At 43.5% G+C, this 230,686-nt stretch carries 220 protein-coding genes, 1 tRNA gene and 3 pseudogenes (2 of these 224 cut by a window edge); 54 read left to right on the top strand and 170 right to left on the bottom strand.

Annotation, left to right across the window (positions count from 1 at the left end):
• A protein-coding gene (locus NSS67_RS21180) for a phosphatase PAP2 family protein (protein ID WP_339315573.1) crosses the window boundary here: on the bottom strand, positions 1-141 show its 5' end (the start). It extends 501 nt beyond the left edge of the window; only the first 141 of its 642 coding nucleotides appear in the window; its start codon is at positions 139-141; the stop codon falls past the left edge of the window.
• A gap of 110 nt (positions 142-251) precedes the next feature.
• On the opposite strand from NSS67_RS21180, the gene hfq reads away from it, so the two are divergent.
• On the top strand, positions 252-473 hold the full coding sequence (hfq, locus tag NSS67_RS21185) for an RNA chaperone Hfq (protein ID WP_339315574.1): 222 nt from the start codon (positions 252-254) through the stop codon (positions 471-473).
• Positions 474-598: 125 nt separating this feature from the next.
• Here the strand turns inward: hfq and NSS67_RS21190 are convergent, their stop codons facing one another.
• Complete coding sequence (locus NSS67_RS21190) at positions 599-1,705, bottom strand: lactonase family protein (protein ID WP_339315575.1); 1,107 nt, start codon at positions 1,703-1,705, stop codon at positions 599-601.
• Positions 1,706-1,887: 182 nt separating this feature from the next.
• Here NSS67_RS21190 and NSS67_RS21195 point away from each other — a divergent pair, with 182 nt between their 5' ends.
• On the top strand, positions 1,888-2,223 hold the full coding sequence (locus NSS67_RS21195) for a hypothetical protein (protein ID WP_339315576.1): 336 nt from the start codon (positions 1,888-1,890) through the stop codon (positions 2,221-2,223).
• 185 nt (positions 2,224-2,408) lie between these two features.
• Positions 2,409-3,578, top strand: coding sequence for a peptidylprolyl isomerase (locus NSS67_RS21200; protein ID WP_339315577.1), 1,170 nt, complete (start codon positions 2,409-2,411; stop codon positions 3,576-3,578).
• Positions 3,579-3,653: 75 nt separating this feature from the next.
• Here the strand turns inward: NSS67_RS21200 and NSS67_RS21205 are convergent, their stop codons facing one another.
• Entirely contained in the window at positions 3,654-3,848 is a 195-nt protein-coding gene (locus NSS67_RS21205) for a DUF2188 domain-containing protein (RefSeq protein WP_339315578.1), read from the bottom strand.
• Positions 3,849-3,920: 72 nt separating this feature from the next.
• Positions 3,921-4,520 carry a nitroreductase family protein gene (locus tag NSS67_RS21210; RefSeq protein ID WP_339315579.1) on the bottom strand — a complete coding sequence of 200 codons (600 nt, stop codon included), beginning with the start codon at positions 4,518-4,520 and terminating at the stop codon, positions 3,921-3,923.
• 209 nt (positions 4,521-4,729) lie between these two features.
• Between NSS67_RS21210 and NSS67_RS21215 the strand changes: the two genes are divergently transcribed.
• Positions 4,730-6,145 carry a metallophosphoesterase gene (locus tag NSS67_RS21215; RefSeq protein WP_339315580.1) on the top strand — a complete coding sequence of 472 codons (1,416 nt, stop codon included), beginning with the start codon at positions 4,730-4,732 and terminating at the stop codon, positions 6,143-6,145.
• 104 nt (positions 6,146-6,249) lie between these two features.
• Here NSS67_RS21215 and NSS67_RS21220 read toward each other — a convergent pair whose 3' ends face one another.
• Both NSS67_RS21220 and NSS67_RS21225 read right to left on the bottom strand, forming a co-directional pair.
• Complete coding sequence (locus tag NSS67_RS21220; RefSeq protein WP_339315581.1) at positions 6,250-7,770, bottom strand: stalk domain-containing protein; 1,521 nt, start codon at positions 7,768-7,770, stop codon at positions 6,250-6,252.
• Positions 7,771-7,864: 94 nt separating this feature from the next.
• Positions 7,865-8,533 carry a TraX family protein gene (locus tag NSS67_RS21225; protein WP_339315582.1) on the bottom strand — a complete coding sequence of 223 codons (669 nt, stop codon included), beginning with the start codon at positions 8,531-8,533 and terminating at the stop codon, positions 7,865-7,867.
• Between the two features lie 476 nt (positions 8,534-9,009).
• Here NSS67_RS21225 and thrS point away from each other — a divergent pair, with 476 nt between their 5' ends.
• On the top strand, positions 9,010-10,923 hold the full coding sequence (gene thrS, locus NSS67_RS21230; protein ID WP_339315583.1) for a threonine--tRNA ligase: 1,914 nt from the start codon (positions 9,010-9,012) through the stop codon (positions 10,921-10,923).
• 89 nt (positions 10,924-11,012) lie between these two features.
• On the opposite strand, the gene NSS67_RS21235 is transcribed toward thrS, so the two are convergent.
• The 11 genes from NSS67_RS21235 to NSS67_RS21285 all read right to left on the bottom strand — a co-directional run bounded on the left by NSS67_RS21235 (position 11,013) and on the right by NSS67_RS21285 (position 23,710).
• Positions 11,013-12,002, bottom strand: coding sequence for an aldose 1-epimerase (locus NSS67_RS21235; RefSeq protein ID WP_339315585.1), 990 nt, complete (start codon positions 12,000-12,002; stop codon positions 11,013-11,015).
• Between the two features lie 85 nt (positions 12,003-12,087).
• Positions 12,088-12,810: an MgtC/SapB family protein gene (locus NSS67_RS21240; protein ID WP_339315586.1), complete on the bottom strand. Its 723-nt coding sequence runs from the start codon at positions 12,808-12,810 to the stop codon at positions 12,088-12,090.
• Positions 12,811-13,020: 210 nt separating this feature from the next.
• Positions 13,021-13,812: an SDR family NAD(P)-dependent oxidoreductase gene (locus NSS67_RS21245; RefSeq protein ID WP_339315587.1), complete on the bottom strand. Its 792-nt coding sequence runs from the start codon at positions 13,810-13,812 to the stop codon at positions 13,021-13,023.
• Positions 13,813-13,990: 178 nt separating this feature from the next.
• Positions 13,991-14,830: a carbohydrate ABC transporter permease gene (locus NSS67_RS21250; RefSeq protein WP_339315588.1), complete on the bottom strand. Its 840-nt coding sequence runs from the start codon at positions 14,828-14,830 to the stop codon at positions 13,991-13,993.
• A gap of 3 nt (positions 14,831-14,833) precedes the next feature.
• Positions 14,834-15,754, bottom strand: coding sequence for a sugar ABC transporter permease (locus NSS67_RS21255; protein ID WP_339320656.1), 921 nt, complete (start codon positions 15,752-15,754; stop codon positions 14,834-14,836).
• 143 nt (positions 15,755-15,897) lie between these two features.
• Positions 15,898-17,229, bottom strand: a complete 1,332-nt coding sequence (locus tag NSS67_RS21260) for an extracellular solute-binding protein (protein WP_339315589.1) — start codon at positions 17,227-17,229, stop codon at positions 15,898-15,900.
• A 120-nt stretch (positions 17,230-17,349) separates the two neighbouring features.
• Positions 17,350-18,918 (bottom strand): response regulator, encoded by a 1,569-nt coding sequence (locus NSS67_RS21265; protein ID WP_339315590.1) that lies wholly within the window; start codon positions 18,916-18,918, stop codon positions 17,350-17,352.
• Positions 18,911-20,686 (bottom strand): sensor histidine kinase, encoded by a 1,776-nt coding sequence (locus NSS67_RS21270; protein WP_339315591.1) that lies wholly within the window; start codon positions 20,684-20,686, stop codon positions 18,911-18,913. Before NSS67_RS21270 ends, NSS67_RS21265 begins: the two co-directional genes overlap by 8 nt.
• A 181-nt stretch (positions 20,687-20,867) precedes the next feature.
• Complete coding sequence (locus NSS67_RS21275; RefSeq protein ID WP_339315592.1) at positions 20,868-21,662, bottom strand: ABC transporter ATP-binding protein; 795 nt, start codon at positions 21,660-21,662, stop codon at positions 20,868-20,870.
• Positions 21,655-22,578, bottom strand: a complete 924-nt coding sequence (locus tag NSS67_RS21280) for an ABC transporter permease (protein WP_339315593.1) — start codon at positions 22,576-22,578, stop codon at positions 21,655-21,657. The genes NSS67_RS21275 and NSS67_RS21280 overlap by 8 nt, the downstream gene beginning before the upstream one ends.
• A 61-nt stretch (positions 22,579-22,639) precedes the next feature.
• Complete coding sequence (locus tag NSS67_RS21285) at positions 22,640-23,710, bottom strand: ABC transporter substrate-binding protein (protein ID WP_339315594.1); 1,071 nt, start codon at positions 23,708-23,710, stop codon at positions 22,640-22,642.
• Positions 23,711-24,034: 324 nt separating this feature from the next.
• On the opposite strand from NSS67_RS21285, the gene NSS67_RS21290 reads away from it, so the two are divergent.
• Entirely contained in the window at positions 24,035-24,970 is a 936-nt protein-coding gene (locus NSS67_RS21290; protein WP_339315595.1) for an NlpC/P60 family protein, read from the top strand.
• A 95-nt stretch (positions 24,971-25,065) separates the two neighbouring features.
• On the opposite strand, the gene NSS67_RS21295 is transcribed toward NSS67_RS21290, so the two are convergent.
• Together NSS67_RS21295 and NSS67_RS21300 are read right to left on the bottom strand one after the other, a co-directional pair.
• Positions 25,066-27,792, bottom strand: a complete 2,727-nt coding sequence (locus NSS67_RS21295) for a calcium-translocating P-type ATPase, SERCA-type (RefSeq protein ID WP_339315596.1) — start codon at positions 27,790-27,792, stop codon at positions 25,066-25,068.
• A 109-nt stretch (positions 27,793-27,901) separates the two neighbouring features.
• Positions 27,902-28,303: a DUF2500 domain-containing protein gene (locus NSS67_RS21300; protein WP_339315597.1), complete on the bottom strand. Its 402-nt coding sequence runs from the start codon at positions 28,301-28,303 to the stop codon at positions 27,902-27,904.
• 640 nt (positions 28,304-28,943) lie between these two features.
• On the opposite strand from NSS67_RS21300, the pseudogene NSS67_RS21305 reads away from it, so the two are divergent.
• Positions 28,944-29,297: pseudogene (locus tag NSS67_RS21305) on the top strand (cation:proton antiporter); the annotation flags it as partial.
• Positions 29,298-29,424: 127 nt separating this feature from the next.
• Positions 29,425-30,297 carry a YitT family protein gene (locus tag NSS67_RS21310; RefSeq protein ID WP_339315598.1) on the top strand — a complete coding sequence of 291 codons (873 nt, stop codon included), beginning with the start codon at positions 29,425-29,427 and terminating at the stop codon, positions 30,295-30,297.
• 964 nt (positions 30,298-31,261) lie between these two features.
• On the opposite strand, the gene NSS67_RS21315 is transcribed toward NSS67_RS21310, so the two are convergent.
• The 4 genes from NSS67_RS21315 to NSS67_RS21330 form a co-directional block, all read right to left on the bottom strand.
• On the bottom strand, positions 31,262-31,549 hold the full coding sequence (locus NSS67_RS21315; RefSeq protein ID WP_339315599.1) for a stage VI sporulation protein F: 288 nt from the start codon (positions 31,547-31,549) through the stop codon (positions 31,262-31,264).
• A 66-nt stretch (positions 31,550-31,615) separates the two neighbouring features.
• Positions 31,616-33,667 carry an ATP-dependent DNA helicase RecG gene (gene recG, locus NSS67_RS21320; RefSeq protein WP_339315600.1) on the bottom strand — a complete coding sequence of 684 codons (2,052 nt, stop codon included), beginning with the start codon at positions 33,665-33,667 and terminating at the stop codon, positions 31,616-31,618.
• Positions 33,668-33,676: 9 nt separating this feature from the next.
• On the bottom strand, positions 33,677-34,540 hold the full coding sequence (locus tag NSS67_RS21325; protein WP_339315601.1) for a DegV family protein: 864 nt from the start codon (positions 34,538-34,540) through the stop codon (positions 33,677-33,679).
• Positions 34,541-34,624: 84 nt separating this feature from the next.
• Positions 34,625-36,406, bottom strand: coding sequence for a DAK2 domain-containing protein (locus NSS67_RS21330; RefSeq protein ID WP_339315602.1), 1,782 nt, complete (start codon positions 36,404-36,406; stop codon positions 34,625-34,627).
• Positions 36,407-36,596: 190 nt separating this feature from the next.
• On the opposite strand from NSS67_RS21330, the gene rpmB reads away from it, so the two are divergent.
• Complete coding sequence (gene rpmB, locus NSS67_RS21335; RefSeq protein WP_036686205.1) at positions 36,597-36,785, top strand: 50S ribosomal protein L28; 189 nt, start codon at positions 36,597-36,599, stop codon at positions 36,783-36,785.
• Between the two features lie 102 nt (positions 36,786-36,887).
• On the opposite strand, the gene spoVM is transcribed toward rpmB, so the two are convergent.
• From spoVM to NSS67_RS21415, 16 genes are all read right to left on the bottom strand, one after another.
• A complete protein-coding gene (gene spoVM / locus NSS67_RS21340; RefSeq protein WP_020431362.1) occupies positions 36,888-36,968 on the bottom strand; it encodes a stage V sporulation protein SpoVM in 81 nt (26 codons plus the stop codon).
• Between the two features lie 177 nt (positions 36,969-37,145).
• On the bottom strand, positions 37,146-37,811 hold the full coding sequence (gene rpe, locus NSS67_RS21345) for a ribulose-phosphate 3-epimerase (protein ID WP_339315603.1): 666 nt from the start codon (positions 37,809-37,811) through the stop codon (positions 37,146-37,148).
• Positions 37,812-37,814: 3 nt separating this feature from the next.
• A complete protein-coding gene (rsgA, locus tag NSS67_RS21350; RefSeq protein WP_339315604.1) occupies positions 37,815-38,720 on the bottom strand; it encodes a ribosome small subunit-dependent GTPase A in 906 nt (301 codons plus the stop codon).
• A gap of 99 nt (positions 38,721-38,819) precedes the next feature.
• Positions 38,820-41,075, bottom strand: coding sequence for a Stk1 family PASTA domain-containing Ser/Thr kinase (pknB, locus tag NSS67_RS21355; RefSeq protein WP_339315605.1), 2,256 nt, complete (start codon positions 41,073-41,075; stop codon positions 38,820-38,822).
• Positions 41,075-41,848 carry a Stp1/IreP family PP2C-type Ser/Thr phosphatase gene (locus NSS67_RS21360; protein WP_339315606.1) on the bottom strand — a complete coding sequence of 258 codons (774 nt, stop codon included), beginning with the start codon at positions 41,846-41,848 and terminating at the stop codon, positions 41,075-41,077. The genes pknB and NSS67_RS21360 overlap by 1 nt, the downstream gene beginning before the upstream one ends.
• Before the next feature lie 6 nt (positions 41,849-41,854).
• Positions 41,855-42,895, bottom strand: coding sequence for a 23S rRNA (adenine(2503)-C(2))-methyltransferase RlmN (gene rlmN / locus NSS67_RS21365; RefSeq protein ID WP_339315607.1), 1,041 nt, complete (start codon positions 42,893-42,895; stop codon positions 41,855-41,857).
• Between the two features lie 151 nt (positions 42,896-43,046).
• Positions 43,047-44,378: a 16S rRNA (cytosine(967)-C(5))-methyltransferase RsmB gene (gene rsmB / locus NSS67_RS21370; RefSeq protein WP_339320657.1), complete on the bottom strand. Its 1,332-nt coding sequence runs from the start codon at positions 44,376-44,378 to the stop codon at positions 43,047-43,049.
• 137 nt (positions 44,379-44,515) lie between these two features.
• Positions 44,516-45,451 carry a methionyl-tRNA formyltransferase gene (gene fmt, locus NSS67_RS21375; protein ID WP_339315608.1) on the bottom strand — a complete coding sequence of 312 codons (936 nt, stop codon included), beginning with the start codon at positions 45,449-45,451 and terminating at the stop codon, positions 44,516-44,518.
• Positions 45,452-45,456: 5 nt separating this feature from the next.
• Positions 45,457-45,942, bottom strand: coding sequence for a peptide deformylase (gene def / locus NSS67_RS21380; RefSeq protein ID WP_339315609.1), 486 nt, complete (start codon positions 45,940-45,942; stop codon positions 45,457-45,459).
• An 84-nt stretch (positions 45,943-46,026) separates the two neighbouring features.
• Positions 46,027-48,558, bottom strand: a complete 2,532-nt coding sequence (gene priA / locus NSS67_RS21385) for a primosomal protein N' (protein ID WP_339315610.1) — start codon at positions 48,556-48,558, stop codon at positions 46,027-46,029.
• Positions 48,558-49,793: a bifunctional phosphopantothenoylcysteine decarboxylase/phosphopantothenate--cysteine ligase CoaBC gene (gene coaBC, locus NSS67_RS21390; protein WP_339315611.1), complete on the bottom strand. Its 1,236-nt coding sequence runs from the start codon at positions 49,791-49,793 to the stop codon at positions 48,558-48,560. Before coaBC ends, priA begins: the two co-directional genes overlap by 1 nt.
• Positions 49,794-50,020: 227 nt before the next feature.
• Positions 50,021-50,221, bottom strand: a complete 201-nt coding sequence (rpoZ, locus tag NSS67_RS21395) for a DNA-directed RNA polymerase subunit omega (protein WP_339315612.1) — start codon at positions 50,219-50,221, stop codon at positions 50,021-50,023.
• Between the two features lie 52 nt (positions 50,222-50,273).
• The gene (gene gmk / locus NSS67_RS21400; RefSeq protein ID WP_339315613.1) at positions 50,274-50,843 is read right to left on the bottom strand and encodes a guanylate kinase; all 570 of its coding nucleotides are present in this window, start codon (positions 50,841-50,843) and stop codon (positions 50,274-50,276) included.
• Between the two features lie 19 nt (positions 50,844-50,862).
• The gene (locus NSS67_RS21405; RefSeq protein WP_006209218.1) at positions 50,863-51,123 is read right to left on the bottom strand and encodes a DUF370 domain-containing protein; all 261 of its coding nucleotides are present in this window, start codon (positions 51,121-51,123) and stop codon (positions 50,863-50,865) included.
• 48 nt (positions 51,124-51,171) lie between these two features.
• Positions 51,172-52,065: a YicC/YloC family endoribonuclease gene (locus tag NSS67_RS21410; RefSeq protein WP_339320658.1), complete on the bottom strand. Its 894-nt coding sequence runs from the start codon at positions 52,063-52,065 to the stop codon at positions 51,172-51,174.
• 38 nt (positions 52,066-52,103) lie between these two features.
• Positions 52,104-53,975, bottom strand: a complete 1,872-nt coding sequence (locus NSS67_RS21415; protein WP_339315614.1) for a bifunctional homocysteine S-methyltransferase/methylenetetrahydrofolate reductase — start codon at positions 53,973-53,975, stop codon at positions 52,104-52,106.
• Positions 53,976-54,140: 165 nt separating this feature from the next.
• On the opposite strand from NSS67_RS21415, the gene NSS67_RS21420 reads away from it, so the two are divergent.
• The gene (locus tag NSS67_RS21420; protein ID WP_339315615.1) at positions 54,141-54,398 is read left to right on the top strand and encodes a hypothetical protein; all 258 of its coding nucleotides are present in this window, start codon (positions 54,141-54,143) and stop codon (positions 54,396-54,398) included.
• Here the strand turns inward: NSS67_RS21420 and NSS67_RS21425 are convergent.
• From NSS67_RS21425 to NSS67_RS21445, 5 genes are all read right to left on the bottom strand, one after another.
• Positions 54,371-55,471 carry a GerAB/ArcD/ProY family transporter gene (locus tag NSS67_RS21425; protein WP_339315616.1) on the bottom strand — a complete coding sequence of 367 codons (1,101 nt, stop codon included), beginning with the start codon at positions 55,469-55,471 and terminating at the stop codon, positions 54,371-54,373. The two genes, NSS67_RS21420 and NSS67_RS21425, sit on opposite strands and share 28 nt — an antisense overlap.
• A gap of 15 nt (positions 55,472-55,486) precedes the next feature.
• Positions 55,487-56,656 carry a Ger(x)C family spore germination protein gene (locus NSS67_RS21430; RefSeq protein ID WP_339315617.1) on the bottom strand — a complete coding sequence of 390 codons (1,170 nt, stop codon included), beginning with the start codon at positions 56,654-56,656 and terminating at the stop codon, positions 55,487-55,489.
• A gap of 37 nt (positions 56,657-56,693) precedes the next feature.
• Complete coding sequence (locus NSS67_RS21435; RefSeq protein ID WP_339315619.1) at positions 56,694-58,349, bottom strand: spore germination protein; 1,656 nt, start codon at positions 58,347-58,349, stop codon at positions 56,694-56,696.
• Between the two features lie 630 nt (positions 58,350-58,979).
• Positions 58,980-59,816: a diaminopimelate epimerase gene (gene dapF / locus NSS67_RS21440; RefSeq protein ID WP_339315620.1), complete on the bottom strand. Its 837-nt coding sequence runs from the start codon at positions 59,814-59,816 to the stop codon at positions 58,980-58,982.
• A 138-nt stretch (positions 59,817-59,954) separates the two neighbouring features.
• On the bottom strand, positions 59,955-62,774 hold the full coding sequence (locus tag NSS67_RS21445) for a calcium-translocating P-type ATPase, SERCA-type (RefSeq protein ID WP_339315622.1): 2,820 nt from the start codon (positions 62,772-62,774) through the stop codon (positions 59,955-59,957).
• A 215-nt stretch (positions 62,775-62,989) separates the two neighbouring features.
• On the opposite strand from NSS67_RS21445, the gene NSS67_RS21450 reads away from it, so the two are divergent.
• Entirely contained in the window at positions 62,990-64,876 is a 1,887-nt protein-coding gene (locus NSS67_RS21450) for an NFACT RNA binding domain-containing protein (protein WP_339315623.1), read from the top strand.
• Positions 64,877-64,972: 96 nt separating this feature from the next.
• On the opposite strand, the gene NSS67_RS21455 is transcribed toward NSS67_RS21450, so the two are convergent.
• The 9 genes from NSS67_RS21455 to NSS67_RS21495 form a co-directional block, all read right to left on the bottom strand.
• Complete coding sequence (locus tag NSS67_RS21455; RefSeq protein ID WP_339315625.1) at positions 64,973-65,860, bottom strand: PHP domain-containing protein; 888 nt, start codon at positions 65,858-65,860, stop codon at positions 64,973-64,975.
• Between the two features lie 53 nt (positions 65,861-65,913).
• Positions 65,914-66,813, bottom strand: a complete 900-nt coding sequence (locus NSS67_RS21460; protein WP_339315627.1) for a selenium metabolism-associated LysR family transcriptional regulator — start codon at positions 66,811-66,813, stop codon at positions 65,914-65,916.
• Between the two features lie 129 nt (positions 66,814-66,942).
• Entirely contained in the window at positions 66,943-67,380 is a 438-nt protein-coding gene (locus NSS67_RS21465) for a hypothetical protein (RefSeq protein ID WP_339320659.1), read from the bottom strand.
• A gap of 164 nt (positions 67,381-67,544) precedes the next feature.
• Entirely contained in the window at positions 67,545-67,808 is a 264-nt protein-coding gene (locus NSS67_RS21470) for a YlbG family protein (protein ID WP_042126853.1), read from the bottom strand.
• Between the two features lie 41 nt (positions 67,809-67,849).
• Positions 67,850-68,287, bottom strand: coding sequence for a YlbF family regulator (locus NSS67_RS21475; RefSeq protein ID WP_339315628.1), 438 nt, complete (start codon positions 68,285-68,287; stop codon positions 67,850-67,852).
• A gap of 20 nt (positions 68,288-68,307) precedes the next feature.
• The gene (locus tag NSS67_RS21480) at positions 68,308-70,233 is read right to left on the bottom strand and encodes a helicase-associated domain-containing protein (RefSeq protein WP_339315629.1); all 1,926 of its coding nucleotides are present in this window, start codon (positions 70,231-70,233) and stop codon (positions 68,308-68,310) included.
• Entirely contained in the window at positions 70,230-71,942 is a 1,713-nt protein-coding gene (locus NSS67_RS21485; protein ID WP_339315630.1) for a DNA repair helicase XPB, read from the bottom strand. The genes NSS67_RS21480 and NSS67_RS21485 overlap by 4 nt, the downstream gene beginning before the upstream one ends.
• Before the next feature lie 116 nt (positions 71,943-72,058).
• Entirely contained in the window at positions 72,059-72,490 is a 432-nt protein-coding gene (locus NSS67_RS21490) for a CBS domain-containing protein (protein ID WP_339315631.1), read from the bottom strand.
• A gap of 62 nt (positions 72,491-72,552) precedes the next feature.
• Positions 72,553-73,731 (bottom strand): M20 family metallopeptidase, encoded by a 1,179-nt coding sequence (locus NSS67_RS21495; RefSeq protein WP_339320660.1) that lies wholly within the window; start codon positions 73,729-73,731, stop codon positions 72,553-72,555.
• A 243-nt stretch (positions 73,732-73,974) separates the two neighbouring features.
• On the opposite strand from NSS67_RS21495, the gene NSS67_RS21500 reads away from it, so the two are divergent.
• Positions 73,975-74,322, top strand: a complete 348-nt coding sequence (locus tag NSS67_RS21500; protein WP_339315632.1) for a YugN family protein — start codon at positions 73,975-73,977, stop codon at positions 74,320-74,322.
• On the top strand, positions 74,319-75,563 hold the full coding sequence (ftsW, locus tag NSS67_RS21505; RefSeq protein ID WP_339315633.1) for a putative lipid II flippase FtsW: 1,245 nt from the start codon (positions 74,319-74,321) through the stop codon (positions 75,561-75,563). The genes NSS67_RS21500 and ftsW overlap by 4 nt, the downstream gene beginning before the upstream one ends.
• An 88-nt stretch (positions 75,564-75,651) precedes the next feature.
• On the opposite strand, the gene NSS67_RS21510 is transcribed toward ftsW, so the two are convergent.
• Complete coding sequence (locus NSS67_RS21510) at positions 75,652-76,017, bottom strand: Asp23/Gls24 family envelope stress response protein (protein ID WP_042126837.1); 366 nt, start codon at positions 76,015-76,017, stop codon at positions 75,652-75,654.
• Positions 76,018-76,170: 153 nt separating this feature from the next.
• Here NSS67_RS21510 and cax point away from each other — a divergent pair, with 153 nt between their 5' ends.
• On the top strand, positions 76,171-77,241 hold the full coding sequence (gene cax, locus NSS67_RS21515) for a calcium/proton exchanger (protein WP_339315634.1): 1,071 nt from the start codon (positions 76,171-76,173) through the stop codon (positions 77,239-77,241).
• Between the two features lie 103 nt (positions 77,242-77,344).
• Here the strand turns inward: cax and NSS67_RS21520 are convergent, their stop codons facing one another.
• From NSS67_RS21520 to NSS67_RS21540, 5 genes are all read right to left on the bottom strand, one after another.
• Positions 77,345-77,638 (bottom strand): YlaN family protein, encoded by a 294-nt coding sequence (locus NSS67_RS21520; RefSeq protein ID WP_313641594.1) that lies wholly within the window; start codon positions 77,636-77,638, stop codon positions 77,345-77,347.
• Positions 77,639-77,851: 213 nt separating this feature from the next.
• On the bottom strand, positions 77,852-78,097 hold the full coding sequence (locus tag NSS67_RS21525) for an HPr family phosphocarrier protein (RefSeq protein WP_042126831.1): 246 nt from the start codon (positions 78,095-78,097) through the stop codon (positions 77,852-77,854).
• A 106-nt stretch (positions 78,098-78,203) separates the two neighbouring features.
• Entirely contained in the window at positions 78,204-79,319 is a 1,116-nt protein-coding gene (locus NSS67_RS21530; protein WP_339315635.1) for an aminopeptidase, read from the bottom strand.
• 95 nt (positions 79,320-79,414) lie between these two features.
• Positions 79,415-80,281, bottom strand: coding sequence for a hypothetical protein (locus NSS67_RS21535; RefSeq protein ID WP_339315636.1), 867 nt, complete (start codon positions 80,279-80,281; stop codon positions 79,415-79,417).
• Positions 80,282-80,411: 130 nt separating this feature from the next.
• On the bottom strand, positions 80,412-82,406 hold the full coding sequence (locus NSS67_RS21540) for a diguanylate cyclase (protein ID WP_339315637.1): 1,995 nt from the start codon (positions 82,404-82,406) through the stop codon (positions 80,412-80,414).
• Between the two features lie 405 nt (positions 82,407-82,811).
• Here NSS67_RS21540 and rpsD point away from each other — a divergent pair, with 405 nt between their 5' ends.
• Positions 82,812-83,411 carry a 30S ribosomal protein S4 gene (rpsD, locus tag NSS67_RS21545; protein ID WP_339315638.1) on the top strand — a complete coding sequence of 200 codons (600 nt, stop codon included), beginning with the start codon at positions 82,812-82,814 and terminating at the stop codon, positions 83,409-83,411.
• A gap of 145 nt (positions 83,412-83,556) precedes the next feature.
• Positions 83,557-86,469, top strand: a complete 2,913-nt coding sequence (locus tag NSS67_RS21550) for a transglycosylase domain-containing protein (protein ID WP_339315639.1) — start codon at positions 83,557-83,559, stop codon at positions 86,467-86,469.
• An 82-nt stretch (positions 86,470-86,551) separates the two neighbouring features.
• On the opposite strand, the gene acsA is transcribed toward NSS67_RS21550, so the two are convergent.
• A complete protein-coding gene (gene acsA, locus NSS67_RS21555) occupies positions 86,552-88,276 on the bottom strand; it encodes an acetate--CoA ligase (RefSeq protein ID WP_339315640.1) in 1,725 nt (574 codons plus the stop codon).
• A 160-nt stretch (positions 88,277-88,436) separates the two neighbouring features.
• Between acsA and NSS67_RS21560 the strand changes: the two genes are divergently transcribed.
• Positions 88,437-89,069 (top strand): GNAT family N-acetyltransferase, encoded by a 633-nt coding sequence (locus NSS67_RS21560; RefSeq protein ID WP_339315641.1) that lies wholly within the window; start codon positions 88,437-88,439, stop codon positions 89,067-89,069.
• Positions 89,070-89,076: 7 nt separating this feature from the next.
• Here the strand turns inward: NSS67_RS21560 and NSS67_RS21565 are convergent, their stop codons facing one another.
• From NSS67_RS21565 to NSS67_RS21575, 3 genes are all read right to left on the bottom strand, one after another.
• A complete protein-coding gene (locus tag NSS67_RS21565) occupies positions 89,077-89,772 on the bottom strand; it encodes a 5'-methylthioadenosine/adenosylhomocysteine nucleosidase (protein ID WP_339315642.1) in 696 nt (231 codons plus the stop codon).
• A 91-nt stretch (positions 89,773-89,863) separates the two neighbouring features.
• Entirely contained in the window at positions 89,864-90,874 is a 1,011-nt protein-coding gene (ccpA, locus tag NSS67_RS21570; RefSeq protein WP_036686140.1) for a catabolite control protein A, read from the bottom strand.
• A gap of 263 nt (positions 90,875-91,137) precedes the next feature.
• Positions 91,138-91,590 carry a hypothetical protein gene (locus NSS67_RS21575; RefSeq protein ID WP_339315643.1) on the bottom strand — a complete coding sequence of 151 codons (453 nt, stop codon included), beginning with the start codon at positions 91,588-91,590 and terminating at the stop codon, positions 91,138-91,140.
• A 206-nt stretch (positions 91,591-91,796) separates the two neighbouring features.
• Here NSS67_RS21575 and NSS67_RS21580 point away from each other — a divergent pair, with 206 nt between their 5' ends.
• Positions 91,797-92,321 (top strand): type 1 glutamine amidotransferase domain-containing protein, encoded by a 525-nt coding sequence (locus NSS67_RS21580; RefSeq protein WP_042126813.1) that lies wholly within the window; start codon positions 91,797-91,799, stop codon positions 92,319-92,321.
• 369 nt (positions 92,322-92,690) lie between these two features.
• Here NSS67_RS21580 and NSS67_RS21585 read toward each other — a convergent pair whose 3' ends face one another.
• The 7 genes from NSS67_RS21585 to aroA all read right to left on the bottom strand — a co-directional run bounded on the left by NSS67_RS21585 (position 92,691) and on the right by aroA (position 101,853).
• Positions 92,691-94,091: a DUF4179 domain-containing protein gene (locus NSS67_RS21585; RefSeq protein WP_339315645.1), complete on the bottom strand. Its 1,401-nt coding sequence runs from the start codon at positions 94,089-94,091 to the stop codon at positions 92,691-92,693.
• Entirely contained in the window at positions 94,084-94,614 is a 531-nt protein-coding gene (locus NSS67_RS21590) for a sigma-70 family RNA polymerase sigma factor (protein ID WP_339315646.1), read from the bottom strand. Before NSS67_RS21590 ends, NSS67_RS21585 begins: the two co-directional genes overlap by 8 nt.
• A 182-nt stretch (positions 94,615-94,796) precedes the next feature.
• Complete coding sequence (gene ptsP, locus NSS67_RS21595; protein WP_339315647.1) at positions 94,797-96,566, bottom strand: phosphoenolpyruvate--protein phosphotransferase; 1,770 nt, start codon at positions 96,564-96,566, stop codon at positions 94,797-94,799.
• A complete protein-coding gene (locus tag NSS67_RS21600) occupies positions 96,563-98,449 on the bottom strand; it encodes a glucose PTS transporter subunit IIA (RefSeq protein ID WP_339315648.1) in 1,887 nt (628 codons plus the stop codon). The genes ptsP and NSS67_RS21600 overlap by 4 nt, the downstream gene beginning before the upstream one ends.
• Before the next feature lie 472 nt (positions 98,450-98,921).
• Complete coding sequence (locus tag NSS67_RS21605; protein WP_339315649.1) at positions 98,922-99,590, bottom strand: hypothetical protein; 669 nt, start codon at positions 99,588-99,590, stop codon at positions 98,922-98,924.
• Between the two features lie 460 nt (positions 99,591-100,050).
• Complete coding sequence (locus NSS67_RS21610; RefSeq protein WP_339315650.1) at positions 100,051-100,485, bottom strand: CoA-binding protein; 435 nt, start codon at positions 100,483-100,485, stop codon at positions 100,051-100,053.
• A 75-nt stretch (positions 100,486-100,560) separates the two neighbouring features.
• Positions 100,561-101,853: a 3-phosphoshikimate 1-carboxyvinyltransferase gene (gene aroA, locus NSS67_RS21615; RefSeq protein WP_339315651.1), complete on the bottom strand. Its 1,293-nt coding sequence runs from the start codon at positions 101,851-101,853 to the stop codon at positions 100,561-100,563.
• A 109-nt stretch (positions 101,854-101,962) separates the two neighbouring features.
• Between aroA and NSS67_RS21620 the strand changes: the two genes are divergently transcribed.
• Positions 101,963-102,268, top strand: a complete 306-nt coding sequence (locus NSS67_RS21620) for a rhodanese-like domain-containing protein (protein ID WP_339315653.1) — start codon at positions 101,963-101,965, stop codon at positions 102,266-102,268.
• Between the two features lie 4 nt (positions 102,269-102,272).
• Here the strand turns inward: NSS67_RS21620 and NSS67_RS21625 are convergent, their stop codons facing one another.
• From NSS67_RS21625 to NSS67_RS21635, 3 genes are all read right to left on the bottom strand, one after another.
• Positions 102,273-102,821, bottom strand: coding sequence for a shikimate kinase (locus NSS67_RS21625; RefSeq protein WP_339315654.1), 549 nt, complete (start codon positions 102,819-102,821; stop codon positions 102,273-102,275).
• A gap of 169 nt (positions 102,822-102,990) precedes the next feature.
• A complete protein-coding gene (gndA, locus tag NSS67_RS21630) occupies positions 102,991-104,406 on the bottom strand; it encodes an NADP-dependent phosphogluconate dehydrogenase (RefSeq protein ID WP_339315655.1) in 1,416 nt (471 codons plus the stop codon).
• 266 nt (positions 104,407-104,672) lie between these two features.
• Positions 104,673-105,269 carry a hypothetical protein gene (locus NSS67_RS21635; protein ID WP_339315657.1) on the bottom strand — a complete coding sequence of 199 codons (597 nt, stop codon included), beginning with the start codon at positions 105,267-105,269 and terminating at the stop codon, positions 104,673-104,675.
• Between the two features lie 300 nt (positions 105,270-105,569).
• Between NSS67_RS21635 and NSS67_RS21640 the strand changes: the two are divergent.
• Positions 105,570-105,716 (top strand): annotated as a pseudogene (locus NSS67_RS21640) (DUF1054 family protein); the annotation flags it as partial.
• Between the two features lie 63 nt (positions 105,717-105,779).
• Here NSS67_RS21640 and NSS67_RS21645 read toward each other — a convergent pair.
• Positions 105,780-107,069, bottom strand: a complete 1,290-nt coding sequence (locus tag NSS67_RS21645; protein ID WP_339315658.1) for an MFS transporter — start codon at positions 107,067-107,069, stop codon at positions 105,780-105,782.
• A gap of 96 nt (positions 107,070-107,165) precedes the next feature.
• Here NSS67_RS21645 and NSS67_RS21650 point away from each other — a divergent pair, with 96 nt between their 5' ends.
• Positions 107,166-108,641: an aminotransferase class I/II-fold pyridoxal phosphate-dependent enzyme gene (locus tag NSS67_RS21650; protein WP_339315659.1), complete on the top strand. Its 1,476-nt coding sequence runs from the start codon at positions 107,166-107,168 to the stop codon at positions 108,639-108,641.
• A 126-nt stretch (positions 108,642-108,767) separates the two neighbouring features.
• On the opposite strand, the gene NSS67_RS21655 is transcribed toward NSS67_RS21650, so the two are convergent.
• Together NSS67_RS21655 and NSS67_RS21660 are read right to left on the bottom strand one after the other, a co-directional pair.
• On the bottom strand, positions 108,768-109,079 hold the full coding sequence (locus tag NSS67_RS21655; protein ID WP_042187300.1) for a DUF1292 domain-containing protein: 312 nt from the start codon (positions 109,077-109,079) through the stop codon (positions 108,768-108,770).
• A gap of 80 nt (positions 109,080-109,159) precedes the next feature.
• On the bottom strand, positions 109,160-109,714 hold the full coding sequence (locus NSS67_RS21660) for a copper amine oxidase (protein ID WP_339315660.1): 555 nt from the start codon (positions 109,712-109,714) through the stop codon (positions 109,160-109,162).
• Between the two features lie 164 nt (positions 109,715-109,878).
• Between NSS67_RS21660 and NSS67_RS21665 the strand changes: the two genes are divergently transcribed.
• Positions 109,879-110,616, top strand: a complete 738-nt coding sequence (locus NSS67_RS21665) for an MBL fold metallo-hydrolase (RefSeq protein WP_339315661.1) — start codon at positions 109,879-109,881, stop codon at positions 110,614-110,616.
• A gap of 59 nt (positions 110,617-110,675) precedes the next feature.
• On the opposite strand, the gene NSS67_RS21670 is transcribed toward NSS67_RS21665, so the two are convergent.
• The 4 genes from NSS67_RS21670 to NSS67_RS21685 form a co-directional block, all read right to left on the bottom strand.
• Positions 110,676-110,915, bottom strand: a complete 240-nt coding sequence (locus tag NSS67_RS21670) for a DUF3892 domain-containing protein (RefSeq protein WP_339315662.1) — start codon at positions 110,913-110,915, stop codon at positions 110,676-110,678.
• Between the two features lie 85 nt (positions 110,916-111,000).
• Positions 111,001-111,444: a GNAT family N-acetyltransferase gene (locus tag NSS67_RS21675; protein ID WP_339315663.1), complete on the bottom strand. Its 444-nt coding sequence runs from the start codon at positions 111,442-111,444 to the stop codon at positions 111,001-111,003.
• A gap of 108 nt (positions 111,445-111,552) precedes the next feature.
• A complete protein-coding gene (locus NSS67_RS21680) occupies positions 111,553-111,765 on the bottom strand; it encodes a hypothetical protein (RefSeq protein ID WP_339315664.1) in 213 nt (70 codons plus the stop codon).
• A gap of 103 nt (positions 111,766-111,868) precedes the next feature.
• Positions 111,869-112,945: a site-2 protease family protein gene (locus NSS67_RS21685; protein WP_339315665.1), complete on the bottom strand. Its 1,077-nt coding sequence runs from the start codon at positions 112,943-112,945 to the stop codon at positions 111,869-111,871.
• A gap of 263 nt (positions 112,946-113,208) precedes the next feature.
• Between NSS67_RS21685 and NSS67_RS21690 the strand changes: the two genes are divergently transcribed.
• A complete protein-coding gene (locus NSS67_RS21690) occupies positions 113,209-113,505 on the top strand; it encodes a phosphatidylinositol kinase (protein ID WP_339315666.1) in 297 nt (98 codons plus the stop codon).
• Positions 113,506-113,634: 129 nt separating this feature from the next.
• A tRNA-Val gene (locus NSS67_RS21695) sits at positions 113,635-113,706 on the top strand.
• Between the two features lie 284 nt (positions 113,707-113,990).
• On the opposite strand, the gene NSS67_RS21700 is transcribed toward NSS67_RS21695, so the two are convergent.
• The 3 genes from NSS67_RS21700 to tnpA all read right to left on the bottom strand — a co-directional run bounded on the left by NSS67_RS21700 (position 113,991) and on the right by tnpA (position 116,936).
• Positions 113,991-114,848 carry a DUF6544 family protein gene (locus NSS67_RS21700; RefSeq protein ID WP_339315667.1) on the bottom strand — a complete coding sequence of 286 codons (858 nt, stop codon included), beginning with the start codon at positions 114,846-114,848 and terminating at the stop codon, positions 113,991-113,993.
• Positions 114,849-115,426: 578 nt separating this feature from the next.
• Positions 115,427-116,530, bottom strand: coding sequence for an IS200/IS605 family element RNA-guided endonuclease TnpB (gene tnpB / locus NSS67_RS21705; protein ID WP_339315668.1), 1,104 nt, complete (start codon positions 116,528-116,530; stop codon positions 115,427-115,429).
• A gap of 4 nt (positions 116,531-116,534) precedes the next feature.
• Entirely contained in the window at positions 116,535-116,936 is a 402-nt protein-coding gene (gene tnpA, locus NSS67_RS21710) for an IS200/IS605 family transposase (protein WP_339315669.1), read from the bottom strand.
• A gap of 360 nt (positions 116,937-117,296) precedes the next feature.
• Between tnpA and NSS67_RS21715 the strand changes: the two genes are divergently transcribed.
• Complete coding sequence (locus NSS67_RS21715) at positions 117,297-117,740, top strand: carboxymuconolactone decarboxylase family protein (RefSeq protein ID WP_339315670.1); 444 nt, start codon at positions 117,297-117,299, stop codon at positions 117,738-117,740.
• 161 nt (positions 117,741-117,901) lie between these two features.
• Complete coding sequence (locus NSS67_RS21720; RefSeq protein ID WP_339315671.1) at positions 117,902-118,150, top strand: hypothetical protein; 249 nt, start codon at positions 117,902-117,904, stop codon at positions 118,148-118,150.
• Between the two features lie 107 nt (positions 118,151-118,257).
• Here the strand turns inward: NSS67_RS21720 and NSS67_RS21725 are convergent, their stop codons facing one another.
• The 3 genes from NSS67_RS21725 to NSS67_RS21735 all read right to left on the bottom strand — a co-directional run bounded on the left by NSS67_RS21725 (position 118,258) and on the right by NSS67_RS21735 (position 119,328).
• On the bottom strand, positions 118,258-118,605 hold the full coding sequence (locus NSS67_RS21725) for a DUF898 family protein (RefSeq protein ID WP_339315672.1): 348 nt from the start codon (positions 118,603-118,605) through the stop codon (positions 118,258-118,260).
• 90 nt (positions 118,606-118,695) lie between these two features.
• On the bottom strand, positions 118,696-119,019 hold the full coding sequence (locus tag NSS67_RS21730) for a hypothetical protein (RefSeq protein WP_339315673.1): 324 nt from the start codon (positions 119,017-119,019) through the stop codon (positions 118,696-118,698).
• Positions 119,020-119,115: 96 nt separating this feature from the next.
• Positions 119,116-119,328, bottom strand: a complete 213-nt coding sequence (locus NSS67_RS21735; protein WP_339315674.1) for a hypothetical protein — start codon at positions 119,326-119,328, stop codon at positions 119,116-119,118.
• Positions 119,329-119,471: 143 nt separating this feature from the next.
• On the opposite strand from NSS67_RS21735, the gene NSS67_RS21740 reads away from it, so the two are divergent.
• Positions 119,472-119,663, top strand: coding sequence for a DUF6199 family natural product biosynthesis protein (locus tag NSS67_RS21740; protein WP_339315675.1), 192 nt, complete (start codon positions 119,472-119,474; stop codon positions 119,661-119,663).
• Position 119,664: 1 nt separating this feature from the next.
• Here the strand turns inward: NSS67_RS21740 and NSS67_RS21745 are convergent, their stop codons facing one another.
• Positions 119,665-121,260 carry a helix-turn-helix domain-containing protein gene (locus tag NSS67_RS21745; protein WP_339315676.1) on the bottom strand — a complete coding sequence of 532 codons (1,596 nt, stop codon included), beginning with the start codon at positions 121,258-121,260 and terminating at the stop codon, positions 119,665-119,667.
• Between the two features lie 114 nt (positions 121,261-121,374).
• A complete protein-coding gene (locus NSS67_RS21750; RefSeq protein WP_339315677.1) occupies positions 121,375-122,397 on the bottom strand; it encodes an ABC transporter substrate-binding protein in 1,023 nt (340 codons plus the stop codon).
• Between the two features lie 229 nt (positions 122,398-122,626).
• Between NSS67_RS21750 and NSS67_RS21755 the strand changes: the two genes are divergently transcribed.
• The gene (locus NSS67_RS21755; RefSeq protein ID WP_339315678.1) at positions 122,627-123,682 is read left to right on the top strand and encodes a LacI family DNA-binding transcriptional regulator; all 1,056 of its coding nucleotides are present in this window, start codon (positions 122,627-122,629) and stop codon (positions 123,680-123,682) included.
• A 181-nt stretch (positions 123,683-123,863) separates the two neighbouring features.
• On the top strand, positions 123,864-126,299 hold the full coding sequence (locus tag NSS67_RS21760) for a glycosyl transferase (RefSeq protein WP_339315679.1): 2,436 nt from the start codon (positions 123,864-123,866) through the stop codon (positions 126,297-126,299).
• Between the two features lie 94 nt (positions 126,300-126,393).
• Here NSS67_RS21760 and NSS67_RS21765 read toward each other — a convergent pair whose 3' ends face one another.
• Both NSS67_RS21765 and NSS67_RS21770 read right to left on the bottom strand, forming a co-directional pair.
• Positions 126,394-126,702 carry a hypothetical protein gene (locus NSS67_RS21765; RefSeq protein ID WP_339315680.1) on the bottom strand — a complete coding sequence of 103 codons (309 nt, stop codon included), beginning with the start codon at positions 126,700-126,702 and terminating at the stop codon, positions 126,394-126,396.
• 653 nt (positions 126,703-127,355) lie between these two features.
• Positions 127,356-129,323 carry a beta-L-arabinofuranosidase domain-containing protein gene (locus NSS67_RS21770; RefSeq protein WP_339320661.1) on the bottom strand — a complete coding sequence of 656 codons (1,968 nt, stop codon included), beginning with the start codon at positions 129,321-129,323 and terminating at the stop codon, positions 127,356-127,358.
• Between the two features lie 165 nt (positions 129,324-129,488).
• Here NSS67_RS21770 and NSS67_RS21775 point away from each other — a divergent pair, with 165 nt between their 5' ends.
• The 5 genes from NSS67_RS21775 to NSS67_RS21795 all read left to right on the top strand — a co-directional run bounded on the left by NSS67_RS21775 (position 129,489) and on the right by NSS67_RS21795 (position 134,945).
• Positions 129,489-130,355 (top strand): AraC family transcriptional regulator, encoded by an 867-nt coding sequence (locus NSS67_RS21775; RefSeq protein ID WP_339315681.1) that lies wholly within the window; start codon positions 129,489-129,491, stop codon positions 130,353-130,355.
• A gap of 1,263 nt (positions 130,356-131,618) precedes the next feature.
• The gene (locus NSS67_RS21780; RefSeq protein WP_339320662.1) at positions 131,619-132,221 is read left to right on the top strand and encodes a YitT family protein; all 603 of its coding nucleotides are present in this window, start codon (positions 131,619-131,621) and stop codon (positions 132,219-132,221) included.
• A gap of 86 nt (positions 132,222-132,307) precedes the next feature.
• A complete protein-coding gene (locus NSS67_RS21785) occupies positions 132,308-133,570 on the top strand; it encodes a DNA polymerase IV (protein ID WP_339315682.1) in 1,263 nt (420 codons plus the stop codon).
• Between the two features lie 157 nt (positions 133,571-133,727).
• Entirely contained in the window at positions 133,728-134,492 is a 765-nt protein-coding gene (locus NSS67_RS21790) for a threonine/serine exporter family protein (RefSeq protein ID WP_339315683.1), read from the top strand.
• Positions 134,493-134,519: 27 nt separating this feature from the next.
• A complete protein-coding gene (locus NSS67_RS21795; RefSeq protein WP_060622204.1) occupies positions 134,520-134,945 on the top strand; it encodes a threonine/serine exporter family protein in 426 nt (141 codons plus the stop codon).
• Between the two features lie 90 nt (positions 134,946-135,035).
• On the opposite strand, the gene NSS67_RS21800 is transcribed toward NSS67_RS21795, so the two are convergent.
• Together NSS67_RS21800 and NSS67_RS21805 are read right to left on the bottom strand one after the other, a co-directional pair.
• A complete protein-coding gene (locus tag NSS67_RS21800) occupies positions 135,036-135,938 on the bottom strand; it encodes a DegV family protein (protein WP_339315684.1) in 903 nt (300 codons plus the stop codon).
• A gap of 588 nt (positions 135,939-136,526) precedes the next feature.
• Complete coding sequence (locus NSS67_RS21805) at positions 136,527-138,545, bottom strand: Na+/H+ antiporter (protein ID WP_339315685.1); 2,019 nt, start codon at positions 138,543-138,545, stop codon at positions 136,527-136,529.
• Positions 138,546-138,797: 252 nt separating this feature from the next.
• Between NSS67_RS21805 and NSS67_RS21810 the strand changes: the two genes are divergently transcribed.
• Complete coding sequence (locus NSS67_RS21810; protein WP_339315686.1) at positions 138,798-139,553, top strand: MBL fold metallo-hydrolase; 756 nt, start codon at positions 138,798-138,800, stop codon at positions 139,551-139,553.
• A gap of 79 nt (positions 139,554-139,632) precedes the next feature.
• Here the strand turns inward: NSS67_RS21810 and NSS67_RS21815 are convergent, their stop codons facing one another.
• The 22 genes and pseudogenes from NSS67_RS21815 to NSS67_RS21920 form a co-directional block, all read right to left on the bottom strand.
• Positions 139,633-140,268 carry an NAD(P)-dependent oxidoreductase gene (locus NSS67_RS21815; protein WP_339315687.1) on the bottom strand — a complete coding sequence of 212 codons (636 nt, stop codon included), beginning with the start codon at positions 140,266-140,268 and terminating at the stop codon, positions 139,633-139,635.
• A 23-nt stretch (positions 140,269-140,291) separates the two neighbouring features.
• A complete protein-coding gene (locus tag NSS67_RS21820; protein WP_339315688.1) occupies positions 140,292-141,170 on the bottom strand; it encodes a beta-1,6-N-acetylglucosaminyltransferase in 879 nt (292 codons plus the stop codon).
• Between the two features lie 121 nt (positions 141,171-141,291).
• The gene (locus NSS67_RS21825; RefSeq protein WP_339315689.1) at positions 141,292-142,167 is read right to left on the bottom strand and encodes a VOC family protein; all 876 of its coding nucleotides are present in this window, start codon (positions 142,165-142,167) and stop codon (positions 141,292-141,294) included.
• A gap of 142 nt (positions 142,168-142,309) precedes the next feature.
• The gene (locus NSS67_RS21830; protein ID WP_339315690.1) at positions 142,310-142,822 is read right to left on the bottom strand and encodes an N-acetyltransferase; all 513 of its coding nucleotides are present in this window, start codon (positions 142,820-142,822) and stop codon (positions 142,310-142,312) included.
• A 117-nt stretch (positions 142,823-142,939) separates the two neighbouring features.
• Positions 142,940-143,257, bottom strand: a complete 318-nt coding sequence (locus tag NSS67_RS21835; RefSeq protein WP_339315691.1) for a hypothetical protein — start codon at positions 143,255-143,257, stop codon at positions 142,940-142,942.
• Entirely contained in the window at positions 143,254-144,000 is a 747-nt protein-coding gene (locus tag NSS67_RS21840) for a peptidase E (RefSeq protein WP_339315692.1), read from the bottom strand. The genes NSS67_RS21835 and NSS67_RS21840 overlap by 4 nt, the downstream gene beginning before the upstream one ends.
• Before the next feature lie 17 nt (positions 144,001-144,017).
• The gene (locus tag NSS67_RS21845; protein ID WP_339320663.1) at positions 144,018-144,602 is read right to left on the bottom strand and encodes a GNAT family protein; all 585 of its coding nucleotides are present in this window, start codon (positions 144,600-144,602) and stop codon (positions 144,018-144,020) included.
• A gap of 13 nt (positions 144,603-144,615) precedes the next feature.
• Positions 144,616-145,221 (bottom strand): methyltransferase domain-containing protein, encoded by a 606-nt coding sequence (locus tag NSS67_RS21850; protein ID WP_339315693.1) that lies wholly within the window; start codon positions 145,219-145,221, stop codon positions 144,616-144,618.
• Positions 145,222-145,273: 52 nt separating this feature from the next.
• Positions 145,274-146,008: a metallophosphoesterase family protein gene (locus NSS67_RS21855; RefSeq protein WP_339315695.1), complete on the bottom strand. Its 735-nt coding sequence runs from the start codon at positions 146,006-146,008 to the stop codon at positions 145,274-145,276.
• Between the two features lie 279 nt (positions 146,009-146,287).
• Positions 146,288-146,710, bottom strand: a complete 423-nt coding sequence (locus NSS67_RS21860) for an Rrf2 family transcriptional regulator (RefSeq protein WP_339315696.1) — start codon at positions 146,708-146,710, stop codon at positions 146,288-146,290.
• Positions 146,711-146,833: 123 nt separating this feature from the next.
• Positions 146,834-147,709: a YitT family protein gene (locus NSS67_RS21865; RefSeq protein ID WP_339315697.1), complete on the bottom strand. Its 876-nt coding sequence runs from the start codon at positions 147,707-147,709 to the stop codon at positions 146,834-146,836.
• Positions 147,710-147,928: 219 nt separating this feature from the next.
• On the bottom strand, positions 147,929-149,014 hold the full coding sequence (locus tag NSS67_RS21870; protein ID WP_339315698.1) for a nucleotidyltransferase domain-containing protein: 1,086 nt from the start codon (positions 149,012-149,014) through the stop codon (positions 147,929-147,931).
• Between the two features lie 84 nt (positions 149,015-149,098).
• Entirely contained in the window at positions 149,099-150,409 is a 1,311-nt protein-coding gene (locus NSS67_RS21875) for an ectonucleotide pyrophosphatase/phosphodiesterase (protein ID WP_339315699.1), read from the bottom strand.
• A pseudogene (locus NSS67_RS21880) lies at positions 150,406-151,664 on the bottom strand (MFS transporter). The gene NSS67_RS21875 and the pseudogene NSS67_RS21880 overlap by 4 nt, the downstream one beginning before the upstream one ends.
• Positions 151,665-151,808: 144 nt before the next feature.
• A complete protein-coding gene (locus NSS67_RS21885) occupies positions 151,809-152,981 on the bottom strand; it encodes a DUF1963 domain-containing protein (protein WP_339315700.1) in 1,173 nt (390 codons plus the stop codon).
• A 170-nt stretch (positions 152,982-153,151) separates the two neighbouring features.
• Positions 153,152-154,186, bottom strand: coding sequence for a phosphotransferase (locus NSS67_RS21890; protein ID WP_339315701.1), 1,035 nt, complete (start codon positions 154,184-154,186; stop codon positions 153,152-153,154).
• A gap of 24 nt (positions 154,187-154,210) precedes the next feature.
• Entirely contained in the window at positions 154,211-154,792 is a 582-nt protein-coding gene (locus NSS67_RS21895; protein WP_339315702.1) for a DJ-1/PfpI family protein, read from the bottom strand.
• A 16-nt stretch (positions 154,793-154,808) separates the two neighbouring features.
• Positions 154,809-155,555, bottom strand: coding sequence for a type I methionyl aminopeptidase (map, locus tag NSS67_RS21900; protein WP_339315703.1), 747 nt, complete (start codon positions 155,553-155,555; stop codon positions 154,809-154,811).
• Positions 155,556-155,756: 201 nt separating this feature from the next.
• The gene (locus tag NSS67_RS21905; protein ID WP_339315704.1) at positions 155,757-156,389 is read right to left on the bottom strand and encodes an SGNH/GDSL hydrolase family protein; all 633 of its coding nucleotides are present in this window, start codon (positions 156,387-156,389) and stop codon (positions 155,757-155,759) included.
• A gap of 152 nt (positions 156,390-156,541) precedes the next feature.
• Entirely contained in the window at positions 156,542-157,720 is a 1,179-nt protein-coding gene (locus NSS67_RS21910; protein WP_339315705.1) for an NAD(P)/FAD-dependent oxidoreductase, read from the bottom strand.
• Between the two features lie 39 nt (positions 157,721-157,759).
• Positions 157,760-158,203, bottom strand: coding sequence for a DUF1641 domain-containing protein (locus NSS67_RS21915; RefSeq protein WP_339315706.1), 444 nt, complete (start codon positions 158,201-158,203; stop codon positions 157,760-157,762).
• Between the two features lie 202 nt (positions 158,204-158,405).
• Positions 158,406-159,251, bottom strand: coding sequence for a DUF2785 domain-containing protein (locus NSS67_RS21920; RefSeq protein ID WP_339315707.1), 846 nt, complete (start codon positions 159,249-159,251; stop codon positions 158,406-158,408).
• A gap of 244 nt (positions 159,252-159,495) precedes the next feature.
• Between NSS67_RS21920 and NSS67_RS21925 the strand changes: the two genes are divergently transcribed.
• On the top strand, positions 159,496-160,113 hold the full coding sequence (locus NSS67_RS21925) for a nitroreductase family protein (protein ID WP_339315708.1): 618 nt from the start codon (positions 159,496-159,498) through the stop codon (positions 160,111-160,113).
• 81 nt (positions 160,114-160,194) lie between these two features.
• Here the strand turns inward: NSS67_RS21925 and NSS67_RS21930 are convergent, their stop codons facing one another.
• From NSS67_RS21930 to NSS67_RS21950, 5 genes are all read right to left on the bottom strand, one after another.
• A complete protein-coding gene (locus tag NSS67_RS21930; protein WP_339315709.1) occupies positions 160,195-160,818 on the bottom strand; it encodes a hypothetical protein in 624 nt (207 codons plus the stop codon).
• A 384-nt stretch (positions 160,819-161,202) separates the two neighbouring features.
• Positions 161,203-162,345 (bottom strand): DNA polymerase III subunit beta, encoded by a 1,143-nt coding sequence (dnaN, locus tag NSS67_RS21935; protein WP_339315710.1) that lies wholly within the window; start codon positions 162,343-162,345, stop codon positions 161,203-161,205.
• A complete protein-coding gene (locus NSS67_RS21940) occupies positions 162,346-162,657 on the bottom strand; it encodes a hypothetical protein (protein WP_339315711.1) in 312 nt (103 codons plus the stop codon).
• A 473-nt stretch (positions 162,658-163,130) separates the two neighbouring features.
• Positions 163,131-163,616, bottom strand: coding sequence for a DUF3888 domain-containing protein (locus NSS67_RS21945; protein WP_339315712.1), 486 nt, complete (start codon positions 163,614-163,616; stop codon positions 163,131-163,133).
• A 63-nt stretch (positions 163,617-163,679) separates the two neighbouring features.
• On the bottom strand, positions 163,680-164,654 hold the full coding sequence (locus tag NSS67_RS21950; RefSeq protein WP_339315713.1) for a phosphotransferase: 975 nt from the start codon (positions 164,652-164,654) through the stop codon (positions 163,680-163,682).
• Between the two features lie 164 nt (positions 164,655-164,818).
• Between NSS67_RS21950 and NSS67_RS21955 the strand changes: the two genes are divergently transcribed.
• Positions 164,819-166,033 (top strand): MFS transporter, encoded by a 1,215-nt coding sequence (locus NSS67_RS21955; RefSeq protein WP_339315714.1) that lies wholly within the window; start codon positions 164,819-164,821, stop codon positions 166,031-166,033.
• 98 nt (positions 166,034-166,131) lie between these two features.
• On the opposite strand, the gene NSS67_RS21960 is transcribed toward NSS67_RS21955, so the two are convergent.
• Both NSS67_RS21960 and NSS67_RS21965 read right to left on the bottom strand, forming a co-directional pair.
• Positions 166,132-166,836, bottom strand: coding sequence for an SAM-dependent methyltransferase (locus tag NSS67_RS21960; protein WP_339315715.1), 705 nt, complete (start codon positions 166,834-166,836; stop codon positions 166,132-166,134).
• A 41-nt stretch (positions 166,837-166,877) separates the two neighbouring features.
• Positions 166,878-167,177 carry a hypothetical protein gene (locus tag NSS67_RS21965; RefSeq protein WP_339315716.1) on the bottom strand — a complete coding sequence of 100 codons (300 nt, stop codon included), beginning with the start codon at positions 167,175-167,177 and terminating at the stop codon, positions 166,878-166,880.
• 211 nt (positions 167,178-167,388) lie between these two features.
• Between NSS67_RS21965 and NSS67_RS21970 the strand changes: the two genes are divergently transcribed.
• On the top strand, positions 167,389-167,868 hold the full coding sequence (locus tag NSS67_RS21970; protein ID WP_339315717.1) for a MarR family transcriptional regulator: 480 nt from the start codon (positions 167,389-167,391) through the stop codon (positions 167,866-167,868).
• A 149-nt stretch (positions 167,869-168,017) separates the two neighbouring features.
• On the top strand, positions 168,018-169,253 hold the full coding sequence (locus tag NSS67_RS21975; RefSeq protein WP_339315718.1) for an MFS transporter: 1,236 nt from the start codon (positions 168,018-168,020) through the stop codon (positions 169,251-169,253).
• 46 nt (positions 169,254-169,299) lie between these two features.
• Here the strand turns inward: NSS67_RS21975 and NSS67_RS21980 are convergent, their stop codons facing one another.
• Positions 169,300-170,541: a metallophosphoesterase gene (locus tag NSS67_RS21980; RefSeq protein ID WP_339315719.1), complete on the bottom strand. Its 1,242-nt coding sequence runs from the start codon at positions 170,539-170,541 to the stop codon at positions 169,300-169,302.
• A gap of 225 nt (positions 170,542-170,766) precedes the next feature.
• Here NSS67_RS21980 and NSS67_RS21985 point away from each other — a divergent pair, with 225 nt between their 5' ends.
• Genes NSS67_RS21985 through NSS67_RS21995 form a run of 3 tightly spaced genes read left to right on the top strand, consistent with a single transcriptional unit; the run spans position 170,767 to position 174,229 of the window.
• Positions 170,767-171,480: a polyphosphate polymerase domain-containing protein gene (locus NSS67_RS21985; protein ID WP_339315720.1), complete on the top strand. Its 714-nt coding sequence runs from the start codon at positions 170,767-170,769 to the stop codon at positions 171,478-171,480.
• 2 nt (positions 171,481-171,482) lie between these two features.
• Entirely contained in the window at positions 171,483-172,211 is a 729-nt protein-coding gene (locus tag NSS67_RS21990; RefSeq protein WP_339315721.1) for a DUF4956 domain-containing protein, read from the top strand.
• Positions 172,212-172,240: 29 nt separating this feature from the next.
• A complete protein-coding gene (locus NSS67_RS21995; protein WP_339315722.1) occupies positions 172,241-174,229 on the top strand; it encodes a CotH kinase family protein in 1,989 nt (662 codons plus the stop codon).
• A gap of 530 nt (positions 174,230-174,759) precedes the next feature.
• Here NSS67_RS21995 and NSS67_RS22000 read toward each other — a convergent pair.
• The 8 genes from NSS67_RS22000 to NSS67_RS22035 form a co-directional block, all read right to left on the bottom strand.
• The gene (locus NSS67_RS22000; RefSeq protein ID WP_339315723.1) at positions 174,760-175,407 is read right to left on the bottom strand and encodes a DUF1775 domain-containing protein; all 648 of its coding nucleotides are present in this window, start codon (positions 175,405-175,407) and stop codon (positions 174,760-174,762) included.
• Positions 175,408-175,458: 51 nt separating this feature from the next.
• Positions 175,459-176,124, bottom strand: coding sequence for a response regulator transcription factor (locus tag NSS67_RS22005; protein WP_339315724.1), 666 nt, complete (start codon positions 176,122-176,124; stop codon positions 175,459-175,461).
• Positions 176,121-176,939 (bottom strand): histidine kinase, encoded by an 819-nt coding sequence (locus tag NSS67_RS22010; protein ID WP_339315725.1) that lies wholly within the window; start codon positions 176,937-176,939, stop codon positions 176,121-176,123. Before NSS67_RS22010 ends, NSS67_RS22005 begins: the two co-directional genes overlap by 4 nt.
• 246 nt (positions 176,940-177,185) lie before the next feature.
• Positions 177,186-178,145, bottom strand: coding sequence for a hypothetical protein (locus NSS67_RS22015; protein WP_339315726.1), 960 nt, complete (start codon positions 178,143-178,145; stop codon positions 177,186-177,188).
• 20 nt (positions 178,146-178,165) lie between these two features.
• The gene (gene cysK / locus NSS67_RS22020) at positions 178,166-179,086 is read right to left on the bottom strand and encodes a cysteine synthase A (protein WP_339315727.1); all 921 of its coding nucleotides are present in this window, start codon (positions 179,084-179,086) and stop codon (positions 178,166-178,168) included.
• 156 nt (positions 179,087-179,242) lie between these two features.
• The gene (locus NSS67_RS22025) at positions 179,243-183,115 is read right to left on the bottom strand and encodes a discoidin domain-containing protein (RefSeq protein ID WP_339315728.1); all 3,873 of its coding nucleotides are present in this window, start codon (positions 183,113-183,115) and stop codon (positions 179,243-179,245) included.
• 361 nt (positions 183,116-183,476) lie between these two features.
• Positions 183,477-184,175: a cyclic nucleotide-binding domain-containing protein gene (locus NSS67_RS22030; protein WP_339315730.1), complete on the bottom strand. Its 699-nt coding sequence runs from the start codon at positions 184,173-184,175 to the stop codon at positions 183,477-183,479.
• A gap of 100 nt (positions 184,176-184,275) precedes the next feature.
• Positions 184,276-184,800 carry a hypothetical protein gene (locus NSS67_RS22035; RefSeq protein WP_339315731.1) on the bottom strand — a complete coding sequence of 175 codons (525 nt, stop codon included), beginning with the start codon at positions 184,798-184,800 and terminating at the stop codon, positions 184,276-184,278.
• Between the two features lie 183 nt (positions 184,801-184,983).
• Here NSS67_RS22035 and NSS67_RS22040 point away from each other — a divergent pair, with 183 nt between their 5' ends.
• Positions 184,984-186,666, top strand: coding sequence for an ABC transporter substrate-binding protein (locus NSS67_RS22040; RefSeq protein ID WP_339315732.1), 1,683 nt, complete (start codon positions 184,984-184,986; stop codon positions 186,664-186,666).
• A gap of 15 nt (positions 186,667-186,681) precedes the next feature.
• On the opposite strand, the gene NSS67_RS22045 is transcribed toward NSS67_RS22040, so the two are convergent.
• From NSS67_RS22045 to NSS67_RS22070, 6 genes are all read right to left on the bottom strand, one after another.
• Positions 186,682-187,176 (bottom strand): DinB family protein, encoded by a 495-nt coding sequence (locus NSS67_RS22045; protein WP_339315733.1) that lies wholly within the window; start codon positions 187,174-187,176, stop codon positions 186,682-186,684.
• Positions 187,177-187,191: 15 nt separating this feature from the next.
• Complete coding sequence (locus NSS67_RS22050; protein WP_339315734.1) at positions 187,192-187,635, bottom strand: GNAT family N-acetyltransferase; 444 nt, start codon at positions 187,633-187,635, stop codon at positions 187,192-187,194.
• Between the two features lie 139 nt (positions 187,636-187,774).
• Complete coding sequence (locus tag NSS67_RS22055) at positions 187,775-188,221, bottom strand: hypothetical protein (RefSeq protein ID WP_339315735.1); 447 nt, start codon at positions 188,219-188,221, stop codon at positions 187,775-187,777.
• Between the two features lie 16 nt (positions 188,222-188,237).
• Positions 188,238-188,768 (bottom strand): AAA family ATPase, encoded by a 531-nt coding sequence (locus NSS67_RS22060; RefSeq protein ID WP_339315736.1) that lies wholly within the window; start codon positions 188,766-188,768, stop codon positions 188,238-188,240.
• 35 nt (positions 188,769-188,803) lie between these two features.
• A complete protein-coding gene (locus tag NSS67_RS22065; RefSeq protein WP_339315737.1) occupies positions 188,804-189,973 on the bottom strand; it encodes a HAMP domain-containing sensor histidine kinase in 1,170 nt (389 codons plus the stop codon).
• A 300-nt stretch (positions 189,974-190,273) separates the two neighbouring features.
• A complete protein-coding gene (locus NSS67_RS22070; RefSeq protein WP_339315738.1) occupies positions 190,274-191,692 on the bottom strand; it encodes an NAD-dependent malic enzyme in 1,419 nt (472 codons plus the stop codon).
• Between the two features lie 258 nt (positions 191,693-191,950).
• Between NSS67_RS22070 and NSS67_RS22075 the strand changes: the two genes are divergently transcribed.
• A complete protein-coding gene (locus NSS67_RS22075; RefSeq protein ID WP_339315739.1) occupies positions 191,951-192,946 on the top strand; it encodes an acryloyl-CoA reductase in 996 nt (331 codons plus the stop codon).
• Between the two features lie 51 nt (positions 192,947-192,997).
• Here the strand turns inward: NSS67_RS22075 and NSS67_RS22080 are convergent, their stop codons facing one another.
• The gene (locus tag NSS67_RS22080) at positions 192,998-193,825 is read right to left on the bottom strand and encodes a cupin domain-containing protein (protein WP_339320664.1); all 828 of its coding nucleotides are present in this window, start codon (positions 193,823-193,825) and stop codon (positions 192,998-193,000) included.
• Positions 193,826-193,995: 170 nt separating this feature from the next.
• Here NSS67_RS22080 and NSS67_RS22085 point away from each other — a divergent pair, with 170 nt between their 5' ends.
• Positions 193,996-194,853 carry an alpha/beta hydrolase gene (locus tag NSS67_RS22085; RefSeq protein ID WP_339315740.1) on the top strand — a complete coding sequence of 286 codons (858 nt, stop codon included), beginning with the start codon at positions 193,996-193,998 and terminating at the stop codon, positions 194,851-194,853.
• 435 nt (positions 194,854-195,288) lie between these two features.
• Here NSS67_RS22085 and NSS67_RS22090 read toward each other — a convergent pair whose 3' ends face one another.
• Positions 195,289-195,792, bottom strand: coding sequence for a hypothetical protein (locus NSS67_RS22090; protein WP_339315741.1), 504 nt, complete (start codon positions 195,790-195,792; stop codon positions 195,289-195,291).
• 224 nt (positions 195,793-196,016) lie between these two features.
• Between NSS67_RS22090 and NSS67_RS22095 the strand changes: the two genes are divergently transcribed.
• On the top strand, positions 196,017-196,286 hold the full coding sequence (locus tag NSS67_RS22095; protein WP_339315742.1) for an excalibur calcium-binding domain-containing protein: 270 nt from the start codon (positions 196,017-196,019) through the stop codon (positions 196,284-196,286).
• A 10-nt stretch (positions 196,287-196,296) separates the two neighbouring features.
• Here NSS67_RS22095 and fetB read toward each other — a convergent pair whose 3' ends face one another.
• The 6 genes from fetB to NSS67_RS22125 all read right to left on the bottom strand — a co-directional run bounded on the left by fetB (position 196,297) and on the right by NSS67_RS22125 (position 201,616).
• On the bottom strand, positions 196,297-197,052 hold the full coding sequence (fetB, locus tag NSS67_RS22100) for an iron export ABC transporter permease subunit FetB (RefSeq protein ID WP_339315744.1): 756 nt from the start codon (positions 197,050-197,052) through the stop codon (positions 196,297-196,299).
• Positions 197,049-197,798, bottom strand: a complete 750-nt coding sequence (locus NSS67_RS22105) for an ATP-binding cassette domain-containing protein (protein ID WP_339315745.1) — start codon at positions 197,796-197,798, stop codon at positions 197,049-197,051. The genes fetB and NSS67_RS22105 overlap by 4 nt, the downstream gene beginning before the upstream one ends.
• Positions 197,799-197,932: 134 nt before the next feature.
• Positions 197,933-199,558, bottom strand: a complete 1,626-nt coding sequence (locus NSS67_RS22110) for a glycoside hydrolase family 9 protein (protein ID WP_339315746.1) — start codon at positions 199,556-199,558, stop codon at positions 197,933-197,935.
• A 159-nt stretch (positions 199,559-199,717) separates the two neighbouring features.
• Complete coding sequence (locus NSS67_RS22115; protein WP_339315747.1) at positions 199,718-200,464, bottom strand: GTP pyrophosphokinase family protein; 747 nt, start codon at positions 200,462-200,464, stop codon at positions 199,718-199,720.
• A gap of 86 nt (positions 200,465-200,550) precedes the next feature.
• Positions 200,551-200,934: a hypothetical protein gene (locus tag NSS67_RS22120; RefSeq protein ID WP_339315748.1), complete on the bottom strand. Its 384-nt coding sequence runs from the start codon at positions 200,932-200,934 to the stop codon at positions 200,551-200,553.
• A 103-nt stretch (positions 200,935-201,037) separates the two neighbouring features.
• Complete coding sequence (locus tag NSS67_RS22125) at positions 201,038-201,616, bottom strand: TIGR00730 family Rossman fold protein (protein WP_339315749.1); 579 nt, start codon at positions 201,614-201,616, stop codon at positions 201,038-201,040.
• Positions 201,617-201,713: 97 nt separating this feature from the next.
• Here NSS67_RS22125 and NSS67_RS22130 point away from each other — a divergent pair, with 97 nt between their 5' ends.
• A complete protein-coding gene (locus tag NSS67_RS22130; protein WP_339315750.1) occupies positions 201,714-202,031 on the top strand; it encodes a MazG-like family protein in 318 nt (105 codons plus the stop codon).
• A 74-nt stretch (positions 202,032-202,105) separates the two neighbouring features.
• Here the strand turns inward: NSS67_RS22130 and NSS67_RS22135 are convergent, their stop codons facing one another.
• From NSS67_RS22135 to lepB, 3 genes are all read right to left on the bottom strand, one after another.
• Positions 202,106-202,966: an alpha/beta hydrolase gene (locus NSS67_RS22135; RefSeq protein ID WP_339315751.1), complete on the bottom strand. Its 861-nt coding sequence runs from the start codon at positions 202,964-202,966 to the stop codon at positions 202,106-202,108.
• Positions 202,967-203,227: 261 nt separating this feature from the next.
• Entirely contained in the window at positions 203,228-204,265 is a 1,038-nt protein-coding gene (locus tag NSS67_RS22140) for an HD domain-containing phosphohydrolase (protein ID WP_339315752.1), read from the bottom strand.
• 126 nt (positions 204,266-204,391) lie between these two features.
• Complete coding sequence (lepB, locus tag NSS67_RS22145) at positions 204,392-204,889, bottom strand: signal peptidase I (RefSeq protein WP_339315753.1); 498 nt, start codon at positions 204,887-204,889, stop codon at positions 204,392-204,394.
• Positions 204,890-205,098: 209 nt separating this feature from the next.
• Here lepB and NSS67_RS22150 point away from each other — a divergent pair, with 209 nt between their 5' ends.
• Positions 205,099-206,037: an alpha/beta hydrolase gene (locus NSS67_RS22150; protein ID WP_339320665.1), complete on the top strand. Its 939-nt coding sequence runs from the start codon at positions 205,099-205,101 to the stop codon at positions 206,035-206,037.
• Positions 206,038-206,177: 140 nt separating this feature from the next.
• Here NSS67_RS22150 and NSS67_RS22155 read toward each other — a convergent pair whose 3' ends face one another.
• Both NSS67_RS22155 and NSS67_RS22160 read right to left on the bottom strand, forming a co-directional pair.
• The gene (locus NSS67_RS22155; RefSeq protein ID WP_076298441.1) at positions 206,178-206,573 is read right to left on the bottom strand and encodes a DUF4265 domain-containing protein; all 396 of its coding nucleotides are present in this window, start codon (positions 206,571-206,573) and stop codon (positions 206,178-206,180) included.
• A 369-nt stretch (positions 206,574-206,942) separates the two neighbouring features.
• Entirely contained in the window at positions 206,943-207,800 is an 858-nt protein-coding gene (locus tag NSS67_RS22160; protein ID WP_339315754.1) for an SDR family oxidoreductase, read from the bottom strand.
• 197 nt (positions 207,801-207,997) lie between these two features.
• Between NSS67_RS22160 and NSS67_RS22165 the strand changes: the two genes are divergently transcribed.
• Positions 207,998-208,774 (top strand): hypothetical protein, encoded by a 777-nt coding sequence (locus NSS67_RS22165; RefSeq protein WP_339315755.1) that lies wholly within the window; start codon positions 207,998-208,000, stop codon positions 208,772-208,774.
• 21 nt (positions 208,775-208,795) lie between these two features.
• On the opposite strand, the gene NSS67_RS22170 is transcribed toward NSS67_RS22165, so the two are convergent.
• Genes NSS67_RS22170 through NSS67_RS22185 form a run of 4 tightly spaced genes read right to left on the bottom strand, consistent with a single transcriptional unit; the run spans position 208,796 to position 211,115 of the window.
• Positions 208,796-209,587, bottom strand: a complete 792-nt coding sequence (locus NSS67_RS22170; protein WP_339320666.1) for a lipid II flippase Amj family protein — start codon at positions 209,585-209,587, stop codon at positions 208,796-208,798.
• 25 nt (positions 209,588-209,612) lie between these two features.
• On the bottom strand, positions 209,613-210,023 hold the full coding sequence (locus NSS67_RS22175) for a DUF2809 domain-containing protein (RefSeq protein ID WP_339315756.1): 411 nt from the start codon (positions 210,021-210,023) through the stop codon (positions 209,613-209,615).
• A 21-nt stretch (positions 210,024-210,044) separates the two neighbouring features.
• Positions 210,045-210,623, bottom strand: a complete 579-nt coding sequence (locus NSS67_RS22180) for a histidine phosphatase family protein (protein ID WP_339315757.1) — start codon at positions 210,621-210,623, stop codon at positions 210,045-210,047.
• Positions 210,624-210,641: 18 nt separating this feature from the next.
• Entirely contained in the window at positions 210,642-211,115 is a 474-nt protein-coding gene (locus tag NSS67_RS22185; protein ID WP_339320667.1) for an NUDIX domain-containing protein, read from the bottom strand.
• A 206-nt stretch (positions 211,116-211,321) separates the two neighbouring features.
• Here NSS67_RS22185 and NSS67_RS22190 point away from each other — a divergent pair, with 206 nt between their 5' ends.
• Positions 211,322-211,510 carry a hypothetical protein gene (locus NSS67_RS22190; RefSeq protein WP_339315758.1) on the top strand — a complete coding sequence of 63 codons (189 nt, stop codon included), beginning with the start codon at positions 211,322-211,324 and terminating at the stop codon, positions 211,508-211,510.
• 26 nt (positions 211,511-211,536) lie between these two features.
• On the opposite strand, the gene NSS67_RS22195 is transcribed toward NSS67_RS22190, so the two are convergent.
• From NSS67_RS22195 to NSS67_RS22225, 7 genes are all read right to left on the bottom strand, one after another.
• The gene (locus NSS67_RS22195; protein ID WP_339315759.1) at positions 211,537-212,001 is read right to left on the bottom strand and encodes a DUF523 domain-containing protein; all 465 of its coding nucleotides are present in this window, start codon (positions 211,999-212,001) and stop codon (positions 211,537-211,539) included.
• A gap of 146 nt (positions 212,002-212,147) precedes the next feature.
• Entirely contained in the window at positions 212,148-212,699 is a 552-nt protein-coding gene (locus NSS67_RS22200) for a putative ABC transporter permease (RefSeq protein ID WP_339315760.1), read from the bottom strand.
• Positions 212,700-212,881: 182 nt separating this feature from the next.
• The gene (locus NSS67_RS22205; protein WP_339315762.1) at positions 212,882-213,067 is read right to left on the bottom strand and encodes a hypothetical protein; all 186 of its coding nucleotides are present in this window, start codon (positions 213,065-213,067) and stop codon (positions 212,882-212,884) included.
• A gap of 174 nt (positions 213,068-213,241) precedes the next feature.
• Positions 213,242-213,421, bottom strand: coding sequence for a hypothetical protein (locus tag NSS67_RS22210; RefSeq protein ID WP_339315763.1), 180 nt, complete (start codon positions 213,419-213,421; stop codon positions 213,242-213,244).
• A gap of 91 nt (positions 213,422-213,512) precedes the next feature.
• On the bottom strand, positions 213,513-214,199 hold the full coding sequence (locus tag NSS67_RS22215; protein WP_339315764.1) for an LrgB family protein: 687 nt from the start codon (positions 214,197-214,199) through the stop codon (positions 213,513-213,515).
• The gene (locus NSS67_RS22220) at positions 214,199-214,609 is read right to left on the bottom strand and encodes a CidA/LrgA family holin-like protein (protein WP_339315765.1); all 411 of its coding nucleotides are present in this window, start codon (positions 214,607-214,609) and stop codon (positions 214,199-214,201) included. Before NSS67_RS22220 ends, NSS67_RS22215 begins: the two co-directional genes overlap by 1 nt.
• Before the next feature lie 208 nt (positions 214,610-214,817).
• A complete protein-coding gene (locus tag NSS67_RS22225; RefSeq protein ID WP_339315766.1) occupies positions 214,818-215,492 on the bottom strand; it encodes an NAD(P)H-dependent oxidoreductase in 675 nt (224 codons plus the stop codon).
• 150 nt (positions 215,493-215,642) lie between these two features.
• On the opposite strand from NSS67_RS22225, the gene NSS67_RS22230 reads away from it, so the two are divergent.
• A complete protein-coding gene (locus NSS67_RS22230; protein WP_339315767.1) occupies positions 215,643-216,035 on the top strand; it encodes a winged helix-turn-helix transcriptional regulator in 393 nt (130 codons plus the stop codon).
• Positions 216,036-216,051: 16 nt separating this feature from the next.
• On the opposite strand, the gene NSS67_RS22235 is transcribed toward NSS67_RS22230, so the two are convergent.
• The 9 genes from NSS67_RS22235 to NSS67_RS22275 form a co-directional block, all read right to left on the bottom strand.
• Entirely contained in the window at positions 216,052-216,429 is a 378-nt protein-coding gene (locus NSS67_RS22235; RefSeq protein WP_339315768.1) for a YkvA family protein, read from the bottom strand.
• A gap of 21 nt (positions 216,430-216,450) precedes the next feature.
• Entirely contained in the window at positions 216,451-217,089 is a 639-nt protein-coding gene (locus NSS67_RS22240; protein WP_339315769.1) for a Vat family streptogramin A O-acetyltransferase, read from the bottom strand.
• 141 nt (positions 217,090-217,230) lie between these two features.
• On the bottom strand, positions 217,231-218,505 hold the full coding sequence (gene rhaA, locus NSS67_RS22245; RefSeq protein WP_339315770.1) for an L-rhamnose isomerase: 1,275 nt from the start codon (positions 218,503-218,505) through the stop codon (positions 217,231-217,233).
• Positions 218,506-218,982: 477 nt separating this feature from the next.
• Positions 218,983-220,470, bottom strand: a complete 1,488-nt coding sequence (gene rhaB, locus NSS67_RS22250) for a rhamnulokinase (RefSeq protein ID WP_339315771.1) — start codon at positions 220,468-220,470, stop codon at positions 218,983-218,985.
• A gap of 27 nt (positions 220,471-220,497) precedes the next feature.
• On the bottom strand, positions 220,498-221,226 hold the full coding sequence (locus tag NSS67_RS22255) for a lactate utilization protein (RefSeq protein ID WP_339315772.1): 729 nt from the start codon (positions 221,224-221,226) through the stop codon (positions 220,498-220,500).
• On the bottom strand, positions 221,219-222,772 hold the full coding sequence (locus tag NSS67_RS22260) for a LutB/LldF family L-lactate oxidation iron-sulfur protein (protein WP_339315773.1): 1,554 nt from the start codon (positions 222,770-222,772) through the stop codon (positions 221,219-221,221). Before NSS67_RS22260 ends, NSS67_RS22255 begins: the two co-directional genes overlap by 8 nt.
• On the bottom strand, positions 222,769-223,497 hold the full coding sequence (locus NSS67_RS22265) for a (Fe-S)-binding protein (protein WP_339315774.1): 729 nt from the start codon (positions 223,495-223,497) through the stop codon (positions 222,769-222,771). The genes NSS67_RS22260 and NSS67_RS22265 overlap by 4 nt, the downstream gene beginning before the upstream one ends.
• Positions 223,498-223,523: 26 nt before the next feature.
• Positions 223,524-224,282, bottom strand: a complete 759-nt coding sequence (locus tag NSS67_RS22270) for a DeoR/GlpR family DNA-binding transcription regulator (protein WP_339315775.1) — start codon at positions 224,280-224,282, stop codon at positions 223,524-223,526.
• A gap of 39 nt (positions 224,283-224,321) precedes the next feature.
• Complete coding sequence (locus NSS67_RS22275) at positions 224,322-226,391, bottom strand: bifunctional aldolase/short-chain dehydrogenase (RefSeq protein ID WP_339315776.1); 2,070 nt, start codon at positions 226,389-226,391, stop codon at positions 224,322-224,324.
• Between the two features lie 541 nt (positions 226,392-226,932).
• Here NSS67_RS22275 and NSS67_RS22280 point away from each other — a divergent pair.
• The 3 genes from NSS67_RS22280 to NSS67_RS22290 all read left to right on the top strand — a co-directional run bounded on the left by NSS67_RS22280 (position 226,933) and on the right by NSS67_RS22290 (position 229,929).
• Positions 226,933-227,841, top strand: coding sequence for an alpha/beta hydrolase (locus NSS67_RS22280; protein WP_339315777.1), 909 nt, complete (start codon positions 226,933-226,935; stop codon positions 227,839-227,841).
• Between the two features lie 142 nt (positions 227,842-227,983).
• Positions 227,984-228,733 (top strand): sugar phosphate isomerase/epimerase family protein, encoded by a 750-nt coding sequence (locus NSS67_RS22285; protein WP_339320668.1) that lies wholly within the window; start codon positions 227,984-227,986, stop codon positions 228,731-228,733.
• 167 nt (positions 228,734-228,900) lie between these two features.
• Positions 228,901-229,929, top strand: a complete 1,029-nt coding sequence (locus tag NSS67_RS22290) for a glycosyltransferase family 4 protein (protein WP_339315778.1) — start codon at positions 228,901-228,903, stop codon at positions 229,927-229,929.
• A gap of 89 nt (positions 229,930-230,018) precedes the next feature.
• Here NSS67_RS22290 and NSS67_RS22295 read toward each other — a convergent pair whose 3' ends face one another.
• Positions 230,019-230,686: the 3' portion of a helix-turn-helix domain-containing protein gene (locus tag NSS67_RS22295; RefSeq protein ID WP_339315779.1), read on the bottom strand. Its footprint extends 127 nt past the window's final position; 668 of the gene's 795 nt are visible here — the last part of the coding sequence; its start codon lies off the right edge, out of view; it ends in the stop codon at positions 230,019-230,021.

The raw sequence follows: 230,686 nt of genomic DNA on the forward strand, positions 1-230,686 counted from the left end.
AGCGGATTGAACGAATTGGATAATATAGTTATCAAATGATGATACCTTATTCATATGAACTAGTACCGCGATAGCGACGAAACAAGCAAAAAAACCTATAAAATACCGAAAACCTCTAGACCAGTTCTGATAATAAAGCATAAATACCTCCATGTCTAATTTTGTGCCTGTCGATCTCATTTCCTGAGAAGGTCTAACCCGTGTTATAATTATAGAGAAATAAATATACAAAAAGATGGAGTGCTGCCAAAGTGGAGAGTCTAAAATTGCAGGAACGTTTGTTGAACCAGTTTATTTCCACAAAGGTGCCCGTAACGATTTTTACAACGAATGGTGTGAAAATGCAAGGCTTCGTAACCTCGTATGATGCTTTCACAATCACTTTACAGGGTCAAGGAGATGGCAGACAAAATGTGCTTTTCAAATCTGCAGTATCCACTATTGTACCTCTTAAGCCCGTCTCACTCAAATAATTCACACACACTCATTACAATTCTTAATCCTCTTTTCACAATAAAGGGAACACCGGACTATATATCCAGTGTTCCCTTTATTCTTTTCTTAAATTGTCTTAATCACTCTTGTAACCGAGTTTCTTTTATACAGGGAAAGTCACAGGCTTCACACATACCGGCTTAGATACCTCTGCCGTATTTCCAGTAAATACGAGACGACCACTGTCCAGTTCAATAGAGAACACAACCAGGTTATTAGCATCACGATTCGCGACAATAAGATAAGCCCCATCCGGAGTTAAAGCGAAGTGTCGTGGATGCCCTCCGCGAGTAGATACATATTCAATTAATGTAAGCTTAGCTGTAGCGTTATCTATCGCAAACACTGCGATAGTATCAGCACCCCGGTTAGAAGCGTAAAGATATTTTCCATCTATTGAAGTAGCAATTTCGGCACAAGTATTCTCTTCCTTAAAATCTTCAGGCAAAGTCGAAACTGTATCTACAGTGTGAAGAGTACCTGTAGCACTGTCATATGTAAACGATGTTATCGTGGAATCCACCTCGTTAATTACATAAGCAGACTTTCCGTCTGGATGAAAAGTGAAATGACGAGGTCCCGCTCCTGGATGAAGCGCAGTCTCACCGTGAGCCTCCAGTTTGCTCAAGTCTCTGTTAATTCTGTATGACCGAATGATATCAAGCCCAAGATCAGAAACAAACACATACTGCCCGTCCGGACTGAAAATAGCCGAGTGAGGATGCGGGCGATCCTGACGCTCAGGATGTTGACCGTGGCCGGAATGAATCGCTACATCCGTTAGCTGATCAGCGACTTTTTCTTCATTTAATGATATCAAGCCTACACTGCCACCATGATAACTACATACAACAACGTATTCATCGTTCAGGTCTCTAGAAATATGGCATGTGGTCGTTTGACGACTACCTGAAGCAGGCATTGAGGCTATTCGGTTCAATTCACTCAATTTACCACTCTTGGAATCGATAGCAAAGGTAACTACTTCACCTTCTTTTCCACCCTCACCATTTGGCTTTTCTCCTATGGCATATAAACGCAGAGCTGTAGCATCCACATTTACAAAGGTAGGGTTGGTTAAGCCCTGCACAGAGTCGATTAACTTTAACGTACCTCCTGCTTCGCCATCGAATTCAAATACCTGCACTCCACTTTCTGCGGCACTTGCATAGGAACCCGTAAACAGCAATAACTTAGTCTGCTTTTTCATCTCTATATTCCTCCTCCAAAGTATTGCTATTATATAATTTACAATTTTTAAACGTTAATGACAAACAATAACGTAAAAAGTGTGACAAATAGTTCAAAATTAAGGCTTTCCAACGATTTGCATTTATGTTATAATGAAAGCGCTAACATCAGTCTTTTATTAAGTACAAAGGGGGAACATGAATGAGTAGCATCCTGCTGGAAGCCAGAAATGTATACGAGGACTTCGAGGTGGAAACAGACATTCTGTTCTTTAAGGTCGGTGACCATGATTTGGTCATTTTTCACGGCAGAAACTATAACATAAAAAAGAGAATGACTGCCGAGCAATTGAAACGATTATTATCCAATTCAACTTACTATCATGTGTACGGGGGCTGTTATGTCAATCTGAATAAGATCAGTTCTATCGAAGACGACTGCATCTATTTCGGAGAAAAAGGCCTATTTGCAAAAAACGTACGTGTTCCAAGACGGAAACAAGAAAGTATTCGTCATCTATTGAAAGGACTGGAGTAAACATCTTATTCCCATAAGCCGGAAGGGCATGTTACCGATGCCATTTCCGGCTTTTTGCTTTTTATTAATAGAAACTTAAAAAGATCCTATCTTTTTTTATACTTTCTTAAGGTTTAGGATCTGGATTTCTGTTAAAGTTGTTAATAGACAAGCATCACCTATATTGAAGGGAGTCATTACTAATAATGGACAAAAAAGATCTGAATGGAAATGAGAACTTAGAAAACAACGGTACTACGGAAGAAGAGTTGAACACTTCCGAGAATATCAATGAAGTAAATGAAGTGGAGGTCTTAGCTGCTGAAGAACCTGTGAATACAACAAAAGAAGAAAGTATTCCAGTAATGAACAAAGTCGGCAGTAACAACAATACGACCCCACCTGCTCCACCAGTTTCTCCTAAAGGTAACAAAGGCTGGATGATTGCTTCTGTAGTTCTAGCAGCGGCACTCATCATTGTACTGATTAAGCCTCCATTCCAAAAGGACGACAGCAGCACAGCAGTTGCTACTGTTAACGGAACTAACATTACTAAACAACAACTTTACGATAAATTGATCGAAGCAGGCGGAGAAAGCACGCTGCAAGCTATGATTACTACAGAACTCGTTGACCAAGAAGCTAAAAAAGCCAATGTAACTGTTACTGACGAAGACATCAATGCTGAATTAGAAGAACTTAAAGCACAATTCGGCGGAGAAGCTGCATTTAATGCTGCATTGCAACAAAGCTCAATGACTGTTGATGACTTGAAGAAGCAAATGCCACTGCAAGTAAAACTGCGTAAGATTCTTGAGCCGCAAGTAACTGTAACTGACCAAGAAATCAAAGACTACTATGAAGCAAATAAAGCTACTTTCAATGTAGAAGAACAAGTTCGCGCTTCCCACATTCTCGTTGAGACTAAAGAAGAAGCAGATGCAATTCTGAAGCAATTGAAGGACGGAGCAGATTTCGCTGAACTAGCTAAAGAAAAATCTTCGGATACTGGCTCCAAGGCTAATGGCGGAGATCTAGACTTCTTCAAACGTGGAGATATGGTAGCTGAATTCTCCGATGTTGCCTTTAAGCTTAAGGTTGGAGAAACAAGTGATGCTGTGAAATCCGATTACGGGTACCACATCATTAAAGTAACCGACCATAAAGACGCTAAGAACTACACCATGGAAGAAAAGAAAGATGAGATCAAAAAGACCCTTGTGTCTCAAAAGGTTTCCACTCTTTCCACCACTTGGTTGTCAGATACAACTGCAAAAGCAAAAATCACAAATTCACTTACGGATGCCAAAAAAGATGCGACAGCTTCTCCTGAGCCATCTGCAAGCGCTGAAGCAGGAACTGAATCCTCTAAATAATACGAATGTAAGCAGCAGGACAAGCGTTAATAAACGCTGTCCTGCTTTTTTTTGTTTCTATGCTTAGGCCTCTGATCATTGGCCTTTTTTTCTAATTTGTTTATCGTGATTCTCCCCCCACTCTTTCGCCTGCGCCGTTGCAATTGAAATCGCCCGCCCCTCCTCATAACCATCTTTGAGGAGCGCATTCGCTATATCGATCGCCTTATAGCGAACAGGTGCTGTGAAGTTCTTCAATGATTCTGGATAATTCTCTTTGTCCCATGGCATACAAAAAACCTCCTTAACCAGTCTATATACATACTTAGCCTGGTTAAGGAGGTTTCAAACGCTTTTTTCCACTTATTTAAAGACCTTAACGCGATCTTCAACCGGTTGGAATTGTTTCTCACCTGCTGGAGTTACAGTCTTACCAAATGGCAATTGTGCAATCAGTTTCCATTCTTGCGGAATGCCCCAAGCTTCTTTCACTTCGTCATCAATCAACGGGTTATAATGCTGCAGGGATGCGCCTAAACCTACTTCAGAAAGTGCAGTCCATACTACGAATTGCAGAATTCCTGAAGATTGGTTAGCCCAAACTGGGAAGTTCTCTGCATACAATGCGAAGTTCTCTTGAAGGTTCTTCACTACAGCTTGGTCTTCAAAGAATAATACGGAACCGTAACCTGCTTTAAAAGATGCTAATTTTTGCGCTGTTCCTTCAAATTGTTCAGCTGGAACGACTTTGCGCAAAGTTTCTGTAGTAATATCCCATAATTTATCATGCTGTTCACCTAAAAGTACAACGGCTCTGGAGCTTTGGGAGTTGAATGAAGTTGGGCTATGTAACACCGCTTGTTCAACGATTTCAATAATTTGAGCATCCGTAACAGTGGATTCTTTACTGATGGCATATATGGAACGTCTTCCTTTTACTGCTTCAAAAAAATTGTTAGACATAAAATAACTACCTCCATTTATTTAAGTAACTTACTTTTGTACATCTTATCACCTTTTTTCTTAAAAGACAACATCAATTCGCAACTAATTTTGTCGGATTTATAAGTCCCCCCCGGTTAGTAACATCTCCCCTTCACATTTCTGATATACATTACATCTAAAAATAAGCTACAATAGTGCAGCAAACGTATAGAAGGAAGGTTATTTAAATGAATTTTTCAACGGATAAAGCTACCACCTTATATAAAAAAACTGTCATTTTCTCTTCTGTGCTGCTTCTCTCCCTTAGCTTGGCTCTTACCGGCTGCAAAGACACAAATTCGTCTAATTTAAGCGCACCGGTACTTGATCAAGATGATCTTCAACCTGTATCTTTTTGGGTGGCTACAGATACTCACTTTTTGGACAAAAATCTTCAGGATGGTGGCCAAGCTTTTCAGACCTATGTCACTGGTGGCGATGGAAAAATGCTGCCCTACAGTGATGAAATGGCTGAAACATTAGTCTATGAAGCTGAACAGAAAAAGCCTGAATTTATTATCCTCAGTGGCGATTTAACGAATAATGGAGAACGCAGTAGCCATCAACAATTAACCGAAAAGCTAAAACGAATCGAACAGCAAGGAACCTCAGTTTATGTCATTCCAGGCAATCACGACTTGTTTAATCCATGGGCTAGATCTTTCAGCGGTGATAAGCAGCTCCTTACGGATTCGATTACAGACAAGGACTTCGTCAAAATGTATGCGGATTTCGGCTACGAAGAGGCTGTATCACGTGATAAAGAATCACTAAGCTATATCGTCAAGGCAGCACCTAATTTATGGATTCTCATGTTAGACAGTAGTCAATACCTTAATAATCAAAAATATGGATTTCCACAAACCGATGGCCGTATAGCTGCCTCCACTCTTTCTTGGATAGATGAATCTGTAAAGCTGGCAGCCAAAGAGCACGCTTCTGTAATTACGGTGATGCATCATAACTTGCTAGACCATACCACTATGTCCGTTTCGGGCTTTAAACTTAATAACAGTCAGGAAACTATAAATGCATTGCGGAAAAACGGGCTGAATCTAGTCCTCTCAGGACATATTCATTTGCAGGACATCCAAGTAGACCAGGCTGCAGGCAATCAGGACTCAGCCTCATCAGAGCAAACGCCTATCTATGATATCGCTACAAGTGCAATGGCTGTCAATCCGCATCAATATGGAGCAATGACCTTCGATCCTCTCTCCCGAACCGTTAATTATAAAACGGAGCCGTTGAATGTAGAAGTCTGGGCTAAAGCTACCGGGATTACAGATCACAATCTATTAAACTTCAAAGCTTATGCTGAAAACATCTTTGCTACAAACTCTTATGACAAGGCTATCGATAGTCTCAAGGATAGTTCTTATACGGAGTCTGAAAAAGAATCCATGGCAAAAGTAATGTCCAAGCTGAATGTACGATACTTCGCAGGAACTACGGATACCATCTCCAAGGATATTAAAGAGCTGCCAGGCTACAAGCTTTGGGAAGAACCGCAGGATGGCTTCTTGGCAGGGTATGTCCAAAGTATGGCTGAAGACAAAGCATTAAGTAACGTAGCTTTAGAGGTTGTTTTAACGAAGCAATAAGCAAATGGCATATTTCATAAGAAAAACCCAGCTCCCACACGCATTTTCTGCGCAGTTGGAAGCTGGGTTTGTTTGTGTTATTTAACCGATGAGGATCGAACTAACTATTTCCGTGTAATAGTAATCCAACCCTCTTCATCTACATAAACAGTAGCATGAAGTGCTTCAGCAAGCAGACGTAGCGATACATAGGCATCGCCATACTCGTCAACAAATACAGGCTCTGCAAGCTCCACTTTTTCACCATTAATCAATGCTTCTGAAGAACCGATTTTGAATACCAGCTTATCACCATACACACCATCAGTTACGACAATGGCACGATTGGCTGTATCCCATTCCACAGTAGCATCTAAATCTTCTGCCACATACCGCAGAGGAATGTAAGTCGTATTATTGTCTACGATCGGATAATAATATTCGTCGTCAGGTTCGATGACAATCGTTCTCTTGGTGATTTCGAGATCATCTTTCAATATACGATACACATTAGAATTCGGATCAAAATTGTTCAATGTCTCCGCAGGAGTAAGATCACCAGAAGAAACATCAAGAGCGCCTTCTGTGCTGATTGGATCAGCCGTCACAGCTCCCCCAATGTTCCAGATCTGACTGGAAGCCTTAAGTGAGAAACTCTTCAATGGCACCATATCGGTACCTGGAAGCGCCACTTTCAGATCAACATTCTGTTTACGTACATGTAGTCCACTATCTACAAAGATATCAACTGCAAGTTTCGTATCCTTACTTAGTACGGTTTTCAGCTCAGGTGTCGATTTGTAAAGACTGTCTAATTGATTGTCATACACTAGTAGTAGTGCATCAACAGCCAATTTAGCAGCATCATGCAGTACGGTTACGACACCTTCTTTATCATCCAGTGGGATTTCGCCGATACCTGGAATTGTGAAATCACCGGAACCTTCTTCGGTCATTTCTTTGATCACTGGGTACAGATAGTCATAAAGAGCACTAACGAACTCAGTAAAGCCTTCAGTATCTTTAGAGATTGACTTCAGGAATCCTTTTAACAATGCTGGAAGCTCATCACCCGTTACTTCGGTATGTAACTTCGTCATATTCACCTGCTGACCATACACAGCCTCACTAACTGGTGTTACGCTAATTGCGCTTGGGTTAGGAAGATTCTTTACCACAAACTTCGTAAGCAGCTTACTAAGCTCCTCACCTTTAGCCAAATCTAATCCTACCTCGCCAAAGATCTCCTCATAGCCTTGCATCTGGAAGTAAAACGGTTGTTTTGCTCCTTCAACAGTAAAGACTAAAGTTTGTTTGTCCATATACAAAGCAAAAGGAATATTCAGTTGCTTGTAGCCAATCGTCCCCTTTGCTGATACATTTCCATTATCCTGTAGCTTAGCATTGCTGATACTTAGGGAAAATGAATTAATAAGATCTACCATTTTCTTCTCTTCTTCACCGAGACCTTCAATAGGCTCAGCGTTCATGGAAAACGTCATGCTGGATTCTGATGATTTAACATCGACATCCCCTATCAATGCCTTGTTAACATCGAAACCTCCTACCGACTGACAACCGGCTAGAACAAGCAGCAACGCGACAAAAGGAAGAAACCATTTTATTCTAGCTTTAATTCTCCTCATAGCAAGTCTCCTTTTTTAAGAAATTTTTGAAATCAATCCATTATCTCAGCAAAGGTAACATTTGTAAATCAAAGTCCGTATTATTTTAAAAATACTATATATTCAACAAAGTTCGCCATTCGATAGATCCCCATTCATTATAAAATAGACCCTTAATTATCGCCAAAATAAGTAAATGCGCAGGATAAAAAGACCACCACACCCAGCGTGGAACCCGGTGACGCTCTAAATATCCCCAAAGTGCAGGAGTCAAAGCAATCAACAACGTTGGTAAAATACTGAGCATTTGCACAGTCCAAAAATTATAGAACATATAGAACAAATTCAGTACCAAATGTGCTCCAACAAGCCAGTATGACTTCGTATAACGGAATATCAATACTAACAGCAGGCCGTACGCATTATAATCTATGGGGAAGTAATCCATTAATGCGATAGCTACAATGACGACAGGTATACCAAGCCATAGAGACGGAAGTTTATCCAAAATAACCATTACGATTGCTGATAACAGAAGAGTAAATACAACGTTCCAACCACCAGGATTAATTGCTAAATTGTATGGAATCTGAGCAATAATTGCGATTAAGAGTAATCGAAACAGATATTTCGGTCTGGATGATGTATGTAAATGCCCCTGAACGAGCCCATAACAGTAAATTGGAAAGGCTATTCTCCCTACATATCTCCAAGCAATATCCTCTGGAAAAAAAATATAGCCAATATGGTCGATTAGCATTGTCAGCATGGCGAGAATCTGCATATCAAACCTCCTTAAACATGTTGATATCATACATTCGCCAACGAGTACATCATCTCCTTTGCCATTAGCAAATGATAACTTTAAAAAAAGAAGATCAACTATTTATTTATGGTTACTTCCCTCTTGACTTTATGGGGTGCAATTGAGTACTATGAACGAGCAACATCATATGGCAATGATCAAAGACATAATTTCCTATACGAACTGTCCAGAGAGAGAAGTCTAGGCTGAAAGCTTCTCCAGTAAACGATTGTGAGGTTACCCCTTTGTAGCCGTGGCGCTGAATCCGTTGATCTATATTTCACGGTAGTATGCGGCACCGACTTATCCCCGATAACGGATACCAATGAGGTCCTATCCTTGTGATAGGTCGAATTAGGGTGGAACCACGAGCTGAACGCACTCGTCCCTGTCTGGGAGAGATGCGTTTTTTTGCGTTCACAACTAACATTTTCGAGAAATGGAGGCTAACAATCATGGAGATCAAAATCACACTGCAAGATGGAACAATTAGAGAGGTACTGCAAGGAACGACGATTAAAGAAGCAGCAGGTGCCATTAGTACCAGTCTGAAAAAAAGTGCTGTAGCTGGAAAATTGAACGGCAAATCCGTTGACCTAAACCAACCGATCGAACATGATAGCCAGCTCGAAATTGTAACGTTGGATAGCAAAGACGGTTTAGAAATTTATAGACACAGTACAGCACATATCATGGCGCAGGCCATAAAACGTATATATGGAGATAAGGGTGTCCAGCTCGGAATAGGGCCAGTAATCGAAGATGGCTTCTATTATGACATCGATATTGAGACACCATTATCCACGGATGACCTTGTTGCCATTGAACAAGAGATGGCGAGAATCATCCAAGAGAATCACCCGATTATCCGCCGTGTGGTTAGCCGCGCAGAGGCAATTAAGCTTTTTGAAGGGCTGAATGAGCCCTTAAAGCTGGAACTTATTCGTGATCTGCCGACAGATACAGTGTTAACTATTTATGATCAAGGGGAATTCCTGGATCTCTGCCGAGGGCCACATCTTCCCTCTACTGGCTTAGTCAAAGCCTTTAAGCTGTTGAATGTAGCAGGTGCCTACTGGCGTGGAGACTCCAATAATAAAATGCTGCAACGTATTTACGGAACTGCTTTTCCGAAGAAAGCTCAGCTTGAAGAGCACTTACTGTTTCTTGAAGAAGCTAAAAAACGTGACCACCGTAAGCTTGGTAAGGAACTTGAATTGTTTATGTTCTCTGAAGAAGCTCCAGGCATGCCCTTCTATCTTCCCAAGGGAATGACGATCCGTACAGAGCTTGAGAATTTCGCCCGTGAATTACAAAGACAAAGAGATTACGATGAAGTTCGCACACCGTTGATGATGAACAATCGGCTTTGGGAGCAGTCCGGGCACTGGGATCACTACAAAGATAATATGTATTTCACGAATATAGACGAAACAAAATTTGCACTCAAGCCGATGAACTGCCCGGGTCATATGCTAATTTTCAAAAATAAACTGCATTCCTACCGGGAACTGCCTATCCGTATTTCGGAATTTGGTCAAGTACATCGCCATGAATATTCTGGAGCACTTAACGGGATGATGAGAGTTCGCACGTTCTGTCAGGATGATGCCCATCTATTCGTTTTACCAGAGCAGATTGAGGATGAAATTGGTCGGGTAATATCACTGATTCACCATATTTATCAAGTGTTTGGCTTTGAGTATAAGATAGAATTATCTACTCGTCCGGCAGATAATATGGGATCTGAACAATTATGGGATCAGGCTGAACAATCTCTGCAAAATGTATTAGATCATCGTGGGATTGAGTATCGTGTGAATGAGGGTGATGGTGCGTTCTACGGACCTAAGATTGATTTTCACATCTTAGATGCGCTTAAACGGAGCTGGCAGTGTGGGACCATCCAACTGGATTTCCAAATGCCTGAGAAATTCGACCTTACTTACATCGGGGAAGATAATCTTAAGCACCGACCAGTCGTAATCCATCGCGCTGTTTATGGGTCGATCGATCGTTTTATGGGGATTATTACTGAGCATTTCGCCGGAGCCTTCCCGCTATGGCTGGCACCCGTTCAAGCGAAGCTATTGCCCGTCTCCGAGAACTACGTTGATTATGCATTTCAGGTGAAACAATCCTTAGAAGAAGCTGGCATCCGTGTAGAAGTTGATATCCGCAATGAGAAGCTAGGATACAAAATTCGTGAAGCCCAACTGGAAAAAGCACCTTATATGCTGGTTCTTGGTGAGAACGAAAAGAATTCCGACAGTGTATCCGTTAGGAAACGCGGCGAAGGAGATATTGGCTCGAAGAGTATCCAAGAGATTATCGAGCTGATTCATGAAGAAATGATTAGCAAAAGATAATTCTGGTCCTTACTTTAAAGGGCAGCCTATTCGTAGAAAACTACGAATAGGCTGCCCTTTCTTTATCACATATGATGATTCACATTCATCTACTTGACGTACAGACGACTGCTTTCTTCCCAATATTCGCCTGGTTTGAGGCTGAATAAACCGATCTCATCGGCTGGCAGATCAACCATTGGCGCATTAACCAAGTTAATTTGCGGCTCAGGGCAGAAGAACTGTTCTGAAGCACCATTATTCCAGATCATCCATTGCTTGTACGAAGTCCCTACATCATAAACTAAAGTTACTCCAGCTTTGCTGTCAGTAAGCTCCATCCGGTTACGTCCGTTCTGAGCTACAGCCGTGTAGTGGTTGTCCATCGGCGCAAAATAAGGATTCACACCTTCACCACGAAGCTGAACTTCTCCCGGTTCCAGCTCTTGGAATTTACCAGTCGGCAGCATACGGTCATTCAGTTCCCAGCGATCACCGATTGTAGCTTTAACAAGATAATCTTGTGGTGTGCTTCCCGGTGCGAATGGTGCATTAATCGCGGTATGGAACGCCAGCAAGCAAGGCATCACATCATCTCCATCATTGTGCACTTGCACCTGTTGAGATAATCCACCTTCACCAAGGGTATAACGTAGTTTCATTGTATATTTATGCGGCAAGTATTGATAAGAAGGATGATTCTCATCCACTTTGATAAATACAGTTACGAAGCTTTCTGTCTTCCCACTACCGAACTCTTCCACTTCCCAAGCTGCCGTATGTAAAAATCCGTGTAAATGGTTGCCCGTAGCGACTTCATTTACTGGTAATTGATAAGTTTGACCATTCCATGGAAATTTACCATCCTCATAACGATTCGGAGGAAATAATACAGGTATGCCGTGGATGCCTGGACTTGCCTTGAAGGCTTCCATTTCCTCAGCTCCCGGTTCATGCAAGAAACGGTAACCGTTTTCGGTATCACGGAAACAAATCAAGTTGCCACCGATACCTGGTAGAATAGCTGCCTCATAACGGCCAGCTTTCAACCAGATGGCTGTTTCTCCTTCATATTGTCCTTCATATGCTGTGATAGACATAATAATATGTGCTCCCTTCCAGTGTCTGATAATTGTCTCTACCTGATACATTACCACATCTGATCATGACGTGACATGCTCTTTTTTACAGCTGTTCCACTTCTACGCTCATTACATGATCAATTTTCTTCACATCATAATAAATTTCTGTTGCGTAATCTTTATCCGGTGCTGAGATCACCATATCGATCATTTGTCTTCCATCTTCCAAATCCTTGATTTTCATTCTGCGGATCGCCCGAGACGGACTTCTAGTACTTCGCTGGGTACTAACCTGAGGTCTCTCAATTTTTTGGATCACTTCAGTAAGCACAAAATTAGCTTCCATGATGATTTTTACCGAAACCTCATGCTTGTTAAGCACTTCAGGACCAATCGAACGAATTAAATGAGGAACCAAATTCACTGCAAACATTAGAAGAATAACTGCATATGCTGCTTCAATATAGAATCCTGCTCCGACAGCTATACCAATTCCCGATGCTGTCCAGATGAGTGCTGCCGAGGTGAGACCTGATATCGCATCACCGCCTCTACGCAGAATAACACCAGCACCCAAAAATCCTATCCCACTGACAATCTGTGCAGCAAGACGCATAGGATCCATATTCGGATGCTCAGGACCCGCAAACTTATCAAAAGCATGAATAGACACTACTGTTACAAGACAAGAGGCAATACTAATGACCATACTGGTCCGAATCCCCAGCGGTTTCTGCTTGATCTGTCGGTCAATCCCGATGAACAGCCCGAACAGCATGGCCACTAGCAGCTTAATTAATGATTCAAAATGAAAATCCACATTCATTCTCCTTTCTCCAGAGATACTCCATTATAACGGATAACTAAGATAATGATTAGCTTTATTTTGCCAATAAAATATCCCCACATATATACTTTATGATCCATCAAAAAAACGGCATTCCTATCCTCAATGTATATGCGCGCTCAGTCAATTTGATCCCGCATAACGAAGAGGATAGAATCCGTTTTGATGGAAGAGATTATTTACGAATATTTAACCATGGAGCAACGATTCTGCACCGTCACAATAAATCTCTGTTCCAGTAATATGATCCGAATCCTCGGAGGCCAGAAAAAGTGCAAGCTTTGCAACTTGATCAGGACGCCCAGGACCTTCCTCCAGCGGTTGATCCCCTTCCGGAAATTCAACAGGGATCTTTACCTCCTTCAGATCATCGGATGGGTACGTGTTGTCATCTATATTTGTCTTAATAGCTCCCGGGCAGATGGCGTTGACGCGAATTTGAAATTGTGCAAGCTCGAGCGCTGCCATTTTCATAAAAGCAACCTGCCCTGCCTTTGTTGTACTGTAAGCTGAGAAACCAATGTTAGAAAACACTCGATTTCCGTTAATAGAGCTGTTAATCAGTATGCTGCCCCCGCTCTCTTTTAGATGCGGAATCGCATATTTAACAGTCGCAAAGGTACCGCGAAGGTTGATGTGAATGGTCTGGTCCCAAGACTCAATATCCATCGTTTCAATGGGGGTCATTGCCCCATTAATCCCTGCGTTAGCAAAAACAACATCAAGACGCCCCCATTTTGCGGCCGCCTTGTTGATTGCTGCTTCCACTTGTGTTGGCTCAGCAACGTCGCATTCAATTACTAAGGCTTCTCCGCCTTCTTTCTCCACTTGTTTTCTAACCTTTTCTGCATTCTCAACGGTTCTATCTAGTAATACAACTTTTGCCCCGTTTCGAGCGAATTCAAGCACGGTTGCTCGCCCAATTCCGGAACCACCTCCTGTTACAATCGCTACCTTGCCTTCCAGCTTCTTATCTGCCATGTTTAAGCATCCTCCTTCTTGTCATGCAAGCCTTCCAGTTAAGTTCTTTCCTTAACCTTAACCTCGCATACAGAAGTTGAATCGACAGACTGTTTATTCACCCTTCCGAAGATGAATAATGAGATCATTTAATTCCAAAATCAAAATGGTAGCTATCGCTCCTTTCTTCATTAGAGACTTATCCTTTCAAACCACTGGTGCTAATTCCTTCCACGATCTGCTTTTGGAAGATGAAGAAGATAATCATGACTGGTGCCAAGCTAAGAACGGACATGGCGAACATGGGTCCCCAATTGGACACCGACTCACTGTCGAGGAACATCTTCAGCCCCATGGAAACCGTGTATTTAGATGGAGAATTTAGATACAATACAGGTCCCAGCAAATCCTCCCAACGCCAATAGAAGGAAAAAATTGCCGCAGTAGCCATCGAAGGCCTGATAAGTGGAAGTATGATTCTGAAGTAGAGGCCAAATTTCCCGCACCCATCAATCGTAGCCGCTTCGTCAAGTTCGACGGGAATCGTCCGAATAAACTGCAGCATTAAAAAAATGAAGAATGGTACGCCAAAGAACTGTGGCACCACAATCGGTTTGATACTGTCGAGCCATTCCAATTTTGCATAGATAATATATTGCGGGACGAGAACTACATCTGAAGGAAGCATAAGCGTCATCATCATGATACCGAACCATAAGCCATGACCTACAAACTTATTGCGTGCAAATCCGAAGGCCACCAGCGAAGAAGAGATAACTGCTCCAAGAGTTGCTACAACAACAATAACTAGTGAATTCTTTATAAAGACACCAAAGGAGTAGCCGGCAACCCCTTCCCACCCTTTAGCATAATTCCCCCATACCCAAGGATCGGGAAGAAGTTGCTGTGCTGTAACAAACACAAGCCGGCTTTCTTTAAAAGAGCTCATGATCATCCACAAAATCGGATACAGCATAATGATAGCTAGGCCACCAATAAGAATGTGATAAAGCGGCCATTTCAGTTTCATTTTCGCCATGGATTATTTTCCTCCTTCCGATTCGTAGAAGACCCACGATTTGGATGTCTTGAACAAAATTCCGGTCATGATGCCGACAAGCAACAGCATTACCCACGCCATGGCTGAAGCATAACCCATGTTATTAAACATAAAGGCCTGACGGAATAAATAGAGAGAGTATAGCATTGTGCCGTCCATTGGGCCACCTTCACCTTTAGAGATAATATAAGCTGGAACAAAGGTCATAAATGCGCTGATCGTCTGCATGACTAGATTAAACAGAATAACTGAACTTAAGAGCGGCATTGTAATCTTGAAGAACTTTCTGAAAAAACCTGCCCCATCTACACTAGCTGCCTCATACATTTCACCAGGAATGTTCTTTAGTCCAGCCAGAAATATCAACATGGAAGAACCAAACTGCCATACGGATAGGGTTATCAACATAAAAAGCGCAGCGCTTGGATTGCCAAACCAACTTACCGGACCAACACCGAAAAAGCCGAGCATACCGTTAATAATTCCAGTATCACTAAAAATATTGCGCCACATGATGGATACCGCCACGCTGCCACCGATTATAGAAGGTAGATAATAGGTTGTACGATACGCACCTATCAAACGTGATTTCGTATTTAGTATCATCGCTACAAATAATGCGAAGGTGAGGCGTAAAGGCACACCGATAAATACGTAAAGCAGCGTTACCCTTAGTGAATGCAAATATTTTGGATCATTCGAGAACATTTTGCTGTAATTATCAAATCCGATCCACTTTGGTGGAGCGAATAAATTGTATTTGGTAAAAGAAAGATAAAGTGAAATGAGCATCGGGATCAGTGTGAAGCAAAGAAAGCCGATGACGAACGGACTGATGAAAGCATATCCGGTAAGGTTGCTTCGTAATTTACGACCTGTTAGCTTCTTTTTCTTAAAAGTCAGCGGATTCGAAGGAAGGGGATTCGTGAATGCCAAGGGTCTCCAGCTCCTTTTTATGTGAATAAAAAAGGAAACGGAATGCCGCCTAAGCAAATGGCATGCCGTTTCCCATGTGAGATGCAGTATAGTTATCAGTTTTCCTACTATTACCGGCTAGAGAGAATGGAGTTTGCTTCTTTTCGGAACTGCGTTGCTGCAGCTGCTGGTTCAATTTTTCCGAAGTTCATTTGTTCAGCAAGGTCTGTAAGCAGTGCAACAACCTCTGGAGATCCAACTGGAGGACTCATTGGTGACGTAGTAGGCTCCATGTCGGCTACGAACTTAAATACTTGCTTACCGGAATCTGATAATTGTGAAGATACAGATTCTTTAATTTTGCTAGAAATCGGCACACCACGTTCACCTTTGATTAGGTTGTTGGCTTCGGGATCATTAATCCAGAAATCAACGAACTTCGCGGCCTCTTCCTTCACTTTAGAGTTAGAAGTAATTGACCAGTACATACTTGGTTGCATGTAGAGTCCCTTACTCATATCAGGGCCAGGCATTTGTGCCAGTGCCATAGAACGGTTGACAGCAATCTGCAGTGCGACATATTGGTTCGACCATTGCCAAATACCGATCCCTGTTCCTTTCACAATATCCGACTCTTCGATAACGCCTTTATTTTGACTCAGTTTGTCTTGAGATGGAACCGCTCCATCTTTTATCAAACCGGACAGCATGCCGAAAAAGTCAGTGAACAAAGCATCATCCTCATAACCAAGTGCAGAACCATCATTGTTATATAGTGCTAGTCCTTTTGTACGCAAATAATAGTTGAAGAATACGTCAGCGGCCATGGAGCTATCCATATACAGTCCAGCCGATTTGCCCTTCATAGCAATTTCCTTGTATTGATCCCAAGTCCAATTGTCTGGAATGGAATCAACGCCGGCTTTCTTCAACAGTTCTGGATCGTATTGAAAACCAAGTACGTTAACTCCTAACGGAATTCCAAATTGCTTCTCGTTGATTACTCCAGTGCTTAGCACGTTCTCATTCACATCGCCGATTTGGATCTGAGAGTTCAAATAAGGCTTCATATCTTCAAGCTGTCCGTTAGATCCATATTGATTAATATAAGAAATATCCATTTGAACGATATCAGGGAGTCGATTTGCCGCTGCTTGAGGGGCTAGCTTCTTCCAATAATCATCGAATGAAGCATATTCAGGTTCAATGGTTACATTCGGGTATTTGGCTTCATACATATCAATAACTTGTTGTGTATAAGAATGTCGAGTATCTCCACCCCACCATGCAATACGCAAGGTTACAGGTTCTGCTGAGGTCGTAGCAGCGGGTTTCGATTCCGAAGGACTGTTGGTAGGAGCATTCGTTGCGGCAGCATCATTGTTGTTACCTCCACCACAACCTGACAATACCGACAACAACAATGGTATAGCTAGCAATGCGATTCTTTTTTTCAATCTCATGTCCCCTTTTCCTATAATAGTATAAAGGCTCTGCTCCCTTTAGTTAGCGCTTTCATGATTGAATTTTCTCAAATATTCAGTGATTGTTGAATACAAAAAACCGTCTTGTTTGTTCAATAATCAGTTCGATTGAGGAGATTTCATAAAATCCGTGGGTGTCTGCCCGGTTACTTTTTTGAACACCTGACTGAAATATTGTGCATTCCCGCCGAAGCCGAACATTTCAGCCAGCTCAAACACTCTCACATCTCCACTCTGTAAAATATGTTCAGATGCTTTAGCAATCCGGTAATTAGTTACATAGTTAGAGAATTTCTCTCCTGTGATTTTCTTGAATATTTTCCCAAGATAATCTGGATTCATATATAACATTTCTGCAGCTACTGAGCTAAGTGACAGTTCCGAATTTTTGTAATCATCAGCAATAATCTTGTTCATCTTATCTACGATTAAAGATTGACGACATCTAAAATGACGATCATACATCGCTGTCAGACGAGCAGCTGAATCTTTGACATATGCCTTAAGCCCACCTAATGTCCTGATCTCAGCAAGCTCCGCCATACCTGAAGTAAAGTTGTTTCTTTCATCAGGGACGGCTAAACGTATCATGGCGGAATACAATTGCAAAACATAAGATCGGGCTACATTGATATCCACTCGCTGATCAGCAAGCAGGTTAAATAAGCGATCCAATTCTAACTCTACTGCACCTTTGTCACCCGCTTTAATAAGCAAACAGATTTGCTCTTCATCAAGCTCAACATCATTTCTTCCGCTTAGTTCATCACTAGGAATATCACTTCCTGTGATCAGTCCTCCCTCTTCCAGATAAAAGCAGTGGTTCAGGCACTGCAGGGTCTGACGATACAAGCTCCGTGAATGAATCATTAAGTCTGCGTCGCTAACCGCAATCGTTACTTCCATTTTATAAAACTTACGGAACACCTTTCTCACTTCCGCAATACGCTTCAGCTGCGGACTATTCTGAACTGTATCTTTCTCGACTTCCAATAGTATCAATAAATAACTGCCAATCGTTGTACTAAGCAGCGTTTCTTGAAGCACATCCTGTGCAATATTTTTCAAAGCGAATAGTTGCTCATATTCATACGAGCCTTCCAATCTGAATAAGATCAATCGCACCACTTTATCATTTAGTTCCATCCCGAACATTTCCTGATAATACTCAAGATCTTGTCTTCCATAAGTTTTGTTAGATATCCATTCCTTCAAAAATTGTTCCTTCACATGTGGTAGAACCTTAGTAAGTCGCTGCTTCATACTGTTTACAAATTCCGATCGGCTCTTAAATTCATCGAGCTCCTCTACCAGTTCCACCAATGCATCGTGAATTTGATTCTCGTTGCAAGGCTTAAGCAAGTAATGCTTCACTCCATGCTGCATTGCGATACAGGCGTAGTCAAAATCCTTATAGCCGGTCAGCATAACGAACTTCACCTCGGGAAATCGTTCACTGCATTTCTGCACTAACCCTAGTCCATCTAAACCGGGCATGGAAATATCAGTGATGACGATTTCAGGACGAAGCATCTCTATTTTTTCCAAGGCTTCAATTCCGTTCCGCGCCGTACCCATAAGTTCTGTTCCAGCCCGTTCCCAATTTACTACCTGCGATATGCCTTCCAATATTAACCGTTCATCATCCACCAACAGTAACTTATACATTCTCTGCCACTCCTTTTAAGTAAGGTATACGCACATGTATTGTCGTTCCTTGTCCTGGCTCACTTTCAATCACTGTACCCCATTCTGGGCCGAACACTAATTGAATACGCTCTGCGATGTTTGCTAAGCCGATGCCTTCGCCACGAGTCTTGACTCGACCCTGTTGTAAATCCTTGATGAACTCTGCACTCATGCCCGGCCCATTATCACTGACGCGAATATCAAGCCCCTGCCCCTCCTCACTAACCGTTACAGAAATTGTGCAAGGCTCAATATTAGGTTCTAATGCATATCTGATCGCATTCTCTATTAACGGCTGCAATGTCAGCTTCGGGATTAATGCGTCATGCAAATGCTCTGGAAAATCCATACGGAAATCAAGTCTCTCATCAAAGCGTGTCTTTTGGATTACGACATAATTACGCACGATAGTGAGCTCTTTTTCAATCGTAATTAGGGGGTCCTTAAGACCAATAGAGCTACGAAACAAGTAGCCAAGGGCCTCTACCATTTCTGAGATTTTAGATTGCTTGTTCAATTTGGCTAACCAATTAATGGATTCAAGTGTATTGTACAGAAAATGTGGATTAATCTGTGCTTGCAAAGCTTTGAGCTCGGTCTCTCTAATCATGAGCTGCTTCGCATAATTCTCATCTATTAGTTCTCTGATCCTGCGGATCATCATTTTAAACGTACGGTTAAGCTGGCTCACCTCGTCCTGCGCAGTTTGCGAGACAACACCTAGTGACTGTTCCTCCAGATTATCCAGATCACCCTTTTCGATTTGTTTCATTTTTTTGGTCAGCTTTGAAATCGGACGTACAATACTTCGGGCTAGTCGATAGCCTAAGAGCAGTCCAATTAGTAATATCAGAGCGAATATAATAACGACCAGTTTTTTTACAAAAGTAATATGTTTAAACATCTCATTGAATGGGGTCGCATTAATATAAATCCATTCCATATAAGATGATTTAGACTTCGTTATAAAATAAGTTCCTGCCTCATACTTGGCAGTCCGATACAGCTCTAAACGTTCCGTTTCCTCTTTAAGCTCCTCTGGCAGTAAAATTGGAGCTTTCGGGTAGACCGCCAGCCCCGACGTCGCATCAACGACAATCAACTGATCGTCATCCGAAGTGTTACTCGTACTATCTGCTATAATACGGTCAATACGAATACGGATGACTAACGTCCCTAGATCGTCCAGAGTAAATGTTGATCCGGTGTAAGATTTAATCTGTCGAACAGCCAGAAGTGAATTTTTATTTCCTTGGGGATACCACACAATGCTCCCCCCAGCTTCCATAGCCAGTGGCTTCAATTGATCCTGAAGATCCTGTGATACACCTTCTCGATTGCCCGCGGTCATGGCACCACCATTCGTATCCAACAGCATCATTGAGTATACGTATTTCTCTGCGCCTGCAAAGGCAACTAACCTATTAATGATCTTGTTATGTAGAACCTGTCTCTCATACGGTTGAGGGTCATCCTGCAACTGGCGCAGGCATTCCTGTATTTGCTCATCAGAGACTACTGTGAAAGACAGTTGATCCAGCTCTCTTAAAGTACTCTCTATACTTATAGAAGACATCCCCAATACCTCGGAGGACTTCTCATAGATTTGCTTGTCATAAATACGATACACATACTGCAGGACGGTCAAAGAGAATAGAAAGGAAAGCAGCAGCAAAAATGAAATGATTAATATCATTTTATTGAAAATACCAGAACTCCTGAAAGCGCTAACATCATTCCGAATCATCAACTTCCTCCATTTCACTAAAAGCCCCTATTATAGGAATTAATGTTTATTATCAATCTATCCCATCATAAACTATGTTGAAGCATTTGGGGAAAATTACAACAAAAAGGACTTGAGATGAAATCCACAATTAGATTTCACTTCAAGCCCTGATGGTAAGGACACGTCACTGCTACAAAGATTAACCAAGCATCATACGATCATCTGCTAGCTTATGACCACTGATTGTTTCAAATTCTCCTAGTAAGCGTTCTACTGTAAGATCCTTTTTACGTGTTTCGTCAATATCAAGGATAATACGACCTTTATCCATCATTATTAGACGATTTCCAAGACGGATAGCCTGCTCCATGTTATGGGTAACCATTAGCGTAGTTAGCTTCATCTCACGGACAATAGACTCTGTCAGTTTAGTGATCAACTCCGCACGTGAAGGGTCAAGTGCCGCTGTATGTTCATCTAATAGCAAAATCTGCGGCTGGGTAAAGGTTGCCATTAGTAAGCTCAGCGCTTGTCTCTCCCCACCAGATAATAAACCTACTTTTGCTCGCAGGCGGTTCTCCAATCCGATCCCGAGACGACTTAATTCCTCGCGAAACATGGCTCGTCTCGCTGCATTTACACCAAAGGATAGTCCTCTGCTCTTCCCTCTTTTATAAGCCATGGCTAAATTCTCTTCAATCGTCATTCGAGGAGCCGTACCTGCCATCGGATCCTGAAAGACCCGTCCGATCCAGCGACTGCGCTGGTATTCTGCTAAATGGCTGATAGAATTCCCTTCAATACTTGCTGAACCCAGATCCGGCTTCATAACACCAGAAATAATGTTCATCAGCGTCGATTTACCAGCGCCGTTACTCCCAATAATGGTGACAAAATCACCAGGAAGAAGCTCCAAATCAATGCCGAGCAGCGCGATCTTCTCATCCGGTGTCCCAGGATTGAACAGCTTAGATACGTTATCAAGCTTAAGCATCGATGGTTCCTCCTCTCTTGCTGCTTAGCGCTTGTTCAGCTAATTCAACTGAACGCCTACGTGCTAAATTCTTCTGCTTCAAGAAACGCTGAATCGATGGGAATACAAGTGCGAAAATAACGATAATCGCCGTAATCAGCTTTAGATCTGAAGATTTTAACCATGGAACACGCAAAGCAAGAGCAACAACGATCCGGTAAACAATAGACCCTAGAATAACAGCCAATGTGGCACGAAATACATTTTTAGCACCGAAAATAGCTTCACCAATGATTACCGAAGCTAAGCCGATCACAATCATCCCTATACCCATTGAAGAATCCGCAAAAGTAGAATACTGAGTAATAAGCGCACCTGAGAGTGCCACCATTCCGTTGGATAAACTGACGCCGAGAATGGTTGTATTATCTGTGTTTACACCCAGACTGCGGATCATTCTTGCATTATCTCCGGTAGCCCGTAAAGCAAGCCCCAGATCAGTACGCAAGAATAAATCCATTAGAATTTTCACAAATAAAACAACAAAAGGAAGAACAAGAAGTGGATTAATGGAGGTGAACAACGTGGTATCACCCATTAGTGACCAGTTAGGCTTACCGCCAAATATTCGTAGATTAATGGAGTAAAGTGCAATCATCATTAGAATCCCAGATAACAATCCATTAATTTTGCCCTTTGTATGTAGTAGACCCGTACACATCCCTGCCAGCATCCCACCTGCAATAGCAGCTAGTGTGGCCAACCATGGTGCGTAGCCATTGGTAATCATTACAGCGGCAATGGCACCGCCAGTGGTAAAGCTTCCATCCACAGTCAAATCCGGAAAATCCAAAATACGGAAAGTAATATACACCCCTAAAGCCATAAATGCGTATAACAGACCCATTTCCACGGCCCCGAGCATTGATTCATACATAGAAGTTTTCCTCCTTCAAGCGGCAAGGGGCGTCCTCACGGAATCGCCCCAATATAATGTCTTATTGAATAATATTGTTAGCTTGATCGGCAACGTCTGCTTTCATCGCATCCGTTACTTCTATGCCTTGTGCAGCAGCAGCTTTGAGGTTAAGGATAAGATCAAGCTTTTCTTGCATCGTTACTTTCATATCTGCTGGCTTCTTACCATTCTTCAAAATGTCCACTGCCATTTGTCCAACTTGGTAACCATGATCGAAATATTTAAAGCCAACGGTTGCAAAAGCACCTTTCTCAACAGTATCGCGGTCACTAGAGAAGAACGGAATTTTCTTATCATTAGCCGTTTGAATGATCGTATCAACAGCACTCACTACTGTGTTATCCAAAGTAATATAGAATGCATCTACACGACCCGCAAGTGATTCAGCAGCCTGCTTCACTTCAGAAGTATTCGTGATCGCTGCCTTCACAAGTTCGATACCATGTTTATCTAATTCTTTCTTAGCAATATCCGCCATAATTACAGCATTTGGCTCACCTTCGTTGATAACAATGCCGAGCTTCTTCACATTAGGAAATTGAGTAGCTATGAATTGCATTAATCTATTAATAGCTTCAGGATTCGTGTCTGAAACCCCAGAAACATTTCCACCTGGGTGCTCTAGATCAGTAACGATCTTTGCATCGAGTGGATCCGTCACTGCTGCGAACAGTATCGGAGTATCTTTACTTGACTTGCTAAGCGCTTGAACAACCGATTGAGCGGAAGGTGTCGCAATAGCCAATACCAAATCATTAGTGTCAGCAGCAATCTTCTGAGCAATGGTCAAGTTATTCGCTGGGTCAGCTTGAGCATTCTCAAGGTCAACCTTCAGGTTCTCCCCTTCAACAAGCCCGGCATCCTTCAAAGCAGCAAGAATACCTTCGCGTGTAGCATCAAGTGATGGATGTTCTACATACTGCGAAATTGCGATTTTGTAAGTTTTGGAATCTGCGGCTCCAGCATTCGTTGATGTATTACCAGAGTTTGTTGCATCACCTGAGTTTACAGCGGCATTATTGTTGCCACAACCAGCAGCCACTAACATGAAGCATAAGCTTAATCCCGCCAAAATGTTTCTCTTTTTCATTAAAGTACCCCATTTCGTTAGATTATTAACGCGTGCATCAAAGTGAGCGACTCAGCATTATCACTTTTATCGATAAAAGCATTAAAGCATAAGCTTACACGTACCTCACAATAATGGTAGAAATCTATTAAACCTATATTATATGGAGGTTGTTTATCCGTCAATCACTTATCCTACTTCCATAGATTACAAATTTCATAGCGCATTACTCACCATTATAGGAAGTACTTGGTTATGTCTTACAGTGATTGCCTTGGTCCGCATTACATAAAAAAAATCCCCCTGCACAAACTTAAGCTACAGTTTGAACATGGAGTGTGTCATATGCCTAATAAACACAAAAAATTACTATCCACTGCTACTTTATTGCTCGTTGTCGTTGTATCAAGTACCGCATGTGGTTACTCTTCACAATCGCAAAAACCAAAGGTAAATGCAGTAACTCCCGATGGCATGCAAGCCTCTAGCTATTATGAAAAGTCCGCCATAACCGACGCTCAAGGAAAGTACTGGATCCCGCTCAAACCTGCGATTGCTTCACTCGGATATCGGATGAAAGATGATGCTACTAACGGAGGTTACACCAAAATAGGCTATAGTGATGTTATGTATATGCTGCGCCCTGGATCACCACAGGTCTTCTCTCTTGGCGAAAAAATCACACTGCCACAGGCACCAAGACGACAAGAAGGTCAAATCTATATCACCCCTTTAGCCTTATCCAAATTTCTTCAAACGGAAGTAGGCTGGAATCCACAGTCCGGTGAAATCAACATTGCCACACCGACCGACCATGAAACTATTATTAAATCTCCATCTGCTAAATCATTGAATGGAGCTAAATCATTTCGCATTCAAAGTATTTCTGAAGCAGACAAGAATGAATTAATTGATTATGCCAAAAAATTTTTAGGTGTACCTTATGAATTCGGTACTGGACCTTATGAAGAAACAAAGAAATTTGATTGCTCTTCTTATACAAGGCATGTATTCAAACAATTCGGAGTAAACCTACCACGTTTAGCCAAGGACCAAGATAATTTAGGCTCTCGCATACAACGTAATGAACTAGATGTGGGCGATCTTATTTTCTTCACCGTCCCGGGCCGCTTTGAGAGTGACGCTGTGCCTGGACATGTAGGTATTTACATTGGAGATGGCAAATTCATTCACACCTGGGGTGATCCCGGAGTTCAGATCAGTGAGGTTGACACAGGCTATTGGAGTAACGTAATCCTGCATATGCAGCGCATTCTGTAATCCATTCTAACTGCTTAAATCATATCAAGAGAAAAGCCTGAAACCTCCACTATTGAAGGGTTCAGGCTTTCACTGCTACATCATATGCGGACCTCTTAATCCCAGTTCTTTCCTCTACCGCTTAAACGGACAAACAGTTTTACAAGCTCTACAATCACTATAATCGACAGAGCCGCAGCTACTACGATCCCCCACTGTAATCCGCTCAAATGGGAGACACCAAACCAGTCATTAAGTCCTGGGATAATGATCACGAGCACCAACATTAATGTTGAGATCAGTGATGCCCACAGCATATACCGATTGCTGAACCAGCCAATTTGGAACAAAGACTTCGTATTGGATCTGACGTTAAACGCATGAGAAATTTGCAGTAATCCTAATGTTCCGAATGCCATCGTAACCGCAATACCCTCATTGTAATGTGTATGTGCCCACAGGTACACAAACAGCGTAAGCACCGCCTCTGTAATCCCCTGATATACGATTCCGATTCCCACGCCACCTGCAAAGATGCTGCTACTGGATTTACGCGGTTTCTTCGACATCACATCTTCTCCTGCTTTCTCCAGCCCAAGCGCAAGAGCAGGTAGGGTATCAGTAACAAGATTAATCCACAGGATATGAATTGGCTCGAGAATACGCCAGCCGATCATTGTCGCAATAAATAACGTAAGTACCTCACCCAGATTAGCTGAAAGTAGGAACTGGATTGCTTTGCGGATATTGCTATAAACCTTCCGTCCTTCTTCAACAGCTACCACTATAGTCGTGAAGTTATCATCTGCGAGCACCATGTCTGAGACGCCTTTGGCCACATCTGTTCCTGTGATTCCCATTCCCACGCCGATATCTGATGATTTAAGCGCAGGAGCATCGTTCACACCATCGCCAGTCATGGCTACAATCTTCCCTTTTTTCTTCCAAGCCTTAACGATACGAACTTTATGTTCAGGGGATACACGTGCATAAACCGAATAATTAGTGACTTTCTCTGCAAATTCCTCTTCACTGAATTTATCCAGCTCACTACCGGTTAATACACCTGTTTCATCCTCGATAATCCCTAATCTTTTGGCAATGGCCGCTGCTGTATCGCGATGATCTCCTGTAATCATTACAGGTCTTATTCCCGCTTTACGACAGATCGCTACCGCATCCCGCACTTCCTCACGAGGAGGATCAATCATACCGACTAAACCGATAAATACTAAGTCTTTCTCCGTTGCGTCCGGTGAGAGATTGGTCGGTAGCTGCTGCTCATCTCTGAAAGCAAATGCCAGCACTCGTAGTGCATCATTCGCCAGCATTGTATTACTTTCCATAATATGTCGCGAATGTTCATCTTTAAAAGGTACGATCTCTCCATCCACATATATATGGCTGCATTTGGACAAAAGTACATCTGGTGCACCCTTAGTTAACACTCGATAACGTCCATTTTCAACTTCATTAATCGTCGTCATCAGCTTGCGATCGGAGTCAAATGGCAACTCATTTTTCCGTGGGAATTTCTTTTCTAAATCCCTTTTGTCAGTCCCTATACTAAGCGCGTAATCCACTAACGCAGTTTCCGTAGGATCACCAATAATCGCTTTACCACTCTTGGTTTGTGGGTCTTTACCCGCTTCTTTTCCACCATTATCCTCAGGGTTCTTTCCTTCGTCAATACTGGAATCATTACAAAGCGTCATGGCCTGAAGCAAGAGTTCTCCGCCCGGTATCCCTTCAAGACCTTCAGCAGCCTCTCTCGTAGTTCCATTGACATGCACTTTTTCAACAGTCATCTTGTTTAAAGTTAGTGTGCCTGTCTTGTCAGAGCAAATAATTTCCGTGCTTCCGAGCGTCTCTACAGCGGGGAGCTTACGAATGATCGCTTTTCGTCCTGCCATCCGCTGCACGCCGAGCGCCAAGATAATCGTAACGATTGCTGGCAGCCCTTCAGGGATTGCCGCTACCGCTAGTGAGATCGAGGTAAGCGTCATATCCAACAGCTCTCTACCTTCGAAAATACCAACGGCAAAGATAACCACACAGACACCAAGAATAATAAAAGTGAAATATTTTCCTAGCTCATCCAGCTTCTTTTGCAGCGGTGTTACATCCGTCTCTTCCTCCGAGATATATCCGGCGATTCTTCCGACTTCTGTCTGCATTCCTGTAGCTGTTACTACACCAACCGCCCTACCATAAGTCACATTACTGCTCATGTAAGCCATATTGGTTCGATCACCGATAACAATATCGTTTCCCTCAAGCACACCAGCTTTCTTTTCTGAGGGCAATGATTCTCCTGTTAGTGCGGCCTCTTCCGTTTTCAAAGAAGCGGCTTCCAAAAGCCTAATATCTGCCGGAACTACATTTCCAGCTTCCAGCAATACGATATCCCCTGGTACGAGGTCTTCACTTTTGATCTCAGAGACCTGACCTCCACGTCGCACCCTAGCATGAGGAGAGGACATACTTTTCAGGGCATCTAGCGCCTGCTCTGCCTTATTTTCCTGAATAACACCAAGTACCGCATTCAGGATGACTACCAGCAAAATAATGACTGTATCTGTCCATTCTCCCAAAATTCCAGACAATACTGCTGCCACGAGCAAAATAAAGATCATTACATTCTTGAATTGTTCAATAAATTTTCCTAGCAGAGATTTGGTCTTTGCTTCTTGAAGTACGTTCTTCCCATACTGCTCCAGAAGTTTAGTAACTTCACCGGAAGACAGGCCATCTTTCCGAGTTTGAAGCCTTTTGAGCACTTCTTCCTCGCTTAGTGTATGAAAAGGTACCTGCTCCCGCGATTGTGGTTCATTTGAATTCAAGACAATAGCCTCCTTCCGGGATTGAGATTCTGGTAAAACCTCTCATATGAGTCTTACCCAAAAAAGGCATGGTGATTCTATAACGTTATGTACAATTTTAGAAACTTAGCTATTCAGTCTCCAAGATCCGATCAAAACCTTTAAACCTGGCCCCTTGATAAGAAAGTTCTCCTCTATCGCCTTCTACGATTAAGCTATATTCCTGGTCCATTACATGCAGCTCCAAAGAATTACCTTCATCAAATTCGAACGTAACAAAATAACGGGTCCTTGTACTCGCATCGCCTGATTCACCGCTGACTTCAATCCGTTTAGTAACTGCTGTACAGGTTGCTTTTTTTAAGGGTCTAGCCTTATTTCTCATCGAATTTCTTACCGATCTAATAATCATTAAGGAAGTGAATGTAACAATAATAAAGGTGAATATTTTTAAAAATAAGGGCATTTCGTGAATGAAGTTATCATAATGACTTTGCTGAACAAAACCGTTAATACCCCGCCATTCGCTCAAATTAATCCCTCCTGACTTAAACTTGATAATAAAAGATATATTTACTACGAAATACGTCAATTATCCCTGTCGGTTTCATGTTTTCATCATCTTTGGAGGAACTTTTTTCATAAAAAAATTTGGAATCATTCTAATAGGTATGTTATGCTTTTTATACTACATGCAGTTAGGAGGTGTTGTTTCGGTGCAATATATAGCGCGTATGTCATTGCTTTGGCTTCTTCGTATCCTCATAGTTCTGGGGTTGATATTCTCTTTTCCAAACACCTGGTCTGGAAGTTTATACACTGCGGAGTTAGAACAAATGACGCCCGAAATCGAACGCTATGAGAGCAAATTTATACCTCCAGTCCGGACAGCCTCCAAAATAACTTCACAAATAGGAGCTATACGAATTCCTGAACATTGGGGTCCTAAATCTATTGCGATAGCCGCAATACTCCCTTTACTTTCAATAATATTCCGTCCTGTGATTTATAAATTTATGCTTCGACTGCGGCTGTACCTGCTAAAATTCACTTCTCATTTCGTGGCTTTAGCACATTCCCTAAATTTTTTTGATAGTAAATCAATTTTAGCGAAATAATGATAAGACACTAACTGGGGGCTAAACTTTCATGAATTATAGAGAATCAGATTTGAGAAGCTTGTTATCCCATTCCGTGATTTCTTCGGGGCCATATTCTTCTTTAGCTTCGGACTAACGATAGATCCACTCACTTTGGGTGGTGAAGCCCTCTGGTATTCACTAACAGCAGTTATCGTTACGCTAATTGGTAACTTCGTTGCAGGCATGTTGGCCGGCCGCAGTGCTGGTCTCAGCCCTCGTGCTTCATCCAATATTGGATTAACCATAGTTTCGTGTGGCGAGTTCTCGATTATTATGGCCAATTTGGGTAAAGCAGGCGGACTGCTGGCTATCCTACAGCCTTTTGCAGCTATGTATGTACTCATGCTGGCTATCCTTGGACCTCTTCTAACGAAGGAATCTAAATGAATCTATAAAATATTGGATAAAGTATTCAAATTCGAGAAACGGTATGCTGCAAAAATATCTAAAAAAGCTGCCTTAGCAATCGAACATGAATAAAGTTGTTTCCCCTGCTAAAGGAGGAAAAACTATGCAGACTACAACAAAACAACATAAACAGTTACGAAAACACTCGGTAATCCGACTCCTCACCGTTATTGTAGGAGCACTACTTGCCGCTGTAGGGTTAGAATTGTTTCTAATGCCACATGGGCTTGTTGTAGGTGGAATTACAGGTTTATCAGCATTATTCGCACATTCTACTGAAATGCAACTTGGACTGTTTCTATTTTTATTCAATCTGCCCTTTATATTTATGTCTCGAAAGCAAGTGAATCTTCGCTTTGCGCTGTATACTGTTCTAGGATTAACTTGCTTGACCATTGCTTCTCTTGCTCTCCACCGTTTTCCTGCGGTGATTAGTGATCCGCTACCTGCTGCAATGGCAGGTGGCATATGTTTAGGGCTCGGTATCGGAATATCTGTCCGATTCGGTGGTGTAAACAAACATGCCAGTGACCAAGGATATTCACTTCTGAGTGGTGGACCGCCAAAGTCAACTGAAGTCGTCATTATGATTCTAAACTGTGCTATCTTGCTTATTGCAGGCACACTGTTTGGCTGGGAGCAAGCAATGTACTCCATTATTGCTTACTTATTGGCCTTTGAAGGCGTCCGATTCTCTCTCCGAGGGTTATCCGATACTCGCGCAGCATGGATTACTAGCAGACGTTGTATGGACATCCAGGAAGCGCTCGAAATCTCACTAGGTCGAGAAGTTGGGCTTGCTGAAGGCTCAGGGCAAGATGGAGAGCTTAGCACATTGTTCTGTCTCACTAACAAAATGGAAGAACATCAATTGCGAACAATCGTCCTTAATTGTGATCCAGACAGCCAAATTGTGTTCAAATCAGCGACTAGAGATCAAAGACAGACTAAACTTACCTCCACGAATAAGAAGTAGAGCTGTTCAATAAGTTATTTCCTTTTTTCGAAAACAGCCTTTAGCATCTAAGAGTCACGTAAGCAAAGTAGCGATTCTCCCGTTATTGGAGAATCGCTACTTTTGCGTTTTTGTTCCATTACGGCATGCTTCAGCACGTTATTAGATGAGATAGCCACCCGACCTAGCGATTGAAAAACGGTCTGTTCGTAGTGCATATTCGCCAAGGTTAACGTTGATCCTACATTGTCGGATGTGAGTCGAGGGCTCATGAAAGTTTTTTGAGAGTAATCAGGGAAAAACTCCCTGAAAATAGCCGACAATTGCTTGAAATGAATAGAAATAGGGAATTTCTCCCTAAAAATCGGGGTATTATCTATATTCTCCATCGAATCAGGTAAATTATAGGGATAAATTCCCTAATTAATGGTCTGGTGAGCAAAAATCTCTGAATTATAGGGGGGAAGTTCCCTAATTATCGAGCCAAGCTTCCGTTTCCCTTCTTCAGCTCTTAAAATGTTATTTCCTCTTATTCAACCAACCATTCGCCGGACTATAAAAAGCCTACAAAAATACAGATTTTTGTGCAGATATCCTCTTCATTAAGTCCAAAACCTGCAAGGGTACAGGTATATCTTCACTTTTGTCTCGAAGGCTACTTCTGGAGCAAAAATAACTGCACCTTCGCAGGAATCAATACTTTTGCTCTCCTCGCATCATTTAAAGATGTATTTTTGCAGGTTTTTTCGCAGGCTAATGTTATCGGTTAGTCAGCGTTAGTCAATGATTGTCACCCAGCAGCATCTTTAAGCTACCCCCTGCAACTTTGAGGCACACAGAGCTATTTTCCCTAGATCGATCCTTACATTAACGCAAAAAAAGAAACTGCCCATAAGTAGCATTCACTACCTTTGAGACAGCTTCTACTTCTTCAGCTAGCTGAGAATCGCGCTCAGATCTACAGTTTACTAACTAGCTGGCCTTCTTAACGGAACATACCCCACAAACGGATCAAATGGAAGGTGTTATTCGGATCAATTTTCTGAGCGATTATAAATTTCACAATTTGGTCTTCCTGCGTCGAGGTCAATTTCTCGTTCAGTACACCTGACGCATTCTTTACCAACCTGCGAACAACCGCAGTATCCTGTAACTCCTGTTTCGAGATGCCGTTAATCATATTTTTGATACGATCTTTGACAGCCGAGTTTTTCATCTTCAACTTGATCCGTTCTACGAGCTGAGGGCTGATTCCGAATTGTTGATAACCCAAGTGTAGCACCTCCCGTCATATCCAATCTTTCAAAGTATATGAGGCTGAGGTGCTAGATGTGCCTACTTAGTCAATTAATTCCCCTTGGAAAATTTGCTCTCCTTGCAAATAAAGCCGCAGGGGTACATATTCCGGAGATGTCCAGAACTTCTCATCCTTAAGCAGCTCTGCCACATCATCACGCGCCTGCTCCAGCACTTCAAAGTCAGCCGTCATGTCCGCCAGGCGGAACTCCGGTAATCCACTCTGCTTAGTTCCAAAAAAATCACCCGGACCACGCAGCTCCAAATCTCTCCGAGAAATCTCAAATCCATCATCTGTATCGGTCATGGCAGTCATTCGTTCACGCCCGATTTCAGATTTCGGATCAGCCACCAGTACACAATAAGAAGCATGCTGGCCTCTACCAACCCGTCCACGCAGCTGATGTAGCTGAGATAACCCGAATCGGTCTGCATCCATAATAATCATCAGCGTGGCATTAGGAACGTCTACACCAACCTCTACAACCGTTGTGGATACTAGGAGCTGCAGTTCATTGCTATAAAATGCCCGCATCACTTCATCTTTTTCAGCAGGAGTCATTTTCCCATGCAAAAGCCCAACTTTATAGTTAGGAAAAGCTTGGCTCATCTGAATATGCAAATCAATAGCATTCTGCACATCCAGTTTCTCCGATTCTTCAATTAATGGACAAATCAAATATGCTTGGCGGCCCAGCTCGATTTCACGCTTAATTAGATTCAGCACACGATCCATGAGATCATGCTTGACCCAATAGCTGGTTATAGGCACTCGGCCTTTCGGTCTTTCCGATAGCGTGGATACATCCATATCTCCAAAAACAGAAATCGCAAGAGTACGTGGAATAGGTGTTGCAGTCATCGTAAGTACATCCGGATTGTATCCCTTACGCCGCAATACACCTCGCTGGTTTACACCAAACCGATGCTGCTCGTCCGTAACTACAAGACCCAGATCACGGAAAAATACATCCTCCTGAATCAAGGCATGTGTTCCGACAACAATATCGAGCATCCCCATTTGCAGCGAAGCTAACAATTCTTTACGTTTCCGTCCAGTTACACTACCCGTCAAGAGACCAACTGTAATCCCAAACGGTTCAAACATCCTCGTAAGTGAGCGCATATGCTGCTCAGCTAATATCTCAGTGGGCACCATAAGCGCGCCCTGAAAACCAGATCTTACGGTAGCAAAAAGCGCCACGGCCGCCAGCACCGTTTTGCCGGAGCCAACATCACCTTGAAGCAGACGATTCATGCAATATGGCGATCGAAGGTCATGTAATATCTCCAGCTCTACACGCTTCTGAGCATCTGTAAGCTCAAAAGGCAGGCTGCGAACGAACTGGCGAACGGTTGCGTTATCTACAGTGTGGACTACACCATCCATCCTACCGCGATTCAGCACTCGGAAAGCCTGCATCTTTAACTGGAACAGGAACAACTCCTCATAAACCATTCTACGGCGCCCCTGCTGCCCTTCACGTGTATCCTCAGGATTATGAATGGTAGCAATCGCCCGCTTACGGGGCATAAAATCATATTGTCGCATAATAGAATGTGGAAGAATCTCGGGGATTAGATCTCCATACTGCTGAAGCGCCTGATTAATACTTTTCCGGATCCAAGACTGCGTGATCTTACCACCTACGGAATAGACCGGCTGCAGCGTTCCTGTCTTCCCTTCCCCACGATCAGGAAACTCATAATCCGTTACTGTAATTTGATTGCGCTTCTGATCCCATTTACCAGTGAGTACAATTTCTCGTCCCACAGTAAGCTGCTCTCGCACGTAATGGCGATTAAACCATGTTGCAGTGAACATCCAAGGCTCCGCAACCATTTTACAACTGAGTCGTGACTTGCCTCCAAATCGCTGCAGCACAGGAATGCCGATCACTTTAGCCTCAGTAGTCACTTTATCCCCATGTTTGGTTTCACTCAGCGAGCGTGGTCGATAATCCTCATAACGGAACGGATAATATTCTAATAAATCCTTTACTGTAAAAACGCCAAAGGCGTGAAGCTCGCTTTGCTTTTGAGCACTCACGCCAGTTATATTTTTCACTTCAATTTGATTTAATGACAGTGTCATATTCATCCCTCATTTTGCAGGCCAAATGAATACAGCTAAAGTACCGTTTCCGACATGGCTACCCACGACAGGGCCGACGTTCGTCAGCACTTTCTCTTCTAGTGTAAAATGTCCTGACAGCTCTTTCAGGAACTCTTCACCAGAAGCCGGTTCAGCCGTATGACCCACGGCCACATTGATTTTGTCTACTCCTTGAATATCCTTCTTGAACAATTCAATCATACGGGCAACAGCCTTCTTACGACCTCTAACCTTCTCCACTGCATAAATAATTCCTTCTGCATCAATGGACAGTATCGGCTTAATATTAAGAAGCGTTCCCAGAATGGCAGAGGCTTTTCCGATTCTCCCGCCCTTTTGTAAATATTCAAGTGTATCTACCAAGAAGTAAAGCTTACGCGATTGGCGCAGACGCTCAACAGCTTCAAGAATTTCTTCGGGACTCTTGTCCTCCGCAGCCAATCTGGCTGCTTCCACCACCATAAATCCGAAACCGTAAGAAGCGGAGAGAGAATCAACTACAGTGATCCCTTCCCCCTCTTCCTCCAACATCGATTTAGCCAAAAGTGCAGATTGGTACGTTCCGCTAAGTCCTGATGAAATATGAAACGAAAGTATACGACTTCCCGGATAACTTTCTAGAATTCTGCGGTATACATTCATGTATTCAACCGGTGAGGGCTGAGAAGTAGTCGGCAACTGTGACGAGCGGGGAAGGCGCTCATAAAACTGCTCCGGAGTCATATCCAGATTGTCCCGGAAAGCCTCTTCGCCGAACATTAAGGTCAAAGGGACGACCTCAATGCCATACGTTTCCACCATTGCTGGCGGGATATCAGATGTGCTGTCGGTGACGATAATGGTACGATTCATGGATTATCTCCCCCATACTATAATTTTGCCAACTACGTAATTATCAGGTTGCTCTTGAACAGTTATAGAACCTCTAGCATTTGCCTATGGCTCTACAGAGAAAAGATAATAATAAAGGGGTTGGCCACCCTCATGAATCTCTACTTCCACATTAGGATAAGCTTCGTCCAGCCACTCACTTAGAGAATCCGTAGTCTCTGGATCGGTTTCAGCTCCAATAAGGATCGTAACGATTTCATCGCCATTCTCAAGCATGTTGGTTAACAATGCCTGGCTTGCAGCCAATAGATCGTCTGCAGCAGCGACAATTTTGGAATTGGAAATCCCGATAAATTGCCCGGATTTAATCTCCAGATCATCAAAGCTTGTGTCACGGACGGCATTCGTTACTTGTCCAGACTTAACCTGAGAGATTGCTTCTAACATATTCCCAGAGTTAGTCTCCACGGAATCCTCTTCTTGGAACGCGAAGGCTGCAGCAATTCCTTGAGGGATGCTTTTACTTGGAATAACAGTGATCTCACGTTCACCCTCCAAAAGATCTTTAGCTTGTTGTGCAGCAAGAACAATATTGGAGTTATTAGGTAGAATATATACATGTTTCGCCGATATGGAAGATATCGCATTCACGAAATCTTCTGTACTAGGATTCATGGTTTGACCACCAGCAAGCACGACGTCCACACCTAGGCTTTTAAAAATATCTGCAATCCCAGCACCTGATGATACCGCGATGAAGCCGTAAGGCGCCAAATCATCTGCCGGTGGTTCAGCTGGAGATGATTGTACATGGCTCTTCTCATTCGGCATATCAGCGAAAACATCCGGCATAGGCGCAATATCCATACCTGCGGTTAGCAAGTCCCGATGTTGCTCACGCATGTTAAGAATGTGAATCTGCGTAATCTCACCATAGAGGAGAGCAAGATTCAAGACTTCACCTGGAGACTTGGAATGCACATGCACTTTAATCGTTTCATCATCCGAGATTACAATGATTGAATCTCCATTTACTGACAACGCTTTCCTAAAAGATTCTTCATTAAAATCCGTTCTTACGGTGCCTAATTGGCGATTAATGAAAAACTCCATATCATATAGAAATTCTATGTCCTCTGTAGAAAGCTGAGATTGTGCTGAAGATTGCACAGATGACAGGTCACTTTCAGGTTTCTTTAACACTGGCACTTGAGCTGGTACGGCTGACGCCTGAGGTTGTCCTTTTAAAGATTCCGTCACACCGGAGCTTCCACTCGTCAGATGCTGGTGAAATCCTTCATAAATGTAGACCAAACCTTGACCACCAGAATCTACAACACCTACTTGCTTCAGAACAGGTAATTGTTCAGGCGTATAAGCTAAAGCTTCTTTTGCTTTGGCCAATACCTCTGTCATCAGCTCTGTAACATCTGTAGTTCGGCGAGCATAGTAGACAGCATGTCTTGCAGCCTCTTTAGCCACTGTAAGAATAGTTCCCTCTACAGGCTTTACAACTGCTTTATAGGCTGCTTCCACTCCGTTTTGCAGTGCAGCAGCGAATTGCTGTGTGTTCAGCTCTTCATGTTGAGCTGCAGATCTGCTGAACCCTCTGAACAACTGGGACAAAATAACACCAGAGTTCCCCCGAGCGCCCATTAATAAACCCTTTGAGAGTACACCTGCACATTGACCTACAGATGTAGTATTATTTTTCTTCAATTCATTCGCACCTGCGGTCATCGTCAAATTCATGTTAGTTCCGGTATCTCCGTCTGGAACCGGAAAAACATTTAGGGAATTGACGTGTTCTGCATGCTGTTGCAGCATATCTGCACCAGCCAATACCATGGCGGTAAAATCTGTTCCGTTTATAGAACGCTTACTCAATTGAGAATTCCCCTTCCTAACTTCATGCCTAATCATTCTATGATTAACAGGACATAATGCACTAATTTATATTGTACTATAAGTATTAAAAGAAATAAATGTTTTTGAATCGGTTGACGTAGCAAAATTTGCTGTGATATTATAGATAAGTATTGTTTATGCAGGTGTTAGGAATAAGGAGGTGTAATCTATGTCCCGCAAATGTGCAGTAACAGGCAAGAAACCGAGCAGCGGCAACCACGTGTCTCACGCCAATAACCGCAACCGTCGTTCTTGGGGAGTTAACGTTCAGAAGGTCCGTATCCTCGTGAACGGTAAACCAAAACGCGTGTACGTCAGCACCCGTGCTTTGAAAGCCGGTAAAGTTGAACGCGTTTAGTCTTTTGCAATTTTAAAGACCGAGCGATAACTCATATGAAGCAAAAAGCACCCTTTACATTTGTAAGGTGCTTTTTTTCATGTTTTCTTTTCTGTTCCAAGCTCAGCTCTTCTGAAATGTGTTTAAAATCGCTTTAACAAAACCTCCCAAAAACCTTGGCAGCTTAAACGTGTAAAATTTCATGGTTTACCCTCCCATCAATTCATGCCGTACGCAGGAGACTTTCTTCTTGCTCTAACGGTAACGTACTGCAGTCCTCCCTGCCAAAACAAAAAAAGGCTACATGAGATTTCTGCTCATGTAACCATATTTATGCGTCAAGGACTTGGCCTATACCTTTAGTAGCAATTGCCTATTTTTTTAACGAAGTGCCGCTTCCGCTGCTTTTCTAATCTCAAGAATCGCTGCAGCACGATCACTTCGGCCAAAGACAGCATTTCCTGCAACCAAAACATCCGCCCCAGCACCGACAACTAATGGCGCTGTAGCTTCTGAAACACCGCCATCAACTTCAATAAGCAAATCTGGATTTACTTCATTCGCCCATTGACGAATTTGAGTGATTTTGCGAAGTGTGTTAGGAATGAACGCTTGCCCGCCGAAGCCTGGGTTAACGGTCATCACGAGAACCATATCCACATCCTCCAGCACCTCACGCACCGCCGAAGCTTGAGTGCCCGGATTTATAGCTACTCCTGCCTTAAGACCCAGTTCCTTGATTTGATGCACCACACGGTGTAAATGAACGCATGCCTCGGCGTGTACAGTTATTACACTAGCGCCTGCGGCAGCAAAATCAGGAATATAACGTTCTGGAGACTCAATCATTAAATGAACGTCAAGTGGAAGCTTCGTATGTAACGAGACCGCTTTAACTATTGGAGGACCTAGCGTTATATTCGGTACAAAATGACCGTCCATTACATCCACATGGATCCAATCTCCACCACTGACCTCAGCTTCTGCAACTTCTGAACCTAAACGTGCGAAATCGGCCGACAATATTGATGGCGCTATTCGTATCATGACTTAGTACCTCCGCTTTTTATCTTTCATTTCATTAAAAAATAATTTGTAATGTTCGTACCGACTATCAGCGATAGTTCCAGCTTTCCATGCCTCGATAACTCGACAGCCCGGTTCATGCTGATGACTACAACCACGGAATTTACAATCCCCTGCATAGTTAGCAAACTCACGGAAACAAGGAGAGAGCTCTTCAACGCCAAGCTCAAGAAAATCAAGCTGACTAAATCCAGGGGTATCCGCTACAAAGCCACCCCCACCAATATCCATCAGTTCTACATGGCGAGTAGTATGACGACCACGGCCCAGACGTAAGCTGATCTCGCCTGTCTCCAGTTTAAGTCCTGGCACAATACGATTCAATAAGGTCGACTTCCCAACCCCAGATTGTCCGGCAAACACACTGATACCACCAGCAAGTCGCTCCTTCAGCTCATCACTGCCAGCTCCTGTAAGTGAACTGGTAACCATCACTTCATAACCTATGTCCCCGTAGAGCTCTTTAACATATCGGGTGGCTTCGCCATCGTCATTAGCCAAATCTTGTTTAGTTAGAACAATTAAGGGCTCCAGTCCTGAATGCTCAATATGAACTAGAAACTTGTCCAAGAGATTCAGGTTCATATCAGGCTCCCGTACAGAAAATAGCAGTACGGCAAGGCTTACATTCGCTACAGGTGGACGGATTAACTCAGATTCTCTTGGAAGAAGCTCATCCACCATCCCTTCACCATGCTCAGTCAGCATATAGATTACCCGATCACCTACAAGAGGAGCAATCCCCTTTTTCTTAAGTATGCCTCGGCCTCTACATTGAACAGAATCTTCCTCTGCCGCTATTAATCCTTCACGAAACGGCTTTACGTAATAATACCCACTTAACGCTTTTACTATTATTCCTTCAGGCATACATAGTGAGCCTTCCTCTCCTGATTTTGCGAAAATGACCCAAGTTTGAAATCCTCGGGTCACTTCGCTGCTACAACTGTTCAAGCACTTCTACCCTGATTAGTTATCGCTTTTATCTTTAGATTTGTCGTTGCTTTTATTATGCTTGTCATCACTTTTATTATTATTCTTGCCATTCTTGGTCGATTCATTATTCAGTGAACCGTCGTTAAGGAATCCCGTCTGATTGACTGCTCCAGTATTAGTTCCGTCGGTGTCTGAACTCGGTGGCAGAATTTCTGGTTCAATGGTCGGTTCAGTAGTAGGTGTCGGCTCTATCGGTGCCTGAGTCGGCTGCGGCGTTGGAACCGTCGGTGGCTCAGGCTCCTGAACCGTACCATTCTTCGCATCAATATAAGGGATAACATAAGTGTCTAAAAGCACACCATCTCGGGTAACAATAACAGAACCATCTTTATTCGGAGCAAGTACCAGATTAACAGACAACACTTGACTCTTCCCAATGGTACGCGTTCCCCAATCCTGTTTCTCACCATTATTGCGCGCATCAACGAACTCAATTCGAATCTTGCTCTTCTTTCCATCCTGCGCTGGAGCTACTGGAACATTAAAGGTATAATTCAGGGCTTCAGGTGGATAACCTGTACTTAAGTAAATCGTAATCGCTGTTCCAGGAGGAACAGAGGTTCCTTTCTCATAAGCCCAAGTCTTCGTTACCTTACCTTCTTCAACGGTGAAGCTGGATTCTTCCTTCACATCACCGAGGACGAGCTTAGCTTCTTCCAAAAGGGCCTTAGCTTCACTCTCAGACTTACCGATGAGGTCTGGCATGGTGACACTTTCTTCCCCTTTGCTGACGTAGAGGATAATTGATACCGTCTCAGGATCGAATTCACTGTCAATGGCTGGATCTGACTTTATAACCTTACCCACTGCCGTATTTTCATCGAACAGAGGTTCATTCTTAATTTTATCCTGGGGTACACCCTTTGCCATCAGTGCTTTAACGGCTTCGTCGAAGCTATAATTTGTTACATCTGGCATCTTAGTTAATGGCTTCGCCGTATTCACAGTTAGGATAAGGGAGGCTCCCTTTTTCACTTTGGCGTCCTTATCCCTACTTTGCTTCATGACCACATTTTCTTCAAAATTCGGACTGTAGTCATAAACTATAGGATCAGCAACCTCAAGCCCCAAATCCTCGAGTTCAGTCTTCGCTTGTTCCAGCTGTTTACCGACCACATAAGGAACCGATACCTCTGGAACAACTAATTGTGATTTAACGTACCACACGACACTAGCCATAGCCAGCAGCAACACTAAAGTTAGACCAATCCATATAGCAGGCTTAGCCCATTGTTTTTCACCCTTTTTAACAGGTACCAGATCATCATCGTCATCTTCATCATAAGACATCCGGTCATCGCGATGATTGCGATTCCCATTACTTCTTTGGATCGGTTTAATCGCCGGTATTACCCGCGTTCGATCCTCGTCTTCTTCATCGTTAAAAAATATTTTAGCTTCACTACGCCGCTCAGGCAATAAACAGGTTTCTAAGTCCTGTAGCATTTGCTTTGCAGACTGATAGCGCTCTTCCGGATTTTTACGCATCGATCTTAAAATGATATTCTCGACACTTTGCGGAATGAGTGGATTCAGGAGCCTTGGCTCTTCAAACTCTTCTTGAAGATGCTTTAGCGCTACACTAATCGGGCTCTCCCCTAAGAATGGAAGGCTTCCAGTAAGCATTTGATAGAGAACAATCCCTAATGAGTACAGGTCGGACTTTTCTCCTGTAGAGACACCTTTAGCATGCTCTGGTGAGAAATAATGCACGGAACCGATTACAGACCCCGTCTGTGTAATTGTGGTAGAAGTAACCGCACGAGCAATACCGAAATCCGTTACCTTCACCCGGCCATTGCGTCCAATCAATATATTATGCGGTTTAATATCTCGATGAATGATTTGATTCTGATGAGCGTGATCAAGAGCATCACAGATTTGTGAAGCGATCCGCACGGACTCGTCAACCTGTAATGGCGCTCGTTCTTTTATAATTTCATTAAGATTCTTGCCCTCAATATACTCCATGACAATATAATGAATTTCGTCTTCTTGTCCTACATCGTAAATACTGACAACATTTGGATGAGACAAAGATGCGGCTGATTGTGCCTCACGCCTAAAGCGGCGGATAAATTCCTCGTCATGCACAAATTGATTACGCAATACTTTAATGGCGACGTTTCGGTTTAAAAGAATGTCATGTGCTCTATAGACGAGCGCCATTCCACCTCCGCCGATCCGTTCGATGACTTGGTAACGGCCGCCCAATTCGTGACCGATCATCAATCCCACTCCTTTGTTTCGGGCACAGCGGCCTCTCCATGATGTTCTAACAAAGCGACGCTAATATTATCGCCGCCGCCAGCAAGCAGTGCCAACTGAAGTAAGCGGTCCGCTCTTTCCTCTAACGGTATTTCATGTATACCCGCTACCTTGCCCAAATGCTCATTGGTAACATAATTACTTAAACCATCACTGCACAGAAGCAAAAGTTCCCCAGGTAGCAGGGTAATAGGGGCTAAATCAGCCACAACCTCCGCATCTGTTCCAAGTGCTCTCGTCAGCACATTACGTCGCGGATGATTATCTAATTCCTCCACACTGATCTGACCGTTCTTGAACAGCTCATTGACTAGCGTGTGATCCTCGGTTAATTGAACTGCCGCACTGTCCTTTATTAGATAGGCTCTGCTGTCTCCGATATGGCCAATATATCCGCTTGAGCCATTCATCAGGGCAGCAACGACAGTAGTACCCATGTTGTGATACTTATCGTTACTGGAAGCCTCCTCGAAGACAGTGTTGTTAGCTTCCAAAATAGCAGCTGATAACGCATCACGCAGCGCTTCTCCCTGAAGCTCAGGCTGCAACCCGTCTAGGGTATTCCTCATCGTCTCCAAAGCAAGCTCGCTCGCGGTTTCACCAGCCTGATGTCCACCCATCCCATCGGCAATTATGCCGAGTGTATAACCGTGGCGCGTCGCGCCGATCCAGACCGAATCCTCATTGACAGAGCGCACTCGGCCAATATCGCTGGCATGAACTGTTCTGATCAAATATCCTCACCCCAACTCCATATGTTTGGCACGCAGCTGTCCGCATGCGGCCGCGATATCATGGCCTTGCTCACGGCGAATGGTAACATTCACGCCGTTGTCAGCCAAAATACGTTGAAACTCAAAGATATCATTCCTTGAAGTACGTACATATTTCCGCTCTGGCACGTGGTTTACAGGAATCAAATTGACATGGCACAGCATGTTCTTAAGTACACCCGCTAATTCCTCAGCATGCTCTGGCTGATCATTCACCCCGCCGATCAATGCATACTCAAAGCTGACACGTCGCCCAGTCTTGGCCTGATAATAACGTAAAGATTCAATCACATCATCAAACGGAAAGCGGCGGTTAACCGGCATTAACTTTGAACGAAGTTTATCGTTAGGTGCATGAATCGAAATCGCCAAATTTATCTGTGTATCTTCTTCTGCAAATTTATAAATGCTCGGCACAATACCGCTAGTGGAAACAGTAATATGCCGTTGTCCAATATTCAGGCCCTTCTCATGAATCATAAGGCGTAAGAATCTCATTGTTGCATCATAGTTCTCAAACGGCTCGCCAGTACCCATGATAACAATACTGCTGACACGTTCGCCACGCGCGTCCAAGATTTGTTGGGAACGTACAACCTGAGCTACAATTTCACCCGCAGTCAAATCCCGTTTCAATCCGCCAAGCGTAGAGGCGCAGAAGGTACAGCCGATTCGGCATCCTACTTGCGTAGTTACACAGACGCTGTTGCCATAATTATGTTTCATGATAACTGTCTCAATCGCATGATCATCATGCAATCCAAACAGGAATTTTACAGTTCCATCTTTCGATTCCATTTTAGTAATCTCAGTGAGTGCTGCAATGGAGAATTGCTCGTCAAGCTTCTGTCGAAGCCCTTTAGACAAATTACTCATGGATTCGAAGTCACTTACACGTTTTACATACAACCAATCAAAAATCTGTCCACCACGAAAAGCAGGCTCACCGTTATCTTTCGCCCACTGTTGTAACTCTTCTAAAGAAAAATCATATATTAAAGGTTTCATTATTATTAGCACCTGTTCTTTCATAAGGATATGCGTATTATTTCTCATTCTTCCTATTTTAACACAAATTTCAGAGACGGTAAAAGAAATAGCCCGCCGTACGGTAGCCCGGCGGGCAAAAGATACAACAATTGTCAGTAAATTTGCTATATTACAAGACTCTTTGAAGCTTAGAAATATAGAACCCGTCACTGCCATAATGATGTGGCAATAACTGAATTCCCTCACCCTCAGCTAGCGCAGTACCTTCCAATCTGTTCCACAACGGAGAAGCAAACGTTATAGAAGTGAAATCAGGATTTTGCTTCAAAAAGGCAGCTACAACTTCACTATTTTCCGTTTGCTCAGTCGTACAGGTACTATAAACCAGAATACCACCCGGTTTCAACAGTTTGGAGACCGACTGCAGCAGTTGACTCTGTAGTGAAGCTACGCTTGCAACATCCTCAGGCTGCTTACGCCATTTAAGATCTGGCTTACGGCGGATTACGCCAAGCCCAGAGCAAGGGGCGTCCAGAAGAATTCTATCAAAGGATTGATGCTCTAGTGTATGCTCCAACTCGAGCGCGTCTGCACTGCCTGTTACAACACTATCGAGACCTAACCGCGCAGCTTGATCCGAGATCAACTTTGCTTTATGTGGATGCAGATCATTAGCGTAAATCGATCCTTTATCTTTCATGAGCTCACCCATATGTGCAGTTTTGCCGCCAGGAGCGGCACAGCAGTCAAGCACTCTCATCCCAGACTCCGGGGCAACGGCTTCAGCTACAAGCATAGAACTCTCATCTTGAATGGAAATATATCCATCACGATACCAGGAAGAGAGTGCCAGATTGCCGCCGCCTTTTACAACAATTCCAAATGGACTAACTTCAGATGCATAAGCTTGCAGACCTTGTTCTATCATCTGACTCAGCAGAGCTTCACGGCTAATCATCGTTGTATTCACGCGCACACTAACAGCAGGCGGCTCATTGTTGGCAGCACAAATGGCTTCCGCAGTGTCAACTCCATACTCAGTAATCCAGCGCTTCACTAACCATAGTGGATGGGAATACTGAATGGATATCCGCTTCGCCGGACTTAATCCATCAGGTATAACTGGGAGCTCTCCAGCGCGCAACACACTACGAAGCACTCCATTTACCATACCGGAAATCCCCTGATGTCCACGTTTCTTCGCTATATTTACAGCCTCATTTACAGCTGCATGAGACGGTATACGATCAAGGTACATAATTTGATATAAGCTTAACCGCAGTAAATTACGTACCCAAGGCTGTAGTTTAGCTATTCCTTTGCTAACAAATTCCTCGAGCACAAAATCCAGAGTATTCATCCGAGAGATGGTGCCATAGACAAGTTCTGTGACTAGTCCAGCATCTTCTCTACTAAGTGAAGACTTCTGCAGACTGCTGTTCAGCAACAAGTTGCTATAAGCGCCTTGCTGCTCGACCTTAACCAGTATATCGAGTGCGATATCCCTAGATGAGGCAGGGGCAGACTTACCCTTATTTACAGCTCCACCCTTTTTACCAACTGTTTTAGGGCTATTAACATTTCTGTTGCCAGAGTTACGGCCTACTGCTGTTCGGTTTGCACCGTTACTGCCCGCGCTCAACCTAGCACCGTCCCAGGCTTCATAACACCGCCACGGCTAAAATCCGCAGCGCTCATCGCTTTCTTCCCAGCAGGCTGAACAGTAGTCAACAGCAGACTTCCGTCACCAGTCTTCACTTCGACACCTTGCTCAGTGACCGAAAGTACCGTTCCAGGCGCACTGTCGCTTGATTTCTGCTCAACAGGAATTTTAGAAGACCACACTTTAAAGGTCTCGCCATTCCAGAGTGTAAACGCACCGGAAAAAGGTACTAATCCACGAATTCGATTATAGTTATCACGTGAGCCAGCGTTCCAATCCAACCGCTCATCCTCACGACTTAAGTTAGGTGCAAAGGTTGCCTGACTATCGTCTTGCGGGGTTGCTTGAATTCGTCCGTTCACTAATCGCGGCATTTCAGATTTCAAGAGATCTCGTCCAGCAAGGCTGAGCTTCTCGAACATCGTGCCTGAAGTATCCTCGTCCTCAATAGCCACTTCGACACGTGAAATCATATCGCCAGTATCCAGTCCTTCGGCCATATACATCAGGGTAACACCGGTAACTTTCTCACCGTTAATGATACTGCGTTGAATCGGTGCGCCGCCCCGGTATTTAGGAAGCAGTGAACCATGAACATTTACGCAACCATTACGCGGTAAATCTAATACCGCTTTAGGCAAAATCTGACCATATGCAGCTGTAACAATCAGATCAGGCTCATATGCAGCTAACTCTGCGACAGCCTCAGGTTTACGCATCCGTTCAGGCTGAAGCACAGGTAGACCGAGGGATAATGCGGCTTCCTTAACTGGTGAAGGAGCCAAAATCTTTTTTCTGCCCTGCGGACGATCTGGCTGGGTGACTACAGCTACAACTTCATAGCCTTCATCAATCAGCATTTGCAAGCTTGGAACCGCAAAGGCTGGTGTTCCCATGAATACAATCTTCATATCCTTCACTCCTCAATCTCGTTGCGTTCTGCAGTCATCTCATATACCTTTTCAGCGATATCTGTAAAGAGCACTCCATTCAAATGGTCAATCTCATGCTGAAAAGCCCGTGCAAGTAAACCACTGCCGGTAATCGTAATTTCTTTACCTTCACGGTTAAGACCACGTACGGTTACTGTCTCCGCGCGGCGTACATCACCATTCAAGCCGGGAATACTAAGACATCCTTCAGGTCCAAGCTGCTCGCCTTCTGTACTGATGATTTCCGGATTAATCATTTTGATCAGCCCGTGCTCTTCATCCGCATCCACCACAATTAGGCGCTTTAATATGCCAACTTGCGGAGCTGCTAGGCCCACACCTTCAGCGTCATACATTGTATCAGCCATATCATCAAGCAATTTTTTTACATTAGGTGTAACTACAGTTACTTCTTTAGCTATTTTGTGCAACACTTCATCCGGTTCCTTAACAATCATACGTATCGCCATTTCAAACACCTTCCCGTTCTGAACATCTCTATATTTAGAGTTTATTGATAAAGCTCATTTTTTACATTGTAACATGATACCGATTTACATCAACATTTGGGGATCAACATCTATGCTGATCTGAAGTCCTGCATCTCGTACAGAATCCTCTAACTCCTCAGCCACTTGTCGAACAAGTCCAATCACATCGATGGCGCCGCGCCATTTTATCATACATTGGAATCTATATCTACCCTTTAAGCGAGGGATCGGTGACGCCACAGGACCCAACAGATCAAGTACATCGGTAGTTAGCTTATCCAGACTTCCATACCATCTTAGATTTCTGGCCTTCCCCTGCAAATTCATTGCGTAATTCTCTGCCATACGTAGTAGAAGCGGTAACTGCTCATGGGATAACGTGACGAGTATTAGCCTGCAATAAGGCGGATAATGTAACCCTCTGCGATGCTTCAACTCTTCCCTTACAAAAGAAAGATAGTCATGCCCGCTAGCATGAATAATAGAATAGTGCTCAGGTGTATAGGACTGAACAACCACCTCACCCGGAAGCTGATGCCGACCTGCTCTCCCTGCAACTTGTGTAAGCAATTGGAATGTTTTCTCCGCTGCACGAAAATCGGGCAGGTTCAACGCTGAATCTGCTGTGATCACGCCAACAAGTGTTACATCAGGAAAATCCAGTCCCTTTGCTACCATCTGAGTGCCCAGCAGTACGTCCGCTTTTTTATCTCTAAATTGGTTTAGCAGCTTCTCATGTGAACCCTTTTCAGTAGTCGTATCCACATCCATACGAATCACGCGTATGCCCGGAAACAGCTTACCAAGCTCTTCTTCCACACGCTGTGTCCCCGTTCCAAAGAACCGGATATGCTCACTCCCACACTCTGGACAAAGCTTAGGTGCTGGCTCTGCATGACCACAATAATGACAACGCAGATTATCACTACGACTATGATACGTTAATGAAATATCACATTCCGGACAGCCGGCTACGTAGCCACAGCTCCGGCACATGACAAAGGTAGAGAACCCTCTTCGGTTAAGCAAAAGCACCGTCTGCTCTCCACGTTCCAGTCTTTCAGCCAATGCAGAATGAAGCTTCCGACTGAACATAGAGCGATTACCTTCTTTAAGCTCTTCCCGCATATCCACTACATTTACCTTCGGCAGCTCATTGCCAAGCGCTCGAGTAGGCATCTCTAAAAGTACAGGAGAAAAATGAATATCACTCTGCGCTCTGGAAGCATGATAACTCTCTAGCGATGGCGTGGCAGAACCTAAAATCACGGCTGCCCCACACTGCTCTGCTCTACGAATAGCAGCATCACGCGCATGATATTTCGGATTTTCTTCTTGTTTATAAGAAGTCTCATGCTCTTCGTCCATAATAATTAAGCCTAGATTAGAGAACGGTGCAAACACCGCAGATCGGGCGCCTACAGCAACCGTAGCCTTTCCTTCACGGATTTTGCGCCACTCATCGTAACGCTCACCAACAGACAATCGGCTATGCATGACCGCGACACCACTTCCGAAACGCCCTTTAAACCGCTCCACCATCTGCGGTGTTAAGGCGATTTCTGGGACGAGCACTACGGCTTGTCTCCCCTGATCCAAACAACGCTTGATACATTGCAAATAAATTTCCGTCTTACCGCTTCCCGTAACGCCATGTAACAAAAATACTTCATGGAGCTGCTCTTCTAGAGTTCGAGAAATACGTGTGTATACTATCTCTTGCTCTGCTGTAAGTAGCAGAGGCGTAGTAGGCTTAAAATCACGTCCTTGATAGGGGTCCCGATAGACTTCAATTTCACTGATTTCGATAAAACCTTTTTCCTCTAAACCCTTCACGGTACTTGCCGTTACTTGCAGTGCTGACAAGACTTCCTTAAGCGCCATTGGGAGTGTAGCTTCTCTTTCGATTAGAAAGCTTAGAACTTCCTTCTGACGCGCGGATTTTTTCGGGAATTTGCTCAAAGCCTCGCGCGCAGCCGTAATGCCTATCGCCAAATCTACTGCTTTCAGCTTCTTCTTGCCCATTTTATCTTTGATCGATTGGCTCTCAACAAGCACTCCACGCCGTAGCATGAATTTCACTGTCTCGGCAGCGTCCGGAAATGCACGGGTAAGCTGCTTCATAGAAACTTCGCCGCTCTGTCCAATAAATTCTGTAATGAGTCGTTCCTCATCCTCTGTATCGGCGAACATAGGGAACAATTCATCATCTGGAAATGCTGTCTCTTCTTCCACTTCTCCTAGCGAAATCAATCGCTCTGCCTTCCCCTTTAGTGCGGTGGGCAGCATCGCTTGCAGTGCTGAAATTCTTCTGCATGCATATCTTTTACTCATCCAGTCCGCTAGCTCAACTAATTCAGGAGATAAAGGCGGAAGCAAATCGAGCACTTCTTGAATAGGCTTAAGACCAGGATTCACTATTGTCTCTCCTGACTCTAATGAAACGACAAATCCTTGCACCGTACGATGTCCAAACGGAACCGCCACTCGGCTACCTACTTCAATCCATAGCTTAAGTGATTCAGGAATACTATAATCAAATGGTCGGTCAGTGCTGCGTACAGGCACATCCACAATGACCTTGGCAATATCCATTATAATGAAGCTCCAGAAATCCGGTCTGCTACAACTGTCAGCAAACGACGAGCGACCTCATCCTTCGATAATTGCGGCAATTCAAGCACCACTCCGTTAACATCGTATATCGAAACAATATTCGTATCCGATCCGAATCCGGCTCCTGCAGCCGCTACATTGTTAGCAACGATAAGATCGCAGTTTTTTCGGACCAGCTTGTCCATTGCATAAAATTCCGTATCGCCCGTCTCCGCTGCAAAGCCGATCAAGAACTGCTTATCCTTGTTCTTACCAAGCGTTTCCAAGATATCTGTTGTTTTTATAAGCTCCAGTGTCAGCGTATCTCCACTTTTTTTAATCTTAGAAGGTTCACTATGTTTAGGTCGGTAATCCGATACAGCAGCAGCCTTGATCATGATGTCACAGCTGTCCCACAGCGCAGTAACCGCTTCATACATCTCTTGTGCAGATTGGACACGAACAACAGACATATCCGGGTCTTGCGGAGGCGCTTCATCTGTTCGCGCAGCAATCAAAGTAACCTCAGCGCCCATAGCACGTGCAGCACGTGCCAAAGCAAACCCCATTTTACCGGAGGAATCATTGGAGATATAGCGTACCGGATCAATTCGTTCTACTGTGCCTCCTGCGGTAATGACAATCTTATTACCTTTGAGAGGGCCAGACTTCACGCTTTCCTGCAACGCAAAGAAATCCTCAATATAACTTACAATCGTCTCCGGCTCCTCCAACCGACCTTTACCCACATAACCACAGGCCAGCAGACCTTCCCCAGGCTCAATAAACTGAACCCCTCTACTAGCGAGGATATTCAAATTATTAAGTACTGCGGGATGCTGATACATATGGACATTCATAGCCGGTGCGACCATTATAGGTGCTGTAGTCGCGAGTAACGTAGTGGACAACATATCATCCGCAATCCCGTGCGCCATTTTGGCAATAATATTCGCAGTTGCTGGTGCTACTAACACAAGATCAGCCGAATCTGCCAGATCAATATGTGAAATAGAGGACGGATCTCTCTCTTGGAATGTATCACTATATACTCGTTGCTTCGACAGTGACTGTAGAGTTAATTCTGTAATGAACTGCTTCGCCGAAGCGGTCATAATGACATGAACCTCGGCTCCTTTTTGGACAAGCTTACTGGTCAGGGTCGCTGCTTTGTAAGCGGCAATTCCTCCTGTAATCCCTAGTAAAATAGTCTTCCCCTTCAAGCTCTTCAACATGATCTCCCCCCTGTTCCCTACTCTTACAACGAATGATCTATTTCAATACTTCTTATATTTCGAAAAAAAATAACAACCTTCCGGTTGTCAGAAACAGCCCGGCTTTGGGCTATCATCATAAATTAAAGACCCATAATTACTCCATAACCCAAGAAGAAACGGCATCGCCTCATAACAAATAGGCGGTTTCCGTTTCTGCAAAAGGTCATATTTAAATATGCTTGAGACTACTCTTCACCAGGGGTAAGAGTAATACGATCTTCGTAAATTTCTTCAAGAGCAACACCGACAAATTTGTGGGATCTAGGATTCTTAACATCAGTCTTGCCACCCTCACGCAATTGTCTAGCACGACGTGCTGCGGCTACAACGAGCGAATACTTACTGTCAACCTTGGTCATCATTTCATCAATGGATGGATATAGCACAGGAACACCTCTTCATAGTTTACTGTTATTACAATCAGGCATGCAGCATAGATTATCTAACTTTACAATGTTCGGCGATAATAATGCTTTGTATTCTCTTACAGGCCAAATCAATCTCATCATTCACTACAGCATAATCATAATGCTGCATAAGGTTGATCTCATCTTCCGCTACAGTCATGCGGTGATCGATCACATCTGGATGTTCAGTACCCCGTCCGCGTATGCGATCCTTCAACTCATCCATGGAAGGTGGAAGAAGGAACACAAAAATACCTTCAGGAAATTTCTCTTTGACTTTGAGAGCGCCTTGAACCTCAATTTCGAGAATAATGTCTTTGCCGCTATCGAGAGTTCTCTCTACAAAATCCCGTGGAGTACCGTAAAAATTACCTACGTATTCCGCGTATTCAAGCAATTGATCGGCTTCGATCATTGCCGCAAATTCCTCTTTGCTTTTGAAAAAATAGTTCACGCCATCTTCCTCACCCGCACGTGGACTGCGAGTAGTAGCAGAAACTGAGTAGACAAGTTCGGGCATCTTCGGTCGTAGCGCAGTACAAACAGTACCTTTACCTACGCCGGAAGGTCCGGATAATATGATGAGCAATCCTTTTGACATAATACACTCCATTTAGTTGTTATTCGTCGTTGTCGTCATCTTTACTGGATAAGCGATGCGCCACGGTCTCCGGCTGTACAGCCGATAGGATGACATGATCACTATCTGTAATGATTACGGCACGAGTACGTCGGCCATAGGTGGCGTCGATCAACATATGCCGATCTCGAGCCTCCTGGATAATACGTTTGATTGGTGCTGATTCCGGACTGACGATAGAAATAATGCGATTGGCGGACACAATATTTCCAAAGCCAATGTTGATAAGTTTGATTGCCATGTTCCGGTAGTTCCCCCCATAAAGTTCTATGCTATTACCTGTTCCCCGTCACTCTATGTTTGCTGCTTGTTCACGAATCTTCTCTAGCTCTGCTTTCATGTCTAGCACAAGACCCACGAGTGTTAAATGATTGCATTTTGATCCGATTGTATTCGTCTCTCGGTTCATCTCCTGAATGAGAAAATCCAGCTTGCGTCCTACCGGCCCTTTCCCCTTCAGGAGGGTTCTACATTGTTCGAAATGACTGTACAACCGGGTCAACTCTTCATCAATATTACAGCGATCAGCAAAAATAGCGATTTCCATCCCGAATTTATGCTCATCAAAAGCGAACGTCCCGTCATTTAACTCATTTAATCGATGACGTAGTTTGTCACGATATTCAATGACTACAACAGGTGCAAGTTCAACCATTTCTGCATGCATAGTCTCCAGATGTTTCAGGCGCTGTTCAAGATCAGCGGCTAGAAAACTTCCTTCACGGGCGCGCATCTCCAGCAGAGACTGCAAACTCTGCTCAAGTCCCGTCTCCAACATTTCAGAGTAGTCCTCTAAGGCCGCAGACACGGCACCCGCAGCTTCATCTTTGCTTTCCATAATACCGGGTATAGAAAGTATATCACGTAGAGTCAACTCACCGGACAAACCATACTCGTTCTTAAGCTGATCTGCTGCCTTAAGATAAGTCATAACAGCAGAGCGACTTAGAACTGGCCCGGAAGACGTCTCATCGTGCTCCCTATTGATGGTAACATCTATCCTTCCCCGTTTGATGTGCTGCTGAACCTTTCTTCTCAGCACATCCTCATAACCCGTCCAATCCCGGGGCATCCGCAGTACAACTTCGCAGTATCGGTGATTCACCGATTTTACTTCGAACATAATCTTGTAGCCGCCGAATTGCAGGGACGATTGACCGTATCCGGTCATGCTAAATGACAACGGAATCACATCCATTACACTATTGTAATTGATTATTACTAGCGAAACAAGGGGGACAATTTACGACCTGATTTCTCCCATACATACTCCATCAGCTGTGCACTCATGTCATAGAACATGAACGGTGTCATCAGATAGATCCCATTGAAATGGGCTGTAGCAACATCTAGCAGTTCCTTCGCAATGGCGACACCTTCAGCTCTACCTGCTTCACCTTCAAGTCCCTTCATACGGTTCCGGACTTCATCGGTAAGCTGGATGCCTGGAACCTCATTATGCAGGAACTCTGCATTACGTCCGCTAGCTAATGGCATTACACCAATAAACACGGGAATTTCCAAATGTGCTGTAGCCTCAGCGATCTTCACGATAAGTTCCTGATCATAGACAGGCTGGGTCATAATATAATCAGCACCAGAGGCAATTTTCTTCTCCAGTCTCTGAACTGCCTTATCTAGATGTTTAACATTCGGGTTAAAAGCAGCACCGATTACAAAATTCGCTTTCTGTTTCAAAGGTTTACCTGAGAAGGAAATGCCATCATTCAACTGCTTAATCATTCGAATAATCTCAAAAGAGGTTAAATCGTAAACCGAACTAGAGCCAGGAAGATCCCCGAATTTCGCTGGATCTCCAGTCACCGCGAGCACATGATCAATTCCAAGCGCATCAAAACCCATCAAATGCGATTGGGTACCGATCAAATTACGGTCTCGACAAGCAATATGCACCAGCGGACGAAGTCCAGTTTTAGCGTGTACCAAATGACCTAAAGCCATATTGCTCATCCGTGTAACGGCTAGTGAGTTATCAGCGAGTGTCAGTGCATCCGCGCCTGCTCTTCTCAGCGCTTCTGCACCCTGCATAAACTTGGCGATATCCAGATCACGAGGAGGATCAAGCTCAACGATAACCGTATGACGTTCCTTTACAAGATCGACCAAGTTCGGCTCACGGCCATCGCTTCCTTCATCTTCGCCAAAATGCTCTTGCAGCGATACACGCTCCACTGTCAGAAGCGACGGCTCTGGAATTGGCTGTGGCACGTAATCTTTCAATGCGGCAGAAATTTCTGCAATATGCTGCGGAGTGGTACCACAGCAGCCCCCGATAATTCTGCAACCCATTTCTGCAAAAGTCACTGCCATCTGTCCGAAATATTCCGGTGAAGCCCCATACCGATATTCCCCGTCTACATAATCCGCTACACCTGCATTCGGATAGACCGAGGTTGGTAGTATTAGATTACCCTGTACAGCTTTTAGTGCTCTCTTAATTCCATTTGGACCAGTATTACAGTTAAAGCCGATGATATCTGCTCCGTCACCTTCTAAAATGCGAAAAGCCTCTGGTAGTGTCAATCCATCTAATGTACGTGCAGATTCATCCATAGCAAATTGGCAAATGACTGGGAGAGTACTATGTTTACGTACTGTTCTTAGCGCAAGATGCAATTCCTCAACATCGTAGAATGTTTCTAGCATAATGCCATCCACTTCTTCTTCTAACAATGCTGTAATCTGCTGTGTAAAATACTTCTTCAACTCTGCTCCAGAGAGATTTGCACGCTTACCGGCACGTATAGAACCCACAGCACCTAATACATATCCATTATCTCCAGCAGCTTTACGAGCGATTCTTACTCCGGCGCGGTTAATTTCTTCAACCTTCGACTCCAAACCATATTTGGACAGCCTGTCAAAATTCGCTGAGAAGGTGTTGCTTTCTAGCAGCACTGCCCCTGCATCGATATAGCTGCGATGAACATCTTCGATAACCCCAGGAGAAGTCAAATTCAATTCTTCGTAGGAAATGCCGACAGGGAAACCCTTCTGATATAAATAGGTACCCATCGCTCCGTCTCCGACCAATACTTTGTTTCCCCATGCGGAACGTAAATCCGGCTTCACCGCAAGATCCTCCCCTGACACATTAGTTTCATACTAATGTATCATAAATCGGTATGGATGATAAGCTTTCATAAGAAATGCAATCAGACACCCCATCCGGGTATGCATGATCAGGTATTAAAAGCTTCATACTAACGATAATATCAGTTAAAGGGAGCACCTCCAGTGAAGAAAAAAACAAGAAAATTTCTGATCCGAAAATACGCAGTGATTCTACTCTTATGTATTCTCTGCCTATTATATCTGTATCTGGGGGATTGGCTGTTTGGCTATGGCCTAGGCAATATTGGCTATATTCTAAATTACTTACTGTATACAGCCTCCGAGAAAGTCGCCGCCTGTATTTTGTTGCTATGCCTGATTATTCCCGATATCATAGCCTGGAAAACAGGGCATCAACCAGAACGAGGAGGGGAACTGTGACTTTTTATCGCTGTAATAATAATTAGGAGCAACGGAATCAACACCATAAAGAAGGGAAATTCCGTATATAGCAGTTTCCCTCCCTCTTCAATATGTTCTGTGAAGCTCCGTGCGTTCAGCATCGAACTGAACAGGATAATAAGAGCTACCGGATAAACCATTCTTCTGTAAGGTATCTTGAACAATTCTGATATCCCAATAAGTGCTGCCGCAAAAAAAACAGACAATTTGAAAAAAACACCGATTATTAGCACCATGACAATTAGAATATCCACACGTTGAATAAAGTCGGAGATAGATATCTTACTGATCGTAGGCATTAAGGGGAGCGGGGAACGCTTAACAATATCTGTACCAAGCACCGAGATATTCAGAATCATTGTCAGACTTAACAATATACCTGATACAAGCATGCCCGCAGCGATAACCCAAGGGCCCTTTTTAACGTTATTTAAATATGGCATTAGCATAGTAAAACAGATCATTTCACCAAAAGGAAACATGTAGTTTTGATGCAGAACAGAGGAAACAACGGGCTTAATTCCATTTTCCAAAACAGGGAGCAAACGGTTCAGATTAATGGAGCCCGAGAACATTAGCATGCTCGAACAAAATAATCCAATGAGTATCACAAGCACTGCAAACACCAACGAAGTTCGGGTCAACACCTCTAATCCTTTATGCAGTACATATGCACTTGATAATATCATTAGCATCGAGATAATGAATAACGGCGTTCGGTGCATGGTTGCCATAACCAGCATAGAGCTACCATCTCGCAGATCACGACCAGCCAAATTAAGAAATAACACGATATACGCTATGGATATCAACGAACCCACATATTTACCAAATAGTTGCCGGATATATGCCGTAAGGGGCAGATTCGGAAACTTTTTATAAAGATAGGCATATCCCGCAAAAACAATTAAACCTATTAAATTCCCCAGCAATATGGAAATCCAGGCATCCTTATCAGACTCCATTCCAAGATTCACTACCAGCGCGGTCCCTAGCTCAAACAACACTGTCAGGGTGAAAAATTGCAGTAGTCCTATCTTTATATTACCCATAGCTGCCCTCCTAAATTATCTTTTCTTTTTGGACTGAAAGGAATCACTCCGCATGTCGGTATGCCGAATAACTACATCCACGTCAAACTTGATCTCACAGGTTGTAAATATGCTATCCCAATGATCTTTCACTTGCTTCCAACCACGGGGATTTTCTCGTTCTACAGCTTCACCAAAGCCAAGATAATCGCTTTTTAACGAACGAGCTGCTGAGATAGCAGCATGTAACTTATCTTTGATATTCTGTTCAAGAAGTTCCGAAAGATTATTTAAGACCTTGGGATCTGTCAAATCCAAAGGACTAGGCGATTCTTTTAAACCAGCCTGCTCAGTGATATTTATTGTGATTACCGGATGCTCTGGATCCTTCGCATCAGCATGAATATGTACCTGAGATAAATACACAATGAATGATACATATTTATCCTCTCCAATCGAAACCACTTCAGGGATTTGAGTAATTTCATTCTTTATCAGGCTGGTGCCCACAGCTTCATCACCTTGCAGCCAGCCTTTCAGTTTATCCTCTTTAAATACAGCTAAATCTGTAACTCTAAGGAAGGCTTTCGGGTTTATATCATTCAAACTGTCGTTACTTCCTTTTTGGTCCAATTCACCAGTTACCATTACTCCATTTACGATAGGCCCTCCCCCTGGAATTTGAATACCGCGAATTATATCATCCACTTCCATCCGGTAATTGTATCCGTACTGTTTAGAGGTCGTCTGCAGCTTCTCCACTAGATCATTGGCAGGAATCTTGCCAAACGCAGTCATGGTCGTCATACTATCTATCGCTGGCTGTCCTTTGGATATAAAAATATAACTGCTTAGTCTAGTTTCACTTTCTCGTTCAAGCACATCCATCATATCTTTGATGCCTTCGCGAGCAAACTTCTCCGAAATTATGATCACTCGGATATGACCTAGTGACAAAAAACGTGCAGTCTGACGCGAGGCATTAGCCAACGCTTCAAACATAGTGCGGCCGCTGCCTTTATATACTACAACCGGTGAAACACCTCTAGCATTCTCACCCGAGATTTCATCAGCAATGATAACTTGGAAAGATAATACGTACTTTTCCGCTTCTGTTGGACCTCTATCAATAGCTACTCCAGAAACGACTGCCCTTCTATTTAACTCCACACTGTCCCAGCAGCCTGTAAGAATAAAAATTATCATGAAGCAAGGCAATAAGGATCCAATGAAAAAAAGGCGTTTACTCTGCATCCTGCATTCCTTCCTTTGCCTGATCTGGTCCTTCAGTTTTTTTGAATATTTTAGGAGAAAGATTCTGTTCATGTCCTGTTGAGATCTTCTTTCCTTCTGAAATGCCTCCGTGCTTAGTAGAAGCTTGCTCCGTATTCAAAGCCCACAAAGGGAGCCTTAAGAATGCATCCTTTTGACCGTGTGAGGATAGGGGCACAATTGGGGACAGATAGGGAACTCCAAACGAACGAAGACTATTCATATGCGCAACCAGTACGATTAAACCTAACGTGATCCCGTAAAAGCCAAACATACCTGCCAGCACCAAAAAAAGAAACCGAATAATTCTACCTGATATCGCCATGTTATAAGCAGGTACAGCAAAGCTCGCAATCCCTGTCAGCGCTACTACAATAACCATAACCGGCGTGATGATCCCTGCTTCTACTACTGCCTGCCCCAAAATAAGAGCACCTACAACGGATACAGTCTGTCCTACTGCACGCGGCATTCTTACTCCAGCTTCTCTAATAATCTCAAACGCTCCCTCCATCAGGAGTGCCTCCACAAAAGCAGGAAAAGGTACATTTTCACGTTGTGCTAATAGATTGATCAACAGGGTTGTAGGAATCATCTCATAATGGTAGGTGGTTAATGCTATATAAACAGAGGGTCCCAGAATTAGTACAATAAAACTAATATATCGAACAAGACGCATGAGAATTGCAATGTCGAACCTTTGAGCATAATCCGAGGGAGATTGAAAAAACAGCGTAAATACCGCAGGCAAAATCAATACAAAAGGGGTGCCATCTATGATGATCACAACCCTACCCTCTAATAAGTTCGTCGCTGCAACGTCAGGCCGTTCACTATTATTAATGGTTGGAAAAGGTGTAAAGGTTTTATCCTGAATTAGCTCTTCAATATAACCGGATTCCATAATGGCATCGACATTAATTTGACTTAGCCGCTTTCTCACCTCTTCAACCAGCTTCTCATCTGCATTGTCTTTAATGTACATAAAGGCCACATGTGTGTGAGTTACCTTTCCGATCTTCAAATGCTCCAATCTTAGCTTAGAGGACTTAATTCTTCTCCGAATCAAGGAGATGTTCGTAGCCACAGATTCAACAAAACTATCCTTTGGACCTCGCACAACTAGCTGGGTGGTTGGCTCGGTGACAGAGCGAACTTCTCCTCCCTCCGTCTCACACAAAATCGCAGTGTCATATCCTTCAATCACAATTACCGTGTTGCCAGACAGGATTGCCAGCATAACCTCTTTCCAATCCTGTTGCAGCTGTGCTTCACCTAATTCCAAAGCGCGATTAAATATATAATCCTTGAGATCTTCAGTTGCGGAGATATTTTCTTGGAGCATATCATCTGTAATTCCGAGCAACGAGCCGATAACGAATTCATTGACCGTTTCCGTGTTGACAAGACCATTGAGATGAATTGCAGCTGCTTGAACAGGCTGCTTGCTTCCAATCTTCACCTGACGAATTTTGAGATCCGGACTATGCCCCAGCTCAATATCTATTTGTTCAAGTGTTTGGTCTAAATCAGCAGTAAGTCTTGGGAGTCGAGCACCTTCATGATCTGAGGCTGCTTGTTGCCCTTTCGTGGATTTGTTTCTTCTATATATCCCGTTTTTGTTCAACAAGGTCCCCCCCTTTCAAGCTTGAGGGTATTATTCTCGGTTAGCCCTTCCATTATTCGCCTACTTAAAGTCGTAAGGATGTTGGATCACAAAAAAGGGGCTGTCCCATAAGCCATGAAATGGCTGGGACGCCCCTTGTTTTTGGCGTTAGATAGACGGTTGCTCTCTGTGAGGACGCTCCGCGAACGGACCGTTGTTTAAGCGGGAAATGTACTAAAATATTTATACAAACGCAAAAAAAGAAACCCCTCTTTTGGTAAAATGGAGTTACCACACAGGAAGCTACCACAAAGAAAAGAGCAGAATGCGGAAAGAGAGTGAAAAAGGTTACGCCTTGGCTGTACGCCGGATGACGGAACCGGAAAGTGTGTTTGGCCACTGAAGAACTACCGGGGCTTCCCGGGATTTCTGCTTCGAGGAATGGAAAAAGTGACCCTCGAAGTCAGGTGGCTTTCCTTTGCCCATAATCTGCTAAAGCAAGCAGCCAACGACCAAAAACGCAGAGCAGCGATTCTCCAGTATCGGGAGAATCGCTGCTCTGCTCACTTTTTGTGATTTCAAGAATGTAGAAAACTGTCTCCGGTCATAGAAAATCTACTTATGGGACAGCCCCCTTTTTTTGTATTAATCCTAAATGGCTACACTTCCTGTGAATACAACCTCAGCAGGACCCGTCATATACACATGGTTATCAGCTTCATTCCATTCAATGTAGAGATCGCCGCCCTTTAGGCTAATCCAGGCCGCTCTGTCTGTCAGACCGTTTAGCACAGAAGACACTAGGGTTGCGCAAGCTCCAGTCCCACAAGCAAGTGTTGGTCCAGCCCCACGTTCCCATACCCGCATATCTACTCTGCCTCGATTCAGAACCGTCGCGAACTCGACGTTTACCTTTCTCGGAAACAATGGATGTACCTCTAGCTTAGGTCCCCATGTCGCAAGATCAAAGGATACCGCATCCTCTACATATATAACGCAATGAGGATTCCCCATAGATACTGCAGTAAACTTAAATTCGGTACCGTCCGATTCAATCGGCTCTGAGAGCACTGGTTCTGCATCAATAACTACCGGAATTTGAAGGCCAGATAATACAGGCTCGCCCATATCAACCGTTACAGTTTCCACTGCACCGTCTTTCACATTCAAGGTAACCTTTTGTTCACCGGCACCGATCGTTTCAATAACAATTTGCTCTGAGTTCACGAGGCCATGATCGTATACATATTTGGATACACAGCGAATGGCATTTCCGCACTGCTCCGCTTCCGAACCATCAGAGTTCATAATGCGCATCATAAAATCGCCCCGCTCAGATGGAAGGATGTATACAAGTCCGTCAGCACCAATTCCAAAGAACCGATTGCATAGGGTTACAGCAAGTTCTGCTGCATTGCTTGGTAGCTCTTGCTCGCCGAAAACTACGATGAAGTCATTGCCGAGTCCGTGCATTTTTGTGAATTCCATTTAAAGTCCACTCCTAAAGGTAAAGGTTATGTTAGCATTCGCTTAAGCTTAATATTCTGTGTAATGTAGCCCTTTTCAAGCGTACGAGCTGTTAACTGCAACAAGTATACCTTTAGGAATGTAGCATTACTATTAACTTTATGCCGAAATTTTTGTACTTTTTATCATCGAATTACTGCCTCGACGATTACGATTACGTTTACCACCCCAAACACTTCCAGCACCCATCAAGAAGGTCGGTATCCCCGCAGTTACAAATACTAGACACCACTCGCGGAAATTAAGCGGCACCGTTTTGAAGACGGGCTGGAAGAATGGGATATACATAACAGCCAGCATCAGAAGCACGGATGACAAAACGGCAAGAACTAAGTATTTATTCTGGAACGGATTACGATGGAACACCGAACGAGAGCTGCGGCAATCGAAGACGTGTATCAACTGAGCCATTACGAGTGTCGCAAAAGCGACGGACTGTGCCCGAATCAGCTGCGCTGGATTCTCTGGTGCCACACGTAAAGTTAGCCAAAATGCACCTAACGTACATATACCGATTAAAAATCCACGGCTAATGATTTTCCAGCCTAATCGGCGGGCAAAAATATTTTCCTTGGCACCACGTGGTTTATGCTCCATCAAATCCTTCTCGGGCTGGTCAACGCCAAGCGCCATCGCAGGTAATCCGTCTGTCACCAGATTGACCCATAAGATTTGGATAGGCACTAACGGCAGAGGCAGACCGAGCATCATAGCGAAGAACATGGTCAAGATCTCCCCTACATTCGATGCGAGCAGGTAACGAATAAATTTACGAATATTCTCATAAATGTTTCTGCCCTCTTCAATGGCAGCAACAATGGTTGAGAAGTTGTCGTCTCCCAGCACCAGTGAAGATGCTTCCTTAGTTACATCTGTACCGGTGATCCCCATAGCTATCCCTATATCCGCTGCTTTAATGGCTGGAGCGTCATTGACTCCATCTCCGGTCATAGCCACCACATGACCATGGCGCTGCAAAGACTTCACGATACGAAGCTTATGCTCTGGAGATACGCGGGCAAATACAAATACATTATCAGATACTTTATCCAGCTCATCATCATCCATCCGAGTCAGTTGAGCCCCTGTTAGTACTGTGCCACCACGTTGCAGAATTCCTAATTGGTGAGCAATGGCCTCTGCAGTCGTTCCGTGGTCACCGGTAATCATTACAGTCTTAATCCCTGCACGGCGTGTGATGCTAATGGCATCACGGACTTCACGCCGCGGTGGATCAATCATTCCAGCCAATCCGACAAAGACGAGTTGGCACTCCGCATCCTTTTCACTACCCACATTTTCACTTGGACGCAAATCACGATAAGCCATCCCTAGTACACGAAGTGCGCCCGAAGCCATTTGCTCATTGGCATCGAGTACTTTCTGCCGCAAGGTTGGCGTAAACGGCACAACACCGCCCTCCCAGAGCATATATGAACAGCGATTAAGCAGCACATCAGGCGCTCCTTTAGTACATACCATCCGTCCGCCGGGATGACCAACGATAACTGACATTAACTTCCGTTCAGAATCGAATGGGAATTCCTTCTCTCGGGAGTAGGTTACAGCAAGAGTCTGAGCGGTCAAACCCATCTTCCCTGAAAGTGCCACTAGCGCTCCTTCAGTTGGATCTCCCTTGAGTTCCCAGACAGATGAGCTGTCAGATGATTTATCAACTACAATATCCTTATCTTTTCCTTTTCGCTTTCCTCGTACTTCGGATGGAAAGGTCTCGATAATCTCCGCATTACTGCATAAAGCACCAACCTGCAGCATCCGCCGTAAACTTTGATCATTCTTCAGATCTACAGATTTACCTTTCTCCAGAACCTGTCCGTTCGGAGCGTAGCCATCACCAGTTACTTCAAGCCCACGTCCACCCGTCCATAATCGGGTCACCGTCATTTTGTTCTGAGTCAATGTTCCCGTCTTGTCAGAACAAATTACTGATGCGCAGCCCAAGGTTTCCACCGAAGGCAATTTACGAACGATAGCCTTACGCTTAATCATTCTCTGTACGCCCAGCGCAAGTGCGATGGTTACAATCGCTGGCAGTCCTTCGGGAATTGCAGCGACCGCCAAGCTTACCCCAGCTAAGAACATAGCTGTGGCAGGCTGTCCATGTAAAATACCGGCCAATACAACCACAATAGTTAAACCTAGTGATACATAGATTAAAATTTTCCCTAACTGTTCGAGCCGATGCTGAAGCGGGGTTTCCTGAGATTCCGTATTCTGAATCAGATCCGCAATCTTACCCATCTCAGTGTTCATACCCGTACGAATGACGACAGCTCTACCAGTCCCCCTGGTTACCATTGTACCCATGAACCCGAGGTTCTTTTGATCGCCAAGCGGAATCTCCTCCGCATGGATCACATCCGAATGCTTCGAGACAGGCAGCGATTCCCCTGTAAGCGCGGATTCCTCCACATATAGAGAACTGCAATCCAGCCATCTTACATCCGCGGGAATTCGGTCACCACTCTCCAGCAAGACAATATCACCAGGTACTAACATCTTTGCTGGAATTACCTCACTATCCCCCCCACGCATAACTTTGGCAGAAGGTGCGGACAGCTGTTTTAAAGCTCTTAGCGAACGTTCGGCGCGAAATTCCTGAACAAACCCAAGAACTCCATTTAGGACGATAATCGCGATGATCGTGATCGCATCCAAATATTCGCCAAGCAAACCGGATACGAGCGTCGCACCCATGAGCACAAGCACCATGAAATCCTTAAACTGGTTCAACAGCAAGGTGAACGGGGATACGGTCTTTCCTTCGGACAGCTCGTTATACCCATTTTGCTTCCGTCGCTCCGCGGCATCCTCTCCACTGAGGCCCGTCCTCGGATGGACATTGAACATTTTCTGCAGCTCTTCTGCACCGAGACGGTGCCAACTGTTTTGTTCCATGATTTTTCTTTCCCTCCCGGTCGTTTCTTGACTTCCGGCGGCGCACAGCTTTTCCACCTGTTCATGACCAAGTGTATTCAAGGTCGTCCAATAATATCACCGCCAAACCAATTCCCCTTTTGCGCGAATGTCCTAAAGTATGGCATCATAGAGAGGTAAGCATTTAAGCGAGAAATATTAAGAAATTCATTTCACGGCGACAGGAGAGCTTTATCATGGCATTAGACGGCATTGTTACCCGAGCTATCGTGCACGAATTGCAATCATTCATAGGTGCGCGCATTGGCAAAATATATCAACCGAACAACCACGATCTTATCTTCAATCTGCGGGGCGCCGGTGGTGGCGGCAAGCTATTGCTCTCTGCTAATCCGACATATCCGCGTCTTCATCTTACAGAAAGAAGCAGCATAAACCCTTCAGAAGCCCCTATGTTCTGCATGCTTATGCGCAAGCACTGTGAAGGTGGAACGATCGAGAGTATCACCCAGGTAGGCATGGAACGAATTATTCACATAACTGTTAAGACTAGAGATGAGCTTGGAGACGTCTCGGCCAAAAGGATCATCATAGAGCTCATGGGTCGTCATAGTAACATCATCCTTACAGAGCTGAGCACTGGAACAATCATAGACGGCATTCATCATGTTACTCCATCGATCAGTAGCTACCGGATCGTAATGCCCGGCGTCGCCTACACAGAACCCCCTCAGCAGCATAAGCTGAACCCTCTGGATATCGGCAAAGAACAATTTCTCAATTTGATCTCGGCCGCAGAAGAAGCTGCACTGATAGAGGTTGTTGAGGAAGAAGCTGAACCAGAAGAAATCATTGAAGGTGAGCTTGCTAACCTGATCACAAAAGAAGAAGTAGAGCCGAAGCCTGACGGTTCAGGCGGTCCTTCCCCTTCAGCTGATCCCGTAGGCTGGATGGTACATGCTTTCAGCGGAATGAGCCCACTTGTTGCTGGTGAGATTGCTCTTCGTCTCAGAAATGCTCTAGCAGACGATACACTGGGATCTACTGCAGAGTTTTCAACAAAGTTATGGGATGCTTTCCAATCTGTAATGGGACCTGTACGCAATTGCGAATTCTCTTCTGTTGCAGGTGCGAATGCGAAAGGGAAGATGATTTTTTCTGCGATTCCATTAACTCTATTGGGTGAAAATGCGAAGCAATATAACTCAATCAGTGAATGTATGGAGGACTATTACGGAGATAAGGCCGAACGAGATACGGTAAAGCAACGGGTAAGTGATTTGATCCGTTTCCTTAGCAACGAACGTAGCAAAAACGTTAAGAAGCTTGCCAATCTACAGAAGGATCTAGACGAAGCGCAAGACGCAGATCGCTACCGCATTTGGGGTGAGTTGCTATTCGCGTCGTTACATGCCGTTTCCAAAGGAGATAAAGAAGCCTCGTTAGTTAATTATTATGATGAAAATCAGGCTGAAATGGTCATTCCTCTCGACCCATTATTAAGCCCTTCGGATAACGCACAACGTTATTTTAAAAAGTACAACAAATATAAGAACAGCCTGCTTGTCATTAATGAGCAGTTGATTAAGACCCATGAGGAAATCTCCTACATGGAAAGTTTGCTTCAGCAGCTTGCTCATGCCTCACTGAATGACATTGAGGAAATCCGCGATGAACTTGTAAGTCAAGGTTATCTACGCGACCGAAGCAAAAAAGGCAAGAAGAAGAAAAAAGCAATCAGACCCACATTGCAGGTCTTCACCTCGTCTGAAGGCATCGACATTTATGTCGGCAAAAACAATTTACAGAACGAATATGTCACCAATCGACTGGCCTCCCCCAATGATACATGGCTGCATACCAAGGATATCCCTGGTTCTCACGTGGTCATCCGAAGTGAGGAGTTTGGAGATGCAACGCTTGAAGAAGCCGCTCAACTCGCCGCTTATTTCAGCCAAGCCAAACAGTCCAGCAGTGTCCCTGTGGATTGTACATTGATCCGCTATGTACGTAAACCTAGCGGCTCCAAGCCGGGTTTTGTGATCTATGATCATCAGAAGACTTTGTTTGTAACACCGGATGAGGATCGCATTAAGAGTCTCCCAAATACGTTGAAAAGCTAAATAACACAAAGAACCGGTTGTCGTCCTGATATGGATGACAACCGGTTTTCTCATCTCGGCAAGAATTTGATTTGATTTGAACAGCATGTCAACAAGCTACTTCAACTGATCCAGTACATTAGCAGAAACCGTAACACTTCCGATATCTCCATGGAATATAACGCCTTGGCGGGCACCATGAAAATCTGAGCCCCCAGTTATAATCAAGCTATATTCTTCAGCCATGGTTAGGTAACGCTCTGAATCAGCGGGTTCATGATCCGAGTGATAGACCTCAATCCCTTTAAAAGCACCCCGCTCTAATATTCCTCGTACCAACTGATCATCACCGTACAGACCTGGATGGGCTAACACAGGAGAACCACCTGCCTCGGAGATCCAATCACAGGCTTCCTCGGGCGTAATTCGTGGAGGTGACACATAAGCTGCCGCACCTTCGGCTAAATACTTGTTGAAGGCATCTCTCATATCAGTAGCCGCTCCAAGACGAACCAGCTCATCAGCAATATGCGGTCTGCCAATGCTTTCGTCAGGCTTCAGCTCCCGTCCTATCCCTGCAATAACCTTGTCCAAGGTAATGGATATCCCAAGGCTTCGCAGCTTAGAGATTATCGCTTCATTCCTAAGTGCCCGGGTATCTCTTAGCCCTTCCAAGCGGGAGAGAAATCGTTCATTCTCAGGATCAACATAGTAGCCAAGCACGTGAATGTCTTTACCACCGGCACGAGTGCTGATTTCTACACCTGGTACAACAGCGATTCCGTACTTCTCTCCTGCTTCGCAGGCTTCCTTCACGCCGGCCACAGTATCATGGTCCGTAATGGCAACAGCGATTAGTCCCTTCTCCTTTGCCAGCCGTACATTTTCCTCCGGTGGTTGCATACCGTCAGATGCTTGTGTATGGGTATGGAGGTCGCATCGTCCGTCACCAACACGCTCCGTTCCGTCTTCCTTCATTTCATCTAGTCTTGTTTCAGTCTCCATTTCTATCACCTCTATTGCTAGTTTCTAAGTTTTCGTCCTTTAGTCATCAATCTTCAGTTATCATTTGAATGCTCGCGCAAAAAAGTCAGGAATGTCACTGCAGAAATCGGCAGCAATGTCGATTTTAAATGAATAGCGTAGAACTGCCTTTTAAATGAGGCATCCGAAATATTCACAATTTTCAGAAGTCCAAGCGCCACCTCATGTTTAACAGAAGAGGTCGAAATGATCGTAATTCCAAGACCCGCCTCCACTGCCGACTTCACAGCACCCGTACTACCCAGCTCCATCACTATTTTCATAATTCCAGGATCAAGCCCCTTCGAAAACAGCTGCTCTTCCATGACACGCCGCGTTCCTGAGCCCTGCTCACGCAGTACGAAAGGATGCTGAAGCACATCCTCCAAAGTTACCACTTGCTGCTCTGCAAGCGGATGATCATGAGGTACGATCAACTTCAGCTCATCGCCCATCACCGGCTCGATCACCATATCAGGATGTGTCACTGGCGCTTCAATTAAACCAAAGTTAAGCTGATGCTTAAGGATTTCCTCCATAATTTGTGAGGTATTCATGACTTTCATCATGATTGAAATGTTCGGATATTGCTTCCCAAAAGGGCCTAACAGCCGTGGCAGCACGTACTCCCCAATGGTAAGACTAGCCCCAAGCTGCAGACGACCCTCCAGCATATGCGTAAACGCCGACATCGCTTGATCCGTCTCACGCATCAATTGAATACTGCGCAGCGCGTATGGCATTAAGGTATGACCTGCTTCGGAGAGCATTATTTTTTTGGTAGAACGATTGAAGAGCTTGGTTCCAAAATAATCCTCTAACGCCTGTACTTGCATGGTCACTGCCGGTTGAGTCATATGTAGTGTCTGCGCCGCCGCCGAAAAGCTTCCCCGCTCTAAGACAGTATAAAATATATGTAACTGATGAAAGTTCATGCTCTGCAACTCCTTGTGCTATCTGTAGAAGAAATTTAAGGATTATGTATGGTATTCAACTTTTACTTCCTATATTTTCAAAAAGGACATGCAGCCACCGCCGCATGCCTTCTGTCCGTTCGTTATAAACTATTTGCGTTTGCGCTTCTTCTTCGTTAGCTTAGTGCGGCGGGAAATACGCAGCATCGAAAAGTAAGTCTTCAAATCTCTTAACTGTGGTGTCTCAGAGATCCTTCCAAGAAACGAAACGATGATCATAGCATATAATGGCTGACCTGAAATATCTTTCTCACCTGTCAATTCCGTGAACTCAGCGATTACTACAGCGTCATCGTCAATTAAATATGCGTTAAAATCACTGTCTGAAAAGGGCTTGAGCCGATTCTGCATTAGGCACTGCCACATCCATGCGGCGACCTCTTCGTCATTGTTTACACCTTTATTGATCCGGTCCAAATAACGACTCTTCGCATGATTTGTTATAACGATATCGGCGACCCTGTAGTCGTTCAGCATGATGTGGAAGGGCTCGTAAGTGCTGGGCCAATCCGTCCCTTTGTTGCGCATCATCATCACACTCCACCATAAGGGTCTTTGTATGCACTTAATGTTGTCATCTTACCTCATTGCAGAAAGTTGTACAAGTTCCAGGGAGCGAGAGAAACGGCGTTTACTCGAGATCTGCGCATAAAAAAACAGGCGCTGCTTAAGCACCTGTTCATCTCCTAGAATTACATACCGTAATTACGGGACTTGTCCGGTCCATTACTGGTATACTCTGTCTTAATTTCGTTACGATAGGATCTTTCTATCTTACGAACGTAGGAGAGTCTGCGGACATTCTTCATAACTTCCTCGGCACGTTCCGCATTTACATACATCACTGCATAATGCATTTTCCGAGAAACATAGTGTAGTGTTCCGTATTTCTCAAGGTTACGTGCCGCCTTAACGTCACTTACCCAAATGATGTATCCTGTTCGTTCCGCAAACATAAGCTAAACCGCCTTTCTCTCTCTAAGTCCCTATGGGAAGCTTATCCGCAGGAGCATTTTCCCCCGCTGCCGCATCCACCTTTAGGGGAAGGATCATTACTTGGTACTTTAATGCTATCCGATACTGAAAAAGCAATCGCTTCCGACATGGAATGCAGAATGTCATCGAGAGTCTTCTCTGCCTGCTTGAACTGCACGACCTCTTCAAACTTCTCCAATTCCGCTTCCACAGCCGCAACCTCATCCTTCGCTGAATGATAGTTCGGATGAAAATGTCCGAATCGCTGTGTTTCTTCAAACAACTCCTTCTTAGTCTGAAGTCGTTTGACCATGGCCTGAATTTCTGGGTTCGAATCAACCCGTCCTTTCCAGTATAAGTAATCCGACACCTCGGCGGATTGATTAATCATATCGCCTAATTCATAGGCGTATGTCAGCACTTCAGCCATATCGACCGTATTTAATTCCGCTACGCTCATGAACTCAGCTCTTTTCTTCGTTAAAGTTCTACCGATTCAGTAGACTTTTCTATCATAACATAATCACTCGCTTCAGCAGAAGAGGAATTTCTTCGCCATTTGGGAATAACTAACTGCATTTCCTTCCAGTCTTCAGGAGTCAGCTCTATTTCTTCAACCATTCCACCATCGTCACACAGCAGATGCCCTGCTACTTTCCAGGGATTCCCTTTAATTCGGTAGGGGATGAAATCTAACATTTGATCCTTTAAGGAAAAGCGCACCTTGATTCCCCATTTCAGTCCTTGCTCCATTACTTTCTGCGCTGTTGAGCTATGATAATGACGCCACTCCTTGCTCCAGATCTGTGGCACATTTTCAACACCTAACAAGATATCCTCCTCCTCCTCAGGAGAAATGACAGGTAGTTTTAGGAAGGGATTCCCGCTGCGAAGCAGTCTTAACTTTGAATTCAGTACTGGGATTGAATACATATCTTGCTGGGTCTCTGCAACTTGTTGAAATGAAGTCCAATTAGCGTCCGCGTCCTCCTCACATCCTCCAATCATCCTAGAAGGGGCTAACCCCGCTAATAACAATTCCTTACGTATCTGCTCCATAGACTCCGGAGATACAAGGAAATGCAGCGGTCCGATACGCTTAAGGCTGTCCTGCAGACGCGGATGGGCTGCGATAGCCGCTCCATCCTCTTCCGTCTGGCAAGTCAACAGAATCACTTCTGAGAGTGATGTACGACCAATGCTTTTTCCCCATTGCTCTAAAGACAGCTCCACCACAGATGGCAGACCGCCCAGTGCATGATCACCAATCCAGGCAATCGCTTTCTCTGGAGGCATCCCTCGCTCTGATGCATGCACTAGCATCTCTCGGGTTAACCGGAAGCTCCACATCGTATCCGTTTGTAGTAATTCAGCACAACCGGCTAAAGTCCAGCGCACAGTGTAGGGAACATCCGGTGGAATCAAGACCTCAAAATCGGGCTGCACAATAAAAAGCGCATTCGAATTCACAGCCACTGATTCAGGAAGTGACTCGCCACCCGATAACAAACTCGGTTTTGCAGCAGTCCAGCGAAAACACTGGATACCCTCAGGCGTTTTCCCCAATTCGCACCACCCAAAGCCTGTTAGCATACGAAGCCAGTGCATGCTTGATTGTTCCAGCTCATTTCTGGCAACCATTCCGGTTAGATTCATGTCTGCCATCCAGTCCAGAAGCTCAGGCAACGCCGTCCATTTCTCCGGTACAAAATCAGCGCTGGATATCAAATAGCGAAAATGCTGATCGGCAGGTTCAATGGTCCCAAAACGATTCATGACAATTCCATACAGAATGTCAGTCATCCTTGTCTCGGGAAGCTGCAACCAACGTTCCAGCATATCCTTATCGAGCTTATAACCTGTATTCAGTTTGTTGATCAGCCCAAGATACAGCATGATATCTACTGCAAGAACCACTGACAGAGTATTCATTTCATCCGAAGGAGATTCCATAGCGAGTCCTAGCAAATGCTCCTCCCGATAAGAAAGCTGTGCAGCTAAGCGATTCAAATTCTTTTTATGGATGATTCCTTTGGCAGTCAAAGGAAGTCCTTCGCGAGCGGTAAACAGCAAGGCCCGAAACAGATCTACTGCCAGTCCAGCACCCGCCTCCATAGTTAGATTCACTGAATAGCCCTCACTGAACTTCGGTTGGTATGGGAAAAATTCTTGTTCTAGAGCTGGCAGTTGTTCAACTGGAATCTGGTACAGCTTCTCCCCCAATATTTTATGCCTCGCAGTTAGCAGCCCTGCGCGCCGCAGTTCATTCATTGCAAGCTTTTGCTCTGCCCGACAGAGCGTCGTAGGGCGCAAACGCTCTTCCTTCCCTTCTTCAAAGGGCAGGGCCGCGTAAGCAGCACATAATCGCTTTAACACCTCTAACGCTTCCAACGATAGCTGGTTCAATGGATTGTTCGCTCCTCTCCACACGGCATCTTTTTAACGACATATTCATAACCCTGCTCTGTCAAAAACATCCGGCGGCGCATAGCGAAGTCCTGCTCCCGGCTATCTTCGGATACCAAAGTATAGAAGTGGGCTTTGTTCTCACCCGCTTTTGGACGCAGAATTCGGCCTAAACGCTGAGCTTCCTCCTGACGTGATCCAAAAGCTCCAGAAACCTCAATAGCAATCGAGGCATCTGGCAGATTCACAGCAAAGTTCGCCACCTTAGACACAACCAGCACCTGTATTATTCCCTCGTTAAAAGCTGCGTACAGCTCATCTCTTTCACGTTGCTTCGTTTTCCCGGTAATAAGAGGGGCTCCGATTACTTCCGCCAATTGAATTAATTGGTCGAGATACTGTCCAATAACCAGAACTGATGATCCTTGATGGGCTTTTAGAAGCTCGTTTACAACCTCAGCTTTGGCAGGATTGCATGAGGCCATACGAAATTTCTCTTTTGCTTCCGCATACAAGTACTTATGTCTTAGTTCAGAACTCATCGATACGATCATCTCGACACATTCCACCGCTGCGATCCAACCCTGCTGCTCCAGCTCCTTCCAAGGCATATCGTAACGCTTAGGCCCGATCAAAGAGAACACGTCCCCTTCCTTCCCGTCTTCCCTAACGAGAGTTGCAGTGAGACCTAATCTTCTAGTAGCCTGAATATCTGCTGTAGCCCGAAATACTGGAGCTGGAAGCAAATGGACCTCATCATAAATAATCAAACCCCAGTTACGTTCATTGAACAGCTTCATATGGAGAAAAGGACCGCCTTTGGATTGACGATGCGTTAATATTTGATAGGTAGCTATAGTAACAGGCCGCACTTCTCTTTTTTCACCGGAATATTCACCAATACACCCATCATCCAAATCAGTTCGCTCAAGCAGCTCATCCACCCATTGCCTTACTGAGGTTGTGTTTGAAGTTAAGATCAATGTTTCACATTGTAGACTTTCAAGCACAGCTAAGCCCACTACCGTCTTACCCGCTCCACAAGGCAACACAACTACCCCGCTGCCTCCGTGCCCATCTGTCCCTTGAAATAATTGAACAGCCTCCTGCTGGTATTCACGCAATCCAAATGCTCCAGCCTCCGCTCCATCCTTTGAGTTATTACAAGTTTCCTTCCAAGCCAAGCTTAGAGCTTGTCCCACATGATATCCAGCATAATCCAGTACAGGATAGCCTAATCTCATCATCTCTTGTTTTAAAAGCCCTCTGTACTCCGCACGGCACGAACTTTCTAGTGAATTTATTCTCTGTAAACCTAATTCCTTTAGACCTGACTCATTACTTAATTCATCCAGAAGCTCCGACGTGTCAGCCCTAAGTGTAACGACCTCATTCAGAGTCTCCTGACCGTGAAGTGTCAGTTTTCCATATCTGGACAAAAGAGTTTCGATCTCTTCTTCTAGTCCAGCGGGAACCCCCCAGCGCGCGAGTTGATGCAGACTTGAGATAATCTCCTCAGCTGAATGATTAAGCGACGCAGCATTCCAAAGTGATAAAGGTGTGATCCGATAAGTGTGGTAGGCTGGAGGGCTCTTTACGAGCTCTGCAAAGACCCCTAGCTCTTTCCTAGCCGTCTCAAAGCCGGGATGAGCGCATTCCAGAAGAATTGTCCGGTCCCTGCGCACGATGCAAGCTCCTGCTTCATTCATAGCATTCCCTCCCTAATCGTTAATTTCGTTCAAGCTTGCACTATGTAATTCTGCTATATTTGAACAGGAAAAAGCCCATCCCCGCATAACGGTCATGAGCTTCCCTATCTAACTATTTAATGTAAATGCTGCTGCGAGATATCATGAAGCGCTTCGCCAGCCTCATCCGCAAAAATGTTGCGCACCGCTAAATCACCGATGGACACTACACCAATCAGCTTCTGACCACTAGTCACTGCCAACCTGCGAATTTGCCAGCTCGACATCAGCTCTGCAGCCTCATCTACAGATGTATTCTCTGAGACGGTCTGAATATCTCTACTCATTACCTTTTCCACAGCAGTTGATCCAGGGTGCTTAGCCGCATACCCTCTAATCACTAGATCACGATCAGTAATTACGCCGAGCAATGTCTTATCGTCTTCATTATCAATGACAGGTATAAATCCAGTGTCGTGATCTCTCATTTTAACAGCAACTTCATACACATTATCCTGTAGTGTGACTGTTACAGGCTCCTTCGTCATAACCTCGTTCACTGTCTTCAAGAATGAACCCTCCTAATCATGATCTCCATGTTATGGAATAGGTTCTCCTCTATGAAACGAAATTATACGATTGTCTTATCTTGCAAACTGGAATTCGCCATAGCAATCAATAATTTCATTCCATGCAGCATAGCATCCTCGTCGAAATCAAATTTGCTATGATGATGCGGGTAAACTGCATCTTTTTCTGGATTCCCAGCTCCTACGAACATAAAGCAGCCAGGAATCTCTTTTACATAATAGGAGAAATCTTCAGCTGGCATCAGCTTTTCCATCCGAATCACTTGAACAGCTCCTCCTAGGGCCACTGGCGCCACCTCGGAAAAACGCTGATATTCACCCTCGTGATTCACAAGTGGCGGATATCCCATTACATAGTCTATTTTAGCCTCTGCGCCGTATGCGCCAGCTATTGAAATTGTCATTTCTTCGATCCTGCTGCGGATCAAATAACGGGTCTCCTCATCGAACGCTCGCACAGTTCCTGTAATTCGGCAATGCTCAGCAATGACGTTCTGGGCGAATCCCCCCTGAATGGTCCCTACACTGAGAACAGCGGGCTCCAGCGGGTTCACAGAGCGGCTTACGATGCTCTGGAGCTGAGTCACAAGCGCCGCCCCGGCCACAATGCTATCAATCGTACGGTTCGGCATGCCGCCGTGTCCGCCCTTACCGATGATATCAATGAAAAATTCGTCCGCAGATGCCATTAGTGGTCCTGGCGCACTGCCCACGGTTCCCATTGGAAGCGGCGTCCACAAATGCAGACCATACACCGCATCCGCTCCTTCCAGCATGCCTTCGGCAATCATTCCCTGTGCACCACCAGGGCATACTTCCTCTGCAGGCTGAAAAAGAAAACGCAGCTCCCCTTCTATCTCATCAAGGCGGCTGCTATAGTAAGACGCTACCCCCAGCAGTATTGAAGTGTGTCCATCATGCCCACAGGCATGCATAACCCCTTCATTTTGCGAAACGTAGTCATTCTTATTCTCCTCTTTAATAGGTAGTGCATCCATATCCGCGCGAAGTATTACCGTTTTCCCCGGCCGTTGTCCTCGCAATATACCCATTACACCATATCCAGACGTGCTTCTTCTAACTTCAATACCGAATTCTACTAATTTTTCTGCTATAAATGCTGATGTTTCCTTTTCATGAAAAGACAACTCCGGATGACGGTGTAAATGGCGTCTCCATTCCACGATCTCCGGCATGAGCGAATCAACCGCTAAGCTCATCATACGTTCTCCATCCCCTTCTTCATAAACCCGCAACAATATCATGCGACAGCAGTCCTGTTCACTTTGCTCCAAGCCGCAAACGGCTATAATTCTTTTATTGTAGCAGAAACGCAAAAAACTGGGTATCGTTAGGCACTGCCTACTCTTGCGCAACCTTTAGAAAAATACTATCATGAGGTAGAACATTAGCAATCGGATCATAAATTCATCATTATACTTCATAAGGGGGATATGCGTGCTATGATTTTTGAGAACACGGGCCTCGTAGGATTGAAGAGTGATCTTCTCTATCTGGACGAGAGTGCGACAAAAGCTGGCTTCATCCGCTGGCAATGGGAATACTATCGCGCCACTTACGACTGCAAAATTGAAGACCCACAGGATGGTGGCGAATACTTTCTACGCATCAACACTCGCGCTGTCGAGGGGAAGCTGGAAAAGTCTGATGCCGTACTTGCAATTGAAGCCGTATACTTAGGTAAAGCAACCTTCCCTCATGGTCTGGATTATGAATCTCCGGTGCCAAAACCAGTATTGGACACTGCTGCTAAGCGAATTCTCGAATTAAAGCAGCTGCTTGAGGCTTGAGTAAAAGAAAGGGAACGACGAAACAAAAAGTCAGCCTGCCCAAAAGAGGAACACCCGATTTCCAACTACTTATCTTAACACTACTCCTTGTGGGTTTCGGTCTTGTCATGGTCTTCAGTGCTAGCTCTAGTTTGACTTTAGCAAGCTCGAAGTTCGGTAATGACCCTCTATATTTCATGAAACGCCAAATGATCTGGATCGTACTTGGTATCGTTGTTATGTTTGTAGCCATGAATATTCACTACAGTAAATTCAAGAAGTGGTATGTGCCTATCTTCATCATCACCGTTATCCTCCTGCTGATTGTAGCCTTCTCCGAAAGAATTAATGGCGCCAAGAGCTGGTTAAGTATCGGGAAGCTAGGGATCCAGCCTACCGAACTGGCCAAAATATCGATCATCCTGTATCTCTCCGCACTAATCACCAAAAAAGGTGAGCGGTTTAGAGATTTTCGTACAGGATATATCCCTGTAATGGTCATCGTGGGTATAGTTGCCGGACTTATTATGATGCAGCCAGACTTGGGCTCATGCCTTATTCTCGTAGCTACCAGTGGACTTGTCATTTATGCGGGCGGTGCCAGTATGAAGCATATCCTAGGTTCTATCGCACTCCTGGTGCTAGGTGTTGGACTAGTTATGGGGGCTAAAGCGGCGATTGATTCCCTATCCCCTGCATCCGACAAAGTAGCCGCCACACAGGACTATAGAAAAGGTCGTATCCAAGCCTTCTTAGATCCCTATCAGGATGCGGAAGGTGAAGGGTATAATATTATTCAGTCTTTGACCGCTCTCGGACAAGGTGGAGTCAACGGCTCTGGATTTGGCAAAAGCATTCAAAAGCTGGATTATCTTAAATATCCATATACCGACTTTATTTTTCCTGTGATTGGTGAAGAATTTGGCTTTGTAGGAACGGCATTATTTCTAATGCTATACTTGTATTTTATATGGCGAGGTATTCTAATCGCGTTACGGTGTAAGGACCCCTTTGGAACACTCGTCGGAATTGGGATTATGGGGCTCATTGCCATTCAGGCCTTTGTCAATATTGGCGGTGTAACGAAGACGATTCCACTTACCGGTGTAACCTTGCCATTTATCAGCTATGGTGGCTCCTCACTTCTCGTGAGCATGCTATCCATGGGAATTATGCTGAGCATTTCAAGAGAAACCAATCTTCCAGCTAAAGAGGAAGTAACGAAATCTGTAACTACGGTTAGACAAGTTCGTTCCCGGTAAGATTCATTAAACCGGATATGATGGAATATAAAAAAGCAGTCCAAGTTAAAGTTCTTGGACTGCTTTTTTGTGTACACATTCTTTGGTATTAGGCAATTTCATCATTTTTAAAGGCTACGCCTTCAACTTTGACATTAACTTCAACAATATGAAGTCCAGTCATGCTCTCCACAGCTTCGCGTACGTTCTGTTGAAGCATCCGGCACACTTCATGTATCGGAGTTTCATAGAGAACAATAATACGCAGATCCACTGCAGCTTCTAGCTGTCCCACTTCAACGGTAACGCCCTTTTGGACGTTCTTACCGCTTAGACGCTTCGCCCAGCCTTCTGACAGGCCCCCGGACATGGCTGCAATTCCTGGAGTCTCCAAAGCAGCCAAACCGGCAATTTTCGAGACGACGTCATTTGAAATTCGTATATTTCCCATTTCCAATTGAAGTTGTTCTGCCATGCCATATTCCCCCTTAACTCATTATCAATTATTGTAATTCCTAAACAGGCTAAAAAGCAAATCACTTTCTCGTTTTCTCGTTTACACTCAGGAATAATTTGGGTATATTATTTATTATTCATCCTGAATACATAGATTGGAGTGTAATTTACATTGAAAAAATGGATTTCACCAGCATTGCTGGTCATCACCTTTATCCTTAGTGCCATCGGCCATTATGCAGATTGGGACCACACGCTTCAGTTCGTTCTCTCTGCAATCGCCGTTGTGTTTGTGGCAGGATTTCTAGGCCGCGCCACAGAAAGTGTGGCTCATTATGCTGGACAGCGGTTAGGCGGCTTCCTAAATGCAACCTTCGGTAATGCCGCAGAGCTAATCATTGCCTTCTTCCTAGTTAAGGAAGGACTGTTCGACATGGTGAAAGCCAGTCTTACCGGCTCCATTATTGGCAATCTACTTCTTGTCCTAGGTTTAAGTATTTTCGCCGGTGGGATGAAGTTCAAAGTGCAGAACTTTAACGTAACCCTTGCCGGAATGAATGGTTCCCTAATGATCGTAGCGGTCATAGCCCTATTTGTTCCAGCTATGTTCTTCAACACCCATTCTATCACAGAGAAAGATACAGACGTGCTCAGTTTAATCGTTGCAGGGCTGCTCATAGCCTCGTACATGGCTTGGTTAATCTTCTCCATGATTACGCATAAGAAACATCTGGAGGACGTTACAGAAGCGGATAAGGGTGAGTCAGCAACTGAACATGCGCCTGCATGGTCTAGAAACAGATCCATCCTTTATCTAGTGCTTGCTACCGTAATGGTAGCCTTTGTGAGTGAGTGGCTGGTAGGGACGCTAGAAACACTAACTGAACGCTTTGGATTTAGTGAACTGTTTGTAGGTGCTTTTCTCGTGGCCATCATCGGTAATGCCGCAGAACATAGTGCAGCCATTATGCTTGCCATGAAGAACAAAATTGGTGCGGCAGTAGAAATCGCTGTTGGAAGCAGTCTACAAATTGCACTATTCGTAGCACCTGTACTTATCTTCGCCAGTTATTTCATGGGTGATACTATGGACATTGTGTTTACAACAATCGAAATTGTCGCCATTGGTGTCGCCGTCTTTATTGCCAAATCGATTACTCAGGATGGTTCGACCAACTGGTATGAAGGTCTATTACTGTTAACGGTCTACCTAATTCTCGGAGTCTCCTTTTATCTCGTATAAACGCTTCCCTATTCATTCTAATATTTCAACAAAAAAAAACGCACATGAGGACGATCTGTCCACATGTGCGTTTCTATAAATACATAAAGAAATTAGTTAAAATCTATTCTTTTGCTTTGTTATTCAAAGCCTCATAGAGTACTGCTAAATTCCGCTCCAGCTTACTCAGAACCATTTTACCGGTAATTTCTGGCACCAAACCTGCTCTAACCGCAAAATCGACCTCTCTTGAGAAACCGTACATTTGGGTATCCAGCACTTCCTCATAGAGAGGGCAGTAGCGTGTTGCCAGATTTTCCATCTGCACTTCAATAAGTTGCTGAATTTTATCGGCATCTTCTTGTAGAAGATTGATCGCTTTAAGATTAAATTGTTCCTGTAATTCCGACGAAGTCATGCCTCTTTCCCCCCCATGTCCAAAAGTTAAGCTGCTTTTACTATTTTACTTAATATTAGTCGAAATCGGATATCAATACAACAATTCTGTTTATACTAACCATTTATTTGAAAGAAGCAGCTATGTTGTACATACGGGACGGAGTTAGTTCCTCATCTATTTCTAGAAAAAACGCCCCACCGTAAATCGGTAGGACGTCTTTACTTACAACTATTACTCAGCTACAACTGTAAAGTTCAAACCGTGTTTAGCAAAAACTTCACTCATTGCCTTCTTAGCTTCTTCTGCATCTGTTCCGTGAACATGAAGCTCGTAGCTTTGGCTAGATACCAAAGTCGTGAACAAACCAAGGATACTCTTAACATCAATGTACTTGTTGTCAGCTTGAAGAACGATTGAAGAATTGAACTGGCCTGCCGTTTGAGCAATATCAACGATTGCTGCATTGTTACTGGACATAGAAATCCCTCCGCAACTTGATTATGAAACTTAAGTCATTTGTAATCATTTCTAATGATACCTTGAACGCGCTTACTTGTGCAAGGTGTTTTCTCACTTTTACATTTTATTTCAAGTTTTCAGGATTCAGACCTTCCAGTTCTGGGATCACGAAGATTCCATCCTTACGGATTAATACATCGTCAAAATAAATTTCCCCGCCGCCATAGTCCGGACGTTGAATCAATACAAGATCCCAGTGAATGGAGGATCTGTTTCCGTTATCTGTAACATCATATGCTTGTCCTGGTGTAAAGTGCAGGCTGCCTGCGATTTTCTCATCGAACAGAATGTCATTCATTGGGTGCAAAATGTAAGGATTAAAGCCGATGGCAAATTCGCCGATGTGACGTGCACCGTCATCTGAATTCAGGATTTCATTTAAACGAGCTGAGTCGTTACTTGTTGCTTCAACGATCTTGCCGTTCTCGAATTTAAATTTGATATTTTCGAAGGTCACTCCGTTATATACAGATGGTGCGTTATAGCTGATCGTTCCATTTACAGAATCACGAACTGGGGCGCTATAAACCTCGCCATCCGGAATATTTTTTTGCCCAGAGCATTTCTCTGCACCGATTCCTTTGATGGAGAACTTAAGATCTGTACCTGGACCCGAAATATGTACCTTATCTGTTCTGCGCATGAGATCAGCCAATGCATCCTGAGCCTTGTCCATTTTGGCATAATCCAAATTGCACACTTCGAAATAAAAGTCTTCAAAGGCTTCTGTACTAATATTTGCAAGCTGAGCCATACTCGCATTAGGATAACGTAATACTACCCACTTCGTATGCTTCACGCGCTGTTCACTATGCACGGGATGAGAATAAAGGGAGTTATACAATTTCATATTTTCTTCTGGAACATCGGACAGGTCATTTACATTCTCGCCTGCACGGATGCCGATATAACAATCCATTTGCTTCATCCGGTTTAAGTCAATTTCAGCCCATGTCTGAAGACTCTCGCGTGTCGCATATTTAAGCATGCTGCGCAGAACTGTACGATCTGTCAACTGCACAAAAGCATTGCCGCCGGCCTTGCCGATTTCCTCAACAACAGCTTTAATTAAATCTCTTTCGTTGCCAATCATTTCTACAAGCACGTTCTCACCTGGCTGGACATCTACGGAATAACCAACAAGGTTAGCCGCCAGCTTTTGAATTCTGGGATCCTTCATTGTGTACTCTTCCTTCCTCTGTCTGAAAAATAAGCATGCCGTTCTATTGTAGCACGCCCTTTATGGAGCGCAAGACCTGCAAAACAATGTAAAGATCAACGATAACCTGTGAAATCTACTTTAGACACATAAGTTTCATTTTCAGTATTATTCTTCATTTCACCGGAATAGCTTACTTTTCGATTCAAGGTAAGCCTTCTAGGCAGATTATGTTTTTTATCAACCGTTAGGTGGTAAACCGTTTCTACATTAGCTTGTTTCAGCTTTTGCTGTAATTCATTATTTTTCTTCTGCCATAGTTTCTCCAAAGCTCTTGTCACTGCCTGATCAGCCTCTGTGTTGTTCTCAGCGGATTCGGGAACTTTAGGTCGAAGGTTCTGCATTTCTTTCTCCAATTCAGCAGACAGCTGCTTTCTAGCCTCTGATGAGCTCAATTCCATTCGCAGCACACTTGTCCCTCTGCCAGCCCCAGCTTCCTCGGTTACACTCATCTCCATGGACTCAAGCTCCTCCAGTTGTTTCAGCGGATTAAGCGCAGGTAATGGATTTACTTCCCCCGAAGAATTTCCGGTGGTCTGAAGTTCCCATCTCCCCTCTTTTTTCTCTAACTGACTGTAGTAAGGTTTCAGAGGATAAGTTCTACTCTTTAAATCTTTAACACCACTAGTGGCTGTTTTTTGGGTCATGGACTTATCGGGAAGGAGTGTGTACAGTTTTACCTTTTTATGATCCTCCACTGTACCTCCATAGAACAATAAGGATTCGGGAACTGTCGTCCCCCCACGTGTCAGCATATTCGCCCCTTCAAAAACAACCTCGTCACTTCCTGCCATACCTGCCAACGCCAAACTTAAATCTTCCTTCGCAGGTTTGTCTCTTAAGACGCTACAGCCGCTGCATAACACGCAGTACAGTGTAAGAACTAAAGAGGCTCCCCCCTTCAGTAGTAATAGCTTTCTCACGGTCCTCAGACCTTTCTCGGAGTATTTGACTTATACAACCCACTTATAGGGTTCTCCCTTACTGCAAGCCTTATACCGCAATTAGAGCCAGAATAACTGTGCCTATAAAAAAGAACCCTTGAGGCTTGCCTCAAGGGTTCTTCGCAGTGTTATTGTTTTCTTTAGTATCAACGACAACTTGGTTACGACCATTATGCTTAGCTTTATACAGCGCCATATCCGCTCGATAGAACAAAGACTCGACACTTACTCGATCATCCATCCAGCTCCACTCCGCTATACCGCAGGATACAGTTACACTAGGTTCGGTTTCTTCCATGACCCGCCTGCGTATACGTTCGGCTACAAAGCCTGCCTGCTCCACGCCCATCAATGGTAAATAAACAGATAGTTCCTCTCCACCCCACCTCGCGGCAATATCGCCTTGACGGATGGAGGACTTCACAATTTCACTAACCTCTTTTAGGATCTTATCGCCTTTTTGATGACCGTAGGTATCATTTACAATCTTGAACTGGTCAATATCCACAACAATTAAACAACCGCAAAAGTCCTTTGACTGTCTTTCTTTTATCTCTTCGTCCAGATAATGACGAGCATAAAGTCCAGTTAGGCTGTCTCTGTTCGCAAGACGTCTGACTTCAGCGTGTAGTCTGGCGTTCCCTACCGCTAGTCCAATATGCCCCGCCATCGCCTGCAGCAACCTATAATTATCATATGAAAAATAATGCGAATCTCGATGTGCCAACATAATCGCACCTCGTACTTCACCACCCACGCTAAGAGGTGTGGCAATCAGCGACTGTGAACCGGTAGCATTCATTAGCCGGGAAGTTGTCTTTGGATTATCGATGTAGTCAGACATGATCAGTGATTCTCCTGTGGAATATACTTTTCCACCTAGACCTACTCCTACTTCTAAAATTTCGTTCTGCAAAGAGGGATGGTTGCAGGCAATAGCTTCCAGCCCACCCTTTTCCTCATTCATATGTAAGATACAGCAGTAATCTGCACCAAACATTTCAAGTAACTCTTCAAACGCAAATTGAAAAATATCGCCTAAACGCAAGCTTTGATTCAGACGTTGGGTAAGCTCATTACTCATGCGGAGCTCGCGAATAAGCTGATTGGAACGCTCATATAGCTTGGCATTCTCAAAAGCAGTCCCTGCCGTATCCGCTACCATGGTTAGAAACCGTAAATCAACGTCTGGAAAGATTGGATTATCCATCACCATATGGAATACCCCATAAACCCCCTGCTTTCCACCTAACGGAAGACCAATCTCTACATTACGATGATCTTCATCACTAGTGTGCAGTGCAACACGTCCATCCTTAAACGCCCTAGCACAGACGTCATCACTGGACATGTGGAATGGTAAGGGTTTGACCTGCGGATGAGTGCTGCGGTGATCTTGAGACATAAACAGCTCGAGTCTGGCTCCTGGATACATCGCAGAGATGCTATCTATGACCTCCGAAAGTACAGCATCCACATCAATGTTATCATGCATTCGCTGGACAATCTGAAATAACAAAGAACGGCGATTGCTTTCACGTTCAGCATGGATATGGTTACTTGCAAGATCAGCTACAAATATATGTTCAAACTTATGATAGAGACAGGTGCGGTAATGCAGCGACATAGCTTGTGCGATATCTCGCCCACCCATATTATATTGTTGTATAGGCATACAACAGCCCAGAAAAGCAAAAATTTCATTGTCGACGCGAGTAATCAGCGGAATGGTTAAAAAACTCAGGTCCTTGCCCTCCACAGTTAACTGAACTGTAGAGATTGTTCCTGAGATCAAGCTAGAAGCCGCCGCCTGTTCCCACTGCTGTCTCCATAGTTCATGATGATCCCATATGTTGCTTAAGTACTTACCTTCAAAATTCAACACAGACCATTCCCATGATTTGGAGAACGGAAGAACATCGAGCCCACCAAACCATTCTTTAAAACTGTCTGCAATTAGATTTTCTAGATAAGGGAAGTCATGGGTTACAATTTCCGTTTCCCTAAGCCAGGCGGAGGGATCTTCGGAATCTCTACTAGCGCGTATGTTGTCCTGTAACGGCATACGACTGTCTTTATGGGCGTATGCTTTCTGCTCTGACATAACGAAGATCCCCTTTGCATCTCGATTAAGAAAACTATCTTCCCTAGTAACAACAACAACTAATTAACTATATTTTACTCTCTTTCTTTGTGTATTGCATTATATTTTCATCATTTCCGGGACTTTTTTTTAGGACCAAAGAACTATCGACAAAGATTGACAAAAACTCTTTTAATATACGCTTGACTTTATATACTGTATTCATATAATATTTATTGTTGAACAAGACTGTAACAAGTCTTAATTGGGCGTAACGTTGTGTCACCCTCACGCATTTCGTTACTACCAGGGCAGCGGCTGAACTTCCCTGGCAGTGTGGAAGCCATTAATGCTAATCACGGATACGAAATGCGGCGCAAATAGGCCCTACCCTGAAATTTCAATTATAAAGGAGTCTACTATAACATGGCACGTTACACCGGACCTAAATTCAAACTCAGCCGCCGTCTGGGCATTTCCCTTAGCGGTACAGGCAAAGACCTGAAACGCCCTTTCCCACCAGGACAACACGGCGCTAACCAACGCAGAAAAGTAAGTAACTACGGAATGCAGCTTTTAGAAAAACAAAAACTGCGTCACATGTACGGCTTGGGAGAGAAGCAATTCCGCACACTCTTCACTAAAGCACAAAAACTTCCAGGTCTTGCGGGCGAAAACTTCATGTTCTTGCTTGAAAGCCGCTTGGACAACCTAGTTTACCGTCTTGGATTTGCTAACTCCCGTGCTGGTGCACGTCAGTTGGTATCCCACGGACACGTAACTGTAAACGGCAAAAAAGTCGACATCGCTTCTTACCGTGTAAGCTTGGGCGACGTTATTGGTCTTCGCGAGAAGAGCCAAAGCATGGCTTCCATCAAAGAAGCTCTTGCTAACCGTTCCCACCTTCCAGCTTACCTGGAATCTGCTGAAGGATCTTTCGAAGGTAAATTCATTCGTTTGCCAGAACGTTCCGAGCTTTCCCAGGATATCGATGAGAAACAAATCGTCGAGTTCTACAACCGTTAATATCTCGCTTATAGCGAGTATGACCAAAGCCTCCGGATTTATCCGGAGGCTTTTTGTTATTCTAATAGGGTATCGACACTCCGAATGCATTCAAAATCGCCAAATTGTGCTATAATAATTCCGTTAAAAGGAGGAATTATCATCGATGGTTCAAGAGAACAAGAAAAAAAACGTAAAGAAGCCTTCACCCCGCAGATCTGGGCTTAGCAAGTTCGGTTCTGTAGTTAAGTGGATGTTTATTCTTGGCATAATAGGCATTCTATTCGTCGGTGGTGCAGCAGCAGGATATGTCACTTCCATGGTGAAGGATGAGCCTGTTCGCTCCGAGGAAATGATTCAACAGCAAGTCAGCCAAAATTCTATCACCGGATTCGCATACTTCCGTGATGGTGCACCGATCGGCCAGCTTCGTACAGAAGAAGACCGAAGGCTCATTGAATACAACGATATCCCCCAGATTATTATTGATGCAGTTCTCGCTATTGAGGACAATAATTTCAATGAGCATAATGGCGTGGATTTCAAAGGCACCTTACGTGCCGTCAAACAAAAGTTATTAAATGAATCCGTTCAGACCGGAGGCAGTACACTTACTCAACAGCTCGCTAGACGTGTATTCCTCAATCTAGATCGCACAGAAGATCGCAAAGCAAAAGAAATTCTACTCTCGCTTAGACTAGAGCGTTTTTTGACCAAGCAAGAGATTTTAACGGCTTATCTGAACAAGGTTCCGTTTGGTAATGGTTCGAATGGCTACAACGTATTTGGGATTAAAGCTGCATCCAAAGGTATATTCGGTCTGGATGATCTAGACAAGTTGAATATTGCCCAAGCGGCGTATTTGGCCGGTCTTCCACAGCTCCCATCCAAATATTCGGCCTTCAATGGCGTTGGAGAATTTAACGAAAAGGCGTTCAATAGAGCTATAGACCGTCAACAGCTTGTACTGCGTCGTATGCTAGAGGAGAACAAAATCACTACCTCTCAGTATGATGAAGCTCTTAAATTTGATATTAAGAGTTCTCTTGCTCCTCACACCAAGAAAGCCTACGCTACATATCCATACTTAATGCTGGAAACCGAGCGTAAAGCGGCTGAGATTATTCTGTCACTAAATGAAGAGAAAAACGGTACAACTGATACTGCTAGCTCTAGTGATGATACCGTACTTCTTGAGGAAGCAAGACAACAGTTAATGACCGGTGGTTACCGAGTCTACACCACGATTGATAAGAAAGTATACAGTGCAATGCACAGTATTTCCGAAGATAGTAATAATTTCACCAAGGACAGCAAAACAAAAGGTATCGAACAGACGGCTGGCATGTTGATCGACAACAAGACCGGAGCCATTCTCGGTATGATTGAGGGTCGCGATTTTAATGTCGAGCAAATGAACTACGCAACCCAAATGATCCGGCAGCCTGGTTCTACGATGAAGCCGATTTCAGCATACTTACCTGCCTTGGATGCAGGACTGATTCAACCTGCTGGGATCTTGGACGATGCTCCAATCATTTTGAAGGATGGTGGAAAAGGCTTCCATATCCCTAAAAATGCTAACAATCGTTATCAAGGCTTAGTTACTGCTCGCTATGCGCTTAATAAATCCCTCAATATACCGGCGCTTAAACTGTTTAACGAGAAGGTCGGAATAGAGGATGCTTGGGCCTTTACTAAAAAGCTAGGGATTACTACCCTCACCGAAGATGATTACAGCGCGCAAACTGGGGTTATAGGTGGTCTTCGATACGGTACCTCTGTTGAAGAATTAACCAATGCCTATTCCGCCATTGGCAATAAGGGAGCATTTAATGATGCTTACATGATCGAGAAGATTGTGGATTCGGAAGGCAAGATTGTTTACCAGCACAAGGTTAACCCTGAACAAGTATTCTCTGAGCAAACTGCTTATCTAATGACCGATATGCTGCGTACAGTAATCACAGAAGGTACTGCAAGTACAGTAAGAAGAGATTATAAACACTTTAAAGATGTTCCGATTGTAGGTAAAACTGGCTCCACTCAGAACTACGGAGATGTTTGGTTCATGGGCTACACACCTGATGTCACACTTGGCATGTGGGTTGGTTATAAAGAACAAATCAATACCCTTACAGGAGATACACAAAAACGACAAGCACAGACCTTATGGGCTAAAGTCATGAATGCTGTTATTGATAAGCAGCCCGACTTGTTTGTTACAGACAAATTCACACAACCTGAAGGAATTACCAAAAAGACAGTTTCCGCATACAGCGGTAAACTGCCAACGGATCTGACAGACAAATTCACAACGGATATATTCAATGTGAAATATGTACCTACTGAGCGCGACGATGGGATTTCCAAAGCCAAGTATATTACTTACAATGGCGTCAATTATATCCCGCTCGAAGGTACACCAGAGGATTTCCTGAAGGAAAAAATCGTAGTCAAACGTGATAAACCAATCCAGGAATTAGTTAAGGAGCTCTTGGCAGCCTTCCCTAAGATGAAGGATCATAAATCGCTGGAGTATTATATGCCAGCTGATGCTAAGACAGATTTCCCTACTGAAGTCGATCCACGCGTGGACGATGGCACTGCCCCTACTGCTCCTGGGAATGTTAATGTCTCATATAGTACTGGGAAAGCTGTGATCACCTTCTCCCCAAGTGGCTCTGCAGATGTAGTAGGATACCGCTTATATCGCTCTTTAAACGGTGGGTCTTTCCAGAAGCAAGCTGTAATCATGGCTGACGAGAATAAGTCGTTCTCTCCAGGAACGCCTGCGAGTGCCAATGCAATATTCTATGTTACTGCCGTTGATGTCGCAGGTAATGAGACGTCTTCTGGTAGCGTTTCTGGAGGTGTTACACCAACACCGGAAGCAACACCAACTCCGGATCAGCAACCGGAGACAACGCCTCCTACAGACTCTGAGAGCACTCCAGGAGAGGATATTGATGTTCCAGGAACCATTCTACCCACTCCTACATCAACGCCAACTGGCGAAGGTAACAGTAACGGAAACAGTAATAGTGGAACAGCCGGTAATACGACTGGAAACCATTAATAAGTAGTCATTAGAATAAATCCACACAGTAAAACACCGTTCCCTTGAATTCATAAGGGAACGGTGTTTTTTATAATCCAATCTAATCCTCTATCGTTGATAAATCGCCAGTCGGGAGGTGAAGCTCCCAAGCCTTTAATACACGCCGCATAATTTTACCAGATCGTGTCTTAGGAAGCTTATCCTTAAATTCAATCTCTCTAGGTGCAGCATGTGCAGACAGTCCGGCTTTAACAAATGCCGCGATCTCCTCTTTGAGAGCAGCAGTAGGAGTATAGCCTTCCCTGAGCGAGATAAACGCCTTAATAATTTCTCCCCGCACAAGGTCTGGTTTACCAATTACGCCCGCTTCTGCCACAGCTGGATGCTCTACCAATTTACTCTCCACTTCAAAGGGTCCAATACGCTCACCAGAAGAGTTGATAACGTCATCAATCCGTCCTTGGAACCAGAAATATCCATCATCATCCATATATGCGGAATCACCAGAAATGTACCAGCCAGGAATACGGAAATACTCCTCATACTTCGTCTGATTGTTCCAGATCGAATTCATCATGGATGGCCAAGGAGTCCGTATCGCAAGATTACCCATAGAGAATGGCGGAAGAACATTGCCTTTATCATCTAGAATCGCCGCTTCAATACCCGGTAACGGACGACCCATAGAGCCTGGTTTGATATCCATTCCAGGATAGTTGCAGATCAGCTGCGCCCCCGTCTCTGTCATCCACCAAGTATCATGAATGCGCTGATTGTAAAATTTATCTCCCCACCGTACTACTTCAGGATTTAACGGCTCTCCAACAGACAGGACATGGCGCAGGCTGCTCAAATCAATCCCCTGAATAGAACTCTCTCCTGCACCCATCAACATACGAAACGCTGTAGGTGCACTGTACCAAACACTAACTTTATTTCGTTCAATCGTCTTGTACCAATCCTGAGGGCTAAACCGCCCCCCTCTCACAACATTCGTTGCCCCATTTAACCATGGAGAAAATATTCCGTAAGATGTTCCTGTCACCCAGCCCGGATCTGCTGTACACCAGTAAATATCATCCGGTCGTAGATCCAGCACCACTCTACCTGTATAATAATGTTGAATCATTGCTCTTTGTACATGATAAACGCCTTTAGGTTTTCCCGTAGAACCAGATGTATAATGCATGATAAGGCCATCGTCCAGGTCGAGCCATTCCAAATCGAGATCAGAAGATGCGCTAGCCATCTCCTCAGTGAAGCCTAAGTTACCTTGCTCGATATCAGTGGTACCGCCTACTAGAAAAATATGACGCAAATTCGGAAGCTCATCTCGTTTTACACGATGAAGTAGTTCAGGCGTAGTAACTAAAGCAACGGCACCGCTATCTTCCAGCCGGTCCTTAACTGCTGTCTCCATGAAGGCTTCGAACAGAGGGCCTGCTATTGCCCCAATCTTCAAAATGCCTAGTAAACTAAAATATAGTTCCGGTTGACGAGGCATAAAAATAAATACCCGATCTCCCTTACCGATACCATATTTACGCAATACATTTCCGAACCGATTCGACCGTTCCTGCAGATCGGCAAATGTATAGGATTCATCCCGCACCGCATCACTGTAGAGCAGGGCCGTTGTCGCTCCCCGTCCTTCTTGAACGTGGCGATCCACTGCTTCATGTGCCATATTTACTTTGCCAGTGTCATACCATGAGAAGTTACGTTCAACATCCTCCCACTTAAAATTGGCTACTGCCTGGGTGTAATCAGACATATTGGAGCTCTGCACACGGCCAGGCAAAATTTCGCTATGGACTTGACCCATCACTCTTGCCTCCCTCACTCGTTTGATTTAAGCTTTAAGGGTAAGACTCTTCTCTTAGATAATGATGTCAATGCAATGAATGTGAATTTTTTATGTCTGAATTAGTATATCATAGCAAACGTTTACATTCCATATTTTATCATCTGAAAGGAGCGCGGCTATGGAACATCGAAAAATCCCTGTTTCCCATACACTTTCATATAAAGGTAGAACAATTACAGTAAGCGGCCCCCGATCTCCAGAGGACCTAGAAGCCCTCCACATGCATCTTGATCTCGATGCCTTCCGTAAGCCGATAGAACAGAAAGAAGCTCTTGTAGAGATTGCTAGCTTGGCAGAAGGACGTATAATTACAGCTGTAGAGAATGACACTATTGTAGGCTATGTAACCTTTCATTATCCGGATGAAATGGAGCTGTGGTCACAGGGTGGAATGATGGATCTAGTTGAGCTTGGGGCTATTGAGGTGAGTAATGATTATAGGGGAGCCGGACTTGGCCGGCTGCTGATTTCCACTGCTTTTGAGCAGGAGCAATTGGAGAATTGTATTGTCTTCACAACAGAGTATTATTGGCACTGGGATTTAAAAGGAAGCGGGCTTGATGTATGGGCTTATCGTCAAATGATGGAGCGACTAATGAAAACAGTAAATATGGTTTGGTATGCTACGGATGATCCCGAAATCTGTTCACATCCAGCGAACTGTCTAATGGTTCGTATAGGACAAGAGGTACCCATGTCCTCACAGGAGACCTTTGACAGGGTACGCTTTAGACAGCGCTTTATGTACTAAATAACTATTAGAGGTGCTGCAGCATAAATTCTAGTATAGAATGTGAGCGATGTGAGGCTTCCACCGTGAATTGCTTAAAATTCACCTCTGCTGACCCATCAGACTTATCTGACATCGAACGAATAATAACAAAGGGAGTGGCGTTCATCTCGCATACTTGAGCAACCGACGCCCCTTCCATTTCCACACATGCTCCATCCAATTCCTCTCTTAATTTAGCTACAATCTCCGCATTAGAAATGAATTGATCCCCTGAAAGCACCTTGCCGACCAAGTACTTTTGGCCTAGCTCGTTGCACGCCCTCTCAGCAAGTTGTACCAATGCAGGGTCTGCCTGAAAAATGGAATTTTCCTGATAAGGTATTTCGCCTCTTGAAAACCCAAGCGCCGTAGCATCCATATCATGCTGTACACAAGTAGACGATATTACAATATCTCCAATATTCAATTCAGGGTGCACAGCTCCAGCAACCCCAGTAAACAACACACGTGATACACCAAAGGAATGGATTAGAATTTGTGTCGTAACCGCAGCATTCACTTTGCCTACCCCAGATTTACAGAGCACTACCGACTTTCCTAATATATTTCCTATGTAATAATGAATTCCTGCTTTGACTTTCGCCTCCTTATTCTCCATCCCTTCCAGCAAAAGCTTAATTTCTTCATCCATTGCACCAATTAATCCGATAATTTCACGCAAAGTCAACGCCTCCTTCGAAGATTTTTCTCTGTAAAAAAGCATAAAAAGCTCCAAAAGGAGCTTTCTACGGAATTATTGTTTAGTTCTTAAATTACTTATTCAGATGATTAACAGACAAACGAAGAATCGTTTCATGAGGCAAGATAACCCGTGGATTCTCAACAGTCTCTTTCTTCATGAGTTTCGTCAAGAGTCTCATCGCTACCGCGCCTAAGTCATACATAGGCTGAGCTACTGTTGTCAACAATGGACGAACCATCGAAGCCATACGGATGTTATCCACACTAATAATGGAGAAGTCATCCGGTACCTTCAAACCTTCATCCTGAATACTGTGAATTGCACCAATAGCCATCTCGTCTGTTGCGGCAAAAATAGCAGTTGGTTTCTTCTTAAGTCCAAGGAAATACTTCATGGCTTCGACACCAGATTCATAGCGGTAGTTACCAATACGCACCAAGTCCTCTTGGTACTCGATTCCAGCCTGTTCAAGTGCCTTCTTATAACCATGGAAACGCGCATATCCATTCGCAGGATCCTGCAACGTACCAGAGATCATTGCGATCTCACGGTGACCGTGACGAATCAGCGTATTCACAGCATCAAAAGCAGCGGTTTCATGATCAATGTCAACTGAAGGATAGGTTCCCTTCTCATCACGTGTTGCACAAAGAACAATTGGAACTGCAGATGTCTGGAATGCTTGAATATGTTCATCAGTTACCGTACCACCCATGAAGAGCAGACCATCGACCTGTTTCTCCAAAAGGGTATTGATGACACGGATTTCCTTTTCTTTACGCTTATCCGCGTTACACAATATGATATTGTAATGATACATGTTCGCGATATCTTCAATCCCGCGTGCAATTTCTGCAAAAATCGAGTTTGAAATATCCGGGATGACAACCCCAACGGTTGTCGTTTTCTTACTGGCAAGTCCTCGCGCCACAGCATTGGGACGATACCCCAAACGCTCAATCGCTTCAAAAACTTTCTTCCGAGTCTGCGGTTTCACGTTAGGGTTATTATTCACAACCCGTGATACCGTAGCCATAGATACGCCTGCTTCTCGAGCTACATCGTAAATGGTTACCGTCAAATTACTCTCTCCATTGCGATAAATTTTATCGTTCGACTAATTAAAAATATGATACGACACTTTGTACATTTGTGCAATGATAACGCTTCATTTTCCTTTCAAAAATTCTTTCAAGGCTGAATACGTAACCATAAATTACAACTTGTGACTAGTGCTGGTTTCCCAATTCACGAGCACATAATGTAACTTCTTTATATCGTAACAAAAAGTGAGTGAAAAATCCAACATTCCGTGAAAGTTTTTCATTATTTTCACAAATTATTTTAATAATTTGCGTTTTTGGTCGTTTGGAACGTTAATTGAGACAATCTTCGACTAGTTTCTTCCATCCATTTCTGGTCGGTAAGCACCTCTGCTAATCGGTATATGTCAAGCAACATATCCACTCTAGTCTGAATTGCCTCTCGGATAGCTAACTCTAATTCTTGAAATCCCCCGACAACACCTTCAGACAAAGAATCCTTTAGGACACTAGCCAATTCATTCCTTTCTGTAAACGAAAAGTCTTGTCTTGGCACATCAGCATTCAGTTCTTTCACTAACTTCCCTAGATCTGTTTTAATAAACGACATTGGCTCATAACTAGTACATTTCGGACAAGTATAGACAGGAACATGTGTAATCTTCATCTTCGTATTAAAAATCAATGAATGCATATGTAAGGACATGAGGCCACCACAGCTGCACAACTTCTCCATTAAGTTATCTGTATACATCTTCTACACCTCTTGCAAGATATTAATTAAGTACAAAGTATGTCTTTTCAATTTCTATATTCGACTTCACTCGATTAAAACCCTCCTTAATTGCATATAATGATTAAATTGGCAATTCGTCTATAATTTACAACCCTTCAGATGACTTCGTATTTTAAATTTGATAGAATATGAAAGATCACGTGATACGAAAGGAGCATAACAAAATGAGACTAGCTGGAAAAAAGGTCATAGCACTCGTAGACGATGAATTTGAAGATTTGGAGCTCTGGTATCCCGTGTACCGAGTAAGAGAAGAAGGTGCCGAGGTTCACTTGGCAGGTTTGGAAAAAGATAAGACGTATATCGGCAAATACGGTGTACCTGCAAAAGCAGAGTATTCCTGGGACGATTTAAACGCTGCTGATTATGATGGAATACTAGTTCCTGGCGGCTGGGCTCCGGATAAAATCCGCAGATATAGCGCCGTTCTAAAGCTCGTGCAGGATTTCAATGCAGCTAAGAAACCTATAGGGCAGATTTGCCACGCAGGTTGGGTGTTAATCTCCGCTAAAATTCTAGAAGGTGTAACTGTCACCTCCACTCCAGGAATTCGTGATGATATGGAGAATGCCGGAGCCATTTGGAAAGATGAGGCTGTGGTTACAGATGGACATATCATCTCCGCTCGTCGGCCGCCAGATCTGCCGCCTTACGGCAAAGCCTTTTGCGATGCACTTGCTGGGGAGTAATTACTACAATTGCGGAATTTCTCCCTGATTATTCGCTATATACACCTTCCACGCCAACAATTATGGAATTTCTCCCTGATTATCAGCTGGAATGGTAATAAAGCGGGGAAATCGTACATTAATTAGGGAAGTATTCCGTAATCGAGCCGATTTTTTGCAATTACACGAATGTTTTAGGGAGATTTTCCCTGATTAATCTTATTCTGCTCCAACGAGCCTTCGATAGAGTGTGTAGCGGTAGGATACTTGTAATAAAACATAACTGTGGCTGCTTAAATGACTGTAGTGGACGACAAAAACGAAGGGGCTATGCATTTACAAACTGCTTAGCTCCTTTGCATACTTGTATAATTAGTATTGAGCACCTAATTATCTGATCCGAATGGACGAATTCTCCTTGATTACGTTTGGATAAGAATTAAACCAGAAAGTCAACGGTTGGGGTAGCTTTTCCTTGCCTACATTGAAGAGATAAGTTATTGTAGTTCCCTTACTACTTTCATTAAACTCTTTATATCCCGAGTAACCATCTTTGATAGTTTCCATCATATGCCCACTTCCAGAGCTATCTTCAAAATAATCGCTCAATCCAAACCCCCTATCATTAAGCGAATCCTTATATTCTTTAGGAATAAAGTAATCCAACACCAGAATTCCCTGCTCTTCGTTCTCCATTCGTTTGGAAATTGTCAGATTGCTGTCCGGTACCTTCAGAATCTGCTGGGTTTCGGTGTTAATCACAAGCTCCATCTTTGTATTATCCAGTGCATTGATTCCTTCAACTTCAAATTTAATCGGATCATCAGGTCTCATATTGTTATTATGATAGATATTCGAACCATATAGCCACATTAATTCCTCTTGTTGCTCTCCATTTCCGATGACAAGTTTAGGTGAAAGCAAACTAAATATCCTCATTGTATTCTCTTGGCCATATCTTTCCCGCATATAAATACCCGTAGGTCCAATATAGATATTCTCCATATTAATTTGCTGACCGGCGATAGACAGACTATCCTTCAGATCAACTCTTTTTCCTTGAATATAATCCTTGTTGGTATCCATTGGAATCTGAATGTTTAAAGGTTTAAGCTCACCGCTTGATAGAGCTGGATCATCAGGTGTTGGAAGCAACCTTAGAGAAATATTTAACGCTTCTTCCAGCTCATCCTGATATTTATCCCATACGATTTGCTCGTACATACGAGTCGTCCCAGGAGATCCAACCTCTTGTGCATTAGTAGTGCTAAACCCGCTGTATCCTGTGCGATAAATATTACTTTCAGGAGTCTTTTTCAAGGATAGTCCAAACAGCTGCATCTTCCGATCTGTATTGTTTTCAATTGTATACAGAACCGCAATCCCTCTTCGATCGGCCATAATTCCATTAACCGTCCACTTTATCCCGTCCACCTCAGGTGAAGAAATATTCACTTCCCTCATCATCCCTGCATCAAGTGCTGATTTAATCGTCAGATTATTTGCAATAATGGGTCTAAACACCTCAAGCTGTCCCCAGCTTTTTGGAGGTAACTGCGCACGTACAGGAACGGCCAGCTGATTTGCCCAAGGCACAATAATGAGTAAGGCGATGGCCAAGACCGCCAACACAACAACAGCGTACCTTTTTCTAAAAGACAACCTTTTACCGTTACCAAGCTGCATCCCTTTGCGAATCGCCGCGTCCAGTTTAACATCTGGGATTTCCTCAGCATCGACATTGATTCTCTGAAAAAAGTCATTAAGAAGCTTTTCCTCTGACTCAGCCATAAAATAGATCCCCCTTCCGTTTCATTCTGTCGCGCAGTTGTTTCAGACCTTTGTTGAGCCACGTCTTCACTGTGCCCTCCGGTTTATCAAGAATCTCTGCAATTTCTGTAAGCGTCATATCCTTGTAATACTTAAGCACAAGCACCTGACGATACTTCGGCTTTACCCCATCCAGCGCTTGCTCCATGTCTAGTCTGCGGTCGCTTTTCATCTCCATGATCCCCTCATCGCTTCGAGCAGCTGCTGCGACTGTGTTCCTCTTTCTGCGCTTTAACTCATCGTTACAGCAATTGATCAGAATACGTGTTAACCAAGGAGCAAACCTCTCGGAGTCCTTTAAGCTCTTACGCTTAATCCATGCGCGGCAGGTTGCCTCCTGCAGAACTTCCAGAGAATCCGCTTCGTTTCGTAAATAGCTGTAGGCAATGCTGTAAAGCTTTCTTTTCTGCACAGCCACCAGCTCGTAAAATGTTTCTTCATCCGTAGCGACAATTTTCATTTCGTCATTTATAATGTGTTCCATTCTTGTTCTGTCCTCCCCCCTGCCTTTACGCATAAATCATTCCTGTGCAACTCTCTTTATGTATTGACTGCGCCGAAGCGCAAACGGTTTTGCTTTTTTTATAACGATCTAGTACAAAAGAAAAAGGCTCGGCAAGAATGCCGAACCTTGATGTGGACTTGAAGAGCTGTAGTGCTCGATAACTAGGATGAAGCTTTCTCTTTAGTTTCCCCGCTTGCACCAAGCGTTACACCGCTTTTCTGAGTAAAAGCACTTAGGATCTCTTCCGTCTCCGAGCTTGTACGATGATGGAAGCAAGCTTTGGCAACCCTTCTGGCATCCATAGCCAGTGTATTCAGGGTACGGTGTTTAACTTTCAGCAGTGCTTGCGGCGACATGCTCAGATCACTAATTCCTAGCTCCAACCAAAGTGGTAAAGAACGCTCATCTGCCGCCATTTCACCACATACACTAATATCTATTTTTGCATTACGCGCTGCTTCTACAGTCATACGAATCATTCGCAGAACCGCGGGATGATAAGGATGATACATATGCGCAATTTGTTCATTCATACGGTCCACTGCTAGTACATATTGCACCAAATCGTTAGTACCGATACTGAAAAAGTCAACTTCTTCAGCCAGTAAATCCGCAATCATAACCGCAGCTGGGACTTCAATCATAATACCGACTGGGATATTCCGATTGAACGGTATGTCTCGCTGCTCTAGTTCCGTCTTCACTTCTTCCAATACAGCTTTTGCAGCTTGCAATTCATCTAAGGAAGATATCATTGGGAACATTAGCTTTACATTCCCATATGCGCTCGCCCGCAAAATAGCAGTTAGCTGGGTTTTGAACATATCCAGTCGATTCAAGCTGATACGAATGGCACGATAACCAAGGAACGGATTCTGTTCTTCTGGTAGCTGGAAGTAATCCAGATGTTTGTCCCCGCCAATATCCAGTGAACGGATCACAACCATATGGTTGCCCACCTTCTCGACAACTTGTTTATACACTTCGAATTGTTCATTCTCTGTTGGGAAAGAACTGCGATCCATATAAAGGAACTCTGTACGGAATAAACCTACACCTTCAGCTCCATACTTGAGCGCTAAATTTAGTTCTTTAACTGAACTGATATTACCGGCCAAACGTAGATTAACTCCATCCTTTGTGACGGCCTCCACTGTAGCGAGCAATTCCAGTTGTTCTTTCTTTTTGTGCTGCTTATTCCGAATAGAAACAAATTCATTTATCGTTATCTCATCAGGATGGATTTGTACAGATCCGGTATCTCCGTCAATCACGAGCATGTCCCCGGTCTGAATAGGATTAGACAGTTTATTCTCCAAACCAGCTACGAGCGGAATGCCCAGCGCACGAGCCATAATGGAAGAATGTGAAGTTTTACCGCCCATCATGGTAACAATACCTAGAACATAAGTTGGGTTCAAGTGAGCTAACTGGGAAGGAGATAACTCCTTCGCAACGAGAATATACGGCTGTGTATCCGATGGTAACGTGACTTCCGGAGCACCTAGAAGATGCTTTAGCAGACGGTTGCCGACATCCTTGATATCAACCGCCCGCTCCTTCATGTATTCATCATCTAGCAGATCAAACATCGCTACAAAATGATCAATCGCTTCTTTTACAGCCACTTCCGCCGCCTTGTACTGGCGCTCAATAATCCCCCGGATTTCACTCATGAACACCGGATCATCCAATATCGCTAGATGAGCATCAAAAATGCTGGATTCCTCCGGACCGACCACTTCTCTGAACTCTTTTTTGATGAATTCAATTTCGTCCTTAGAGGTACGGATACCTTCGTATAAACGCTCAAACTCCTTAGCTAGATCCACTGGGTTCACTTGTGTGTCTGGTAAACTCCACTCCCAGTTCGGTAAGACAAAGGCCTTCCCGATAGCTACACCTGCTGCTGCGCCTATGCCTTGTATCATCCTTCTATCCCTCCAACGTTACTTTCATGTAAGACTACGGACATTACTGAAGATTGCCCCTTTTTAACATTTTTAAATGGAGCATAGCTCCATGATTTTACTCGATCAGGATTCGTAATCACCATTGGTGTAGCCAATGAGGCCGCATGTTCACGCAAGTAAGCGAGGTCGAATTTAACTAGTAATTGACCTGGCTCTACGCTGTCGCCTTCTTTTACAACTGCCTCAAATGGCCCTTTAAGCTGCGAAGTATCGATCCCTATATGCATGAGTACTTCCAGCCCTTCCGGCGTAGCAATACCAACGGCATGCATTGTAGGGTAGACGTGCATAACTTTCCCGAATACAGGTGAAGTAAGCTCCCCTTTTTCCGGCAAAAATGCAACACCATCACCCACTAGCTTAGCAGCAAAGATGTGATCAGGTACTTCCTCAATAGGCATCATTCTACCCTGCATAGGAGAACTGAACAGCACCTGCGGCAAATCACGAAGCATCAGCTTATTAATTTCCTCGCGTATCAGCTCAGAATACGTACCAAATACTACCTGAACATTCCCACCACCGAGCTTGATAATCCCAGCAGAACCAAGACCTTTAAGCGCCCCAGTATCAATAAATCGATCATTGTGGACGGTAAGCCTCAAACGGGTGATACAAGATTGTACTTGTACAATGTTTTCCTTACCACCAAGCGCCTCCAAGATCAGAGGTGCCTGATACGGAATGTTGCCTGCCCAATCACCGAGTTCCGAACCTTCTTCACGCCCTGGTGTCGGGATCTGAAAACGGCGAATCGCCCAGCGGAACAAATTATAATATACAATCCCATAGCCAATACCGATCGGAATCAAGAGCCAAGCCCTCTGTGACAGATGCAAGTTCAAAAAGAAGTCAATTGCGCCTGCGGAATAAGAGAACCCATGATGAATCCCAAGCATATAGGTCAGCACCATAGCTAGACCGGACATTACAGTATGTACTGCGAATAAATACGGAGACGCAAACAAAAACGCGAATTCGATCTGCTCCGAAACCCCAGTTAGAAAACAGACCATAGCCGCCCGCATGAAAGTCTTTTTAATCTTAGGCTTCAAATCCTCGCGTGCTTCCTGAATAATTGCAAAAGCAATGGCTGGCAGTGCAAACATCATAATTGGAAACAAACCCGCCATAAAAATGCCCGCCGTAGGATCCCCCGCAAAAAAACGTGGCAAATCCCCCTGAATAACAGTGCTACCATCAGGAGTTGTATAGTTTCCTAACTGAAACCAAAACACATTGTTAAGAATATGGTGAAGACCGAAGGCTGTTAGCACTCTATACAGCACTGCATAAATAAAAACGCCAAATCCGCCCGTCTGCAATATTCCTTGAAAAAGATCATCCAGTCCTCTTTGCAGAAGTGGAGATATCCCTAACATCACCCATGCAAAGACAGCCGAAAACAAACCCATGAACAGCAAAACAAAACGCGACCCTCCAAAAAACTGGATCGCCTCTGGAAGCTTGATATTTTTAAACCGGTTTTGAGCGATACCGGCGACTATACCCAGCAAAATTCCGATAAGTGTTGCAGGTTGTACAAGCCCGTCTCCCATATGGGTAACAATCCGGTCGTAAGTGAACATTCCAGCCAGTGCTGCAAGACCCGCCGTTCCAGCTTGATTGGATAATCCCCATGCTACACCCACAGCGAACAAATAAGGCATAAAATAAAAGATTCCCTGCCCAGCGTATGTAGCCACTTCGGATACCGAAGAAAGTCCCCATGCAGACCAAGGTAAGCTGCCCAAACTAAGCAAAATGGCTGCCGCCGGCAGTACCATGGTAGGAAGCATTATGGCTCTGCCCAATTGCTGCAATGATCCGAGCCAATTCAAGGCTACCCTCTCCTTTCTTTCTATATTGAATGGTAAGCGTTGCGGGGGTTTTTGTCAAAATAAACTCTAGGGAAAGCTCCGGTTATTTTAAAACACATGTTCTAACAGTCCGCTTAACATTTATTCATTTAAATTCATAGAACAGCAGGTATTCACAAAGAGATATGAAGTGAACGATACTGGGATTCTGGCAATCTTGGAGTGGGAATTCTAAAGATGGATTCCACATAGGAGATTCCACATAAGCTACAATCGAGAATAAATGTATTTTGTGCAACTATTCTTATCGATGTACCTCTGCGCACTAATTTAACTGCACTTCATACAACTATTTCGGACAATTTCACGCTTAACCTTATCTTTAACAACTTTTAAGTGTACAAAATACATCTATTTCGCATTAGCATACCGATTTTTACGATTTAGTTGCACGAAGTGCAACTATTTTCTTCAACAGCCCCTAAAGATACACCTACCACATTTGATCCGGCCGCATAGCTCTCACTTCGTATTGTCGCACTCGTTCCCCCGTAATAACAGGCTTTAGCAGCCCTTTCTCACTCAACGAGTGTAACAATCTGCGCGCGGTCCGAAAGTTGATACTGAAATGCGTGGTCACATCCTTTGGTCGTATCGCCCTACCCAGACGCCAAGCCAAACGCAACACCTCCTTCTCCTCGGATAAAATATCTACGCCTGCAGATTTACGCGCAAAATGAGGTGCCAGCACCAATTGTAAAAGCATCCGGCACACCTCGGGGCGATGCTGAAGATCGTCAACAGAAAAATGAATCATCTTCCACTCCATTCCAGTCAGAAAAGTGTCCCGATTAACTGCATAGTTGAATCTCTCGCGGTCCATGTCCTTCACATGACTTTGAAATCCGTCACACTCAATCCCGAAGCAACCGCCGCTCCGTGGAAGAAAAGCGAAGTCTAGAAACTGATATTTGCGGTTCCAGTCGTACACTTCGTATTCTGGATGCAAATCATCGAGGCTCTCAAACAACGGCCACCATACATTCTGTAAGAACAGCTTCTCAGCATAATTATGCCCTCTAACAAGCCTTCCCCTTCTTTCTCCTGATCTCTCCATCAAGTGTTTGTCAATAAACAAACCATGCGCTTCTTCAAATTCCATATTTCTATCCTCCTCTGCAAAAATAAAAAAACGCCCTTCACCGCAACCATGCGGTTAAAGGACGTTCTTCGTCTGACTTCAGTATAACAAGCTCAATTGGTGATTTACATTAAAAATAATACAACCCGTAGTAATCAAACAATACTTCTTATATTGGCTGATCTTCATTATTTATGCCCCAATATTTAAGCCGCAATTACGTCAGCGCCAAAAGTTCGTTGATTGGTTAGTTGGTTGGTTCGCTGGGTCGTCGGTACATTGTTCATCGTTCACTTAATGTTGGGTCGTCGGTTCATTAGTCATCGTTCGCTCGATGTCGGTACATTGTTCTTCGTTCACTTAATGTCGGTTCATCGGTTCATTGTTCACTCGATGTCGATTCTTCGGCGCGAAAGTCACCGACCAACTACCTCCGACCACACATTTTATCGGTAGTCGGATAAGTGTTTAACCGTCTCTCCTACGTCCGAGTACGCCCATGCATCGTGATCGCTTCCTCGACCTTGATGCATCGGTCCATAATCGCCGTCATACCGTGCTCAGCGGCGATTTTAGCGGCTTCCTTGCTGATTACCCCCTGCTGGAGCCAGAGCACACGTGCGCCGATGTCAGCGGCCTCCTGCGCGACCTTTGCACAGTGTTCACTTCGACGGAACACATTGACAATATCCACCGGCTCTGGAATTTCCGCTAACGTGTGATAGCACTTCTCTCCTAGTATTTCACCGTCAACCAATGGGTTTACAGGGATGATCCGATATCCCCGACTTTGCATAGCACCCGCGACCATATAGGAGGTACGGTCTGTTTTGTCGGATAAGCCAACAACAGCAATGTTACCTGCGGAAGCAAGGATATCTCCGATCTGCTCCCGACTTGGATTCTCAAAGCTCATAGATAGTGCCCCTTTCCATAGTTACACTTAATGATCCTTGTTTAACTGAAGCTAGATGCGCTAGCTCCCTTACTTCTATTGTACCCACTCCACATTCGCACCAAGCGCACGTAAGTGATCAAAATATTGCGGATAAGATTTAGCCACATGGTGAGCATCTTTGATCAGGAGCGGCTTACGAGCACGTAAACCAACAACTGACAGCGCCATAATTACACGGTGGTCGTAATGCGCATTGATGGTTACACCACCTTCGACCCCTTCCGGCATGCCGTGAACAATAATCTCATCGCGGCGTTCCTCAACATTAGCTCCTGCACGGGTTAACTCTGCCAAGTAATCGGTAATACGATCACATTCCTTATACCGCAGATTCTCAACGTTGTAGAATCGCGATGTACCTTCTGCAAATACAGCAGCAGCCACCATTGCCAGCACTGCATCGGTTGCAGCATCTCCGTCAAATTCAACGGCTTTTAGAACACCGTTTCCTTGTACGTGTACAGTGCCCTCTTCATGTGTAAGAGGTACTTCCATCATACGCAGCACATCGACAATCGCTCTCTCTCCCTGTTTACTCTGTTCCACAAGTCGATGAACCTTAACATCCGACTTTGTAACAGCAGCAGCCGCAAGAATAGCCGCAGAGCCAGGATAGTCACCTTGAACAGTATATGTCTTAGCCGCGTAAGCTTGACGACCCGGCACTTTAAAGGACATATAATCGTCCGCCGCATGAACCACAATTCCCGCCTGCTCTAATACTTCTAGTGTCTGGCCTACGACAACCTTCGATTTCAAATCATCAAGGACAATAATTTCACTATCTTCTTCAAGCAATGGTGTCAGGAACAGCAGCGCACTTAGGAACTGGGAGCTGACTGCACCGGAAACTGTGATTTTACCCCCAACAGGTTTACCTCCACGTATTGTGATCGGCAGCTTTCCTTCATTATGCTCTACCTTCACACCAAGCTGTTCTAGAGACACGATCAGGTCGTCATGCGGTCGTTTGCCTAATGAGTCAGGATACGTGTTTACGAATGTAACCTCAGGGCTTAGCGCAGCCACAGCCATTAGAAAACGTAGTACTGCTCCAGCATTTCCCACATTAAGTTCCTTAACATCCTTCGGTTTGCGTCCAAAGCCTTGAATCACAATCTTCTCATCATCCTCTGTCAGCACAGCTCCCAGATCAGCAATACAACGACGGATGGCGTCGCTATCTTCACTATGTGCCGGATGATAAATCGTACTTACACCTTCTGACAATGCGGCAACCAGCAAATAACGAGTGGTATAGTTTTTGGAAGAGAGGGCCCCAAATTCTCCTTGTAGAGATGGCGTTGGCCTAACAATAACGTCCATAATATAAACTCTCCTTAGTAGATATATTTGTATGTAGTGCTCGTTTGACAGGGTGTTCCATGCTTGTGTTATCATTAAACCATTCTTCTGATGAAAAGAGGTCACAACCATGTATAATGTTCCACAAATCACACCGCAAGAATTGCGGCAGTGTCTAGAGACAGGTGAAGACCTTGTACTCATCGACGTTCGCGAAGACGAAGAGGTTGCCTTCGGGATGATTCCCGGTGCACAGCATATCCCAATGGGAGAAATCCCACATCGTACAGAGGATATTCCAAGCGATGCCAAAGTAATCTTTATCTGCCGATCTGGTGCTCGAAGCCAGCGTGTCTGCGAATATCTACAACAGTTTGGCTATAACGCTACAAATTTAAACGGCGGTATGATCGAATGGAATGAGACACTCTCTTAAAAGCTCAGCCGCGGTAATGCATTAAAATATGTTGCGACACTTCTGCCGCAGTCAGGCCCGTTGTATCGACCGTGTAATGCGCGAACAGGTAAGCATCTTGGCGGTCTTCCATAATATGTCTAACCTGTTCTCTAGCATTGCCGGCGAGCAGCGGACGATTCTGATCTCCGCTAACGCGGGCAATAATCTCTTCTTCGGTTGCCGTCAGCGCAACCACATGCCCTTTACTCAGCATTAACACTGTATTTCCCGGCGCCAATACCGCACCACCACCAGTGGAAATTAATTTATTCTCGGACTCTAGCATACGCTTTAGCACCGCTGTTTCCACGCTTCGAAAGTATTGCTCTCCATCTTCTGCGAAAATTTCTGCAATGCTCCGACCTTCTGTCTCGATTATGACTTGATCCAAATCAACCAGCTCATAGCCCAGTTCCTCGGCCAAAATAGCACCAACGGTTGACTTTCCTGTCGCCATCATCCCTACTAAAATAATGTTTTTACGCTTATCTTCCTGACTCATCGTTTTTAGTTCTTCTGTATCCCCAGCCATGACTATCCTCCAACCGCGATATTTGTCATATCATAACACAGGGTCAAAACATTAGACAATCTGCTTCACATTGTAAACACACATCGAATATGCAACAAAAAAGGCCCGAAAGCCTCCCCATTTCTGGTGAAGCCATTCGGGCCACTGTTTGTAACCATACCTAACTAGATTATTCTGCTGACATCCAGTTGTGGTGGAAGACGCCTTCTTTGTCTACACGTTTGAATGTGTGAGCACCGAAGTAATCGCGTTGAGCCTGAAGCAGGTTCGCAGGCAGTCTTTCTGTACGATAGCTATCATAGTAAGCCAATGCGCTGGAGAATCCAGGTACTGGAACACCCATCGTTACAGCTGAAGCGATAACTTTACGCCATGCGGATTGGTAATTGTCCATAACATCCTTGAAGAAAGGATCAAGCAATAGGTTCTTAAGATCTGCATTGTTCTCGTAAGCATCCGTGATGTTTTGTAGGAAACGGGAACGGATAATGCAGCCGCCGCGCCAAATTTTAGCCAGCTCACCATATTTCAGATCCCAACCATATTCGTCGGAAGCTACGCGCAGTTGAGCGAATCCTTGAGCGTAGGATACGATTTTACTCGCAAACAATGCTTTACGCACGTTCTCGATAAATTCTGCCTTGTCACCATCAAATGGTGTAGTTTCTGGTCCGTTAAGCACTTTGCTTGCTTCAACACGCTCATCCTTCATTGCTGACAAGAAGCGGGAGAAGACGGATTCAGTGATCATAGACAATGGTACACCAAGATCAAGTGAGCTTTGGCTTGTCCATTTACCAGTTCCCTTTTGGCCTGCGGAATCAAGGATTACGTCAACCATTGGTTTGCCGGTTTCCTCATCATATTGAGAGAAAATATCTGTAGTAATCTCAATCAAATAGCTGTCGAGTTCACCACTGTTCCATTCCTTGAAGATACCGTGAAGTTCTTTTGCATCCAGTCCAAGAACGTCTTTGAGCAGTTGGTACGCTTCACAGATCAATTGCATATCGCCATATTCAATACCGTTGTGCACCATTTTTACATAGTGTCCCGCACCGTCTGGTCCGATATATGTACAGCAAGGCTCTCCGCCGACTTTAGCTGAGATTGCAGTTAGGATTGGTTCTACTAGCTTATATGCGCTTTCTTGACCACCAGGCATAATGGAAGGACCTTTAAGAGCGCCTTCTTCACCGCCAGATACGCCAGTTCCGACAAAACGGAAACCTTTTTCTTCCAGATATTTGCTGCGACGAACCGTATCAGGGAAGTATGCATTTCCTCCGTCGATAATAATATCGCCTTGATCAAGATGCGGCAGCAGTTGCTCGATGGTAGCATCAGTAGCTTTACCCGCTTGAACCATGATCAGAATTTTGCGCGGTGTTTCCAGCGAAGCTACAAATTCCTCAACGGAAAATGTACCTACGAGGTTTTTACCTTCCGCCTCAGCAAGAAGATCATGTGTCTTCTCCGGAGAGCGGTTAAACACGGATACGGAAAAACCTTTGCTTTCGATATTTAGAGCCAAATTCTTGCCCATTACCGCCAAGCCAATAACGCCGATTTGTTGTTTTGCCATCTGGTCCTCCACCCTTTGCACCCTATATTTTTGGGAAATCCATTTCTCGCAGTATAAGAATACCACCCTTTATCAGAGACAGCAAAGCCTGCCCTGCGAATAGAGATCAAATTCATTGACAAAACCATTGCCAACATGAAAATGATCACAATGACTATTTTAACGTTTTTAGCGCCAGAAGTGAACCCCTGTCTGTAAGTTCTCATACAAATCTAAGACACCCCGATATTCGGGGTGCCTCTAAACAACATTTATTGGAAAATTGTTTACCATTCTAACATATACAATTCCTTCGTCAATAAGGCTAGTTGGGCTCGACATTTGTCCGCGCGGACCGTATCCTCAGCCTTAAGTGCATCATTTAATCGATCCAACTGCTCATCTACTTCAATCCTACGCTGGCGGATCCGTTCTTCCCCATCAACAGAATAATAAAGCTTGGTCAGCTCCTCATCTGTGAGCATTGGGCCCTTCTGGTATAATACTCGCTGCTGATAACCAGAGATCTCAACGAGGCGGATCACTTCGCCGAACAAAATATTTTCAATAATAATCTGACGGTCCCGGAAACGCTTTACAATTGCATGACCTCGCATGTCCCCAATTAATTTCTCCATCCATTCTGACAAGCGAGCATCGCGAATCATGTAGTCACCCACAAGTTTGTAGCCGTCTTTGATCCTTTGAAAACGTAATTTCACCAATTTACGACCGGTCCGGACCGAAATCACAAAGACCTGTTCGTTCTCGCTCCAATATAGGGAATAACCTTTTTGAATCAAATCCTTGATCAGGTCCTGGATATGCTGTCTATCGAAACGCAGCTCCAGGTTACAATACTCTACCTCGTCATTTTTGTTCACGGCACTCCCCCCTAACTGCTTCACATCTGTAATATCAACACCATTTGTTCAATTTCAGAGTATTTATGGCTGCCGGACCTCTTCTTGTAATAAAGTACTTTTTGCGTTCGTCTTAGTCTTATTTTATACTTCAGTTTATGTAGCGGTAACTTGGTTTATTGACTATTTTTACCCGCAACAGTCATTCTCCAAACGCAAAACGAATTATTTTTCCTTTTAGCCCTTTTGGAGCACAATCATCATTTTCATATTAGCAACTAACGAGGTGACCACATGACATTTAATGCCGAGCTTTCTCGCAAGCTGAGAGAAGTCAAAAAAGGTGAAGTGACCTGTGGTCTGCGTATTGATAAGGATGATCCAGTCCTGCATGACGGCGAGATGCTACTCAGCGTCATTCAAGAAACCTTCGAAACTTTACTGCCGTTATACCGAATGTCCTTTTAATTCAAAAAAAGCCGCTGACAACCTTAAATCTCAGGTTGTCGGCGGCTTTTCATATTTCATTTCTCAATTAGTTTTGAACTTCAGCTTCGTTCTATGCACAATTAGCAGATGCAGCCCAAAGAGCATCAGCATTACAATTGCACTCATCAGGAACGGAACACCGTGACCTACATGGTCCCATAGCCTTCCTGATATTACTGGACCTGCCACCATTCCTGAGCCTTGTAGCGTCAGGAATAAGCCCCAGACTGTCCCTCGTTCCCCCTTAGGGACTTGCTTCGCAAGAAAGGCATTCCATGCTGGCAGAATAAGCGCGTAGCTTATACCGACTAGTGCAACCGCGACAAAAGCAAGCGGTAGCCAGCGTACCTGTGAGAACAAGGCTAGGGAAAAGGCGGCGAGCAAAAAGCCAATATTCAAAAACACAGTTGTTCCTATTCGGTCCACCAGCTTGCCTGCTGGAATAAGGGCAAGAACCGTAATCCCCCCACCTGCAATCAGAAGTAGACTAAACTGATTTGGACTAACATGCAGCTCCGTACGTGCGAACAAGGTAACTACAGGGGTCATCAAGCCAATCGCAAAAGCCTGAAGGAACAAGGCTGGATAAAGCCAGCGGCTGACTTTAAGCGTCGTTCTGACCTGATGCAGTGTTCTTTTTATACTTTCTAATGGACTAATTTTTTTACGTTCAACGGCTCCGCCGAGTCCTTGCATATCCCTTACGACCGCATGAGTTCCACTTGATGAGATTCTCTTAGGTAGAAATAGGGCAACCACAACTACAACGGCAGCACAGCCTAGCAGGACCAAAAAGGCCACACGATAGCTTTGTCCCCCATGATCCATTAAAAAATTCACTACAATCGGACCGATACCTGTTCCAGCGAGCGAGGCCATCTCGACTGCACCCATAGCTGCACCACTGCTGCCGCTTTTAGTAGATCCTGCCAATTCGGTTATTCCGGTCATCACACAAGGCCAAAGCGGAGAGGTCCCGATTCCAAGAATAAGACAAGCAATGGATAGCATAACTGCTGTTTTGGCATATATTATCATTCCAACAGCTACTAGGATCAACAACAAGGCACTTGTCATTGTCCAGCGAAATCCTATGCGTTCCATGACCCAGCCAGAAGGACTACGGAAGAGGTTATCCCCCAAATACTGGAGTGCAAAGGCAAAGCCCACTACCGTCACTGATAGGCCCAAAATATTCTCCATATATACTGGTAACAAAGCAACAAGCAGCGACCCTTTAACAAATTCAACTAAAAAAATAATTACCCACATCTCCAAAATAAATGGCGACGTCAAACTGATATGCGTGCGTTGTACTGCTTTCGTGGACATTCTATCACATCCAAATCCTAGTATTATGTAGATTGTTTTGTTATACTGATGCTTGCCTTAAATTTTAATATTCGCGAAAGGTTGTGACAGCATTAAATGAATCAACACCGTACTCCCCTCTTCACAGCTTTAAAAAAGCATGCCGCCGGTAATCCCGTTCAATTTCATATTCCGGGGCATAAGAAGGGGCTAGGAACCGATGCCGAATTCCGTGAGTTTATCGGCGATAACGCTCTATCCATCGATCTAATCAACATCGCACCGCTTGATGATCTACATCAGCCAACTGGCGTAATCCAGGAGGCTCAGAAGCTGGCTGCGAAGGCTTTCGGCGCCGACTATACGTATTTTAGCGTACAGGGCACGAGCAATGCCATCATGACGATGATCCTCTCTGTCTGCTCACCGGGTGATAAAATAATTGTGCCGCGGAACATTCATAAATCTGTGATGTCGGCCATTATTTTCTCCGGAGCCAAGCCTGTGTTTGTCTCTCCTGTTCAGGATGAGAATCTCGGGATAGATCACGGCATTACGACCAGTTCGCTGGAACGAGCGTTAAAGCGTCATCCGGACGCTAAAGGAGTTCTAGTAATCAATCCCACGTACTTCGGTATATGCGCCGACCTGCGTTCGATTGTCGACCTGGCTCACCAATACGGTGTACCTGTACTGGTGGACGAGGCACATGGAGTACTGATTCATTTTCATGAGGATCTGCCGGTATCGGCCATGCAGGCCGGTGCGGACATAGCTGCCACTAGTGTGCATAAGCTTGGCGGTTCCATGACGCAAAGCTCGGTACTGAATCTAAATGCTAAGACGGGTCTGATCAATCCACAACGGGTACAGACCATTATGAGCATGCTGACTACAACATCCACCTCATATATTTTATTAGCGTCTCTAGATACATCAAGACGTAATCTCGCGCTCAACGGTCATGAGATGGCAGAAAGAACCATCAGACTGTCCAACTACGCACGAGAAACGATTAATACGATTGAGGGCCTGTACAGCTTTGGAAAAGAAATACTTGGGACAGAAGCAACGTTTGATCATGACCCAACCAAGCTCAACATTCATGTGCGCCATTTAGGGATCACTGGTTACGAAACCGAAAACTGGCTGCGTGAGAAATACAACATCGAAGTAGAACTAAGCGACATGTATAATATTCTTTGCCTTATTACCCCAGGTGATACCCAAGAATCAGTAGATAAATTATTAGCTGCACTTCGGGTATTGTCCGCCATTCATTATAGCAAGGGTGAAATCTACGAGCTTAAGGTTCAGGTTCCAGAAATTCCACAGCTTGCTCTAATTCCAAGGGACGCTTTTTATGCTGATACGCAGTTAGTTCCGTTCCGTGAATCTGCTGGCTACATTATTGCAGAGTTTATATATGTATACCCGCCTGGAATTCCTATTCTTCTCCCTGGCGAAGTGATCACTCAGGATAACATCGATTATATTATTGACCATGTGGAGATCGGCCTCCCAGTTAAAGGTCCTGAGGACCGCAGTATCACTAACATAAAAGTAATTGTGGAAGCCGACCCTATTTCCTAGAACCCATCATTTCTCTATAAAATCTTCAATCATACAAAAACCCGATACTATTATAGTATCGGGTTTCTGTATATAAACATCAACTGTCATATACACAATAGAACAGCTTAAGATAGTCGCTAAAATCTATTCTTGCTGAGCAAGCAGATTGTTGTAAGCTTCTTCAACAGCTTTCCATTCTTCTTCATCTTCGATATTGTACAATACCATTTCTTCGTCTTCTTCTTCCATACGCAGAATAATGCCATCTGCTTCTGGATTTTCCTTTTCTAACAGCAGCGCGTATAGTTTCTCACCGATGTCGAAAGTTTCAACCAATACCATTTCTACATCTTCGCCCTGCTCGTTCGTCAAGGTCAGCACAAACTCCTCGTGCTCATGGTCGTGATCATGCCCGCAACCGCATGCTTCACCATGCTCATGTTTGTGATCGCTCATTGTAATACCTCACTTTGAATTGTATTATCCTACATCTGGTATCGTACCACGTTAGATTAGTTCAGGTCAATTTAGAACCCTTAATTCAGGGCTGTAATTACCTTCTCTGACACAAGGATGTAATCCGCATTTTTGGAGGGCTTAATATAGAAGCCTACCCGATATTTTCCCGCTTCTTTAAAATCATAAGTAAACTCCGAGGTTGGAAACCAGAAATTATCCTTCTGCGAGCCATCAAGCTCCTGCGACTGAATGTCCTTAACGTTTCCAGATGGATCGGTCATTGCTACTTTCACAGCTGAAATCTCTTCAGTCAGGCTATCGACCTGGCTTAATATTTTAATTTTTAACTTGCCCACATTGACATTTCCAAAAACTGTATCCCCTTTGAAAAGCACAATATGAACATTGGGCTTAAGAATCGTTACTTTCCCAGTTCCATCCCAATTCACAACTCCGCCTGCTTCTCTAGCAGGAATATACGTTTTCCCATCAATTAAATAACCGCCGTCCGTAATCTCTGTCCCGTTGCTCCATACCTTAACTTTCTTACTCACAGAATCGGCGAACAATAAGGAGCCACCCATTAAGGAAAAAGCAAACACACATAAAGTGATTTTTTTCCATCTATTCATTTGAAACCCTCCAAATAATTCATACTGTTAATGTATACTTACTTTGCTTCAGCAAGTTGCGCTAATTGAAGGTAAATATTTCATTCATCTTGCGAAAAATGATATTATGGACTTGTTCAAAGTAGATATATTAGCTATCAGCGATTTCAGGAGGGTACTTTCTTATGAGTCTGAGCCTACAAATGCTAGGAACTGGCAATGCTTTTGCAAAAAACTATTTTAACAACAATGGCTTGCTACTAGATAATGACTATACCCTACTGATTGATTGCGGGATTACAGCTCCGCTTGCCATGCATACCATCGGAAAAACCTTCCATGACGTAAATGCTACTCTAATTACACATATTCATGCGGATCATGTTGGAGGTTTGGAAGAGCTAGCGCTCACGTTAAAGCACGTATATGGTCAATCAATGACATTGCTTTTGCCTGAGACACTTATTGAGCCCCTATGGGACAACACACTAAAAGGTGGATTATATCAAAAAGATGCTGTGGCTTCCCTTGCCGATATCTTCGAGGTTACACCTATGAAACCCGGAATTACGTACAAGCTCTCCCCTTCTCTTTCGCTGGAGATTATACCCACGCCGCATATTCCAGGCAAAAACAGCTATTCTCTTCTAATCAATAACGAGATTTTTTACAGTGCGGATATGACTTTTCAGCCAGATTTACTAATAAGCCTTGTACGTGAGCGTGGCATCCGAATGATTCTACATGACTGTCAGCTTGGTGGGGCAGGTGTTGTTCACACCACTTTGGAGGAATTACTGTCTCTCCCTGAAGATGTTCGCATGCTCATCAAGCTTATGCATTATAGCGATGAACAACCAAATTTCGTTGGGCTTACAGGAGAGATGGAGTTTTTAGAGCAACATGTAATTTATAAACTCTAGCCATTAAAAAGACCGTACATTGACGCCTGTTGACGTATGTACGGTCTTTACCTTTTGAACTATGAGAATGTCGGAAGATTATCCAGATTGTTAGTTGGATCCCCATCCGCGTCGCCGCGAATATAAGTTTCCCCGTCTCTACCTTTAAAGGCATTCACTCCGGCAATATTTCCGGCCTGTACTTCTTGAAGCGCTTGGTCATACGCCAGGACACGTCCTGTAGAGGTCTGGAAACTAGTTAAATCGCCATCTCCATTTCTCTGTACGGCTACGAAACTTTCGCGTTCGTTATTTGGCACTTTAGTTCTCCCCTTGCAGTAGAATTTGCCATCATATGGCACATCCTAGCTTGCGTCAAGGAACGGTAAATTATGTGCACAAAGCTTAAAGAGTTTTCTGCATCCGTACATGTAGAATACCTGCGTCATAAAAAGGTTCTGTAGAAATCACTTCGTATCCCAGCTTCTTGTAGAAATTCTCAGCTTGACATTGTGCATCAAGAATCGAGGCTTCCAGTCCAAGTTCCCGAGCAAGCTCTTCCATAGCTAAGAGCAGAACACGTCCGTAACCTTTGACTCGATAATCTTTCAGTACGGCGATACGCTGCATTTTGGCTGTACCTGCTTTGTAGTAAATCATTCTTCCCGTAGCCACAGGCACTCCTTCATCTATAATTAGAATATGGTGCGCATTCGGACCGATAACATCGTATTCATCAATTTCTTCCTCAACCGGTACCATCTGTTCCTCTACAAATACTTTAGTACGAATATCCAGCCCCATCTGAAGCTGTTCCTCTGTAGTTACCCGTAAGATTTCTGCCGCCATGTTAGTCGCAAACTCCTCTCTCTATGTATCCAACGATAGTTGTCTATTATATAAAAATTTGACTAGAAAGAAAAGCCTGAGCATGGGAAATTATCTTTTGGTGCTGCTCTAATCTACAGAGTATACTTCTTCAGCAATCGAACGATTGTATGTGTCCTGCATCACTGGCGACAATGGGGGGTATGGACCTTGCAACTTTCCATCTAGGTTAGTCAACTCATTGATTTCCATGACCTTTGCTGGCCTCGCCTCGGAACATCCTACCACAATCATCAGTAACAGCAGACAAACGCCGACTTCCCATTTCAAAATTTTAGGCATAGCTTAACTCCTTTCACCGTTCAACTGCAGTTATTCTCATTACAGCTTTGACGGTTCAGGAGTTTTATAAACCATTTGGAACTTCATTGTCTGGTTCTAATCCTTAAAGATTCACATTTCCAACGGCATGGACCATATACATCATTCCTGCCAGAAAGCCAGCTAATACAAAATAAGCGATGCCGTATTTCCAGCGTGAGCTGGCTGGCACATCGTAATACTTATCATTCTCGTAGACCGAATAGCTGATATCACAATGCATCTTAAGATGAAGCCCATTCTCTAGGTTCACAGACTCTAGCTGTGAGATCCGTACCTTTTCAATGATACATTGTTGCGGAAGCGTAGCTCTACCAATGTAGTTCAGTTGATCCCATCTCACCCCTACATACTGCTGTCTATCCAAATCGCTGTAAGTGGTAAAAGGCAAATCTCTTCTATGCTCTGGTCCAGGAATCATATAGCCTGCATCTCTAAGTGGCTCTACCGGAATTAAGAAGCCCTTTGTCACAGAATAAAGGCGATTATTAGTACGTCTCTTGACATATTTGTTATACAAATCGTAAGCAAATAACGCCCAAATAATAAAGAACAAGATCGAACGCAAATAGATGATGATGGCTAAACCACCCACGAGACCCACAAGCCACAACCAGCGTGTAACCGCAGTAGCAATGCGTCCACCGTCTAGCGGATGAATTGGCAGTAAATTGATTAGATTAAGCAAAAAACCTATATAGGCCAAGGAATAGAGAAGTGGACTATCCATGTAATAAGCCGCTCCAAAAACTGCAGTAGCTCCAATGGTTCCTAAGATCGGACCACCAAAAGCAATATAAGCTTCTGTCTGGGCATCCAGCGGTTGCTTCTTCATTGTAATTAAAGCTCCTAAAAAAGGTATAAACAGTGGCGCGCTGACTGGAAGCCCGATTCGTTTAGCTGCTATGACATGCCCTAATTCATGGACTAGCAAGAGTAGGACAAACCCCACAGCAAACCCCCACGGATAAATCAACGCGTACGCCCATATCGAAATCATCATTGAAATTAACGGACCGGCAATTTTACCTATTTTCAGAAGAGACAAAATCGCCTTTCCTTTAAACAGGAGCATCGCCGCCCCGCCCCCCAACCATTTCCATGGCGTGGAGGAATTCTTTTTCTGCTCATTTTGCGGCAAGATCTCAAGCTCCTTTTTCTTTCAATTTTATCTAACTGCCGTACATTCCCATCCATTTTATCATAAGAGCTTAAGGAGTATTTCCATAAAAAAGCACTTGGCTAAGTATACGACGCAACTTTTAGAATCGTTTCAGCGTCAAACAAACTCTTCATTGAATTTCCTCCCCGAATTTTATGGTTACTCTCTAGGCTAACGCCGTGAACGTTATAGGCTACGGACCATAGACTGTTATCAGGGTTATTCAATTGAGGAGGTTATTTATGGATACAAATTTACATCAACAGGTCAGTTGGAATTGTATGAACAAATACGTTGGTATTACAATGACTGACGGTCAGTCCTTTGATGGCTTTATTGCCCATGTAGATCAAAACTATGTTACCCTTGCGGTTCCTAGCAACGAAATGGTAGAACGTTTAAACGGAATGCCTACACAAGAATCAGCGTATAGACAATTTGGCTTCCGACCTGGCTTTTTCCCAAGACGTCGCTTCTTTCCACGACGCATCCCTTTTTTCGGTATAAGTGATATATTTCTGCTCCCGTTCTTTATCTGACAGGGTACAAGGGGATGGAGGGGCGTCCCCCTTTTCTTTTTTAGTGAAAAGGCTCTATTCTAATATGTTAAATTAGCAAAAAAAGAATTGCCATCCTACTCTATCGTATGGTATTATGAAATTCGTCGCAGGACGGTAGCTCAGCGGGAGAGCACTATCTTGACAGGGTAGGGGTCATGGGTTCGAACCCCATCCGTCCTATACTAGAAAAGCCTTATTATATAAGGCTTTTTCTTTTGTTTGGGGATAAGTTGGAGTGCGGTAATAGGAGTAAAATAAGTCTTTGGTCAAGATTTGGTCAAAAATAGTTTTTCATAATTTCTAACCTCATAGTCTCATCTCACGCTTGCATGAGTTGCCTGATAGGCTACTCTATATTCTTTTGGGCAAAGCTAACCCGCCGCCACAACAACATTTTATTATTTTCCGTTTGGGATGGTTATTATGGCTATTTAGCCTATTGCTGCGAAAACCAAATAATTAAGTCATAAAATCGCTTCATTTATTGAGTATTGAACCTCAATGTAGTCGCTCACAAAATATGTATCGTCACCATCCGGGAGCATCCAATTTACACTAACGCTTCCTGGCTGAAAGTAACCATTCTGCTCTTTATAATCAGAATAGGTTACATACCACGGCACCAGCGAGCTGCCTTTCCCGTTTTCGTCCATATATCGGTCATTGGTATCAAAACGTATAATGTTGCCATTATTGTCAAAAGCAAATCTCCCCTTAGCAGAAACGCCCTTCCATGCAATCTCACCTTCAACGGTGTGATCGTCAACGACTGTCCATGACACATACTCCTGTAAAAACAAGGACGGCATAAATACTGCGTCTGCCAGCACCGTTATCAACTGACCCTGATCCATTTCTGCCCCGGTAGAACGAAAAAGCTGAAACTGCTTGGCAAGTACACCTGTCATAGAGCCGAATCCGTCCAACACACTGTCTTTAGCCTGCAATGGAATCCCCGCAATTCGTCCTGTCAAGAAAGCGTGTCGGTCAGGTCTGTTTACAAAATTGACCTGCATGAATTTAATCTTTATTGGCTCTTTGCCCGCCGACATACGAAACTTTGTGTTGTGAAAATATATCAGCATGTTATCCATAAAGGGCTTTCCCATATAGCCACCATTGATGATGTGCTGACGGAGCAGCGCAGGTAGTTCAGCAACATAATCTTCTGTAAATATACTTTGTGTGCTTATTTGCCTGTTTGTTTCGGTCAAGGATCTTTTTATATCTGTCAGATATTGCTCCCAAAGTCTGCCACCGGGTATTGCCAAGTACATTACTATGATTGCCAGCGCAATCAAACCTATCACCATCCAAATCATATATTCCACCTCCTTTGTCAAATGCTGATAATTCAAATGCACCTTGAATTATGAAAACAAGCTGTTTATCCGTTCAAGGCTGTCCCGTCAGCAAAGAAATTACCAAACGAATTAGAAGGCTTATCATCTTTACGTTCATTCGCAAATATTGCATTTGTTCCACTAAACATAATAGCTTTTACCATCGGGGAACACTCAATTTTAGCGGAGATATTCGAAACAAATGGAAGCCATTATTATAAATCTATTTTAAATACATATACTTTCATTGCAAATTACTTTTCTTATAAATATTCAATTTCATTGGACAATTCCCCAAAAAATTTTACGGACTATAAAAATATAATGAATAATGTCAATGATCAAAGCAGAGGAACTTGGATATTTCCGATTAAATAAACCGGATCCTACATCAATGATTATTGAGGACATAATGCAAAAATAAAAAAATCCAGTTTTTGATACGGCTACTCTTTGAACCTCTCATCACTAAAGTGACGAGATTCCTAAGTACAGAAGTCTACAGACTTCTAATGGATTAGGCTATCTCCGCAGTTCCTGCGGTTATCCATCTGACGTTATTCAGACAGAATTCTTAGTCCTTCGTTCAGAATATTTTTGCTGGCATTGTCATCTCTATCGTGTGTAACATGGCATTCTGGACATACCCATTCGCGCAAGTTGAGGTTCTTAACATCTTTGTTCTTGTAACCGCAGCACGAACATCGTTGACTTGATGCAAACGTCTTACCTACTGCGACGACTTGCTTCTCATACCACACTGCTTTGTACTCCAGCATCGTTCTAAATTGCGACCAGGATACTTCACTGATCGCTTTCGCTAATTTGCCATATTGGAGCATCTTCTTCACTTGCAAGTCCTCAATTGCAATGATGTCGTGGTTTTTGACAATATGCGTTGAGACCTTATGTAAATAGTCAGCCCTCGCATTAGCAATATGCTCGTGTATTTTGGCAACTCTGATGCGCTGTTTATTCCAATTGGAACTTCCTTTCGTTCTTCTTGAGAGAATACGCTGCGCCTTGGCAAGCTTCTCTTCCAACGTCCGAAAAAACTTAGGATTTCGGAATACTTCGCCGTTTGAGAGGATCGCAAAGTTTTTTAGACCCATATCGATCCCGACGGATGAATCCGTCTTTGGCAAAGGCTGCACATCTACCTCCGCAAGTATAGACACGAAATACTTACCCACTGGATTCCGCCTAAGGGTAGCACTCAGAATCCGTCCTTTTATTTTTCTAGACTTTGCGAATGGAACACATCCAAGCTTAGGAAGCTTGATCTTGTGACCGACAATAGCGATGTTGTTGTTTGTGAAGTGGGTTTGATACGACTGAAGAGGATTCTTTTTGCTCTTGAATTTAGGGGCATCGTTTTGCTTCTGGTAGAATCGACTGTAAGCATCAGTAAGATGCCGCAGTGCGTTTTGAAGTGCAAATTTATCAGGCTCTTGTAGCCATTCCTTCGTTCGTTTGAGTAATGTAAGTTCAGCAGAGCATTTCCCATACGACAACCCTTTTCCTGTATCTTTATAGGCTTCATTCCATCTGTTCAGAAAGTGATTGAACACAAACCGACTACAGCCAATCGTTTTATGGATCAGCAGCTGTTGTTCTGCGTTTGGATATATGCGGAACTTGTACGCTTTATGCGTCAGCATGGCTTCACTTCACTTTCTGATTTTGGATGTACTCTCGTATTTGCGATTCCGTATTTTCGCTAACGGTAGCAATGAAGTATGAGGGGTTCCACAGATTGCCTCCCCCTAGTTTCTTTTTAAGATCAGGAAATTCTTTGAATAGCAGTCTGGCAGATACACCTTTAAGTGCTTTGATCATACTCGGTATAGAGTGTTGTGGAGAGCAGTCAATCAGCAGATGTACGTGGTCTTCATCACTTTCCATCTCGCTGATGATGAAGTTATTATCTAATGCAATTTGACTCCATATTTCTTTGAGTCTTACATCCAATTTGCCTTGAAGAACCTTGTGACGATACTTTACACACCATACAATATGATACTGGATAGAGTAAACATATCCTCGACCACGCTTTACTTCTGACACGTTTTCACCTCTAGATATATAATAACATATGTAGTTGTAATTAGGCGATAAAATCATGTCATATTGATAATTTTATCACTTAAATATTTTAACATGTGTCGTACAATTAACGTGTCTATAACACGCCTTGTCCGAAGTTTTCTAACTCACGACTAAAGTCACGGGTTTGCGAAAACTACTCTATCAACGTTCAGATGGGTTATCGTCTGTGATCCTTGGGGGTATAAGCTGCTGTAACAGTTGGCATACTTTTGATTAGTGACTACATCATAGTGCTTTCCGTCTATCGAGATAAAAGTAGCACAAATGTTCGCATTAAGGTATAATCGTAGTTACTTACAATCAAAGGAGTCTTGCCCTATGAGTCAAAGAGTTCCCTACTATGAAATTGCACCCGATGCTATGAAAATTATGATGGATATGGAGGCATACACCAAAAAGTCTACAATCAATCGCACTACAAGAGAGCTTATCAAAATTAGAGTCTCTCAAATTAACGGGTGCGCCTACTGTATAGATATGCATACTACTGATGCTCGCAAGATGGGTGAAACTGAGCAACGGATTTATTGTTTAAATGCTTGGAATGAATGTACCTTTTATACACCAGAAGAGAAGGTTGCTCTCGAATTATCTGAGCATATTACTCTAATCCCTACCAAAAGAGTTCCTGAAGACCTATATAAGCGAGTACGTGAACATTATGACGAGAAACAATATGTTGATCTTGTCCTAATCATCAATCAAATCAATAGTTGGAATAGAATTTCAATTTCAATGGGCAATACAGCAGCTGAAAAATAATGGCTCACAATGAACACCTTAGGGTGTTCTTTTTCATTTTGCGGTTTTCTCTCCTCTCTGATATATCCATATGAATCAATATATACTCCGCTTCTGTTTAGCACATTGATATCTATTGTGCATTTTATATAGAGAAGCTTAATAGAAAGGAGTAGATCAGAATGGCAACTCGTCAGCCTGATTTAGTATTGATCACTTGGAGCAGAAATCCTTTGGTTCGTGGATCTACACGTAGAATTATTTCTGTCCGCATCATAGGAAATGCTGAGCCTTGTCGACCTAGTTTAAGACCAAATGGATTACTTAATACCGCCTTAGCTTGTTTATTAGACAACGACGTTGGTTTTAAAGTAGTGTTTCGTAAAAAAACTTCAAGTATTAGCGGATATTTGTTGTTACAACGCCATTGATATTTATCAGAGGGCAGTGCAATTGCTGTCCTCTTTTTTACTGTTAGGATGCTCAGCGCACATTAAAAAGCCCCATTGGAATTATTCCAACAGGGCGATTGTACAAATCAATAATGCGTATGTTTAACTCTCCATTGCTCTAACTTTATAAACAACCAGAATGAATAAATACCGATAGTTATAATAGTTAATAGCCACCACTTAATCCAATTCCCAAAGAGCTGTATTGCAGTGCCGTCAAAAGTAAGTCTTCTTCCGTCTATATCAGTGTGAGTTACCTTCCAACGATACAACATAACATGTGCCCAGGGATAACAGATACCCAAAGTACATATTGTGACAATCGCCCCGAGTATACTCCAACCTATGTACTGAGCGAGCCCACCGTCAAAATAGGACTCTCTACTCCCTTGCTGTAATGAACCAGGTACATTTACACCTGTTACTGTGCTCATTTACACCACCCCTTTACAAAATTATACAATATGATTAATTCTTCATCACAAACCATTTTTCATCTTTCACTGCCTAGTTCTCATGCCTAATCAATTCATCACACTTTGACCGTTTCGAACAAGCAAATGATTGATCATTTCTTGTGCAACAAAAACATATGGATACAGAAACAGCCTACTGATACTGACAAATATAGAAATAGGGTTACTAACTCCAAAATCATTTTGGTACCAAAGTGCCGCTGGATTTGAGGGTTCAGGCTCAATAAGTTCATACTTTTCCATCAGCTTTTCCTTGGCTTCGCTATCCATTACAGCTCCGATACCTTTATCCGCAAGAACTGATCCTGATGGAAAATACGCCATGATTAGGACAAAAGAAATCATGAGTATTACCAGTTTCTTTTTACGCATAACACAGCTCCTAATTCTTTCTATGGTCTCCTCTAATCTTGCACCCGCTCAAATTATTTCTTGGGTAATCGCAGGAAAACTATGTATTCGACAATCTTAAATTTCGTCTGACCTACCTTCAACCGACTCATAACGAGTACGTATCTCACGATTTTTAGCGTAGATGTATAAATCTAGGGCCACTATTCCTCTACGTGCCAGTTTTACAAGCAGGATAAAAAAGTAGAGCCCCAAGCCAATAGATATTAGCCAAGCTAAAAAGAACAAGACACCTGCTCCCCCTCCGAAAAAAAGCCCTGTATGTCCCATACGATTTATCATCTCCTTTAGCAATTTTCACTTTTTATCATTCTATATTGCCTGAACTTAAATAAATATATGGAAACTCACACATGAGCTGGGGCACCCTCCTTAAAGACTCGCGTATACATTACATAAAGGAGTGATAAATCATGGGCTTTTTTATGTTCCTCTTTGTTCTGTTAGCGCTACTTAACATCTTTTTCCCTCGACTCGGATGGTACATGCGATACGGTTGGATGGTCAAAGGTGAAGCTGAGCCAAGTGATGCCTATTTATTAATGACCAGGCTCAGCAGCATATTGGTACTTGTTGTCTTTTTGTTCTTATGGTTCAACTTTTAATTTAACCCAACGCTCTTAACACATCCTCAATCTTACGCTGGTGCGACAATACGCCGTAATTCATCCAGGCCATAAAATCCACCTCATATACGCAGCCGTTACGCACAGCAGGCAAGCTGCGCCAGAGTTGTGTATCCAGCAGTTCTCGTCCTCCTCCTTCAAGCCGATCAAAGGTAATGAACAAATGATCCGCAGTCAGATTTGCAAGCTCTTCTTTTGTCAGGTTTATCCGATTCTTTCCACGGGTCAACTTCCGAACCAAGCTATGGGGCTGCAAGCCCAAATCATGATGGAGCACGCTTCCTGTATATCCCAAATCCTCACATCCATAGAGAGTGATTCCGTACGAAGATATTCTTATGCAAGCTATAGTCTGATTATGGACGGAACGGGTGAGCACTCGCTTGGCTTGCTGTGCCTGATCCTCATAATTGCCGATCACTTCCTGGACGCGTTCCGTTCTGCCAAAGACGGCTGCTGCGGAATACAACGTGGCACGCCAATCCTCTTGATGAACAGGCAGCTTGAACAACGGAGCGATCCGACTGCACTCCTCCAGATGCCAACGCTGAAAGCCATTATCCAGCAAGATCAATTCAGGCGTGTACCGGGAGAGCTCCTGCCAATTACGAGTCGAAATATCTACCGCAGGCACATTGTGGAGAGCCAGGTACTCTTGTTTTCCCCACTCGGCGTGAGAATATTGCGCCACAGGAGTAATATCCAGAGCCAATAGATAATCTTCCAAAAAAGGAGCGAACACCCTCAATCCATCCTGATGGAAGCTTCTGTATTGGCCGGGAGTAACACCAACTGATCTTTTAAAACGCCGATTAAAATAATACTCATTGCTATATCCGACGGATAACGCGATATCATGCATGCGGTCATTCGTGAGCAGCAACTGCTGCTGCGCCCTTTCAATACGAAGCCCGTTTAAATGCTCCAAGGGAATTCTCCCTGTCACTTCTTTAAAAGTTTGTGTGTAGCGTGCACGTGTTATGCCCGCAACTTCAGCCAATTGATCGACGGTTACTGTTTGGTTATAATGCTCCTCCATATAGTGAATGGAACGCTGTATTGCCTCATGATCACCCGTGATTCGAATAACAGAGGAATTTGCACGCATGATTAACAGTAGCAGCTCCTGAAAGCGCGTATGGCCTGCGAACCATTCGATCTCATCTGTGCTTCTACGGCTATGATAGATAGATTCTAACAGTAATTTACATTGTGAAAAGGGTCTACAGCCTAGCAAACCAGATCGAAGGATGTCCTCTTTAGTCCTTCTTTCTATTTCACTCTGCCTGTTTTCCCCGATTTCAATGATTTCAAAAGTGAGCCGATAATAGCTAAGTCCCCGCTCCTCGGCATTGATTTTGCTTAATAGCCCTGGTTCGAACAAGAACCCAGCACCTTTTTCCAGTGGAAACTGCCTCATCTCAGCATCAACAACCCCCTGTCCTTCCGATACAATGATGAGAGTGTGATCCTGAAACACCTCACTCTGTCCGTTGCCTGACTGGGACTTAGTTTCTATATTAATCAAGCTATAGAATAGCTTCCTTCTATTGTTGTCTTGCAAATCTTTTGCCATTTTCCCACCCCCAATTGAGAATCATTTTCATTCACTTCAGTTTAAAACAAAAAAGAAGGTCTATCAAGGGTGCTGATAGACCTTCTTTGTGCTATTCCTTAAGACGACTGCCAGTTATTTCACCATAGCTTCCAGCAGGTCATCAAGCTTCATCGAATTGGCTGTTATGGCACCAGACTGCCAGTGGGAACGTTCCATTCTATAAATATTCCCGTTCTTCACCGCAGGTAGGTTCTTCCACAAAGGGCCATCAAGGATTTGGATCGCTTCCTGATTCCCATCAGTATCCCAGCCCCCATTGTCAGGGAACACGATGATATGATCCGCTTCGAGCTGAGGAATAAGCTCTTCGGAAATAATAGATTGATATTCAGTCATTTCTGCAGCCATAGGCACAGGTGTCAGGCCGAATTGAGAATAAATCACACCGGTAAAACGGTTTTTAACACCGAATAGAGCAAAGGTTTTATCCGCTACGTTAAGCCGGATTACTGCTACTTTATCCTGACCCAGAGCCTGCTGTAGCTTGGCTTTTCCATCTGCCACCTTCTGATCATACTCGGCGAGCACAGCCTCAGCCTTCTCTGGAATACCGAGCGCATCGGCAATAGCTGTAAGCACTTGTCTTGAGTCCTGCAGCACTGCTTCAGGGAGACGATAGGTTGGTGCTACCTTGGAATATTGTTCATACCTCGCCGCATCCGCGCCTCCGTCCGCAATGATCAAGTCGGGGTCTTTTTCTAGCAATACCTCCATGCTTCCGGTGATATCAAACTCTGGCACATCCAGATTTAAATAATCCTGTTTGCCCCAGCTTGGATGATACCACTGAACCACTGGAGTAACGCCCAATGCTTTCAGATAATCTTCAACATAGATCCCGGCCACCCGTTTAGGATGAACTGGAATATCCACATCCCCAAATTCCCCAGCAATCGTCCGAGTTGCACCCTCTTCTGAGGCATTCCCACTTCCTTCGGTTGGCATGCTGCTACTCGTTGAGGCAGGTTCCTCTACGTTCTCTGTCTTAGCAACGTTATCTTTCGCAGTATTGTTATTCGTTCCGCATGCCGCAAGCGCGGTCATTGCCATAATAAGTAATGCTGCCCACAAAAACTTCCGACCCCATCTTACCATTATCCCTTCACTCCAGTGCTCTATTGTAATTGATTATCATTCTCAATAATCTTTATCACAATAGTAGCATGACTTTTATAGCTTTCAATGCACTTTCTCCACAAAAATCTTATACAAACTATGAACTAGTTTCTAATTTCCACCTCAAATTTCTTTTTTACGATTGATTTATACAATGCTTTCGCTTACAATGAACTCATAAACGCGCGTTTATGAAATGAGGGGAAACATGCGCAGCGAAGATATAGCTAAGTTGGCCGGGGTTTCCAGAAGCACGGTATCCCGCGTGATCAACAACTATTCCAACGTCCCTGAAGAGACCCGGGCCAAAGTGCTGCGGGTAATTGAGCAACATCAGTACGAACCGAACAGCTTTGCAAGGGCTTTAGCCGGTAAAAAGACCGATACGATCGGACTTTTCGCCATCAGTATGAACGAGAAGGAGAATGTCACACGAATTTATCAGAACAATTACTTTGCACCATTCGTTGATGCCGTAGTCGACACTTCGAATGCCCGCGGATGTTATGTACTGATTCATACGGTGTACTCTCCCGACGATTTTATCAAGGTAAAGCAAGCTTTTCTTCAAAAACGGATTGACGGCGGTATAATCGTCGGCACTCAGAAGGATATTAATATCGTCCGAGAAATGGTAGGGCTCGACTCACCTCTCGTACTAATTGATTATGATATCTCTGAGATTATGTCGGAGCATCTCGACCGCAATCATCTGGCCATTGTGAACTCCAAGGATTACGAGGGTACCACAGAAGCGATTGAATATTTGATCTCTCTAGGTCATCAAGAGATCGGTATCATCTGTGGGCAAATGAATACGTACTCTGGTCGAGAGCGTTATATGGCCTATGAAGATACGCTGAAAAAGCATGGTCTGTCTATGAATGAGAGATTTATCCTAAATGGTGATTTTCTGAAAGAGACTGCTTACGAAGAGGTTAAGAAGCTTCTTGCTTCTGGTGAACCTTTACCAACAGCCTTCTTCTCATCCAACGATGACATGGCTTTATCAGCGATGGAAGCGTTCTCCGAGTATGGAATTAATGTCCCTGAGGATATCTCCATTGCCGGATTTGATGACATTCAGCTAGCATCCCGTATTCAGCCTAAGCTGACCTCTGTACGCTTGCCGATTTACGAAATGTCCAAGGCTGCAGTGGAAAAAGTAATCGAGCTGTGTGATTCACAGCAACCTACTTACAGTACGATCAGCTTTCCAGCTCGTTTAGTGGAGAGAGATTCCTGTCAACCGCCGAAGAAATAGTTTAACAACATTCCTTCACTGAAGAAATCTACATATTTTTCTGTGAAGCTGCTATGATTCGGTATCGAAACTACTGCTTTAGTTGTCTTGCTTGAAAACATTGAGAAAAATCCCTTCCCTCGAGGGAATTTTTTCTGAAACTTATAAACGCGCGTTCACAATCGAAAGGAGACTTTCTCACATGAAATTCGGAACCTTTGACGACACTCGTAAAGAGTATGTAATTAACACACCTAAAACACCTTACCCTTGGATTAACTATCTTGGTAACGAGCAATTTTTCGGACTAATTTCTAATACAGCTGGTGGTTACACCTTCTATAGAGACGCTCGTCTCAGAAGATTGACCCGCTACCGTTATAACAATATCCCACTGGATACTGGCGGCCGCTACTACTATCTTTATGATGATGGTGATTTCTGGACCCCAGGCTGGATGCCAGTAAAACGTGATCTGGACTTCTACGAATGCCGTCACGGTCTTGGCTACACTTCTATTACTGGCGAACGCAATGGTATCTCTGTAAATCAACTAGCATTTGTACCTATGGGACACAATGCTGAAGTACATCGCCTTAAAGTGAAGAACACTAGCTCCGCTAAGAAATCCGTGAAACTGTTCTCTTTTGCAGAGTTCTGTCTGTGGAATGCACAAGATGATATGACTAACTTCCAACGCAATCTCAGCTGTGGTGAGGTTGAAGTCAAAGAATCCGTTATTTATCACAAAACAGAATATCGTGAGCGCAGAAATCACTACGCTTTCTACTCTGTGAATAAAGCAATTGCTGGTTTTGATACTGACCGTGAGTCTTTCGTAGGCATGTACAATGGTCTGGAAAGCCCGCAAGCTGTAGTTGCTGGTGAACCTACTAACTCCGTAGCTAGCGGCTGGTCCCCTATCGGATCGCACGCACTGAACATTACACTTGAACCAGGCGAAGAGCAAAGCTTTATCTTCGTACTTGGATACATCGAGAACCCTGAAGAAGACAAATGGGAATCTCCGAACGTAATCAACAAAAAACCAGCCGAAGCATTGATTGAGCAATTTGCTACAGACGCTCAAGTAGATGCTGCACTTGCTGCACTTGCTGCTCACTGGGATAACCTGTTGTCAAAATATCAAATCCAAAGTGGCGACGAGAAACTAGATCGCATGGTTAACATCTGGAATCCATATCAATGTATGGTTACCTTCAACATGTCCCGTTCCGCTTCTTATTTTGAATCCGGTATCGGCCGTGGTATGGGCTTCCGTGATTCCAACCAAGACTTGCTCGGATTCGTTCACCAAATCCCTGAGCGTGCTAAAGAACGTATTCTTGATATCGCTGCTACACAATTTGAAGATGGTAGTGCCTATCACCAATACCAACCACTCACCAAAAAAGGTAACAATGAAGTCGGCACCGGCTTTAACGATGATCCGCTTTGGTTGATCCTGGGTACGTCTGCTTACATCAAAGAAACTGGCGATACTTCGATTCTCGATGAGCAGGTTCCTTTTGATAGCAATCCGGATAACACCGCTACTCTGTTCGAGCACTTGAAACGCTCCTTCGAGCATGTAACTAACAATCTCGGACCTCACGGCTTGCCACTAATCGGTCGCGCAGACTGGAATGACTGCTTGAACTTGAACTGCTTCTCTACAGAGCCAGGTGAATCTTTCCAAACGACTGCCAACATTGAAGGTCGCGTAGCTGAATCCGTATTTATCGCGGGTCTGTTCGTCTTCGTTGGTCCTGACTACGCTGAAATTTGCCGTATGCGCGGACTTGACGATGTAGCTGTAGATGCTGAAGCTAAGATCGACAACATGCGTGATATCACACTTACCCACGGCTTCGACGGCGACTGGTTCTTGCGTGCTTATGATCACTATGGCGACAAAGTCGGCTCCAAAGAAAACGAAGAAGGTAAAATCTTCATCGAGCCACAAGGCATCTGCGTAATGGCTGGTATCGGTGTGGAAAATGGTCAAGCGGAAAAAGCTCTGATTTCGGTAAAAGAGCATTTGGATACGGATTACGGTATCGTGCTGCAACAGCCACCTTACTCCAAGTACTATCTGAACCTGGGTGAAATTTCCACGTACCCTCCGGGCTACAAAGAAAATGCTGGTATTTTCTGCCACAATAACCCTTGGATCATGATCGCTGAAACTGTTCTTGGACATGGCGACAGAGCGTTTGAAATCTATAAGAAGATCGCTCCTGCTTATCTTGAGGACATCAGTGAGGTTCACCGTACTGAGCCTTATGTATACTCACAAATGATCGCCGGTAAAGACGCTGTTCGTCACGGAGAAGCTAAAAACTCATGGTTGACTGGTACTGCTGCTTGGAACTATGTAGCGATTACACAATCAATCCTTGGTATTCAAGCGGACTTTGCCGGTCTGAAGATCGAACCTTGTATTCCTGCAGAGTGGAATAGCTTCGAAATTACACGTGTCTTCCGTGGAGATACTTATGTGATTCAAATTAAGAACCCGAACCATGTATCCAAAGGTGTAGCTAGTCTTACCTTGGATGGCGCAGCTGTAGAAGGTAACATCATCACTCCTGTCGGAGATGGCGCTGTGCATCAAGTGGTTGTAGTACTGGGCTAATACAAAAAAAATCAGATCAACCGTTCGTTGAACGATTAATCTGATCTAAGATTTATAGTAGATGACTCCTGAATTCTTCAGGGGTCATCTTTTTTTACCCTTCCACAACATCTGCTCTTAAATAACTCGCAACCTCAAGCATTCTCGGAATCACAGCTTCATTGCTGCCAGAAACGTAAATATCGCCTTGATAATACCTAAATGGGATCTTAGTATCGCCATAGCTCCACATAAAGAAATCTCCATCAATGGACATCGTAGTGGCGCCTACTACTGTAAATACAGATGTATAGGAGAAATCAGGTTTGGACGCGAAATATTCCTTACACTCTTCTAAAGATATGGATTGTGCTGAATCTCCATCATTCTGCATAGCTCTTGTAATTCGATAACGTTTGCTCATTGTGATGCCTCCAATATTTTCTGTAAAAAGTCAATTACCTTGTCCCGATCAAATATAGCATATAATGAAGCGTAAATCCCAGCAATCCTAAACCTTAAAGTTGTTAATGTGTTAACGGCAAAGGAGTTATCTCATAAGAGGATATTACCCACGAATAAAGTAATCTCAGTTGCTCAAATACTCGCTATATCGAAAAAACCTGCACAAGAACATTTTTCTAAGATGGAAAGGTTGCTAAAATACTGATGCCTGCAAATCTGCAGTTATTTGTGATTCAAAAGTAGCCTTCAACCCATAAGCATGGAAAAACCTGCACATTTTCAGGTTTTGGACTTTCTAAAGATGATATCGGTTTAAAAAACTGTACTTTTGCAGGTTTCCTCTGGTTTGGTGAATGGCGTATGGAATGGTGGTACGAGAATTCAAGCGTAAAAATGAGTGCGTAAGAATAGAGCTTATGAATCAGAGAGTAAAAACGTAAAAATCAGAGCGTAAGAATAGATAGAAGTATGGTTGGACTAAGTCGTAGGGGGCGACGAGCGTCATCGTACATTTTAGACGAAAAAAAAGGACAGGCTGTAAAATACAGCTGCCCCGATCGGTGGATACTGCAAAACAGTAACCAGTCCCGATATCTTTGCCTGTTCTATAACTTACATACTGCCTTCAGGAATCCATACCTTCATCTCTCCACTGCCACGATTGCCCCACAAGTAATACGGAACAGCTTTGACCTTAACAGGTTGTAGGGGTGCTTTCTTTCTGTTGTAAAGTCCACCGCTCCAGCCTTCTTGATCTACACGCAGCCCATCTGCCTCGACAACAACAGCGCCACCGAGCAAAGTCTCATCAAATACCGCAGTGAATTCACTATCTTCCCTTAAAGAAATGGAGCTTAGCGGTTCACCGTTATCAACACTTTCAAGGCAATATACAAGGGGTCCACGCTGAATCGTTACTTTTTGAGCATCTGCACGTAAATTTGGATGTGCGTAAATGCGATGTGTCTCCATAGGGTCATTCACTTCGATTACGTCTCCTGCTTTCCACATTCTACGGATAACGAGGTACCCCTGCTCCATGTTCTCAGCAGTATTCAAGGCTTGACCATTGACTCTGATTTCAATTCCCTGACTCCAAGCGGGTATGCGCAGTGCAATTCCGAACTCTGCTGCTACTGCGGGATTAATCTTCATTGAGACTGTGCCTTCCCACGGATAGTTACTTTCTTGCTGAATCACGACATCAGTACCACCAAACTTGGTGTTCAACTCGCTGCCAATATACAAATTCGTGTAGAGTGTATCGCCATGAACCGTGTAAATATATTGATTGAGCGAAGTTAATAGGCGTGCCACATTCGGAGGACAGCAGGCGCAGCCAAACCAGCCTTGACGTTCAGACTTCACATGACGTCTATCCGGGTTGCAGCTGCACGCTTGAGGCCATACTTCCAGTGGATTAACATAGAAGTAGTGCTTACCATCCTGCGCCATCGAGCCCAGCACATTGTTATAAAGTGCCCGCTCCATGACATCGGCATAACGTGCATCCGGCGATATTCTCAGCATACGATGGGCAAAAAAGATCAGCCCAATAGATGCACAAGTCTCTGCGTACACCGAATCGTTAGGCAAATCATAGTCGAAGGTGAATGCCTCCCCTCGATGCGTAGATCCGATCCCTCCTGTAATGTACATTTGCTTGTTAGTCATGTTATTCCACAGTCTCTCGCATGCTTCACGCAGTGTGTCATCACCCGTAATTGCAGCTAAATCAGCCATAGCTGTGTACATATAAACAGCGCGTACCGAATGTCCTACAGCCACATCCTGCTCTCTTACCGGAAGATGACTTTGATAATATTTCAAATCTAAATTTTCCTTCTGTCCTGTGAAAAAATTGATACTCCCCAGACCATCCCACTGTTCCTTTAAGAAATTTGGCTGTTGGCCTCTCTCGTTAATAAAAAAGCTGCTGAGCTGCAAATATCGTTCCTCACCTGTGAGGCGATACAGCTTAACGAGCGCGAGTTCAATCTCCTGATGTCCATCATATCCCCGCATTTTGCCTTCTTCCGGTCCAAACACAGAATCGATATGATCAATCATTCGGCACATGATATCGAGCAGTTTTCTTTTACCGGTAGCTTCATAGTAAGAGACGGCAGCCTCAATGAAATGCCCAGCACAGTATAGCTCGTGACAATCGTTCAGATTGGTCCAGCGTTTTCTGGGCTCTTTTATCGTAAAATAAGTATTTAAATATCCATCTTCCTGCTGCGCCTCGCCAACTAGATCAATGACTTCATCTGCTTGACGCTCTAGCTCAGGATCACGTTTGATGCTTAAGGAATAACCGACGGCCTCCAGCCACTTGGCTACATCACTATCTTGAAACACCCAGCCGTAAAATTCACCTGTCTTCCGGCCTGCAGCAATCTCAAAGTTAGCGATGGCGTGACTTGGTTCAGCTCCCGGTGCTCTATCATGCAATGCCTCATATTGATACGGGATTACAACATCCTGTACCAGCTTTATATAACCTCCCCAGAAATCATCCTTAATGCTAACAGTTTGATCTTTTGCAACTCGCCCATCCTGCATAGTTTTGTTCATCATCATCTTCCCCTCTGCCTTATTTCATACTCGCTAAATACAATTATAGAGGGTAGAATAGATAAAAAATACGATCAGAAACAACCCCTTTTTTGTACTATTTCACACTCCAACATCGAAGAATAATTCAAGTTTGAACTAACATGGAAAGGAGCGGTAAATTACACAATGGGTCCTTCATTTATACATTTCGCTGCGCCGCCATTTCCTTATTTTCTAGAATGCAATCGCACGGTTTATCAACCCGGAGAGCAACATCCGAATAGAAGGCATATCGGGATATTTGATCTAATTATCGTGGAACAAGGATGTCTATTTATCGGTGAAGAGCATAATCAATGGGAGGTTTCAGCTGGTCATACACTGCTCTTACTACCTGATCGCTATCATTATTCCGTTAAGCCATGCGAAGAGACTACTTCATTCATATGGATTCATTTTCATACCCTCGCAGATTGGTCTAGCTCTGAGGCTGAACCCGTGTATATCAACCGTGAAACACATTTTCGGCAGTTTCTTACTCATCCGTATACCATTCGAGTACCGCAGTTCGGCCCCCTCCCTGACCCTTTTGAACGGAGTGGACAAGCCGAAATGTTGTTACAGCTGTCCGCTGGGCGGCGTTCCAGCGCGGTATGGCAGCAGCAACGGATATTTGAAGAAATGCTGCGGATGATGGACCTAGCACAGCATGATACTTCAGAAAGTCACGCGGTGGAAATCGCTGAGCAGACGGAGACTTATATCCGCAATCATTATGCGGAACCTCTCTCCAACGCCTCTCTCGCAGACGCGCTGCATTTCCACTATAACTACCTTGCTCGTTGTATGAAACGGGTATATGGACTGACTCCGATGGAGTATTTGACGGATTACCGTTTGGAACAGGCCAAGCTACTGCTGCTTAAGACAGAGCTCTCTATAGCCGGGGTCGCAGAACGTACCGGTTTCGAGAGCACTGCCTACTTCTCGCGTAGATTTGCTCAGCAGATTGGAATCTCTCCGCTTCGCTTCCGCAAGCGGTATTCTCGTTAAAAACGCAAGCAGCACGCCTCCGATGATTGGAGACGTGCTGTTTGCGTTTATGAGATGCGTCGTTAATTTGTATGGTCTATGGAAATTAGACACAAGCAGCTCCCCTGGTTCGAAGAAACCTGAATTCACTGATGTGATTGGACAAGACTCCGATTGCTCATCATTACATTTCTTGTGGTTCCTCCTACGCACTCATTCACTCTCCTTCACACTCCTTGCTCCTTGCTCCTTTCTCCATACAGTAACTTTCCTTTCTGGACTTGCTCGTGCTTACCTAAAGAATCTCGGTGAGCACGCTACTTGATCCTCCCAATGCAAAAGTAGCTTGTTTAAAATGCAATCCACTACGAAGGTGCGATGAGTTGGCTAAGGGGATACGGACGGGCGCTACTTAAAGGATGGTTTAGTTGGTTTGGTGTAGTTGGTGTAGTTGGTTTGGTGTAGTTGGCGAGAGTACTTGTTGTCTAATGTACGTTCCGGACCCTATTGCTGCTATTTTCGATTTTCGGCCTATTTTGCACCAGGTTCGGACTGTATAGCTCTTATTGCACATGATTTGCTCGATAATAGGCTACATTTATGCGAATAGCTGCAACTGTGTCCGATTGCTCGATAAAACACCCCAAATCTCACAAATAAGGGCTCCTGTGTCCGCATGATCTCTGTGCAGCTACTTACTTGTTGTCTAATGAGCGTTCCGGACCCTATTGCTGCTATTTTCGATTTTCAGCCCATTTTGCGCCAGTTTCGGACTGTATAGCTCTTATTGCACATGATTTGCTCGATAATAGGCTACATTTATGCGAATAGCAGCAACTGTGTCCGATTGCTCGATAAAACACCCCAAATCTCACAAATAAGGGCTCCTGTGTCCGCATGATCTCTGTGCAGCTACTTACTTGTTATCTAATGAGCGTTTCGGACCCTATTGCTGCTATTTTCGATTTCCTGCCCATTTTGTGCCAGTTTCGGACTGTGTAGCTCTTATTGCACATGATTTGCTCGATATTAGGCTACATTTATGCGAATAGCTGCAACTGTGTCCGATATCTCGATAAAACACCCCAAATCTTCGAAATAAGAGCTCCTGTGTCCGCATGATGGTATGGTTTTGTCTGCACGCCTTTTCTATCTACACTCGCCATGCCCTCACACATCATGTAACATACGACTCTTTCTCACTGACTAGAATCAGCTTTTTTTATCACACTGCAATTTTTTGGAAGTGACAAGCATATTTATAGACATGCCTTTAATGTGGAGATGTTAAATATGCGGTCATTAAGATACCTTATCATTCTTATAGGAAGCTTACTTGTTGCTACGGGAACTAATTTTTTTCTCGTACCTTATAAAATCCTGGATGGGGGAATAATAGGGATAGCCCTCATTATCAATTATTTATTCGACGCTAAAATTGGCTTGGCCGTCCTGATCTGTAGTCTCCCCATATTCATCTTAGCCTGGTTAAAGGAACGCGATATTTTCTACAACAGTGTACTCGGTCTATTGACCTCCTCTTTTCTGATTGAGCTTCTCGGTCCGGTTCAATACTACTTCCTGTATTATTTCGAATTTGGCTCCATTTCTAGCGCCATAATTGGCGGTTTTTTGATGGGAACGGGTCTTGGGATTATGTTGCGCTTTAAAGCAAGTACAGGTGGAACCGATCTGCTTGCTCAATTTATAAAAAGGTATGTTCCGTTGAACCTTGGAGTCATCATTTTTTTGACTGACTTTATGATTATCGGTGCTGGGGGAATCCTCATTTCCAAAGAAACCTTCTTCCACTCCATCCTCACGATTATCTCCGGGGGCGTGGCTACGGGTCTGTGCACCCTCGAGACTCAAGATAAATGGAAATAAATATGAATATACACGATCGTATGTTCGTATTATAATAAGAAGAAAAAATCTAACGTATCACTACCTCACCTGGAGTGTGTGAACTTATGAACAAAGAGCGTGTCATTATGCTATCTGATTGCCAAAGCTTCTATGCCTCCGTGGAGAAAGCCTCTAATCCGCAGTATAGCAACAAGCCGCTGATCGTAGCTGGAGACCCGGCTAGACGGAGCGGTATTGTGCTGGCTGCCTGCCCTATAGCCAAATCTTTTGGCATTACTACCGCCGAGACGTTGAAGGAAGCGCTGGCAAAATGCCCCGAAGTCATCGTGGTCAGACCGCACATGCAGCAATATATCGATGTCTCCTCCCAAATCACAGATATTCTACGCAAGTTTAGCGATCAGGTAGAGCCCTATTCTATCGATGAACAGTTTATTGATGTCAGCGGTAGTCTCAGCTTATTCGGCAGTCCGAGGGAGATTGCTACCGCCATTCAGGATTTAATTCGTAGAAACACAGGTGTGCGTGCGCGCATCGGCATTGGATATTCCAAGGTTACCGCCAAAATGGCCTGTGACCTATGGGCCAAGAAGAACAAGGATGGTATATTCACCCTCACTCACGAGAAGCTTCCGAATGCACTCTGGCGCCTCCCCATTAGCGAGCTGTTCATGGTAGGTCGCCGTATGTCCGCCCACTTCCAGAGCATGGGCATCACGACGATTGGCCATTTGGCGCAAATGCCGCTAAGCGAGCTGAAATGGCGCATGCGGGAGAAATTCCACAAAAAATGTAACATTGACGCCGAGCTATATTGGCGGATAGCCAACGGTATTGATGACAGCCCCGTAAGCCCAAGCACCTACGAAGTCGCACCGAAAAGTGTCGGGCACCAAATGACGCTGCCACGGGATTACTATAAGCTGCAAGATATTAAGACCATCATTCTTGAGCTGTCTGAGCTTGTATGTAGACGTTGCCGCAAACTGAAAGTGCATGGTGCCGTCGTAACTATCGGCTGCCAAGGTGCCAGCTTTGATGACCCCACAGGCTTCTCAAGACAGACTACGATGAGTGATCCTACGAATGCGACCCTGCTGGTTTATGAGGCCGCTCTCACTCTCTTCAAGCTGCACTGGGATGGTCAGCCTGTGCGTAGAATTCACTTAAGCTTGTCCAATCTATCTGACGAAAGCCAGTACCAGCTAACGCTATTTGAGTCTCGCCCTCGCTATCGTGAACTCGAACGGGCTACCGATGCGCTCAAGAATAAATACGGGGAGACGATCATTGGGAGGGCAGCTTCTTTCACAGATGCCGGGCAGCTTAAGGACAGATCTAGAAAAATCGGCGGACACTATAAATGAGCAGTACATTCTTATGCATTTTTATTTTTTAACCTATATTAAAACACACACCATATCGTTTATAATGCTATATTGGGGTTGTTATTTTCACGAGATGAAGCGACAATCAAAAATATGAAAATTATAGATATAACATTCCAGAGGAGGAGCGGAGAAGTTGGATAGCACGAGCAACACTAACACTACCTATTATGAAATCGTTGATCTCTGTCTTCTTGCTGGTAAGATCATGCTGCAGAATGGTGCAGAAACATCCAGAGTTGAAGATACGATGACACGAATGGCTGGATCTCTCGGGTTCCCGGGAGCGCACAGTTATGTGACGCCAACCGTTATTATGTTCACCACAAATAGAATAGAACCTGTTAAGTTATACAGGATAGCGGAGCGAACAACAGATCTGCAGAAGGTATCTAAGGTCAATGATATTTCTCGGCGTTTGAGCGAACGTCAGATTACAGCTGAGGAAGCTCGTGCAAAATTAGGAGAAGTCGATGAAGCCTCACCTGTCTATCCCGTATGGCTGCAAATCTTAGCTGCCGCCCTTACTGGCGCTTGCTTCACCGTTATGTTTAAGGGCAGTTTGTGGGATGCTCTCCCCGCCTTGCCGATTTCCGGACTAGGCTTCGCTGCAGTCATCTATCTGCATCGTTTAGTGCAGACTAAATTCTTTGCAGAGTTTTCCGCTTCCTTCCTGATTGGACTTCTAGCCTTCTATTCTGTAAAGCTGGGGATAGGCCAAGAGATGGACAAAATCATTATCGGCTCCGTTATGCCTCTAGTACCCGGACTACTCATTACTAATGCCGTTCGTGATCTGATGGCTGGTCATCTAGTATCAGGTATTTCCAAAGGAGCAGATGCCTTTCTAACTGCTTTTGCGATCGGTACAGGCATCGGGCTTGTGCTATCACTATTTTAATATCCATGTGAAAGAGGTTAGCCCTTCATGATTTTGCAACTTATAACCAGTTTTATCGCCGCGGCAACCTTCTGTATTCTATTTAATGCACCTAAGCGCTCACTACTGCAGTGTGGTTTTGCCGGAATGGTGGGCTGGATGGTGTATGTGCTTCTTGATGTAGAGTTCGGACCTGTTGTAGCTACGTTTGCAGCTAGTGTAATAGTGGGTATCGTCAGCCAATTTTTTGCGCGATCCTTCAAAATGCCGGTTATTATTTTTAGTGTAGGTGGTATTATCCCGCTTGTTCCGGGTGGTCTCGCTTACGATGCGATGCGTAAATTTGTGGAAGAGGATTATACTTTGGCTGTAGAAATCGCTGTTCGGGCATTAATGCTCTCCGGCGCCATTGCAGCTGGACTCGTACTAAGTGATGTAATTGGACAAATGTTCCGGCGTCGCGCAATCAAATAACAGCTTACTTCTTCAAAAAAAAGAAATCGCCCTTTTGGGACAATGGTGGTCACCCATCCATCTCCCAAGGAGCGATTTCTTTGTTCATTTCTATACAAGTACTGCTTCAGGGAACGCTACAGGTGTAACGTCCGGATGAATACTATTGATGCTAGTGTTCTTGATCCAGGACAGCCCTACAGTACCCTCACCCGCGTGAACAGCCACTGCAGGAATATATGTCATAATTTCTGTACGTAAGTCAGGCGCCATCGCTTTGATGTCTTCTTCCAGCTTGAGTGCCATCTCTAAATTATTCGAATGCATGATACATACATCACTAACAAGTCCTACATCCTGCTTAAATATATCCAAAAGCGCCTGTTGTGTCTTCTTCATAGTGCGGATTTTCTCCACAACAACGACCTTCCCTTCGTCAAAACGAAGCAGCAGGTTTATGCGCAGCAATTGGCTAAGTACAAATTGTGATCCAGAAACACGCCCACTGCGATGTAGCTGTGTCAAGCTTGCAGGAATTAAGTAAAAGGACATATTCTCAATAATATTTTCAATCTTCGCTTTAATTTCTAATCCAGTAAAGCCCTCCTTCTGCCAGTATATACCGCGCATGATCATTTCTCGAATCGGATAAGCGCCAACCTTCGCATCAATTCCAATTACCTTGGCCCCTGCTATTTCGGCGCCTTGCATCGAAGCATTGTAAGTGCCACTGAGCTCTGAAGATAAATGTACTGCGATAATTTCATCGTATTCTTCCTTCAACCGTTCGTATAGCTCGATAAATTCGCCGATCGGAGGCTGTGAGCTGCCTACCTTTTCATGGTGACGCATTTTCTCATAGAAGTCATCGATCGTAATATCTATATTCTCTTTATAACATTCGTTGTTGATAATAATACGTAACGGAATAATATACACATGATTGTTCTTGGCGAATTCCGGATCTATGATACTTGTACTGTCAGTTACCCAGGCAATTGATTTCATGGTCATTTGTCACTTCTCTCTCTCATAAAAAGGAATAGTAGAATGAATGAGGAGACAAAGGCCACGAATTTCCGACCAGTGAATCACACGCCCATCCTGAATAATCAACTTAAGAATTGAACAGCGGTTAAGTACTCCGCGTATTCGTAAATTATACAGGATAACATGTGTTAATGTAGGCAAAACAGGCCGTTCATGCAAATTTTAATCAATTTAATTCAACATTATTCGACATTTTATCACATTATATATGACAAATATACCTATCCTAATAGAGCCACTTCATGTTATGAAAACGCTAAACCACAGCAAAAATATCCCCGTCCCCGCCCTCACTGCTCTTCCATAAATCAACGCTTGGTAGTTACATTAATAGGTACACTTTACATTTGTAACAGTACGGGGCTAAATTATACTTTAGTCAGATATGGCCCGGCATCTGTCGATTTTCCAACTTTCCCTGTTGGCGGGTTGCGTTCACCTTTATGAAGTTCAGTTACCTTCTGCTGTGGTAAATCTTACTATGGTGTAATTAAGGATACCGTCCAATTCTTCTCCTGAATCTATGAAAAGATACCGATGTGTCTAGCACAGCTAATCCTCCCAAATAGATGTTTCTAAATGGTCTACGAACTTACGTAATTTACTGGCTAGCTTGCGGTTAATCGTTCCATCCTGGTACATCTGCTGCACCTTATCCCGCTGCTCTTGAATGGCTTTCAGCTTCATTTCAAGCTTTTGATTATCAACAAGACCATCCTTTGTCCAGCCTTGTCCCTGCTCAAGGCGTGAGATCAGCTGCTCATAACTGCACGCAACCTTCTCGGCTGCTCTTCGGTTATTCTCGTTCTTACTCGCATCAATAGCAGCTATAGCTGCATGGGACATGGCAATTTTGGCTCCTCTAGCACACTCAGCCTGCTCAAGCATTTGTTGGCTAGCTTCCCCTTCACTCTGTCCTGAGAGCATCCCTGCAAATAGCCGCCTAATCTCCGTAATCGATATTCTGATCTGTGAATTCAGACTTCTGGCTAGACAGAATTCACTATGACCCAAGAATTCTTCCAGCTTCTGAGCTACGGAGGCGGGAATCTTATTATTCTCCAGCAATCGGTTCAGCTCTTTACGTTCGGCATGTAGGCCCACAATCCTTGCTTCAACACCAAGTCGGCGGAAGTTCTCCAGTGCTGGATTCTTCTCTTGGTTTTCGTAGTTTAGACTATAAACTCTTTCTCTAAATTCACTCAAAGCAGGCAGTGCGGATTCCTTGCTCTCTTCTGTCATCATACTTTGCAGCATGGTTATACCCGCAGCAATAACTTTAGACTTGGCCGCCTGCTCGGCTCCTGTATCACCTGATTCGGCGATTGGCTCTTCTTTACCTGCTAGAATTGGCAAAAAGACACTAGCGATTAGCAGCGACATAAGAATAACACCTGCGGCGATAAAGATGATTAAGTCACGCTCAGGAAATGGCGAACCATCCCCTAGAACAAAGGGAATTGAGAAAGCACCTGCTAAAGTAACCGCTCCACGCACTCCTGAAATGGTAAGGATTAATAGTGACTTAACAGGCGTTTTTTCGATTTTTCGCAGACGAGATCCCACTAAAGAGAACACATACACCCATACAAACCGTAGTACAAACAGCAGCACGGTAATGGCTAATACATAACCAACGACCATAAGATTATCCACAGCCGTATCACGGTAGATCACTTCTATAACGTCTGGAATAGATAAGCCGAGAATAAGAAAAACCAGGCCGTTCAATATATAGAGCAGAACAGACCATGTACTAGCAGATACCAGCTGCAGCTTATACTGTGGAGATACTGCACGGTCCTTCTCAACCGCATGAATAATCCCCCCTGCAACCACTGCCAAAATACCTGATACTCCTAGCTCTTCACTGATCAGATAGATAATAAAAGGGGTTAGGATTTGCAGCAGCACATGCACCGTTATATCCTCCATCCCCAGTCTGCGAATAAATACGCTGAATCGTATCAGAAGAAAGGCCAATAATGCCCCAACAAGCAACCCGCCTACAGCTATAACCACAAAGCTAAAGGAGGCTTTGGGCAAAGAGAATACGCCTGTAACTGCTGCAGCAATAGCAAAGTTAAAAGCAACGAGACCGGAGGCATCATTCATTAATGATTCACCCTCTAGAATGCGATGAATACTCTTAGGAAGATGGACCCTTCCAGCGATTGCACTAACCGCGACAGCATCTGTCGGGGATAAGATCGCCGCCAGAGCAAATGCAGCTGCTAGCGGAATCGTCGGGATCATCCAGTTAATCGAATAACCAGCAATAAGTACTGTGGCGAACACCAATCCCAGTGCTAGCATTAATATTGGACCCCGTAAGTTCCATAATTCATTTCTTGGCGTTCGTTTCCCATCATTAAACAAAAGCGGAGCAATGAATAACACAAAGAACAGCTCTGGTTCCAATGTCATATGTATTCCCAACGGTATTAGCACAACCATTACACCCAAACCAATTTGAATTAACGGTATCGGCACAAAGGGAATGAATCGGTTTATGATATTGGATATTGCGATAAGCCCTAGTAGGACGAGAACAACTAGAAAAGTCTCCAAACCACATCAGCTCCCATTTTTCATTTGATTATTATATCGCAAAGGTTTTGACAAAGGCAAAATCTAGAAATAGACGTTCTCAGCAATAATGTCCCCTAGAAATTACACAAAAAAATACACCAGATAGACATTGACAAAAGTATTTATTTATGTTATAATAATAAATTACGCTATTGAAATAAAATTCTATTTTGAGTATCATATGCATTAGCCTAACGGCATCACTCTTATTACCAATCATGGAGGGATATTATGCATATTGCAGATGGAATAGAAATGTTAGAGATTACAGCACAGGTTATGGGCGGAAGTGACACCATTTACCCCACGCTGCTCTGGGATCAGCATTCCGCTGTACTCGTCGACACTGGATTTCCGGGTATACTCCCAAAATTCAAAGAGGCTCTTAAAGAAGCGAACGTACCCTGGGAACGACTACGTAACGTAATCATCACACATCAAGATTTAGATCATATCGGTAGCTTGCCTGCCCTACTCTCAGAAGAAAATCTAGACCTAACTGTTCTGGCTCATGAAATCGAGAAGCCATACATTGAAGGAGAGTTAATGCTCCTTAAACACACTCCCGAAGCTTTAGCTGCTGCTGAAGCCATGATTCCACCTCATGTTCCAGAGGAATGGCGACGCGCTTTTCTGTCTGTGTTGTCCCATCCCCCAAAGGGAAGAGTAGATGAAATCCTTAAAGACGGAGAACAACTACCTCTTGCCGGTGGAATTACGATTATCCATACACCAGGTCATAGCCCGGGGCATCTGAGTCTATACCATCATAATAGCCGGACGTTAATTGCTGCGGATGCTCTAACGGTTAAAGACGGCGAGTTGCATGGACCCGCTCCTTCAGCAACGCCTGACATGAAGCAAGCTTTATCCTCTCTAAGCAAGTTTTCCGAGTATGAGATTGATACGGTCATTTGCTATCATGGCGGTATCTATCGCGGAGAAGCAAACAAACGAATTGCTGAAATTGCTGAAGCAAAGGTATGAACATATAAAAGAAGGCAGAGCCCTGAATTCACCGGCTCTGCCTTCTTTTTCAAATAAGATCACTACTCGTTAAATGCTCTTAAGACTCCGAAACCACCGTAAACCGCTCGCGAATATGCTGTGGCTGTTCAATCTCATCTACAATAGCAATCGCATAATCTTCATAGCTAACATAGCTCTCGCTCTTGGAATTCACCAGCAGATTATCTTTGCCTTTTACATAAGAACCTGTTCTTGTTCCAATAGCAAAATTGGCGGATGGACTAACGAAAGTCCAAGACAGTGAATCTGTACCTTGCAGAATCTCCAGATTCTTACCTTGATTCGTAGCCGTTGGCTTAATAAAATCAGGGAAATCAGGGGTATCCACCACTTTAAGCGTCTTTGCTTCATCTACATAGAGACTTCCCGCGCCTCCAACTACAATCAATCTTGTATTAGGGGCATCCTTTAATGCTGCAATAAGTACATTTCCAGCATCAACATGCAGATGCTCTTGTCCAAACGGTGCTCCGAAAGCATTCACAACAACATCAAAACCCTTCAAATCTTCAGCAGTAAGTGAAAACACATCCTTTTCGATGACCTTTGCCTTACTATTTGCAACTTTCGATGCATCCCGTACAATGGCTGTAACTTCATGGCCTCTATCTAGTGCTTCCTGAGTGATTCGACTTCCGGCTTTTCCACTTGCTCCAACAACTGCGATTTTCATAAGCTTGTCCTCCTGTATGTGTTTTACGATGTAGTCACTTTAGTATTTATATCAAGGAGATCGTGAATGATGATTCTGTCGATATCGAGATCAAACTTTCTCCCCCAAAAGCATTCTGTACCCGTACTCGTGATCCGGTCATAATCTTCTACCGTTAGTGTTCGAGGATATTCCGGTCCTGTCTCCCAGTCTGTATACCTCTTAATTTCATTCCGTACATTGTTCTTAAACGCGCTATTCAAAATAATCGTATGGAAGAAGATTTCATCTCCACATAATGTGTTCTTAAAAAATTGAACATACTCCGGAGAAGCAGCAATAAAATCCATTATGTACTCCATACATTCACCTGTAATTGACATCCAGTTCGAGCCTTTATACAGCGCTTTTGGCAGGGGATGCAGCCTTCTTTGCAAGAATGGAACGCTCATTACCAATTTAATGTACCTCATTCTAATTGCTGTCATACGCCTAGTCCTTGAGATCAGAAATCTAGGATAATAAACCGATACCCTCTCATAACATCCCCACGTTTCTGAAGCGCTCGGTAATTGCAGGTACTTCACAAATTCCTTCCCTTGATTCTCCTTAAAAAAATCATGAATAGCTTCATTTGAAGAAAGGGGCAGATCCTGCCCGCTTATGATGTGGATATAACTGAACTCCCCATGAGCTTTGATTAGCGCAAAACACTTCAAAATACATTCAATCTGACTGTAATGCCCCCACTGCACATCCATAGACTCATCCACAAAATGAATATCGTTACGGTGAGTAATATCAGCTTCAATGCCACTTTTGTGATCGACATGCAGGAAAAACTCGACGGAGTCATTAGTTAAACTATCGATTAGCATATTGATCTGTTCAGGATTTTTATGACAAAGGATTACATACGCCATTTTGAATGCTTCCAACAAAACTCACCCTTCCGCCCATCTATTTCCAAATATTATAAAATAAATGGACGAAATTGGATATAAGTAATTGTCCAAATAAAGGAAAGTTGAATTTATTCTTACATTATTTCGTATGACGCTTCAATGTAAGTCTGATTCCAATGTTCCACGGATCTTTAAATGTAGGAGCTCCATTCTCTTCTACAACGCTGTAACCAGCTTGCTGAACACGCTCCACTACAGCCGCACGCTCCTCTTCATTTGGAAGAAGTAAGGTGAAATAATCAATTCCCACTGCATCAGCAGGAGCCGTAGGTGCGCCTTGCCCCGCCCAAATATTCAATCCAATATGGTGATGGTATCCACCAGCAGAAATAAACATTGCCGCACTGCCATAATTAGCTACTAGATCAAAGCCGAGCAAATCAACGTAGAACTCCTTCGCTTTACTTAAATTACCTACATGAAAGTGCACATGTCCGATCACCGTTCCAGCTGGCAACCCATTCCACTGCAAACCTTCAGAAGCTGCCAACAATCCATCTACATCCACTGGATCTGTTGTCATTACTACATACCCTTCCGCATCATACTTCCATGTATCCTTAGGGCGATCTCGATAAATTTCAATTCCATTATTATCTGGGTCCTGAATGTACAGCGCTTCACTCACCAAATGATCTCCCTGGCCCACTTCAATCCCCGAAGCGATCAAATTGCGCACTACGAGTCCTAAGCTCGGACGATCCGGAACAAGGATAGCAAAATGATACAACCCAGCCACAGAGCTCGGACGAAGCACTCTTGCATTCTCAATCTCCCGCAGAATCAATAACACATTTTGACCATCAGCAGTCATTTCCACCTCACGGCCATTCTGCCGTAAAATACTCAGCCCCACAACATTCTGATAAAAGGTGAGCGAACGTTCTAAATTACTTACTCTAATTTGCACCAGACCGATCTCTACGTCCGGATGAAGTGTTGTTTTAGTTGTCATTATATTTCCTCCTGATCTCCCTGTAACTTAATTAGTTACAAATTAACTATCTTTAGTATAGTTACATTCTATATGTTTGTCAATTACCAACAAAAAAAATCATGCTGACTGATTCACAGCCAAGCATGATTCATTCAGATCATTAGAAAAAACTTTGCGGGTAGATCAATTCTCCTTTACCCTTCTGAAGTGCGCCTTCCTTCAACTCACAGACCATAAATACTTCATCGGGCACTTCGAACTGCTTCAAATCGAAACCATACTGCCTTGCCGGTTGAAATCCGAGCTTAGGATAATATTCCGGATGTCCGATCAGAAAGACAAGATCATAGCCAAGCGTTCTACATCTGTCTAATCCTTCAAGGATAAGAGCCTTGCCGATGCCCTGCTTCTGAACGTCAGGCATAACCGCGATCGGAGCTAGCGCCATTACATCATTTATATTTTCCCCATCACGAACTACAGCCTTGCTGAGCAGCAGATGTCCTACAATCTCATTATCTTGTTCTGCTACAATCGAGAGCTCCGGAATAAACCCTTCCGAATTCCTAATCCTTTCGACTAAGCGCGCTTCATCTTCTCGATCACCAAAAGCCTTAACATTTACTTGATGCACGCCATCATAATCTGCTGACGTTTCTGTTCTAATAATCATTTCGGAGTTCTCCATTCTTGAAAATATTCAACTACGCCGGACTCCAGAAGTCCTCTTCAATCCTTATTTCATTTGTCCGTTTAGATAAACTCTCCTATTTAAGGAGGCATCCGAAACCTACATTGATAATAATTCTTTGTTAAAGAGATATTTATGATCAATATTTATATAAGGAAAAGGAGTGTTAGGAACAGAACCCAGTATTATACTACTATGCTCCGTTGTAATAATTTTCATCACTTGATCTTCAGTCAGGTTTAAATATAAAGCCGTTTCTTTAATATCCATCAGAAGCTTATCTGCTGTCGCTATGGATGAAGTCTGGTCTTGTGTGGCTTCCGATTCTTTATCGTTAAAAGTTAGTGAACAACCAATAATAAATGAAATCCCTAGAATTAAACTCGCTAGGACTATCGAGATTTGATTAGACTTCATTGATCACCTCCACCATACAGTTCATGAAGAGGTCTGTAGCTTGGGTGTTCTTCGATTTCCGTAACGACAACACCTTGCTCAGAATCCATCACACGATAGGCTTTCGCTTCTTCTCTGGTTGACATCACTTTACATTCATTATCTTTGTAGATGATGGCACAGTTATTATCCACAGCGATTCCGGGTATCCCCCCACCTTTTACCATACGCGAAAAATCCTCTACCCGAATATCCTCATCATAATGCGGACAATGAATACCTGACAGAATCCCCATCGCTTCAAGCTTAATATACTGCCACTTCCCTTGATCATCGAACGCTTCAGAATCACTATGCCCATATTCAAACCAGCAAATCGAACCTGCACTCAGCCCTGCTAATACGGTCCCAGAGGTGTAAGCTTCTTTTAGAAGAACATCCACACCGGTATTTCTCCAAATCTCCAGCATCTTTCGGGTATTGCCTCCACCCACATAAATCAGATCAGCGGATACAATGAACTCTGTGATTTCTTCATGGGTATAGGTTTGGCTCACAAGCAATAAATGACTTGTTTCACATCCTAGAATTTCGCCGTACACTTTGTTGAACGTGTCACAATAACCTGGAGCATCACTGCTAGCTGTTGGAATAAATAACGCCTTCGGATTAGCTTTTTGGGTTAACTTCACAACTTCACGATCCATTTCAAGCGTTTCTAAATCGATTAGCTCTCCCCCACCTATGACCACGATAGTCCCCATAATCTCCCCTACTTTCACTAGGATCTGCTTTCTCCCTCTCCGTATTCCTCTGCTAATATGCTGTAAATCTCCAAATCAACGAGCCCTTTACCTGACCATACATGCGCCTGCCTTAATGTTCCCTCTTTTATAAAGCCACTTTTCAAAAGAACCCGCTTGGACCGCTCATTAAAAGGCATGACCTCAGCTTGGATTCGATTGACCTCTGCAGTCTCGAATAAATATTTCTCCACCATTTGAACGGCCTGAGTTGCAATCCCTTTACCCCAATAAGTCTCCGCCAAAAAATAACCGATCGTGACCATATCCACCTTTTGATTAAAATCCATAGCTTCGATGATACCTAGCAGTATGTACGGATTATTTTTGCGAAAAATCCCCCACTTCACTCTTACCCCTTTGCTAAAATCACGTTCGAAATGTCCAATCATATTCTTTACTGTATCTTTATTATGTTTCGGGATAATTCCGCAGTACTCAAACACTTGATCATTGCTATAAATTCCAAATACCTCTTCAAGATTACTTACTTCAATCTTTTTCAGTGTTAGTTGCTCGGTTTCCAAAGTAGGGAATTGCTCAAAAACATGACTAAGCTTCAATTCGTTCCCTCCGTTACTTTTTGATGGCATGAATTAGGGTTGCAGTGCGACTTTTCGTTTCCTTTACCCATTCGATATGAAATCCCGTTTTGTTAAAAAGCCTTATATATTCATCCACATCGGCTGGATATAATTTAATTCTTCTATCATTGAAATAAAACCACTCTTCATCCTTGCTAACAGATAACAAAAACGTTCCATTAGGTAGGAGTGATGTATAGATATTATTTAATGCTTGTTCTTTATCCTCTATATGAAGAAAAGTTAATACACTATAAGCTGCATCAAAAGTATTAGGACGTACGAACTCACAAATATCAGCTAGCACTAGCTCTTTATTGGAGAAATTTCTAAGATTCAGATCCGCTCTTGCAAGTGTTTTTGGTGAGGTATCTATTCCTGTGAGAAACCAGCATCCCAAACCTAAGACCGATTTAGCAACCCTTCCTGTTCCAATTCCAATTTCTAATATCCTTTTATCGTTACCATTCAATCCATCGAAGAAAATAGGCCCATCCCACTGACTCATATAGGCCTGTCCAATGGGAGGATCTTGTGCTGGATCATTTCCCTCATCAATCAAGGATTCATAATGCTCTAAAGCACTAACCATTTTCATAAGGGATCATCTCTTTCTGATCTAATTGTAACGCTACGAGCATATTCATCCATTATCCCCGGGCATTCCCTCTGTACTGCGCGGTTCTAAGCTCTCGGATATACGGCTCTGTAGCTGGCATAACAGCCTCTATAGCTTGTTGAATGGCTAACTCAATATCATAAGGAACTCTCACAAATTGTATGTTAAAAGGAGCTACAGTCACTCCCCCGTATTCTCCCTCCAAAATCACATAAGATGCCTGAGTGACATCTAGAGGATTCCCCACACTGCCTACATTAAATAAGGTCTTCCCTTCTAAATGTTGAATAAAAGCATTATGAATGTCCCCATAGCCTACGATATCCGCTTGTCGCTTCTCCTGACAGAGTTCGGAACAACCAAACATAGACAGTCGCTTCTCATAATCATCCCAAGGCTGAATCCGTTCATAGTAGCTTCGCGGTGAAGCATGAAATAATCGAATGAACTTACCGCTCATCATAAACTCAATCGAGAACGGTAATGTGCCTAAATAAGCAAGACGGTCTTTGCCTAACAATTTCCGACTCCACCGAGCCATTTCAAAATCAACATCCTGATTCATTAAATCATCCCAGTTTCCCATAACACTGATTTCACAATTTTTCTTAATGATATCAACGGCTATATCTGAATTCGGCCCCTTCCCAACAATATCCCCTAGACAAAATACTCTGCTAATTCCACGCTGCTTAATATCCTCTAATACGGCTGTCAAAGCCGGTATATTCCCATGAATATCTGAGATTAATGCAATTTGTTCCATGATAGTTCCTCCGTTCATTTTTCCACTTCATCATCTTAGATTTTTCCTATATGAAGTATTATCAGTTCTCTGCCTTCTAAATACAGATTCTATGATTACGCCCTACTTCCCTTCTTTGAGTCACTACTCTCCTGACTCGAACCATTGGAAGCCTTGTGATTATGAGGATTTAAAATTGAACACCCGTAGTAGCATGAAAGATATGTTTCCATTAAAAAAAAGACCACAAGCACGTTAGCACATGTTGTGGTCTTCATTCTACGTCGCGATATGGAGTGGTTATATTTCAGGCATTTCATTCACAATCTGCTCCAAAGTAACCTCCTGAAGGACATTCTCCATCGCCTTTTGCGCGAGCGAAAATACCGGCACAATGGCACTGGCTATATTTTTGCCCACTGGACATTCCGGGTTGGGATGTTCATGAACCGAGAATAACGAATCCTCTTCCACTGCATTTACCGCTCTGTAAATCTGCAGCAGTGTAATCTCAGAGGCGCTGCGTGTAAGTGAAGCTCCTGCGACGCCAGGGCGGGCTGTTACCAGTCCAGCTTTTTGCAGCATACTCGTTAGACGGCGAATAACTACAGGGTTTGTGTTCACGCTACCCGCTATCCACTCCGAGGTGCTCTTGCCCTCTTTATTACTATCGATCAACGTTAATATATGAATGGCTACCGCAAATCGGGTGCTTATGTTCACTATAAATCTCTCCTTCTGCCGTGCTGTCATGCTAGTAACAAGTGCAATAATCAGATGAAACAATAATAGTTACATTTTATGCATTTGTCAAACACTTGAGGAGATGGCACTTCAGGATCGTAATTAATGAATATTATGTTTTTTGAAATTTCCGCCCTTAACTTCTGCTACATCATATACTACAACAAAAGCATTAGGGTCAATTTCATGAATGATGTCTTTGATTTTGCTTTCTTCCAGACGGTTAATTACACAGGTGATTTCTTTGAATTGTTCATTGGAGTAGCCACCGTAAGCATCTGTATAGGTTGCCCCACGACCCAATCGATCACGAATCGTTTCTACCATGATTTCCGGGTGAACTGTAATGATTTTAAAGGTTTTAGAGCCACTCAAACCTTCTTCAACAATATGTATTACTTTAGAAGCAATAAAATAAGCAAGTGCGGATAGAATCGCCCCTTGTAGACCAAATGCTGTTGAAACAACAATAAAGACAAACATGTTTAGGAATAAGATTAGATCACTTGTCCCAAAAGGTATTTTTCGTGAAAGTAATACAGCCAACATGTCGATCCCATCTAACGCCCCACCATTACGCAGCGCTAACCCCATCCCGAAACCGATGATAATCCCACCAACAACAGTAATTAACAATGTATCTCCTTCAATAATCGTTGGCACATGGTGCATAAGGCTTGTACCAATGGCTAGTGATGCAATACCGATAATGGAATAAACAGCAAAGCTTTTACCAATTTGCTTATATCCTAACCAAACAAAAGGAATGTTAATTACAACAATTAGCAGTCCTAACGGTAATCCAAACAGCTGTGAACCAACGATACTTAGACCTGTCACACCACCATCTGAAACATTGTTAGGGATTAACACGGATTCCAGACCATATGAAGTAATAAGTGCCCCTATAATAATTAATATGACTTTTGAAAATATCTTCAGCTTATTTGATTTTTGATGCTGTCTCATTCCATGCATTCCATTTCCCCACTTCAAATTAGTTTTTTCATATCACTACAAGTGAACAACATTCACTGGATAAAAGCCGATAAAAAACAGTCTATAATAAATATCACCACTTTGGCAAATCAGACATTACTAATATGATGATCTTTTATTTTACCCATAGGACTTAAAAAAATTTTGTCGTTCCACAAAAAAACCAGACTACGAAAATTCGTAGTCTGGTTTTCTTCCCTATCGCATCCTCATATATTCGTTATATAATTGCTCAAAAGTATCGTATTGTTCAACTTTTCTACCTACTTTATTGTATTCTTCCTGATATTCATCCATGACCTGCAGAAACTGCTCTTTAAATAAATGAAGATGATCTGAATCAAAATACTGCATAATATCAAACTTTTTGGTTCCCCTTGATTCTGTCATTTCATCAAGAAAATTTTGTATGCCCATTGCTACATAATAGGCATAAGATTTATCATTTAATTCCACACTTGCTATAACCTTATTACGACTGTTACACCACAATTCTTCAAAGGTGCCACCAAGATTATCATAGGTTGGGACAGGCTGAATCACAAAATCCTTATACATTTTATTATATAAATCATTGACACTTTCTAGAAAACTATATGATGTACTTCTGATTTCAACGATAGTCTTCGCATCGATCACAGCCATGTATATCATTTCAAAATCATCAGGAATATAACGGTACGTAGCAATTTCCTCCAGATATCTCTTAAGTCCCCGTTTAAAATAGGTATTGTTCAAATGGGTTAAAGCATTTACCAAATTGTATACAACTTCGCATGAAGCGTACCTCACTGCGCCGATATCTTCAGAGAGTAATGTATTCGTATATTCCTGTTTTGCTATGTCCAAACTCTTTTTCGCTCTACTGATACATTCACTCCCTATAGGCTTTGCCAAAGCATCGAGAGCTTTCTGTTTATATAAATTCAGCTTTTCCAGATATTCGGGCTTCGCACAATATAACACCTCTAAATCTACCAGACACGAAATCATTGGGCTCTCAAGATTCGCTTGATCTTCTATCCTTGTTTCCCATGGCGTACAATATATGTCGTATCCAATATCCTCCAGAATAAAGCACGATGATATCCCCCAGCCTTGGGCCGTGTTATTAATTATGATTAGATCAAGATCGCTTTTTTCATGAAAATCTCCGGTACTGAAAGAACCTGTAAGCCCAATGATTGCAATATCATCAGGAAAATCTCTTTTGGCACGTTCAATAACCATACTAATAAGTTTGTCATTTTTATTTAAAATTTGTTGTCTATTAACAGCATCCATATCCAATTCTCCCCTCAAACCACTTTAATTCCATTGTATATGGATATTGCTCTAGTAAGTATCCCGACTTTATCTATATTTAATCTATACCAAGTAATTGAAAATTTCATCTAAAGGTCTTCCGTCACAAGAATTAAACTCAATCCCTAAAATCTTTGCCATCGTAGGAGCGATATCTACCATTTCGAGATCCCCTATAGGATAGTCACTTTTAACCTTACTCCCTGAGATCACCAAGTTGCATCTATAATCCTCTTTATCGGGAGAATACCCGTGAGTTGCGTATTTAACCCCTTGTTTGTCCAGATCGACAATCGTTGGTTCAACCATGCTCTCATCAAAACAATAGCCTCTCTTAGCTTCAAGCATATACTTAGTGGATTGACCGACATGAAGATGATCTAGCTTCTCTCTAGCATACAATTCCTCTATACCAGAAGCGTCATCTTTCATATCATCCTGAATAGCCGCTAATGCTAACCGCTCTGCTTCTTCATCCCCCGGTTTGATATGCAGGTAAGCCGCTCCACCCCCACACTGAAAGTAAGCTCTCCACTTCATTTCGCCGTTATCTTCATAGATCAGCCCTTTTTCCTGCAAAAGCTTGTTCAAATGCACTTTGTACCTGACATTAAACTGTCCATGGTCACCCAAAACCAAAAAAATCGTATCATCCTTCATACCGGCTTCATCCACTGCCTGCATAATTTCGCCTAGCCGAATATCCATACGTGTAATTACCTGCTTCACTTCGTCGCTGTCCGTCCCGTAAATGTGCTTAGCATCATCCAGATCAATCAAATGTATCATGAGAAGATTAGGCTTTTTGCGCTTAATTGTTTCTATCGCACACTTGGTCGTGAAGTCATCCAAATAAGGCTGTTCAATCCCTTTTCGAAGACGTCCGTATTTCAGCTCCATCTCGATACAATATAAGGGGCTCCCGCTTTTTAACACCTTCAGTGCCTGATTTTCGTTTTTGATCGCTCTAATTTCCGGTATATTGAATTGGATTGAGGATTTCCCTGATACCGGCCAGAGGATTCCAGCTGTACTCATGTTATGCTCGCGCGCAGCATCGTATATCGTGGGTACCTTTATCGCATTTCTAAACCAGAACCAGCTTTGCTCCTTTTCCTTCACAAACGGCTGAAACGGATTGTTGTGATGGATGCCATGCTTATCTGGATATACACCGGTCGCTATCGTAGTGTGCACCACATAAGTGAGTGTGGGATAGACACTTTTCAATTTCTTGCTATGTGCTCCATTGTTAATTAATTTCGATAAGTTCGGAAGGCGGCTAGCCATTTCCCATTGATCTTCTGAAAAGGCATCGTAAGAGATGACGATCAAATGCTTGGCCATTGCCGTTTGTTCTTTGATTGACTTCATAGAATAAGCCCCTTGGTTTCATCAAGTTCAGGCTGCTCTTTAGGTAAAGTAATAAATACGAAGAACCCAATAATAAATAGTGGGATAATCGATAAAATACTATATTTAGCATGGCCTGTTAAGGTAGTTGTTAAAGACATCACTGCAGGACCAACAATCGCCGCGAACTTGCCAAAAATATTGTAGAATCCAAAGAATTCATTGGAATTTTCTTTAGGAATAATCTTTGCATAATAAGATCTGCTGAGCGCCTGAATTCCTCCCTGAGCAGAACCGATTAGCGCACCCAGAATAAATATATGCCACACTGAGGTGATAAAGAAAGCTGCAATACAGGAAATGATATATGTAAAAATCCCCACGATGATCATCGTTCTAGCTGAATATTTTTTGGCGAGATTACCATACAGGATGGCACACGGAAAAGCAATAATCTGAATAACTAGTAATATCCCCAGTAAGGTGAAGGTGTCAAAAGTATCCGCACCCAGAACCGATGTGGCATATGGCACTACCATTTTTATTATCGTATCTACTCCATCAATATAAAGAAAGTAGGCAATTAAGAAAACAAATACCACTTTATGCTGTTTGACATTTTTGAAGGTGTCTCCCAGTCTTTTAAAGCTGTTGATAACCGGTTTTGGTTCCGGTTCAATGTAATATCTCTGCTGCACATCCTTGATCATAGGCATGGTCAATAGCCCCCACCAAAGGGCCGTAATAATAAATCCAATCTGATAACCGATCGATTTATCCATCCCCATAAACAGAATCAAGAGTAGGCTGATACCAAATGGAATGACGCTGGCGATATATCCAAAAGCAAAACCTTTCGAGGATACCTTGTCCATCCTTTCATCAGTGGTTACATCCACCAGAAAAGAGTCATAAAAAATATTGGCTCCAGCAAAACCTATGACTGACAAAATATAAAATACAATCAATAACTGCCATTGCCCATCGCAGGTGCTACGAAAGCCAGCGAAGCTGTAGCTATCACGCCGATCAATGAGAAAAATATAAAGAAGCGTTTTTTCTTATCCTTGTAATCTGCCAGCGTCCCTAAAATCGGGCTAAGAACTGCCACCAGAATACTCGCAATGGAATTGAAATACCCTAAGTCCATGCTGTTGTTAACATTCGAAAACATCCCAAAAACAATAGGCAGCAAAGCAGTTGTAACCGCCATCGAATACGCCGAATTCCCACAGTCATATAGAATCCATGATTTTTCCTCTTTGCTTAGTTTCATCCATAGCAGCCACCTTTTCACCTAATTCTTTCTGTTATATCACTTGAGCATAAGTGGCGTGTTAAATTTATGTAAAACTACATATGACTGAAGGTTGTACGAGGAACCATCCTTGGATTTAAAGTTCAATTCCGGCAAATCACTTTACGTCTGCTGGTAATTCACAGCTACCTTTAGGCAAGCCTCGCAAAGAAATGCATAATAAATCCCTTCGCTCTCCTCGGCCTGTTCCATGTCCATTTGCGCAATAAACTTCATCGTCACCGAGCAGCAAGGACACACAGGATATTCCGCATCCTGAATCCAGGTCGGATGTCCTCCAATCTTCGATGCAGGCGCCTCAAGCATCCAATACGCATTATCATAGGCTCCCATCTGCCGCTCCGATAGTTGCATGGTACGCCATGATAACTCTTCCATAGCTTCATTTTCAGGCAAAAAATCGGGAACGGCATTATATTCACTCCACGAGTATCTGCCATCCAGATCTGCATTCATAAACACAGTGCCATAACAATTACAGTGCATACAAGCTGCTATCCTTAACCACTGACCGGGTAGCTTCATAAATTGAACTAGCGGGTTCTGCAAATTGTAATCAAATAGCACTGTCAATTTACTGTCGCACCAAGGACAGGAATGCTCACCTGCTTGCAATGCCGCTACCGCCGAAGCAGCCCGATTTAACCCATCTTTTCCTTCACCGCTTACTTTAAAATGATAACTCTCAGGGTAAAAAAGCAGCCTCTTCCTGCCTTCGTTATCTAACTCCCAGCCTGCCTCATGAGCGTAGGTTTCCGGAGGCACGTTTAACTCCGCTGCCCACCCAGGCGGGTGCCGCCGCCATGTCTGGAACTGCCGAACAACTACTTCATCGCCAATCCAGGCTAGCGCAAGCAGCAAGTGATTACGGTTTGCCGAATCGTACCCCAACTGATGTATGAGCTTATCGCGGATATCCTGACCCGCTTCCTTAAAGAGAATACTTGGATAATACTTCCCATTGCGATAAAAAGCCTCGAGGCCCCGCTCTATGCGTGCACTTGAAAAACATGCAAGCGACAGTAGAATGGTCTCAGCCTGGTCAAAATCATCTTCTTCCATTAATACAACCGCGTAGGTCTCCAATCGCTCCCGTTCACTTTCAGTCAGCTGATGATACATCTCTTGCGCAGTTTTGTGGTAGGGTATTTCGTGCTCAAGTGGATTGTATTTTCGCGGCTTGTGCATGATTTTAAGAATTTCAACCGGATCATTCACACCTGCATACAAATCAACATCTTTTCGATTCTGTTCAATAAATGCCTTTTCTTCCAAAGCAATCTTCCTCTGATGACAGGGCATGCAAATCCCACCCGTTTTTAAAGAAGTTGCAGGAAGAATGCTTGCCTTGCAACCTGAGGTTTGGCAGGGCAGTCGCTCGATCATCATACCACCCCTGTTCTGAATATTTTTTTGAGCTGGCCGATTGTGGTAGATCTAACAGTCTAAAGCTTATGTAGTGTACCGTTCCTATGCTCCTTAAGCAGCTGTGCGAAAAGTTCACTAGAGTAATCAATCCTACGCTCAGGAAATTCGCCTGTTAGTACAATCTTCAGCATTTGAAGCAGACGTTTACCCGTTAATTCAGTTGGCCCAAGAGACCATTGTCTAATACTCGGACATAGATATATCAACCCTGAGTATCGAAACGCTGCCCTCAATCTTTCATAAAAATCATCATAGTGAAGAGATATACCGTTTGCTATTAATTCGTTGTAATAATGATTGGCATCCTCAAGGTTAAAAAAACTAGCGAGGTCAATATAAAAAGGCGCGTAATAGCACCATCCGAAATCAATAATAAATGGGTTTTCATTATGATAATGGATGTGGGAACCATCAATCGACTGCAAATCTCCGTGCGTGAGCGTCAGACTTTCCTTCTCATCGTATAAAGCCGCCATATCGCGCGCAAAAGCGTTAGCTTTCTCACGCAATGACGGCAGATATGCCCCAAATTCCCTGCAAAACTCAGGATTCTGCTCCATAAGGTCTTCAAAATGATCCACGGATACTTGTGTAACTAAATATTTTTCCCAATAATGACGGTCCGCATGGGGGAGCCATAACATCTCCGAACCTCTACCCATATTGCGGGCATGAATTCTCGCTAATGCCTCTGCTATCCTCGGCGACCAGTTAACACCAGATGGAGGAGATTTAACACTCCCTAAATCTTCTATCACCATCCATCTTGGCGCATCTGTTTCTATATCCAATGAAAAAGCGGCAGGCGTGTTCCGATGGCCTTGATCAGTTAACGTTTTCATTGCCATGCGTTCTTTTAGAGCCGCCTCTTTAAATATCACATTTTCCTTTTCACCATTTTCGTAGGTAACCTCTAAACGATGTACCTCCGCACCTGACCAGCCACGTTCCGCTTCTGTCATAAACCCATTCTCTAAATGACATATCTTTCCGCGTTGAAGTATCTCGGCTAAGCCTTGAGCAATTATGATCATATTTTGTTCCAAATTCATCTGTACTTCCTCCGGTATTGATCATCAGATTCGAACGATCCCCTGCATCTCGTATGGATAATCAATCTGCTTCTTAACCGAATTCATTGCTGCTTCACCAGCCAAATATGAAATCAGATATAACCCCAGATCAATGGAAGTGGAAACTCCACCGCCAGAAATCACATTGCCATCATGCACAATACGAGTCTCCACCACTTCTTCACAATAGGGTTTTAGTAATTCATAAGCAGATGGATGAGTAGTGGCTTTTTTCCCTTCTAACAACCCCGCAGCCCCAAGCAGCAGTGAGCCTGTGCAGACTGACACCTTATAAGGAACATTGTGAGCTCCTGCAATCCACGCGACAAAAGCCTCATCATAACGGAGTTTACGTGTCCCCATCCCTCCAGGCACAAATACCATATCGTACGCCGAAAGCTCTGGCAGCACTTTTCCAGCTTTAACTGTGAATCCTAACTCATCCGTCACTTCCTCTGAAGCTGCACATATATCCCAAGACAAATCTTTGCCTATTTCAAATTGTCCCAATCGATAAATAACATCATAAAACCCGGCAAAATCCAAGAACGTAATCCCGTCAAAAAGTATAAAGGCGATTTTCAAATTCGCACTCTCCTCTTTATGGCTTGGTTAGGATAATAGGCTCACCTTTAGTCACAATAATCGTATGTTCAAACTGCGCTACCCGGCCTTCGTCTACAACACTCAGCGTCCACCCATCCGATTGCTGCTCCACGTAGTCTGCTCCAGTAGAGAGGAAGGGTTCAACCGTAATCACCTGTCCCTCTTTTAACACTGTAGTCACTCTAGGATTATAGAAAGGTAAAATTTCAAAAGGCTTCTCATGCAATGATTTTCCGATCCCGTGACTGCACAGATTACGCACTACTCTATATCCGTGCTTCCGAGCTTCGAGCTCCATCATTCTACCAATCTCATTGACCTTCATCCCTGCTCTCAGATGATTGATCACACTCATCATAGTTTCTTCTGTACTCCGGCACAGACGCAGAATATCGTCATTATAGGGCGGCAATTGAAAAGAAACCCCGGCGTCCCCATAATAACCATTCAGCTCAGCAGATACATCAATATTGATCAAATCTCCGGCATTAATCACTCTAGGACCAGGAATGCCATGAGCAACCTCTTCATTCACACTGATGCAGGTGCTGCCTGGGAAATTATACGCTTTCATCGGGGCTGATGATGCTCCGAATTGCGCTAGAATTTCAGCACCTATACTATCAAGCTCCGCTGTTGTCATGCCAGGCGTTACTTTCTTTTTCATCTCGGCAATGGTGTGTCCTACCACTTTTCCTATCGCTTTTAGCCCTTCTAAATCTTGTACAGTATCACTCGTCATCTATCACACATTCCTCTCTAATCTGGTAATAAGCGTGGAATCCTTCAATAAAAAAACATAATCCAATTATAACAGTGTCTTTAAATATAGAGAAACGTCTTTCCGAACAGTTATAAAAAAGACTACAACCTGCCCCTTAATGAGTGGTTCTAGTCTTAAAGAATCAAGTAAATATGTAGAGATACTATCATACCATTAAACTTAAATCGTTGCGCCTACCGTTCTCAGCCAAGCATCTGCAATAAGTGCATGGCCCGCAGGTGAAGGGTGTACTCCATCCGGAGCCCAGTAAGCTGGTTCCGCTTTCACTGATGCCGCAGCAAACAGACCATCCAGTGGAACAAGCAGAGCACCATATTCACGTGCCAGTTCACGTACGATGTGAATTTTAGGATCCAGATCTTGGCGCCAAGCTCTACGATCTTCGGGTACAGGCAACACGAACGGCTCAATAAGGACTAATTTGGCGTTCAGTGATTTCTGAGACCGTTCGATCAGGTTACGATACGCAGCTTCAAATTGTTCAGGCGTTGTCTCCTGACCAGAATCAAAGCGGCGCCATGTGTCGTTAATACCAATATAAATAGACACCCAAGTCGGCTTCAGATCCAGACAATCCTTATCCCAGCGTCCCTGCAAATCTACTGCACGGTTGCCGCTGATTCCGCGGTTATAGAACGTAAGATTCTTCTCGGGGTATAAATGTCCCAGACGAGCGGCGATCATCAATGCATAACCTACACCAAGCGATGAAGCGTCTGCATAATCGCGACCCCAATCCGTTATGCTGTCGCCTTGAAACAAAATGACATCGTTTTGTTGGAATAACATCATGTAATCCTCCTCTAACTACCTCTGTTAATATTAGCCAATCTATTATATCAAAAAACAATGAATACAGCCTAGTATGAAAACGTTGACAATACATGGTGGCTAATACGTCAAAAAAACCTGCTCAGATTTGAGCAGGTTCTCCAATTATAAAATTAATAAGCTAAGCTAAACAATCCTTTAATGTGGGACAAGTAACGAATATTACTTGCTTCCTTCATCAGGGTTGCAGGCAAACCTTTTAACGGAGTAGAGCTAGCACCAACGATAGCTACGCCATCTTTACGACCTAAGCTCGCAAGCGTACCTGAGTTGATCGGACTAAAGGATTCAAATGATTTATCCTTCAAGAACGCGTAAAGATTGTACCCGATCAATTCGCCCATTTGCCAAGCGATTTGTGCAGTTGGTGGATATGGACGACCATCTTCGGCAAAAACAACTGCGCTGTCGCCAGCAACGAATACGTCTTTGTGTGATGTGGATTGCAAGAATTCATTCACCGTTGCACGACCACGATTCACTTCAAGACCAGATTCACCAATAAGTGGATTTCCTTGTACGCCACCAGTCCACACGAACGTGTTAGCAATAATTTTTTGACCATCTTTCAAGTCAATTACATTATCCTCTACATTCGTAACAGGTAGACCTGTCAAGAATTGAACACCACGTTTTTCTAGACTTGCCACTGCGCGTTCGATCAGTGCATCTGGCAATACTGGAAGAATCTTTGGACCTGCTTCTACCAGCATTAGTTTAATTTCTTTTGGATCCACGCCATATTTCTTAGTGAGCGTTGGCAACACATCAGCAATCTCACCAACAAGCTCAACACCTGTTAAGCCACCGCCGCCGATTAGGATGCTTGCATCCGCAGCATTTTTCGACTTCGCATATTCACGGATACGCTCATCAATATGCCGATGAATTCGGTTAGCATCCGCTGCCGATTTCAATACCATGCTGTATTGCTCAAGACCTGGAATGCCAAAATAAGCCGTAGTGCTTCCTAGACCCACAACCAGAGCATCGTAGGATAGTGTCACACCATCAGATAGTGTAATTTGTTTGTTCTCAACAGAAAAAGAATTGACTTTCGCGATTTTCAGATCGATATCTTTACCTGCAAAAAGCTTAGTTAGTGGCATAGCAACAGCACCTTCTGCAACACTACCCGCTGCAAGACGATGCAATTCTGTAATAATTTGATGTGTAGGAAATTGATTAACGACTGTAATTTTAGCTTCGTCTTTCTTCAGATACTTGCGTACAGTTAAGGCGCTTAGTAGACCACCATAACCCGCTCCTAGAATGACAATATGTTTAGACATGATGTTTCCTCCGTCCTTACGAATGAGATATGAAAATTATTATTTCTGTTGACTGCGTTCGCCAGCTACTTGAAGATAAGCATTTACGAAACGGAAAAGCTTCTGTGCTTGTGGATCTTTCATCATCTTCATAAGACCAAAGACACCGATCACATCATTGCTTTCATTCGCACGATCTTGTGCTTCGATCACTGTAGCTGCCATATTCTTCGCCGAATGCACCACAGGTTCAGCAAGTTCTTTAATTGCACTTACCGTATCACTTTTCAAGACGTCATCCGCAGCGACAGTTTGAACAAAGTCATATGACTTTGTGAGCACGCCGACAAGCTCTGTTAATTTTGGCAACTGTTCCACTAAGACAGTTAAGGATTCCTGAACTTCCGGTTTCAATAGCTGCTCCAGAACATTCATTTGTTCTTTTGTGACAGCTAAATTTGGTGATTCTTGTTCAGGTTGTGTTTGAGTGATTGTTTCTGACATATCCGAATCTCCTCTGCAAATAAGCTTTGCTGCTTAATAGTAATAAAAAAAATAACTTTTAACGCCATATTTCTATTATAGCACTTATCAAGTTATAAATGTCACAAAGTTTTTGGATTTTAGCAAAGTTTTGTGATTTTTATTACATTAAAAAAGATTGTTCAAATTAAATGCAATCCGTGAACGCTTAAGTAATTAATGTTTATGGTGTAAATCGATTCAAATTGGTCTCCACTTTCAACAAAGCTGTCACCGTATCCAGATTCTCCTTCATTGGAAGCAATCTAAAATACAAAGAACGAACGAAATTCTTTGTATTCACACGAGCAACATACTGACCGCGGCTTCTTGGCCATCCCCCACATTGCTCCAGACTGACGATCCAATCGAGAATAGACTGCTGTGGAAGTAAATTATGATCTATGATTGTTGCAACAATAGTAGCGATACGTTCATCTTCATCGTCACTAAATATGTATTGATCGTTGTAAAGCATTCTTTGGAGGACTGCCAGAACCTCTTCCCTCACAGCCGCATCACTCTCCGAGCACAGAACCAGTTCATCCAAGGCATCTGCGCCATGGGCTGCTGCGTGTGCCCAGCCTTCTTCATCCATAAATCCTCGTAGATCCTTTTCTTCCTCATAATATCGAATCAGAGATTCCTTCACATTAGTAAACACTGCGTTATCTAAAAACGCCTGTTCCCTATGTCGCTGAAGAATAAGCGCAACGACAAGCACAGAGAACGTTCTTGTGTACACAGTCTGATCTTCTTTACTGCCAATGTGATAGAACAAATGCTGCTCGTCAAGGAGAATCAAGAGAAGTTCACGAAGCTCCGCATCACTAAACCATTGTTTCTCGTTAATCCATTTGTAAAAGGTAGAATAGATCAAGTCATCTCGTAACACCGGCTGTGGATCTCCTATATACTCAAGCATCAGCTTCACATAATCTCTTAGCTGCTCCCCACTTCTAAGCTCGTAATTGTTCTCTTCGATTCTTTGCAGGTCTATTATCAATTGCTCTCTAGTATCGTTCAACATTCCCACCCTTTCATTAATAACATATCCTAATATCCTAATTTACATCCTAATATTTTACAATACATAGTTTATTCTTCACATTCTCCAAAGCACTTGAAAGCTGAATCCACATGAAGTGAACTTAGTCATTGACGAACATAATTAACTGTGCTATTTTGAGTTAGTAACTAATAGTTAGTTTATTAATAAATATCACTTATTTATAATTCACAACCAAACACATACACATATGGAGGAATAACTCATGAGCGCTTTTACAGAATTAATTGAATCCCGCAGGTCTGCTATGAATTTTGTTGAGGGGGTAAAGATCCCTCAGAATGAATTAGAGGAAATGTTCTCTTATGCCAGATTGGCGCCATCGGCTTATAATCTTCAACATGCTAACTATAAAGTTGTAGCTGATGAGAATTTAAAAGAAGAGATTCGCAAGGCGGCTTACGGTCAATATAAAATACACTCCGCTTCTGCGGTAATTGTGGTACTCGGAGATAAGAATGCTTATCTGAAAGCTCCAGAAATCTTCGGTGGACTTAAAGCTTTAGGAGCGATGAGTCAAGAGGCTTATGATGCTGAGATAGAAACGATTAACAATGCTTACATAGGAAATGATGCTTTTCAAAGAGATGAAGCAATACGTAATGCTTCCCTGTCTGCCATGCACTTCATGCTGATTGCCAAAGATAAAGGCTGGGATACGTGCCCAATGATCGGCTTCGATCCTGAAGCGATTCAATCCACCTTAAATCTACCCGATAATATGGTGCCTGTGATGCTGATTACTATCGGCAAAGACAAGAAACATAAAATCAGACCACGTGGCTATCGCAAGCCGGTCAATGAATTCGTTGAATTTATTTGAGCATAAAAAACATAAACCAGCCCATCCGAAGTCGTCATATCGGTTGGGCTGGTTTTTAATATGAGATAACGCTTATTTTCATTACTTAGCGTACTGCAAGATGGCAATGGCTGCTCGTTCCCGTCGTTCGGCGTCCTCACTGACTAGAGCTTGCTTCAAAATACCGATCGCCATAGATAGCGTCTCTTCATCCACATACACTCGATCATCCCCCGCTTGCTCTGAATCAGGCGAACCTGTAATCCACAGATCCACACGAGCACTAGGCATTGGCCCCCCATACTGCTTAGCCGCTCCACTATCACTAAGAAACTCTTTCACTCCTGCGTTAAGATCCGTCATAGGAAGACTCTTCAACCAAGTTACACCACGTCGATGGCATGTACCGTTGTCTGGCGTGTCAAATAATTCGTTGTAAAAATAATCTCCTAGGTCACCTAGATGTACCCAGTCTCCATCGGACACCAGCACGTAATCGCCATCCTGCATCGTATGCACGAATAGGTGAATGGCTTGCAAATGTTCTGTAAGTTCCGGCTCACTATATCGGTAAGTACGAATCAACCGATCACGGAGCTCCTCTGTACTGACATTCTCCAGATCCCCTATTCCGGGGTAGCCGATACTCACATAGTTATCCTGTAAAAATGTAGTGATCCGCTCGATCCCTAGCGGCTTCGATCCCATCTGAAACAGCTTCATCATTTATTCCTCCGAGTATTTAATGAAATGTTTGTAAAAAATTCTCCATTACAGGATGATTCCCGCAGTTTTCGCGTCGAGACTATGGATGTACTTCTTTCTCCTATGATCGGACTCAGATGCCCTTATTTCCATGATTTCACTCATTTTGGCACACTATCGGACTCAGTTGTAGCTATTCGTTCAAATCCACTCCTATTCTGTCCAAATCAAGGGCAATAAGAGCTATACAGTCCGAACCCTTCGAAAAATTAACCAATATGCTGAAATAGCTGCAATACGGTCCGCTCCACTTAAGTTCGAGTAAACAGTAGTAGGTTGGGCAACAGGTACCTAATTTCGTGCAATGGGTAGCTAGTTTGGGAGCTCAGTTGCGGACCGCATCCCTTAATCCTGCGTCCTCATAGGGGTAATTAGGAACAGTGTGGACGATGATGCATCCACAGGTTGTATCACCAGCGGTCTTTCCTTTCCCGCGAACCTTATTCTAAGCGTCTCACTATCGATGACCCGAAGGATATCTCTGAAATACTTGCCGTTAAAAGAAACTCGAAAGTGTTCACCTTCTAGATGCTCCAAAGGAATCTCTTCTTTTACATCCCCAATTTCTGCGGTCTTGGATATTAACCTTAACGTGTGAGAAGGAAATACGTTGAGCGTTACACTTTCACCAGCTAATATAGAAATGCGCTCAACCACATGTAACAAACGGTCTGTCTTCACGATCACTTCAGAAAGGTAGGCCTGCGGGATTAAATTATCGACAGAGGGATACGTCCCTTCTAGCAGGGCAGACTGAACCCTCAATCCATTAGAAACAAATCTGCTTTGCTTAGGACCTATTTCTAATTCGGTGCTGCTGTCTTCATCATCGTTTAATATTTTCAAAAGATCCTCAAGGGTACGTCCTGGTATTACGACATTGAAAGGAATTGCACCGTAATCTTCTACGCTTTCAACAACATGCTGGGCGAGCCGGATACCATCATTGGCGACTACACGAATACTTTGATTATCTATTTGAAGCGAAACTCCTGTAAGCACAGGTCTGGTTTCCGATGAAGAGACCGCAAAAACCACTCGTTTAAAAATTTGCTTCAAGAGAGTGTTCTTCATGATTATCCTTTGAGTGTTCGGGTGGGCTATGTATTGGATTCTGGGAAACTCTACTACATCCAGTCCACACAAACGAAATTGAGTGTTCCCTGATTGAATATTTAGGATCAATGACTCTCCGATTTCCAGCCTAATGAGTCCAGGGTCAAGCTTGCGAATGATTTCATAAAAATAACGCGCGGGAACTACAATCTCACCTATTTTGTGTACAATCATCGAGTCCATCTTCACAGGGAGCTTATATTCAATGGTCATTCTTATATTGCTGGCTGTTAATATCAGACCCTGAGTTTGCGCCTGAATAAGTATTCCTGATAGAACACGTGAGGAACTATTCGCGGATATGCCTTTTAAAGCTGCCTGTAATGCGGTACTAAGGGAATCTTTTGATACATGGATTAGCAAAATCTTCACCTAACTCTCCTTAGATTCCTTTACAAAATGCGCCTCAATGATGTTCCGAAACACTTGGGAGCGAGAGGCATTCTGATCCTCACAAGCCTGCTCTATCTCCTGCCAGATGTCCTCAGATAACGTCAAAGATACTTTTTTAGTTACCCCGGTGCTTTTTCTGCCTGCTCCTTCCCGAAGACCACCCCTTGTAAAAAGAAACCCTAACTGCCCATCTTTAGTAGATACGCCTACTTTGACTTTATCTTTGGCAACACTTTTGACTTCACTTACAATTTCACTCTTCTGTTCACCATTGTACTTATGATTATTCAATCCCTCGCGTCCTTTAATTTGAATTTAGTAACTTAAATCAATATACCCACTATTTTCATAATACCATACTCGCCTTTATTCCACCACAATTCTAGCCACAAAAAAACACCCCATAGATCGGAGTGTGTGTAGTGGGCTGGGCATGAGTTTGATATTGCACCATTGACCCATGCCTTTTTTATTTTGCTAAAGCTAGTTTGTGATCGTAAGCATTAATTGCACTTTATACATCTATACCTATACTGTGTGATGCCCGAGCGATATAAGTGTATTCTCTGCAACTAAATTCTACGATATAAACAAATTAGTGTGAGAATCCTTCTTTTAACTGCACCAAATACAACTAAAAGCGGCCAAGTGGCCTATTCCCTTCAAATAAGTGTATAAACTGCAACTATCCAGCTTTTGCTCCCCACAACCAAGTGCACAACTTTGCATATACTCTTTCACCCACAATGGTTTAGCAGCACTCACTATCTCAAAATATTCTGATAATTTGGTGTTAGGTCAGACTTCCGTGGGTCTCTCAAATGCTTAAACGATTCTAGCTTCACCTTGGGGCCTGAAGAGATTCTAAAAGTCATAGTATCCTCTCCAACGGTAAGATGTGGACCCACTGTAGGGTGTATGTTAAGTGTAATTAAGAAATCAAACCCACGAAATCCGTTCACTCGCTTCATATCTGTAACTTCCACTAAATAAGGATACACTGTCGGAGTTATTGTCAGAAGTGGCGCATAAATCTCAGCGATTTTTTTGTCAATATAAGGTGATAGAAATGTCATTAACATGTCTTGAAACATAAGTTCGCGAGAATCCTGATCTGGAAGCTTCGGTTCCGAATCAGATCTGGATGGAGCCTCGGATTGCGGTTGAACGGACCTATTAGCGGAGCAAGGTTGTTGTGTCAGAACGAGCATAACTGCGACCAGAAGTAGAGCGATCCAGCTTTTTTTCATCAAAATAGCCTCCTTAGGGAACTTTATTTAAATTCCCCAAAGAGACCCTCATTTTATACCCATCTAAATCTCGATCATATTAAAAAGAAAAGATTCTCCCTCAAGATAATTCCTTAGCATCGCCAAAGCATAGGGCTGCTCGGCCTTCAGTCCCTCGGTTTCTCTAGGATCAGATGCATGATGGCAATAATTTTCGATCATAACCATGACTGTAAAATGCTCTAAGGCCTGAAACCAATCCCCATCAAGCTTGCTAACACTCTCATAACCTTTGATGACTAGTTCTCTTTGCAGAGGATATATTCCCAAAAGGGTATGTGCCACATCATAAAGATAATAGCCCCAGCCACATCTTCCAAAATCAATCGGTCGAGGATCACCCTGATGAAATATAATATTCCCTTGGTGCAGATCACCATGAATAACCCCATAATTCTTTCTGTTCTTATGCTTATGCTGTTTCGCCAACCAAGTATTGATTTTCTCAGCCGCAGATTGATACAGCACGAACTCATCATCCGTAAGAAAACAATGATAGTGTAGCTTCAAACGAAGCATGGCTTTTCTAAAACTATGTTCATCCCAAACCGGACGATTGAATCCAGCAGGTAACTCAAGCTCCTGTGCTGCTTTATGTAGCTTGGCTAATAGTACACCTTCTTTATAAATTTGTTCTTCGGTAAGTCCTTCGTTCGCATGTTCGCCTTCAACCCAGCGCATTAATGATGCATATACACCTTCTCCATTACCTTGCTCCACTTTGAACGTAACAGAACCTGTGCGATTATGAACGCCTTTTGGCAGGGGGACATCGATTTTCCTCTTCAAAAGCTCCAGCCACGCGATTTCGGAGTTGATTTCCTCTTTTGATCTACCCGAGTGAAGGCGCAGAAGGAAAGATCCCTCTTTATCGGTCTCAATTATAAAAGTACAAGTGTCCGATCGTTGATTGAAACGAATCTGCGTCCAATCGAGATTAAAGTGCTGAAGCGCCATTAAAGCTGCTTGCTTATAATCGTGGCTTATCGTAATTTCCATCCCCTCAATATTTATTTAAAATGAAAAATATCTGAAATAAATATTTCTCTTGAAAATAATTTCAGAAAACTAAATAATATAAAGCAGAGCTTACATGTCGGATCTATCATCTCAATAAGGGTGGAGCTTCATTACAGACAGAAGAAAGGTTGAACATCTGCATCATGAACGCAATTCCAAACCTCAGCAAGACACAATCACGCAAGGAACTAGCAGGGAAAGAGCCTTTTCCCATCTCCATACTCTCTCTTACGGTAGGCGCTTTTGCGATTGGAATGACTGAATTTGTCATCATGGGTATTTTACCAAATGTCGCCAATGATTTACAGGTCAGTATTTCAACTGCAGGCCAGCTTATCACGATGTATGCCCTTGGAGTAGCTATTGGCGCACCGATCCTAACCATCCTTACGCAACGAATCCCGCAAAAGAAACTGTTATGCCTGCTCATGATTTTATTTATTCTAGGCAACGGGATATCAGTATTTGCTCCAAACTATGCCGTTCTCATGGTAGCTCGTATAATTACAGCTTTAACACACGGGACTTTCTTTGGTGTTGGCGCAGTTATTGCTTCCAATCTGGTTAATCCCAATAAACGAGCAGGAGCCGTATCCATTATGATGGCTGGCCTAACGATTGCAAATATTGTGGGTGTTCCTTTAGGGACATTTATCGGTCAAAGTATGGGCTGGAGGGCCTCATTTGCAGCAATTGCAATTATGGGGGTCGCAGCACTGGTCGGCATCCTAATCTTCATCCCGAAGATCAAACAAGAGAAACCAGCTAGTGCGATTCAGCAAATAGCCTCTCTAGCTAATCCTAAGCTGCTCCTATTCTTACTAATCGGTGCGTTAGGAAACGCCAGCTTATTCACAGTGTTCACTTATATAGCGCCACTACTTATGCAAGTTACCGGCTTTGCTGAACATAGTGTGACATGGATTTTAGTCCTCTTCGGATGTGGGGTGACCATCGGGAATATCGTCGGCGGGAAGCTTGCAGATTGGAAGCTGATGCCTTCTCTCGTCGGACTTTATTTTGCAGTTTGTGTCATTCTTACGATCTTTTCCTTCACCATGCATAGTCCAATCGCTGCTGTTATCACAATATTCTTCTGGGGCTTTGTTTCCTTTGCGGTCATGCCAGGTTTACAGATACGAATTATGAGTCTGGCTAAGGCAGCTCCTGCTCTCGCTTCAACGACCAGCCACTCCGCAGGGAATCTCGGAAACGCAGCAGGTGCCTTCATCGGTGGATGGGTCATTTCTCATCTTGCGATTACTTCGCTGCCATGGGTCGGTTCCGTTCTGGTAGGACTCGGTCTGGTACTTGGTATTGCTTGTTATGTAGCAGAGCGTAAAGAGAGTGTGGCGTAATTCTTTTAAGACTTCAAACAAAAACGAGGCCGTCCCCAAAGCGATGAAAATAGCTTAGGGGCGCCTCGTTTTCTTTTTAACAACTATGGTTATCCATCTTACGGCTTCATTCTTCTAATTATTAACATCTGATTTGCCCCTTTTTGAAACTCATAAGGAACCTCCGTCTCCTCCGTAGTGAAACCTTGGCTAACCAACTCATCTATAAGGCGATCTAAATGCTCATATCTTTTGCAAGCCAGATCAACTAATGGAAAAATACGAAGCTCATCTCTCGTCACCCGCATTAGTTCATTAACGGCCTTTAGATGAAAATCATAATCCAGCCGATCGCTGTACATAAAGAGAAAATGAGCAGATAATGTTAGATCGAAAGCCTCATTTGAGAATGGAAGATTCGGAAGAATCACTGGAACATATCGCTCCGGGGTTTGTCTCCGATCCTTGGTGTTATCGTTTAAAGCCCTACTCCTTGTTTGTGTCAGATCCTCTATAGATTCGAAGTAGTCCCACGCAAAGTTATCCCGTACCTTATCCAGTTCAGACCTAACATGCTCAATATCTTGAACACCTTTGTCCGCAAGCTCATCCGTAGAGTAATAGTAAGCGATATCGGCAGCCGTCACATCACCACCAAGCTGATTTGCTATAGCTGTAAAAGAACAAGCACCGGCAGGACAGTCCAGAATTCGTCGACCTACAAGATCTGCTTCTTGCAAATCGAACATCTGCAAATATTCCTCAAAGGTCCTTCCTATAAAAACAATTCTCTCCAAATCAAGTTTTCCCTCTGCTCCGCTCATCTCATCTCACCTTTCCTCAACTAGGCTAATATGATCGCTTTTTACTTCTGTTTAAATATATGAATAAGATAATCTATAAGAAGTCCTAGAATCAGGAACGTCCCAAAATGAATTATATACGTAGGGAATCTGACGCTGATTAATATACTGCTTGCAGTCCATTTCGTATTATTCACATCAACCATCCAATTTTCAAAAGGCTTCGTAAAGATCAGCGTATCTACAATCGGGTTAAGTCGTACAAGAATGATGTTTGCGATCTCGATCCCCAAATAGTCACCCAGACAGATGATGACACTTATAATCGAAAGCCAGAAACTGAATTTCCTCCTTAAAAACATCAAGCAACGTCCCCTCTATTTTTTCCTATTAAATACAATTCGTTTTAAATTTAAATTATCCTTTGTTCCCTAAGAGGAGTGTCAAATCGAAATTCCCAAAAAAATACCGCTCGTTCCCTTACCAGTTGGGAATAATTATCTTAATATTGTTGAAATAGAAACAAAATTTAATATAATATTGTTAATGCAAGAGCGAGTGGGGGGACAGGCCATGAACAAAGAAGAACAGGTCATCATGGGTTTCAGAGACCTATATAACAAGATGGTTTGGCTTAATAAGTCTAAGATGGAAGACAGTCTTAAGGGTTATACGTCTTCAGAAGTACATTGTATCGAATACATTGAAAAAAATGTGGATTCCAACGTGACAAAACTTGCGGAGTCCTTTTATATGACACGCGGTGCCATAAGTAAATTAACTAAGAAGCTCATAGAAAAAGGCCTTATCGAAAGCTACCAGAAGTCAGATAACAAGAAAGAAATCTATTTTAGGCTTACTGAGCAAGGGAAAGTAATTTATAAAATCCATGAGGACCTGCACAAAGAGTTTCAAGAGCGGGATAAAGACATGTTTGAACAGATAACCGAGGAAGAAATGAACAGTATTCTTAGCTTCGTGGAAAGGTATAGTAGGCATTTGGATGCAGAAATAAAGAAACTGGGTATAGATTTTAAGTCAGAATTAATTTGAATATGAAAATAAAAACCACAGGCAGCCGGGCTCTATTGAGAGCGGGCTGCTTTTTTATTGCAATAATTTCGTTGACAAGGAAACAATATTACAATACGATAAATATGTTTCCTAGGAATCAAAAACACAGCTCTTGAGGAGAGAATTTTATGTTCAAATTTAAATCACACCATGAACAGAACACAGACCAAACCGTAGATAAACACGCTTTAATATTCGGTCTTATCTCTGTGTTTCTTTGCGGAATAGGCTTCAGCATCATAATGCCTGTCGTCCCATTCTTAGTACAGCCTTATACAAGCAATCCAGGAGAACAAGCTATAGTTGTTACGCTGCTGACCTCTGTTTATGCATTCTGCGTGTTTATTGCGGCCCCCGCGCTTGGTGCTTTGAGCGACAAATATGGCCGTCGTCCATTGCTTTTAGTATGCCTTTTGGGTTCCGCAATCGGGTACATAGTCTTCGGCATAGGAGGAGCTCTATGGATACTATTTGCTGGGCGCATCATTGAGGGTATAACAGGTGGGAGCATAAGCACGATCTTCGCCTATTTTGCAGACATCATTCCGTCAGAACAGAGAACCAAATACTTCGGATGGGTAAGTGCGGTTGTAGGTGTAGGCACCATCATTGGCCCAACTCTAGGCGGATTACTTGCTAAGTTTGGTTATTCTGTTCCCTTGTATTTTGGAGCAATCATAACTTTATTGAATGTTGTTTATGGATTCTTTTTTATGCCAGAGAGCCTTGCCAAGAAGAATAGACTGAAAGAGGTAACCTTTGTAAGACTGAATCCATTTACACAGCTTGCAAGCTTACTTTCCATGAAAAGCTTAAATAGGTTACTTATCTCAGCGTTCTTACTTTGGATACCAAACGGATCTTTACAGGCTATTTTTTCACAATTTACAATGGATACTTTCAGTTGGAAGCCTGCACTAATCGGGCTTATGTTCTCAATTATGGGTCTCCAAGACATCATTTCACAAGGTTTCATAATGCCAAAGCTTTTGAAAAAACTTAATGATAAACAGATAGCCATTCTTGGGATGGTATCGGAGATTATAGGTTACAGTCTTATTGCACTATCTGCCTTGTTCTCATTCTATCCTCTTTTTATCGTTGGAATGTTTATCTTTGGTTTTGGTGATTCGATCTTTGGGCCATCATTCAATGGGATGCTCTCCAAGTCTGTCGATTCTAGTGAACAAGGAAGGATTCAAGGGGGTAGCCAATCTATTCAGGCTTTAGCAAGAATGATTGGGCCTATCATTGGAGGTCAAATCTATGTATCACTTGGGTCTTCTGCACCCGCTTTTATGGGTATGATTCTTATTGCAGCAGCAATACTAGTTTTGTATAAGCGCACGCAAGTAAATTTGTAAATGAAGCCGTCTTCACCTTTAGGGTAAAAACGACTTCTATTCCTAATCAATGTGTCAGCACAAATTCATCCAGCATCTTTCCATCTACATCATAAGCCTGATACGTTAATGTATTACCGGAAACGCTAATCCCTGCGAACATTTGCTTGTAGTTTTGAAAGTGAACTTCGTGATAGAACTGATCTTCTTTTTTCTCATTAAACTTCCCTCCAGATGCATTAGTCACAACATATACCGTACCTTTTTTAGTACCTACCGGATTCTCACCTTGAGGAACGATTTCCCCTGCCCGTATCGGGTAGGATCTGGAGTACTCATGATTATGACCCTGTAGCACCAAATCGACCTCATATGCATCAAAAATATCCGTCCAATCTTTTATCTTTTTATACGAATTGCCCCCGTATGCAGGACGGTGCATGGCGACGATTGTCCATTCTTTATCCGTATTCTTCAGGTCTTCCTTAAGCCACTCTGTTTGCTTTTTTAAATTACTCTCTGTATTCAATACAGTGACATGAACAGGACCATAATCAAAAGAATAGGAAGTTCCTGCAATAGAACCTTTTGCCCCGTTATCCGGCAGGTTGAAATGTGAAGTAAAGTACGTCGCATCACCTTCCACTTCATCATGATTTCCTGTAACGGGCATTAAGGGAATTCCAGAAATCCAGCCTTGCACGTTGCCAAAAAAATGATCCCAGCCCGCCGAATCCTCCGGATTCTCTGTTAAATCACCATTATGCACAATAAACTTTGCTTCTGGAAAGGTCTGAAAAGCCTTGCCCAGTGTCTTCCCCCACAGTTTAAAATCACCCGACGTTTCCCCTTGAGAATCCGTAATGTTGATAAACGTAACACTATCTAGCCCCTTCGCTTCCGTGGTGAATTCTGTAACTGTACTCCATTCCCCCTCAACACCACTGCCCACTCTGTAAGAATATACCGTCCCAGGCTCAAGTCCCGTAACCTCCGCTTTATGAACACCTCTGTTGCCATTGTCTGTTTTTATGACGCTACTAATTGCTTCTACCCTCAGTACATCCGAATTCGCAAAAGAAGAAACCTGTCCCTTTACTAATTCCAAAACTCCTGCAACATTGGAATTGTTAGTATACCAAGTAAACGCACGACTCGTTCCCGCATCTCCTTTTAAGGTGGTAACAAGATCATACGGAGCTGGTGATTTCGCGGAACTCCCGGATTTGGACCACTCCATCCCAACAGCCACCAAGATCAATACAATCACTACTATCCCTAGGATGATGGCGAATTTATAGTCTTTCATCACGGTTCCTCCTTAAGATTGCTCTCTAGCCCTCTAACTAAGATAGCCCTCCCGAAAGTCAGAAGTCAAATCTGCAAATCCATACTTTTGTTATCGCAGTGTAAAACATTCAGCTAACATTCAGTCCATTTTAAGTTAAGCATAAGGTCCGTCTCCTAGAATTAGTTGTGCAAGAAGGTTAGCCAACGACAGAGACAGAGATAGAGATAGAAACGAGGTGGGAAAATGAGTAAGAAGCTTCAATTTCGGCATGAGCTAAAATTCTTCATTAACTATCATCAATACCTTATATTGCGCCAGCGATTGCAGAGCTTGATTGATACAGACCAGCACGCCAATGAGAGTGGCGAATATCATATTCGCAGCTTGTATTTTGACGACATCAACAACTCGGCGCTTGCCGACAAACTCGGAGGTCTCAGAGAACGCGCCAAATATCGTATTCGCATTTACAACATTCAAGACAACATCATTCACTTTGAGAAAAAAATCAAAATGGACGACTATATCGCCAAAATCAAAGAGCCGCTGACCCGTCAAATGTACGACGAGATTATGGCAGGCAACTATGAGGTACTGAATGTCCCGGACAGTCCGCTGTTCATGGAGTTGTACAATCAGATGCGTCATAACCTGCTCCGGCCAAAGGTCATCGTGGATTATGTTCGCGAGCCCTATGTTTGCCACAACGGCAATGTGCGGATCACGTTCGATAAGGAATTACGTACCGGTCTGCATTCAACGGATATTTTCGATAAGAATTTGCATCCGATTCGGGCGATTGATGAGAACTTCATTATTTTTGAAGTAAAATTCGATGAATACATTCCGGAATACATTAAAATTGCGCTGCAGTTAGATGGGCTGAACAGACAGTCCGCTTCAAAATACGTGATCTGCCGCAAATTTCTAAAAACCAACACTTGGGAGGATTATTGATTATGAATGCATCACTAGCAACGCTAGCAGCAACCGCAACATCAGATACAACCACAAATACTTTTACAGATATCATTAAGAATTCGGTGCTTGACAACTTTGTATCCGATATAAGCATCTCGAAAATGCTCATCACCTTGGGTGTGGCTTTTCTGATTGGCTATTTCATTTATCTGCTCTACAAACGTGTATTTAGCGGAGTGTTATACTCCAAAAGCTTCAATGTCTCACTAATGGGCATGACCATGATTACAGCCACTGTCATTATTGCCATTAACTCTAACCTTGTGCTGTCCCTCGGTATGGTCGGTGCATTGTCCATCGTTCGTTTCAGAACGCCGATCAAAGATCCAACAGATCTAATCTTCCTATTCTGGGCAGCAGTCGCAGGGATTGTAACTGGCGCTGGCTTCTTCACTTTGGCTATTGTTGGTTCAATCATCATCGGTCTAATTCTGTTCCTATTCATCAAACATTCTTCTATCGAAACACCATACTTGCTGGTCATTAACTGTGATGGCGACGAGAGTGAACGTGAAGTACACAACCATATCACCAAATCCGTGAAACGTTACAATGTGAAGCAAAAAACAGTATCCGCAAACAATATTGAATTAACACTCGAGCTTCGTCTGGATGATAAAGTAGGTGGCTTTGTCAACACAGTCTCCGATCTAAAGGGAGTCAAAAATGCACTTCTAATCAGCTATAGCGGCGACTATGTATCCTAAACACAATAAGATGAAAGGCGGTGCCCCAGATGAAAGCAAGAGGTAAGTCTATCCTGCTGAGTCTTTGTTGCCTGCTGCTGGTCATCGCTATAGCTGGGTGCCAGAACGCAAGTCCATCTGCAACAAACGAAACTGCAACAGATTCTCAGGAAAAGAAAGTCTCGAGCGACGAGAAAAGTCTAGACGAACAGGTTTTTCCAAAAGACAAGGTCGTCGATGTCAAAATCACTTTGGACCCGGATGATTTTCAGGACATGCTGGATAATGCCAGTGCGGAAGAATATAAAACCGCATCGGTTGAATACAACGGCATTAAATTAGATAACGTGGCCATACGGACCAAAGGAAATCTTAGTCTCAGAAGTGTAGTACAGATGACAGACTCTGACCGCTACAGCTTCAAAATTTCTTTTGATGAATACGTGAACCAGAATTTATTCGGTATTACTAAGATCAACCTGAATAACAATTACAGCGATGCTTCTTATATGCGGGAATTTCTAACCTATGAGCTTGCTGAGAGTGTCGGACTTCCGACGCCGAAATATTCCTTTGTCAATGTGTACGTCAACGATGAACTGAAGGGCTTCTACCTCGCGGTGGAACAGATCGGCGACGCTTATCTAGAACGTAACTTCGGGAACTCTTACGGCGCACTTTATAAAGGTGAAATGACTGGTCAGGGCAGTGACTTAACTTGGCTTGGTGATGATCCTTCCCTCTATACCGGATTAGTAATGAAGTCAGAAAAATCGAATGATGATATTCTAATCGATATGCTGAATGAGCTTAATAACGGCACCGATTATGAAAAATACATCGACGTAGAGGAATCGCTGAAGTACATCGCTCTAAATGCGGTCACGGCTAACATGGACAGTTATTTAGGCGGTAATAAGCAAAATTATTATTTATATGAAGACGATGGGGTCTTCTCCATCTTGCCGTGGGATTATAATATGGCTTTTGGCGGCATGGGCAGCGCAAATGTGCTGATTGATGAGCCTACACAAGGCGCGCTGGCAGAACGTCCTCTGATTGCGAAGCTACTTGCTAACGACGAATACAAAGCGAAATATCACGAAATTGTCAGCGAGATGATTAATGGCTATCTAGCAGATGATACGTTCCAAGCACGGATGGATGAGCTGGACAAGATGATTTCCAGCTATGTCAAAGCGGATCCGTCCGCCTTCTACACCTTCGAGCAGTATGAAGAAGGAATAAAGTCTGTTAAGACCTTCATGTCGAACATGGCGAAAAATATTCAGCAGCAGCTCGACGGCACCACTCCTTCCTCCGGTGACGGATCGGGAAGCGGTATGGGTGGTGGTGGCATGGGCGGCGGTGGCTTTGGTGGCGGCGCTAGAAATGGCGCAGCTGCAGGTGCGACTGGTGCAGGTGCTGGGCAAGACGCGAACGGCGCTAGTAACGCTCAGACTGGTGCGGGGGCGGATCAAAGCACGGGAACTGACAGCGCTGGTGCTGCTAACGAGGGGACCGAGAGCACAGGTACTGGCGGCGCAGGCGGTGCTGCGCTGAATGCCGAAAGCGGGCAAGCTGCTCAAGGTGGCGCAGGTGGTGAACCTGGGGCCATGGGCGGACCGGCTATCCCTAATGCCGGGGCCGGACCTGGCAGTAACACGCAAGCAGCGGCTGGTGGGCAGGCCACTCAAGGAGGAGCTCAGGCCGATACTAACGGGCAAGCCGCTCAAGGTGGACAAACCAATACCGACGAGCAGGCTGCTCAAAGTGGACAAACCAATACTAACGGGCAAGCTGCTCAAGGTCGATTTACCGGCGGACCTGGCGGTGCACCGGGTGCCATGGGTGGACCAACTATCCCCGAAGGTGGAGATGGTCCTGGCGGTGGTGGCATGGGTGGCGACTTTGGTGGTGGCGGTGGTGCTATGCAGCAAAAAGGCAGCACGAGTGAAGCCATCACTACTGGAGTCGCGATACTTCTCCTACTGCTGACTGCAATCTTTGTGACCTTCTATAAGCGGAAACGGTTATAGATTAGTAAAGCACTAATTCATAAGAAACATAAGCGCCTTCGGCAGTTCTATATGAACGGCGAAGGCGTTTCTATTTTAATGACGGTAAAGTTACTTTCGGACACCAACGCCTTTATCTGTAACTTTTGCGCTGTTTTGGAATGTTATCGGACATTATGGACGTTATTGGACTGAAATAACACCTTAAATCTGCTTTTTGCCATGAATAGCGACTCTCGAGTCCGCAACTCGCTTCAAAAGGGCTTAAAATGCGCAAATAGCTGCATCTGAGTCCGTTCACACAGCAGCAAGAAGAAACCAGTCAGCAGATGGAACTGACAGAGGCAACAATAATTATTAGAACCCCATCCCCAGACAAGATTTTAACTGCTGGGCTGTTCCATTGAAACTGTATTCGCTCATTCTAACTGGGTAAACCAAAAAAAATAACTGTGAACAGTTCCACTCAATCGAGACTGTTCACAGTTATAAATTCAACCTTTTTTCTTATCAAAGTATCCAACCTGATCACAGAATACAATGATCCCCTCTTACTCTTTCCGCCCGCGCAATATACTTATGGCCGCTATTAAAAAGGCGAGTAAAGATATCCCGACTGCGATATAGACCATTGGGTTGACACTGTTTGATTTTTCCTCATCTTCCATAATAGCATTGTGCTCTTCCATGCTCATCGAATTGTCAGTGACATTGGCACCGTGAGAATGCTCATCCCCACCAGCGGCTTGTACAATCGAAGTCACGGAATGAGGATTTTCTGCTCCAGCCTCACCTGACCATTGCACCAAGCTACCATCGGCGTAATGCTGATAAGCATCCCAAGCGATTTCACCAGCGGAATCAGGATTCTTCGCCGTAAAGTAGAAACGTTGGAATTGACCCTTTTGAATTCCCTCTCCATTAGCTATCCAGCTAACCTTATTCCCATCAATGGTGACATCCCATCCGGGTGTAACCTCATATTGCTTGAACTCTGCACCTGCCGGAATTCGTAGATCAACCTGTACAGTTGCCACATCTTTTTCCGAAGGGACTTTCAGTGTATACGTCTCCCATGCTCCGGTACTTGATTGTGCTGGTGCGACGGTTACATGCGCGCTTGCCACGGCTGCGAACAACAGTAGTGTTGCGGCGGCTGGTGCGAATAGTGTCATTATTTTACGAGATAATCTGTTCATCGTTAGCCTCTTCTCATAAGTTATCATATAAACTCGTTATTTAAATTTCCGCTATACATCTTTCGAAAAATCTCGTTTACGCGAGGCAAGCCCCTGCTCTAAAGCATAACGTGTCAGCTGTGTTCGGTTTTGGAGCTGAAGCTTTTGGAGGATATTCTTCAGATGATTTTTTACAGTATGCTCTGAAATCCCTAGGCTCAAGGCAATCTCCTTATTCTTCGACCCCGAAGATACACAGCTCAAAATTTCTTTCTCCCTAGCCGTCAATGACTCCCCTTCGTTTGATACAGAGGGTACAGTGAACTCCTTCAAAATTTGAAAAGCCAACTCCCGACTTAGCGGCGCTTCTTCATTAACAATGGCCTGCAAATATTGAATCCAGGTGGAGGGTGCCAGATTTTTTAGCAAATACCCCTGTGCGCCTTGCTTCAGCGCTTCGAGGAGATGGGAAATCTCGTCCGATACCGTAACGATAACGATTTTGACATAGGGATATTCCTGCTTAATTCGGCGAGTAGTTTCCAAACCGTCCATTACCGGCATCTGAATGTCGATTAGAATAAGATCAGGCATCCATTGCGCTGTGAAAGCGATCGCCTCAGCACCACTCTCCACTACACCAATGACCTCAAAACTATCATCCATGGACAAAATCTCACACATCGCTTCACGTGCATGCGCATGATCATCAACAACTAAAACCCGGTATCGGCTCATGGACTGACTTCCCCTTTCGTAATTTCAACCTGGGTGCCAGTGTCACCAGACGTCAGCCTAAGCTCCCATCCCATCCTCAGGGCACGTTCCTTCATAATCTGAAGTCCGTAGCTTCCACTCACTTCAAATGGATCATGCTGAAATCCTTCTCCATTGTCTGCAACAACAACTCTCCAGCTCTTCTCATCGCCAGCACCGGTAATTGAAACCAATCCCGCTCGTGTATGCTTACGAACATTAATAATCGCTTCGCGGATACAGGATAACAATTCTGATGTTTCCGAAGTGGAGAGCGCATCATCTTGCAGGCTCCAATCGAGAGAAGCTTCGATCATAATTTCATTCGCCATCTGGGCTAGCTGATCTTTTACCGACTGTTCCAATGAAAAAGAATTCTGCTCAGAGACTGGAATCTTCAGATTGGAGATGGCCTGCCGCACATAACGGTTCACCTCATGGACCGTCTTTTTGATCTGATCCACATTTTCCTCACTGACTTCACCGTTTTTGCGGCTTGCTTCTAGTCGGTCGATTTTGACAGATAAGAGAAATAAAGATTGCGCCATCCCATCATGCAGTTCCTTGGCTAGTCCTTCCCGGGCCTTCATTGCGTCTTTAAGCGCACGTTCCTGCTCCAGCTCGCGCTGATTCCGCTCCATAAGCGAGAACAGAGGGACGAGCAATACGAGACTGACCAAAAACACAAGAACCGGAGTCAAGTAGTTCCCCAAATCCATAGAAATATAAGGCATTAAAAACTGATGGCGCGCGATCTCCCAGATCCCTACCATTAGTGTTGGCAGTAACAGGATCATGTACTTTATTCGTTTATACGTTGCCGTCCCCTCCCGCACATCTTGTGGTTAACAATATCACCGTCTTAGTAGATCTACATGACTCAATCGGGCTATATAAATCCCTAAATGTTACAAATTTAAGTATTTTGAAATGTGAATGCTGTCATTTACAATATCAAAACCAAGCTTTCTTATATTGTAGCAAAAAAAAGATACATCTCGCGATGCACCCAATCATTACTACATTTACAGCGAAGTCCCTACCTATAGTGGCGATGTATAACGTCCATATTGGATGTCCATTTCCTTAAACGAATCTCCTTCTTTGTTCAAGAAAAATGTGTTAACTCCCTCTGATCCCCACCAATTTATGCCGAGTAGCGGACCCTCTGAGGTTTCGGCAGCAAAAAGGATGGAGAACATTTCCGGCATAACCTCTCCGCCATCGTCCACCCGCCAGACTGAATATTCATCCCCTTGAATCACAGCTGGATAGTCCATGAAGGTAAATTCATCTTTTTCTTTCCAAACGAGGCTAAATAACATATCTTGATCCATTCTCACAAATTGAACTAGATACAACTGGCGATCGATAGGTAGCTCTGCTAGCTTCCACACTTTTTGGATTTCACGATTTTTCGTATCTATAATACGCTGCCGAACCCTTTCTTCCACAGTGGACAAAGCTTGTTCACCCTCAACAGGCTCAATAGGCAAAAGCGCATCTATCTTAAAATTCGCCTGATCCGTCAAGTAGTAGGTTTCATCTGGGGTCGCACTCCCCTCTTCCACCGTATAAAGATAACCCGCCAGATTCACAAAATTATGTGCCATCTCCCGGCCATTGCTACCCTCTGTTCCATCCTGCCACTTATTAAATTTCAGCTTCAGCACTTTGCCTTGATCACCAATAGCCTCATTTAATTGTGCCATCTCCTGATCCAGCCCTTTTTCATGCCCGGTGACTAGAATATTCCGCCCCTCTGCATCCGCAAAGCCGAAATTGGCCTTCAGCTTCTCAGCATCTAGATAAGCTTTTGTCTGCTGCATGCTTGCAGTTGGTGATGGCTCTGCGCTTGGAGGAATGGTTGGAGAAGCCTGTAAAGTTTCCGCACTCTGTTCTGGTGTTGACTCGGAATGATCGCCATCGCTGGTCAACGAGTTGTTGCTAGAACAACCCACCAACATAAGAACAATAAAGAAACTCACCAAGCGCTTATTCATTCTTATTCCTCCAAACGAAGTTAGAATATTCCCATGCTCAGGTAACGTTCTCCCGCATCAGGTGCAATGCACAGCACTCGCTTGCCAGGTCCGAGGCGCCGTGCTTCCTGCAAAGCTGTCCATACTGCGGCACCACCGGATGGACCAAGCAGAATCCCTTCCTGTGCGGCCAGTGCTCTCACCGTCTTCAATGCATCTTCATCCGAAACCTGAACGATTTCATCGTAGACCTTCGTATTCAGAATGGCGGGTATGAAGCCCGGACTGGTTCCAACCAGCTTATGCGGTCCGGGCTTTCCACCGGATAACACTGGCGAGCCTTGTGGCTCAACAACAAGAATTCGAATATCAGGAAGCTGCTCACGCAACACTTCTCCAGTTCCCGTTATCGTGCCTCCAGTTCCTGAAGAAGCAACGAACACATCCAGCTTCCCTTCCATTTGCTCCATAATTTCAAGAGCTGTCGTTATCCGGTGAATATCAGGGTTCGCCTTATTCTCGAATTGCTGTGGGATAAAGCTGTTCGCCACTTTTTTCCCCAGCTCAATCGCTTTTGCTATAGCTCCCGGCATCCGCTCCGCAGCAGGAGTCAGTACAACTTCAGCACCATAAGCCTTTAGAATATTGATTCGTTCCTTGGTCATATTGTCCGGCATGACAAGAATCGCTTTATACCCTTTTGCAGCGGCATTCATGGCTAAGCCAATGCCTGTATTCCCGCTTGTCGGCTCTATAATGGTCCCTCCGGGTTTCAAATGCCCATCAAGTTCAGCTTGCAAAATCAGATTATAAGCGGCTCTGTCCTTTACACTGCCACTGGGATTAAAGCGTTCCAGCTTCACATATAGTTCTGCATCTTGGGGTGTGGTCATCCGATTTAGTCGCACAACCGGTGTATTCCCAATTAGCTCAGTTATATTGTTAACAACAAGGGGTGTCATACATAGAGCCTCCTTTATTACTTTACATACCCTTCATTGTAACTGGATAGCCACCTGCTGTCGATTCTGGAACTTGCAGTCTCCTCACTATAAAAAGCCGCCTCCCATACTTACCGGAGGCGGCTTCATCATAGCTGACAACAGCTGATCTACAGTTTACGGATTCACGTTAATTGTAAAAGTAGACGTATTATTCTTAATATTCGTTACCGTGTTCGTAATCTTCAGATTGTTAAAGGTTACTGAGCCTCTGGCCGGACCTTGACCAGCCTCTGCAGCTTCATTCACCCAGATGCCAACCCCGGATTTGCTATCAAAAGCATCACCGCTCTTCTGCGCACCGGTAATTGTAACGTTATTGAAGATGGTATCTGTCACAGGAAATTGTGGAGTGGAACCCACATAATTGGTCTGGAACATGATGCCATGATAGGTTGGGTCAATGATATCCACATCATTGACTCGGATACCTTGGAAGACCTTGGAGGCCGAGAATACCCAGATTGCCGGGAAGGTCTGCGCCCCCCAGAAATGTCCACCTGCACGAACAATAGAGATATTCTCAAAATTCGTAGTCGGTGAAGCACCGAAGCCGTTCATCGGATACCCAAAGTCTAACGAGCTGATCGTAATCCCGGAGTAGCAAAGTGTATCCGCAATATAAATGTTACGGAAGGTATTCGCATATCCACCATAGACAGCCAAACCAGCAGCCCGCCAGGTCAAGATTGAGGTTAGATTCTCGTAAATATTGTCCTTCATATCTGCACCGCCGGAATCAATCGCGGAGAACAATGCAAAGCTATCATCACCTGTTGCCCGTGCTTCAATATTGGACACGAGGTTGTTCGTGCTGCCATTCGTCATATTGATTCCATCAGCGAAGGTATTACGGATACGGGAATTTTTGATCACCATGTTATCCGTATTGGCTCCCCAATACATACATACCTGATGCTCAGTCCAAATGTTGTCGATCGTAATGTTCGCCACATTGGAGAAATCAAATACTTTACCAGGTCCGTCGATACGAGAAGTATAGTTTCCGAAATAAGCGAAGTTCGCAAAGGTAGATCCATTCGCTGTATCACTAGCTCGGAATCCAACATCAGTATTCTCTTGGCTAGTTGGAGCGATAAATCTTGTATACCAAGGTCCAGCTCCGATAACCTTTACTGCTTTGCCATAGACCTGAAGCTTGCTAGCGGTCTGATAGTTACCTGCTGGCAAATACACGCCTACGAGATTTCCAGTAGTGTCCATACGCACTTTATCTAGCGCATTTTGCACATCCTGATGTGTAAATCCAGCAGGAACAGTGTATTTAGCTGGATCTGGATTAGCAATCGGTGAAACCTGCTCCAGACTGATGAAGTCAATCGCATATTGAGAAGTGTTAGCCGTATCTTTTTGTAAACGGATCGTACTTCCTGCCGGAATGGAGCTATCAAACATAATATTTGCTTCATCATAAATATGCCGCGGAGAACCTGCGCTTGGCGAATTGCCAGGACTTGCCTCTGAACCGTATAACCATGCATATTTAGAGGTTAAGCTAATCGCCTTATTAAAGACACCATTAACATAGATGTTAAGTGTAGCATTAGTGCCGTCACCACTCGCCGAATCTGGAATCGAGAACCGAGTAACCAGAGTGTTTGTGCTGGCTTTTGTCGTGAATTCAACATAGCTACCTGTGGTGTTCAGAGTAACTGCTCTTCTGCCCGAAGCCTCACCTGCAGGATCGCCGATGGTCCGGTTAGCTGAAAGTTTAACGGCTCCACCGCCAATAACGCCATCCTCAGCCTCGTACATGTCGTAAGGCATGTTCGCTCCTCGACCGATGAACAATGACTGTGTCTGAATATTATTAGCCCTTTTTACAGGGAGCTCATTAGCATCTACTGCAATTTCACTCTTCACTGTATATTTGCCATTTCCTGCTGTCCAATTGCCAAGCGCTACAGGCGCTGTGGTCACCCCACTAGCGATCACGCCGTTATAGCTACCCGTAAGCGTTGTAACTACCGCATTAGTAGTAGCATCTATAACCGTCAGGGTGATGTTATGCGCGCCACTCGCAGAAGCTGCTGTACCTTGGTTCTTAACGGCAACTGAGAAGCTCACTGCGTTGCCACCTGCTGGATTGCCGGGCGTCCAGCTGACGGAGGACGCAACCAGATCAGAACTGGATACAGGAGCAATAATAAGGGAAGTCGGACTAGTGAAGCTATTATTTCCCTCATTTGATTCAATCACTGTATTATTCTCATCGACCTTTGCACTTAATGAGTAGGTTGCTGCATCTTTTGCGCCCATATTAAGAGACACGCTCGTTGATGCCCCAGCCGCTAAAGGCCCCACTGGGCTAGTGCCTACAAGTGTAGTGCCCAAGAAGAAATTTACATTCGTTGCTGCAGAAGCAAGCGTTCCGATATTCTTAACTGTTGCGTTTAAAGTAATGGCATTGGTCTCTATTGGAGCTGCTGGTGTCCATGTTAGAGCTGTCACCGCCAAATCTGGATTCGCAGATGGTGTACCCATCACTTGAAATTCAGCGATTTGTCCAGCACTTGAACCCGAGTTGGTCGTGATCTTCAGCTGTATTTCACTAGCCGTAGCCGTTACCGGAATCGTCACCGTATTGCCAGTTGCCGGATTAAAGGTGTATACGGTCGCTGGTACAAGACTTGTAAAAGCTGTTGTATTCTGATTATGCCCAAGCACTTGAATGGTCTGAGTACGTGTAGACCAGGCCGATGCAGGATTCAACTTGAGCACAACCGCTGTAACATCGGCATTGCTGCCCAAGTTAACAGTTAAGGTGTTCGGATAACTTCCCCCTGCCCCCTCCCAATAAGTGCTTACATCGCCGTCATTCGCATTCGTCTGCACAAAGGTAAAGACGGAGGACGACGCATTTATACTTTTATTCAACGCCAGATTGGAACCCGCCCCAGGCGTTGGTGTCGGCGTTACCGTCGGTGTTGGTGTTGCTGTCGGTGTCGGTGTCGGTGTTGGTGTTGGTGTTGGTGTTGGTGTCGGTGTCGGTGTCGGTGTCGGTGTCGGTGTTGCCGTTGGCGTTGGTGTTGCTGTCACTGCTGAAGATGGAGTAAGGATCAGGTTGTCCAGATTCACATTTCCAGTATCACCAGCATCATATTTATAAGTAATCGTGTTTGCGCCTGCATTCAAGGCTAGCATTTCAATCTTTGTTGACCATGTGTTCCAGTTCGTCAGATTAATAAGCGAAATCTGCTTTATTTTCGTCCCATTTACATAAACACTAATTGTTTTAGTGCTGCCCGAAGCATTTGCGTATTTCAATGCGGCATCATAATTTCCAGCAGAGGCAACATTAACGCTAAATGCAGTCGCCGCTCCTTGAGCTAGATAGCCATCTACAAAACCGGTTCCGGTATAACCAGAATGGTCTGTATTGACTTTTGCCCCCCCGGATAACGAGGCATTTTCGCCTTCATATCCTGTCGTTGGGAGTGGTGTTGTGCTGCCATAAATCTCAAATTCCGATAACTGCGCTGCTGGCCATCCTGTATTTGCTGTGAAGCTCAATTTAACATATCTAACACTTGCAGCCGTAAAGTTAATGGTTACAGTATTAGATCCGCTTGCTGGATCAAATGTGTAATTGCTAGAGGCAGCTAAGTCCGTGTAGCTAGAATCATCTGAGCTCCCCTGTACCGACAACGTTTGGCTTCTTGTTTCCCAGTTCGTCGGCAGTTTTAGAACCACCTGATTGACGCTATTCACGTCACCTAAGTCCACTTTAATCCATTGCGGGAATGCGTTGCTTGCACTTTCCCAATACGTTCCTTGATTGCTGTCATTAGCATTAGCGGATACATATACATCACTGAAAGAGCTTGAAGTAATATTCTTCCCTTGAGCTAAATTCCCCGCAGCAAAACTCACCAAGGGATATAAGGCTAATTGACCTACAAATAAAATAACAATCAAAAAATACATTACTGCCGACTTACCCGTAAATTTTTTAGAAGCTGCTATCATTAGAGAACCACCTCCCAAAGTTTTGTGAAGCTATGCAGCTATTAAGAATGCGCTTTCAAAAAAGTATTGATATAGACATTCGCCTCCTACTACTGAGATGATTACGTTCTGACGAGACTCAAAACACTTTCCATTATTAGCTGCCAGTCCACAAACTAACTAATAATGGTAATAATATAAGTTATAGGTAGATGAACGTCGATGGCGATTTCTATGCTTTATGTGTGGAATCTTCTCATTTAAGAAGAAATAACGTTGTTGTCCTTAAACCTCTCTAAATTGGAACTGAGGGCATATATAAAAAATAAATAGACCATTACATCTGGGCCAGGGGCAGGAAATAATGGTCTTTAGAAATCTGCTATTCGTATAAATTCCCGTTCGCCAGCTCTGCCAGCTTTCCTTCATCCAATACGCTTAGGCGTCCACGATTTCTTGTAATAATTCCTTCATCAATGAACCGACGCACGATCCGGTTAAGATGCCGATAGCTAGTACCAAGCAATTCTGCTGTCTCTATAAGGCTGGAGGTTCGAATCTCCTCCACACGGCGGTCACCGTTTTTATCGGCGAATAAAGACATCAAATAACTGGCAAATCGATTCTCCACAGGATACAGCAGGTTTAGTGCGGAAGCTTGGCCAAGCGTATGTAATTTGTGACTAAGTTCCCCTACGAGAAAACGTAATAAAGCTGTGTTTTCCTCAAGCTCTCTTAGCAGTAATCTTCTCCCCGCAAAAAGAATCAAGCTCTCGCCCACAGATTCCACTTGATTTTTAACTGGAAAGCGATGAAGCAGCTCGACATCCCCAATAACAGATATCGGGTTTGTAAACCGAACCAGCATAGACTTGCCATTTGGCAGCAGCGTCTGAATTTTGAGCTTGCCCTCGACCAATATAAACATTCCTTCTAATTGATCGCCAACCAAACACAGCTTTTCTTCATCCGCATAACGTCTCAATTCCATTTTATGCGTTACCAGCGGGCTAAAAATTCCGTCCAGACCGTTCTTCACTGCCAAGGCACGGACAGCTTCACGGTCATTTATCGTTTGCATGTGGCGCCCCCTCTATTGTTGTGCTCAAATAAGTGTAATTTAGAATACCCCACAAAAAAAGGACATATGTCCTTTTTTGAAAAGTATTTCCCAATATACCTTACATCACAACAGAGTCCACACTATAACGGATCATATTCACTTTGTGATCATGTAACCAAAATTCTACATTCCAATGATTTATTTTATCCACATACCCAATAATATCAGCCCCTTGCTCTCCTCTTTTATAGTATGAAGAGCCGTAAGCTTCAATCACATCATCTGCAGAAGACCCCACATGAATACCTTTGGCAGTTCTCATCTTATGATCGGAATAGACGCTGATTAGAATGATTTTATCATCTCCACGCGCTGTCGCTACTGTCGTCTCGTTATTCAAATTATAATATTGATAACGCTCCATATCGTCACGTGGTTTAGGTGCCCGTGAGATCGATTCAAGGCTCTGAAGTAGCTTAATGTCTCCCAGACTTTCCTGTTCTAGATTGCTGCTGGATACACGAGAGTAATGATTTAGCCTTGGTGCATTGTACAAATAAATATGATAGATCCCATAACTTAAGCCTACCGTAATAAAAATGATGATAAATGACCAACCTCTTTTAAGTGGTTTCTTCCTCACCAATATCTCACCTTCTTCTAACATTTACTGTGCAAAATACTTCTCTAGCTCACGCTGCGCCCGATATTCTAGGAAATTCAAGGACTGCCACTAACTTTCTTATCCTTATTTTAAGTGATAAAATAAGAAAAAAAAGAGAAAGAATTTTTTAATAATTTCCTATTTTATGAAGGGACCTAAACCATGAAGCTGCATAGCCAATATTTAAAACTGCATTCTCAGTTTGGGGGAGCGACAGAAATCTCAGTTACTATGGATGAGCTAGCGTTGACCTTCGGATGTACACACCGCAATGCCTTGCACATAGTGAATAAAATGATGCAGCTAGAATGGATCCAATGGACGCCTAAACGCGGGCGCGGAAGCCGTTCCTTGTTACAGTTCCTTGTTCCTTCCGAAGAAATTGCGCTTCAATCCATGATGCAGGCCATAAGCCGTAAAGATGTGCACAAAGCCATTGAAGGCATCAAAACCCATGCCAGCTCCTCCTCGTTGCAGGATACATTACAAGGTTGGCTGCTGACCTATTTTGGCCATCATTCTGAAATCCTTAGTGATAAACAGATTGATACTCTGCGGCTTCCCATCACGCAGCAGCTACATACCTTCGATCCACTCCATATGAATCTACTCGCAGAGTCCTTTGTTTCCAGTCATGTCTTCGACGGACTAGTGAGGCGCAGCGGAGAACGGGATAAGATTGTGCCAAGTCTTGCTCACGCTTGGGAAGTGGATGAGAGCCGTACCATCTGGACTTTTTTTCTGCGCAAGGAAGTGTTGTTCCATCATGGAAAAGTACTTACGGCTAAAGATGTAGTCTATTCCTTGGGACGGCTGATGCGAACCTCAAAGCGAACACTCTATAGCTATATTTTCAAAGAAATTCAGCGGGTCAGCGCACTAAATCCATCCACTGTTCAAATTACGCTTAAGCAGCCCAATGAGCTATTTCTCCCTTTCTTGTGCACGAGCAGAGCCGCTATTGTTCCGCGTGATTTAGAAGAAATGGACGAACATACCTTTGGCCGCAGACCGGTGGGGACAGGACCATTCAAGGTTGTAGACATGAACGAGGACACTTGTGTGCTGGAGGTTTTTCCTTATTATTTCCAAGGACGAGCTCATTTGGATCGAGTTGAAATACTCTATGTTCCGTGGGATACCGAGACCAGTTCCTCAGATACTGGTTCAGCTTTTCATGTGATTCAGAACCCTTCATCCACCAATTCTTCATCTTGGAGCCGGATTCATTCGGAGTCCTACATTCGTAAATTCGTTACCTGCAACACGCAAAAAAAGGGACCGCTTAGCGACCCCCTTCTTCGAGCAAAGATAGTATCCTGTTTAAAAAACGATTCTGCATCTATTGTGCAAGAGGAGATAGAAGATCAAGAAATCAAACTGCAAATATCGACCATTCCGCAATATGCTAGCGATGCTGAGTTCATTGCTGCTAAACTTGGGCATCAAGCTTATTCGTGTACTGTTGTTTCCGTATCTCCAGAAGAATTCAAAGGACCCGTCCGGCTGGAATCTGACCTGATAGTCTTCTCTTTATATCGTGACGAGGATGAACAGCTTCGTTTATTTGATCTATACCTTACGCTTTCCCAGCATATAGAACCGCATACCCGGGCAGATATTGAAGGCTGGTTATACACGATTGCAAGGGAACCTAACCCTGAGGCTAGATCTGAAAGCTTTAGTGTCATTGAGAACCGCCTTATCGGGGAGCATCATCTGCATATCTTGTATGAAAAACCCACCCAAACCGCTTATCTCCCCTCAGTCCGAGGCGTAAGCTTCAATAGTCAGGGCTGGGTAGATCTTCGTCATTTGTGGTTTCCGCCGCTGCTTCCTTCCTAATCTAATTCGGAACGGTTAGTGGCTGGTGGAAGGCAGGCTGTCTATAAGCCCTTTCCCAATCACATTAGCCGAAACTGGCTGCTTCCCGATTTCTCTAGCCCAGACTGACAATTGACCTACATGATGAATCTCATGAGCTATTACATGACGCATCACTTCACCCCAAGCATCAGTCATAATCCGACCGTCCGCCAGGTGATCCTCAAAAATATTCCGCTCCAACCCCTCATGCCAAGAAAGTACAAAGGATTCCACCTCAGACCGGAATTTCGCATCCAGCTCTCTTACCTGCGGCAAAGACTTGTAATGCTCGAAGTCCTCCTGAAAATCCGGTTTACCTTGCAGCACTTGAATCCAGCTCCACTCAACATCAGCTATATGAAAGAGGGTCTTAAGAATGCTTCCTACACCGCCAGTACGTGTTGCAAGCAGCTCTTCCTCAGAAATATTCTCACACCATTCGTACCATTGTTCACGAACCATCCAGTTATATTGAAAGAATGTTTGCAAAACTAAAACCTCCTTTTAATGGGAACTTAGATGCTTCCGGTACCCCTCCACCTTCTCATCTCTATACCCTAACGATTCATAAAAAATATGCGCTTCCTTCCGCTTCTCACCGGAGACTAAAATGATATATAAACAATCCCTTTCATGGGCCATTTCTTCAATGGCGAGCATCAGTTTTTTGCCAACGCCTTGACGACGGGCCCGTGAGGAAACCACCACATTCTCAATTACCATAAACGGCTTGCAATCCCCAATTAGGTCATGACAAATAATACCCATCAAAGACCCCATCAACTCCCCATCCACAAAAGCGCCCAGCAATATGTACCGACTATCCGCCTTAATTACTTTAAATACTTGTTCCAGTTTATTAGGGTTCGAAGGTTGATTCATCAGCTCTTGATATAACTCACCAAGTTCAGTAAGAGACTCCAATTCTATTTCTTTAATAACGATCATGATTATTCATCCTGCTTTCCTTAATTTATAGACCTTGTTCATACATATACAGCTCACCATTCCGTGGATAAAATATCCGCTTTCCATTATAACCTCTGTGGGCCAGCTGTTGTGCTAATACCTTCATTTTCATATTCCACTATTTACGAACCTTCAGCTCAAATTCATCCTTCTGCCCATCCCACTCAACAACGACCTTAATGACAGAGTCCTCCTGTTCAAAAGCCCCGCTCCCGGATCTCTCGGACTTCAACTCACTCCTTACACCCTTAGCGTCTGTTAAGGTTCTACTACCTCGCCCTGCTGTTCCTTCATAACTATATTTAAAGTCCTGTATCGTATCCAGATCTGATTGTTCCCCTTTATACTTAAGCTCCAATGTAGAATGCTGTGAAGTTTCATAATCAGCTCTTTCGCCTTTTTTATCGATGAACTTCTCTGTTGCCTTTTGTACATATTCTGCCGACCACACTTCCCCTTCACCTGTAAAGGTATAGTTATGCTTATAAGTAGTGGTATTGCAAGCAGCAAGAAGAAATATCATCATCCCAGACAGCACCAGCGTACGCAGCTTCTTAATCATCATGGGTTCCTCCTGATTCCTAAGATTTTAAATAGTTCAGCACGACTTCAACTCGCTCTTGGGTCGTTAAATCTCCCTCTAATCGCAAAATAGGACATTTCAACGCGGACATCCATTCCTCATGTAGTACCTTGCTTCTGACTTCAACTCCTGCGGTATCATATAAAGCGGCCCATTCCATAAATGTCTGATTCGCTTCGTATTTACTCCCACCTGGTAAAATATTATCACCATATCTCTCGTATTCTCTAGCTTTTAAACGATTTAAACGGATCTCCTGCGGTATCCATAGAAAAATAACCAAGTCAAAACAAGACCGAAGTCCATCCCCCCAGCCGCAAACTGCACCGCTCAGAATCCATGGCTCCTTTTGAGCTAAGTCCTGCTTGAGTCTTGTTAATCTATCGTTGATCTCACGCTGCTTAGTAAATTTATACTTCCAGAAATAGTCATCACTATCCAATTGAACATGAGGCAACACTTTGGCTAATTCCTGACCTAGCGTGCTAGTTCCTACTCCAGATGCACCCATGATGTGAATTCTTCGCATGTATTCCCCCCAGATTAACTTTTCATTTTGGAATATTACTGATCATCCGTAGATAAAAAGCGAATAGTAGCTGTTGTCCCATTCCCTTTAGTGCTATTATAATAAATTTCCCCATCATATTTTTCTACGATGTTAAAGCAAATCATTAACCCTAGACCGGTTCCATTACTTTTCAACGAATAAAAAGGCGTACCAAGCGACTTAACCTCAGCTTCGGACATTCCACTTCCTTGATCGATGATGTTTATCTCGATAAAGTTTTTATTTCTATTCGCTATGACTGAGACGGATTTACCTACACTCGAAGCTTCTAGCGCATTTTTTATAATATTGATAAGTAGCTGCTTAAACTCAATTTTATTAATGGAGATAAAGCAATTTTCTTCTACATTTATAGTGATTTGATTATCAGATAACATAGCATAGGAATGAAGCAACCCCGTAACACTCTGAAGAACATCCTTCACATCCACCCTCTCAAGACTTTCGTCTCCATTTGGTTTTGATAGGGTTAGGAATTGAGAGATAATCTGTTCTACTGTGTTCAATTCATCAATCATTAAGTTGAACTTGCTTTTTTTAAGATCATCAAATGAAGTGTCTTCTTTGAACAATTGCAAAAAACCTCTAACCACTGTTACTGGATTTCTAATTTCATGCGCTACAGCAGCTGTTAACTGCCCTACCATTTTTAACCGTTCGGATTGCTGTAATTGCTCATAATACAGTTGCTGCTTTTTCATTCGTTTGAAGGACAAATGGAAAATAAAAAATAATAACACTTGAACAGCTACTATATTTATAACGTTGCCTACAATATCATGATTTAAATAGATATATAATTCACCTTTATCAATGAAAATGACATAACTAAAAGTAATCACCATTAATATCCCATTTATAATAAAGGAAAAGTAGAACAATTTTAAATCAAAAAATAGAATAGAAAGTGCAGGAATAAGACAAATCAAAATATATGTAGTCCAAGTTTGCGGATATAAAAAGAAAAGAGTGTAAAAGTAAGCAAATCCAAAAAGAATGATGATCTTTCTAAAAGTATGTGTCTCACACTTAGGATAGATCCATAAACAAACAGATAGAAACATTACACACAAAAAATGTACAATATATCCAAAATCAATCCCATTCAACTCTGTTGTAGATAATATTAATCCAGATATCATAAGAACGATGTTTATTAACATTACAATATAATAGATTTTTCGATTCACCTTACTGTAAAACTCTTTCATGAATTCACCACTTCTAAATTAATTTAACTCTTTTCGAAATAATACCTAACTAGAGGCAAAATTTAAGGACACCCACTTGGATGCCCTTTCTACATCTCATACATACATTATTGTAATTATATCAGTCACTTTACTAAAATGGGAATAAATACTTTTAGGCCTAATTAAAATACGATCCCCAGTTCTGTGTTTATGAAAAAACAAATAGACCGCTCTCTCACAAAGCAAAGCAGTCCATTTGTAATATCGCTTTTATTCTATATTCTTAACAATATCTTTAGGGATCCGGCGGGCCATGTCCGTTGCAATAGCTGCTTGGATCACCGCCAGACGCACTAACTCTACCACTTTTTCATTAAAAATACTTGGGATCACATATTGCTCATTGAGTTCATCCGGGTGGACGACGGAAGCAATCGCTTTTGCCGCAGCCAGCTTCATTTCAAGATTTACCGTTTTAGCTCTGCAATCCAGTGCACCACGGAAGATACCCGGAAAACAGAGTACATTGTTGATCTGGTTCGGATAATCACTTCTTCCTGTCGCTAACACGCGAACAAAAGGCTCGGCCAGTTCCGGTTCAATCTCTGGTGTCGGATTAGCCATTGCAAAAACAATGTTATCGCTGGCCATGCTCTTGAGATGATCGACGGATAGAATCCCACCACGTGACACCCCAATAAAGACATCTGCTCCCTGCATAACCTCCGCTAGTCCACCTTCAATTCCTTCCGGATTGGTTACATCAGCAAGCTTCCGCCATTCTTGATTATCATACTGAAGATCTTTTCTAAGAACACCTTCACGATCTACCGCATAGATCTTGCGAGCTCCCGCTGCCAGAAGCATATTACAGATGGACACCCCGGCCGCACCTATACCCACAACGACAATACGAGCATCTTCGATAGATTTATCTACTACTTGAAGTGCATTCAAAAGACCTGCTAAAACTACAACGGATGTACCGTGCTGATCATCATGAAATACCGGAATATCCAGCTCTTCGGCAAGCCGGCGTTCAATCTCGAAACAACGCGGAGAACTGATATCCTCTAAGTTTATCCCCCCGAATCCAGGAGATACTGCTTTTACGATATTAATGATTTCATCCGGATCTTTGGTATTTAAGCATAGTGGAAAAGCATCAATGTCCGCCAATTGCTTAAACAGCATAGCCTTACCTTCCATAACAGGCATAGCCGCTTCAGGTCCGATATCCCCTAATCCTAGCACAGCAGTACCGTCCGTTACGACGGCTACTGTATTTCTCTTCATCGTCAAAGAATAAGCTTTGTTCGGATCTTCGGCAATCGCCGTACACACTCGGGCAACTCCCGGCGTATAGACCAACGATAAATCCTCACGATTTTTGATAGGCATTTTGGGAGTGACTTCAATTTTCCCGCCTAGATGAGCTAGAAACGTTCGATCTGACACATTGACTACTTTGATTCCTGGCATCTTCGATAATATAGACATGATTTCTCCATTCGCGGCGTCTTGCACGTTTATTGTAATATCTCGAGTTGTCACATCCTTACCTGCACGTATCACGTCAATTGCAACGATATCTCCGCCTGCAGTGGCAATTCCTGAAGCAACATCACCAAAAGAAGTAACCGATTTCCGAATTTCGAGCCTGACAATCATCGTTGTTGCAATCGCCATGAATTAGCCTCTCTTTCTTCAACCCTAAGATTTCAAATACACTATACTATACCATTTAAACAAACTTTCATCCTATTGAATAGATCACTTAAGTATTTTTCTTAATATAGTATTCCCTTCGGCACCAGGACCAAATACATCGGGTATCGTAGCGACGGGCAAAACTTGCGTTATATCATAGACAATGACAAGTTGACTGGGCAGAATATATATTATATACATGTCTTACCTATAACGTAGTTGAAGGAGCTTACACTTATGACAGAATCATTTCAAGCATTAGTTGTCGACAAAACAGAATTATCGTTCTCCGTCGCTGTTAAGCCGGTTACCTTAGAAGAACTACCCGCAGGAGAAGTTGTAATTAAGGTTGCATACTCCAGTGTGAACTATAAAGACGGATTAGCCAGTATCCCTAATGGGAAAATTTTAAGATCGTACCCTTTTATTCCAGGCATCGACTTATCCGGTACTGTGATGTCTTCTACAGACGAGCGGTTTCATGAAGGACAGCAAGTCATTGCAACAGGCTATGGTATTGGTGTATCCCACTTTGGTGGCTTTAGCGAATACGCACGTATTCCTGCCGCATGGATCACCCCACTTCCGGAAGGACTTACACTAAGAGAATCTATGATTTACGGTACAGCTGGACTAACTGCTGCCTTGTCCATTCAAGCACTGGAAGACCACAGCTTATCACCGGACAAAGGCAAAGTGCTCGTAACGGGAGCGACAGGTGGTGTGGGCGGATCCGCTATCGCCATGCTCGGCGCTAAAGGCTATAGTGTAGTGGCCAGCACTGGTAACGCCGAAGCTAGTAATTACCTGAAGGCTCTTGGTGCGGAAGAAATTATTTCTCGCGAAGAAGTTATTGGCGGTTCAACCAAGCCTTTAGAAAAGCAACTATGGCAGGCTGCTGTAGATTCTGTTGGCGGAGACTCGCTTGCTGCTATCTTGAGTAAAATCTCCTACAGAGGTTCTGTAGCTGCTAGTGGCCTAACCGGAGGCATATCTATTCCAACTACCGTCCTTCCGTTTATTCTTCGGGGAGTGAACCTACTCGGTATTGATTCCGTAGAATGCCCTGCTGAGCTTCGCGAAAAGGTATGGGCACGGATGGCGACCGATCTGAAGCCTGCACAGCTCGAGAACCTTGTAGATCGTGAAGTAACCTTAAATGAATTGCCGCAGGCATTGAACGATATTCTGAAAGGAAACATCCAAGGCAGAGTGCTTGTCCGTTTATCTTAAGCCTACTAACGAAACCTCCCGAGAGAATTAATCTCGGGAGGTTTTTTGTTGTTACTCTTGGTTATTCGAATATTGATATTGCGGCTGTTGTTGTACATAAGGCTGTTGCCGATAGTGCTGTTCATAGCCTTGATTGTAATATCCTTGCATTGGGTAAGGCTGATACGCAAATGCCTGTGTAGCTTGGGGCATTTGTGAAGCAATAGGTATGGGTTGAGCTTGCATATGAGCGTATGGCTGCATGTTTGGATGCATATTTGGTTGCATGTTCGGTTGCATATTAGGTTTCATATAAGGAGCCATGTTAGGAGCCATATTGCTGACCCCCTGTACTTTATCTTCCTCACAGCAGTCAGCGGGTGGACCGATAAAGGTTCCAGGTTTAATTGGAGCTAAGGCATCCTTTACCTTGGCTTCATTCAAACAGTAAGTATGAGCCAATACGTTTGCAGGGGTTTTACTCAGGATATCAGAACCTAAGATAACCTCAGGAATAGGTGCATTAAAAATCGCGAGCAGATGTGTATTATCGGCGGTTGCCACCTCATAATGCCACCAGCCTTGCGGCACGTTCGCCACTTGACCTGGACAAATTGGGAAATGCAGAAGTTCATTTGTAAACGGATTGATTAAGGACACGACCGCTGAACCGCAGATACAGTAGACAAGCTCAGCCGCATTTTGATGATAATGAGGTTCCACCACATTCGATTTACTAAGATAAATATCGAGGAGTGAGGTATTTTCGAGCGTGTTCAATTGCTTAACCGACAGCAAATTAATGAAGTTGTTGGCATCCTTTTTAAAGAGAGTGTTAGTGTTCACATCGAAAGTAAATTGTGTATCAGGGGACGTGTAGTCCATGTATGAAGTCACTATTTATTCCTACCCTTCTGTTACTATAAATTTTTGAATTCCCTAAAAACAAGATATGCGTTTGCCTATGCCTAGGTGCGGAGATTCACTGCCACCATTAAAAATTCATCTTTCTCTGTTAAACGGGGCATCCTCTAAAGTGTTAAACTCTCACACTACACAGGAGGCTGAGTATGAAATCGATTCACACTAAAATAGTGTTAGCGTTATGTATCACTCTCTTTACGTTTTTGGGTTTGCAGACTATGAATCAACATTCCACGGCTGCAGCCGCTAACCACAAATCATCTACCAAACAGACTCCATTAACCTTTGTTCTGATCCATGGATCTTGGGCTACAGCAGGTTTTTGGGATGAAACAGCAGCCGAGCTTCGTAAGTTAGGACACACCGTCTACACGCCTGAATATGCCGGACATGGCGCGGATAAGAATACTAACGTAACGCATGAGCAGATCACGAAGTCCCTCGTCGACTATATCAAACAAAAAAACTTGAAGGATTTCATTCTGCTCGGACATAGCTTTGGGGGATCAGTCATTCAAACGGTTTCCCAGCAAGTACCTGATCGGATCAAACGAATCGTGTTCTTTGATGCCTTTGTGCCGCTGGATGGGCAAAGTGTGGCGGACCAGTTTCCTGCTGAGTCACTTAAATCCTTTGAACAGCTAAGAGACGCTTCCGGTAATAACACTATCACGCTCCCTTTCCCGCTCTTCCGGGATACATTCGTCAACACAGCAAGTCTTGCGGAAGCAAAAAACTTGTATAAACAAGCTCCACCTGAACCAGCTACACCACTATTCGAAAAGCTCGACCTCAAGAAGTTTTATAGCCTCCAGATCCCTAAAAGTTATCTTTATCTAACAGAAGACACAGCTATCCCACAAGGCCCATACGGATTTCATCCGACCCAGTCCAGTCATTTGGGCGTTTTTCGCTACATCGAGGGCAAGGGAGATCACATGACCACAGTCCGAACCGAGCCTAAAATGATGGCGGAATTGATGGTCAAGGCAGGTAGAGATTAGGAAAGAAAAGTGGAATGATTCAGTCAGACATTGTGCGTATTTGATGTAAACTTAGCGGATCCATATGAATCTACGTGTTGATTCGGACCGAGGAGACCTTATTTTCAAATATTCAGCAAATCAGCGAAGCTATCGGACTCAGTTGCAGTTAATCACCCAAAATTGCTCCAATATTACGTAATTGAAGGGGAATAAGAGCTATACGGTCCGTATCCCTTGCTAAATGAACTAAAAAGTGAAAATAACTGCAATACAGTCCGCAATGATGTAGTGTAGCGATATGTTATTCGTGACTGTCAGCGTGCTGATTAATTATGGTGAGACATGCGATGCAGACTGATTGTTTGTTCGTTGCTATCGGATCGTTCAAAAAAAGAGCAAGCGTACAGGGAATCTTCCCTACAACGCTTGCTCTTTTTCAATCCATAACTACACCTACTTCCTAGGCAATCCACCACGCGGCAGCTCAGGGTCCGATGTTACTCCGGTAATCACCCAGCTATCCTTCTCTTGCACAAGTGAGATCGTCAGCAGTATGGAAGGTGCTGGTCCGCTTGAAGTCGCGGTATCTAGGCGCATTTCTATGATTTCTGAATTTGGGTTAATGACTGTTTCTTTGGTAACCTCGTATTTTGTGATCCAAGGGCTGGATACGCCAGTTACCCAGTTCAGTTCAACAAACTTTGGATACATGACCTTTTTGAATTCCTTAGAGAAGATAGAATATTGTATCGACGCATTCCGGTGCTGCAAGCCGAACCCATATAACTCTGACGCTTGAATTGCAGATGGCAAAATAATTCGCCTAGACTCTGGAGCCGGCTTTGGCATAGCTGAGAGCAGCTTTCCATTAGACTGGATCACCGTTTCGTTGTTGTCAGGCGCACCTATTGCCATTCCCGGCAGGAGCAACACGCCTGCGATTAGGGTAACCGCCAACTTCTTTTTGCTAATCAGAAGAATCACCTCATAGATAGCTTTTTCACCATTTGTGAATTGAATTCTAATTATTCCCCGACCACGCTAATTTTTATGTATCTAAACAGTAGTAATTATGTCGCATCTCACTTCCCAAATCCGATTTATATAGTAATATATTCCTAGGACTTGTACAGCATCGAAATATATTAGCATAAATTTCACACGCAGAGGAGATGCCCCCCTTGAAAAAAACTCTAAATATATGTCTAGCAGCAGGATTACTACTTACTCTATCCATCGGTACTGTAAGTACAGCAAACGCTGAATCCAAAGCCAAAACTTACAAGAACTGCTCAGCGCTAAACAAAGATTACAAAGGCGGAGTTGCCATTTCCAGCTCTACTAAGAACGTAGGCGGAAAAACGAAACATAAACCCTATGTATCCAAAGAGCTCTATAATGCCAACAAAAAAAGCGACCGTGATAAAGACGGAATCGCTTGTGAGAAATAAAAAGCTATTATTATTCCACCGATTGCTTAAGACGTAGATCAGGCGTGAAAAAGAGTCGGTAGCTCAGCACACTAAGTAATATACTCGTTATGGCCGCAGAAGCGGTGAATGAGAACACAATTAGAATCTGGTAGCGAACAGCGATTACAGGATCAGCGCCCGCAATAATCATACCCGTCATCATACCCGGAAGTTGGACAAGTCCTACCGTCTTCATTCCATCTATGGTTGGGATCATGCTGAATTTCACAGATCTTTTTCTGACTTCATGGATCGCCTGAGGAACCGTTGCACCAAGTGACAGCAGGGTCTCTATTTCACCTTTACTCTGATGTATTTCATGCTTGATATGGTTAATGAACAAACCCGAGACAACCATAGCACTGCCAATGGTCATGCCACTAATCGGAATGATATATTGTGGTGTTGCCTCAATAATATGTAATCCGAGCAGAATGCCCAACATTAGTAGTTCCATGGTAGCGATCGCAAGGCCAATTCTCCAGACTAATCCACGCAGTCCTTTTCCTCTTTTTGCTGCATTCCACGCGGCTACGCTTATCATGAAGATTATAATCAAAATGATATAGATCAAATGATCGGATTTAAAAATAAATTGCAGGACATATCCGACCGCAAGCAGTTGAATTGCCGACCTTATAGTGCCTACAATAATATCTTTTTCTAATCCGAGCTTTTGCCACACGGAGACTAACATCGTCCCTAACACAAACAGAAGCGTAAAACTCAGTGCAGTATAACTCATAGTAATGACGCTCCTTCTAACGGTCGAATAAATCTTTTGGCCAAAGCTTCCGCAGATTCAGCAAAAAAAGATTCACTCAAGTGTTGTTCCAGCTTACCCTTCCCCATAAACCATGTGGTAGTGCTAATTCGGCTAGCCTGCTTAAGGTCATGGGTCACCCAAATCATTGATGTACCTTCTTCTTTATGCCACTGTTCCAGCAGAGCCTCTACCCTTTGAGTGCTGTTAATATCAAGTGAAGCAGTGATTTCATCGAGCAGTAGAACATTAGGCTGCAACAGCAATGACCGAATCAAGGAAATCCGCTGCTTCTCACCACCTGAGCAATCTGCCGCTTTCTTACTTAAATCTAATTGTTCCAGTCCAAGCTGTTCCAATAGTCGCTGTACAAGTTTAAGGTCATAAGGACTGTCATGCAGCTTACTGACGGTTCTTAGGTTATCCTCCACACTTCCAGACAACATAACCGCTTGTTGAGCCACAAACCCTATTTTCATTCTCCACAGCCTTGAATCCATGCTTTTGAATGAGCTGCCATTGACTAGCATATCCCCTTCATCCGGAGCATCCAGCAGAGCCATTATTCTTAGGAGTGTGCTTTTCCCTTGACCTGATGCACCAATAAGTGCGATTCTATCCGATTCAGATATTTTTGCGGATATGTCCGAGAATAGATATTTCGAAGCTTGATCGCTGCATTTCCAGTTCAATTTTGCAATTCTTTGAATTTCAAAAATACTGCTCAATTCCTTACCTCCTATTACCACGCGTAAAAATATCATACCCTCTCGTATTATAGCATTTTAGCTACATAAATAAGAGAAAGACATCTTCCTTTAGGAACACGCCTTTCCCTCATACTAGACTAGTTTATAATTATTTATTGATTAAACCGAGCTGTAACGAATACTGCTGGTGAATTCCAGTAAATCGTTACCTCGTTCGTGGAATAGCTAAGTTCATGATCAGCAAAGCACTGTGCTGCTGGTTTTCCCTGTAAATGTTCAACTACATATTCATCATGGAGCCCACGATCTGGACCACCAGATACCAGACCTGGCACTGGATCAATCACATGGTCACCAACAGATGGGCGATGATGCGGATGCATCACTGGTCGATCGCCAAATCCGGTAACATAACTGATATCCAATACGTTGCGGCCCATCAAATAGTGCAAATGCTCTAGCGCACAGTCCGCGTAACTCGAATCGCCACTAAAATACTCAGCAGCTAGCAGCAGCATCGCATTGTTCATTACGAGCATATTACTCCCCCAAATATAGTCCTCCTCTTTCAAGGAGATCCTATAGCCATCCTCATGACTCCGTTCCACTAAACGTTCCGCCTCAGCTAGAAGTCCTTCTTTTAACGAGGCATACAACGCATGGTTTGCTTGATCTTCACCCTTTAACAGGTACGCAAGTGTGCCATAGCCCCCCATATCCGCCCAGCCAAGACTATACTTTGGAAAAGATAACTGTGCCAGCTGTAGAATAGCTTGATGGTATTCTTCTTTCCCCGTCGTACGATACAGCTCCGCTGCAGCCCAATACCGCTCGTCCTTATCGACGCCATCCCCATATTCTCCAGTGCTAATTTCGGGTGGGTTCGTGAAGGCTGGTGCGTCTGGATGCTGAACAAGCCATTGCCAAGCTAGCTTTGCGGCATCCAGACATTTCTTCGCATAGGCTGAGTCAAATGGCTCATACACCCTCGCTGCCATAGCCATAACTCCAGCAAAATCTCCAGTGGCGGTGGCTGACACCGGTGAGAAATATAGGTCTGCTATATCGTGCTCAGGCATCACATCTAGATCGGGAAAGCTCAGCGTGGTCAGCTTATGGTATACTCCGCCTGTTCTGCCGTCCTGCATTTTGAACAACCAATCCAGCTCCACTTTACATTCCAGCAGAACATCTGGAGTAGCCCCATCACTTTCAGGTATCGGAATAGCGCTTACAAAAGCGGAAGGATATAGCTCATAAGCAAGCAAAAGATCAGCGATAGCCTTAGCTCCTGGTCCACTATATTTTCCATAATCACCTGCATCATGCCAGCCTCCAGAGCAGTCTAGTCGACGCTCCGGTTGACCATATATCATTCCTTCTGCTGTATGACATGGCTTGTGCTTCCAATCTCCCGCATACTCTTCAGTCAATTCAACCCCGCAGCGATAATAATAAAAGGCCTTCAGCATGCCCTGTTGAAGCTCATGATATGGCTTATCTGAGATCATAAATGATGCCGAAGCTATCCCCTCACCCTGTTCAATCCGGTATCGACCCACAGCTTTAATCTCAGAAAAATCACCTGTATGCACAGTTACTCCGCTTGCCTTATCGAATCTTGGAGCACCTGTCTTCCCTTCGAATACAACATTTCCATTATCAACATTAACAACCTGAAAATCATGTCCAGCACCAGTAAACACTGCGATCTTTTCTCCATCCACCAGATATCCGATTTGATTTACAGTAATGATTCGGAGTGCACGCTCGCTCATCTTCATTCTCCTTCATATCAGTTTGGTGAAGCCGATGATTACAAGTCTCTCTTTCAAGTTGAGAATACGCTATTCTAGTTGTAAGTGGCAATGATCTATACAATAAAAAAACCTAGAGTTCACCCCAAACAGGTCACTCTAGGTAGTATGAACTGCTTATTACATATCGCCAAGCAATTTAACAAAGTTAGCAGGCAGTGTGAATTGCTGATTGTTAATCACAATACGCCGAAGTTCCTCAAAGGAGCCACTATCGTCCGTGTCTTCGTCTTTAATTTCCTTAATGTCTCGATGCAGTCTTTCCATCTGTAGATCAAGCGCATGAGCGGCATCCGCTGCATTTTTCAACTCACGTGTCATACTCTCTGGTACCGACTTATTATATTTATAAAATATTTTATGCTCGAGACTTGCCCAGAAATCCATAGCAATCGTACGTATTTGCACTTCTACACATACGAGCTCCTGACGGTCGGACATAAATACAGGGACTTGAATCAGCAAGTGGAGGCTCTGATATCCGTTAGGTTTAGGATTCTTAATATAATCCTTCACCTCAAGTACCGTTAAGTCGTCCTGCTTCTGTAGCATTTCACTAACATGATAAATATCTGAGATAAATGAACATGTAATCCGTAGTCCTGCAATATCTTTGATGCAACTTCTAATAGATTGTAGAGATAGGTCTCCATTTTTACGCATCATTTTGTTCATAATACTCTCAGGGGACTTGATTCGCGATTTCGTATGCTCGATAGGGCTGTAATCGTGCAGAGACTGAAACTCTTGTTTGAGAATCTCAATCTTCGTCTCCATCTCATCTAGTGCAAATTTATAAATCAACATAAATCGGGTGATCTCGTGCTTAAGCTTCTTAAATTGTTCGATTTGATTCTCCGGGGTCATTATCCATTTCTCCTCTTGTAGCTTTTCTCTATATTTATCATAGCCAATCCACTTGTGAAATTCAAATTCAGCGGGAGGATGTAAGATTATTCAAAATTGATTTGATTCAAATCCCATATTTCAAATGGGGTATTCGACAAGGGTTTAGTATAACAAGCCATTCGTACTTTAAAAGACTTATCATTAATTTCAACCGTTACGTCGCGAAAATAATCAGGTCTTGGTGCCTCTTCAGGAGTTATAGAGAGGACTTTTATTTTCAAAGGATGTTTCATTAGACTTATTTCTTTAACTGCATCAGCATCGGAGATATAATTCACTTCTTTTATGGTTTGGAGTCTCTGTAGCTCCGTATTTAACTGACGTTCAAAATTCCATTTGGAATGTCCAATCTCTATCGTGATCCATCCAATCATGGCTACAATTACAACTATACATGAAGTAAATAGTACTTTCTTTTTTACTTTCATTCGCACACCTCCTAAAATCATACCCATATTCTACCACATCTAGTGGTTAACAAAAAAAAGAGCTCCCTTTCGGCAGCCCGTTCATCTGTTACAGTGTCTTTTCCTAGTTGAGCTGCTTCCACTTTTGTTCTAACGTTTGAGGAACATAGCCTTTCAATAGATGTAGAAGTTCCAACGGCTTATCTGATACGTTTAACAAGCTGAGATGTGAGGCATTAGAAAATCCCTCGTTAATGCTGTTTTGAATTAAATTCATCAGAGGATCAAAATAATTTCTGATGTTTAGAACACCTACCGGTTTCTTATGGATGCCAATTTGTGACCAGCATAGGACCTCAAACAGCTCTTCATACGTCCCAAAACCGCCGGGTAAAGCAATAAAGCCATCCGCCAGTTCTCCCATCTTTGCTTTACGTCCATGCATATCATCCACTTCTATCAATTGCGTTAATTCTCTATGTACCATCTCTCCGTTAAACAATCCTCTAGGCATAACCCCGATGACCTCACCTCCACCGTTCAAAACAGCATTCGCGACTTCACCCATTAATCCGATTCTTGAGCCGCCGTAAATTAAGCGATAATTATTCATAGCCATGTAGTTTCCAAGTTCAACAGCTTTAGCTTTATACTCGTCATGCGCCCCTAAATTCGATCCTGCAAAAACACATATTGATTCCAAAATCTCATCCCCAAACTATATATTGATAATATCCGTCATCTAATATACTATATGTTGGAGAAAAAAACATGTGAAAGATTAGGGAGTGCTACATAGTATGGAAATTAATGAAGTGCAGAAATGGATTAAGAGCTTTTATGGACAAAGAGGCTGGGCCGATTACGGGCCTTTTATTCGAGTTGGATTTCTTATGGAAGAAACCGGGGAGGTAGCACGGGCAGTACGGTCCTATGAAATCGGGAGAGATCGCCCAGATGAATCTACTCCTCCTCCAGAGCAACTAAAAAACGACTTGATTGAGGAAATTGGTGATGTGCTAGGAAATATAGCCTTGTTAGCCGATTTGTATGGTATCACTTTAGAAGAGGCATTTACTGCGCATAAGGAAAAATTAGTTAAACGCTTTAATTCCTAAGAATAAGTAGAAAAAAGGGCTACAATCGGCATCACCGAATTGTAACCCTTCTTTGTCTATCTATTTAAGGCTCGTTAAGCATTACCGCCTGAAGTATGACTCGAAATCGCATTAATTATTGTTTCCCAGTCATCCGGGTGAACTTCGTGGCCCGTTCCTTCTAGGGTTAGTAGCGACGTATTAGGAATATCATTAGCTAGCGCTAGTCCATGCTCTATAGGCAGTACTGTGTCTTCAGTACCGTGGACAACCAATGTAGGAACCATGATATTTTTCAACTTACCTTCGAAGGTATCATCCCCCGTAAGCAGCGCATGATTAAACATACTGAGTAGGTTGTTTGCACGTTTTATTTCCGTTCTAACTTGCTTATAAGCTCTCTTCTTATCGAGTTTATGCTTTGAACCACAGAGTATGGCAGAACCTGCAACCATGTAATCTGCTATCGCTTCTTCATCTGCCCAATCCAGAGTAGCTGCATCCGCATGAAAAGCAAGGATTCTCTCATCCATTGGAGGCAAGTTCCGATCATTGTCATCAGAGCCAAAAATACTCGATGCGATCAATGTTAAGGTTTGAACTTTTTCAGGATGGCGTAGAGCAAGAACTTGTGCAATCATACCACCTAAGGACATCCCTACGATATTTGCCTGTTCTATATTATAGGCGTCCAGTAACTCAGCAGCATCATCGGCCATGTCGATCACTGTATAATTGGAACTTCCAGGCTCATAAGCAATAGAACGTCCGACATCCCGGTTATCATACCGAATAACGTACCGTCCTGTATCTGCTAATCGTTGGCAAAACTCCTCATCCCAATAAACCATAGAACATGTGGCGCCCATTATCAATAATACTGCAGGATTGCTAGGATCTCCAAAACTTTCCGAACATATATCAATTCCGTTTACTTTAAATATCTTTTCGCTCATTGTTAAATCCTCATTTCATTCGTATTGGGTAATCAAAGAATGTACACTTAAATAAGACTCATCACATTTTGAAATAAATGGATGATTCTATCATTGAACTGTACCTCGAATTAACGCAAACGGATGAACTTAATAATCACGACAGACACTCCCCTAATCGTTATTATGGGTTTTGAACCCAATTACGATTATAACACAAATAGACTATCTTCCCGATCTTAACGACCAAGGGGATAGCCTATTTTACAACGAAAATATTTATTAAATAAATACTTCCTCAACAGTCAAATTTCGCTCCTTGGATAAATCCCTGAACGTAGTTTCATCTACTTTCACTAGCGGTTTGAAAATATCCAATGGGTTATTCATAATAATCGTGCCAAGCTCCCCGTTACTAAGCTGAACATTTTTACCTACGAAGTTCGGCAATAAATGTCCGATTAAGGCTTGCACCGCATTTCCATTCAGCTTGCCAAAGCCTAGCTCATGCACCTTGCGCAGAACGGTAATCAGCCCTTGTTTTGGTTGATTCGCTCTTGCAGAGGTCATCCCAACATATGCATTAGCAACAGCTACAATTAGAGTATACGGGTGCAGGTCCGCCTTACGAAGCATATTAGGATAACCTGTTCCATCCTCGAACTCATGATGCTGAAGCGCCACCAGAGCAGTCTTCTCATCATTCATAGATTTAATAATAATATCGTATCCATATGTAGTATGACGCTTTAGTTCTTCCGTTTCCTCAGGGGTTAAGGCCCCTGTCTTATTTAAGATAACAGGGTCAATCTGACTTTTTCCTATGTCGTGTAAATACCCTGCTCGACTGATCTCGTAACGTTCTTCTTTTGTATAGCCTAACCAAGTCGCTATGTAAAAAGATAACAGTCCGACCTGCAAAGAATGATTGTATGTACCAATATCCTCCCGTTCAAGCAACAGCAATAAGGAAACTACATCCTTATGTTCATCCATTTTTTCCAGCAAGGGCTGTAGCGTAAGATCTACATCAGACTGCGTGAAACTGCCCTTGCTGAGTGCTTCTAGAAAAATCGATTCATAGTTTTGGATTGCAAGATCAAAGTTTCCATTCAGGCTTTGCGCCAGATTCGTTCCCTCATTATCCATCGCTATGCTGCGAGGTTCAATATCGACATAATCGATTCGATGTCTCATCAGGAGGGCTATTTCTTCTTTGTAGACAATTGTCCCTTTCGGGAGCACGTGTAGGCCAACACTATTGAAAGTGTCCATGATAAGACAATCGCCATGCTTGAGATCTGTGACATGAGCTTTCAAAATTCAGCACCCTTCCTATGTATAGGTATATTTTACCTTAAGGATAGCTAAATTCTTCCAAAGTCACAATATGGTTAAAGTCTCATTAACGCTCTCAATTAGTTCCAAAGACCCCCGCAGCTTCACCTAAAAAGGAATACTAAAGTCCGCGATCACTTTTCCAATCAACTTATCCTTCGCTACAAAAGGAGTAGCCCAAAGATGAGCATCATAGCTTATATTCCGGTTATCTCCGAGAAAAAAGTAATGATCCGCCGGAACCGTAACGGGTCCAAAGGTATAGTCCATCTGCTCATTGAGGTATGGTTCATTGATCTCCGTTCCGTTTCGGTAAAGTGCTCCATCTTTAATTTCAATGGTATCACCCGGTAGCCCTATTAACCGCTTTACGTATCTTTTATTCTTATCACCTGCTACGGGTGGCGTAAACACAACGATATCTCCATGATCGAGTGTCGTCATCCATAACATTTTTTCAACGATTAGACGGTCATTAATTTCAATTGTAGGAATCATAGAGCCAGTAGGAACCCTCATGGCTTCAGCAACATAAGTTCTTACAAACAAAGATAGGACCACTGCGATAGCAACACTAGGCAAATATTGTTTGATAAATTTCAACATAATTGCTCACCTCATATTCATTTTTATAGACTCTTTGATCGGTGCAGAAGCTTTTTTTCGCTCGTTCATATTCAGTTCATATTGTCGTCATGTAGGGTTCACCTTCATCGGATATGCTTTCTTTGGTGAATCGTTAAGATAGCCAGAATAACTGATGAGGACAGGTGAAGATACGAGTGAAACCAACAGAAGAAATAATAAAAAAAAGGATGGGTAAACCGCTTCGAATTATACTTATTTCCATAGGGGCTTTAGCTACTGCAATAGTACTTTTTCTAGTGACTGTTTTTGTCGCTAATATTTTCTTCAATAAATCGGACCAAGCTAAAATAAAACCCTATGGTCAGTCTGTAAGCGTCGATGGTAAAAATATGAATGTTTTGATTCAAGGAAAAGGTGAAGAGACAGTCGTGCTCTTACCTGGTTATGGAACAGTGGCACCGGGACTTGATTTTAAGCTGCTAATAGATGAACTATCTCCATTTTACAAAGTTGTCACGATTGAGCCTTTCGGTTATGGATTAAGTGATAGAACTGAAAAAGAGCGAACCACAGAAAATATTGTGAGTGAAATTCATGAAGCTGTAAAGCAGCTTAATATTGACCGTTATATTCTAATGGCACACTCTATTTCCGGTATGTACAGTTTGAATTATGTGAACAAATATCCAAACGAAGTGAGTGCATTTGTCGGGATTGATAATAGTATTGCAACGGAAGACAGAATAGGTGTTAAAATACCAACAGGAAAATTAAAACTACTTAGAAAATCAGGCTTGGGCAGATTGTTATTTAAATCAAGTGGAAATCCCTATGCTGAATTGCCGTTTGATGATGAAACTAAAGAACAATTGAGATTGCTTACGCTTAGAAACACTTATAATTACACTAACTTAAATGAAGTGGAACATATGTCTTCTAATTATAAAGGGGCTCTAAATTCAACTTTTCCAAAGGATATTCCCCTTTTGCTCTTTGTACAAGGGGATGATACTCTCTTAAAAGATTGGATATCATTGCATGAAGAGCAAGTCAAAAATTCCGTACAAGGAAAATTGGTAAAACTTGATGCAGGACATTATCTGCACCATACCAAATCAAAAGAAATCGCCGAAAATTTTAAGACATTTATGAAAGAAATAAAATAAGTATAGATTGTATCGCTCAGATTGTCTAAACCGTTTCACCTATTCTCCATGCTGCTGCATGAAATGCAAGCTTCCTTGCATTTCATGCAGCAGCATTTTTTTTCTTATTCATACTCGTTAATATTTACGTACCCACACTTCTAAAACCGCTCAATAATGCGATTCATTTCCCCATCTACGTCCATCATAGTATTCTTAGGAATATGAATAACCAACAAACCGCCAAAGATCTGTTCACATTTCCCATCATTCTCTGTGATCCGTTGTTTAAAAGCAGAAATGGCTGCTGAATCAACAGCCTCTTTACTGAGGAGCCAAGCGTACCTTTTGAAATGAGATTTCTGTACAGTTTCCTGATAGTAATAGATCCCTAGCTCTTCTTTCACCCGTATAATATCACCCATTGTAACACTTGGATTAAAGATCGGCGTCTCTTCGATGCGGTATTTATCTTTACCGACTGGAGTAACATCAAGGATTTCAATTTCACGGCCTGCTGGATCGAAGCAAATATGTAGTCCTGACGAGTCTAGCATCGGCACACCTCAATTCTTTTTCAAAATCTGATCTTAATGAATCTAAATAACACAAAACACAATAAATACATTAAGCTTGTAATCCCAAACAACCTGAAGATTCCCGGCGTTAAAAACATATATAGACTGTAGGGAAAACTCCAAATAAAGGCGAGAAGCATGAGCACACTTCTGTTTAAAGAGACACCTATCGCTAGCAATCCGGCAGGCAGCACCAACATTACCATACTGATTATAATACTGGATTGATTCGTAACCTCAGCATAAGGATTAATGAATATAAATATAAACCATAAAAAAACGGTCATCAAACTGGACACATATCCTATGAGTTTAATGATTGTTAAGTTTATGGGTTGCTCCATTCCATCACCTCAATTCTTTCGCAATAATTCTCTCCAGCCATTTCCACGGGAGCAGCATTTTGCCTAAGATCAAGATCCGGGTACCTTTGCCGATAGGATACCGAAGCCTTGGTGACTTCATTTCAGTAATGCGACCGATAAGATCTGCCACTTGCCTTGGATCAGGTGCAGTTTCAGCGGTATGCTTAGAATATCGTAGAACAGCGTCCAGACGTTCTCTATAAGGAGAATCCTCACTTCGACGGATTTGTTCCATTCCTTTTCCCCATATCGGAGTACGGAAGGAGCCAGGTTCAATTAATACTACACGTATTCCATAAGGAGACATTTCATGACGCAGACTTTCACTGAATCCTTCTACTGCAAATTTGGAAGCTGCATATGGCGCATACCCCGGAAACCCGGACAACCCGCTTATACTTCCCACGTTAATTATCGTACCACTTCTCTGTTCTCGCATAACTGGCAGCACAGCTTTTGTCACCGCCACTAATCCGAAAAAGTTCGTCTCCATTTGCTGACGCCATTCCTCCATAGATATCTCTTCTATGAAGCCGCCTATAGCAAAGCCTGCATTGTTTACCAGAACATCAATTCTTCCAAATGTTTCGTGCACTGAGGATATAACTGCCTGTATAGAATCACTATCGGTAACATCCATAGTCATGAAATGAAGCTGCTTTAAGAGTCCTGCTTGCTCTGCCTGTTGTTCAAGCTCGCCTTTACGACTCAAATCGCGCATGGTTGCTACAACTTTGAATCCCTGCCCAGCTAGTTTAAGAGCTGTGAGCAGTCCAAATCCACTAGAGGTTCCGGTTATTAAGGCCACTCGATCATGCATTCGATCTAGATGTGAATTCATATTTGACTCTCCTTATGTTTCATTAATCCAAAAAAAGCAAACAAATGTTCTATTTCGGATTGACTATCCATTAATTTCAAGTTATAGTAAGTGTATCATTTATATTTCTGCGGGAGAAGCACCTCGCAAGATAGGCATTCATGCCTATCTTGGAGGTGTTTTTTTGCGCGCATAGACTAATTAAGGAGCTGAAACGAATGTTTATTCACAAATTTAGTTATTTAAAGAGGTTCGTCCAATTGATCCTTGTAGTAGCTCTCCTCAACAGCAACCTTACAATGGCTGCTGCCGGTACAGATTGGGATTCTGCCTTAGATGACATCAACGGCCTCCATGGTAATTATACCTCGCTTCAAACTGCCCTCAAGTCCGAAAGTTCAAGAATTCAGATGCTGCGCAAGCAGAATAATGAAACGCTGAAATCTATTCACTCTGTCATAGAGTCAACAGATAAGGCTCTGCTAGGTCGTTTATCTTCTGAAGCCACATCAGTGAAAAAGAAACACGCTCCCCTTCTGGAGCAATACAGCACACTCAGTAAGCAGTCTACCGCAGCGAAGAAAGCTAGAGACTTTAAGACAGCCACTCTCCTTGATCTGAGACGCAATAAGCTCAAGGCTGCAGTAGCCATCGCCCGAACTGAAATTAAGGCAAAGACAGATGCTTTGGCAACTGCCCGCAAGCAAACGGCTACTAAGCTCAAGCCTATTAAAGATGCGCTGGCACCGATTTCAGCTTTGAAGAAGCAAATTACTGCCGCGAACAAAAATATCACTGTAGCACAGAAAGTTCGCTCAGAAGCAGATAAACAATATAAATCAGCTGTAAAACAAGGAGATGCGATTAAGGCAGCAACAGAAATGAGAATATCCTATGAGCAAATGATGCGAATTCATTCCATGCAGCAAAATATTTACAGCTGGGAGCATAAGATTGCATTAGCTATACACTCGGCAGAGTCTAAGCTTCCATAGGTAGACTGATTATCGCCCTGTTTAAATCAGTTTCACCAATAGACTAATAAAACCGGCGGCCGGCTCGATCAGCAATTGTGCTAGCAATGTCCCTAGAAATCGTGAGCCCATCAATACGACATATATTTTCCCAAGCTGGTTACGGTATTCTATATTTTCAGTTGCCTTATGAGTAATAAGACCAAGCTGCGGGTCGATAAATATGGTAAGCAGTATTGTCGCCAACCCATTAATTAAGCCTGAAGCTTGTGAAGCAGTCGTACTAAATTGCGGCATTAAATGAGCAGCATATAAAGACGATAAGACACCTACCGTATAGAACGCAGTAACAAAAACATTCATAATAATAAACCGTTTAGGGATCCCTAGGTATCTAAAGCTATATAAATTCATTTTTGGTTTTCTTATGTATTTTCTAGTATTCTTTAGCTGTCCGATCGTTACGCTCGTAAGCAGCTTAGGGATAGAGCCCTCGATCTCAAGCTTAGCGATAATTCTCCCAAACAGACCCACAAAGGTAGGGAATATGGCAATCGCTATTAAGGTGCCTAACGAGGAGGCTAATAGTATAATTCTCAAATAATTAATGAGCGGAAAATCAAGATGTATTTTGGCATAGTCTACGAATTTAGCCGTCAGTGGAGCTTGAATCATATTTGCTGTTCTTGATACGAGAACAATAATGCCTGTCAGAGACAGGGCAATAGCAATCTTGTTCAGCTTCACACCGGCGTATCTTACCGAATAGGATAAGGTTTCCGCTGTGTGAATAATCATTGTAAGCAAGCATACTACAATCAAACTGTTTACCATTTGTAGATTCATCTCCATCAAAAGCCTATTTATCTATCCGGTGCAGTTTTGCGCGAAAGTATTGATCCAGTCCATAAGAAAGTGTTATTCCAACGGTATATCGAACAAGATCAATCCATAGGAACCCTTTTCCGAGAATCAACCCGCCGAGTATGGTAGCACGGATGCTGTTGATCCACTTTGCCTGATAAAGTTGGCTAAATTCTATACCGAAGCTAAACATTAGACTCCACACCAAAGCGATCCATAGTTTCCGATTCACTAGCAGTACACGAAATATAAAGTAAACCATGCTACCCCAAAGTGCATCTCCAAAATGTCTCGAAACAAACGAGGGTAGCTGTTCCGAGAATGCTCTTGAGCTTAACCCTAGTACAATGACAATAAAACAGATACAAATGTACAGCAGTCTTTCTTTAAAAAAACCAAGTCTCATGTTCAACCTCTATCACCTGCTTTACACTTCGGATTTCCACAATCGTTCCACACTTGTAAGCTCTAAGTCATTAAATTCCAGTTTATAAATATCTGGTTTGGACGTTTGTTCAAAGAACTCATAACCATATTCCTTATTGAAGTAATTCAAGATAATGGTCATGATATTCCCGTGCGTGCCTAGTGCAATTTTGCCACCTTTATGCTGCTGGATCAATTGCTTTATTATAGGGATCGCACGCTCTTGAGCTTCCTGAGTGCTCTCTCCATTTGGCATTTTATAATGTAAGTCTATAAACGATGTCCGAATACCCTGAAGAAATTCTTGCTCACTGATCTCAATCTCCACGCTTGCGATGGCTCTTTCTCTAAGTTCCTCGTACAGCTCAATTTCTTGATCCGATGCCTCAGCCAAATACTTTATCGTATCTATGGCTCGTCTATAAGGACTAGAGACAAAATATGTGATCTCTTCCTCCGCCAATATTTCTTTAATTTTGTTAGCACCCTCATGCCCTTTATCAGATAACCCTCGTTCCCTCTCATCTCCAAGCACAAAAGGTGAGACTGCATGCCTAATCATATAAATATAAGTCTTCATGAATTACTCCTCTCCAGCTCACTCAAATATCGTTTTTGCAACCTCGCGGTCTTTCTTGAAAATCTCCACTGGATAAGGAATGGCCATCTCGGGCAGCTCCCCCTCATTAAAAAACTTAAATTCTTCGATTTCCCCATCCATCGCTCTCAGCGTTCCACGGATGATAGAACACTCAAACACAATGACTGTATATTCCACCTGATCTCCATTGCCATATTCGTATCTATATTTCCCTCCACCAAAAACCCCAAGAATGGAAATCGGATGCACCATTAATCCAGTTTCTTCATACACTTCTCTGCGCAAAGTTCTTCCCGGACGCTCTCCTGGCTCGATGGCTCCTGCTGGCAATCCCCACAAGGATTCTTCAGGTTTTCGAATAAACAGGATTTCATCCTCTTTATTTCTTATTACTGCAGCAACGGAAGGCATCATTAATAATTCTGAACCCACTTTTCCTCGGATCTCCTGATAATACTCAGACATCGACACGTTGTTCATCCATCCTCTCACACCGTTTAGTAGAACATCTTGAAGTTGTTTCCTCTAGCTTCCCAAAAACCCACATTATGTATATATTAGACATCTCTGTGATGGAATCCTTTAGATTCGGCAATATGCTTAGTGTGGAACAAAAAAAGCTTCCGAACGGCTCAATAGTTCCTGAGGTCCGGAAGCAATTACAATGAGGTGAGTCTTTGAACTTAGTGTTTCCCTTTGTAGCCGGCAAGCTGAATGATCATGATGACAAGAACGAGCAAGGAAATGAGCTGATCAATACTCATCTGCGTCCGCCTCCAATCCCAAAAACAAGGATGGCTCTTCGGACGGCATTTCCTCTCCCAAGGACACTGCTTCGTTCCCCTTTTACACATTATGTAACGTGAGTTCCATTTATTACTTATAAAATGACTTATCCATCCGTACGAGCTAGCTCTTTCTCCACGTCATCCAGTTGGTCTTCGCCGAACACCTTAAACCCATTTTGCCGTAATAACTCCGCAGTTGTACCTTCTCCTAGCACCTTCGTGTCCATAAAAGTTCCATCATAAATATACAGACTACCACAAGAAGGACTATCCTGTTTTAAAATCGCTAACGCAATTTGATGTTCTGTAGCCAGCTTCAGCGTTGCTTGAGCACCTTTCATAAAGGGCTCTGTAACATCGGCACCTGCGCCTGTCACTACCCGCTCCCCTTGTCTTTGCGCATCTGGACGAGGTGTTGACAAACCACCGACTACCTCAGGACAAATATGGACAAACCGTCCTTCCTCATACCACTTCAGGAATCGAGCATCGAGACACGGAACATCGCCATTATCATAACGCACTTTATGTCCTAACAGACATGCACTTACTAGAATCTTCCCTGTCATCGTGATCTCCACCACTCCGTCTAGTATTTAATATATGGCTATATTATTTACGACACGAACTTGATATGCAATAACGATAGGCTTATCCCAGAAATGTTTGTGCTCCATATACAAAAGAATGCTCATGATCACCATATAAGAGCCCATCAATCTTGATATTGAGGGATCTTTTCACTCCGATACCGACTCCAGCAAGTCCATAATAAGTCTGCCATAAAGTAAAGACCCACCACAGGAAGTATGATTTCCCAAACGGGTTGGACTCGAAAATATATAAGATTCATAAGTGGCTGAATCCCATATACACAAGCTACCGAAAGCGCCCACCAATATAGAGAGAAACGAAGGCAAATATGTCCTTTCAGTTGATAAGGCATCCCTGAGTAATCCCACCATTGCTTTTGAAATACAGTCTTAAGCAGCCAACCGCTCACATATTCAACCGCTGAGGGAATAACTAACGCGAGAAGGAGGAGCAGGGGAAAAGGCAGGGTTAAGTCTCTGGCAATCAGTAGAAGCAGTGGTGCGAATCCATACATTGGTTTAAAAGGACCTTTTAGAAACCCCTCTTTGCGAAAGCTTCCATTACTGTATAAGTTGTATGTACCTTCCAATACCCAGCCTAAAAAAGAGTAGATCATAAAATAAAAAAAATATTGCTCCGTATCTCCGCTTGAAGAAAATATAGAAGTCATCATGTTTATACCCCACTCCTAGTTGTCATTATTTTCTTACATATCCATCCGGCCCTATTATGCCTTAATCCTTCAGGAGATATGCGCACCAGGTATAAATCAAGAAATAAAAAAAGACATAACCCAATGGTTATGTCTTCATTACACAATATAAGGAGTGCAGCGGATTCTCTATCATTTCACTCTTATGTTTTACGCTCTTCTTGATCCTGAACCGGTATCCGCGGCTGATCATCGCATTGTTTCTGTATCGTATCCATTGTAAGCTCACTGCGTACGCCAAAGTTTGAACCATACTTTTTCTCAAAATTCCCTACTAATGCCTCACCGCGTTTTTGCCGATATCGACTATTCTCATTCCGACTACGCATTTCATTTCCTCCCTGCAACAAGAATGGCTGAGATCCGTGAAAATTGCGAAAAGCTACGACGAGCTTGGAGAAAACACTCTGATGAGGTTGTACCTGAATTCATTATACAATAATTTCTAATATCATCTCAAAAAAAACAGACTGCCTCAAAGGTCAGCCTGTCTTCCGAATCATTTAGTCTAAATTGTTGGGAAGCGGATCTGGGTGTGAGGACTCTGCCGGCTTGGCTACCCAATCATCTGCTTCTGGCTCGATGTCCACACCATTCTCCATCTTCTTAATTTCAGCTAATGAATCGCCGTCTTTATTTTCCTTGTTGCGGATTTCCGCTTCATCTTGAGAATAATCTGACATGTGAAATCCTCCTCAGGGCTTTGCTTTATTTGGTACCTTAGTTATAGTTACCCGATGGAGTGTTTTACAAACATGGTTACGATTAATGAATTTATGGGTACATGATCCAAGCCACCAACGGAGCGATACATGAGCCAACAATAGCGCAGACGGTCATTGCAACAGAACTCATTGAAACAGATTCTGCACCATATTCCAGCGCCTTTGCAGTTCCTAGTGCATGAGAACCTGTCCCTAAACCGATTCCAATGCCAAGCTCACTTCGAATTCTAAACAGCTTTATAATCAAAGGACCGCCAATCGCACCCGTAAATCCGGCAATCATAACAAATACGGAGGTTAGAGAGGAGTCCCCACCTAAACCATTTGAGATCTGTATGGCCACAGGTGTTGTGATAGATTTTGGTAATATAGATAGAACATACAATTTAGAGAATCCTAGCCCTGACGCCAAAAGCAAACCACTAAACATCCCTAGTAACAACCCTACAATAGCCCCCCCCAGGATGGCCGGAAGATTCTCAACTAACACATTACGTTGTTTATACAATGGGTAAGCTAACGCCACTACAGCAGGACCGAGCAATTGATTAATCCATTTTCCGCCTATCATATATGTATCATACGGAATATGAAAAAATAGTAGTATGGCTACAACAAGCACTGTTGATGTAAGCACGGGAATGAGTACAGGAATATGAAAACGTCTATATATCATTGACATCATCAAATAAATAGCAACATTAAGCAGGACGATCCCTGTCGCGAGAATAAACATTATATTTCCTTCCCCTTTTCGCTAAAGCTCTTGCTGCTCCATCTCGCTTTGCTCTTGCCTTTCATATTTGAAAGCCATTGACTGGTATGGGCTGCTGCTGCAATGGTGAGCACGCTGCTAACGATAAGGATCAAGATTAACAGCAAGCCTCTCCCGCTAAAAATATCCATATGCTTCACAATCCCAACCGTCGCTGGAATAAAAAATAATGGCAGGTAGGCTAATATCGTTGTTGCACCATCCTCAATCCACTTCACTGGTACGACCTTGGTTAACAATAAAACAAAGAGCAGCAGTAATCCGACGATACTTCCAGAAACGGGAAGATGCAGCTGCTTTTGCAGGAAGTCTCCAGCCAAGTAGAACAAATAAAGCAGGAGCACTTGGATAATAATGCGAATGATTTTCATGATGCAGGATCCCTTCATTATTAAATTAATTCGATAAAGCTAAAACTAGGTCACCTCAATAAGAGTATCAGAGTTTTCATGAAAATTTCAATTACTTTTCGAATCTTGTAAGAAATAAACAAAAAATCCTGCAAAGTCTCTAGAACGCCGGAGACTTTGCAGGATTTTTTGTTTCGTTACACGGCTCAAAAATGAAGTTCCAGCTTAGTTAAACCCACTGAATGACTCGCTCAGCGATTTGTCTTGTTTTGCCACGTGGTTCATTCAAACGATATCCAAAGGCTACCATACAGGAGATTCCAAAATGCTCAGCATCCATAATCCCTTCTTCGGCAAGGATCTGATCAGTCTTTGCTTTATCGAAACCTTCGATTGGGCAGGAGTCGATTCCGATTAAAGCGGCTGATGTCATCATATTACCAAGGGTAATATAAGTCTGCCGGCAACTCCATTCAAACATTGCGCGCTCATTCTCCATCAATCCGAAATCATCCTTCAAGAACTTATCATAAACTTTACCTTTCCCTTCTGCCACTTCCGAAGGTAGCTTCTGCACATGCTCCATCATCCCTCTAATATAATCAGAGTCAGCAGCCATATCTTTAGGAAGACGTGAGAGAATAATTACAAAATGACTTGCGGTTGGCAATTGCTTTTGGGCTCCCCAGGCATGAGAACGTAATTTTTCACGTATTTCCGGGTTTTGCACTATTACAAAACGCCAAGGCTCGAATCCAAATGAACTTGGTGACAAACGACCAGTTTCCAGAATAAACTGAAAGTCCGCTTCACTAATTTTTTTATTGCTATCAAATTCTTTAGTTGCATGTCTGAACTGGTAAGCAGACAGGATCTCATTCTTGTTTAATGATAAAGTATCCATATTCAACACTCCTTTTGCTTGGTTAGAATCAACGATTCATTTGACTGTTAGCCGATTACATGCTTAATATTAGTGTATATATTCATTCTTTAAAAGTACGCACATTAATGTTATGTAGTATACAAAATGATACTGTGGGAGTTGACGGCTATGCGTGATCGAAAAGGTGGCTTCGGAGATTGCCCAGAAGGCAATAAGGAAGCATGCCCTGTGGAATTTACGCTCGATGTAATAGGCGGGAAATGGAAGGGAATTCTCATCTATCACTTGATGGATGGAACGAAACGGTTTAACGAATTCCGCCGGATATGTCCGGGAATTACTCAACGTATGCTGACCCTGCAGCTTAGAGAGCTAGAAGAAGATGGGGTTGTCCACCGTGAGGTCTACCCTCAGGTCCCCCCGAAAGTCGAATACTCGTTAACTGACTTTGGCAAGACGCTGACCCCTATTATTAAACTCATGAAAGACTGGGGAGAGATTTACAAAACAAAACAGCTTTCCGCAGAAAGCTGCCCAGAAGATATGGATATTACGGTGTAGCTCAAAGCTGCACCTTTTATTTTTCTACATCAAAAAATGCCTCAGCCTTTTCCTTATGCTCATCCGTAACCTGACCTGCTATAGCTTTTATGCCTGCTGCAATAATTGCCGCATCATCTGTAAATCCAAGTCCTAGCAGCGCATCAGGTATCGCATCAATAGGGGAGATAAAATAAGCCAACGCTCCGAAAGCAATTCCCTTCGCCCATAAAGGGGTCTTGGCGTCAATTGCACAATAATACATCGCAATAACATCTTTGGTAAATGGGATCTTGCCTGCGAACTTTTTAGTTTTTGTCCAAAAATTCCGAGTCACCATATCCTCATTCTCTTTGCTGTATGGAAACTTCTCTGCTGTAATTTCCGATGCGTTCTTATCATCATCTTTCTTCATTAAGTATTCCCTCCGCAGGATTCATTTGATTTCTTTAATTTTATTCATATCACTACTGCATAACGCTTCAAGATTGTTAAAGATTCGCTCGGCATCCCAATCCCACCACTTGAGCTCTTCAAGATATTCGATTAAATCATCATCAAAACGTTGTCTAATCACTTTACAGGGATTTCCTCCAGCCACACTATAAGCCGGGATATCTTTCACTACCGTTGAATTTGCTGCGATGACAGCTCCATTTCCAATTTGTACACCAGGCATAATCGTAACATTCTGACCAATCCACACATCGTTACCGATTACTGTATCTCCTTTTAATGGTAGATCTGATAATTCTGGAACTGCATGCTCCCAGCCATTAGCCATGATATTGAAAGGATAAGTCGTAACAGAATTCATCCGATGGTTAGCACCATTCATAATAATTTCAATGCCTTTAGCAATCGCGCAGAACTTTCCTATAATAAGCTTGTCGCCAATAAAATCATAATGATGTGTCACATGTTCCTCAAACTTTTCAGCACCGTTTATATCATCATAATACGTATAGTCACCGACAATAATATTATTTCTGGTAATCACATTTTTGATATAGCAGATACTTTTGATCTGTTCATTAGGATAGAGCGCATTCGGGTTTGGCCCATATTTCTCCATAAATAACGCCTCCCTCTCTTTTGATAAAACATAGCAGAGATCACACTCTTTTTCAAATGAAGCGGTTAATTAGACAGAGAAAAGCGGCTACCGTTTGGTAACCGCCATTCTTTATATTCACGCGTATAGTAAAAGCTAAGTCTAGCGCTTCGATAAAACTTCTATTTCGTATTGCTTCACATCGCTTAACCAGCTTTCCCGGACCGGCACACCATTCGTCGCGCAATAATAATCCCAGACAGCTCCAAACGGATAAGATTTTAATTCCTCAACAAGGGCAAGTCTTGTAGTATAATCCCCATCCAGCTCAATCTGCTTCAATTGCTCGATCGGTTCCAGCATCGCACGAAGAAGAGCCTTAATAGTATTCCGTGTTCCAATGACCCAAGCGGCAATATGATTAATACTTCCGTCAAAGAAATCGAGTCCGATATGCGTTCTGTCTAAGAATTTACCTCGCACTAATTCACGAGCAATCTCCAGGAGTTCATCATCCATAGTCACCACATGATCACTATCCCAGCGAACTGGACGGCTAACATGTAGCAGCAATTGATCACCAAACAGCAGCCAGGAAGACAGCTTATTCGAAATCATCTCGGTCGGATGGAAATGCCCGGCATCGAAGCAAACCGCTTTGCCTCGGCTAAGCGCATAACCCATATAGAATTCATGGGAGCCCACCACATAACTTTCAGAACCAATACCAAACAGTTTGCTTTCTACAGCATCAATATTATATCGCTGATCAATCTCCTCACTGAAGATCTCATCCAGTGATTCTTGAAGTCTTACCCGCGGTGACAAACGATCAATAGGTGTATCTTTATAGCCATCTGGAACCCAGAAATTGGTCACGCAAGGTTGACCTAGTGCCTGTCCAAAAGATTCAGAGATTCTTCGTGAAGCCTTGCAATGAGCAATCCAGAAGTTTCGAATTTCTGCATCTGGGTGGCTTAGTGTGAAGCCATCTTTTGCTTTGTCGTGAGAGAAACAAGTAGGATTGAAATCTAATCCAAGTCCCTGCTCCTTGGCCCAGCTCACCCATTTTTCAAAATGTTTAGGTTCTAGCGCATCAAGGTCTACTGTCTCTTCCGTATCCGCATAAATGGCATGTAGATTAACTTTATGTTGACCTGGGATAAGTGCTAAAGCCTTCTCTAAATCAAGGCGCAGCTCCTCCGGATTTCTAGCCCGACCCGGGTAACTGCCCGTGACCGCGATACCGCCGCTTAGTTCCTTTTCCTTATTCATGAAGCCCTGAACATCGTCTCCCTGCCAGCAATGCAATGAAATCTTGATCGCTGCAAGCTGCTCTAATACCTTATCTACATCGACGCCATGCTGTGCGTAGAGTTTTTTCGCTTCATTATAGCTCGTTTGAACGCTCTTAAAGCTTTCTGTGTTTTGTTCCATGTTTGAGCCTCCATATATTGTCATAGTGTTCTCTATCTGAGGCATTTGTGCCTCTCTTTTGCTCATTTTCCGCTTTTTGCGCTCTATGTGGGGTATTTATACCCTTCTTTTGCTCGTTTTCCGCTTTTTGCGCTCTATGAGGGGGATTTATACCCTTCTTTTGCTCGTTTTCCGCTATTTTCGCTCTATGAGGGGGAATTATACCCTTCTTTTGCTCGTTTTCCGCTATTTTCGCTCTATGTGGGGGATTTATACCCTTCTTTTGCTCGTTTTCCGCTATTTTCGCTCAATGTGGGGGATTTATACCCTTCTTTTGCTCGTTTTCCGCTATTTTCGCTCAATGTAGAGTATTTTTGTACCTCTTTTACTCGTTTTCCGCTTTTTGCGCTCTATGTGGGGTATTTATACCCTTCTTTTGCTCATCCATAGCTATCTAATAGCCATCCCATATATTCTCGGTTACTATATTAGTTACTCTTATACGACCTGCAGCCGAGCAAACTCAGCCAATGCCGCGGTTTTTAAAGTTGAGTCTATCGCCTGCGGAACATAGGTTATTACATCAAATGAACGATAAATAATATCTCTTGCTTCTTGAATATCTGCAACAGTGCCCACACTGATCATCTGCATAACAACATTACCTAACGCTGTTGATTCCGTTGGTCCAGCATAAATCTCCATCTCTAGCAGATCCGCGGCTATCTGACATAGCAGTCCGTTGTTCGCCCCTCCGCCTACGATATGTAGCCGATCCCACTTCTCACCCGTCAATAGCTGAAGATCCTGAACATAGAAATAATAAGAAAGAGCAAGACTGTCAAACACACATCTAGCAAGCTCCCCTGGTGTTTGAGGTATCAGCTGTCCTGTTTCCACACAATAATTGCGTATTTCGCCGACCATGTTCGGCGGATTCATGAATCGTTCATCATTGCAGTATATGATAGATCTAAAAGGGATTTCTTGAGCAGCCAGTTCCACCAATTCGCCGAAGCTATATTGCCCGCAATATTCCTCACGAACCTTTTGAATCAACCACATTCCCATAATATTCTTAAGAAACCGAACCGAGCCGAAGGCTCCCCACTCATTCGTATAGTTACGTTCCATCGCCTCAGGGCTTGTGATTGCTGAACCTCGTTCCACCCCGATGAGCGACCAAGTCCCACTACTCAGAAAGCCCCATTTATCGCTACTTGCAGGAACACCAAGTACAGCTGATGCTGTATCATGAGTGGCTACTGCTATGAACTCACAAACTGGAAGATCACCAAGCGACGCCAATTCTTCAGTCAACCCGCCAATTCGTTCCCCAGATTCCGTTAATGGTGGAAATTGCTCTTTTGAAAGACCAAGCAGTGTTAGAAGATCAGTATCATAATCCCGAGTTTGCAGATTCAGCAGACCTGTGGTTGAAGCATTCGTAACTTCGCTTATTCTACGACCCGTAAGCCTATAATAGAGATAATCTGGGACCAGCAGGATTGAATGCGCTGCTTCCAGCTCTGCCTGATCATGCACAAACAGCTGGTACAACGAATTAATAGGGAGAACTTGTATGCCTGTCTTTTCGTAAACGCTTTCAGATGATATATTGTGATGCAGTCTCTGTACAGCTCCATCCGTTCGGGAGTCACGATAAGAAAACACTTCATGAATCCGTGTGCCCTCCTGATCTAGAAGGACATAATCCACGGCCCAAGTATCAATTCCCACGGTACAATGCTCGATCCCTTTAGACTTCACCTTCTGCAAGCCTTTTACGATTTCAGTAAATAAATAATCCACGTCCCAGTAAAGATTACCATTCTTCTCAGAGAACCCATTACTAAAGCGGTGAATTTCTGTTATGGATAAGGTTCCTCCCGGCTCTTGCAAGGTTCCGCAGACGACTCTCCCACTAGAGGCTCCAATATCGATAGCAATATGATTCTGACCATGTTTATGCACCCCAGCATTCATACCTAAACAACACTCCTTATCTCCCTATCAGCCTACCAGCAAGGCAAATACGACACCTGGACCATGCACACCTATCGTCAGATCATTCTCAATATCCGCTGAACGGCTAGGTCCAGAGATAAAGTGGATGCCTGCTGGTAAACCCGATTGCCCTGCTTCATCAAAATCTATAAGTACTTCACCCAGACGAGTCTTCAGCCGCTCCAGCGGAATGATGGCAATTAATGCGGTAGGCAACAGGCTGACAGAGCGGCCTTTATCCTCAGAAGATAGCACAGTAATAGAACCAGTATAAGCAACTGCATAATCCGCGATCACAATCCCAATATCGGCTTCTGCCGCTCTGGCTTTCCATGCTTCCTGCCCATCCGTATTCCAGACGGACACCCGCGTATCTGCAAGGTCTTCTTCTAGGCGAAATGCTGCAAGCTCGGCGACATTTTGCCGGAGAATATAACGTGCGAGCATGTCATTCGATTTATTGACGATAAAAGCTTTGGCTTCATCCATATCTGCCATACGAAATACATGTCCACCAGCACTTTGAAAATTCGCCGTAAACTGTTCGACACGTTCCTCCGGACTCCATTGGAAATCTTGCCAATAATCTGGAGCACCACGAAAAGGATGTACAGGAGCCACAGTCGTTCTCGGTCTCTTCAGGCGGCGAGCGATATCATTCATGAATGCCTGCTGCTTCTCACGAGAGTCTTGCTCCATCTGCTCCAGCCACTTACTGTGTGTCCCCTCAGTCATGTCCGGCTCCTCCTCCCAGTTCTTCCTTTTTCCGCTTCGCTAGTATATTTTCCATTCGCTTCTGGATTGCTGGGTCCATCTTACGACTGTTCTTGTCTAGCTCCTTCTGCAGCCCTTTCCAGCTCTCACGGAAGGATTCATCCGCCAGCTTCGGAGCAATTCGGTAGTTATTCCAGCCCTTAAGCGGCCCAAGCTTTGATGGAATTCCTCCATCTCGCACAAGCAGCTTCTGTCCGATTCTACCTACCTTCATCACACTACTAAATCGCTGTGACTTCGACATAATTGCGCCAAAGCCTTTCATACCGAGACCCTCCGCTTTGTCTCCATAACCTCGCTCCACCTTACGACGCCGTAAATAGATAAGCATGTCATGCAGAGGGATTTTGACCGGACAAGCCTCATAACAGGCCCCGCACAGACTCGATGCAGACGCGATATCATCCCATTGATCTACGTTTTTATTCAGCGCTGGGGTAAGCACTGCTCCAATGGGTCCACTATAAGTCCCACCATAAGCATGACCGCCGATATGACGGTATACAGGGCAAGCATTTAGACAAGCTCCACAGCGGATGCAGTTCAATAGTTCCTGAAACTCTGGATCACCGAGCTGCTCAGATCGACCATTATCAAGGATAATAATATGCTGCTCTTCCGGTCCGTCACCGTCATCTTTCCTACGGGGGCCCGAAATTCCCGACATATATACGGTTAACTTCTGACCTGTTGCGGAACGAGGCAATAACGTAGCCATTACCTCAAGATCGCTCCAAGAGGGTATAATCCGCTCCATCCCCATCAAGGTAATTTGCGTTTTCGGTAGAGTGGTGACCATGCGGGCGTTGCCTTCATTCTCGAACAGCACCATAGAACCCGTCTCTGCAATAGCAAAATTACACCCAGTCATCCCAATATCCGCTTCTAGAAATTTCTCTCGCAGCTTGCGTCGCACAAATCCGGCAAGGATCGTAGTTTCAGGCAAAAGCTCCTCCCCTGCCTCCTTGGACAACAGCTCTGCAATCTGATAGCGGTTCTTATGAATGGCTGGAATAATAATATGAGATGGAGTTTCTCCGGCAAGCTGAATAATATATTCCCCTAGATCTGTCTCAATCGTCTCCACGTTAATGGATTCCAGCGCGGCATTCAAATGCAGCTCCTCTGTAACCATCGATTTGGATTTGACCACAGAAGCCGCTTGTTTCCGCTGCGCAATCTCTAAGGCAATCTTCACTGCCTCTTCACCCGTTGCTGCAAAATGAATATGCGTGCCGTTTGCTCTTGCATTGTCCGCAAACAGATTCAAATAATAATCGAGATGAGCAATCGTATGTAGGCGGATTTGCCGCCCACGTTCACGCCATTCTTCCCAATGTCCATGGTCGTCAGCCGCCTTCAGTTTCCCGTCACGCAGCCTTTCCGTGGTGAATCGAACTGCTTTACGCAAAAAGTCATTATTCAGTGCCAAGTCTGCACGCTGTTTTACCGTAGCTGGCTTCACACTAGTCGATTCCGATTTAGTTTGGGCGGTTTTCTGACTCATTCTCCACTCACCCCTTCATACAGTAGCTCTGCCAAATGCATGACTCGGACCGGTTTGTGCCGATAACGTAAATTCCCAGCTATATTCATGAGACAGCCCATATCCAGACCTGTTAAGATCTCTGCTTCCGTCTCAAGCACATGATCGGTTTTCTCAGTGACCATCGCCCCAGAAATATCAGACATCTTTATGGCAAAGGTTCCACCAAACCCACAACAGTCCTCGGCAAATGGCAGCGGCACGAGCTTCATCGCCTTCACATTTTGCATTAGCTGCATAGGTTCATCACGTATGCCGAGAATTCGGCTACCATGACAGGAAGGATGATAAGTAACTTTATGCGGAAATACTGCTCCCAGATCAGTTACTCCAAGCACTTGCACCATAAATTGGCTAAATTCATAGGATTTCTGTTGCAAATTCTGAGCCTTGGCCAGATTAACAGGATCATCTTGAAACAATTTAGGATAATGATGAAGCATTCCAGTACAAGATCCGGAAGGAGCAATTACAAAATCACTATCTTCGAATGCTTGCAAAATCGTAAGTGCCGCCTGCCGCGCCTCATTCCAATACCCACTATTGTAAGCAGGCTGTCCGCAGCAGGTCTGCACATCCGGAAATTCCAGTTGTACGCCATATCTTGCAAGCAGACGGGCCATAGCTTCTCCAACCTTCGGGTACACAGCATCACTAACGCATGTAATAAACATTGATACCTTCATGTCTTCATCTCCTGCACAACTATTTTCTACACCGTCGTAACTGCGATGTTCAGCTCCTGTAGCTGCTTCAACTGATCTACAGAAGGGCTATAATCCGTAATCACAACATCCAGTTCACTAGTCGTAGCAACATGTGTAAACGCTTGAGTTCCAAACTTACTGGAGTCGCACAGCAGGATCACTTGCTCCGCTATAGAAATCATCTTACGCTTCACCATAGCTTGCAGCTCATTCGATTCACTAGCGCCGCGTTCGAGATGAAATCCTTTGCAGGAAAAAAACATTTTGTCCACGTGATACAGCTCAAGAGAACGTTCCGCCAGATGACCAACAAAGGACATCGACCTGCGACTCAATTGACCGCCCGTTGAGATCACATCAATTCGTTCCTTCCCACTTAACTCCGCAGCCACCCTGATAGAATTAGTCAGTACAGTTAGTGGCATATCAGGCAAATGAGAGGCCATATACCAAGCCGTCGTACTAGCATCCAGTAAAATTCGATCCCCCGGTTTTATCATCATCACAGCCTCACGAGCAATTTGCTGCTTCTCCGCAGCGTTCATAATTTCACGTTCAGCATATGGGGTCTCTGGCTGACGGTCACGCAGGCTAACGGCTCCACCATGGGAGCGTAGCAGCCTACCTGCCTTTTCCAGTCGATCCAGATCCCGGCGGATAGTCTCCTCCGTCACTTGGCATAATGTACTCAGTTCCGATACACGAATGCTACCGCGTTCATTCACTAGCTCTACGATTCGTTCATATCTGTCTGCAATCAGCATGGATTCCCTCCGTTAACCTATCTATATTCAATCTTCTTCTTATCTAGTAAAAGCTGCTGGTACTCCACCATCAATTGTCAACATGCAGCCCGTAGTTTTCTCTGACTTAGAAGAAGCAAAGAAAGCAACGCCCTCAGCAATATCATGTGGATAAATATTTACAAGCAGTGTTGTGCGTTTACGGTAATGCTCCTCTAGTTGATCAGGTTCAATTCCGTAGGCTGCCGCCCGCTCATTACGCCAGTTCGAATTCCAAATCGCAGAGCCTTGAAGAATGGCATCCGGCAAAATCGTATTAGCGCGAATGCCGAACTCTCCACCTTCAGCTGCAATACAACGAGCTAGATGTGCTTCGAGTGCTTTGGCGGAGCTGTAAGCCGATACGCTTTTTCCAGCAAATATGGAATTTTTGGAGCCAATGAACACCATGCTGCCACCGATTTTTTGTTCCTTCATCACCTTGAAAGCTTCGCGAGCGACGAGAAAATATCCTGTGCCTAGCACGGAAATATTCAAGTTCCACTCTTTTAATGAAGTTTCGTCAAAAGGACTGGAGGTCGCAAGCCCTGCATTGTTCACAATAATATCCACTCCACCATAGAAAAGTGCAGTATCCGCATAAGCTGCAGTAACTTGCTCTTCCTGTGTTACATCCATCTTAACAGCGAACGCACGATTTTCACCGTATTTCTCGTTAATTTCCTCGGCAATTTTCTGCGCGCCCTCCAGGTTGAGGTCTGCCAGCACAACATGTGCTCCTTCTGATACTAGACGACGAGCGGTTTCACTACCGATTCCGCCTGCGCCACCAGTAATGAACGCAACCTTACGCGAGAATTCTGCTTCCGCAGGAGCGAGAGATAACTTATATAATTCCAAAGGCCAATACTCCACATTGTACGATTCGTTCTCACTAAGGGAGACAAAATCACCCAGTGCCGTAGCTCCCCGCATAACAGCGATAGCACGGTGATACAAGGCTCCGCTGATCTTGGAGTTGCTCCAGCTTTTGCCTGTGTTGATCATTCCCACTCCGGGAATCAGAATCACACGCGGCGCGGCTTCGAACATTACATCTCCCTCATGCTTATTGCGATCGAAGTAAGCTTTGTATTGCTCTTTATAAGCGGTTATGGCTTCGTTCAGTTTAGACTTCAATCCATCAATATCACTGGCATTTGGTTCCCATGCAACAAAGAGCGGCAGCATTTTGGTATGTACCAAATGATCCGGACAAGCTGCACCTACACCAGATAATTCCTGCGAGTTAACGCCTCCTACAAAACGCAGCACATCTTCTGCATCATCGAAGGTCAGAATCATTTTACGCTCATCACTAACTGCTCCTCTGATCAGTGGCATTACTGCCGCCGCTACAGCCCGCCGATCTTCTTCCGAAAGTGCATCCGCTTTGCGACCTCCGAATAAGTTCTCATCTTCAATTCTATCTTCGATGTAACGCTCTGCTTCATTAATGATAGAGATTGTCTTCGCATAACAAGCTTCAGGTGTATCTCCCCAAGTTACCAGACCATGCTTCTCCATCAGCACTAATTCTGCTTGTGGATTAGCAAGTACTCCTTCAGCAATCATTTTGGATAAGGTAAAGCCAGGTCGGATATAAGGAACCCACACGAAACGATCCCCGTAAATTTCTTGCGCAATATCTTTACCGTTATGCGCACAGCACAGGCTGATAATCGCATCAGGATGTGTATGATCTACATGTTTGAAGGGTAAAAAAGCATGCAGCAACGTCTCGATGGAAGCACGCGGATGTTTAGGATCTATCATACAGTTCGCGAGATAAGCCACCATTTCCTCATCGGGCATTTCTTCCCGTTCGAATAACGGAGCAATATCCTGAAGCCGCAATCCGGTAAAATTGCCTGCTTTCATCGTAGCGAGGTCCGAGCCGCTCCCCTTCACCCACATTACTTCTACTTCACGACCACGGAAATCTAGTTCTATCGTCTTACTAGAGGTATTGCCTCCTCCAAAATTACAGACTCTACGATCTTCACCCAGCAGATTGGAGCGATATACCAGTGCATCTAAACCTCCGTTGATGTCTTGTTCCCGTGATGAATCCCATAAACTTTGTACCATTTGTGAATACCTCCGTTTTTGAATGTTTATTTTTTTGTTTATTTTTGTTTGTTTTGATTTTAATCTATTTGTTTGTGTTTGAATAGAGCGTTTTCAACAAAATTTAAAATTTATTTCACATTTTAGACGAATCTCCCTTGGATGAGCTGGAATAGCCTCGCAAATAACAAAAAAAGAGCTGCCAATTAGCAACTCTGATAAAACTAAACTAGCAGCATCCTTTAACGGGCCGCATAATTTAATTGCACATTCTACAACTAAAATTCACTATAACGCTCGCGCCTAGTGTTAAGTGTACTTTGTGCAGTTAAATTCCCCCAATCTAGCTGAATCAGCTGATTTCCAGAGAAATAGTTGTACGAAGTACATCTATTTCTCATTAATAGGTGTAAAGTAGCAATTTAGTTGTATGAAATACACTTATCTGCCGCCACCCTCATTTTCACAGTATGTTTCTAATTCCCGCTCCTCCTACCGAACCCTCGTAGTATACTTATTGGAATAAGATGCAGATGTTGTATTTTTGCTAAGGAGGCTTGTGATGGTAAAAAGTTTTAAGAATGCCAAGGGGCAAGAGAGAGTGTGGCAATCGTACGAGCAGCTAGTTCATCGGTGGCCTATTCCCTTTGAAGAGATAGACCTGCCAACCACATATGGGCTGACGCATTGTATCATTTCCGGTCAAAGGAGTAATCCCCCTTTATTTCTGTTTCATGGCGTTGGTGATAACTCGGCGGTCATGTGGATCTTAAATATCGAGGAATTATCGAAGCATTTTTATTGCATCGCTATTGATACTTTGGGCGGACCCGGAAAAAGCATACCTAACGAGCATTTTAACAAACAGAAGTTTCAGCAAGTGGAATGGATTAATGAAATAGCGACGCATCTGAGTATAGAAGTCTTTAATATCGCGGGTGTGTCCAATGGCGCTTATATTGCTTTTAATTATGCAACCAAGCAACCGGACAAAGTGAATCGTGTCGTTTGTTTGGAAGGCGGGATGGTTACTGCACCAATCAAAGCCATGATCCAAACCTTACTAATGATGTTCCCAGAGATTCTGATTCCTACGGATCGCAATTTACTAAAAGTTCTGAAGAAGTTAAGCGCACCTAACTCCCCTTTATTTGACAACCATCCAGAATTAGCTGCTCATCTGATCCTTTTAATGCGCACCCATAATCAGCAAGCGATGTTTGTTCATAAGCTTCATCCATACGATAAAAACGCCGCAGTCGCAGTCAGAGACAAGCTATTTTTTTTAATAGGCGAACATGCGTTAAAACAATCGAAGGCTTTCATAAATATTTTAGAAGATGGAAAGTTTCATTACCAAGTCATTCCCCATGCGGGACATGGCATCAATCATGAGCAACCGGACAAAGTGAACACTAAAATCATTCATTTCCTTACAAACGATAACGATAAACCAATTGCGTCAATATGAAAGCCCTACTATTATGTATGTAATCATTTAATCACATAATCACAGACAAAAGGAGAGGTTCCCCATCAGATACGGAACTCTGGCACATACATTTGGCTGCCTGCCGCTCAAATCGTTAACAGCAACGCTTCAGAATTATGATATCGATTTTGTTCAGCTCGCTTTATCCAAGGCCATTCAGGACATTGACACTTCTACCGGTAAACTAAGTCCTGGACTCGCAAGCTATATTGGCGAACAATTTGACAAAGCAGGAATACGCATTGGCGTGTTGGGTTGTTACATCAATCCCGTTCATCCGGACCCTGTCATTCGGAGATCAGAGATCAATCGTTTCAAAGAACATCTTCGTTTCGCCCGCCAATTCGACGCACCTATGGTTGCAACGGAGACCGGATCCCTGACAACTTTTCAAGAACAAGATCCAATCCATTACGAAGAGATCGGCTGGGCGACGTTAAAAGCAACCGTAGAGGAGCTTGCTGAGGAAGCTGAAAAATGGGGTGTATTTCTAGGACTTGAGGGCGTCTGCACACATACGCTTTCTACACCAGACAAGATGCGCCGCATCTTAGATGAAGTCCCTTCAAGCTGTATAGGTGTTGTATTAGATCCTTGTAATTTTATTGGTTCAGCTGTACATATGCAGGATCAAATTGTAGATGACTCATTCAAGTTATTCGGCGACCGAATCATACTGGCGCATTTAAAAGACATCTATAAAAATGGCGAAAATGTTCAGCACGGCAAAGCAGGCAAGGGGCTATTCCATACCGAAGCTTTCCTTAGTAAACTTCAAGAATATAAGCCTATGATCGACGTATCTTTAGAGGATATCAAGGATTTAGAAATTAATGAGACCGTTGCATTACTGAAGACACTTGCTCCTTAAACAAAATAAAGATTTTCTTCTGGGGATACGTGTTAGCGTCTTTACGCCTATCCCCAGTTTAAACTAATAGTGACCTCTGGTACTTTTCTATGGAAATTGAATAAAATAAGAAACATAACGAATGCATAACATTGTTTAGGTCTAATTTGGAAGGGACGGGATAATTAATGAGATTTACATTCCCTATTCTGACCTTATCTCATGGCGGTGCACAACGTATGTTGATAGAACTCACCAATGGTCTTACAGCTATAGGGCATCAGGTTACCCTCCTCTTGCCAGTAGATGGCGTGATTTCCTATGATGTGCGCTCAAACGTAGTCCGATCCTCATTAATGACACTTAACGTACAAGACTTTCCTCCAGGAGACGTCATTGTGTCTAATTATTATACAACCGTCCCCATCGCACAAGAAGCTAGCAATCAAGGAAAAGGAATTCATGTAAGATTGTCATTATGCTATGAACCACCCTTTTTGCCGGATAATTCGCTGTCGTTTCCTTCTTATCACGTGACTGAGCATCTAATCGTATTATCACGTTGGCAGCAGGACCTGATTCGTTTAAATCATGGGATCACAGGAAGCATAGTGCCAATTGGCGTAAGCTCCTCCTTTAAGAATATGAAGATCCGTCACAGTCTTCAGGAGCCTTTAAATGTAACGGCTATATTAAGAAATGTAGAACGAGGTTTCTCTTGGCATCGGGAGCAAGACTATCTTATTGAACAGCTTGATCTCGTAAAAAAGCTTTGTCCCTACGTGAATATTAACTTTATTAGTCCACCCGACGAGTTCAACACCTCTGAAGCTTTACAATCCATACAAGCCACCGGAAAATATCGGTTCTTCACGCCAGCGAATGATGAGGAACTTTGTTACCATTATAACGGGGCGGATATTTTTGTAAGCTCAAGTATTTTTGATACGGGTTCTTTACCCGGACTTGAAGCCATGCGGTGTGGCGCAGCACTTGTCTGCGTTTATTCAGGTGGTAATATAGAATACGCAAGTCATGAGAAGAACTGTCTGCTCTCCTATCGGTATGAGAATCGACTTGGTGAAGATGTCATACGCTTAATTCGAGACAAAAACTTAAGAACTAAATTAGCAGCACAGGGTGAAAAGTCCTCAAACAAATGGACATGGGAAAATAGTGTCAAGTTATTTGAACAAGCGATTAGTGATCTATTATAAAACGAGGCTTTCTCAAAAGTAGTGAATGCTACTGATGGGACAGCTTATTTTATTTGCAGCCACGTTTTTTGAGCTCTTTAGATCTACACCTATTCTCTCTTTCGATACATACCTGGAGAAACACCATAACGTTCCCGGAATACCCTGTGAAAATAGGTGTAGCTCCCGAATCCCGTCTCCTCCGCTATTCGCTCTAAGGTGTAATTAGTGTTGTCCATTAATCGCAATGCCATAGCAAGCCGGATTTGCCCTGCATATTGCATAATAGAATAGCCGAATTGAATTTTGAATAAATGTACCGCCCTCGTTACACTAATTCCGGCATGAGCAGCTACTTCCTTTAGCCTGATCTCTGATGTAGCATGCTCCTCTACATAACTCTTCATCTTAAGTCCGTGTAGAAGCGAGGCCGATGATGAAGCAGGAGCCTCCTCGATAGCCCGATCTAACAGTAAACATAGCGCTCTAAATAGCGCTTCAAGTATTTCAGGACTACCTCCATCTAGTCTTCTATTCTCCAGATCAAGCTGTTGCCATATACTTTGCAGCTTGCCATCATCCGCAATTCTAACCTTCTTTGGTCTTTCACGCAGGTTCCACCAGTGATCCACCCATTCCCCTGTACACATTACAAAATAGTCCACACTATGTCCCAGCGGACTTTTCTTTTCACCGATCCTCAGATCATATATGTCTTGGGGCTTAAATAATAACAGATCACCAGGCACCACGGTTACCATGTCTCCATCGATGAGTA

Source organism: Paenibacillus sp. FSL R10-2734, assembly GCF_037963865.1.
Lineage (GTDB): Bacteria > Bacillota > Bacilli > Paenibacillales > Paenibacillaceae > Paenibacillus_AQ.

Coding starts and splice junctions, on each gene's coding strand:
- NSS67_RS21190 (WP_339315575.1), bottom strand. CDS start 1,705: ATGAAAAAGCAGACTAAGTTATTGCTGTTTACGGGTTCCTATGCAAGT.
- NSS67_RS21195 (WP_339315576.1), top strand. CDS start 1,888: ATGAGTAGCATCCTGCTGGAAGCCAGAAATGTATACGAGGACTTCGAG.
- NSS67_RS21200 (WP_339315577.1), top strand. CDS start 2,409: ATGGACAAAAAAGATCTGAATGGAAATGAGAACTTAGAAAACAACGGT.
- NSS67_RS21205 (WP_339315578.1), bottom strand. CDS start 3,848: ATGCCATGGGACAAAGAGAATTATCCAGAATCATTGAAGAACTTCACA.
- NSS67_RS21210 (WP_339315579.1), bottom strand. CDS start 4,520: ATGTCTAACAATTTTTTTGAAGCAGTAAAAGGAAGACGTTCCATATAT.
- NSS67_RS21215 (WP_339315580.1), top strand. CDS start 4,730: ATGAATTTTTCAACGGATAAAGCTACCACCTTATATAAAAAAACTGTC.
- NSS67_RS21220 (WP_339315581.1), bottom strand. CDS start 7,770: ATGAGGAGAATTAAAGCTAGAATAAAATGGTTTCTTCCTTTTGTCGCG.
- NSS67_RS21225 (WP_339315582.1), bottom strand. CDS start 8,533: ATGCAGATTCTCGCCATGCTGACAATGCTAATCGACCATATTGGCTAT.
- thrS (WP_339315583.1), top strand. CDS start 9,010: ATGGAGATCAAAATCACACTGCAAGATGGAACAATTAGAGAGGTACTG.
- NSS67_RS21235 (WP_339315585.1), bottom strand. CDS start 12,002: ATGTCTATCACAGCATATGAAGGACAATATGAAGGAGAAACAGCCATC.
- NSS67_RS21240 (WP_339315586.1), bottom strand. CDS start 12,810: ATGAATGTGGATTTTCATTTTGAATCATTAATTAAGCTGCTAGTGGCC.
- NSS67_RS21245 (WP_339315587.1), bottom strand. CDS start 13,812: ATGGCAGATAAGAAGCTGGAAGGCAAGGTAGCGATTGTAACAGGAGGT.
- NSS67_RS21250 (WP_339315588.1), bottom strand. CDS start 14,830: ATGGCGAAAATGAAACTGAAATGGCCGCTTTATCACATTCTTATTGGT.
- NSS67_RS21260 (WP_339315589.1), bottom strand. CDS start 17,229: ATGAGATTGAAAAAAAGAATCGCATTGCTAGCTATACCATTGTTGTTG.
- NSS67_RS21265 (WP_339315590.1), bottom strand. CDS start 18,918: ATGTATAAGTTACTGTTGGTGGATGATGAACGGTTAATATTGGAAGGC.
- NSS67_RS21270 (WP_339315591.1), bottom strand. CDS start 20,686: ATGATTCGGAATGATGTTAGCGCTTTCAGGAGTTCTGGTATTTTCAAT.
- NSS67_RS21275 (WP_339315592.1), bottom strand. CDS start 21,662: ATGCTTAAGCTTGATAACGTATCTAAGCTGTTCAATCCTGGGACACCG.
- NSS67_RS21280 (WP_339315593.1), bottom strand. CDS start 22,578: ATGTATGAATCAATGCTCGGGGCCGTGGAAATGGGTCTGTTATACGCA.
- NSS67_RS21285 (WP_339315594.1), bottom strand. CDS start 23,710: ATGAAAAAGAGAAACATTTTGGCGGGATTAAGCTTATGCTTCATGTTA.
- NSS67_RS21290 (WP_339315595.1), top strand. CDS start 24,035: ATGCCTAATAAACACAAAAAATTACTATCCACTGCTACTTTATTGCTC.
- NSS67_RS21310 (WP_339315598.1), top strand. CDS start 29,425: ATGCAGACTACAACAAAACAACATAAACAGTTACGAAAACACTCGGTA.
- recG (WP_339315600.1), bottom strand. CDS start 33,667: ATGACACTGTCATTAAATCAAATTGAAGTGAAAAATATAACTGGCGTG.
- NSS67_RS21325 (WP_339315601.1), bottom strand. CDS start 34,540: ATGAATCGTACCATTATCGTCACCGACAGCACATCTGATATCCCGCCA.
- rpmB (WP_036686205.1), top strand. CDS start 36,597: ATGTCCCGCAAATGTGCAGTAACAGGCAAGAAACCGAGCAGCGGCAAC.
- spoVM (WP_020431362.1), bottom strand. CDS start 36,968: ATGAAATTTTACACGTTTAAGCTGCCAAGGTTTTTGGGAGGTTTTGTT.
- rpe (WP_339315603.1), bottom strand. CDS start 37,811: ATGATACGAATAGCGCCATCAATATTGTCGGCCGATTTCGCACGTTTA.
- rsgA (WP_339315604.1), bottom strand. CDS start 38,720: ATGCCTGAAGGAATAATAGTAAAAGCGTTAAGTGGGTATTATTACGTA.
- pknB (WP_339315605.1), bottom strand. CDS start 41,075: ATGATCGGTCACGAATTGGGCGGCCGTTACCAAGTCATCGAACGGATC.
- rlmN (WP_339315607.1), bottom strand. CDS start 42,895: ATGAAACCTTTAATATATGATTTTTCTTTAGAAGAGTTACAACAGTGG.
- fmt (WP_339315608.1), bottom strand. CDS start 45,451: ATGAAGATTGTATTCATGGGAACACCAGCCTTTGCGGTTCCAAGCTTG.
- def (WP_339315609.1), bottom strand. CDS start 45,942: ATGGCGATACGTATGATTGTTAAGGAACCGGATGAAGTGTTGCACAAA.
- priA (WP_339315610.1), bottom strand. CDS start 48,558: ATGGATATTGCCAAGGTCATTGTGGATGTGCCTGTACGCAGCACTGAC.
- coaBC (WP_339315611.1), bottom strand. CDS start 49,793: ATGTTGAAGAGCTTGAAGGGGAAGACTATTTTACTAGGGATTACAGGA.
- gmk (WP_339315613.1), bottom strand. CDS start 50,843: ATGTCAAAAGGATTGCTCATCATATTATCCGGACCTTCCGGCGTAGGT.
- NSS67_RS21405 (WP_006209218.1), bottom strand. CDS start 51,123: ATGGCAATCAAACTTATCAACATTGGCTTTGGAAATATTGTGTCCGCC.
- NSS67_RS21425 (WP_339315616.1), bottom strand. CDS start 55,471: ATGGGTAATATAAAGATAGGACTACTGCAATTTTTCACCCTGACAGTG.
- NSS67_RS21430 (WP_339315617.1), bottom strand. CDS start 56,656: ATGATAATTTTTATTCTTACAGGCTGCTGGGACAGTGTGGAGTTAAAT.
- dapF (WP_339315620.1), bottom strand. CDS start 59,816: ATGGAATTCACAAAAATGCACGGACTCGGCAATGACTTCATCGTAGTT.
- NSS67_RS21445 (WP_339315622.1), bottom strand. CDS start 62,774: ATGGAACAAAACAGTTGGCACCGTCTCGGTGCAGAAGAGCTGCAGAAA.
- NSS67_RS21450 (WP_339315623.1), top strand. CDS start 62,990: ATGGCATTAGACGGCATTGTTACCCGAGCTATCGTGCACGAATTGCAA.
- NSS67_RS21455 (WP_339315625.1), bottom strand. CDS start 65,860: ATGGAGACTGAAACAAGACTAGATGAAATGAAGGAAGACGGAACGGAG.
- NSS67_RS21460 (WP_339315627.1), bottom strand. CDS start 66,813: ATGAACTTTCATCAGTTACATATATTTTATACTGTCTTAGAGCGGGGA.
- NSS67_RS21465 (WP_339320659.1), bottom strand. CDS start 67,380: ATGCGCAACAAAGGGACGGATTGGCCCAGCACTTACGAGCCCTTCCAC.
- NSS67_RS21470 (WP_042126853.1), bottom strand. CDS start 67,808: ATGTTTGCGGAACGAACAGGATACATCATTTGGGTAAGTGACGTTAAG.
- NSS67_RS21475 (WP_339315628.1), bottom strand. CDS start 68,287: ATGAGCGTAGCGGAATTAAATACGGTCGATATGGCTGAAGTGCTGACA.
- NSS67_RS21485 (WP_339315630.1), bottom strand. CDS start 71,942: ATGAATGAAGCAGGAGCTTGCATCGTGCGCAGGGACCGGACAATTCTT.
- NSS67_RS21495 (WP_339320660.1), bottom strand. CDS start 73,731: ATGAGCTTAGCGGTTGATTCGCTCATGCCGGAGATCGTGGAATGGAGA.
- NSS67_RS21500 (WP_339315632.1), top strand. CDS start 73,975: ATGATTTTTGAGAACACGGGCCTCGTAGGATTGAAGAGTGATCTTCTC.
- NSS67_RS21510 (WP_042126837.1), bottom strand. CDS start 76,017: ATGGCAGAACAACTTCAATTGGAAATGGGAAATATACGAATTTCAAAT.
- NSS67_RS21520 (WP_313641594.1), bottom strand. CDS start 77,638: ATGACTTCGTCGGAATTACAGGAACAATTTAATCTTAAAGCGATCAAT.
- NSS67_RS21525 (WP_042126831.1), bottom strand. CDS start 78,097: ATGTCCAGTAACAATGCAGCAATCGTTGATATTGCTCAAACGGCAGGC.
- NSS67_RS21530 (WP_339315635.1), bottom strand. CDS start 79,319: ATGAAGGATCCCAGAATTCAAAAGCTGGCGGCTAACCTTGTTGGTTAT.
- NSS67_RS21540 (WP_339315637.1), bottom strand. CDS start 82,406: ATGTCAGAGCAGAAAGCATACGCCCATAAAGACAGTCGTATGCCGTTA.
- rpsD (WP_339315638.1), top strand. CDS start 82,812: ATGGCACGTTACACCGGACCTAAATTCAAACTCAGCCGCCGTCTGGGC.
- NSS67_RS21550 (WP_339315639.1), top strand. CDS start 83,557: ATGGTTCAAGAGAACAAGAAAAAAAACGTAAAGAAGCCTTCACCCCGC.
- acsA (WP_339315640.1), bottom strand. CDS start 88,276: ATGGGTCAAGTCCATAGCGAAATTTTGCCTGGCCGTGTGCAGAGCTCC.
- NSS67_RS21560 (WP_339315641.1), top strand. CDS start 88,437: ATGGAACATCGAAAAATCCCTGTTTCCCATACACTTTCATATAAAGGT.
- NSS67_RS21575 (WP_339315643.1), bottom strand. CDS start 91,590: ATGTATACAGATAACTTAATGGAGAAGTTGTGCAGCTGTGGTGGCCTC.
- NSS67_RS21580 (WP_042126813.1), top strand. CDS start 91,797: ATGAGACTAGCTGGAAAAAAGGTCATAGCACTCGTAGACGATGAATTT.
- NSS67_RS21585 (WP_339315645.1), bottom strand. CDS start 94,091: ATGGCTGAGTCAGAGGAAAAGCTTCTTAATGACTTTTTTCAGAGAATC.
- NSS67_RS21590 (WP_339315646.1), bottom strand. CDS start 94,614: ATGGAACACATTATAAATGACGAAATGAAAATTGTCGCTACGGATGAA.
- ptsP (WP_339315647.1), bottom strand. CDS start 96,566: ATGATACAAGGCATAGGCGCAGCAGCAGGTGTAGCTATCGGGAAGGCC.
- NSS67_RS21605 (WP_339315649.1), bottom strand. CDS start 99,590: ATGGAATTTGAAGAAGCGCATGGTTTGTTTATTGACAAACACTTGATG.
- NSS67_RS21610 (WP_339315650.1), bottom strand. CDS start 100,485: ATGAGCTTTGAGAATCCAAGTCGGGAGCAGATCGGAGATATCCTTGCT.
- aroA (WP_339315651.1), bottom strand. CDS start 101,853: ATGGACGTTATTGTTAGGCCAACGCCATCTCTACAAGGAGAATTTGGG.
- NSS67_RS21620 (WP_339315653.1), top strand. CDS start 101,963: ATGTATAATGTTCCACAAATCACACCGCAAGAATTGCGGCAGTGTCTA.
- NSS67_RS21625 (WP_339315654.1), bottom strand. CDS start 102,821: ATGGCTGGGGATACAGAAGAACTAAAAACGATGAGTCAGGAAGATAAG.
- gndA (WP_339315655.1), bottom strand. CDS start 104,406: ATGGCAAAACAACAAATCGGCGTTATTGGCTTGGCGGTAATGGGCAAG.
- NSS67_RS21645 (WP_339315658.1), bottom strand. CDS start 107,069: ATGTCCACGAAAGCAGTACAACGCACGCATATCAGTTTGACGTCGCCA.
- NSS67_RS21650 (WP_339315659.1), top strand. CDS start 107,166: ATGAATCAACACCGTACTCCCCTCTTCACAGCTTTAAAAAAGCATGCC.
- NSS67_RS21655 (WP_042187300.1), bottom strand. CDS start 109,079: ATGAGCGATCACAAACATGAGCATGGTGAAGCATGCGGTTGCGGGCAT.
- NSS67_RS21660 (WP_339315660.1), bottom strand. CDS start 109,714: ATGAATAGATGGAAAAAAATCACTTTATGTGTGTTTGCTTTTTCCTTA.
- NSS67_RS21665 (WP_339315661.1), top strand. CDS start 109,879: ATGAGTCTGAGCCTACAAATGCTAGGAACTGGCAATGCTTTTGCAAAA.
- NSS67_RS21675 (WP_339315663.1), bottom strand. CDS start 111,444: ATGGCGGCAGAAATCTTACGGGTAACTACAGAGGAACAGCTTCAGATG.
- NSS67_RS21680 (WP_339315664.1), bottom strand. CDS start 111,765: ATGCCTAAAATTTTGAAATGGGAAGTCGGCGTTTGTCTGCTGTTACTG.
- NSS67_RS21690 (WP_339315666.1), top strand. CDS start 113,209: ATGGATACAAATTTACATCAACAGGTCAGTTGGAATTGTATGAACAAA.
- NSS67_RS21700 (WP_339315667.1), bottom strand. CDS start 114,848: ATGATTTGGATGGTGATAGGTTTGATTGCGCTGGCAATCATAGTAATG.
- tnpB (WP_339315668.1), bottom strand. CDS start 116,530: ATGCTGACGCATAAAGCGTACAAGTTCCGCATATATCCAAACGCAGAA.
- NSS67_RS21715 (WP_339315670.1), top strand. CDS start 117,297: ATGAGTCAAAGAGTTCCCTACTATGAAATTGCACCCGATGCTATGAAA.
- NSS67_RS21720 (WP_339315671.1), top strand. CDS start 117,902: ATGGCAACTCGTCAGCCTGATTTAGTATTGATCACTTGGAGCAGAAAT.
- NSS67_RS21725 (WP_339315672.1), bottom strand. CDS start 118,605: ATGAGCACAGTAACAGGTGTAAATGTACCTGGTTCATTACAGCAAGGG.
- NSS67_RS21730 (WP_339315673.1), bottom strand. CDS start 119,019: ATGCGTAAAAAGAAACTGGTAATACTCATGATTTCTTTTGTCCTAATC.
- NSS67_RS21735 (WP_339315674.1), bottom strand. CDS start 119,328: ATGGGACATACAGGGCTTTTTTTCGGAGGGGGAGCAGGTGTCTTGTTC.
- NSS67_RS21740 (WP_339315675.1), top strand. CDS start 119,472: ATGGGCTTTTTTATGTTCCTCTTTGTTCTGTTAGCGCTACTTAACATC.
- NSS67_RS21745 (WP_339315676.1), bottom strand. CDS start 121,260: ATGGCAAAAGATTTGCAAGACAACAATAGAAGGAAGCTATTCTATAGC.
- NSS67_RS21750 (WP_339315677.1), bottom strand. CDS start 122,397: ATGGTAAGATGGGGTCGGAAGTTTTTGTGGGCAGCATTACTTATTATG.
- NSS67_RS21755 (WP_339315678.1), top strand. CDS start 122,627: ATGCGCAGCGAAGATATAGCTAAGTTGGCCGGGGTTTCCAGAAGCACG.
- NSS67_RS21760 (WP_339315679.1), top strand. CDS start 123,864: ATGAAATTCGGAACCTTTGACGACACTCGTAAAGAGTATGTAATTAAC.
- NSS67_RS21765 (WP_339315680.1), bottom strand. CDS start 126,702: ATGAGCAAACGTTATCGAATTACAAGAGCTATGCAGAATGATGGAGAT.
- NSS67_RS21770 (WP_339320661.1), bottom strand. CDS start 129,323: ATGATGAACAAAACTATGCAGGATGGGCGAGTTGCAAAAGATCAAACT.
- NSS67_RS21775 (WP_339315681.1), top strand. CDS start 129,489: ATGGGTCCTTCATTTATACATTTCGCTGCGCCGCCATTTCCTTATTTT.
- NSS67_RS21780 (WP_339320662.1), top strand. CDS start 131,619: ATGTTAAATATGCGGTCATTAAGATACCTTATCATTCTTATAGGAAGC.
- NSS67_RS21785 (WP_339315682.1), top strand. CDS start 132,308: ATGAACAAAGAGCGTGTCATTATGCTATCTGATTGCCAAAGCTTCTAT.
- NSS67_RS21795 (WP_060622204.1), top strand. CDS start 134,520: ATGATTTTGCAACTTATAACCAGTTTTATCGCCGCGGCAACCTTCTGT.
- NSS67_RS21800 (WP_339315684.1), bottom strand. CDS start 135,938: ATGACCATGAAATCAATTGCCTGGGTAACTGACAGTACAAGTATCATA.
- NSS67_RS21810 (WP_339315686.1), top strand. CDS start 138,798: ATGCATATTGCAGATGGAATAGAAATGTTAGAGATTACAGCACAGGTT.
- NSS67_RS21815 (WP_339315687.1), bottom strand. CDS start 140,268: ATGAAAATCGCAGTTGTTGGAGCAAGTGGAAAAGCCGGAAGTCGAATC.
- NSS67_RS21820 (WP_339315688.1), bottom strand. CDS start 141,170: ATGGCGTATGTAATCCTTTGTCATAAAAATCCTGAACAGATCAATATG.
- NSS67_RS21825 (WP_339315689.1), bottom strand. CDS start 142,167: ATGACAACTAAAACAACACTTCATCCGGACGTAGAGATCGGTCTGGTG.
- NSS67_RS21830 (WP_339315690.1), bottom strand. CDS start 142,822: ATGATTATTAGAACAGAAACGTCAGCAGATTATGATGGCGTGCATCAA.
- NSS67_RS21835 (WP_339315691.1), bottom strand. CDS start 143,257: ATGAAGTCTAATCAAATCTCGATAGTCCTAGCGAGTTTAATTCTAGGG.
- NSS67_RS21840 (WP_339315692.1), bottom strand. CDS start 144,000: ATGGGGACTATCGTGGTCATAGGTGGGGGAGAGCTAATCGATTTAGAA.
- NSS67_RS21850 (WP_339315693.1), bottom strand. CDS start 145,221: ATGAAAATGGTTAGTGCTTTAGAGCATTATGAATCCTTGATTGATGAG.
- NSS67_RS21855 (WP_339315695.1), bottom strand. CDS start 146,008: ATGGAACAAATTGCATTAATCTCAGATATTCATGGGAATATACCGGCT.
- NSS67_RS21865 (WP_339315697.1), bottom strand. CDS start 147,709: ATGCATGGAATGAGACAGCATCAAAAATCAAATAAGCTGAAGATATTT.
- NSS67_RS21870 (WP_339315698.1), bottom strand. CDS start 149,014: ATGGATGCTGTTAATAGACAACAAATTTTAAATAAAAATGACAAACTT.
- NSS67_RS21875 (WP_339315699.1), bottom strand. CDS start 150,409: ATGAAGTCAATCAAAGAACAAACGGCAATGGCCAAGCATTTGATCGTC.
- NSS67_RS21890 (WP_339315701.1), bottom strand. CDS start 154,186: ATGAATTTGGAACAAAATATGATCATAATTGCTCAAGGCTTAGCCGAG.
- map (WP_339315703.1), bottom strand. CDS start 155,555: ATGACGAGTGATACTGTACAAGATTTAGAAGGGCTAAAAGCGATAGGA.
- NSS67_RS21905 (WP_339315704.1), bottom strand. CDS start 156,389: ATGATGTTATTCCAACAAAACGATGTCATTTTGTTTCAAGGCGACAGC.
- NSS67_RS21910 (WP_339315705.1), bottom strand. CDS start 157,720: ATGTCTAAACATATTGTCATTCTAGGAGCGGGTTATGGTGGTCTACTA.
- NSS67_RS21915 (WP_339315706.1), bottom strand. CDS start 158,203: ATGTCAGAAACAATCACTCAAACACAACCTGAACAAGAATCACCAAAT.
- NSS67_RS21920 (WP_339315707.1), bottom strand. CDS start 159,251: ATGTTGAACGATACTAGAGAGCAATTGATAATAGACCTGCAAAGAATC.
- NSS67_RS21925 (WP_339315708.1), top strand. CDS start 159,496: ATGAGCGCTTTTACAGAATTAATTGAATCCCGCAGGTCTGCTATGAAT.
- NSS67_RS21930 (WP_339315709.1), bottom strand. CDS start 160,818: ATGATGAAGCTGTTTCAGATGGGATCGAAGCCGCTAGGGATCGAGCGG.
- NSS67_RS21945 (WP_339315712.1), bottom strand. CDS start 163,616: ATGAAAAAAAGCTGGATCGCTCTACTTCTGGTCGCAGTTATGCTCGTT.
- NSS67_RS21950 (WP_339315713.1), bottom strand. CDS start 164,654: ATGGAAATTACGATAAGCCACGATTATAAGCAAGCAGCTTTAATGGCG.
- NSS67_RS21955 (WP_339315714.1), top strand. CDS start 164,819: ATGAACGCAATTCCAAACCTCAGCAAGACACAATCACGCAAGGAACTA.
- NSS67_RS21960 (WP_339315715.1), bottom strand. CDS start 166,836: ATGAGCGGAGCAGAGGGAAAACTTGATTTGGAGAGAATTGTTTTTATA.
- NSS67_RS21965 (WP_339315716.1), bottom strand. CDS start 167,177: ATGTTTTTAAGGAGGAAATTCAGTTTCTGGCTTTCGATTATAAGTGTC.
- NSS67_RS21970 (WP_339315717.1), top strand. CDS start 167,389: ATGAACAAAGAAGAACAGGTCATCATGGGTTTCAGAGACCTATATAAC.
- NSS67_RS21975 (WP_339315718.1), top strand. CDS start 168,018: ATGTTCAAATTTAAATCACACCATGAACAGAACACAGACCAAACCGTA.
- NSS67_RS21980 (WP_339315719.1), bottom strand. CDS start 170,541: ATGAAAGACTATAAATTCGCCATCATCCTAGGGATAGTAGTGATTGTA.
- NSS67_RS21985 (WP_339315720.1), top strand. CDS start 170,767: ATGAGTAAGAAGCTTCAATTTCGGCATGAGCTAAAATTCTTCATTAAC.
- NSS67_RS21990 (WP_339315721.1), top strand. CDS start 171,483: ATGAATGCATCACTAGCAACGCTAGCAGCAACCGCAACATCAGATACA.
- NSS67_RS21995 (WP_339315722.1), top strand. CDS start 172,241: ATGAAAGCAAGAGGTAAGTCTATCCTGCTGAGTCTTTGTTGCCTGCTG.
- NSS67_RS22000 (WP_339315723.1), bottom strand. CDS start 175,407: ATGAACAGATTATCTCGTAAAATAATGACACTATTCGCACCAGCCGCC.
- NSS67_RS22005 (WP_339315724.1), bottom strand. CDS start 176,124: ATGAGCCGATACCGGGTTTTAGTTGTTGATGATCATGCGCATGCACGT.
- NSS67_RS22010 (WP_339315725.1), bottom strand. CDS start 176,939: ATGATCCTGTTACTGCCAACACTAATGGTAGGGATCTGGGAGATCGCG.
- NSS67_RS22015 (WP_339315726.1), bottom strand. CDS start 178,145: ATGAATAAGCGCTTGGTGAGTTTCTTTATTGTTCTTATGTTGGTGGGT.
- cysK (WP_339315727.1), bottom strand. CDS start 179,086: ATGACACCCCTTGTTGTTAACAATATAACTGAGCTAATTGGGAATACA.
- NSS67_RS22025 (WP_339315728.1), bottom strand. CDS start 183,115: ATGATAGCAGCTTCTAAAAAATTTACGGGTAAGTCGGCAGTAATGTAT.
- NSS67_RS22030 (WP_339315730.1), bottom strand. CDS start 184,175: ATGCAAACGATAAATGACCGTGAAGCTGTCCGTGCCTTGGCAGTGAAG.
- NSS67_RS22040 (WP_339315732.1), top strand. CDS start 184,984: ATGAAGCTGCATAGCCAATATTTAAAACTGCATTCTCAGTTTGGGGGA.
- NSS67_RS22050 (WP_339315734.1), bottom strand. CDS start 187,635: ATGATCGTTATTAAAGAAATAGAATTGGAGTCTCTTACTGAACTTGGT.
- NSS67_RS22055 (WP_339315735.1), bottom strand. CDS start 188,221: ATGATGATTAAGAAGCTGCGTACGCTGGTGCTGTCTGGGATGATGATA.
- NSS67_RS22060 (WP_339315736.1), bottom strand. CDS start 188,768: ATGCGAAGAATTCACATCATGGGTGCATCTGGAGTAGGAACTAGCACG.
- NSS67_RS22065 (WP_339315737.1), bottom strand. CDS start 189,973: ATGTTAATAAACATCGTTCTTATGATATCTGGATTAATATTATCTACA.
- NSS67_RS22070 (WP_339315738.1), bottom strand. CDS start 191,692: ATGGCGATTGCAACAACGATGATTGTCAGGCTCGAAATTCGGAAATCG.
- NSS67_RS22075 (WP_339315739.1), top strand. CDS start 191,951: ATGACAGAATCATTTCAAGCATTAGTTGTCGACAAAACAGAATTATCG.
- NSS67_RS22085 (WP_339315740.1), top strand. CDS start 193,996: ATGAAATCGATTCACACTAAAATAGTGTTAGCGTTATGTATCACTCTC.
- fetB (WP_339315744.1), bottom strand. CDS start 197,052: ATGAGTTATACTGCACTGAGTTTTACGCTTCTGTTTGTGTTAGGGACG.
- NSS67_RS22110 (WP_339315746.1), bottom strand. CDS start 199,558: ATGAGCGAGCGTGCACTCCGAATCATTACTGTAAATCAAATCGGATAT.
- NSS67_RS22115 (WP_339315747.1), bottom strand. CDS start 200,464: ATGACCCCGGAGAATCAAATCGAACAATTTAAGAAGCTTAAGCACGAG.
- NSS67_RS22120 (WP_339315748.1), bottom strand. CDS start 200,934: ATGAAAGTAAAAAAGAAAGTACTATTTACTTCATGTATAGTTGTAATT.
- NSS67_RS22130 (WP_339315750.1), top strand. CDS start 201,714: ATGGAAATTAATGAAGTGCAGAAATGGATTAAGAGCTTTTATGGACAA.
- NSS67_RS22135 (WP_339315751.1), bottom strand. CDS start 202,966: ATGAGCGAAAAGATATTTAAAGTAAACGGAATTGATATATGTTCGGAA.
- lepB (WP_339315753.1), bottom strand. CDS start 204,889: ATGTTGAAATTTATCAAACAATATTTGCCTAGTGTTGCTATCGCAGTG.
- NSS67_RS22150 (WP_339320665.1), top strand. CDS start 205,099: ATGGGTAAACCGCTTCGAATTATACTTATTTCCATAGGGGCTTTAGCT.
- NSS67_RS22155 (WP_076298441.1), bottom strand. CDS start 206,573: ATGCTAGACTCGTCAGGACTACATATTTGCTTCGATCCAGCAGGCCGT.
- NSS67_RS22160 (WP_339315754.1), bottom strand. CDS start 207,800: ATGAATTCACATCTAGATCGAATGCATGATCGAGTGGCCTTAATAACC.
- NSS67_RS22165 (WP_339315755.1), top strand. CDS start 207,998: ATGTTTATTCACAAATTTAGTTATTTAAAGAGGTTCGTCCAATTGATC.
- NSS67_RS22170 (WP_339320666.1), bottom strand. CDS start 209,587: ATGGTAAACAGTTTGATTGTAGTATGCTTGCTTACAATGATTATTCAC.
- NSS67_RS22175 (WP_339315756.1), bottom strand. CDS start 210,023: ATGAGACTTGGTTTTTTTAAAGAAAGACTGCTGTACATTTGTATCTGT.
- NSS67_RS22180 (WP_339315757.1), bottom strand. CDS start 210,623: ATGAAGACTTATATTTATATGATTAGGCATGCAGTCTCACCTTTTGTG.
- NSS67_RS22195 (WP_339315759.1), bottom strand. CDS start 212,001: ATGACAGGGAAGATTCTAGTAAGTGCATGTCTGTTAGGACATAAAGTG.
- NSS67_RS22200 (WP_339315760.1), bottom strand. CDS start 212,699: ATGATGACTTCTATATTTTCTTCAAGCGGAGATACGGAGCAATATTTT.
- NSS67_RS22205 (WP_339315762.1), bottom strand. CDS start 213,067: ATGCGTAGTCGGAATGAGAATAGTCGATATCGGCAAAAACGCGGTGAG.
- NSS67_RS22210 (WP_339315763.1), bottom strand. CDS start 213,421: ATGTCAGATTATTCTCAAGATGAAGCGGAAATCCGCAACAAGGAAAAT.
- NSS67_RS22215 (WP_339315764.1), bottom strand. CDS start 214,199: ATGTTTATTCTCGCGACAGGGATCGTCCTGCTTAATGTTGCTATTTAT.
- NSS67_RS22220 (WP_339315765.1), bottom strand. CDS start 214,609: ATGAAAATCATTCGCATTATTATCCAAGTGCTCCTGCTTTATTTGTTC.
- NSS67_RS22225 (WP_339315766.1), bottom strand. CDS start 215,492: ATGGATACTTTATCATTAAACAAGAATGAGATCCTGTCTGCTTACCAG.
- NSS67_RS22230 (WP_339315767.1), top strand. CDS start 215,643: ATGCGTGATCGAAAAGGTGGCTTCGGAGATTGCCCAGAAGGCAATAAG.
- NSS67_RS22235 (WP_339315768.1), bottom strand. CDS start 216,429: ATGAAGAAAGATGATGATAAGAACGCATCGGAAATTACAGCAGAGAAG.
- NSS67_RS22240 (WP_339315769.1), bottom strand. CDS start 217,089: ATGGAGAAATATGGGCCAAACCCGAATGCGCTCTATCCTAATGAACAG.
- rhaA (WP_339315770.1), bottom strand. CDS start 218,505: ATGGAACAAAACACAGAAAGCTTTAAGAGCGTTCAAACGAGCTATAAT.
- rhaB (WP_339315771.1), bottom strand. CDS start 220,470: ATGAATGCTGGGGTGCATAAACATGGTCAGAATCATATTGCTATCGAT.
- NSS67_RS22255 (WP_339315772.1), bottom strand. CDS start 221,226: ATGACTGAGGGGACACACAGTAAGTGGCTGGAGCAGATGGAGCAAGAC.
- NSS67_RS22260 (WP_339315773.1), bottom strand. CDS start 222,772: ATGAGTCAGAAAACCGCCCAAACTAAATCGGAATCGACTAGTGTGAAG.
- NSS67_RS22265 (WP_339315774.1), bottom strand. CDS start 223,497: ATGAAGGTATCAATGTTTATTACATGCGTTAGTGATGCTGTGTACCCG.
- NSS67_RS22270 (WP_339315775.1), bottom strand. CDS start 224,282: ATGCTGATTGCAGACAGATATGAACGAATCGTAGAGCTAGTGAATGAA.
- NSS67_RS22275 (WP_339315776.1), bottom strand. CDS start 226,391: ATGGTACAAAGTTTATGGGATTCATCACGGGAACAAGACATCAACGGA.
- NSS67_RS22280 (WP_339315777.1), top strand. CDS start 226,933: ATGGTAAAAAGTTTTAAGAATGCCAAGGGGCAAGAGAGAGTGTGGCAA.
- NSS67_RS22290 (WP_339315778.1), top strand. CDS start 228,901: ATGAGATTTACATTCCCTATTCTGACCTTATCTCATGGCGGTGCACAA.